General features: G+C 60.7%; 209 protein-coding genes, 1 other RNA gene and 2 pseudogenes (2 of these 212 cut by a window edge). 99 read left to right on the forward strand and 113 right to left on the reverse strand.

The genetic code is table 11. The features are described from left to right. From mpl to AACY25_RS16005, 3 genes are all read left to right on the forward strand, one after another. Positions 1-1067, forward strand: the 3' portion of a protein-coding gene (gene mpl / locus AACY25_RS15995; RefSeq protein WP_339525830.1) for a UDP-N-acetylmuramate:L-alanyl-gamma-D-glutamyl-meso-diaminopimelate ligase. 283 nt of this gene lie to the left of the window's left edge; only the last 1067 of its 1350 coding nucleotides appear in the window; the start codon falls outside the window, past its left edge; its stop codon occupies positions 1065-1067. 148 nt (positions 1068-1215) lie between these two features. Next, positions 1216-1848 carry a flavin prenyltransferase UbiX gene (gene ubiX / locus AACY25_RS16000; protein WP_339525832.1) on the forward strand — a complete coding sequence of 211 codons (633 nt, stop codon included), beginning with the start codon at positions 1216-1218 and terminating at the stop codon, positions 1846-1848. Further along, positions 1841-2140 (forward strand): YceK/YidQ family lipoprotein, encoded by a 300-nt coding sequence (locus tag AACY25_RS16005; RefSeq protein ID WP_339525835.1) that lies wholly within the window; start codon positions 1841-1843, stop codon positions 2138-2140. The genes ubiX and AACY25_RS16005 overlap by 8 nt, the downstream gene beginning before the upstream one ends. A 6-nt stretch (positions 2141-2146) precedes the next feature. On the opposite strand, the gene AACY25_RS16010 is transcribed toward AACY25_RS16005, so the two are convergent. The 6 genes from AACY25_RS16010 to AACY25_RS16035 all read right to left on the reverse strand — a co-directional run bounded on the left by AACY25_RS16010 (position 2147) and on the right by AACY25_RS16035 (position 8987). After that, positions 2147-4753 carry an EAL domain-containing protein gene (locus AACY25_RS16010; protein WP_339525837.1) on the reverse strand — a complete coding sequence of 869 codons (2607 nt, stop codon included), beginning with the start codon at positions 4751-4753 and terminating at the stop codon, positions 2147-2149. A gap of 132 nt (positions 4754-4885) precedes the next feature. Further along, positions 4886-5497 (reverse strand): class I SAM-dependent methyltransferase, encoded by a 612-nt coding sequence (locus AACY25_RS16015; RefSeq protein WP_339525839.1) that lies wholly within the window; start codon positions 5495-5497, stop codon positions 4886-4888. 19 nt (positions 5498-5516) lie between these two features. Next, complete coding sequence (locus AACY25_RS16020) at positions 5517-5864, reverse strand: DUF5629 family protein (protein ID WP_339525841.1); 348 nt, start codon at positions 5862-5864, stop codon at positions 5517-5519. Between the two features lie 28 nt (positions 5865-5892). Further along, positions 5893-6534, reverse strand: coding sequence for an oxidoreductase (locus AACY25_RS16025; RefSeq protein ID WP_339525843.1), 642 nt, complete (start codon positions 6532-6534; stop codon positions 5893-5895). A 61-nt stretch (positions 6535-6595) separates the two neighbouring features. Continuing rightward, positions 6596-8323, reverse strand: coding sequence for a C13 family peptidase (locus tag AACY25_RS16030; RefSeq protein WP_339525845.1), 1728 nt, complete (start codon positions 8321-8323; stop codon positions 6596-6598). Between the two features lie 208 nt (positions 8324-8531). Beyond that, positions 8532-8987, reverse strand: a complete 456-nt coding sequence (locus tag AACY25_RS16035; protein ID WP_339525847.1) for a MaoC family dehydratase — start codon at positions 8985-8987, stop codon at positions 8532-8534. 218 nt (positions 8988-9205) lie between these two features. Here AACY25_RS16035 and AACY25_RS16040 point away from each other — a divergent pair, with 218 nt between their 5' ends. From AACY25_RS16040 to AACY25_RS16050, 3 genes are read left to right on the forward strand one after another with little or no spacing between them, the layout of a single operon-like run. After that, positions 9206-9565 (forward strand): CidA/LrgA family protein, encoded by a 360-nt coding sequence (locus tag AACY25_RS16040; protein ID WP_339525848.1) that lies wholly within the window; start codon positions 9206-9208, stop codon positions 9563-9565. Positions 9566-9567: 2 nt separating this feature from the next. Beyond that, on the forward strand, positions 9568-10278 hold the full coding sequence (locus AACY25_RS16045; RefSeq protein WP_339526282.1) for an LrgB family protein: 711 nt from the start codon (positions 9568-9570) through the stop codon (positions 10276-10278). Positions 10279-10288: 10 nt separating this feature from the next. Further along, positions 10289-10876, forward strand: a complete 588-nt coding sequence (locus tag AACY25_RS16050; protein WP_339525850.1) for an LON peptidase substrate-binding domain-containing protein — start codon at positions 10289-10291, stop codon at positions 10874-10876. A gap of 5 nt (positions 10877-10881) precedes the next feature. Here the strand turns inward: AACY25_RS16050 and AACY25_RS16055 are convergent, their stop codons facing one another. Further along, positions 10882-12198, reverse strand: coding sequence for a bifunctional DedA family/phosphatase PAP2 family protein (locus AACY25_RS16055; protein WP_339525852.1), 1317 nt, complete (start codon positions 12196-12198; stop codon positions 10882-10884). 137 nt (positions 12199-12335) lie between these two features. Here AACY25_RS16055 and AACY25_RS16060 point away from each other — a divergent pair, with 137 nt between their 5' ends. Then, complete coding sequence (locus AACY25_RS16060) at positions 12336-13190, forward strand: class I SAM-dependent methyltransferase (RefSeq protein ID WP_339525854.1); 855 nt, start codon at positions 12336-12338, stop codon at positions 13188-13190. On the opposite strand, the gene AACY25_RS16065 is transcribed toward AACY25_RS16060, so the two are convergent. After that, on the reverse strand, positions 13187-14416 hold the full coding sequence (locus AACY25_RS16065) for an alpha/beta fold hydrolase (protein ID WP_339525855.1): 1230 nt from the start codon (positions 14414-14416) through the stop codon (positions 13187-13189). The two genes, AACY25_RS16060 and AACY25_RS16065, sit on opposite strands and share 4 nt — an antisense overlap. Positions 14417-14680: 264 nt before the next feature. On the opposite strand from AACY25_RS16065, the gene AACY25_RS16070 reads away from it, so the two are divergent. From AACY25_RS16070 to lipB, 11 genes are all read left to right on the forward strand, one after another. Next, on the forward strand, positions 14681-15946 hold the full coding sequence (locus AACY25_RS16070; RefSeq protein WP_339525856.1) for a glutamate-5-semialdehyde dehydrogenase: 1266 nt from the start codon (positions 14681-14683) through the stop codon (positions 15944-15946). Between the two features lie 13 nt (positions 15947-15959). After that, positions 15960-16634, forward strand: coding sequence for a nicotinate-nucleotide adenylyltransferase (nadD, locus tag AACY25_RS16075; RefSeq protein WP_339525857.1), 675 nt, complete (start codon positions 15960-15962; stop codon positions 16632-16634). Between the two features lie 37 nt (positions 16635-16671). Continuing rightward, positions 16672-17058, forward strand: coding sequence for a ribosome silencing factor (gene rsfS / locus AACY25_RS16080; protein WP_304868360.1), 387 nt, complete (start codon positions 16672-16674; stop codon positions 17056-17058). Between the two features lie 12 nt (positions 17059-17070). Next, positions 17071-17538, forward strand: a complete 468-nt coding sequence (gene rlmH, locus AACY25_RS16085; RefSeq protein ID WP_160089194.1) for a 23S rRNA (pseudouridine(1915)-N(3))-methyltransferase RlmH — start codon at positions 17071-17073, stop codon at positions 17536-17538. A 24-nt stretch (positions 17539-17562) separates the two neighbouring features. Then, the gene (mrdA, locus tag AACY25_RS16090; protein WP_339525859.1) at positions 17563-19452 is read left to right on the forward strand and encodes a penicillin-binding protein 2; all 1890 of its coding nucleotides are present in this window, start codon (positions 17563-17565) and stop codon (positions 19450-19452) included. Between the two features lie 38 nt (positions 19453-19490). Continuing rightward, on the forward strand, positions 19491-20588 hold the full coding sequence (gene rodA / locus AACY25_RS16095) for a rod shape-determining protein RodA (RefSeq protein WP_339526287.1): 1098 nt from the start codon (positions 19491-19493) through the stop codon (positions 20586-20588). 23 nt (positions 20589-20611) lie between these two features. Further along, positions 20612-21622 carry a lytic murein transglycosylase B gene (gene mltB / locus AACY25_RS16100; RefSeq protein WP_339526289.1) on the forward strand — a complete coding sequence of 337 codons (1011 nt, stop codon included), beginning with the start codon at positions 20612-20614 and terminating at the stop codon, positions 21620-21622. Then, positions 21622-22626: a septal ring lytic transglycosylase RlpA family protein gene (locus AACY25_RS16105; protein WP_339525860.1), complete on the forward strand. Its 1005-nt coding sequence runs from the start codon at positions 21622-21624 to the stop codon at positions 22624-22626. The genes mltB and AACY25_RS16105 overlap by 1 nt, the downstream gene beginning before the upstream one ends. Before the next feature lie 122 nt (positions 22627-22748). Further along, the gene (locus tag AACY25_RS16110; RefSeq protein WP_339525861.1) at positions 22749-23924 is read left to right on the forward strand and encodes a D-alanyl-D-alanine carboxypeptidase family protein; all 1176 of its coding nucleotides are present in this window, start codon (positions 22749-22751) and stop codon (positions 23922-23924) included. A 74-nt stretch (positions 23925-23998) separates the two neighbouring features. Continuing rightward, positions 23999-24274 (forward strand): DUF493 domain-containing protein, encoded by a 276-nt coding sequence (locus AACY25_RS16115; protein ID WP_339525863.1) that lies wholly within the window; start codon positions 23999-24001, stop codon positions 24272-24274. Next, complete coding sequence (gene lipB, locus AACY25_RS16120) at positions 24274-24927, forward strand: lipoyl(octanoyl) transferase LipB (protein ID WP_339525865.1); 654 nt, start codon at positions 24274-24276, stop codon at positions 24925-24927. The genes AACY25_RS16115 and lipB overlap by 1 nt, the downstream gene beginning before the upstream one ends. Before the next feature lie 82 nt (positions 24928-25009). Here the strand turns inward: lipB and lipA are convergent, their stop codons facing one another. The 6 genes from lipA to leuS all read right to left on the reverse strand — a co-directional run bounded on the left by lipA (position 25010) and on the right by leuS (position 32167). Next, a complete protein-coding gene (gene lipA, locus AACY25_RS16125) occupies positions 25010-26062 on the reverse strand; it encodes a lipoyl synthase (protein WP_339525867.1) in 1053 nt (350 codons plus the stop codon). A 142-nt stretch (positions 26063-26204) separates the two neighbouring features. After that, the gene (locus tag AACY25_RS16130) at positions 26205-27488 is read right to left on the reverse strand and encodes a lytic murein transglycosylase (RefSeq protein ID WP_339525868.1); all 1284 of its coding nucleotides are present in this window, start codon (positions 27486-27488) and stop codon (positions 26205-26207) included. Between the two features lie 82 nt (positions 27489-27570). Further along, the gene (gene arfA / locus AACY25_RS16135) at positions 27571-27729 is read right to left on the reverse strand and encodes an alternative ribosome rescue factor ArfA (protein ID WP_339525870.1); all 159 of its coding nucleotides are present in this window, start codon (positions 27727-27729) and stop codon (positions 27571-27573) included. Between the two features lie 81 nt (positions 27730-27810). Then, a complete protein-coding gene (gene holA, locus AACY25_RS16140) occupies positions 27811-28845 on the reverse strand; it encodes a DNA polymerase III subunit delta (protein WP_339525872.1) in 1035 nt (344 codons plus the stop codon). Positions 28846-28885: 40 nt separating this feature from the next. Beyond that, complete coding sequence (locus tag AACY25_RS16145) at positions 28886-29497, reverse strand: LPS-assembly lipoprotein LptE (RefSeq protein WP_339525873.1); 612 nt, start codon at positions 29495-29497, stop codon at positions 28886-28888. Between the two features lie 57 nt (positions 29498-29554). Continuing rightward, the gene (gene leuS / locus AACY25_RS16150; RefSeq protein WP_339525875.1) at positions 29555-32167 is read right to left on the reverse strand and encodes a leucine--tRNA ligase; all 2613 of its coding nucleotides are present in this window, start codon (positions 32165-32167) and stop codon (positions 29555-29557) included. Between the two features lie 213 nt (positions 32168-32380). Between leuS and AACY25_RS16155 the strand changes: the two genes are divergently transcribed. Beyond that, entirely contained in the window at positions 32381-32824 is a 444-nt protein-coding gene (locus tag AACY25_RS16155) for a hypothetical protein (protein WP_339525877.1), read from the forward strand. Positions 32825-32850: 26 nt separating this feature from the next. Then, on the forward strand, positions 32851-33627 hold the full coding sequence (locus AACY25_RS16160; RefSeq protein ID WP_339525878.1) for a YdcF family protein: 777 nt from the start codon (positions 32851-32853) through the stop codon (positions 33625-33627). A gap of 19 nt (positions 33628-33646) precedes the next feature. Here the strand turns inward: AACY25_RS16160 and AACY25_RS16165 are convergent, their stop codons facing one another. The 7 genes from AACY25_RS16165 to AACY25_RS16195 all read right to left on the reverse strand — a co-directional run bounded on the left by AACY25_RS16165 (position 33647) and on the right by AACY25_RS16195 (position 41872). Further along, on the reverse strand, positions 33647-34618 hold the full coding sequence (locus AACY25_RS16165) for a peptide ABC transporter ATP-binding protein (RefSeq protein WP_339525880.1): 972 nt from the start codon (positions 34616-34618) through the stop codon (positions 33647-33649). Further along, complete coding sequence (locus AACY25_RS16170) at positions 34618-35592, reverse strand: ABC transporter ATP-binding protein (RefSeq protein ID WP_339525882.1); 975 nt, start codon at positions 35590-35592, stop codon at positions 34618-34620. The genes AACY25_RS16165 and AACY25_RS16170 overlap by 1 nt, the downstream gene beginning before the upstream one ends. Positions 35593-35602: 10 nt before the next feature. Further along, positions 35603-36505 carry an ABC transporter permease subunit gene (locus tag AACY25_RS16175; protein WP_339525883.1) on the reverse strand — a complete coding sequence of 301 codons (903 nt, stop codon included), beginning with the start codon at positions 36503-36505 and terminating at the stop codon, positions 35603-35605. 10 nt (positions 36506-36515) lie between these two features. Then, positions 36516-37526, reverse strand: a complete 1011-nt coding sequence (locus AACY25_RS16180) for an ABC transporter permease subunit (RefSeq protein ID WP_339525885.1) — start codon at positions 37524-37526, stop codon at positions 36516-36518. Positions 37527-37656: 130 nt separating this feature from the next. Further along, on the reverse strand, positions 37657-39249 hold the full coding sequence (locus tag AACY25_RS16185; RefSeq protein ID WP_339525886.1) for an ABC transporter substrate-binding protein: 1593 nt from the start codon (positions 39247-39249) through the stop codon (positions 37657-37659). 219 nt (positions 39250-39468) lie between these two features. Further along, positions 39469-41040, reverse strand: a complete 1572-nt coding sequence (locus AACY25_RS16190; protein WP_339526290.1) for an ABC transporter substrate-binding protein — start codon at positions 41038-41040, stop codon at positions 39469-39471. A 268-nt stretch (positions 41041-41308) separates the two neighbouring features. Continuing rightward, positions 41309-41872, reverse strand: a complete 564-nt coding sequence (locus AACY25_RS16195; RefSeq protein ID WP_339525887.1) for a cupin domain-containing protein — start codon at positions 41870-41872, stop codon at positions 41309-41311. Between the two features lie 167 nt (positions 41873-42039). Here AACY25_RS16195 and AACY25_RS16200 point away from each other — a divergent pair, with 167 nt between their 5' ends. Further along, positions 42040-43266 (forward strand): M24 family metallopeptidase, encoded by a 1227-nt coding sequence (locus tag AACY25_RS16200; RefSeq protein WP_339525889.1) that lies wholly within the window; start codon positions 42040-42042, stop codon positions 43264-43266. 55 nt (positions 43267-43321) lie between these two features. On the opposite strand, the gene AACY25_RS16205 is transcribed toward AACY25_RS16200, so the two are convergent. Both AACY25_RS16205 and AACY25_RS16210 read right to left on the reverse strand, forming a co-directional pair. Then, positions 43322-44920, reverse strand: coding sequence for an ABC transporter substrate-binding protein (locus AACY25_RS16205; protein ID WP_339525891.1), 1599 nt, complete (start codon positions 44918-44920; stop codon positions 43322-43324). A gap of 222 nt (positions 44921-45142) precedes the next feature. After that, on the reverse strand, positions 45143-45850 hold the full coding sequence (locus tag AACY25_RS16210) for an SIMPL domain-containing protein (protein ID WP_339525892.1): 708 nt from the start codon (positions 45848-45850) through the stop codon (positions 45143-45145). Between the two features lie 203 nt (positions 45851-46053). On the opposite strand from AACY25_RS16210, the gene AACY25_RS16215 reads away from it, so the two are divergent. From AACY25_RS16215 to AACY25_RS16225, 3 genes are all read left to right on the forward strand, one after another. Next, complete coding sequence (locus tag AACY25_RS16215) at positions 46054-47307, forward strand: ATP-binding protein (RefSeq protein WP_339413287.1); 1254 nt, start codon at positions 46054-46056, stop codon at positions 47305-47307. Positions 47308-47320: 13 nt separating this feature from the next. Further along, positions 47321-47881 carry a response regulator transcription factor gene (locus AACY25_RS16220; RefSeq protein WP_339525893.1) on the forward strand — a complete coding sequence of 187 codons (561 nt, stop codon included), beginning with the start codon at positions 47321-47323 and terminating at the stop codon, positions 47879-47881. 88 nt (positions 47882-47969) lie between these two features. Then, complete coding sequence (locus tag AACY25_RS16225) at positions 47970-48911, forward strand: AEC family transporter (RefSeq protein WP_339413291.1); 942 nt, start codon at positions 47970-47972, stop codon at positions 48909-48911. A 55-nt stretch (positions 48912-48966) separates the two neighbouring features. Here AACY25_RS16225 and pcaC read toward each other — a convergent pair whose 3' ends face one another. The 6 genes from pcaC to gatC form a co-directional block, all read right to left on the reverse strand. Beyond that, on the reverse strand, positions 48967-49344 hold the full coding sequence (pcaC, locus tag AACY25_RS16230) for a 4-carboxymuconolactone decarboxylase (protein ID WP_339413292.1): 378 nt from the start codon (positions 49342-49344) through the stop codon (positions 48967-48969). 23 nt (positions 49345-49367) lie between these two features. Beyond that, entirely contained in the window at positions 49368-50459 is a 1092-nt protein-coding gene (locus AACY25_RS16235; RefSeq protein WP_339525894.1) for a calcium/sodium antiporter, read from the reverse strand. 100 nt (positions 50460-50559) lie between these two features. Continuing rightward, entirely contained in the window at positions 50560-50931 is a 372-nt protein-coding gene (locus tag AACY25_RS16240) for a septal ring lytic transglycosylase RlpA family protein (RefSeq protein WP_339413296.1), read from the reverse strand. Between the two features lie 150 nt (positions 50932-51081). After that, the gene (gene gatB / locus AACY25_RS16245) at positions 51082-52530 is read right to left on the reverse strand and encodes an Asp-tRNA(Asn)/Glu-tRNA(Gln) amidotransferase subunit GatB (RefSeq protein WP_339525896.1); all 1449 of its coding nucleotides are present in this window, start codon (positions 52528-52530) and stop codon (positions 51082-51084) included. Positions 52531-52541: 11 nt separating this feature from the next. Beyond that, positions 52542-53993, reverse strand: a complete 1452-nt coding sequence (gene gatA, locus AACY25_RS16250) for an Asp-tRNA(Asn)/Glu-tRNA(Gln) amidotransferase subunit GatA (RefSeq protein WP_339525897.1) — start codon at positions 53991-53993, stop codon at positions 52542-52544. A gap of 16 nt (positions 53994-54009) precedes the next feature. Beyond that, a complete protein-coding gene (gene gatC / locus AACY25_RS16255; RefSeq protein ID WP_339413299.1) occupies positions 54010-54297 on the reverse strand; it encodes an Asp-tRNA(Asn)/Glu-tRNA(Gln) amidotransferase subunit GatC in 288 nt (95 codons plus the stop codon). 265 nt (positions 54298-54562) lie between these two features. Between gatC and mreB the strand changes: the two genes are divergently transcribed. The 8 genes from mreB to tldD all read left to right on the forward strand — a co-directional run bounded on the left by mreB (position 54563) and on the right by tldD (position 65582). Next, positions 54563-55600 (forward strand): rod shape-determining protein MreB, encoded by a 1038-nt coding sequence (mreB, locus tag AACY25_RS16260; protein ID WP_090255536.1) that lies wholly within the window; start codon positions 54563-54565, stop codon positions 55598-55600. A 136-nt stretch (positions 55601-55736) separates the two neighbouring features. After that, positions 55737-56639 (forward strand): rod shape-determining protein MreC, encoded by a 903-nt coding sequence (gene mreC / locus AACY25_RS16265; protein WP_445261876.1) that lies wholly within the window; start codon positions 55737-55739, stop codon positions 56637-56639. Beyond that, entirely contained in the window at positions 56639-57124 is a 486-nt protein-coding gene (mreD, locus tag AACY25_RS16270; protein ID WP_160016103.1) for a rod shape-determining protein MreD, read from the forward strand. Before mreC ends, mreD begins: the two co-directional genes overlap by 1 nt. Positions 57125-57168: 44 nt before the next feature. Next, on the forward strand, positions 57169-57789 hold the full coding sequence (locus AACY25_RS16275; protein WP_339525898.1) for a Maf family protein: 621 nt from the start codon (positions 57169-57171) through the stop codon (positions 57787-57789). Positions 57790-57850: 61 nt separating this feature from the next. Further along, a complete protein-coding gene (gene rng, locus AACY25_RS16280) occupies positions 57851-59308 on the forward strand; it encodes a ribonuclease G (RefSeq protein ID WP_339413306.1) in 1458 nt (485 codons plus the stop codon). 31 nt (positions 59309-59339) lie between these two features. Next, on the forward strand, positions 59340-63173 hold the full coding sequence (locus AACY25_RS16285; protein ID WP_339525899.1) for a YhdP family protein: 3834 nt from the start codon (positions 59340-59342) through the stop codon (positions 63171-63173). Between the two features lie 85 nt (positions 63174-63258). Next, on the forward strand, positions 63259-64128 hold the full coding sequence (locus AACY25_RS16290) for a carbon-nitrogen hydrolase family protein (RefSeq protein ID WP_339525900.1): 870 nt from the start codon (positions 63259-63261) through the stop codon (positions 64126-64128). Then, on the forward strand, positions 64125-65582 hold the full coding sequence (gene tldD, locus AACY25_RS16295; RefSeq protein WP_339525901.1) for a metalloprotease TldD: 1458 nt from the start codon (positions 64125-64127) through the stop codon (positions 65580-65582). The genes AACY25_RS16290 and tldD overlap by 4 nt, the downstream gene beginning before the upstream one ends. A 50-nt stretch (positions 65583-65632) precedes the next feature. Here tldD and yjgA read toward each other — a convergent pair whose 3' ends face one another. Beyond that, entirely contained in the window at positions 65633-66151 is a 519-nt protein-coding gene (gene yjgA / locus AACY25_RS16300) for a ribosome biogenesis factor YjgA (RefSeq protein ID WP_339525902.1), read from the reverse strand. 103 nt (positions 66152-66254) lie between these two features. On the opposite strand from yjgA, the gene pmbA reads away from it, so the two are divergent. Then, on the forward strand, positions 66255-67601 hold the full coding sequence (gene pmbA, locus AACY25_RS16305) for a metalloprotease PmbA (RefSeq protein WP_339525904.1): 1347 nt from the start codon (positions 66255-66257) through the stop codon (positions 67599-67601). A 66-nt stretch (positions 67602-67667) separates the two neighbouring features. Here pmbA and AACY25_RS16310 read toward each other — a convergent pair whose 3' ends face one another. The 10 genes from AACY25_RS16310 to AACY25_RS16355 all read right to left on the reverse strand — a co-directional run bounded on the left by AACY25_RS16310 (position 67668) and on the right by AACY25_RS16355 (position 74804). Beyond that, positions 67668-67940 (reverse strand): HPr family phosphocarrier protein, encoded by a 273-nt coding sequence (locus AACY25_RS16310; protein ID WP_339525907.1) that lies wholly within the window; start codon positions 67938-67940, stop codon positions 67668-67670. Between the two features lie 12 nt (positions 67941-67952). Continuing rightward, positions 67953-68810, reverse strand: a complete 858-nt coding sequence (gene rapZ, locus AACY25_RS16315) for an RNase adapter RapZ (RefSeq protein WP_339525909.1) — start codon at positions 68808-68810, stop codon at positions 67953-67955. Between the two features lie 2 nt (positions 68811-68812). Then, positions 68813-69286 carry a PTS IIA-like nitrogen regulatory protein PtsN gene (gene ptsN, locus AACY25_RS16320; protein WP_160016093.1) on the reverse strand — a complete coding sequence of 158 codons (474 nt, stop codon included), beginning with the start codon at positions 69284-69286 and terminating at the stop codon, positions 68813-68815. A 15-nt stretch (positions 69287-69301) separates the two neighbouring features. After that, on the reverse strand, positions 69302-69610 hold the full coding sequence (gene hpf, locus AACY25_RS16325) for a ribosome hibernation-promoting factor, HPF/YfiA family (protein ID WP_296127360.1): 309 nt from the start codon (positions 69608-69610) through the stop codon (positions 69302-69304). Positions 69611-69803: 193 nt separating this feature from the next. Further along, on the reverse strand, positions 69804-71318 hold the full coding sequence (locus tag AACY25_RS16330) for an RNA polymerase factor sigma-54 (RefSeq protein ID WP_339525915.1): 1515 nt from the start codon (positions 71316-71318) through the stop codon (positions 69804-69806). 138 nt (positions 71319-71456) lie between these two features. Further along, positions 71457-72182 carry an LPS export ABC transporter ATP-binding protein gene (gene lptB / locus AACY25_RS16335; protein ID WP_136665423.1) on the reverse strand — a complete coding sequence of 242 codons (726 nt, stop codon included), beginning with the start codon at positions 72180-72182 and terminating at the stop codon, positions 71457-71459. A 2-nt stretch (positions 72183-72184) separates the two neighbouring features. Further along, positions 72185-72727, reverse strand: a complete 543-nt coding sequence (gene lptA / locus AACY25_RS16340) for a lipopolysaccharide transport periplasmic protein LptA (RefSeq protein ID WP_090255504.1) — start codon at positions 72725-72727, stop codon at positions 72185-72187. Beyond that, on the reverse strand, positions 72714-73283 hold the full coding sequence (gene lptC, locus AACY25_RS16345; RefSeq protein ID WP_339525918.1) for an LPS export ABC transporter periplasmic protein LptC: 570 nt from the start codon (positions 73281-73283) through the stop codon (positions 72714-72716). The genes lptA and lptC overlap by 14 nt, the downstream gene beginning before the upstream one ends. Positions 73284-73290: 7 nt before the next feature. After that, positions 73291-73830: a KdsC family phosphatase gene (locus tag AACY25_RS16350; protein ID WP_339525919.1), complete on the reverse strand. Its 540-nt coding sequence runs from the start codon at positions 73828-73830 to the stop codon at positions 73291-73293. Further along, complete coding sequence (locus AACY25_RS16355; RefSeq protein ID WP_339412581.1) at positions 73830-74804, reverse strand: KpsF/GutQ family sugar-phosphate isomerase; 975 nt, start codon at positions 74802-74804, stop codon at positions 73830-73832. The genes AACY25_RS16350 and AACY25_RS16355 overlap by 1 nt, the downstream gene beginning before the upstream one ends. 246 nt (positions 74805-75050) lie before the next feature. Between AACY25_RS16355 and AACY25_RS16360 the strand changes: the two genes are divergently transcribed. The 10 genes from AACY25_RS16360 (at position 75051) to hisC (ending at position 82955) form a co-directional block, all read left to right on the forward strand. Further along, on the forward strand, positions 75051-75860 hold the full coding sequence (locus tag AACY25_RS16360) for an ATP-binding cassette domain-containing protein (protein WP_339412583.1): 810 nt from the start codon (positions 75051-75053) through the stop codon (positions 75858-75860). Further along, entirely contained in the window at positions 75860-76657 is a 798-nt protein-coding gene (gene mlaE, locus AACY25_RS16365; protein ID WP_339525921.1) for a lipid asymmetry maintenance ABC transporter permease subunit MlaE, read from the forward strand. Before AACY25_RS16360 ends, mlaE begins: the two co-directional genes overlap by 1 nt. Beyond that, a complete protein-coding gene (mlaD, locus tag AACY25_RS16370) occupies positions 76657-77127 on the forward strand; it encodes an outer membrane lipid asymmetry maintenance protein MlaD (RefSeq protein WP_339525923.1) in 471 nt (156 codons plus the stop codon). The genes mlaE and mlaD overlap by 1 nt, the downstream gene beginning before the upstream one ends. A 14-nt stretch (positions 77128-77141) precedes the next feature. Beyond that, complete coding sequence (locus AACY25_RS16375; protein WP_339525925.1) at positions 77142-77774, forward strand: MlaC/ttg2D family ABC transporter substrate-binding protein; 633 nt, start codon at positions 77142-77144, stop codon at positions 77772-77774. Then, a complete protein-coding gene (locus AACY25_RS16380) occupies positions 77771-78079 on the forward strand; it encodes an STAS domain-containing protein (protein WP_339525927.1) in 309 nt (102 codons plus the stop codon). Before AACY25_RS16375 ends, AACY25_RS16380 begins: the two co-directional genes overlap by 4 nt. A gap of 121 nt (positions 78080-78200) precedes the next feature. Further along, the gene (locus tag AACY25_RS16385; RefSeq protein WP_298172332.1) at positions 78201-78440 is read left to right on the forward strand and encodes a BolA family protein; all 240 of its coding nucleotides are present in this window, start codon (positions 78201-78203) and stop codon (positions 78438-78440) included. 12 nt (positions 78441-78452) lie between these two features. Further along, entirely contained in the window at positions 78453-79718 is a 1266-nt protein-coding gene (murA, locus tag AACY25_RS16390) for a UDP-N-acetylglucosamine 1-carboxyvinyltransferase (protein ID WP_339525929.1), read from the forward strand. 4 nt (positions 79719-79722) lie between these two features. Further along, complete coding sequence (gene hisG / locus AACY25_RS16395; protein ID WP_339525930.1) at positions 79723-80358, forward strand: ATP phosphoribosyltransferase; 636 nt, start codon at positions 79723-79725, stop codon at positions 80356-80358. 121 nt (positions 80359-80479) lie between these two features. Further along, a complete protein-coding gene (gene hisD, locus AACY25_RS16400; protein ID WP_339525931.1) occupies positions 80480-81790 on the forward strand; it encodes a histidinol dehydrogenase in 1311 nt (436 codons plus the stop codon). Positions 81791-81902: 112 nt separating this feature from the next. Then, complete coding sequence (gene hisC / locus AACY25_RS16405; protein ID WP_339525933.1) at positions 81903-82955, forward strand: histidinol-phosphate transaminase; 1053 nt, start codon at positions 81903-81905, stop codon at positions 82953-82955. 66 nt (positions 82956-83021) lie between these two features. On the opposite strand, the gene AACY25_RS16410 is transcribed toward hisC, so the two are convergent. The 3 genes from AACY25_RS16410 to algW all read right to left on the reverse strand — a co-directional run bounded on the left by AACY25_RS16410 (position 83022) and on the right by algW (position 87096). Then, a complete protein-coding gene (locus AACY25_RS16410) occupies positions 83022-83750 on the reverse strand; it encodes a DUF4198 domain-containing protein (protein WP_339525935.1) in 729 nt (242 codons plus the stop codon). A gap of 22 nt (positions 83751-83772) precedes the next feature. Then, the gene (locus tag AACY25_RS16415) at positions 83773-85779 is read right to left on the reverse strand and encodes a TonB-dependent siderophore receptor (protein ID WP_445262164.1); all 2007 of its coding nucleotides are present in this window, start codon (positions 85777-85779) and stop codon (positions 83773-83775) included. A 174-nt stretch (positions 85780-85953) separates the two neighbouring features. After that, positions 85954-87096 carry a Do family serine endopeptidase AlgW gene (gene algW, locus AACY25_RS16420; protein ID WP_339525937.1) on the reverse strand — a complete coding sequence of 381 codons (1143 nt, stop codon included), beginning with the start codon at positions 87094-87096 and terminating at the stop codon, positions 85954-85956. A 110-nt stretch (positions 87097-87206) separates the two neighbouring features. On the opposite strand from algW, the gene AACY25_RS16425 reads away from it, so the two are divergent. The 3 genes from AACY25_RS16425 to cysN all read left to right on the forward strand — a co-directional run bounded on the left by AACY25_RS16425 (position 87207) and on the right by cysN (position 91062). Beyond that, positions 87207-87965, forward strand: coding sequence for a Nif3-like dinuclear metal center hexameric protein (locus tag AACY25_RS16425; protein WP_339525938.1), 759 nt, complete (start codon positions 87207-87209; stop codon positions 87963-87965). 276 nt (positions 87966-88241) lie between these two features. Next, on the forward strand, positions 88242-89159 hold the full coding sequence (gene cysD, locus AACY25_RS16430) for a sulfate adenylyltransferase subunit CysD (RefSeq protein WP_339412613.1): 918 nt from the start codon (positions 88242-88244) through the stop codon (positions 89157-89159). A 1-nt stretch (position 89160) separates the two neighbouring features. Continuing rightward, positions 89161-91062, forward strand: a complete 1902-nt coding sequence (gene cysN / locus AACY25_RS16435; RefSeq protein WP_339525940.1) for a sulfate adenylyltransferase subunit CysN — start codon at positions 89161-89163, stop codon at positions 91060-91062. A gap of 194 nt (positions 91063-91256) precedes the next feature. Here cysN and AACY25_RS16440 read toward each other — a convergent pair whose 3' ends face one another. Further along, on the reverse strand, positions 91257-91694 hold the full coding sequence (locus AACY25_RS16440) for a YhcB family protein (protein ID WP_339412617.1): 438 nt from the start codon (positions 91692-91694) through the stop codon (positions 91257-91259). A 150-nt stretch (positions 91695-91844) separates the two neighbouring features. Between AACY25_RS16440 and AACY25_RS16445 the strand changes: the two genes are divergently transcribed. From AACY25_RS16445 to AACY25_RS16460, 4 genes are all read left to right on the forward strand, one after another. Next, entirely contained in the window at positions 91845-92474 is a 630-nt protein-coding gene (locus tag AACY25_RS16445) for an alpha/beta hydrolase (RefSeq protein ID WP_339525942.1), read from the forward strand. A gap of 28 nt (positions 92475-92502) precedes the next feature. Then, positions 92503-93849, forward strand: coding sequence for a tryptophan--tRNA ligase (locus AACY25_RS16450; RefSeq protein WP_339525943.1), 1347 nt, complete (start codon positions 92503-92505; stop codon positions 93847-93849). A 197-nt stretch (positions 93850-94046) separates the two neighbouring features. Continuing rightward, entirely contained in the window at positions 94047-95141 is a 1095-nt protein-coding gene (zapE, locus tag AACY25_RS16455) for a cell division protein ZapE (protein ID WP_339525945.1), read from the forward strand. Between the two features lie 138 nt (positions 95142-95279). Next, positions 95280-96620, forward strand: coding sequence for a DEAD/DEAH box helicase (locus AACY25_RS16460; protein WP_339525947.1), 1341 nt, complete (start codon positions 95280-95282; stop codon positions 96618-96620). A gap of 140 nt (positions 96621-96760) precedes the next feature. Here the strand turns inward: AACY25_RS16460 and AACY25_RS16465 are convergent, their stop codons facing one another. From AACY25_RS16465 to AACY25_RS16490, 6 genes are all read right to left on the reverse strand, one after another. Next, a complete protein-coding gene (locus tag AACY25_RS16465) occupies positions 96761-97075 on the reverse strand; it encodes a hypothetical protein (protein WP_339525949.1) in 315 nt (104 codons plus the stop codon). An 83-nt stretch (positions 97076-97158) separates the two neighbouring features. Further along, positions 97159-97614, reverse strand: a complete 456-nt coding sequence (locus tag AACY25_RS16470; protein WP_339525951.1) for a PAS domain-containing protein — start codon at positions 97612-97614, stop codon at positions 97159-97161. An 11-nt stretch (positions 97615-97625) separates the two neighbouring features. Next, a complete protein-coding gene (locus AACY25_RS16475) occupies positions 97626-98594 on the reverse strand; it encodes a response regulator (RefSeq protein ID WP_445262158.1) in 969 nt (322 codons plus the stop codon). Between the two features lie 198 nt (positions 98595-98792). Then, positions 98793-100034 carry a TIGR03862 family flavoprotein gene (locus AACY25_RS16480; protein WP_339525955.1) on the reverse strand — a complete coding sequence of 414 codons (1242 nt, stop codon included), beginning with the start codon at positions 100032-100034 and terminating at the stop codon, positions 98793-98795. A gap of 65 nt (positions 100035-100099) precedes the next feature. Further along, positions 100100-101776, reverse strand: a complete 1677-nt coding sequence (gene phaC, locus AACY25_RS16485) for a class II poly(R)-hydroxyalkanoic acid synthase (protein ID WP_339525957.1) — start codon at positions 101774-101776, stop codon at positions 100100-100102. 122 nt (positions 101777-101898) lie between these two features. Further along, positions 101899-102804: an alpha/beta fold hydrolase gene (locus AACY25_RS16490; protein WP_339525959.1), complete on the reverse strand. Its 906-nt coding sequence runs from the start codon at positions 102802-102804 to the stop codon at positions 101899-101901. 401 nt (positions 102805-103205) lie between these two features. Here AACY25_RS16490 and AACY25_RS16495 point away from each other — a divergent pair, with 401 nt between their 5' ends. Continuing rightward, on the forward strand, positions 103206-104339 hold the full coding sequence (locus tag AACY25_RS16495) for an aminotransferase class V-fold PLP-dependent enzyme (protein WP_339525961.1): 1134 nt from the start codon (positions 103206-103208) through the stop codon (positions 104337-104339). Between the two features lie 81 nt (positions 104340-104420). Here the strand turns inward: AACY25_RS16495 and AACY25_RS16500 are convergent, their stop codons facing one another. The 4 genes from AACY25_RS16500 to AACY25_RS16515 form a co-directional block, all read right to left on the reverse strand. Further along, positions 104421-104705: a hypothetical protein gene (locus tag AACY25_RS16500; protein ID WP_339525963.1), complete on the reverse strand. Its 285-nt coding sequence runs from the start codon at positions 104703-104705 to the stop codon at positions 104421-104423. A gap of 316 nt (positions 104706-105021) precedes the next feature. After that, on the reverse strand, positions 105022-105846 hold the full coding sequence (locus tag AACY25_RS16505; RefSeq protein ID WP_339525965.1) for a class I SAM-dependent methyltransferase: 825 nt from the start codon (positions 105844-105846) through the stop codon (positions 105022-105024). A 13-nt stretch (positions 105847-105859) separates the two neighbouring features. After that, the gene (gene ampC, locus AACY25_RS16510) at positions 105860-107020 is read right to left on the reverse strand and encodes a class C beta-lactamase (RefSeq protein WP_339525967.1); all 1161 of its coding nucleotides are present in this window, start codon (positions 107018-107020) and stop codon (positions 105860-105862) included. Positions 107021-107075: 55 nt separating this feature from the next. Beyond that, positions 107076-107996 (reverse strand): histone deacetylase family protein, encoded by a 921-nt coding sequence (locus AACY25_RS16515; protein ID WP_339525969.1) that lies wholly within the window; start codon positions 107994-107996, stop codon positions 107076-107078. A gap of 184 nt (positions 107997-108180) precedes the next feature. Here AACY25_RS16515 and tesB point away from each other — a divergent pair, with 184 nt between their 5' ends. Together tesB and AACY25_RS16525 are read left to right on the forward strand one after the other, a co-directional pair. Next, positions 108181-109050, forward strand: a complete 870-nt coding sequence (gene tesB / locus AACY25_RS16520) for an acyl-CoA thioesterase II (protein WP_339412638.1) — start codon at positions 108181-108183, stop codon at positions 109048-109050. Next, positions 109047-109634: an HAD family hydrolase gene (locus tag AACY25_RS16525; protein WP_339525972.1), complete on the forward strand. Its 588-nt coding sequence runs from the start codon at positions 109047-109049 to the stop codon at positions 109632-109634. Before tesB ends, AACY25_RS16525 begins: the two co-directional genes overlap by 4 nt. Positions 109635-109790: 156 nt before the next feature. Here the strand turns inward: AACY25_RS16525 and cueR are convergent, their stop codons facing one another. Both cueR and AACY25_RS16535 read right to left on the reverse strand, forming a co-directional pair. Further along, positions 109791-110189 (reverse strand): Cu(I)-responsive transcriptional regulator, encoded by a 399-nt coding sequence (gene cueR / locus AACY25_RS16530; protein ID WP_339412642.1) that lies wholly within the window; start codon positions 110187-110189, stop codon positions 109791-109793. An 82-nt stretch (positions 110190-110271) separates the two neighbouring features. Then, positions 110272-112659, reverse strand: a complete 2388-nt coding sequence (locus AACY25_RS16535) for a heavy metal translocating P-type ATPase (RefSeq protein WP_339525974.1) — start codon at positions 112657-112659, stop codon at positions 110272-110274. A 214-nt stretch (positions 112660-112873) separates the two neighbouring features. Between AACY25_RS16535 and AACY25_RS16540 the strand changes: the two genes are divergently transcribed. Next, positions 112874-113086 carry a heavy-metal-associated domain-containing protein gene (locus AACY25_RS16540; RefSeq protein WP_339525976.1) on the forward strand — a complete coding sequence of 71 codons (213 nt, stop codon included), beginning with the start codon at positions 112874-112876 and terminating at the stop codon, positions 113084-113086. Here AACY25_RS16540 and AACY25_RS16545 read toward each other — a convergent pair. Next, the gene (locus AACY25_RS16545; protein ID WP_339525977.1) at positions 113073-113717 is read right to left on the reverse strand and encodes a TetR family transcriptional regulator; all 645 of its coding nucleotides are present in this window, start codon (positions 113715-113717) and stop codon (positions 113073-113075) included. The genes AACY25_RS16540 and AACY25_RS16545 overlap by 14 nt on opposite strands. Before the next feature lie 138 nt (positions 113718-113855). Between AACY25_RS16545 and AACY25_RS16550 the strand changes: the two genes are divergently transcribed. The 3 genes from AACY25_RS16550 (at position 113856) to AACY25_RS16560 (ending at position 119446) form a co-directional block, all read left to right on the forward strand. Next, positions 113856-114995 (forward strand): efflux RND transporter periplasmic adaptor subunit, encoded by a 1140-nt coding sequence (locus AACY25_RS16550; protein ID WP_339525979.1) that lies wholly within the window; start codon positions 113856-113858, stop codon positions 114993-114995. 12 nt (positions 114996-115007) lie between these two features. Further along, positions 115008-118136, forward strand: coding sequence for an efflux RND transporter permease subunit (locus AACY25_RS16555; RefSeq protein WP_339525980.1), 3129 nt, complete (start codon positions 115008-115010; stop codon positions 118134-118136). 125 nt (positions 118137-118261) lie between these two features. Then, positions 118262-119446: a multidrug effflux MFS transporter gene (locus tag AACY25_RS16560; RefSeq protein ID WP_339525981.1), complete on the forward strand. Its 1185-nt coding sequence runs from the start codon at positions 118262-118264 to the stop codon at positions 119444-119446. Positions 119447-119691: 245 nt separating this feature from the next. On the opposite strand, the gene AACY25_RS16565 is transcribed toward AACY25_RS16560, so the two are convergent. The 4 genes from AACY25_RS16565 to AACY25_RS16580 all read right to left on the reverse strand — a co-directional run bounded on the left by AACY25_RS16565 (position 119692) and on the right by AACY25_RS16580 (position 122804). After that, complete coding sequence (locus AACY25_RS16565; protein ID WP_339525983.1) at positions 119692-119871, reverse strand: hypothetical protein; 180 nt, start codon at positions 119869-119871, stop codon at positions 119692-119694. 94 nt (positions 119872-119965) lie between these two features. Beyond that, the gene (locus AACY25_RS16570; RefSeq protein ID WP_339525984.1) at positions 119966-121327 is read right to left on the reverse strand and encodes a PAS domain-containing protein; all 1362 of its coding nucleotides are present in this window, start codon (positions 121325-121327) and stop codon (positions 119966-119968) included. A 156-nt stretch (positions 121328-121483) separates the two neighbouring features. Further along, positions 121484-122500 carry a zinc-binding alcohol dehydrogenase family protein gene (locus AACY25_RS16575; protein WP_339525985.1) on the reverse strand — a complete coding sequence of 339 codons (1017 nt, stop codon included), beginning with the start codon at positions 122498-122500 and terminating at the stop codon, positions 121484-121486. Positions 122501-122510: 10 nt separating this feature from the next. Beyond that, on the reverse strand, positions 122511-122804 hold the full coding sequence (locus tag AACY25_RS16580) for a putative quinol monooxygenase (RefSeq protein WP_339525986.1): 294 nt from the start codon (positions 122802-122804) through the stop codon (positions 122511-122513). A gap of 105 nt (positions 122805-122909) precedes the next feature. On the opposite strand from AACY25_RS16580, the gene AACY25_RS16585 reads away from it, so the two are divergent. The 6 genes from AACY25_RS16585 to AACY25_RS16610 all read left to right on the forward strand — a co-directional run bounded on the left by AACY25_RS16585 (position 122910) and on the right by AACY25_RS16610 (position 129899). Continuing rightward, entirely contained in the window at positions 122910-123827 is a 918-nt protein-coding gene (locus tag AACY25_RS16585; protein WP_339525987.1) for a LysR family transcriptional regulator, read from the forward strand. Positions 123828-123909: 82 nt separating this feature from the next. Continuing rightward, complete coding sequence (locus tag AACY25_RS16590; RefSeq protein ID WP_339525988.1) at positions 123910-124296, forward strand: DUF2946 domain-containing protein; 387 nt, start codon at positions 123910-123912, stop codon at positions 124294-124296. Between the two features lie 123 nt (positions 124297-124419). Then, entirely contained in the window at positions 124420-126465 is a 2046-nt protein-coding gene (locus AACY25_RS16595) for a TonB-dependent receptor family protein (protein WP_339525989.1), read from the forward strand. Further along, complete coding sequence (locus tag AACY25_RS16600) at positions 126453-127898, forward strand: hypothetical protein (RefSeq protein ID WP_339525991.1); 1446 nt, start codon at positions 126453-126455, stop codon at positions 127896-127898. Before AACY25_RS16595 ends, AACY25_RS16600 begins: the two co-directional genes overlap by 13 nt. A gap of 46 nt (positions 127899-127944) precedes the next feature. Continuing rightward, complete coding sequence (locus AACY25_RS16605) at positions 127945-129327, forward strand: PepSY-associated TM helix domain-containing protein (RefSeq protein ID WP_339525993.1); 1383 nt, start codon at positions 127945-127947, stop codon at positions 129325-129327. Positions 129328-129416: 89 nt separating this feature from the next. Continuing rightward, positions 129417-129899, forward strand: a complete 483-nt coding sequence (locus tag AACY25_RS16610) for a copper chaperone PCu(A)C (protein WP_339525995.1) — start codon at positions 129417-129419, stop codon at positions 129897-129899. 260 nt (positions 129900-130159) lie between these two features. On the opposite strand, the gene AACY25_RS16615 is transcribed toward AACY25_RS16610, so the two are convergent. The 6 genes from AACY25_RS16615 to AACY25_RS16640 form a co-directional block, all read right to left on the reverse strand. Further along, positions 130160-131107, reverse strand: a complete 948-nt coding sequence (locus tag AACY25_RS16615) for an adenosine deaminase (protein ID WP_339525996.1) — start codon at positions 131105-131107, stop codon at positions 130160-130162. A 183-nt stretch (positions 131108-131290) separates the two neighbouring features. After that, positions 131291-131875, reverse strand: coding sequence for an IMPACT family protein (locus tag AACY25_RS16620; RefSeq protein WP_339525998.1), 585 nt, complete (start codon positions 131873-131875; stop codon positions 131291-131293). Beyond that, the gene (locus AACY25_RS16625) at positions 131875-132546 is read right to left on the reverse strand and encodes a TetR/AcrR family transcriptional regulator (protein ID WP_339526000.1); all 672 of its coding nucleotides are present in this window, start codon (positions 132544-132546) and stop codon (positions 131875-131877) included. Before AACY25_RS16625 ends, AACY25_RS16620 begins: the two co-directional genes overlap by 1 nt. Before the next feature lie 267 nt (positions 132547-132813). Then, entirely contained in the window at positions 132814-134124 is a 1311-nt protein-coding gene (locus AACY25_RS16630) for an NTP/NDP exchange transporter (protein ID WP_339526002.1), read from the reverse strand. 195 nt (positions 134125-134319) lie between these two features. Further along, the gene (locus AACY25_RS16635) at positions 134320-135237 is read right to left on the reverse strand and encodes an aldo/keto reductase (RefSeq protein ID WP_339526004.1); all 918 of its coding nucleotides are present in this window, start codon (positions 135235-135237) and stop codon (positions 134320-134322) included. A 130-nt stretch (positions 135238-135367) separates the two neighbouring features. Next, positions 135368-136285 (reverse strand): LysR family transcriptional regulator, encoded by a 918-nt coding sequence (locus AACY25_RS16640; protein WP_339526005.1) that lies wholly within the window; start codon positions 136283-136285, stop codon positions 135368-135370. A gap of 151 nt (positions 136286-136436) precedes the next feature. Between AACY25_RS16640 and AACY25_RS16645 the strand changes: the two genes are divergently transcribed. From AACY25_RS16645 to AACY25_RS16655, 3 genes are all read left to right on the forward strand, one after another. After that, a complete protein-coding gene (locus tag AACY25_RS16645) occupies positions 136437-137783 on the forward strand; it encodes an aspartate aminotransferase family protein (protein WP_339526006.1) in 1347 nt (448 codons plus the stop codon). Positions 137784-137942: 159 nt separating this feature from the next. After that, the gene (locus tag AACY25_RS16650; RefSeq protein WP_339526007.1) at positions 137943-139439 is read left to right on the forward strand and encodes a CoA-acylating methylmalonate-semialdehyde dehydrogenase; all 1497 of its coding nucleotides are present in this window, start codon (positions 137943-137945) and stop codon (positions 139437-139439) included. 430 nt (positions 139440-139869) lie between these two features. Then, complete coding sequence (locus tag AACY25_RS16655; protein WP_339526008.1) at positions 139870-140652, forward strand: gamma-glutamyl-gamma-aminobutyrate hydrolase family protein; 783 nt, start codon at positions 139870-139872, stop codon at positions 140650-140652. A 110-nt stretch (positions 140653-140762) separates the two neighbouring features. Here the strand turns inward: AACY25_RS16655 and AACY25_RS16660 are convergent, their stop codons facing one another. Next, positions 140763-141773, reverse strand: coding sequence for a MazG-like family protein (locus AACY25_RS16660; RefSeq protein WP_339526009.1), 1011 nt, complete (start codon positions 141771-141773; stop codon positions 140763-140765). A 152-nt stretch (positions 141774-141925) separates the two neighbouring features. After that, a complete protein-coding gene (locus AACY25_RS16665; protein ID WP_339526010.1) occupies positions 141926-142753 on the reverse strand; it encodes an NYN domain-containing protein in 828 nt (275 codons plus the stop codon). Between the two features lie 800 nt (positions 142754-143553). On the opposite strand from AACY25_RS16665, the gene AACY25_RS16670 reads away from it, so the two are divergent. The 3 genes and pseudogenes from AACY25_RS16670 to AACY25_RS21045 all read left to right on the forward strand — a co-directional run bounded on the left by AACY25_RS16670 (position 143554) and on the right by AACY25_RS21045 (position 148127). After that, positions 143554-145737 (forward strand): putative bifunctional diguanylate cyclase/phosphodiesterase, encoded by a 2184-nt coding sequence (locus AACY25_RS16670; RefSeq protein WP_339526011.1) that lies wholly within the window; start codon positions 143554-143556, stop codon positions 145735-145737. Between the two features lie 422 nt (positions 145738-146159). Then, positions 146160-147266: pseudogene (locus tag AACY25_RS21040) on the forward strand (cache domain-containing sensor histidine kinase); the annotation flags it as partial. Between the two features lie 90 nt (positions 147267-147356). Further along, positions 147357-148127 carry a methyl-accepting chemotaxis protein gene (locus AACY25_RS21045; RefSeq protein WP_445262165.1) on the forward strand — a complete coding sequence of 257 codons (771 nt, stop codon included), beginning with the start codon at positions 147357-147359 and terminating at the stop codon, positions 148125-148127. A 56-nt stretch (positions 148128-148183) separates the two neighbouring features. Here the strand turns inward: AACY25_RS21045 and AACY25_RS16680 are convergent, their stop codons facing one another. Further along, on the reverse strand, positions 148184-148546 hold the full coding sequence (locus AACY25_RS16680) for a hypothetical protein (RefSeq protein WP_339412687.1): 363 nt from the start codon (positions 148544-148546) through the stop codon (positions 148184-148186). Positions 148547-148884: 338 nt separating this feature from the next. On the opposite strand from AACY25_RS16680, the gene AACY25_RS16685 reads away from it, so the two are divergent. Continuing rightward, entirely contained in the window at positions 148885-149997 is a 1113-nt protein-coding gene (locus AACY25_RS16685; RefSeq protein WP_445262159.1) for a hypothetical protein, read from the forward strand. 29 nt (positions 149998-150026) lie between these two features. On the opposite strand, the pseudogene AACY25_RS16690 reads toward AACY25_RS16685, so the two are convergent. The 3 genes and pseudogenes from AACY25_RS16690 to AACY25_RS16700 all read right to left on the reverse strand — a co-directional run. Continuing rightward, a pseudogene (locus AACY25_RS16690) lies at positions 150027-151223 on the reverse strand (type IV pilus assembly protein FimV); the annotation flags it as partial. Between the two features lie 313 nt (positions 151224-151536). Beyond that, positions 151537-152118, reverse strand: coding sequence for a DUF1415 domain-containing protein (locus AACY25_RS16695; protein WP_339526015.1), 582 nt, complete (start codon positions 152116-152118; stop codon positions 151537-151539). Between the two features lie 72 nt (positions 152119-152190). After that, positions 152191-152916, reverse strand: a complete 726-nt coding sequence (locus AACY25_RS16700) for an endonuclease (RefSeq protein WP_339526017.1) — start codon at positions 152914-152916, stop codon at positions 152191-152193. Positions 152917-153165: 249 nt separating this feature from the next. Between AACY25_RS16700 and AACY25_RS16705 the strand changes: the two genes are divergently transcribed. Further along, positions 153166-153945: a hypothetical protein gene (locus tag AACY25_RS16705; protein WP_339526019.1), complete on the forward strand. Its 780-nt coding sequence runs from the start codon at positions 153166-153168 to the stop codon at positions 153943-153945. Between the two features lie 18 nt (positions 153946-153963). On the opposite strand, the gene AACY25_RS16710 is transcribed toward AACY25_RS16705, so the two are convergent. The 11 genes from AACY25_RS16710 to AACY25_RS16760 form a co-directional block, all read right to left on the reverse strand. Continuing rightward, entirely contained in the window at positions 153964-155007 is a 1044-nt protein-coding gene (locus AACY25_RS16710; RefSeq protein WP_339526021.1) for a DNA topoisomerase IB, read from the reverse strand. 182 nt (positions 155008-155189) lie between these two features. After that, on the reverse strand, positions 155190-155381 hold the full coding sequence (locus AACY25_RS16715; RefSeq protein ID WP_339526022.1) for a hypothetical protein: 192 nt from the start codon (positions 155379-155381) through the stop codon (positions 155190-155192). Positions 155382-155558: 177 nt separating this feature from the next. Continuing rightward, positions 155559-156281, reverse strand: coding sequence for a substrate-binding periplasmic protein (locus tag AACY25_RS16720; RefSeq protein WP_339526024.1), 723 nt, complete (start codon positions 156279-156281; stop codon positions 155559-155561). Positions 156282-156533: 252 nt separating this feature from the next. Next, positions 156534-156875 carry a zinc ribbon domain-containing protein YjdM gene (locus AACY25_RS16725; RefSeq protein WP_339526025.1) on the reverse strand — a complete coding sequence of 114 codons (342 nt, stop codon included), beginning with the start codon at positions 156873-156875 and terminating at the stop codon, positions 156534-156536. A gap of 64 nt (positions 156876-156939) precedes the next feature. After that, a complete protein-coding gene (locus AACY25_RS16730; protein ID WP_339526026.1) occupies positions 156940-157434 on the reverse strand; it encodes an LEA type 2 family protein in 495 nt (164 codons plus the stop codon). A gap of 114 nt (positions 157435-157548) precedes the next feature. Further along, entirely contained in the window at positions 157549-158496 is a 948-nt protein-coding gene (locus tag AACY25_RS16735; protein ID WP_339526027.1) for a MurR/RpiR family transcriptional regulator, read from the reverse strand. A 131-nt stretch (positions 158497-158627) separates the two neighbouring features. Further along, positions 158628-159395, reverse strand: coding sequence for an ABC transporter ATP-binding protein (locus AACY25_RS16740; RefSeq protein WP_339526028.1), 768 nt, complete (start codon positions 159393-159395; stop codon positions 158628-158630). 20 nt (positions 159396-159415) lie between these two features. Further along, entirely contained in the window at positions 159416-160528 is a 1113-nt protein-coding gene (locus AACY25_RS16745) for a succinylglutamate desuccinylase/aspartoacylase family protein (RefSeq protein WP_339526029.1), read from the reverse strand. Between the two features lie 8 nt (positions 160529-160536). Continuing rightward, complete coding sequence (locus AACY25_RS16750) at positions 160537-161232, reverse strand: ABC transporter permease (protein WP_339526030.1); 696 nt, start codon at positions 161230-161232, stop codon at positions 160537-160539. A gap of 15 nt (positions 161233-161247) precedes the next feature. Next, on the reverse strand, positions 161248-161937 hold the full coding sequence (locus AACY25_RS16755) for an ABC transporter permease (protein ID WP_167147615.1): 690 nt from the start codon (positions 161935-161937) through the stop codon (positions 161248-161250). A gap of 90 nt (positions 161938-162027) precedes the next feature. Further along, a complete protein-coding gene (locus tag AACY25_RS16760) occupies positions 162028-162804 on the reverse strand; it encodes an ABC transporter substrate-binding protein (protein WP_339526034.1) in 777 nt (258 codons plus the stop codon). A 510-nt stretch (positions 162805-163314) separates the two neighbouring features. Here AACY25_RS16760 and AACY25_RS16765 point away from each other — a divergent pair. From AACY25_RS16765 to AACY25_RS16785, 5 genes are all read left to right on the forward strand, one after another. Beyond that, positions 163315-165081, forward strand: coding sequence for a cyanophycinase (locus AACY25_RS16765; protein WP_339526036.1), 1767 nt, complete (start codon positions 163315-163317; stop codon positions 165079-165081). Between the two features lie 72 nt (positions 165082-165153). Next, positions 165154-165477 (forward strand): hypothetical protein, encoded by a 324-nt coding sequence (locus tag AACY25_RS16770; protein WP_339526038.1) that lies wholly within the window; start codon positions 165154-165156, stop codon positions 165475-165477. Positions 165478-165554: 77 nt separating this feature from the next. Next, positions 165555-166838, forward strand: coding sequence for an OprD family porin (locus AACY25_RS16775; RefSeq protein ID WP_339526040.1), 1284 nt, complete (start codon positions 165555-165557; stop codon positions 166836-166838). 168 nt (positions 166839-167006) lie between these two features. Further along, positions 167007-167771 (forward strand): transporter substrate-binding domain-containing protein, encoded by a 765-nt coding sequence (locus AACY25_RS16780; RefSeq protein WP_339526043.1) that lies wholly within the window; start codon positions 167007-167009, stop codon positions 167769-167771. Between the two features lie 108 nt (positions 167772-167879). Next, on the forward strand, positions 167880-169139 hold the full coding sequence (locus tag AACY25_RS16785; protein ID WP_339526045.1) for a cyanophycinase: 1260 nt from the start codon (positions 167880-167882) through the stop codon (positions 169137-169139). Between the two features lie 143 nt (positions 169140-169282). Here AACY25_RS16785 and AACY25_RS16790 read toward each other — a convergent pair whose 3' ends face one another. Next, positions 169283-169570, reverse strand: a complete 288-nt coding sequence (locus AACY25_RS16790) for a hypothetical protein (RefSeq protein WP_339526047.1) — start codon at positions 169568-169570, stop codon at positions 169283-169285. 548 nt (positions 169571-170118) lie between these two features. On the opposite strand from AACY25_RS16790, the gene putA reads away from it, so the two are divergent. Further along, positions 170119-174060, forward strand: coding sequence for a trifunctional transcriptional regulator/proline dehydrogenase/L-glutamate gamma-semialdehyde dehydrogenase (putA, locus tag AACY25_RS16795; RefSeq protein WP_339526048.1), 3942 nt, complete (start codon positions 170119-170121; stop codon positions 174058-174060). 343 nt (positions 174061-174403) lie between these two features. Here putA and AACY25_RS16800 read toward each other — a convergent pair whose 3' ends face one another. The 5 genes from AACY25_RS16800 to AACY25_RS16820 form a co-directional block, all read right to left on the reverse strand. After that, a complete protein-coding gene (locus tag AACY25_RS16800; protein ID WP_445262160.1) occupies positions 174404-175018 on the reverse strand; it encodes an eCIS core domain-containing protein in 615 nt (204 codons plus the stop codon). A 101-nt stretch (positions 175019-175119) separates the two neighbouring features. Further along, positions 175120-175887, reverse strand: coding sequence for a phosphonate ABC transporter, permease protein PhnE (phnE, locus tag AACY25_RS16805; RefSeq protein ID WP_339526049.1), 768 nt, complete (start codon positions 175885-175887; stop codon positions 175120-175122). Then, positions 175884-176711 (reverse strand): PhnE/PtxC family ABC transporter permease, encoded by an 828-nt coding sequence (locus AACY25_RS16810; RefSeq protein ID WP_339526051.1) that lies wholly within the window; start codon positions 176709-176711, stop codon positions 175884-175886. Before AACY25_RS16810 ends, phnE begins: the two co-directional genes overlap by 4 nt. Continuing rightward, complete coding sequence (locus AACY25_RS16815; protein ID WP_339526052.1) at positions 176705-177502, reverse strand: phosphonate ABC transporter ATP-binding protein; 798 nt, start codon at positions 177500-177502, stop codon at positions 176705-176707. The genes AACY25_RS16810 and AACY25_RS16815 overlap by 7 nt, the downstream gene beginning before the upstream one ends. Then, a complete protein-coding gene (locus AACY25_RS16820) occupies positions 177499-178350 on the reverse strand; it encodes a putative selenate ABC transporter substrate-binding protein (RefSeq protein WP_339526054.1) in 852 nt (283 codons plus the stop codon). Before AACY25_RS16820 ends, AACY25_RS16815 begins: the two co-directional genes overlap by 4 nt. A gap of 251 nt (positions 178351-178601) precedes the next feature. Here AACY25_RS16820 and selD point away from each other — a divergent pair, with 251 nt between their 5' ends. After that, positions 178602-179636, forward strand: a complete 1035-nt coding sequence (gene selD, locus AACY25_RS16825) for a selenide, water dikinase SelD (protein WP_339526055.1) — start codon at positions 178602-178604, stop codon at positions 179634-179636. Then, complete coding sequence (gene mnmH, locus AACY25_RS16830) at positions 179636-180739, forward strand: tRNA 2-selenouridine(34) synthase MnmH (protein WP_339526057.1); 1104 nt, start codon at positions 179636-179638, stop codon at positions 180737-180739. Before selD ends, mnmH begins: the two co-directional genes overlap by 1 nt. 27 nt (positions 180740-180766) lie before the next feature. Here mnmH and AACY25_RS16835 read toward each other — a convergent pair whose 3' ends face one another. After that, on the reverse strand, positions 180767-181171 hold the full coding sequence (locus AACY25_RS16835) for a RidA family protein (RefSeq protein WP_339526059.1): 405 nt from the start codon (positions 181169-181171) through the stop codon (positions 180767-180769). A gap of 143 nt (positions 181172-181314) precedes the next feature. Here AACY25_RS16835 and AACY25_RS16840 point away from each other — a divergent pair, with 143 nt between their 5' ends. Then, positions 181315-182244: a LysR family transcriptional regulator gene (locus AACY25_RS16840; protein WP_339526062.1), complete on the forward strand. Its 930-nt coding sequence runs from the start codon at positions 181315-181317 to the stop codon at positions 182242-182244. Here AACY25_RS16840 and sigJ read toward each other — a convergent pair. After that, entirely contained in the window at positions 182216-183115 is a 900-nt protein-coding gene (gene sigJ / locus AACY25_RS16845) for an RNA polymerase sigma factor SigJ (protein ID WP_339526064.1), read from the reverse strand. The two genes, AACY25_RS16840 and sigJ, sit on opposite strands and share 29 nt — an antisense overlap. A 1-nt stretch (position 183116) precedes the next feature. After that, positions 183117-183542 (reverse strand): carboxymuconolactone decarboxylase family protein, encoded by a 426-nt coding sequence (locus AACY25_RS16850; protein WP_339526294.1) that lies wholly within the window; start codon positions 183540-183542, stop codon positions 183117-183119. Between AACY25_RS16850 and AACY25_RS16855 the strand changes: the two genes are divergently transcribed. Continuing rightward, complete coding sequence (locus AACY25_RS16855) at positions 183477-183821, forward strand: hypothetical protein (RefSeq protein ID WP_339526304.1); 345 nt, start codon at positions 183477-183479, stop codon at positions 183819-183821. The two genes, AACY25_RS16850 and AACY25_RS16855, sit on opposite strands and share 66 nt — an antisense overlap. Here AACY25_RS16855 and AACY25_RS16860 read toward each other — a convergent pair. Beyond that, the gene (locus AACY25_RS16860) at positions 183818-185020 is read right to left on the reverse strand and encodes an MFS transporter (protein ID WP_339526066.1); all 1203 of its coding nucleotides are present in this window, start codon (positions 185018-185020) and stop codon (positions 183818-183820) included. The genes AACY25_RS16855 and AACY25_RS16860 overlap by 4 nt on opposite strands. Further along, positions 185020-185646, reverse strand: a complete 627-nt coding sequence (wrbA, locus tag AACY25_RS16865) for an NAD(P)H:quinone oxidoreductase (RefSeq protein ID WP_339526067.1) — start codon at positions 185644-185646, stop codon at positions 185020-185022. Before wrbA ends, AACY25_RS16860 begins: the two co-directional genes overlap by 1 nt. A 102-nt stretch (positions 185647-185748) precedes the next feature. On the opposite strand from wrbA, the gene AACY25_RS16870 reads away from it, so the two are divergent. Continuing rightward, positions 185749-186678: a LysR family transcriptional regulator gene (locus tag AACY25_RS16870; RefSeq protein WP_339526069.1), complete on the forward strand. Its 930-nt coding sequence runs from the start codon at positions 185749-185751 to the stop codon at positions 186676-186678. Between the two features lie 28 nt (positions 186679-186706). On the opposite strand, the gene cls is transcribed toward AACY25_RS16870, so the two are convergent. The 4 genes from cls to ssrA all read right to left on the reverse strand — a co-directional run bounded on the left by cls (position 186707) and on the right by ssrA (position 192797). Then, entirely contained in the window at positions 186707-188092 is a 1386-nt protein-coding gene (cls, locus tag AACY25_RS16875) for a cardiolipin synthase (RefSeq protein ID WP_339526071.1), read from the reverse strand. Positions 188093-188325: 233 nt separating this feature from the next. Further along, positions 188326-190620, reverse strand: a complete 2295-nt coding sequence (locus AACY25_RS16880) for an ATP-dependent DNA helicase (RefSeq protein ID WP_339526073.1) — start codon at positions 190618-190620, stop codon at positions 188326-188328. Then, complete coding sequence (locus AACY25_RS16885) at positions 190617-192281, reverse strand: VRR-NUC domain-containing protein (RefSeq protein ID WP_339526075.1); 1665 nt, start codon at positions 192279-192281, stop codon at positions 190617-190619. Before AACY25_RS16885 ends, AACY25_RS16880 begins: the two co-directional genes overlap by 4 nt. Before the next feature lie 124 nt (positions 192282-192405). Continuing rightward, positions 192406-192797: a transfer-messenger RNA gene (ssrA, locus tag AACY25_RS16890) on the reverse strand. A gap of 149 nt (positions 192798-192946) precedes the next feature. Here ssrA and AACY25_RS16895 point away from each other — a divergent pair. Beyond that, entirely contained in the window at positions 192947-195862 is a 2916-nt protein-coding gene (locus AACY25_RS16895; RefSeq protein ID WP_339526076.1) for an ATP-binding protein, read from the forward strand. Positions 195863-195918: 56 nt separating this feature from the next. Here the strand turns inward: AACY25_RS16895 and AACY25_RS16900 are convergent, their stop codons facing one another. The 5 genes from AACY25_RS16900 to AACY25_RS16920 all read right to left on the reverse strand — a co-directional run bounded on the left by AACY25_RS16900 (position 195919) and on the right by AACY25_RS16920 (position 202578). Then, entirely contained in the window at positions 195919-196164 is a 246-nt protein-coding gene (locus AACY25_RS16900; RefSeq protein ID WP_339526078.1) for a hypothetical protein, read from the reverse strand. A 130-nt stretch (positions 196165-196294) separates the two neighbouring features. Further along, complete coding sequence (locus tag AACY25_RS16905; RefSeq protein ID WP_339526079.1) at positions 196295-196573, reverse strand: hypothetical protein; 279 nt, start codon at positions 196571-196573, stop codon at positions 196295-196297. 221 nt (positions 196574-196794) lie between these two features. After that, entirely contained in the window at positions 196795-199611 is a 2817-nt protein-coding gene (locus AACY25_RS16910; protein WP_339526080.1) for an FAD-binding and (Fe-S)-binding domain-containing protein, read from the reverse strand. Positions 199612-199648: 37 nt separating this feature from the next. Continuing rightward, positions 199649-200803, reverse strand: coding sequence for an FMN-dependent L-lactate dehydrogenase LldD (gene lldD / locus AACY25_RS16915; protein ID WP_339526296.1), 1155 nt, complete (start codon positions 200801-200803; stop codon positions 199649-199651). Between the two features lie 80 nt (positions 200804-200883). Next, positions 200884-202578 (reverse strand): L-lactate permease, encoded by a 1695-nt coding sequence (locus AACY25_RS16920; RefSeq protein ID WP_339526082.1) that lies wholly within the window; start codon positions 202576-202578, stop codon positions 200884-200886. A gap of 322 nt (positions 202579-202900) precedes the next feature. On the opposite strand from AACY25_RS16920, the gene AACY25_RS16925 reads away from it, so the two are divergent. The 4 genes from AACY25_RS16925 (at position 202901) to AACY25_RS16940 (ending at position 205339) form a co-directional block, all read left to right on the forward strand. Next, positions 202901-203671 (forward strand): FCD domain-containing protein, encoded by a 771-nt coding sequence (locus AACY25_RS16925; RefSeq protein WP_339526084.1) that lies wholly within the window; start codon positions 202901-202903, stop codon positions 203669-203671. A 155-nt stretch (positions 203672-203826) separates the two neighbouring features. After that, entirely contained in the window at positions 203827-204246 is a 420-nt protein-coding gene (locus AACY25_RS16930; RefSeq protein ID WP_339526086.1) for a hypothetical protein, read from the forward strand. Positions 204247-204408: 162 nt separating this feature from the next. Further along, entirely contained in the window at positions 204409-204990 is a 582-nt protein-coding gene (locus AACY25_RS16935) for a DJ-1/PfpI family protein (protein ID WP_339526088.1), read from the forward strand. Between the two features lie 46 nt (positions 204991-205036). Next, the gene (locus AACY25_RS16940) at positions 205037-205339 is read left to right on the forward strand and encodes a ribbon-helix-helix domain-containing protein (protein ID WP_339526090.1); all 303 of its coding nucleotides are present in this window, start codon (positions 205037-205039) and stop codon (positions 205337-205339) included. Positions 205340-205342: 3 nt separating this feature from the next. On the opposite strand, the gene AACY25_RS16945 is transcribed toward AACY25_RS16940, so the two are convergent. Then, entirely contained in the window at positions 205343-206359 is a 1017-nt protein-coding gene (locus AACY25_RS16945; protein ID WP_339526091.1) for a DUF4917 family protein, read from the reverse strand. A 26-nt stretch (positions 206360-206385) separates the two neighbouring features. After that, entirely contained in the window at positions 206386-207291 is a 906-nt protein-coding gene (locus tag AACY25_RS16950) for a DMT family transporter (protein ID WP_339526093.1), read from the reverse strand. Between the two features lie 82 nt (positions 207292-207373). Here AACY25_RS16950 and AACY25_RS16955 point away from each other — a divergent pair, with 82 nt between their 5' ends. Beyond that, positions 207374-207886 carry a MarR family winged helix-turn-helix transcriptional regulator gene (locus tag AACY25_RS16955; protein ID WP_339526095.1) on the forward strand — a complete coding sequence of 171 codons (513 nt, stop codon included), beginning with the start codon at positions 207374-207376 and terminating at the stop codon, positions 207884-207886. 47 nt (positions 207887-207933) lie between these two features. Then, positions 207934-208275: an FKBP-type peptidyl-prolyl cis-trans isomerase gene (locus AACY25_RS16960; protein ID WP_339526096.1), complete on the forward strand. Its 342-nt coding sequence runs from the start codon at positions 207934-207936 to the stop codon at positions 208273-208275. Positions 208276-208419: 144 nt separating this feature from the next. Here the strand turns inward: AACY25_RS16960 and grxC are convergent, their stop codons facing one another. Together grxC and AACY25_RS16970 are read right to left on the reverse strand one after the other, a co-directional pair. After that, entirely contained in the window at positions 208420-208680 is a 261-nt protein-coding gene (gene grxC, locus AACY25_RS16965) for a glutaredoxin 3 (RefSeq protein WP_128708498.1), read from the reverse strand. A 13-nt stretch (positions 208681-208693) separates the two neighbouring features. Then, positions 208694-209212, reverse strand: a complete 519-nt coding sequence (locus tag AACY25_RS16970) for a carboxymuconolactone decarboxylase family protein (protein ID WP_339526102.1) — start codon at positions 209210-209212, stop codon at positions 208694-208696. Between the two features lie 128 nt (positions 209213-209340). Between AACY25_RS16970 and AACY25_RS16975 the strand changes: the two genes are divergently transcribed. Continuing rightward, entirely contained in the window at positions 209341-210165 is an 825-nt protein-coding gene (locus AACY25_RS16975; RefSeq protein ID WP_339526104.1) for an AraC family transcriptional regulator, read from the forward strand. Between the two features lie 21 nt (positions 210166-210186). On the opposite strand, the gene AACY25_RS16980 is transcribed toward AACY25_RS16975, so the two are convergent. Further along, positions 210187-211137 (reverse strand): GlxA family transcriptional regulator, encoded by a 951-nt coding sequence (locus tag AACY25_RS16980; RefSeq protein ID WP_128708501.1) that lies wholly within the window; start codon positions 211135-211137, stop codon positions 210187-210189. Positions 211138-211247: 110 nt separating this feature from the next. On the opposite strand from AACY25_RS16980, the gene AACY25_RS16985 reads away from it, so the two are divergent. The 3 genes from AACY25_RS16985 to AACY25_RS16995 are packed head-to-tail and all read left to right on the forward strand — an operon-like array spanning position 211248 to position 214087. Then, positions 211248-212048: an SDR family NAD(P)-dependent oxidoreductase gene (locus tag AACY25_RS16985; RefSeq protein WP_128708502.1), complete on the forward strand. Its 801-nt coding sequence runs from the start codon at positions 211248-211250 to the stop codon at positions 212046-212048. 25 nt (positions 212049-212073) lie between these two features. After that, positions 212074-212838, forward strand: a complete 765-nt coding sequence (locus AACY25_RS16990) for an SDR family oxidoreductase (RefSeq protein ID WP_339526108.1) — start codon at positions 212074-212076, stop codon at positions 212836-212838. 58 nt (positions 212839-212896) lie between these two features. After that, a complete protein-coding gene (locus AACY25_RS16995) occupies positions 212897-214087 on the forward strand; it encodes an MFS transporter (protein ID WP_339526109.1) in 1191 nt (396 codons plus the stop codon). Here the strand turns inward: AACY25_RS16995 and AACY25_RS17000 are convergent, their stop codons facing one another. Then, entirely contained in the window at positions 214088-214597 is a 510-nt protein-coding gene (locus tag AACY25_RS17000; protein WP_339526110.1) for a winged helix-turn-helix transcriptional regulator, read from the reverse strand. Positions 214598-214735: 138 nt separating this feature from the next. Between AACY25_RS17000 and AACY25_RS17005 the strand changes: the two genes are divergently transcribed. The 5 genes from AACY25_RS17005 (at position 214736) to AACY25_RS17025 (ending at position 222137) form a co-directional block, all read left to right on the forward strand. Further along, positions 214736-215032, forward strand: a complete 297-nt coding sequence (locus tag AACY25_RS17005; protein ID WP_339526112.1) for a hypothetical protein — start codon at positions 214736-214738, stop codon at positions 215030-215032. 16 nt (positions 215033-215048) lie between these two features. Beyond that, positions 215049-216356, forward strand: a complete 1308-nt coding sequence (locus tag AACY25_RS17010) for a DUF1329 domain-containing protein (protein WP_339526298.1) — start codon at positions 215049-215051, stop codon at positions 216354-216356. 78 nt (positions 216357-216434) lie between these two features. Then, entirely contained in the window at positions 216435-217454 is a 1020-nt protein-coding gene (locus AACY25_RS17015; protein WP_339526114.1) for an NADP-dependent oxidoreductase, read from the forward strand. 85 nt (positions 217455-217539) lie between these two features. Continuing rightward, positions 217540-218331: an SDR family NAD(P)-dependent oxidoreductase gene (locus AACY25_RS17020; RefSeq protein WP_339526115.1), complete on the forward strand. Its 792-nt coding sequence runs from the start codon at positions 217540-217542 to the stop codon at positions 218329-218331. 674 nt (positions 218332-219005) lie between these two features. Further along, a complete protein-coding gene (locus tag AACY25_RS17025; RefSeq protein ID WP_339526117.1) occupies positions 219006-222137 on the forward strand; it encodes a KAP family NTPase in 3132 nt (1043 codons plus the stop codon). A 92-nt stretch (positions 222138-222229) separates the two neighbouring features. On the opposite strand, the gene AACY25_RS17030 is transcribed toward AACY25_RS17025, so the two are convergent. The 3 genes from AACY25_RS17030 to AACY25_RS17040 form a co-directional block, all read right to left on the reverse strand. Then, positions 222230-222403 carry a hypothetical protein gene (locus AACY25_RS17030; RefSeq protein ID WP_339526119.1) on the reverse strand — a complete coding sequence of 58 codons (174 nt, stop codon included), beginning with the start codon at positions 222401-222403 and terminating at the stop codon, positions 222230-222232. Then, positions 222400-223053: a TIGR04211 family SH3 domain-containing protein gene (locus AACY25_RS17035; RefSeq protein ID WP_339526121.1), complete on the reverse strand. Its 654-nt coding sequence runs from the start codon at positions 223051-223053 to the stop codon at positions 222400-222402. The genes AACY25_RS17030 and AACY25_RS17035 overlap by 4 nt, the downstream gene beginning before the upstream one ends. A 338-nt stretch (positions 223054-223391) precedes the next feature. After that, positions 223392-224915: a fumarate hydratase gene (locus AACY25_RS17040; RefSeq protein WP_339526122.1), complete on the reverse strand. Its 1524-nt coding sequence runs from the start codon at positions 224913-224915 to the stop codon at positions 223392-223394. Between the two features lie 288 nt (positions 224916-225203). Here AACY25_RS17040 and AACY25_RS17045 point away from each other — a divergent pair, with 288 nt between their 5' ends. Further along, on the forward strand, positions 225204-225657 hold the start of the coding sequence (locus AACY25_RS17045; protein WP_339526124.1) for a GGDEF domain-containing protein. Its footprint extends 674 nt past the window's final position; the window shows 454 of its 1128 coding nt (coding positions 1-454); it begins with the start codon at positions 225204-225206; its stop codon lies beyond the right edge, outside the window.

A 225657-nucleotide genomic window follows, 5' to 3' on the forward strand; every position in this document is an offset into this window, starting at 1 on the left:
TGGCCGACCATGTATTGCAGGGGCGCTGGGTTATGGCGGTGGCCGGCACCCACGGTAAAACCAGCAGTTCGAGCATGCTGGCATGGGTGCTGGAGCATGCCGGCATGAGCCCGGGCTTTCTGATTGGCGGCGTGCCGCAGAACTTCGGTATCTCCGCGCGCTTGGGTGGCACGCCGTTCTTTGTGGTCGAGGCCGACGAGTACGACAGCGCCTTCTTCGACAAGCGCAGCAAGTTCGTTCACTACCGCCCGCGTACCGCGATCCTGAATAACCTGGAGTTCGATCACGCGGATATCTTCCCGGATCTGGCGGCTATCGAGCGGCAATTCCACCATCTGGTGCGCACCATTCCGGGCGACGGTCTGATCATTCACCCGACCACCGAACCTGCACTCAAGCGGGTAATCGAGGTGGGTTGCTGGACGCCGGTGCAAACCACCGGCGATGGCGGGCAATGGCAGGCGCGTCTGCTCAGTGCCGACGGCTCGCGCTTCGAGGTGAGTTTCGACGGCAAGGTTGCCGGCACCGTGGACTGGCAACTGACTGGCCAGCACAACGTGGCCAATGCCTTGGCGGTGCTGGCGGCGGCGCGGCATGTCGGCGTGGTGCCGGAGCTGGGCATCGCCGCGCTGTGCGGCTTTATCAACGCCAAACGGCGTATGGAGAAGGTCGCTGAAGTGAATGGCGTGACCATCTTCGACGACTTCGCCCACCACCCGACGGCGATTGCCACCACCCTGGATGGACTGCGCAAGCGCATCGGCGATGCCAAACTAATCGCCATCGTCGAGCCGCGCTCCAACTCGATGAAGCTCGGTGCGCACCGTGATGGTCTGCCGGAATCCGTGGTGCAGGCCGATTCGGTGTACTGGTACGCACCGCCGAATCTCGGTTGGGACCTGGCCGGCACCGTGGCTACGTCGACCGTGCCGACCCAGGTCTGCGATTCTCTGGAAGCGATCATTGCCGGGGTCAAAGCCGAAGCCGCGCCGGGCACCCAGATCGTGGTGATGAGCAACGGCGGCTTTGGCGGTTTGCATGGCAAGTTGGCTGCGGCCCTTTTATAGAGAGCCAAAATTCGCGCTCAAAGCGTCGCGAGCGCAGATTAGGTAAGGCGAAAGCCTGCGAGGAAGCGGAGTTTACTGCTGTAAATGAGCATTCCGAGCACGCTTTCAACGCAGCATAAGCAAGCGCAGCAGCTTTGAGAGTGAATTTATGAGCGGTCCTGAACGTATTACCTTGGCTATGACCGGCGCTTCCGGCGCTCAGTACGGCCTTCGCCTGCTCGACTGCCTGGTGCAGGAAGAGCGCGAGGTGCACTTTCTGATTTCCAAGGCCGCGCAACTGGTGATGGCCACCGAAACCGATGTCAGCCTGCCGGCCAAACCCCAGGCCATGCAGGCGTTCTTGAGCGAGTACACCGGCGCCGCGCCGGGGCAGATTCGCGTATACGGCAAAGAAGACTGGATGGCGCCGGTGGCCTCCGGCTCCGGCGCACCCTCGGCGATGGTGGTGGTCCCGTGCAGCACCGGCACGCTGTCGGCGATTGCCACCGGGGCCTGCAATAACCTGATCGAGCGCGCCGCCGATGTGGCGCTGAAGGAGCGTCGTCAGCTGATTCTGGTGCCGCGCGAGGCGCCGTTTTCCAGTATTCATCTGGAGAACATGCTCAAGCTGTCGAACCTGGGCGCGACCATCCTGCCGGCCGCGCCGGGCTTTTATCACCAGCCGCAGACCATTGATGATCTGATTGATTTTGTGGTGGCGCGCATCCTCAACTGCCTGAACATCCCCCAGGACATGCTGCCGCGCTGGGGCGAGCACCATCAGATCACTCCGGATGAATAAGCCTTTTGCTCGCGCGGCCGTTTGCCTGGTGTTGGGCCTGACACTCAGCGGCTGCGCCACCGTGCGCACCCTGGATGCCGCCAAGCCAGGCGCGCCGGTGGTGTATGCGGGTACCCGATTGAACCTGTATGCGCTGCAGGGCGGTTGCTGCGCCAATGAGCATTTCGGCGCCGAGGCACCGACTTATCCTGCCGCCGATCTGCCGGTTAGCGCGTTGTTGGATACCCTGTTGCTGCCGCTGTCTCTGGCTACTGCCATCGGCCTCAATCTAGGAATCAGCGGCGGTTTGTAGCGGCTGTCAGGCATCCGGAATGCTGGCGGCGTTGTCCTGCCATGTGGTCGCCAATGGCCAATCCTCAAGGATCTTCGCCGGTCCCGGCTTGGCGAACAGGTAGCCCTGAAAGCGCCTGCAGCCCATGCGTTGTAGGGCCTCGTACTGTTCCCAGGTTTCCACTCCTTCGGCGGTCACGGCCAGGTTGAGGTTGGCGCCCAGCGCCAGGACGGTGCGCACGATGGCGGCGTCGCTGGGGTATTCGAGCACGTCGCGGACGAACGACTGGTCGATCTTCAGTTGATCCAGCGGCAGGCGCTTGAGGTAGTTGAGCGAGGAGTAGCCGGCGCCGAAATCATCCAGCGCCAGGTGCACGCCGCGCGCTTTCAGCTGACTCATCTTGCCGATCAGCACTTCCACATCTTCCACCAGCTGGCTTTCGGTCAGTTCCAGTTCCAGGCGCTGTGGGTTGGCGCCGCTTTCCGCGAGGGCGGCGAAGACGTCTTCGATAAAATCGGGATGATGGAACTGCCTGGCGCTGACATTGACCGCCAGGGTCAGCTGCGCCAGTTGCGGGTGTGTGGCCCAGGCCACCAGTTGCTGGCAGGCGCTGTGCAAGATCAGACGGCCCAGGGGCAGAATCAGCCCGGTGCTTTCTGCCAGCGGAATAAATTCTCCCGGCGGCACCAGCCCGCGCGTGGGGTGTTGCCAGCGCACCAGCGCTTCGGCGCCGACCAGTTTCCCTTGCGCATCCACCTGGGGCTGGTAGTGCAGGATAAAGTCGCGCTGGCCGAGGCTGTGGCGCAGGTCACTTTCCAGGCTGGCGCGGGCGCTGACTTCGGCCTGCATCGCCGGGTCGAAAAAGCGCATGGCGTTGCGGCCAGCGGCCTTGGCCTGGTACATGGCCATATCGGCGCGCTTGAGCACTTCATCGACCGTACTGCGTTCGTTGGGAAATAGCGCGATGCCGATGCTGGCCGTGCTGATATGGCTGCGGCCTTGCAGAGCGTAGGGCGCGGCCAGGGCCTTGACGATCTTCTTGCCGACGCTCTCGACCTGTTGGCCTGCCTGCGCGTGGTTTAGGCTGAGGCCTTCGAGCATCAGCACAAACTCATCGCCACCGAGGCGGGCCAGGGTGTCCTGGGCGCGCACATGGCTGTTCAGGCGTTCGGCGACCTGCTGCAGCAACTGGTCGCCCATGTCGTGGCCGAGGGTGTCGTTGAGGTCCTTGAAGTTATCCAGGTCGATAAACAGCAGCGCGCCCTGTTGCAGGCCGCGCGCATGCTTTGCCAGCGCCTGTTGCAAGCGGTCGAGCAGCAGGCGGCGGTTGGGCAGGCCGGTGAGAGGGTCGTAGAACGCCAGCTGGTTGATCTTTTCCAGGTTCTTCTTGTGTTCGGTGATGTCGGTGGAGATGCCGCACAGCGCGTAGATCTTGCCGTGGCCATCGCGCAGCGGCAGCTTGACCGATAGAAAGGCGTGCTGGGTGCTGCCGTCCAGGCTGCGGTTGATTTCTTCGGTCTGCACCCGTTCGCCGAGTTTGAGCACGCGGCGGTCGTTGTCGTGCAGGTTGGTGGCGGTGTCGATATCGAAAAACTGTTCATCGGTCTTGCCGATCACCTGCTCAAGTTTCTGGCCGAACAGCTCGCAGACCTTGCGGTTGGCGTACTGGTAACGCAGTTGTGCGTCCTTGATATAGATATAGGCTTCGACGCTGTCGAGGATGGTGTTCAGGCGCTGTTCGCTGGCCAGCAGATGCTGGGTTTTCTCCCGTACCTGACGGCGCAGCAGCAGTGCGCCACCGAGGGCGGCAACCAGCAACAGGGCGAGGGTGCTCAGGCCCCACCAGATGCTGGTGGGGATCAGCAGGCGTGGCCGCTCACCGCCCCAGCGTTGCAGGCTCTGGTAGTAGATCGAGGAAGGCGAGTCCTGCCAGTTCGCCAGGTGCTGGTCGATTGCGGCTAACAGGTCGGCGTTCTGCCCTTTGCGCGTGGCGTAGAACAGGTGCGCAGGTTGGAACATGATCGAGGAGCTTTGCAGCTGATAGCTCGGCGCATGGAAGTCGCCAAAGCGCTGGTTGGCCACCACTGCGTCGGCCTGCCCTGCAGCCACCTGCTCAAAGCCCTGCGGCAGGCTGGGCACACCGATCAATTGAGCTTTCAGGCCAAAACTTGTGAGCAGCCCGCGGAGGTATTCTTCCTGCACCGAGCCCTGCAACACGGCAATGCGCAGGTCTTTGAGATCGAGTATCGACCTGAGCTGGAGGTCTTCGCTGCTGTACACCTGCGACCAACTCACCAGTGACGGCACCTTGTGGAAGTCGAGCACCTGGGCACGGCTGTCGTTGTAGGCAACGTCCGGCATAAGGTCGATTTCACCGTTTTGCGCCAACGCCAGGCACTCTTGCCATTCGCAGGGTCTGGGGCGTAGATGCCAGTCTTCCTGGCGGGCGATTTCATTCAGCAGCTCGCCGAGGATGCCGGAGAGTTTGCCGTCTTGGCCGAGGAGGATTTTTGGCTCGTTGGCATACACCCCGACGCTGACATCGCGTGACTGCGCGCTGCTTTGCCAGGCGGTCGTAAGACCTGCTGCAAATAGCAGCGCAATACTGAGGTGGCGAAATGACAGGCGCTTCATGCGTGGGCCAACTTCCATACGAGAGTGCATGGCCTAACGATAGTCAGAATATGCTGCAGGCGCTGACCGCTAATGGCAATTGGCTATTTCACGCGCGACATGGCCTACGCACAGTAGATCGTAAGCAGCTTCTTAGTGGGCCCAGCCTTGATAGATATAGGTCATGGGTTTTGGACCCTTGAGGTAGCGATTGCTCAGCTCGCCAATCTGAAAGCCGCCCGCGGTGATCAGCGCCTTGATGTCGCGGTTGAGGTGGCAGCCACCAGCCAGTGGCTTCCACAACGGCGTCAGGCGGTTCTGCCAGCGCAGCACGGGTAGCTCCGGAGCCAGGCCGTGCTCGCAGAACAGCAGGCGACCGCCGGGCTTGAGCACGCGGCGCATTTCTTTCAGCGCAGCCACGGCATCGGGGATGGTGCACAGGGTAAAGGTACAGACGATGCAATCGAAACTGGCGTCCTCGGCCTGGATCTGACCCAGTTCAAGGGCAATCATCTCTATCGGAATGCTGATAGCGGCGGCCCGTTGCCGGGCCAGTTTCTGCATATCGGCGCTGGGGTCGACGCCGATAATTGTGCTGACCTTCTCTGCATCGTAGAAGGCCAGGTTAAGGCCGCTGCCAATGCCGATCTCCAGCACCCGCCCATGGGCCTGGGGCACCAGTTGCGAGCGGGCTTTCATCACCGCGCCCATGCCGCAGGCGAAGTCGATCAGGTGCGGCAGCAAATAGCGGTCATACAGGCCCACGGTGTTGTCCCCGTTATTCTTATTCTGCGTCGTTGCTGGCTTCGTCTGGCATATCACTGTTGTCGCCGCTGACGGCGGCAAAGCATTTGATCAGGTGAGAGTCGTTAGTGCCGCTGATGCGCCAGGCATCGGCCTCACCATCAAAACGTGCGGCGATTACCTGGGCCAGGCTGAAACACCATTTGCGCAGGGCGCGGCCATCCATGCATTCGATGCTGAGCAGTGGTGCGTCGTCAGTGGGCGGGTTGCCGGCTTGGTGCTGGGCCAGTTGTTCGGCGTTGAGGCTGAACTGCCAGGCATGCAGCTCGTCGATTTCCAGCATGTCGGCGCCGCTCAGGGCGCTGATCAGGTCGTGCGGGGTGCTCATAGGTCAAAGGCTTCTGTATTGGCGATTATTAGCGACCGAGGCGGCGCAGTTGGTCTGATTCGATCACTCGGGTGCCGGCGTCTTCTTCCAGCGCCAGGCGCCACAGCGCGCGGGCCAGCACGGTGGCTTCGATGCCGCGATATTTACCCGGCAGCCAGCGCATAAAGGGCGCGGCCAGGCGCTCGCCAAGGCGGAACTCCTGACGCGGGCCGAGCAGTAGCGAAGGGCGGACGATGGTCAACTGCGGCCAGTCCTGCGCGCGCAAGGCCTGCTCCATTTCACCTTTGACCTTGTTGTAGAACACCGTGGAATTGACGTCTGCACCGAGGGCGCTGATCACTAGCAGATGACGCGCGCCGAGGGCGCGGGCGCGTTCGGCAAAGGCAATTACCAGGTCGTGATCGACCGCGCGGAAGGCCTCCTGCGAGCCGGCCTGTTTGATCGTGCTGCCTAGGCAGCAGAAGGCGGTATCGATTGTGCCGCTCAGTTGCGGCAGCAGGGGCAGCAGCTCGCCCTGCGGGTTTTCCAGATGCGGGTGCGCGGCCAGTGGACGGCGGCTGGGCGCCAGCACGCGGGTAACCGTGGGCTCGTTCAGCAAACGGTCCAGCAGATGCTCGCCAGTCAAGCCGGTGGCACCTGCAAGAAGGATGTGCTGTGGCGTCAAATACATAGTGTGATGTTCTCCGCTGATATCAATCAGCTTATCAGGCCGTTGGTGGCGCGCATGGCTGTTATGGGTTGACCGCAGATTGCGCTTCAAGTGCATTGTTTAGGGCGCGCTCGGCCTGCTGTTTGCGCAGCTTGCGCCACTGTGTGAGCACCGCTTTGGCGGGCCAGATCTGCGGTTCTGAGGGTTCGAAACCGTCGGCTTTTTCGCGTTCGGCGACGCTGGCCTGGGCCAGCTCAAAGGCGCGCTGCAGATCGTCGGTCTGCTGCAGAGCTTCGGCAAACAGGGCGCGGCCGAAGTAGGTGAAATCGTTTTCCTCCGAGCAGCCGAAAGACACCCGGTCGGCCCGTGCGGCGGTGATTATCAGGGTCTTGTCATCCTGCAACTTAGGGATAAAGCCGCCGGAGTAGCAGGCGGAGATCACCAGTACCTTGTGGCGATTTTTCAGCGGTTCGAGCAGGGCTGCCAGTTCGCTGGCGGGCAGGTCGTTGAGCTGCAGGCGCGGCTGATCGAGGTTCAGTTCATGTTGGGCCGAGCCGTGACTGGTCAGGTAGATAAAGATCAGGTCTTCCTCGCCGCTGCGTTCGGCCAGGGCCTGAATGCTGCGACCGAGGCTGGCGCTTGTGGCCAGCGGTCGGTCGGCCAGGTGGTCGCGGTGGTTGACCAGGGTGATCAGGCCGTGGGCGGCGAAGCGCTCCTGCAGCAGGTTGCCGACATAATCGGCCTCGCGCATAAACACGCTTTGTTTGCCGTCGCCGGCCAGGGTCAGGGCGTACAGCTCGAGGGCCGGGGTAGAGGCGGGCAATTTGGCGATGGCAGCATCGAGCAGGCGGCCTTGTTCCAGCAGGCCGGTGGCCAGGGCGTCAGGTATGGCCTTGCCCTGCGCGTCACGCGTCAGCCGGCCGTTCTGCCAGGTGCCGCTTTGCTGGCTGCCATCGACCAAGGTCAGGCTACCGGTGCCCTGGTATTGGCCGTAGGCAAAGTTGCCTTGATAAACACTGCCGTCGGCAAGATTCAGGCGGCCCTCGCCGTGGTAGCTCCAGTCGCTGAACTGGCCGGTGTAATGGCTGCCGTCGCTGCCTTTGAATTCGCCTTTGCCGGTTAGGCTGCCATGGGCAAAGCGGCCGCTCCAGACTTCGCCATCGGCGCTCTGGTAACGGCCCTTGCCGTGAAACTGGTTGTCGCGGAACTGGCCGCTGTAGAGATCGCCATCGGCATTTTTGAAACTGCCCTGACCATTGAGTTGGCTGTTATCGAAGGTGCCGGTGTAGGCATTGCCTTCAGCGTCGGTCAGCACGCCTTGGCCGTCGGGTTCGCCCTTCTTGAACTGGCCCTGAAAGCTGGCGCCGTTGCTCCACTGCAGTTTGCCCAGGCCGTTGTATTGGCCCTTGCTGAACTCGCCGCGGTATTCCATCTGGCTGCCTTTCAGGTGCCCTTCGCCACTGGGCATGCCGTTGGCAAAGCCGCCCTCGTAACGGCTGCCGTCGCTGTAGGTGAGGCTGCCCTGGCCATGGAAGTCGCCGCTCTGAAATTCGCCGCTATAGAGCTCGCCGTGTTTGCTGCGCCATTCCCCTACGCCGTTGAACTGGCCGTCCTTGAACAGTCCCTGATAGTAGCTGCCGTCGCTGTAATCCAGGCGACCTGGGCCTTGCAGCAGGCCGTCGACAACCTCGCCGCGGTAGCGCCCGCCATCGGGCAGTACGGCATCCGGTGGCAGCAAAGGTTCGCCATCGCCGCAGGCGACAAGCAGCAGGGCAAGGCTCAGTGGAGCCAGAAGGGAGAGAGGGCGCATGCAGAAAATCCGGGGCTGTAAGGTCGTTGCCGAGTATGCCTCAAAGCGCTCAGAGTGCCGTGATTGAGCGCACCGGCAGGCATATAAAAGTTTTCAGCGGCCGTGTTCAACATCGCGCAACGACGGTCCAAGGATCGTCGTTGCGAATCGCAAGCCATAAAAAAGGCGCACCGGCGGATGCCTATGCGCCTTTGTCCGGCGGCTGTGATCAGACGAAGCAGAGCGTCAGCGGTTCGGCGATATAGGCGGGTTTTTCCGAGCCCTCGATCTCCAGTACGACTTTGGCCTTGAGCAGCCATTGACCGGGGTTCTTCTCGTGGGCGTCGGTCAGGCTGACCACCAGGCGGACTTTCGAGTTGACCTTCACCGGCTGGATAAAACGCACGCTATCCAGGCCATAGTTGACGGCCATCTTCAGCCCTTTTGGCATGATCATGATGCCTTCCATCAGCTTGGGCACCAGTGACAGTGAGAGGAAACCGTGAGCGATGGTGGTGCCAAATGGGGTGAGCTTGGCTTTTTCCGGATCGACGTGGATGAACTGGTGGTCGCCTGTGCATTCGGCGAATTGATTGATGCGTTCCTGGTCGATGGTTAGCCATTCGGAACGGCCGAGTTCTTTACCGATATAGCTGGGCAATTCGGCGGCGGGTACTGATGTCATGGTTTCTCCTTGAAGACGCAAGTGTTGTTTTTTTTGGGGCGTTAATTCTTCTGCCCTAAGATCATCATGGCTTTGCCATTAGGGTCAAGTGCCTCGTGTACGCGGCGTAAACGTTGCGCCATTACCACGCAACCGCTGTAAACCGGCCCTTGCCGGGCACTTCTGCTTATAATGCGCGGCACTGCGTCTGGGATCATACGATTCGGAGATTACCCATCATGCTGCTACGCGGCCTTTCCTGGCTGGTGCTTTGCCAGTTGCTTGGCACTGCGCTGAATGTCCTGCTGATCCCGATTCTGCCGGGCCCGATCATCGGCATGCTGCTGTTGTTCGGCTTTTTGCTGCTGCGCGGCGAGGTGGGCGAGCCACTGCACCTAGCCTCCACCAGCCTGTTGAAATACCTGCCGCTGCTGCTGGTGCCGCCGGCGGTTGGGGTGATGGCCTATGCCACGGACATCTTTGCCGACTTCTGGGCGATTGCTGGAGCGCTGTTGCTGTCGCTACTGATCTCGATCGTCTTCGCCGGCTGGCTGATGCAGAAGCTGATCGATCGTCAGCAACGCCGGGAGGACGCATGAGTCTGGAATGGCACGCGGCCTGGCAGGCACTGATCCATCATCCGTTGTTTGGCGTAGGCATCACCCTAGGTGCTTACCAGATGGCGATCGCCGCCTATGAGAAAACCCGCTGGGTGTTCCTGCAGCCGGTGTTGCTGTCGATGCTCACGGTGATCGGTATTCTTCTGGCTTGCGGTCTGACCTTTGCCGAATACAAGGACAGCGCCGCCGCGTTGACGCTCTTTCTCGGGCCGACCACGGTCGCGTTGGCGGTGCCGCTGTTTCTTAATCTGCGGCGCATTCGCCAGCTGCTCTGGCCGACGCTGATCACCCTGCTGGTGGCCGGCGTGGTTGCCACCGTGTTGGGCATTACCCTGGCCTGGGCCTTTGGCGCCGAGCAGATCATGCTGATGAGCATGGCGCCCAAGTCGGTGACCTCGCCGATTGCCATGCTGGTGGCCAACCAGATTGGCGGGATTGCCGCCCTGGCTGCGGTGTTTGTGATGATCACCGGGATCATCGGCGCCATCGTTGGCCCGGCGCTGCTCAAGCGTTTTGGCGTGCACCATCCTGCGGCGTTGGGCATGGCCCTGGGCCTGACGGCACATGCGGTCGGCACCGCGCGGGCGCTGCAGGAAGGCGAGGAGTGCGGCGCGTTTTCCGCTCTGGCCATGAGCCTGATGGGCGTATTCACTGCCGTGTTGCTGCCGCTGGCTATTCTGTTGTGGTTATAAGGAGGCGCCTGTGACCCTACCGCTGTTTCCACTGAATACCGTGCTGTTTCCCGGCTGCATGCTCGACTTGCAGATATTCGAGGCGCGTTATCTGGACATGATCAGCCGCTGCATGAAGCAGGGCGAGGGCTTTGGCGTGGTCTGCATTATCGACGGCGCTGAAGTGGGCGAGGCGGCCGGGCAGTTCTCGGCAATAGGCTGCGAGGCGGTGATCCGCGATTTTCAGCAACTGCCCAATGGCCTGCTGGGGATTCGCGTTGAGGGTGGTCGACGTTTTCGCGTGCAGCGCGCTCAGGTGCTGCCTGATCAACTGACTCTGGCCGAAGTCGACTGGCTGGACGAGCGAGTCGAGCAGCCGCTGGAGGCTGAGCATGCCGACCTTGTAGCGTTGCTCGGTGCACTGAGTGCTCATCCGCTGGTGGAGTCGCTGGGCATGGGGCGCGAGCCTGCGGGTCAGGAGGCATTAGCCAATCAGTTGGCGTACCTGTTGCCGCTGGACGCCGAGCAGAAGCTGCAGCTGCTCGAAATACCCGAGGTGCAGCTGCGCCTGGAGCTGCTGCAACAGCTGCTGGAGTTGTTGCAGGGTGAACGTCAGTAGATTCGTCAGTAGCGGTACAGCAACTGCCCAGCGGAAAATTGCCAGGTGGCGATGCCGCCGAGCAGTGCCGTAACTGCCGGTAGCAGCAACCACCAGATCCTTGCAGACATCGCCGGCAGTGGCGTGCGCCACTGCACCAGGCCCAGGCTCAGCGCACAGAAGCAGGCGGCCAACAGGGCGCCGGCGATGATGTCGCTGGGCCAGTGCACCCCCAGGTAAATCCGCGAGCCGGCAATTGCAGCCGCCGGCAGGCTGGCCAGCAGCAGCCAGGTCAGGCGCATACGGGCCGGTTGCCCGCGACCGGCCAGCACCCCAAGCAGCAGAAAGAAGGCGAAGGCTGCCGAGCTGTGCCCGCTGGGAAAGCTGAAACTGTTCAGCGGTTCCAGCAACACATCGGGGCGGCTGCGGGCGAAAAACGCCTTGAGCGCGGTGTTGGCCAGTGCAGTGCCGAGCAGGGTGCCAATCGCCAGGCCGAGCGTGCGCCATTGTCGGGTTGCCAGCAGGATCAGGCACAGCAGCACGGCGGCCGCCAGTTGCGTGTGCATATCACCGAGGCGAGTGATCAGCACCATCAGGTTGTCTAGGGTTGAGCTGCGATGCTCCTGGGCCAGGGTTAACACGCCCTGATCGAGCTGGCTCAGGTGCGGCCAGTTAACCATCAGGCCGATCAGCAGGGCTAGGCTCGCTGCGGCAGTCAACAAGCAGGTGTGGCGTTGTCCGCGTAGGCTGCCTAGCACGCTGATGCCCACCACCAGCGCCACGCCGGCAGCAATGGCCCCAGCCTGCGGCCAGAAGCCTTCCGGTAGCGGCAAGCGCAGCGCTGCACCGGTCGCCCAGCCAGGCAGCATATAAGCGAGGGACCAGCCGAGCCCGGCCAGCAGGCTGACGATAAAAAAGCGCACGAAGGGCATGTCGAACATGCCAGCGACCATCGGCAACATGGGGCGCAGCGGGCCGATAAAGCGCCCGACCAGCAGGCTGGCGATGCCGTAGCGCACGAAGTAACCGTGAGCGCTATTCAGCCATTGCGGGTTATGGCGCAGCACTGGCAGGCGGCCGATATCCTGATGGAAATAGCGCCCCAGCGCATAGGACAGGCAGTCGCCCAGCAAACCGCCGCAAAACGCCAGCAGGAGGGTTTCACCCAGGCCCAGCGCGCCGTTGCCGGCCAATGCTGCGACGGCGAACAGCAGCACGGTGCCGGGTACGAGAAGGCCGACAATCGCCAAGCACTCGCCGCAGGCCAGCAAGAAAATTGCCAGGCCCAGCCATTGTGGGTTGGCGCTTAGCCAGAGGGTCAGGGTGTCGAACCATTGGCTCATCGGTGGTCATCCATGATGATTAATCGTTAATTGCCCATCAGGGGCGGCAAACTTAGGGTGGGTTTGGCTGACATGCGGTGTCACGCTCACTCGGCAGGGCATAGGCTGGGGCGATGATAACAATAAGAGTCTTAACCATGTCTGAACGTGCCCGCGTCAGCAGCGCTCATATCAGCCCCAGTGCCCATTACACCGGCTATATCTGGTATCGCCATCAGCTGGCGAATGCGGCCTTTGCCACGGGTTTCGGGCGTTTTGTGCATGGTTTGCTCAGCCCGATTACCTGGGGCGCGCGGGTCGGGTTCGGCCTGGATATCGAGCAGTTTCTGCTGCAACGGCATTTGCAGATTGATGCCCAACTGACTGCAGCGATTGAGCAGGGCGGCGTATGTCAGGTGGTGGAGATTGCCTGTGGCCTGTCGCCGCGTGGTCGGCGCTTTACCACGCGTTACCCGCAGTTGCGCTATATCGAGGCCGATCTGCCAGTGATGGCCGCGCGTAAACGCCTGCTGCTCAACAGCGAAGGTTGGCTGGGCAGTCAGCATCAGGTGCGCGCGGTGGATATCCTCGCCAAAGAGGGCAGCAAAAGCCTCGCGGCGCTGTTCGCCGAACTGGATCACAGCAAGCCAGTGGTGGTGATTACCGAGGGATTGGTGAATTACTTCGAGCTGGCGCTGATCGAGTCGTTCTGGACGCGGTTGGCCGAGCAACTGCGCGAGTTTCCTCAGGCTACCTACCTGACCGAGCTGTACCCCGATCTGCGCGAGCATCCACGTTACCGCCAGCTGCGCTGGGGCGTCGGCCTGATCGGCCGGCTGACCCGTGGCAGCTATCCGTTGCACTACCGTAATGATCAGGCGATTGTGCAGGGCTTTGAGAAATGTGGCTTCAGCCACGTCGCGGTGTTCGATCCGAGCCGCACGGCCCAGGCGCTTGGCCTGGCGCCATCGCGCAGTGCCGGGCTGGTGCGGGTAATTGAGGCGCGGGTTTAGGCGCAGGCCGCTGTCAGTAATGATGGTCGCTGAAACTGCATCGCCAGCGCCTGGCTGGCCTGCTGATCGCTGTGCGGAAAGACAAAGGCCAGGCCGTTTTGATCCTGACGCAGCGGTAGCACAGGCTGAGCGGGCAGGTCCTTACACAGTAACTGCCAGCCGCGCACGCCGCGCATAGCCGGCAGATCACCCCGTAACAGCCCGCCAAAGAAACCCAGTTCGCTGATCTCCACCGTCCATTCGCCGCCCTCGGCATGCTGCAGGCGCGCCTGGCGCTGGCTGGGTGGCAGGCGTGGTTCGTGGCGTTTTTCCAATTGCAGAAGTTGCGGGTTGGTCAGCAGGCTGCTGCCTGGGCTGCGGTTTGGCAGAGGTTCACCACGCAGAAAAGGGCTGTACAGGCTGGCGCAGGCGTCGCGTTGTTCGAATTGCGCCAGGTGATCGGCGTTGTGAATCAGTGCGCAGCTGGCCTGTTCGCAGGCGGCAGCAAAATGCGCGTGCTCCCAGGGTTGGGTGAAATGGTCATATTCACCGGCCAGCACCAGGGTCGGGCAGCTGGGGTGCGCGTGAAAGCCCTGAAAATCCAGCAGACGCTGGCTGTTCTGCCGGTAGCGCTCGATATCGGCGGCCGACAGGCGCTGGATCTGCCGCAACAGCGCCTTGCGAAACACCGGGGCTACGCCGGTCTGTTCCAGGCGCAAGGGGTTGAGCAGGCCGGTCAGCGCACCATGGGCAAAGGCCTCGCAGCGCCCTTCGGCCAGCAGCGCCAGGCCTTCCTGCAGCAGCAGGCGCGCACCGGGGCGGCCGAAGGCAGTAATCCCAGCCAGCAGCACACGGGCACAGCGGGTAGGGTGGCGGGCGGCGAACAGCGCTGCCAGGGCTGAACCATAGGACAGACCGATAGGCATCAATGGCGGCAGGTCGAGTTCATCGGCGAAGGCGGCGATCAGGTCGGCCAGCTGTTCCAGGCTCAGCTCGGGTGCCAGTTGCAGGTTGCCGCCCTGGCTGGGCAGGTCGAGCAGGATCACCGGGTGTTCGCCGAGCAGCTCGCTGACCTCGGCGGCAAACGAGCGAAAGCTCTGGAACGCGCCGCCCAGCAGCAGCACCGGCGGGCGCGGGTCATGGCTGCGGCAGGCGTAGGCCTGGTAGTGCAGGCGCAGGTCGCCGAGATGCAGCACCTGCGGGGCTTCGCTGAGTTGTGCGGCGCAGTAGTCGGTACGGTAATGCATGCTGATCCCACCCCGGCGGTCGGCCGCCTGTCTTGCTTTTAATGGCAAGGTAAACATTCGGACGGTTTTTGTTTACCTAACCTTCGGGCGGCTGATGGTCTGCGGTGTCACTGTTTCTCGGGATGGCCTGCTGGTCGGGGTCTAGCGGCGTTACCGGCGGTTGTGGCGAACGCCGTGTTTACCGTCCGCCGCGCAGCGCTGGGCGTGGAGCGGCGCGACCGTTATACTCAGCGACTTTTTTCAACCGCCAGACCTGCCAAGACCATGACTGAGTCCGTGCTCGACTATATGACCCGCCTGGGACAGGCCGCCCGCAGCGCTTCGCGCGTGCTGGCGCGTGCCAGTACTGCGCAGAAGAATCGTGCCCTGCAGGCCGCTGCGGCCGCGCTGGATGCGGCCCGCAGCGATTTGACTGCTGCCAACGAGCTGGACCTGGCCGCCGCGCGCGCCAGTGGTCTGGAGCCGGCCATGGTTGACCGTCTGGCGCTGACGCCGGCGGTGATCGACTCGATGATCGAAGGCCTGCGTCAGGTCGCCACGCTGCCGGATCCAATCGGCGAGATCCGCGATATGCGTTACCTGCCGTCGGGTATTCAGGTCGGCAAGATGCGCGTGCCGCTGGGCGTGATCGGCATCATCTATGAGTCGCGGCCGAACGTGACCATCGACGCTGCCAGTCTGTGCTTGAAATCCGGTAACGCGACCATCCTGCGTGGCGGCTCCGAGGCGATTCATTCCAATCAGGCGATTGCTCGTTGCATTCAGCTCGGTCTGGCCGAAGCCGGTTTGCCCGCAAGCGCCGTGCAGGTGGTGGAAACTACCGACCGCGCCGCCGTTGGTGCGTTGATCACCATGCCGGAATTTGTCGACGTGATCGTGCCGCGCGGCGGCAAGGGCCTGATCGAGCGCATCAGCCGTGACGCCAAGGTGCCGGTAATCAAACACCTGGATGGCGTCTGCCACGTCTATATCGACGTCGCTGCTGATCTCGATAAGGCGATTCGCGTTGCCGATAACGCCAAGACCCATCGCTACTCGCCGTGCAACGCCATGGAAACTCTGCTGGTGCACGCCGCGGTGGCCGACAAGGTGTTGCCGCCGCTGGCTGCGATCTACCGCGACAAAGGTGTTGAACTGCGTGGCGACGCCGCGACCCGCGCGCTGCTAGGCAGCGACGTGTTGGAAGCGAGCGAAGACGACTGGTTTGCCGAGTACAACGCGCCGATCCTGGCGATTCGCATCGTCGATTCGCTGGATGCGGCCATCGAGCACATCAATCATTACGGCTCGCAGCACACCGATGCGATCATCACCGAGAACTTCAGTGATGCGCGGCGCTTCCTCACCGAAGTGGATTCCGCTTCGGTGATGGTCAACGCTTCGACTCGCTTCGCCGATGGTTTTGAATACGGCCTGGGCGCGGAGATCGGTATTTCTACCGACAAACTGCACGCCCGGGGCCCGGTCGGCCTGGATGGGCTGACCAGCGAGAAGTACGTGGTGTTTGGCGACGGGAACATTCGTACCTGATGGGGCGTACCTGATGGCCAAGCGCCGCGGCGCCCGACGTACCGACGCCCGACGCATCGGTCTGCTTGGCGGCACCTTTAATCCGGTGCATATCGGCCATCTGCGCAGCGCCGTGGAAGTGGCCGATGCGCTGCAGTTGGATGAGTTGCGTCTGATCCCTAGCGCGCGGCCGCCACACCGCAGCGCGCCAGAGGTCAGTGCGCAGGATCGCCTGGCCATGGTTCGCCTGGCGGTGGCGGATGCCGGGGTGTTGCAGGTGGATGATCGCGAGCTGCAGCGCGACAAGCCGTCCTACAGCATCGACACCCTGGAGTCGTTGCGCAGTGAGTTGGCAGTGGACGATCAGCTGTTTCTGCTGTTGGGCTGGGATGCCTTCTGCGGTTTACCCAGTTGGCAGCGCTGGGATGAATTACTGCAGCACTGCCATATTCTGGTGTTGCAGCGGCCGGATGCCGACAGTGAAGCGCCCGAGGCGCTGCGTAATCTGTTGGCGGCACGCAGTGTGAGTGACCCTTCGGCCCTGAGTGGGCCGAGCGGGCAGATTGCTTTTATCTGGCAGACACCCCTGGCGGTGTCTGCTACCCAGGTCCGTTCGCTACTGGCGAGCGGAAAGTCGGCACGTTTTCTGGTGCCTGACGCGGTACTGGCCTATATCCATGCCCACGGACTGTACCGTGGCGCGAATTGAACACGAGGCAAATGAGTTACTTATGACTAAGGCAAAAATGCAGAGCGAAGAGTTGGTCAAATTGGCCATCGCAGCCCTGGAAGAGATCAAGGCGCAAGACATCACCACCATCGATGTGCGCGGCAAGACCAGCATCACCGATTTCATGCTGATCGCCAGCGGCACCTCCAGCCGTCACGTCAAGTCGCTGGTCGACAACGTGCTGGAGAAGGTCAAGGAGCAGGGCGTACGCCCAATCGGTACTGAAGGCATGGACACCGGCGAGTGGGCACTGCTCGACCTCGGCGACATCGTGGTTCACGTGATGCTGCCGACTGCCCGCCAGTTCTATGACCTTGAGCGTCTGTGGCAGGGTGCCGAGCAGAGCCGTGCGCAGTTCAGCGCCGAGCCGGGCGCTGAGCAATCGAGTAGCGGGCAGGAATAGGAACGCGCAGCGGTGCGGATCAAACTGATCGCCGTCGGCTCGCGCATGCCACGCTGGGTGGAAGAGGGCTGGCAGGAATACGCCAAGCGCATGCCCAGCGAGCTGTCCCTGGAGCTGGTGGAAATTCCGCTGACCACTCGCGGCAAGAATGCCGATGTAGCGCGGATGATCCGTCAGGAGGGTGAGGCCATGCTGGCCAAGGTTCAGCCTGGGGAACGCATAGTGACCCTGGAAGTCGAAGGGCGACCCTGGAGCACCGAGCAGCTGGCGGTCGAACTGGACAAGTGGCGCCTGGATGCACGCACCGTCAACTTGATGGTCGGCGGCCCGGAAGGGCTGGCACCTGAGGTGCAGGCGCGCAGTGAACAGCGCTGGTCGTTGTCGCCGCTGACCCTGCCGCACCCCTTGGTGCGGATTCTGATCGGCGAACAGATGTATCGTGCCTGGACAGTGTTGTCCGGCCACCCTTACCACAAATAATCAGCCAGTAATCAGCAGCCACCGATGCCGCAACCAATCCGCCTCAAAGACCACGAGAAAGACGGCCGCCTGATCCGCAAGCGCGCGGTGGTCGGTGCTGTGGTGGTTTTGTTGCTGACCTCGGTGCTCGTGGCGCGCATGTATTACCTGCAGGTGGTGCAGTTCGAGCACCACACCACCCTGGCGGAAAACAACCGCATCCACGTGCAGCCGATCCCGCCGAACCGTGGGCTGATCTACGACCGCAACGGGGTGATCATCGCCGATAACCGCCCCAGCTTCAGCCTCACCCTGACCCGCGAACGCGCGGGTGACTGGCCGCAGGTGCTCGACGTGATCGTCGAAGTGCTGGAACTGGGCGCGGATGAGCGCGCGCTGTTCGAGCGGCGTGTGCGTCAGGGGCGGCGACCGTTCGAGCCGGTGCCGGTGCTCTTCGAGTTGTCCGAGGAGCAGATCGCGCGTATCGCGATCAATCAGTTCCGTCTGCCAGGGGTGGAAGTCGCAGCGCAACTGGTGCGGCATTACCCGCTGGGCGAGCATTTTGCCCATTCGGTGGGCTATGTCGGGCGGATCAATGAGAAAGAGCTGAAAGAGCTCGATCCAGTGGCGTACAGCGGCACGCACCATATCGGCAAGACCGGTATCGAGCGCTTCTATGAAGACGAGCTGCACGGTGAAGTGGGTTACGAGGAAGTCGAAACCAACGCCCGTGGCCGCGTACTGCGGGTGCTCAAACGCACCGACCCGCTACCCGGTAAGGACATTGTGCTGAGCCTCGATATTCGCTTGCAGGAGGCTGCCGAAAAGGCCCTGGCTGGTCGCCGTGGCGCGATTGTGGCGATTCAGCCACAGACCGGTGAAGTGCTGGCGATGGTCAGCCAGCCAAGTTTCGACCCCAACCCCTTCGTCACCGGCATCGGCTTCAAGGCCTATGCCGACTTGCGCGACTCCATCGACCGTCCGCTGTACAACCGCGTATTGCGCGGCCTCTACCCGCCCGGCTCGACGATCAAACCGATGGTCGCGGTGGCGGGGTTGGATGCTGGCGTAGTCACGCCGCAGACCCGGGTGTTCGACCCCGGCTTCTATCAGTTGCCCGGTCACAGCCACAAATATCGCAACTGGAACCGCACGGGCGACGGCTCGGTGGATATGGATTACGCGATCATGCGTTCCAACGACACCTACTTTTACTCGCTGGCGCACAAGATGGGCATCGACCGCATGCATGACTACATGACCCGTTTCGGGCTGGGTCAGCGCGTGTCGCTGGACATGTTCGAAGAAACCGCCGGGCTGATGCCGTCGCGGGACTGGAAGCGCGCGCGTTACCGGCAGGCCTGGTACCCGGGCGAGACGCTGATTCTCGGTATCGGTCAGGGCTATATGCAGACCACGCCGCTGCAACTGGCCCAGGCCACGGCACTGATGGCCACGCGCGGCAAGTGGATTCGCCCGCACCTGGCCAAGACCATCCAGGGGCGCATCCCCACAGACCCCAACCCAGTGCCGGATATCGTGCTGCGTGATCCGACGTTCTGGGACGCCGGTGTCAAGGGCATGGTGTCGGTCATGCACGGCCCGCGTGGCACCGCGCGCAAGGTGGGTGATGCTGCGCTGTACCGGATTGCCGGCAAGAGCGGTACCGCTCAGGTGGTGGCGATCAAGCAGGGTGAGAAGTACGACCGCAGCAAAGTCGCCGAGCGCCATCGTGACCATGCGCTGTTCGTCGCTTTTGCACCCGCGGATAACCCGCAGATTGCCGTGTCGGTGATGGTCGAGAACGGCGAGTCCGGCTCCGGGGTGGCTGCGCCGGTGGTCAAGCAGGTGATCGATGCCTGGTTGCTCGATGAAAACGGTCAGTTGAAAGCCGAATATGCTCCGCCTGTGGCGGCTGAGGTCGCTGCGCCATGAACAGTAATTTCGACCGCAACCTGTCCTCCGAAGACCTCATGCGCCGGCGCGCGACGATCCTGCAGCGCCTGCATATCGACGGCATTCTGCTGTTGCTGCTGCTGGTGCTGGCCACCGGCAGCCTGTTTATTCTGTATTCGGCCAGCGGCAAGAACATCGACCTGCTGATGAAGCAGGCCACCTCCTTCGGTATTGGTCTGGTCGGCATGTTTATCATCGCCCAGTTCGAACCGCGCTTTATGGCGCGCTGGGTACCGTTGGCCTATGTCGGCGGGGTGGGCTTGCTGGTGGTGGTGGATGTGATGGGGCATAACGCCATGGGCGCCACGCGGTGGATCAATATCCCCGGAGTGATTCGCTTCCAGCCCTCGGAGTTTATGAAGATCATCATGCCGGCGACCATCGCCTGGTACCTGTCCAACCGCAGCCTGCCGCCACGGCTTAAACATATCTGTATCAGCCTGGCGATGATCATCGTGCCCTTTGTGCTGATTCTGCTGCAGCCGGACCTCGGCACCTCGCTGTTGATTATCGCCTCCGGTGGCTTCGTCTTGTTTATCGCCGGCCTGCAATGGCGCTGGGTGATTGGCGCTGTAACTGCGGTTGTACCTATTGCCATCGGCATGTGGTTCTTCGTTATGCACCAGTACCAGAAGCAGCGCGTGTTGACCTTCCTTAACCCGGAAAGCGATCCGCTGGGCAGTGGCTGGAACATCATCCAGTCCAAGGCTGCGATTGGTTCGGGTGGGGTGCTCGGCAAAGGCTGGCTGCAAGGCACCCAGTCGCACCTGGATTTTCTGCCGGAGAGCCACACCGACTTCATCATCGCGGTACTGGCCGAGGAATTTGGCCTGGTCGGCGTGTGTTTGTTACTGCTGGTGTACATGCTGTTGATCGCACGCGGCCTGGTGATTACCGTGCAAGCGCAGACGCTGTTCGGTAAGCTTCTCGCCGGCGCGCTGACCATGACCTTCTTCGTTTATGTCTTCGTCAATATCGGTATGGTCAGCGGCCTGCTGCCGGTAGTGGGTGTGCCGCTGCCATTTATCAGCTATGGCGGCACTTCGCTGATCACTCTGCTGGCGGGGTTTGGTATTTTGATGTCAATCCACACTCATCGTAAGTGGATGGCATAGGTTTGATTGGGATTATGAATTCAATGCAAAACGCGCGTGGTTGGATGGTACGTACGGCACCCTGGCTGGCTTTGGCAGGGGTGTGCGGGATGGTTCAGCCGGCGCTGGCCGGGGATTATCAGCAGTCGCCGCAGGTGGCCGAATTTGTCGGCGAAATGACCCGCGACTATGGCTTTGCCGGTGAGCAACTGGTCGAGCTGTTCGCCCAGGTCGAGCGCAAACAGGCGATCCTCGATGCCATTTCGCGTCCTGCGGAAAAGGCCAAGCCGTGGAAGGATTACCGGCCGATCTTTATCACCGACAAGCGCATCAGCAAGGGTGTCGAGTTCTGGAAGCAGCACGAGGAAACCTTGGCCCGCGCGGAGGCTGAGTACGGTGTACCGGCCCAGGTGATCGTGGCAATCATTGGCGTGGAAACCTTCTACGGCGGCAATACAGGCAGCTGGCGGGTGATGGATGCACTGTCGACCCTGGCCTTCGATTACCCGCCGCGTGCGCCATTCTTCCGCAAGGAGCTGCGCGAATTTCTGCTGCTGGCCCGTGAAGAGCAGGTCGAGCCGCTAAACATGACCGGCTCCTACGCCGGCGCCATGGGCCTGCCGCAATTTATGCCGAGTAGCTTCCGCGCCTACGCAGTGGACTTCGATGGCGACGGTCACATCAATATCTGGAACAACCCGGTCGATGCCATCGGCAGCGTGGCCAGTTACTTCAAGCGCCATCACTGGCAGCCTGGGCAGCCGGTGGTCAGCGCTGCCACCATCAAGGGTGAGCAGGCCGAGCAAGGCCTGACTGTTGGTCTGGACCCGGTGAAGAATGTCGCTGAACTGCGGGCCCTTGGCTGGACCAGCGCTGACCTGCTGGCTGACGATTTGCCGGTGACGGCCTTCCGTCTGGAAGGTGCCGACGGCGCCGAGTACTGGTTGGGCCTGCCTAACTTCTTTGTGATCACCCGCTACAATCGCAGTGTGATGTATGCCATGGCGGTCAATCAGCTGGCCGAGTTGCTGGTTGATGCACGGGGTAAGAATTGATGTCGCGTTTGCCTTTTAAATTGGCTGCCTATGGCAGCCTGGCGCTGCTGCTGGCCAGCTGCTCGTCCACCCGTGCGCCGCAACCGGTTGCGCCGGTGCAGCCAGGTGGGGCGATTTCCGGTCCGGGTGATTTCAACCGTCCGCACAAGGATGGCGCGCCCTGGTGGGATGTCGATGTGTCGCGGATTCCCGATGCAGTGCCGATGCCGCATTACGGCCGAGTCAAGGCCAGCCCCTACACCGTATTCGGCAAACAGTACTACCCGATTCCTGATGCCCGTCGTTATCAGGCGGTGGGTCCAGCGTCCTGGTATGGCACCAAGTTCCATGGTCAGGCCACCGCAAACGGTGAAACCTACGACCTGTACGGCATGACTGCAGCGCACAAGACCCTGCCGCTACCCAGCTATGTGCGGGTGACCAACCTGGAAAACGGCAAAACCGCGATTCTGCGGGTCAATGATCGTGGGCCGTTCTATTCCGACCGGATTATCGACCTGTCCTTCGCCGCAGCGAAGAAGCTCGGCTATGCCGAAAGCGGTACCGCGCGGGTCAAGGTCGAAGGCATCGACCCGCACGAGTGGTGGGCTCAGCAGGGCCGTCCGGTGCCGATGGTGTTGGCTGCGCCGCAGCAAGTGGCACAGGCTCAGCCCGTTGCGCAGCCTATCGCGCAGCCGGTTGAACAATACTCACCGCCACCGCAGCAGCATGCCGCCGCGGTGCTCCCCGTGCAGATTGACGCAAAAAAAAACGCTTCAGTCGGAGCCTCTGGCCTGTATCTCCAAGTGGCCGCCTTCGCCAATCCGGACGCTGCGGAACTCCTCAAGGCCAAGTTGAGCGAGACAGTGGCTGCGCCAGTGTTCGTCAGCTCAGTGGTGCGCAACCAGCAGATATTGCACCGCGTGCGCCTGGGGCCAGTGAGCAGCCAAAGCGAGGCTGAGCAGTTGCAGAGCAGCGTGCGCCTAGCCAATCTCGGTGAACCGACCCTGGTCAAGGCAGACTGACAGGGCACTTATGGTTCTTCTGCGGGACTAAACAAACAGCTCTGGCCAGCCAACGGTTAGCCGGGGGGATCAGCACCTTATGCCCACTGGGCCTGTTCACCATCAGCAATCTAGAGAGACGGATGAATATCACCAGCTTTACGCAACGCGTTTTCCTTTCACTTTGCCTACTCAGTGCATCGACCGCCTGGGCCGATCAGCCAGCAATTCCTTCGGCGCCGCAATTGGCTGCCAAATCTTATGTGCTGCTAGATGCCGCCAGCGGCAAGGTGCTGGTGGAAAACAATGGTGATCAGCGTCTTCCGCCGGCCAGCCTGACCAAGCTGATGACGGCCTACATCGCCACCCTGGAAATCCGCAAGGGCAAGATTGGCGAGCAGGATCTGGTGCCAGTCAGCGAGCACGCTTGGCGCACCGGTGGCGCTGCATCCGGTGGATCGACCATGTTCCTGCCGCTGAATAGCCAGGCCACTGTGGATGACCTGCTTCACGGTGTGATCATCCAGTCCGGCAACGATGCCAGCATTGCCCTGGCCGAGTACATCGCCGGTAGCGAAGATGCCTTCGCCGACATGATGAACGAGACCGCTGCGCGTCTGGGCATGAGCAATAGCCACTTTATGAATGCCACCGGTTTGCCGCATCCGGAGCATTACTCCAGTGCCCATGACATGGCCGTTCTGGCTCGCGCGATCATCAACGAAGACCAGCAGCACTATGCGATCTACGCGCAAAAGGAGTTCCTCTGGAACAACATCAAGCAGGGCAACCGCAATCTGCTGCTGTGGCGTGACAAGACTGTTGACGGTCTGAAGACCGGCCACACCGAAGAAGCGGGCTACTGCCTGGTTGCTTCCGCCGTGCGTGATGGCGCGCGGATGATTACCTCGGTATTCGGCACCGTCAGCGAGTCGGCCCGTGCTGCGGAAACCCAGAAGCTGCTCACCTATGGTTTCCGCTTCTTCGAAACCCGCACCTTCTACAAGCAAGGTCAGGAACTGGCTCAGGCCCAAGTTTGGAAAGGCGCTGTGCGCCAGGTTAAAGCCGGCCTGGCTTCTGATCTGAGCCTGACCCTGCCGAAAGGCCAGCTGGAAAAACTGCAGGCCGGCATGATCCTCAACCCGCAGCTGACGGCCCCGATTGCCCAGGGTGATGTGATTGGCAAGGTTGAAGTGAAACTGGGCGAAGAAGTGGTACACAGCGCCGATCTGATCGCTCTTGAGGCCGTTGAGGAAGGTAGTTTCTTCCGTCGCCTGTGGGATAGCATCAGCCTGTTCTTCTACGGATTGTTCAACTGATAGCGTGACCAATAACGCCCCTGCCGACCTGCAGGGGCGTTGTTGCTGCCACGGCTTACGAGGCCGTTACTGCCATGACTCAACCAGACGTCAAATCGCACAAAATCGAATTTCCCTGCGTGGACTACCCGATCAAGGTGGTGGGCGACAGTGGTGCCAACTACAAAAGTATGGTGATCGAAATCCTTAGCCAGCACGCCAAGGTCGATCTCAGTACCCTGGCCGAGCGCCAGAGCAGCAACGGCAAATACACCACTGTGCAGCTGCATATCGAAGCCACCAGCGAAGATCAGCTACGCGATATCAACAGCGCCCTGCGCGCGACCGGTATCGTGCATATGGTGCTCTGATGAGCCTACCGCTCGGCTTTCGCGAGCTGGGCCAGGTCGATTATCAGCCTACCTGGCATGCGATGCAGCGCTTTACCGACACCCGTGGCGCGGATACGCCGGACGAAATCTGGCTGCTTGAACACTCCCCCGTATTTACCCAGGGCCAGGCCGGCAAGGCCGAGCATGTGCTGTTCCCGGGCGATATTCCGGTGGTGCAGGTGGATCGCGGCGGCCAGGTGACTTATCACGGTCCGGGCCAGTTGGTGGCTTACCTGCTGCTGGATGTGCGCCGTAGCGGCATTGGTGTGCGCGAACTGGTGAGTCGTATCGAGCGCAGTCTGATCGATCTGCTTGCCAGTTATGGTGTCAGCGCCAGCGCCAAGCCGGATGCGCCAGGGGTTTATGTGGGTGGCGCGAAGATCGCCTCGCTCGGTCTGCGTATCCGCAACGGCCGTTCCTTTCATGGTCTGGCGCTGAATGTGGACATGGATCTGCAGCCGTTCCAGCGCATCAACCCCTGCGGCTATGCCGGCATGGCCATGACGCAGTTGGCCGACCTGGTGGCAGAGCCGATAAAGCTATCCGAAGTCATTGCGCGGCTACGTGAGCAACTGGTCAAGCACCTCGACTACGCGCAGCAGCAGAGCCTGGCGGGCGCAATAGACTGCTAGAGCGGGCAGGGCAGATAGGCAGAGCAGATACACAAACGCCTGACCCCAGGCAAAGCCCAAGGTCAGGCGCTGTGTGGCTCAATCAGTTTAGATTGAGGGCAGGAATCAGACTGTTGTCGAGCTGTTGACCCGGCACGGGCACCGGAGCGGCCAGGCCCAGGTTGTTCTTTTCGAACACCTTGTCGGCGCGGTAGCTGGAACGTACCAGCGGGCCGGCGGCGACTTCCATAAAACCTTTCTGCAAGCCGATTTCACGGAAACGATTGAACTCTTCTGGGCTGACCCAGCGCTGCACCTTCAGGTGGTTGCGTGTCGGTTGCAGGTACTGGCCGAGGGTGAGGATGTCGACGCTTATGGCGCGCAGGTCATCCATGGTCTGGATAATCTCTTCGTCAGTCTCGCCTAGACCGAGCATCAGGCTGGTTTTAGTCAGCACGTCCGGGCGGTGGCGCTTGGCGTGTTCCAGCGCCCGCAGGGTCTTCTCGTAGCCGGCACGCGGGTCGCGAACTTCATAAGTCAGGCGTTTGACCGTCTCAACGTTCTGCGCGAACACCTCAAGGCCGGAATCCACCACGCGTTCGATGGCTTGCAGGTCGCCGTCGAAGTCCGGGGTCAGGGCTTCTACCACCACGTGCGGGGTATTGTCCTTGATCGCCCGTACGCAGGCTGCATAGTGGCTGGCGCCGCCGTCATCCAGGTCGTCGCGATCCACCGAGGTCAGCACGATGTAGCGCAGCGCCATCAGCTCCACCGACTTGGCGGTGTTCTGCGGTTCTTCCAGGTCCAGCCAGCCGTTGGGGTTGCCGGTGTCCACCGCGCAGAAGCGGCAGGCGCGGGTACACACCGAACCCATCAACATGATGGTGGCAGTGCCGTTGGACCAGCATTCGCCCATGTTCGGGCAGTGGGATTCCTGGCACACGGTGCTCAGGCGGTGTTCGCTGACATTGCGCTTAACCGCCTCAAAGCGGCTGCCCCCAGGCGCCTTGACTCGCAGCCACTTGGGTTTGGGCTCGAACACTTGGGGCTCACTGGAGGCGCGGCGCTTTTGCCCGTCCTTGATCGCGGTGATGCCTTGGGTGGTGCGGAATTTTTCGCCGCTGGCGACGGTTTTGGGCGGGGAGATATCGGACATCGGCAATCTGGGCTCCGTGGACGAGGCGGCTTGTGGCCGCCGCGCAGTTTATCACAGGCGCTGACCGTTCAGTCCGGCGGGCGCCGTGCGGTTCTCGCGCCCACAGAGGCAGGTGCGCAGTGTTGGTGCGCAGCGCGATTACTTACCTGAGTTGTTGCAGCAACTCATGGCTGGGGTAGCCATCTGCAGGCTGCCCCTGGGATTGCTGAAAGGCACGTACGGCCTTACGCGTGTTGGCACCGATAATGCCGTCGGCCGGGCCTGGCTCGTAGCCTTTGCTGGCCAGTAGCTCTTGCAGCTCGATGCGTTCGCTGCGCCCCAGTTGACGGTCGCCACGTGGCCAGGCGGCCTGTACACCTGGGTTGCCATCAAGCGCATCGCTAAGTAGGCCGATGGCCAGGGCGTAGGCGGTGGAATTGTTGTACTTGAGGATGCTGCGGAAGTTGTTTAGCAGCAGGAACGCCGGACCGCGATGGCCGGCGGGCAGAAACAGTGTCGCCAGGCTGTGCTCATCGGCATCGACCTCTCTGACCGGGTTGATCCCGAGGATGCGCCACTGCGCTAGGCTGCGGCGCACTTCCGGGTCGGCCAAGGCGTAATCGAAACCCTGCGGCAGGTTTACTTCAAATCCCCAGGGTTGGCCGTTCTCCCAGCCCGAGGCTTGCAAGTAATGCGCGGCAGAAGCGAGGGCGTCGGGGGTTGAGGTCCACAGATCGCGGCGGCCATCGCCATCAAAATCCACGGCATGCTGATTGAAAGTGGTCGGCATAAATTGGGTCTGCCCCATCGCGCCCGCCCATGAACCGATCAGTCCCTGTGCTGGGGCATCGCCAGCTTGCAAAATTTGCAGCGCGGCCAACAGTTGGCTGCGCCAGAACACCTGGCGGCGGCCATCGTAGGCCAGGGTGGCGAGGGAGCGGATGACGTTATGGCTGCCGATATTGCTGCCGTAATTGCTTTCCATGCCCCAGATCGCGATCAGTACTTCATGGTCGACGGCGTAGGTGCTACGGATGGCTTTCAGGGTTGGTCGATGCTGCGCCTTGAGCAGGCGGCCCTGGGCAATTCGCGAAACGGAAACGGCTCCGTCGATGTAGTCCCATACCGGACGGGTGAATTCCGGCTGGCTGTTATCGGAGCTAATGACTCGAGGGTCGAGGGTGATACCGGCAAAGGTGCGATCGAACAGTGCGGCATCAATACCGGCGGCGATGGCATCGCTGCGCAGCAGAATGCGCCATTCGTCGAAACTGATTAACGGGCTTGGGTCGCTGAGCACGCTGGCGGCTGGGTTGGCGGGGGCGGTGCTGGCTGTGACAGGTGCAGCTGCAAGCGGCTGGGCCGGTGCTTCGGCGCAGGCAGTTAGAAGCAGCAGGAGGCAGGCGGTGGCGCTATGGGACAGGCCCCGAAGAAGCAGGTAAGGCATGGTGATCTCGGCACATTTTGCAGGCCGTAACCTTAGCATGATTGAGCTGATGTGCGGGCGCTGGCGGGCTGTGGCGGGCTTTTCAGGCAGCCAGAACGTATGAAGCCTCCCAGTTTTGCTGGGAGGCTTCGCGGCGGTAGCTGCCTTTGCCTTTGCTCGGCGTTTCCTGGCGTGAGCGAAACAGTGGCTGGGCTATCAGAGATTTGGCCTTGTTGCGGCCGCGCTTGGCTTTTTTCGCCATGACCTTTCCTCGGTAAATGACCTGCACATCGCAGGCGGACGAAGGATGATCCGCACGCAGCTAAAAGTCCAGAGTCTGGGGCTAGCGGGATAGGCCTAGGCGTTGGCCGCAGATGTTTAGCGTTATCAGGCTTAGGCCGCTCCAGGGATCGCCGGCCGCCTGGCCTTTGATCTGCGCATCGATCTGCTGGGCATCCTGCAGCAGCGCGGCCCAGCGGGCGGCGGACAGGCGTTGCAGGGCTTTGCTGACCAGTGGGCGGCGCTTGTCCCAGACAGGGGGGCGGGCGGAACTGAAGGCTTTTTCCAGTGGCATGCCTTGGCCGTACTGTTGGGCGATGGTGGCCAGTAGGCGGATTTCCCGGGCCAAGGCCCAGAGGATCACCGGCGGCTCCACGCCTTCGCCGCGCAGGCCTTCGAGCATGCGCAGGGCGTGGGCGGCTTCGCCATTGAGGGCGGCATCGATCAGGCCAAATACATCGAAGCGCGCACTGTCGGCGACCGAGGCGTGCACGGTGTCGACGTCGATCTGCGTGCCTTCGGCGAGCAGTTTGAGTTTTTCGATTTCCTGGGCAGCGGCGAGCAGGTTGCCTTCGACACGTACGGCAATCATGTCCACGGCTTCGGCGCTGGCACTGAGGCCCGATTGCGCCAAGCGCTGGCGAATCCATTGCGGCAGCTGGTGGGCATCGACCGGCCAGATCTGCACAAACTGCGTCTGCGCGCCTTCAACCAGCGCCTTGCCCCACTTGGTCTTCTGCGCGCTGCCGTCGAGTTTCGGCAGGCTGATCAGCAGCACGGTGTCTTCGGCGGGGCGGGCGAGGTATTCGAGCAGCGCAGCAGCGCCTTTGTCTCCGGGTTTGCCGTTGGGTAGGCGCAGCTCCAGCAGGCGCTTGTCGGCAAACAGCGACAGGCTGGCACCTGCCTGCAGCAGGTTGCCCCAGTCGAAATTGTTATCGGCGTTGAATACCTGGCGTTCGCTGAACCCCTGCTGGCGGGTGGCGGCGCGAATAGCGTCGGTGGCTTCCTGGCAGAGCAGAGGTTCATCGCCACTGACCACATACACCGGGCTCAGGTTGCCCAGCAGGTGTTTGCCGAGTTGTGCAAAGTTAAGCTTCATGGGGTCGCAGAGCGGGGCCGCTGGCGCGGCCCGGCAAAATCTACTGGGCCGGAGTCGGCAGCTGAATTGGCGACTGCTGAGGTTGCGCGGCCTGTTGCTGGCGAGCGGCTTCCAGCGCATCGGCTTCTGCCTTGGCTTTGGCTTCTGCAGCTTGCTGCAATTGGTCCAGTTGCACAGGGTCGACCTGTTGTAGGCGCTGAACCAGCTGCTGAACCAGTTCGCGGTTCATTTCCCGACGTACCTGAGCGGCTTCTTGGTCACCACCTGTCAGGTTGTTACCGTCGTGGTTGTAGACGCGCTGCATTTCAACCTTGTCGCTGATCAGCAGCAAATCTTTGCTGCCGCGGATTTCGTAGTCGAGTGTTTTAGTCATCTCGTACTCCGCAGTGCGGGCCGCGCTGGTGAAGCTTGCGGCGCGGCGTTCTTCCTTTTCCTTGCTAAGTACCAGGCGGTATGGTGCGCCTGCGTAGACCCGTACGCCGTTGTTCTCCAGCACGTCGCGTACGTCGTTGACGGTTTCGCCATAGGCGTTACGTGCGCTGACATCCAGTTCCTTGAGGGCGAATTGCACGTCACCAGTGCCGCGCAGCTGGAAGCCGCAAGCGCTAAGCAGAGTAGCCAGGCCAATTACCAACAGATTCCGTTTGATCATCTTTTATCCCCTTGGCGTGTCTTGCGGCGCGCCGCTGTGCGGGCGCGCCGAGCTTAATCAGTTGGCAACAATATTCACGAGTTTGCCTGGCACCACGATGACCTTGCGAATGCTTAGGCCTTCGGTAAAGCGCAGCACGCCCTCATTGCCACGTGCAGCTGCTTCCACCTCCTCGCGAGAGGCTGATGCCGGTACTTCAATCTGCCCACGCAGCTTACCGTTGACCTGGATTACCAGGGTCAGGCTGTCCTGTATCAGGGCAGACTCATCCACCGGCGGCCAGGATGCATCAATGATGGCTTCGTCATGCCCCAGTTCCTGCCAAAGCTGATGGCTGATATGCGGGGTAATCGGTGCCAGCAGCAGCGCCACCGCTTCCAGGCCTTCCTGCAATAGGGCGCGGTCCTGAGCCGTGGTTTGTGCGGCTTTCTCCAGCACGTTCATCAGCGTCATCACCTGGGCGATGGCGGTGTTGAATTTGTGGTGCTGGCCAATATCGAAGCTGGACTGCTTGATTGCCAGATGAATCGCGCGGCGCACGGCCTTCTGCTCGTCATTCAGACTGGCCAAGTCGAGTGCGCCAGCGATGCCCTGGTTGACGTGGTTTTGCGCCAGGCGCCAGACGCGGCGCAGAAAGCGGTTGGCGCCTTCAACGCCGGAATCGGACCATTCGCAGCTCATATCCGGCGGTGAGGCGAACATCATAAACAGACGGCAGGTGTCGGCACCGAACTGATCGATCATCGACTGTGGGTCGACGCCGTTGTTCTTCGACTTGGACATCTTTTCGGTGCCGCCGATTTCCACCGGCAGGCCGTCGCTTTTCAGTTTGGCGCTGATGACCTTGGCTTTGGCGTCACGCTCCAGCTCGACATCGGCCGGGTTGAACCAGTCTTTCCCGCCGTTTTCCAGGGTGCGGTAATAGGTCTCGGCGACCACCATGCCCTGGGTCAGCAGGTTCTTGAACGGCTCATTCGAGCTGACCAGCCCTTCGTCACGCATCAGCTTGTGGAAGAAGCGCGCATACAGCAGGTGCAGGATCGCGTGTTCGATACCGCCAATGTACTGATCCACCGGCAGCCAGTGGTTGGCCGCTTCGGGGTCGACCATGCCGCCGGTGTAATGCGGTGAGGCATAGCGTGCGTAATACCAGGACGACTCAACGAAGGTGTCCATGGTGTCGGTTTCACGCTTGGCCGGCTTGCCGCATTTTGGGCAGCTGCATTCGTAGAACTCGGGCATGCGCGCCAGCGGGCTGCCAGCGCCATCCGGCACTACGTCTTCGGGGAGCACGACGGGGAGCTGGTCTTCCGGCACGGGCACATCGCCGCAGCTGTCGCAGTGGATGATTGGGATCGGGCAGCCCCAGTAACGCTGACGGCTGATGCCCCAGTCGCGCAGGCGGAACTGGGTTTTGCGCGCGCCATGGGCGCTGGCTTCCAGGTCCGCGACGATGGCGTCGAAGGCGGCGCTGAAGTCCAGGTTGTCGTACTTGCCGGAGTTGATGCTGGTCAGGCCGGCTTTGTCGCCGTACCAGTCCAGCCATTGAGTGGCGTCGTATTCTTTGCCTTCGCCGGTGTAGACCTGCTTGATCGGCAGGTCGTACTTGTTGGCGAATTCGAAATCACGCTCGTCGTGCGCCGGCACGGCCATAACCGCGCCTTCGCCGTAGCCCCACAACACGTAGTTGGCAACGAATACCGGCAGCTTGTCGCCACTCAGCGGGTGAATTACGAATTGCCCGGTGTCAACGCCCTTCTTCTCCATGGTGGCCATGTCGGCTTCGGCCACGGAGCCGGCTTTACATTCGGCGATAAACGCTGCGATAGCCGGATTGCTCTCGGCGGCGCGTTGCGCCAGCGGATGTTCGGCTGCCACGGCGACGTAAGTGGCGCCCATCAGGGTGTCGGGACGGGTGGTGTAGACCTTGAGCTGGCCGTCGATGCCGACGCTGGCTTGGTCATAATCAAACACCACATCAGCGCCGAAGCTCTTGCCGATCCAGTTACGCTGCATGGTCTTGACCTGTTCCGGCCAGCCATCCAGTTCGTCCAGACTACTCAGCAGCTCTTCCGCGTAGGCGGTGATCTTGAAGTAGTACATAGGGATTTCGCGCTTTTCGATCAGCGCGCCGGAGCGCCAGCCGCGGCCGTCGATAACCTGCTCGTTGGCCAGTACGGTCTGGTCCACCGGGTCCCAGTTGACGCTGCCGTTCTTACGGTAGATCACGCCTTTTTCGAACAAACGGGTAAACAGCCATTGTTCCCAGCGGTAGTAATCCGGCTTGCAGGTGGTGACTTCGCGTGTCCAGTCCACGGCCAAGCCCAGCGACTTCAGCTGGGTCTTCATATATTCGATGTTTTCGTAGGTCCACTTCGCAGGCGCGACCTGGTTCTTCATCGCGGCGTTTTCCGCCGGCATGCCGAAAGCGTCCCAGCCCATCGGCTGCAGCACGTTCTTGCCGAGCATGCGCTGGTAGCGGGCGATCACGTCACCGATGGTGTAGTTGCGCACATGGCCCATGTGCAGCTTGCCGCTTGGGTAAGGAAACATCGACAGGCAGTAGAAGGTCTCCTTGCCAGGCTGTTCGCTCACTACAAAGGATTTCTGCGCGTCCCAAAGGGACTGCGCGGCGGCTTCGATTTCACGGGGCGAGTACTGTTCTTGCATGGCTACCGGCGCTGGGAATAAGGGCTTGCGGAAAACGCCGTAGCATACATGAGCCCCGCTTATTCAGGGAAACCCTGATTGCGCCGCGCTCCAGCTACGGCGGCCTGGCCACGCCCAGCGGCCCGCGCCGTTTGTCGCCAGGCACCGCTGGTTAAAGCGCGAACGCTAAGCTTGCTATATGGAGCGGCAATCTGCTCCGGGGCGAGGTGAAGGATGGCGGAGTTTCGGCGTGGTGCAGCTGGGGGCGGGCTCTATGAGCGGCTGCTGCAACGCCTTGCCATGGCCTTGGATGAGGCAGACAACCTGAGTGCGCTGTCCGCGCAACCGCCGCTGGAGCTAGAGCTGCGCGGCCTGACGGCGGCGGAAATGGAGCTGATTCGCGCCTACCTGGATCGTGACCTGAACTGGCTGCGCGGCTGGCATGCGGCGGCCCAGGAAATGGCGCAGATCGATCAGCTACCAAGTGCACGCAAGGTCGGCCGCTCCGGCCACAAAGCCACCGCCGCGTTGCCTGGTAAGGTCAAACCGCTGATAAAACGTCGTTTGCAGTTGTGCTGCGCCTTGTGCGGCACTCTGGCGGGCTGGCAGTCCGGCAATGGTGTACAGGCGTGCAAGGCCTGCGGTTCGCAGTTGTTTCGGGCGAGCAATCATCGATAGGCTGCGCGCACCCATGGAGGTGCCCAATGCCGATTCGCTACATCCTTAAACAGTTTTTCCTCCCGCCAGGTCTGTTTCTGCTTTTATTGCTGGCCGCCTGGTGGCTGCGTCGGCGATTTCCACGTTTGGCTCTGGGTTGTCTGGTCGCCGGGCTGGGCGGTATGTGGCTGTTTAGTTTGCCGCTGGTGGTCGAGCATTCGGCGCGGATACTGGAAACCGAGCCGGCATTAAATGAGCAGCAATGGGCCGCGCTGGGTCGGCAGGCGGAAGTGATTGTGGTTCTGGGCGGTGGGCGTGAACTGGCTGATCCCGGCTGGGGCGCAGATCAGCCCAGCTTGCTGGCGTTGGAGCGCGTGCGTTTCGCTGCTCGCCTGGCTAAGGCCTCAGGTTTGCCACTGCTCACCAGTGGCGGGTTGCACTTTGGCGCACCGCCCAGTGAAGCGGCCTTGATGGCCGAGGTGCTGGCGCGCGATTACGCCTTGCCGGTGCGTTGGCAGGAAGGCTTGAGCCGCACCACTTGGGAGAATGCGACCCACAGTGCTGAACTGCTTAAGCAAGCGGGGATTACCCGCGTGGTGCTGGTGACCCAGGCCTGGCATATGCCGAGGTCGCGCTGGAGCTTCGAGCAGGCAGGTTTACAGGTGGTCAGCGCACCGATGGGTTTTCTCGGCATACCCAACGGCCGGCCTGCTGGCGGCTGGTTGCCGGAAAGCAAGGCCGTCTGGCAGAACGGCCTGCTGCTTAACGAGGCTGTTGGGTTGTTGGCGTATCGGTTGTTCTACCGCGGCCCTGAGGCGCAGTAACCAGCACCGGGTTGCACTGCTAGCTATTGATCAACTCGGCATGGTGGCAAGCCACTTGCCGCGCATCGAGCAGGCGCAGCGCAGGCTGTTCAACCTGGCAGCGTTCACTGGCATGCGGGCAGCGTTGATGGAACGCGCAACCGCTGGGGGGCGACAGCGGGTTGGGCAGCTCGCCGCTGATCTTGATCTTTGGTTTGCTCGGATCAGGATGAATGGTCGGCGTCGCCGACAGCAGCGCCTGAGTGTAGGGATGTAGCGGACGGTCATAGATCCGCTCGCTGGGGCCCATTTCCACCGGGCGGCCGAGGTACATCACCAATACATCATCGGCGACATGGCGCACTACTGAGAGGTTGTGCGAGATAAACACGTAGCCGGTGTTGAATTGTTCCTGCAGGTCCATAAACAGGTTGAGCACCTGGGCCTGGATTGACACGTCCAAGGCCGAGGTCGGCTCGTCGGCCACCAGCACCTTGGGTTGCAGCATCATGGCGCGGGCCAGGGCGATGCGCTGGCGCTGCCCGCCGGAGAACATGTGCGGGTAGCGCTGGAAGTGCTCGGGACGCAGGCCGACCTGCTGCATCATTGCCTGCACCCGCTCGCGCCGTTCCACTCGCGATAACTCCGTATTGATCAGCAGTGGCTCGCCCAGCTGATCGCCGACCTTCTGCCGCGGGTTGAGCGAGGCGTAGGGGTTCTGAAAGACCATCTGCACATCACGGCGCAGCTGTTTGCGCTGCGCCTTGTTGGCGCCGGTTACTTCCTGTCCGGCGATCTGCAGCGAGCCTGAACTGGGCTCCTCGATCAGCGTCAGGGCGCGGGCCAGGGTGGATTTGCCGCAGCCGGACTCGCCGACCACCGCCAGGGTCTTGCCCGCCTGTAATTCAAAGGACACGCCATTCAGCGCCTGCACTTGGGCGTTGGGCTGAAACAGACCACGGGAGATTTCGTAGTGACGGGTGAGGTCGCGAGCAGTTAGGACGGCGCTCATCAGGCCACCTCCGCAGTCAGGTTAAGCGGATAGAAGCAGCGCGCCGCGCCACGTTCATGGGCATCCAGGCTCGGCCGTTGCTCACGGCAATGGACCTGGGCGTAGGGGCAGCGCGGCGACAGCAGGCAACCCAGCGGCCGGTCATAGCGGCCCGGAACGATGCCAGGCAGTGTGGTCAGGCGGCGCTGGCCTTGGCTGTGCTCGGGAATCGCCTTGAGCAGCGCTTCGGTGTAGGGGTGGGTGGGGGCGTTGAACAATTGCGGTACGTGGCCGATCTCCACCGCTTGCCCGGCATACATCACGCAGACCCGCTGCGCCGTTTCGGCGACCACGGCCAGGTCGTGGGTGATCAGCACCAGCCCCATGTTCTGCTCGCGCTGCAAGCCCACCAGCAGGTCCATGATCTGCGCCTGAATGGTTACATCCAGTGCTGTGGTCGGTTCGTCGGCGATCAGCAATTTCGGTTCGGCGGCAATCGCCATGGCAATCGCTACCCGTTGGCTCATACCGCCGGATAGCTGGTGCGGGTAGGCATTCAAACGGCTGGCGGCGGCAGGAATTTCCACCCGGTCGAGCAGCTGCAGTGCGCGTTGGCGGGCAGCCTGGCCCTTGAGATTAAGGTGCTGGCGCAGCACTTCTTCGATCTGGAAACCCACGGTAAAGCTGGGGTTGAGTGCGGTCATCGGGTCCTGAAAGACCATCGACAGGTCCTTGCCGACGATATGCCGCCGCTGGCGACCCTTGAGGCGCAGCATGTCGGTGCCGTCGAACTGCAGGCTGTCGGCCGTGACGATGCCGGGGGCGTCGATCAGGCCCATCAGCGCCATCATGGTCACCGATTTGCCGGAGCCGGATTCGCCGACAATCGCCAGCACTTCGCCCTTCTCCACGCACAGGTCGAGGCCGTCGACCACCGGGATGGCCGTGGCGTCGCCGAAGCGCACGCTGAGGTTTTTGATATCCAACAGGCTCATGCGGGGTTCCTCACTGCGCATTCTTGAGTTTTGGGTCGAGTGCATCGCGCAGCCCGTCGCCCATCAGATTAATTGCCAGCACGCTGAGCAGAATGGTTAGGCCTGGCAGGCTGACCACCCACCAGGCTCGCTCGATATAGTCGCGCGCCGAGGCCAGCATGGTGCCCCACTCCGGGGTCGGTGGTTGTACGCCGAGGCCGAGAAAACCCAGGGCCGCGGCATCGAGAATTGCCGAGGAAAAGCTCAGGGTGGCCTGCACGATCAGCGGTGCCATGCAGTTGGGCAGCACGGTGATAAACATCAGTCGCGGCAGGCTGGCACCGGCCAGGCGCGCGGCAGTGACGTAGTCGCGGTTCAACTCGCCCATCACCGCTGCGCGGGTCAGGCGCACATAGGACGGCAACGAGACGATGGCGATGGCGAAGATGGTGTTGATCAGGCCTGGGCCGAGGATGGCGACGATGGCCACCGCCAGCAGCAGCGAGGGCAGGGCCAGCATGATGTCCATCAGGCGCATGATCGACGGGCCGAGCAGGCGCGGAAAGAAGCCGGCAACCAGCCCGAGAAGAATGCCGGGGATCAGCGACATCAATACAGAGGCCAGACCGATCAGCAGCGACAGCCGCGCGCCATGAATCAACCGCGACAGCAGATCGCGCCCCACTTCATCGGTGCCCAGCAGAAATTGCAGCTGGCCACCCTCCAACCAGACCGGCGGGGTCAGCAGAAATTCGCGGTATTGCTCGCTGGGGTCATGCGGCGCGATCCACGGTGCAAACAGTGCGCAGATCACCAGCAGGATCATAAACGCCAGCCCGGCGACCGCGCCCTTGTTGTGGGCGAATGCCTGCCAGAATTCCTTGAGCGGCGAAGGGTAGAACAACGATGGATCGAGTGTGGCTTGCGTAGTCATTGGGCTCTCCTTAGCGCTGATGGCGAATGCGTGGGTTGGCCAGGCCGTAGAGGATGTCCACCACGAAGTTGACCAGAATCACCAGGCAGGCGATCAGCAGAATGCCGTTCTGCACCACAGGGTAGTCACGCGCGCCGATCGACTCGATCAGCCATTTGCCGATGCCCGGCCAGGAGAAGATGGTTTCGGTCAGTACGGCGCCCGCCAGCAGCGTACCGACCTGCAGGCCGAAGACCGTGAGTACTGGGATCAGCGCATTGCGCAGGCCGTGCACGAACACCACGCGGGCCGGCGACAGGCCTTTGGCGCGGGCTGTGCGCACATAGTCCTCGCGCAGCACTTCGAGCATGGCCGAGCGAGTCATCCGCGCGATAACCGCGAGTGGAATGGTGCCGAGCACGATGGCCGGCAGGATCAGATGGCGCAGGGCGTCGACGAAGGCGCCTTCCTCATCCGAAAGCAGGGTGTCGATCAGCATAAAACCGGTGACCGGCGGGATGTCGTAGAGCAGGTCGATGCGTCCGGACACGGGCGTCCAGCCCAGCCATACCGAGAAGAACATGATCAGCAGCAGGCCCCACCAGAAAATCGGCATGGAATAACCGGCCAGCGAGATGCCCATTACTCCATGGTCGAACAGCGAGCCCCGTTTCAGTGCAGCAATCACCCCGGCGATCAGCCCCAGGGTGCCGGCGAACAGCAGGGCGGCAAGTGACAATTCCAGGGTGGCGGGGAATAGCGTGGTGAACTCATCCCAGACGCTGGTACGGGTGCGCAGCGACTCACCCAGATCGCCCTGCGCCAGCTTGCCGATATAGTCGAAATACTGCGCATACAGCGGCTTGTTCAAACCCAGGCGCTCCATGGCCTGGGCGTGCATTTCCGGGTCGACGCGGCGTTCGCCCATCATCACTTCCACCGGGTCGCCGGGGATCATGCGGATCAGCGCGAAGGTCAGCAAGGTAACGCCGAAGAAGGTGGGAATCAGCAATCCCAGGCGGCGTGCAATAAAAGCAAACATGGGGTTTTGTTACTCCGCATCAGTTCATTCGCGCCAACGGCTACGTGGGCCGTTGGCATATTGTGTCGATCTGCCACTGGCGCGCGGCTGGTGCGCGCCAGTGGTCCTGTTTTGAGTGCAGCTTGCAGAATCAGTGCCGCTTTACCTTGGCGTAATTGTTCGAGCCCATGGGGCTGAGGGTAAAACCCTCGACATCCTGGCTGACCGCGCTGAATTGCTTGGGATGGGCCTGGGGAATCCACGGCGCCTGCTCATGGAAAATCGCCAGTGCCTGGCGGTAGAGCACGGCGCGCTGCTGCGGGGCGGTGGTCTCCCTGGCCTGGGTAATCAGTCTGTCGAATGCCGCATCACACCAGCCAGCCTGGTTCTCGCCGCTCTGCGCGGCGGCGCAGGACAGGTTGGGGCTGAGGAAGTTATCCGGGTCACCGTTGTCGCCGGCCCAGCCCATAAACACCAGGTCATGCTCGCCATTTTTCGCCCGCTTGATCAGCTCGCCCCACTCCATTACGCGGATGTCGGTTTTGATACCGACCGCTGCCAAGTCGGCTTGCAGCATCTGTGCGCCGAGTGACGGGTTGGGGTTGGTGGGACCGCCGCCTGGGCGGGTCCAGATCGACAGGCTGATGCCGTTTGCGTGGCCAGCCTCTGCGAGCAGCTGACGGGCGCGCTGTGGGTCGTGGGGCCAGCCTTGCAGCTGACTGTCGTAGCCGAGCAGGGTTGACGGGTAGGGCGCGATGGCGGGGCTGGCACCGTCTGCGCCGAACTGCGCGCTGAGGTAGGCCTGCTTGTCGAACGCCAGGTTGATCGCCTGGCGCACGCGTACATCGTCCAGCGGTTTATGGCGCACGTTGAGGGCTACGTAGGCGGTCAGCAGCGAGTCAAGTTCCAGCACTTTCAGATGGTCATCAGCCTTGAGCGCCGGAATATCGAAGGGGCGTGGATACAGGGCAATGTTGCAGGCTCCGGAACGCAGTTTCTGGATACGCACATTGGGATCGGTGGTGATGGCAAACAGCAGCTTTTCCGACGCCGGCTCGCCATCCCAGTAATCCGGGTGGCTGGTGTAGCGCACTTGAGCATCCTTGGCGTAGCGCTGCAGCACGAACGGCCCGGTGCCGACCGGTTGGCTGTTGAGCAGCTCCTGCTTACCGGCCTTGAGCAGCTGCTCGGCATACTCGGCGGAATAGATCGAGGTGAATCCCATGGCCATGTCGGCGAGGAAGGGCGCCTGGGGCTGGTTGAGTACGAAGCGAACACGGTGCTCGTCGAGTTTTTCGATACGGGCAATCAGCTTGCCGAACTCCATGGCTTCGAAGTACGGAAAACCGCGACCAGACTGGGCATGCCAGGGGTGTTTGGGGTCATGCTGGCGCTGGATGCTCCACAGCACATCATCGGCGTTCATCTCGCGGCTGGGGGTAAACCAGGGCGTGCTGTGGAATTTCACCCCTTTGCGCAGATAGAAGGTGTAGCTCAGCCCATCGGGGCTGGTGTCCCAGCGCTCGGCCAGGGCCGGTTCGATTTCGGTGGTGCCGGGCTTGAAGCGCACCAGGCGATCAAACAGCGCTTCAGACGTCGCATCAGCGGTTACCGCCGTGGTGTATTGCACGATATCGAAGCCTTCCGGCGCTGCCTCGGTGCACACCACTAATGGTTTTGCCTGGACGGCCGCGCAGCCGAGAGCGAGGCTCAAAACAATGCTGGCGCGAAGTGCGAAGGTCATCTGTTGGCTCCTGTAACGGCTTTTTTTATCAGGCAAGGAGTGCTTATGCGGACTACTTGTCGCCGGTGCGAAATAGCCTCGGCAACGCTCGGAAAGCACATTCTTGCTAACGTTTTGGCAGCTACGAAACACTCAGCCGGTGGTTGCCGGGGGAGGAATACAGTCGTTTTTATTAGGTGTTTGGCGGGCGTTTTTTCAGGCCCGCCGGTGATGCCGCTCTCAGCGCGTGTTGCTGACGCCGTAGAAGCTGTTGCGCCCGAAGGGGCTGATCTCGAAGCCTTTTACGCTGTTGCGCATGGGCTGGTAGACCGTTGAGTGCGCGATCGGGGAGATCGGCAGTTGTTGCTGGAAGATCTGCTGCGCCTGCTGATACAGCTCGCTGCGGGCGTCGCGATCGGTAATCGCCTTGGCCTGTTTGACGATCTTGTCGTAGCCGGCATCGCACCACTTGGAGAAGTTGTTGCCATTGACCGAGTCGCAGCCGTATAGGGTGCCCAGCCAGTTGTCCGGGTCGCCATTGTCGCCAGTCCAGCCAATCAGCATGGCGTCATGCTCGCCGGCATGGGCGCGCTTGATGTACTCGCCCCACTCGTAGCTGACGATCTCAGCCTGGATGCCCACCTTGGCCCAGTCGGCCTGGAGCATTTCGGCCATCAGTTTGGCGTTGGGGTTATACGGGCGCTGTACGGGCATGGCCCACAGGGTGATCTTGGTGCCTTCGGCAACGCCGGCCTGCTTGAGCAGGGCCTTGGCTTTCTCGATGTCTTGCGGGATGGCGTTGATGCTTTCGTCATAGGACCACTGGGTCGGCGGCATGGCGTTGACGGCCAATTGCCCGGCGCCCTGGTAGACCGCGCTGATGATCGCCGGCTTATCGATGGCCATGTCCAGCGCCTGACGCACTTCGACTTTGTCGAAGGGCGCGCGGGTCACGTTGTAGGCGATGTAACCTAGGTTGAAGCCAGGCTGGCTGGGCACCTGCAGATTGGGGTCTTTCTGCAGCGCGGCGAGATCCGCCGGGCGTGGGTTCAGGGTGACCTGGCATTCGCCAGCCTTGAGCTTTTGCGCGCGCACCGAGGCGTCGGTGTTGATGGCGAAGATCAGGTTGTCGATCTGCACATCTTCAGGCAGCCAGTAGTCCTTGTTGCCCTTGAAGCGAATTTGCGCATCTTTCTGGTAGCGGTTGAAGACGAAGGGGCCGGTGCCGATTGGCTTCTGGTTGATGTCGGCGGCTTTGCCGGTCTTGAGCAGGTGGTCTGCGTATTCGGCGGAGTGGATGGCGGCGAAGTTCATCGCCAGGTTCTGGATAAAGGCCGCGTCCACGCTATTGAGGGTGAAACGCACGGTGAGGTCATCGACCTTCTCCACCTTAGCGATGTTCTTGTCCAGGCCCATGTCGGTGAAATAAGGGAACTCGGTCGGGTAGGCCTTACGGAACGGGTGGTCTTTGTCGAGCATGCGCTGGAAGGTGAAAACCACGTCATCAGCGTTGAAGGTGCGGCTAGGGGTGAAGTACTCGGTGCTGTGGAATTTCACCCCGGGACGCAGCTTGAAGGTGTAGCTGAGGCCGTCTTCACTGGCCTGCCACTCGGTCGCCAGGGCCGGTACGGCCAGGGTGCTGCCGCGCTCGAACTGAGCGAGGCGGTTGAACAGGGTTTCCGAGGCGGCGTCGAAGTCGGTGCCGGTGGTGTACTGGCCTGGGTCGAAACCGCCGGGGCTGCCTTCGGAGCAGTAAACCAGGTTGCTGGCGGATGCGTATGTCGAGCCGAGAAACAGGCCGGCGACGAGCATGGCCTGGATGGACGTATGAGTGCGCATGAGTACCTCATTTATTCTTTTTTTGGGCGTCATTGAGGGTCAGCCTCGTGGGCTGTGATCAGCACCGCTGCGTTCCGGCTTATCGGGTGAAGAGGCCGGCCCAGAGCTGCGGTGGAGCGAAATCGCTCAGCAACCTGTCGCGCTCGAAATTAAGTCATGCTGAAATTGAGGTCAACAAAAATTAAGCGCTACTAACATTGGTTGTCGCGACAATGCTTTAGACCAGTAGCAGTGTGAGAGGTCAGGGCGTGCTGTGGTCGTCGAACAAGCTCAGGGTGGTGATGGCCAGCATTTCCGCTACGTCGTTGCCGACATTGGCCAGGCGGTGGGCTTTGCCTGCATCGAAGTGCACCGAGTCGCCGACGCTCAATGGGTATTGGCGGCCGTCGATGGTGTAGAGAATCTTGCCGGATAATACGTAGGCAAATTCGGCGCCTTCATGGGCGATCAATTCGGATTGATAGCCGACCGGCATGCTCATCTTTACCGCGTTTAGCTGATTGCCGGGAAAGCTGCTGGACAGGCGCTCGTAGCCCAGGGGCTGGCCTTCGATGGTGTAGCGCACGCGTTCGCCCTGGTGGGAGTCGGGCTCGGGTTGCGGCGGTTGGTCGAACAGCACATTGAGCGGAATATCGAGTGACTTGGCGATGCTGGCCAATGAGGAAATCGAGATGCCCGTCAGGTTGCGCTCGGCCTGGGAGAGAAAGCTGGCGGTAAGCCCCGATTCGCTCGCGACTTCATTCAGGGTCTTCTTCGCGGCCCGCCGATAGCGGCGCAAACGTTCTCCGATGCGATCTGCGGTCATAACCCTGGCTCATGCTGAAAGAGCGCCAGTATACCGTTCGGCGTCGCGCATAAAAGTGTCGGACAGTAGCCGTGCATTTAAGTCGCACTAAAATAATCGTTGCGCTCAATTTAAGTCAGACTTAAATTTCGCTCGGTCAACATACAGATCATACAAAGGAGCGCGAGATGACTCTCGGTGTCGGAGGTTGTACGCCGCAACAGGCGCTTGCCGGGCTACACAACATGATGGATGGTGCGCAGCCTATCGAACTCGCCGAGTACCAGGCACGGGTGGGTCGCGCCCAGGCGCGGATGCAGGCTGAAGGTATTGCCGCGATATTTATCAATGCCGGCAGCAATCTGCAGTATTTCACCGGCGTGCGCTGGCATCCCAGTGAGCGCATGGTGGGTGCCATTCTCCCGGCCGAGGGGCCGCTGGAATACCTGGCGCCGGCGTTCGAGGTCGGTACGATCCGCGATTTCCAAGTGCTCGCAGGCGCCATCAATACCTGGCATGAACACGAAAGCCCTTATCAACTGCTGCTCGATACCCTGCAGCGGATGGGCATCGCGGCTGATCCCGAGCGGCCAGTGAAAATTGGCCTGTGTCCTACCTTGGCGTTTTTTATGGTCGATGGCATACGTCGCCTGGCCAGAGGCTACGAGTTTGTCGATGGCGCGGTGATCAGTGCTTACTGCCGGCAGCGCAAGTCATCTGCCGAGCTGGCCCTGATGCAGCGCGCCAAGGACATGACTCTGGAAGTGCACAAGGCCGTTGCTAGTGTGCTGCACGAGGGCATCAGCACCACGGCAGCCGCTGAGTTTATTCAGCAGGCGCATCGCGCCGTTGGGGCCGCGGGCTCGACGTTCTGCATCGTGCTGTTTGGCCCGGCCAGTGCTTTCCCCCATGGCGTCAAACACGCGCAGATCCTCAAGCAGGGCGACATGGTGCTGATCGACACCGGTTGCCAAGTGCATGGCTATCTGTCCGACATCACCCGCAGCTATGTCTTCGGCGAGCCCAGCCAGCGTCAGCGCGACTTCTGGAATATCGAGAAGGCCGCGCAGTTGGCTGCATTCGAGGCCGCGCAGCTCGGCCAGCCCTGTCAGGCGGTGGATGCTGCGGCGCGGCGTACGCTGGAGGCGGCGGGACTGGGGCCGGATTACAAGTTGCCGGGCCTGCCGCACCGCACCGGCCATGGTATCGGTCTGGATATACATGAAGGCCCCTATCTGGTGCGTGGCGATCTGACGCCGCTGGCCGAGGGCATGTGTTTCAGCAATGAGCCGATGATCTGCGTGCCGGGCGAGTTCGGCGTGCGTCTGGAGGATCACTTCTACATGAGCGCTGATGGGCCGCGCTGGTTCACCGCGCCCAGTCATTCGCTGGATGATCCGTTCGGTCTCGGTTAAATGACGTAAATAGAAACGGCGGCCAATTGGCCGCCGTTTTTTATTGCCGGACGGGTTACTTAACGCCGACACCGTAGAACGAGTTCAGCGCGAACGGGCTGATGCGGAAGTCTTCGACCTTCTTGCTCATCGGCTGGTAGACCGTGGAGTGGGCGATCGGGGTGATCGGCACTTCACGCTTGAGGATTACCTGAGCCTGCTTGTACAACTCGGTGCGCTCGGCGGTGTCGGTCACGCGCTTGGCGGCTTTCACCAGCTTGTCGTACTCGGCATGGCACCACTTGGAGAAGTTGTTGCCGTCCACTGCGTCGCAGCCGTACAGGGTGCCCAGCCAGTTGTCCGGGTCACCGTTGTCGCCGCTCCAGCCGATCAACATGGCATCGTGTTCGCCGGCCTTAGCGCGCTTGAGGTATTCGCCCCATTCGTAGCTGACGATCTTGGCCTTGATGCCGACCTTGGCCCAGTCGCTTTGCAGCATCTCGGCCATTAGCTTGGCGTTGGGGTTGTAGGGGCGCTGCACGGGCATGGCCCATAGGGTGATTTCCGTACCTTCCTTGACGCCAGCCGCTTTGAGCAGCTCCTTAGCCTTTTCTGGATCGTAGGCGGGGTCCTTGATGCTGTCGTTATAGGACCATTGGGTCGGTGGCATGCCGTTGGTCGCCAGCTGGCCGGCGCTCTGGTACACCGCGTCGATGATCCCTTGTTTGTTCACCGCCATGTCCAGTGCCTGGCGCACTTCCAGTTTGTCGAACGGCGGGTGGGTGACGTTGTAGGCGATATAGCCGACGTTGAAGCCGGCCTGCTCAGGCATGTCCAGGTTAGGGTCTTTTTTCAGCGCATCCAGATCCGCCGGGCGTGGGAACAGGGTGACCTGGCATTCGCCAGCCTTGAGCTTCTGCATGCGCACCGAGGCGTCGGTGTTGATGGCGAAGATCAGGTTGTCGATTTTCACCTCATCGGGTTGCCAGTATTCCTTGTTGCCCTTGAAGCGGATCACCGCGTCCTTCTGGTAGCGGCTAAAGACGAATGGGCCGGTGCCAATGGGCTTCTGGTTGATATCAGCGGCCTTGCCGGCCTTGAGCAGGCTATCGGCATACTCGGCGGACTGGATCGAGGCAAAGCTCATCGCCAGGTTCTGGATAAAGGCGGCGTCGACTTCGTTGAGGCTGAACTTGACGGTCATGTCGTCGAGTTTTTCGATCTTGGCGATATTCGCGTCCATGCCCATGTCGGTGAAGTAGGGGAATTCCGACGGGTAGGCTTTACGGAACGGGTGATCCTTATCGAGCATGCGCTGGAAGGTGAACAGTACGTCATCGGCGTTGAAGTCGCGGCTCGGCGTGAAGTACTCGGTGGTATGGAACTTCACGTTCGGGCGCAGATGGAAGGTGTAGCTCAGACCGTCTTCACTGATATCCCACTTCTCGGCCAGGCCGGGGATCACCTTGGTGCCGCCACGTTCGAACTGGCTCAGGCGGTTGAACACGGTTTCCGCTGCAGCATCGAAGTCGGTGCCGGTGGTGTACAGGCCAGGGTCGAACCCGGCGGGGCTGCCTTCGGAGCAAAACACCAGGTTGCCAGCGGCGCTGGCAAGTGGCGAGCTGGCGATCAGCCCAGCGGCGAGTAAAGCCTGGATGACGGCGTTCTTACGCATAGTGACCTCATGGTTATTGTGGTTGTGATCCTGAGGGGCCTCTTATGGAGACCTTGGATGAAGCTATGCAGGGCGTATGCCGTAGGCAAGTGGCATGTCGCGGAGAGAACAGGAATGGCGACGCAGCTGTATGTTGGTGTCGCATTTCTATAAAAGCGCGGGTAAAACATGGCAAAGCGCCGCTATCGTCGGATAACGGCGCTGCTGCTGTTTGTAGCAGGTTTAAGGCATTTGCACTTCGATCACGCCATCGGCGTTGATATTGACCTGACTGGTGCCTGCCTCGATCTCCGGCGTCACCGCATCCATCATCGCCGCGCCTTTCATCGCTTCCATGCGCATCGGCATAGGGCGTTGGAAACCACCGCTATTGAGGTTCAGGCTGACCAGTTTGTACCCGCTGCCGCCCAACGCTTCAGTCGCAAGCTGGGCGCGGGCTTTGAAGGCGGTTACGGCGTCCTTGAGCAGCGCATCTTCGTGGGTCTTGCGGGTGTCGTCGGCAATGCTGAAGTTCATTCCGCCCATTTTCAGGGTTTGCAGCATTTCCCCGGTGAGCGTGGACAGGGCGCTGAAATCGGCGCTTTCCAGACGCAGCTCGGCGCGCTCGCGCCAGGCGGTGATTTTTTGGCCCTTGTCATCGTAAACCGGGTAGCTGTTACGGCTGCCGGAGGCGACGCTGATGCCTTTGACCTTGCGCGCCTGAGCAATGCCAGCGTTGAGGGTTTTGCTGATCTGCGCGGCGAGGGCGGCTGGGTCGCTGTCCTGGGCTTCGCTGTAGAGGGTAACGTGCATCAGGTCGTGGGCGATTTCCTGAGTGACCTCGGCGCGCAGCGCGACCTGGTTGTAACGCGCTTCTTCGGCCATAGCGGTGGCGCTCAACAGGGTGGTGCTCAGCAGCAGAGCGGTGGCGAGGCGGGACAATGGCAGCATGACGATTCCTTTATATGTTGGGCGCATGGGGATATGCGCGGCTTTCCAGAGGGTAGACGTAGCGATCAGACTGAACGGGTTAAACCCAGTTCACTTTTATCTCTGGTCATCCAGGCGGCCTGCTGCGGCGTGTTGCCGCAGTTGTGTGGCCGGGTGCTTGGTTATACTCCTGCGGCTCGTTAAATGGGCATCTTGGAGATTCTATGCTCGCACCTGTGCAGCTACTGTCGGCGAGTCGGCAAAACCTCTGGCGACTGACCCTGATCCGCATTCTGGTGCTGGCGGCGCAGGCGGGGTCCGTGGGCCTGGCCTACAAGTCTGGCGCTTTGCCGCTGCCCTGGCTGGAGCTAAGCGTCACCCTCGGTATTTCCCTGGTGCTGTGCCTGTTGACCGCATTGCGCTTGCGCGGCCCATGGCCGGTGACCGAGCAGGAGTATGCGGTGCAGCTGGGCTGTGACCTGATTATCCATAGCCTGCTGCTGTACTACTCGGGCGGCTCGACTAATCCCTTCGTGTCCTATTACCTGGTGCCGCTGACTATTGCGGCGGCCACCTTGCCTTGGCTCTACACCATCACCCTGTCCGGCCTGGCGCTGGGCGGTTACACCTTTTTGCTGGTCTGGTCGCATCCGCTGGCATTGCCGGCAGGGCCACGGGAGAGCCTGCTGATCTATGGCATGTGGCTGAGCTTTGCCCTGGCCGCCGGACTGATCACCTTCTTCGTGGCAAAGATGGCCGAAGAGCTGCGCCATCAGGAAGAGCTGCGCGCTGAGCGCCGTGAAGAAGGTTTGCGTGATCAACAATTGTTAGCCGTGGCCACCCAGGCGGCGGGGGCGGCCCATGAGCTGGGCACGCCGCTGGCGACCATGAGCGTGCTGATCAAAGAGCTGCGCCGCGAGCATCAGGAGCCGACATTACAGGAGGACCTGGCCGTGCTGCAGGAGCAGGTCAAGCTGTGCAAGGAAACCCTGCAGCATCTGGTGCGTGCAGCCGAGGCGGATCGCCGTCAGGCGGTGGTCGAGTTGTCGTCGGTGGAGTGGCTGGAGGCGGCCCTCAATCGCTGGCACCTGATGCGCCCAGAGGCCAGCTATCGCTACCAGTGCCTGGGGCGCGGTACGCCGCCTCGGCTGATGCCGCCCGCCGACCTGACCCAGGCGCTGCTCAATCTGCTGAACAATGCAGCTGATGCCTGCCCAGACAAGCTGGATGTCCGTCTGGACTGGGATCACCAATGGCTGCGCCTGAGCATTCGTGACTTCGGAGACGGTGTGCCGTTGGCGATCGCCGAGCAGCTTGGACGACCGTTTTTTACCACCAAGGGTAAGGGCTTTGGCCTTGGGCTGTTCCTCAGCCAGGCCAGCGTCACCCGTGCCGGTGGCACGGTTAAACTGTATAACCACGAAGAAGGCGGCACGCTCACCGAGCTGAAGTTGCCGCGCGCCTATGGCCGAGCTTAAGGAAGCATTTTGTATGAGCGACGAAGTTCTGTTCGAAGGTGAAGAGCAACCGCACCTGCTGCTGGTTGATGACGATCCGACCTTCACCCGCGTCATGGCGCGCGCCATGAGCCGTCGTGGCTTGCGCGTATCCACGGCAGGCTCGGCTGAAGAAGGTTTGGTCCTGGCCGAGCAGGATCTGCCGGACTACGCCGTGGTCGACCTGAAGATGGAAGGCGACTCCGGTCTGGTGCTGCTGCCCAAACTGCTGGAGCTGGACGCCGAAATGCGTGTGGTCATCCTCACCGGTTATTCGAGCATTGCCACTGCGGTGGAGGCGATCAAGCGCGGTGCTTGCAACTACCTGTGCAAGCCCGCCGATGCCGATGACGTGTTGGCCGCGCTACTGACCCAGCATGCTGATCTGGATACGCTGGTGCCGGAAAACCCGATGTCGGTTGACCGCCTGCAGTGGGAGCACATCCAGCGTGTACTCAGCGAGCACGAAGGCAATATCTCCGCCACCGCCCGCGCCTTGGGCATGCACCGGCGGACCTTGCAGCGCAAATTGCAGAAGCGCCCGGTACGCCGCTGAAAAGGGCTGCGTGCCTCTGCAGGCGACGGTAGCAAGGCAATGGTTAGCCAGCTAACATAGGTTGTCAGACAACCCCTCTGGTGCTTTCATGCTTGCCGTCGTCCAGCAAACCCTCGCCATCACTGCACCGGTATTTGCCATGCTGTTTCTCGGCGTGGTGCTCAAGCGCCTGCACTGGATCGACACGGCATTTATCAACACGGCATCGAGTCTGGTGTTTCGCGGCACCATGCCGACGTTGCTATTTCTCGGTATTGTCAAAGCCGACTTGAGTGCGGCCCTGCAGCCGGCGCTGCTGCTGTTCTTTGTGCTTGCCACCCTGGTCTGTTTTTCCCTGGCCTGGGTCTGGGCGATCTGGCGCATCCCCCGCGAGGATCGCGGCATCTACACCCAGGGCGCGTTTCGCGGTAACAACGGCATTATCGGCCTGGCGTTGGCCACCAGCCTTTACGGCGACTACGGTCTGTCCCTGGGCGCGGTGCTCGGCGGAGTGGTGATCCTTTGCTACAACGTCCTCTCGGCCATCGTCCTGGCTATTTACAGCCCTGGCGTCAAGACCGGGCCGCTGGCCATCGGTAAGAGCATTCTGGTCAATCCATTGATCATTGGTGTGCTGCTCGCGATTCCCTTCGCCTACTGGCAGATTCCTGTGCCTGTCTGGTTGATGACCTCAGCCGAGTATTTTGCGCAGATGACCCTGCCACTGGCGCTGATCTGCATTGGCGGCACTCTCAGCCTGGCTTCGCTGCGCCAGGGTAGCGGCACGGCGCTTAGCGCGAGTTTGATGAAGATGGTCTGGTTGCCGCTGCTTGCTACCTATGGCGCCTGGCTCTATGGCTTTCGTGAAGCGGACCTGGCGATTCTCTTTCTGTATTTCGCCAGTCCCACGGCGGCAGCCAGCTTCGTCATGGCCCGCGCGGTAGGTGCCAATTATGAGCTGGCGGCGGCGATTATCGTGATCACCACCCTGATAGCGGTAGTGACCACCAACGTTGGGCTATTGCTGTTGCAGTGGGGCGGTTGGATATAGCTACTCAGCGCGCATAAAAAAGCCGGGCAGTGCCCGGCTTTCTGTTTTGCGGCGCTCAGGCTTGCTGATGGTCGTCGATCACTTCCTGCGCTGCGCGAAAGGCATCGATGGCCGCTGGTACGCCGGCATACACCGCGCAGTGCAGCAGGGTTTCGCGGATTTCCTCGACTGTGCAGCCGTTGTTCAACGCGCCGCGCACGTGGCCCTTGAGCTCCTGCGGACATTTCAGCGCGGTCAGTGCCGACAGGGTGATCAGGCTGCGGGTTTTGCGATCCAGCCCGTCACGGGTCCACACGCCGCCCCAGGCGTGCTCATTGACGAAGTCCTGCAGCGGCTGGGTAAAGTCAGTGGCGTTACCCAAAGCGCGGTCGACAAAGGCGTCACCCATCACCTCACGGCGGACTTTCAGGCCTTGTTCGTGATTGTCACTCATGCAGCTTTCCTCCCGATGGGCCGTCAGGCTTTCTGCTTGTGCCAGGCGCGACCAGCAATGATCACCAGGGTCACCGCAGTCAACGGCAGCGCATAACCCAGCAGGGCATCGCCGAATACCTCGGCGAACGGGCGACCGGCCGAGGACAGCAGCAGGTAGGCGGTATACGCCAGGTAGTAGGCGACGAACAGTAGGCCTTCCCAGCGGTTGATGCGGTAACCGGAGAAGAAGATCGGTAGACAAGCCACGGCCACTGCAATCATTACCGGGAAGTCGAAGGCCAGGGCGTTGGCGGCCACCGGGATGGCGCTCGGCGATACCAGCGATGCCAGGCCCAGTACGCAAAGCAGGTTGAAGATATTACTGCCGACGATATTGCCCACAGCGATATCGCGTTCGCCCTTGAAGGCGGCAATAATCGAAGTGGCTAGCTCCGGCAGAGAGGTGCCAATGGCAATCACTGTCAGGCCGATCACCAGCTCCGACAGGCCGAGAGCCCGGGCCAGGCTGACCGCGCCCTCAACCAGAAAGTTCGACCCCGCCACCAACAGCACCAGTCCGGCGATCAGCAGGCCCAGATTGATTGCCCAAGCATAGGGCTTGCTCGGTTGATCCAGGCCGAACTCCTTGACGAACTCATCATCCTCGCTGGCGACCTTCTGGTCGCGGCGCGAGCTGATGATCAGGAAGGCGGTATAGCTGAGCACCCCGGCAAACAACAGTGCACCTTCAAGGCGGCTAAGGCTGCCGTCCCAGGCCAAGGCGTACACCACCAAGCTGGCACCAATCATAATCGGCACATCCAGGCGGATCAGCTGGCGCGAGACGATCAGCGGAGCGACCAGAGCGGTTGCCCCCAGCACCAACAGTACGTTGGCGATATTGCTGCCGATCACGTTACCAATCGCCAGGTCGCCGCTGCCGTTCAGTGCAGCTTGCACGCTGACGGCGGTTTCCGGTGCGCTGGTGCCGAAGGCCACCACGGTCAGGCCGATCACCAGTGGCGGAATACCGAATTGCGCAGCGAGTTTGGCCGCGCCGCGCACCAGCACTTCTGCGCCGGCTACCAGCAGCACCAGGCCGGCGATCAGATAAACAAAGGTCATCAGGGTCATTGCAAGGGGCTCCAGAAAAGTGGCGCTAGTTTAATCATCGGCTTGCGTTGCGCCAGAGGCTGAGCGGGGTCGTCTAGGGCTTCTTTGTAAACAGCTATGTTTACTCGGCCAGCTGCTCCACGCGCACCGGCACGACGCCGTCGCGCAGCATATCCAGCTGTTCGGCGGCCTTCTGCGACAGGTCGATAATGCGTTTCTTCGCGTAAGGGCCACGGTCGTTGATACGCACCACCACGCTTTTGCCGTTGCGTAGGTTGGTCACCTGTACCCGGCTGCCAAACGGCAGGCTGCGGTGCGCGGCGGTCAGGGCGTTCTGGTCGAAGCGTTCACCGCTGGCGGTCTTGTTGCCGTGGTGGCGCGCGCCGTAATAGGACGCCTGACCTTCGGCGTGGTAACCATGCGGATCGACCTGGCCCTGGCTGGCACAGGCGCTGAGCAGCAAGCTGGTGATGGCAATCAATAACAGGCGCATGGTAGTTCCTGGCAGTTGGCAGCGGACAAAACAACGCCGGGCTGACCCGGCGTTGATATAGCAAGCCATCCTTGGCTTATAGGGAGCTCCGACCCGACCCGGCCATGGCGGGTCGTTCGCCGGGCCAAGGCATGCGTTGGCTGCCCCGTCTTACCCTTCGAGCTTTTTCTTCAGCAGTTCGTTCACCTGGCCCGGGTTGGCCTTGCCTTTCGAGGCCTTCATGGCCTGGCCTACGAAGAAGCCGAACATCTTGCCGCGCTTGGCTTCGTCGCTGGCGCGGTACTGTTCGACCTGCTCGGCATTGGCTGCCAGCACTTCGTCGAGCATGCTTTCGATGGCGCCCGAGTCGGTGACCTGCTTAAGGCCCTTCTTCTCGATCACTTCATCGGCCGTCGCGCCTTCGCCGGCCGCCAGGGCCTCGAAGACCATCTTGGCTATCTTGCCGCTGATGGTGTTGTCCTTGATGCGCAGGATCATCCCGCCCAATTGCTCGGCGCTAACCGGCGATTGTTCGATCTCCAGGTTGTCCTTATTGAGCAGGCTGGAAAGCTCGCCCATCACCCAGTTGGCGGCCAATTTGGCGTCGCCGCACACGGCATTCACGGCTTCGAAGTAGTTGGCCAGTTCGCGGCTGGCGGCCAGTACGTCGGCGTCATAGGTGGACAGGCCGAACTCACGCTCGAAACGTGCGCGCTTCTCGACCGGCAGTTCTGGCAGGCTGGCGCGGATTTCATCGAGGAAGCTCTGCTCGATTACCACCGGCAGCAGATCCGGGCAGGGGAAGTACCGGTAGTCGTTGGCTTCTTCCTTGCTGCGCATGGAGCGTGTCTGGTCCTTGTTCGGGTCGTACAGGCGGGTTTCCTGCACCACCTTGCCGCCGTCCTCAATTAGCTCGATTTGCCGTTGCACCTCGTGGTTGATCGCTTTTTCGATAAAGCGGAACGAGTTGACGTTTTTGATCTCGGCGCGGGTGCCGAACTCGGCTTGGCCCTTGGGGCGTACTGAAACGTTGCAGTCGCAGCGCAGCGAGCCTTCGGCCATGTTGCCGTCGCAGATGCCGAGGTAGCGCACCAGGGCGTGGATCGCCTTGACGTAGGCCACGGCTTCCTTGGCCGAGCGGATGTCCGGCTCGGAAACGATCTCCAGCAGCGGCGTGCCAGCACGGTTTAGATCGATGCCGCTCATGCCGTGGAAGTCTTCGTGCAGGCTCTTGCCGGCGTCTTCTTCCAGGTGCGCGCGGGTGATGCCGATGCGCTTCTGGCTGCCGTCTTCCAGGGTGATATCGAGGAAGCCCTTGCCGACGATGGGGTCATCCATCTGGCTGGTCTGATAGCCCTTGGGCAGGTCCGGGTAGAAGTAGTTTTTACGGGCGAAGATGTTCTTGCCGGCGATTTCAGCATCGATGGCCAGGCCGAATTTGCAGGCCATGCGCACGGCTTCGGCATTCAGCACCGGCAAAGTGCCGGGCATGCCGAGGTCAACCAGGCTGGCCTGGGTGTTGGGCTCGGCGCCAAAGGCGATAGCGCTGGCGGAGAAAATCTTCGATTGGGTGCTGAGCTGGGCGTGAATCTCAAGCCCGATTACGGTTTCCCATTGCATGCGTGTCGTCCTCAGAATCCAGCCGGAGCTTGTGTGTGCCAGTCAGTAACCTGTTGGTACTGATGGGCGACGTTGAGCAGGCGGCCTTCCCGGAAGTAAGGGGCGAGCAGTTGCACACCGACCGGCAAGCCATCGACGAAGCCCGCAGGCATTGACAGGCCGGGGATGCCGGCGAGGTTGGCGGTGATGGTGTAAATGTCTTCCAGGTAGGCGGCGACCGGGTCGTTGTTCTTCTCGCCGAGCTTCCAGGCCAGGTTTGGCGTGGTTGGGCCGAGGATCACGTCGACATCGTTGAAGGCGGCGACAAAATCGTTCTTGATCAGGCGGCGGATCTTCTGCGCCTTAAGGTAGTAAGCGTCGTAGTAGCCGGCAGAGAGTGCATAAGTGCCGACCATAATGCGCCGTTTCACTTCCGCGCCGAAGCCTTCACCGCGCGAACGCTTGTACAGGTCTTCCAGATTCACTGGGTTTTCGCAGCGGTAGCCAAAGCGAACGCCGTCGAAACGCGAGAGGTTGCTGCTGGCCTCGGCCGGGGCGATCACGTAATAGGCGGGAATCGCGTGCTGCATATTTGGCAGGCTGATTTCCTTGACGCTGGCACCGAGCTTTTTCAGCTCTTCCACCACCGCCATCACCTTCTCGCCGATACGGGCATCGAGGCCAGCGCCGAAGTATTCCTTCGGCAGGCCGATGCGCAGGCCGGCGAGCGGCTGAGTCAGTGCTGCCAGGTAGTCATCAACTGGTTGATCAACGCTGGTGCTGTCCTTGGCATCGAAACCGGCCATGGCTTGCAGCATCAATGCGCAATCTTCAGCCGTGCGGGCCAGCGGGCCGCCCTGATCGAGGCTGGAGGCGTAGGCGATCATGCCCCAACGCGAGACGCGGCCGTAGGTTGGCTTGATCCCGGTAAGGTTAGTCAGCGCTGCCGGTTGGCGGATCGAGCCGCCGGTGTCGGTGCCGGTCGCTGCAGGCAGCAGGCGTGCAGCCACTGCAGCAGCGGAGCCGCCGGAAGATCCGCCGGGTACGCGGGTCAGGTCCCAGGGGTTTTTCACCGCGCCGTAGTGGCTGGATTCGTTGGCCGAGCCCATGGCGAATTCGTCCATGTTCAGCTTGCCCAGGGTCACCGTGCCGGAGCTGGCGAGTTTCTCGACAACAGTGGCGTTGTAGGGGGCCTTGAAGCCGGTAAGGATCTTCGAGCCGCAGCTGGTCAGTACGTCCTGGGTGCAGAACAGGTCCTTGTGGCCGATGGGCGCGCCGAGCAGGGCGCCACTTTCGCCGCCCGCACGACGGACGTCGGCGGCTTTAGCTTGCTCCAGCGCAAGCTCCTCGGTGACAGTAATAAAGCTATTGAGCTGCGGGTCGAGTTGCGCAATGCGCGCTAGCAGACTGCGGGTCAGTTCTTCGGCGGAAAATTGCTTGTCGGCGAGTCCGCGGGCGATCTCGGCCAGGGTCATTTGATACATGGCTAGGTGCTTTCCCTTACTCGATGACTTTCGGAACCAGATACAGGCCGTTTTCCACGGCCGGGGCGATAGCCTGGTAGGCATCGCGTTGGTTGCGTTCGGTGACCTGGTCGGCGCGCAGGCGCTGGGTCGCTTCCAGGGGGTGGGCCAGCGGCTCGATGCCGTCGGTATTGACCGCCTGCATTTGGTCAATCAGGCCGAGAATGTTATTGAGGGTCTCGGTTGTTCCCGGAATATCGGCTTCATTCAGGCCTAGTCGAGCCAGATGAGCGATTTTCTCCACGTCGGAGCGTTCAAGCGCCATTGGTTTCTCCCTATATAAAGCAGCGCATTTGCTGGCTGCCTTTGGAAATGTGAACGAGTCGCCATGCACAGGTGCGCAGGGAACAGATAGTGACAGGTGGTGGTCAAAGGCCGCGATGATGGGTCTTAAAGCCCTGAAAAACCGGCAATCTACCATATTGGTGCCTTGCTCAAAATCCCTGCCGTTGTTAGAGTTTGCCGCACTTTTTAGCAGCGCCTTTACCGCGCTTCGCCTTTACCCACGCGTTGCCTAGGGTCCCTATCCCATGTTCAAAAAACTGCGTGGCATGTTTTCCAGCGATCTGTCGATTGACCTGGGCACTGCCAATACCCTGATTTATGTTCGCGAGCGCGGCATCGTCCTGAACGAGCCGTCGGTCGTTGCTATCCGTACCCACGGTAACCAGAAGAGCGTGGTGGCGGTCGGAACCGAAGCCAAACGTATGCTCGGCCGTACCCCTGGCAACATTGCTGCTATCCGTCCGATGAAAGACGGTGTGATCGCCGACTTCAGTGTCTGCGAAAAGATGCTGCAGTACTTCATCAACAAGGTTCACGAAAACAGCTTCCTACAGCCGTCGCCGCGCGTGCTGATCTGCGTACCGTGCAAATCCACCCAGGTGGAGCGCCGCGCCATCCGTGAGTCGGCACTCGGTGCCGGTGCTCGCGAAGTATTTCTGATCGAAGAACCAATGGCGGCTGCCATCGGTGCCGGCCTGCCGGTTGAAGAAGCCCGTGGTTCGATGGTCGTCGATATCGGTGGTGGTACCACTGAAATCGCCCTGATCTCGCTGAACGGCGTCGTGTACGCCGAGTCAGTGCGCGTCGGCGGCGATCGTTTCGACGAAGCGATCATCACTTATGTGCGCCGAAATTACGGTTCGCTGATCGGTGAATCCACCGCGGAGCGGATCAAGCAGGAAATCGGCACCGCCTACGCCGGTGGCGAACTGCGTGAAGTCGACGTACGTGGCCGTAACCTGGCCGAAGGCGTACCGCGCAGCTTTACCCTGAACTCCAACGAAGTGCTCGAAGCGCTGCAGGAATCCCTGGCGACCATCGTCCAGGCGGTGAAAAGCGCGCTGGAGCAATCACCGCCAGAACTGGCTTCCGACATTGCCGAGCGTGGTCTGGTGCTCACCGGCGGTGGCGCGTTGCTGCGTGATCTGGACAAACTGCTGTCGCAGGAAACCGGCCTGCCGGTTATCGTCGCCGAAGACCCGCTGACCTGTGTTGCCCGCGGTGGTGGCAAGGCGCTGGAAATGATGGATCGCCACACCATGGACTTGCTGTCCTCGGAGTAAGGCGCCACTGTTCCACGTCCTAAGCTGCAACCGGGTTCTACTCGCTTGCAGCTTTTTGTTTGCTGCCTGACGCCGTGAGGAGCTGCCGATCAAACCGCTATTTGCCAAAGGTCCTTCGCTGGGTGTGCGCCTGTTGGTGTTCACCGTGCTGTCGGCTGCGCTGATGGTGGTCGACGCACGCTTTACCTTGCTGCAGCCGCTACGTGCACAGCTCGGATTGATTGTCGAGCCGGTTTATTGGGTGGGTCGTCTACCGGTGCGGGTGTGGGAAGGTGCCACGCAAGAACTAAGTAGCCGCAGCGAACTGACCGCCGAGAATGAAAAGCTCAAGGCCGAGCAGTTGATGATGCAGCGCCGCTTGCAAAAGCTCGCCGCGCTGACCGAGCAGAACGTGCGCTTGCGCGAGTTGCTCAACTCGGCCGCCCTGGTCGACGACGAGGTGCTGGCCACCGAGCTGATCGGTATCGACCCCAACCCCTTTACCCATCGCATCCTGATCGACAAGGGTGAGAAGGACGGTGTGGTCCTGGGGCAGCCGGTTCTAGACGCTCGCGGTCTGATGGGGCAAGTGGTCGAGGTCATGCCCTACACCTCGCGAGTTTTGCTGCTCACCGATACCACCCACAGTATTCCAGTGCAGGTCAATCGTAATGGCCTGCGCGCCATCGCCAGTGGCACCGGTAACCCGGAGCGCCTGGAGTTGCGCCATGTCGCCGATACGGCGGATATCAAGGAGGGCGATCTGCTGGTCAGCTCCGGCCTCGGTCAGCGCTTCCCAGCCGGCTATCCGGTGGCCATGGTCAGCGAAGTGATTCACGACTCCGGTCAGCCCTTTGCGATTGTGCGTGCGGTGCCCACGGCTACGCTGAACCGCAGTCGCTATATGCTGCTGGTGTTTACCGACCCGCGTACGCCAGAGCAGCGCGCCACCGAGTCGGCGCAAGCTCAGGAAGCCCTGGACCGTGAAATTCAGCAGCAGGCGCAACCTGCTGCTGACGCGCCAGCAGCGCCCGCCAATTCGCCGGAGGCAGCGCAATAATGGCCGCACGTTCAAGCAATATCTGGGTGGTCTGGCTGACATTCGCCCTGGCGCTGCTGCTTAGCGTGTCGAGCATGCCCAAGTTTATGGAGCTGGGCCGGCCGCTATGGTTGGCGCTGTTTCTGACCTATTGGGTGCTGGCTTTGCCGCATCGCGTGGGTATGACTACGGCCTGGGTCATCGGCTTGTTGGCCGATGTGCTGAACGGCAGTTTGCTGGGGCAAAATGCGCTGATCCTGACCCTGATTACCTTTCTGGTGTTGACCCTGCATCAGCGTTTGCGCATGTTCCCCATGTGGCAGCAAAGCACCGTGCTGCTGGTGGTGTTCGGTCTGGCGCAGCTGGTGCAGCTGTGGCTGAACGCCTTGACTGGCAGTCGCCCGCCAACCCTGGCGTTTGTCTTGCCGGCGCTGGTCAGCGCCTTGCTCTGGCCCTGGGTCTGTACCTTGTTGCGCGGGTTGCATCAGCGTCTGGGCGTCAATTAAGCAAGGCCGCTCGGCCTTGCGTTTACCGACAGGGAGAAGTCAGCATGGCCACCCTCTATCTCGCCTCCGGATCGCCGCGTCGGCGTGAACTGCTGACGCAAATTGCTGTGCCCTTCCTCACGCAAATCGTCCCCATCGATGAAAATGCATTGCCAGGTGAGTCGCCAATCGCCTATGTAGAGCGTCTGGCTCGCGCAAAAGCGCAGGCTGGGCTTGCTGCCCTGTCCGATACGGCGGATGCCGTGGTGCTCGGTGCTGACACCGCGGTGGTGCTCGATGGGCGGATTCTCGGCAAGCCTGTCGATCGTGACGATGCGTTGGCGACCTTGAGTGCTCTGTCTGGGCGTAGCCATCAGGTGCTCACCGCCGTGGCGCTGGTCAGCCGCGAACGGCTGGAGTCGCGGGTGGTCACAAGCCAGGTTACCTTCCGCGCGTTGCGCCAGGCCGAAATCGAGGTCTACTGGGCCAGCGGGGAACCACAGGACAAGGCCGGGTGCTACGGTATTCAGGGCCTGGCGGCAGTGTTTGTCAGCCAGTTGCAGGGCAGTTATTCGGCGGTGGTGGGTTTGCCGCTGTGTGAGACTGCTGCGTTGCTCGCAGAATTTGCTATTCCGTGCTGGCAGTTGTTGCCAGATCACAGTCAAGAGGTTGCGGGTCGCGGGTGAGTGACCGCCGTTATCGGCGCAGTCCCTGGGCTTTCAGCTTTATCTCAGAAGAGATGAGCGCATGAGTGAAGAGATCCTGATCAACATCACGCCGATGGAGTCGCGCGTGGCGGTGGTGGAAAACGGCGTACTGCAGGAAGTGCACGTCGAACGCACGCAGAAGCGTGGCATCGTCGGCAATATCTACAAAGGCAAAGTGGTGCGCGTGCTGCCGGGTATGCAGGCGGCCTTTATCGATATCGGTCTGGAGCGTGCGGCGTTTATTCATGCCGCGGAAATTTCCAGCCGCGAAGGTCCGGCCGTGGAAAGCATCAGCGCCCTGGTGCACGAAGGCCAGAGCCTGGTGGTGCAGGTCACCAAGGACCCGATCGGCAGCAAGGGTGCTCGCCTGACCACTCAGTTGTCGATCCCTTCGCGCTACCTGGTGTATATGCCGCGCACCGCCCACGTTGGAATCTCGCTGAAGATCGAAGACGAAGCCGAGCGTGAGCGTCTTAAGCAGGTAGTCGCCGACTGCGTGGCCGCCGAGGGTATCGAGGAAGCCGGCGGTTTTATCCTGCGCACCGCCGCCGATGGTGCCGGCGCTGACGAAATTCTCGCCGATATCCGTTACCTGCGCCGCCTGTGGGAACAAATCGCTACACAGATGAAGGTCGGCCCGACGCCGTTGGTGATCTATGAAGATCTCAGTCTGGCACTGCGCACCCTGCGCGATCTGGTCAACCCGAAGATCGAGAAAATCCGCGTCGACTCGCGCGAGACCTTCGGCAAGATTACCCAGTTCGTCGATGAGCTGATGCCGGAAATCGCCGACCGCCTGGAGCACTACCCGGGCGAGCGGCCGATCTTCGATCTGTATGGCGTCGAGGACGAAATCCAGAAGGCGCTGGAGCGCAAGGTGCCGCTCAAGTCTGGCGGTTACCTGATCATCGATCCGGCCGAGGCGATGAGCACCATTGATGTGAATACCGGCGCGTTCGTCGGCCACCGCACGTTGGAAGAGACCATCTTCAAGACCAATCTGGAAGCCGCTACAGCGATTGCCCGGCAGCTGCGCCTGCGCAATATCGGCGGGATCATCATCATCGACTTTATCGACATGGAAGATGAGGAGCACCAGCGCCAGGTGCTGCGCACCCTGGAGAAGCAGCTGGAGCGCGACCACGCCAAGACCAACATCATCGGCATCACCGAGCTGGGCCTGGTGCAGATGACCCGCAAACGCACCCGCGAAAGCCTCGAACAGGTGCTATGCGAGCCGTGCAGCGCCTGTCAGGGGCGCGGCAAGCTGAAAACTGCCGAAACCACCTGCTACGAGATTTTCCGCGAGATTCTGCGCGAAGCGCGCGCCTATCAGCCGGAAGGTTATCGGGTGCTGGCCAATCAGAAGGTGGTCGACCGCTTGCTCGATGAAGAGTCGGGCAATGTCGCCGATCTCGAAGCCTTTATCGGCCGCACCATAAAGTTCCAGGTCGAGACGATGTATTCCCAGGAGCAATACGATGTGGTGCTGCTCTGATATGCGCGCTTACCGCTCGGGCGTGAACTGAATGGCAGCGTTGGCGCGCTGGGTTGCTCTGCTGCTGCGCACGGCGCTGGGATTGTGCGCTTTGGCGCTGGTGTTGGCCGCGCTGTATGTCAGCCTCGGCCGCGAGCTGGTGCCGCTGGTTGCCGAATACCGCCTGGAAGCCGAAGACAAAGCCCGTGAAGCGTTGGCCATGCCGGTGCAAATCGGTGCGCTGGAAGGGCTCTGGCAAGGTTTTTCACCGGTACTGACCGCCCACGATGTGGCGGTCGGTGAGGGGGCGGGCGCCTTGCAGCTGGATCAGGTACGCGTGGTGCCGGATGTGCTGGCCAGCTTGTTGGCGCGGCAGTTGCGTATCGCCCGGCTTGAGCTGGATGGTGTGCAACTGGTGGTGCAGCAGGCTGAAGACGGTAGCTGGTCGCTCAAGGGATTGCCGCAACGCCACGATCCCGCACCACTCGATCTGACTCAGGTGTTGAACCAGTCGCAGATGCTCAAGCGCCTGTCGTTGTTCAACAGCCAGGTCACCATACAGGCCTTCGATCAGCCGGCGCGGACCCTGACCTATGTAAACCTCACCCTGCGCAACGGCAGCGCGCGTCAGCGCTTGGACGGTCGCCTGCTGTTACCTGATGGCCAGCCTCTGGCCTTGCAACTGCGCACGCGGATGCGTGCCGAGCGCTGGAAAGACGCCGAGGCCGAGCTGTACCTGAGCCTGCCACAGAGCGACTGGGCGGCTTGGGTGCCGGCGAGCCTGCTTGCACAATGGCGTCTTGAGCAGCTGCAGTTGGGTGGGGAGGTCTGGCTGAGCTGGGCCAAAGGCGGCGTGCAGCGTGCCGTCAGCCGTCTGCATGTGCCGCAGCTCAAGGCTGGCTATGCCAAGCGCGAGCCGGTGGCGCTGAATAACCTGGCGCTGAATGCTTATTTCACCCGCACCGAGCAGGGTTTCAAGCTGTTGCTGGATGACCTGGCCTTCAGCCGTGATGAGCTGCGCTGGGGTGAAGTGCGTTTGGCGCTTACTCAGCAGGCGGAAAGTACAGAGGTGCAGGAGCAGTGGTTGCTGAGTGCCGATCGTCTCGACCTGGCGCCGCTGCAACCGCTGATAGCGGGGCTTGCGCCATTGCCAGATAAAGGCCTGGCACTGCTTGAGCAGCTCAAGCCGCATGGTGCCCTGCGTAATATTCAACTCGACTACCGGCCGCTGCTGACCGACAGCAAGCGCCTGCAATTCTCGGCCAATCTGGAGCGTATTGGCTTTGCGGCATGGCACGGTTCGCCTGCTGCAGAGAATGTCAGTGGCAGTATCAGTGGCGACCTGGGCCAGGGTGAGCTGCGGGTCGATAGCGAAAACTTTTCCCTGCACCTCGATACTCTATTCCCCAAACCTTGGCACTACCAAAAGGCCAATGCCTTACTGACCTGGCAGATCGATGAGCAGGCGTTCACCCTGCGCAGTCCGTATCTGCAAGTGGTCGGTGAGGAGGGGCCGGCTGCAGGCGATTTTTTAATTCGCCTGCGTTTCGATCCGGAGCTGGAAGACTACATGGACCTGCGCGTCGGCCTGCGTAACGGCGATGCGCGCTATACCGAGAAATACCTACCGAGCCTCGCGCCGGGCATGGGTGCTGAGCTGGATGCCTGGCTGAAAAGCGCCATCCGCGGCGGCGCGGTCGATGAAGGCTATTTCCAGTACCAGGGTTCGCTGAACAAGGGCGCGGAGAATGCAGCGCGTAGCATCAGTCTGTTCTTCGCCGTGCATGATGCCGAACTGGCCTTTCAGCCTGGTTGGCCGTCGCTGCGCGAGGGGCGCGGCAAGGTGTTGATCGAAGACAGCGGCGTGCGGGTCGAACTGGCTGAAGGGCGCATCCTCGATAGCCAGGTGAGTAATGCCACGGCGTTGATCGCGACCTCATTGCCCGGCCAGCCGCCGCGTTTGTTGTTGACCAGTGAGTTGAGCAGCAACGTGGATGACGCCCTGCATATCCTGCAGCAAGCGCCGATAGGCACCGCAGAAACCTTCGCTGGCTGGACTGGCGCAGGGGCGCTGGCCGGCAAGCTCAAGCTCGACCTGCCGCTACGCAAGGGCTTGGCCCCGGCGGTGGTGGTGGATTTCGCTACTAAAGGCGCGCAGCTCAGCCTGCCCACCCCACCGTTGCAGTTCAGCCAGCTGCAGGGCGCATTTCGTTACAACACGGCCAGCGGCCTCAGCGCCCCGGATATTCGTGCTCAGGTACTTGGCCATGCGGTGCGCGGCAAGGCTCTGGCCGAGGGCGCGCGCGGCAAGGCGCGTAGCCGCATCGAGGCCAGCGGGCAGATCGCAGTCAAGGAACTGAGCACCTGGCTGGGCGTGACCCAGCCGCTGCCCGTCAGCGGCAATCTGCCTTATAGCCTCAATCTGATCCTGGACGGCGCCGACAGCCAGCTGCGCGTCAGTTCTACCCTCAAAGGCGCGACGGTGGCGCTGCCGGCACCATTTGGCAAGACCGCTGCCGAGGAGCGCGCGACGCAGTGGCGCATGACCCTGGGCAGCCGTGAGCAGCGCTACTGGCTGGATTACGCCGAGTTGCTGAGCCTGACCTTTGCCGCTAGCCCTGGCCAGTTCAACCAGGGCCGTGGCGAGATTCGCCTGGCTGACGGTGCGGCCAGCCTGCCCACCAGCCAGGGCTTGCGTGTGCGCGGCCGCGTGGAGGAACTGAATTGGTCGGACTGGCAACAGGTGGTGCAACCCTATGCCAGCGTGCCAATCGGTGATGCGCAGCGGCTGTTCAAGGATGCGCAGCTGCGCATTGGCCGCTTCACAGGGTTTGGCATCAGCCTGGATGCGCTGGAAGTAGCGGTTAAGCGCGATGCCGCAACCTGGGCGGTTAGCCTCGACAGTCCTCAGTTGAAAGGCCAGGTGGGCTTGCCGGATGCCCGAGAGTTGCCGATTGCCCTGACGCTCGACTATCTGCGCTTTCCAGCAGCAGAGAAGAGGACTGCAGAAGACACTGCGGTGGATGCACCTGACCCGCTGGCGAGCGTTGATCCGAGCAGCTTTCCGGCGCTGGACGTACATATCGCCGAGGTTTTTCAGGGCATCGAACCGCTGGGCAGCTGGTCGCTCAAGGCACGTCCAGTTGCTACAGGGGTGCATTTCAGCGAGCTGGATCTCAATCTCAAAGGCTTGAAGATTGGCGGTCGGGCCAGCTGGCTAAACACTGCAAGCGGCGTGCGCACGAGTTACAAGGGGCGTATGGGTGGTGCCGATTTGGCCGATGTACTGATTGCCTGGGGCTTTGCGCCGACCGCCAGCAGCCGCGATTTTCATATGGATGTTGATGGTAACTGGCCTGGCTCGCCAGCCTGGTTCGGCCTGAAGCGCTTCAGTGGCACCTTGGATGCTTCGTTGCGCAAAGGACAATTCTCCGAGGTGGAAGGTCCTGCGTCGGCGCTACGCGTGTTTGGGCTGCTGAACTTCAACTCGATTGGCCGACGCCTGCGTCTGGACTTCTCTGACCTGCTCGGTAAAGGCCTCAGTTATGACCGGGTCAAAGGTCTGCTAGTGGCGGATAACGGCGTATTTGTGACCCGCGAGCCGATCACCCTGACCGGGCCATCGAGCAACCTGGAGCTCAATGGCACCCTGGATATGGCCAATGATCGGATCGATGCCAAGTTATTGGTGACCTTGCCGGTGACCAATAACCTGCCTTTGGCCGCACTGATAGTCGGTGCACCGGCCATCGGCGGGGCGCTGTTTATCGCTGATAAGCTGCTGGGTGACCGCGTTGCGCGCTTTGCCAGTGTGCAGTACGACGTCAAGGGCTCCTGGCAAAATCCGGATATCAGCTTCGACAAGCCATTCGAGAAACCCCAGTAATCCCCACACGGCTGAGATGCAGCCGTGCAGTCTGCCGGTATGGCTTGTAAGCTGAAGCCATACCGGCATTGAGATAAAGGCAGTCATGACCTTCGCAGTCATCCAAATGGTCAGTCAGACCGATGTCCTGGCTAATCTGGCGCAGGCTCGGCAGTTGCTTGAAGAAGCCGCTGCGCAAGGTGCGCGACTGGCGGTGCTCCCAGAAAATTTCGCGGCCATGGGGCGGCGTGATCAGGCCGCACTGGGTCGTGCTGAAGCACTCGGTGAGGGGCCAATTTTGCCCTGGCTGCAGCAGACTGCTCGCGACCTCAGTCTGTGGATAGTCGCCGGCACCTTACCCTTACCTCCGGATGGACAGCCCGACGCCAAGGCTCATGCCTGCGCCCTGCTGATCGATAATGTCGGCCAGCGTGTGGCACGCTATGACAAGCTGCATCTGTTTGATGTGGATGTCAGCGACAGTCACGGCCGTTACCGCGAGTCTGACGATTACGCATTCGGTGGTCAGGTGGTGGTCGCCGATACCCCGGTTGGGCGGTTGGGCATGACGGTCTGTTATGACCTGCGCTTCCCCGAGCTGTACAGCGCCTTGCGCGCGGCCGGAGCGGAGTTGATCAGCGTGCCGGCGGCCTTTACTGCGGTTACCGGTGCGGCGCATTGGCAGATATTGACCCGCGCGCGGGCCATCGAAACCCAGTGCTATGTGCTGGCGGCCGGGCAGGGCGGCACCCATCCAGGTGGACGCGAGACCTTTGGCCATTCGGCGCTTGTCGATCCCTGGGGTCGCGTGCTCGCCGAACTGCCGCAGGGGCCGGGTGTACTGCTGACTGAGCGCGATGCCGCCGAGCAGGCGGCGATCCGTCAGCGCATGCCGGTGGCGCGGCATAAACGATTTTTTGCGGCAGCCGAACCACGGCTGCCAGGTGCAACAGTCATAAACGAGATTGAGCAATGAACAATATGTTGGTGTCCGTCAGTGAACATTTGCTGGGGCCGGGCGGTTTGACCATTGAGCATTTGCCGGCGGTCCTGGCTGACTTGGCCGGGCCGGGAATCGATGCGGCCGATCTGTACTTCCAGAGTCAGGTGTCGGAAACCTGGGCGCTGGAGGATGGTATTGTCAAAGAGGGCAGCTTCAACCTTGATCAAGGCGTCGGCGTGCGTGCCCAGTCCGGTGAGAAAACCGGTTTTGCCTACAGCAATGCGATCACTGCCGATGCCTTGAGTCAGGCCGCGCGCGCGGCCCGCTCGATTGCTCGCGCCGGGCAGAATGGCCTTGTACAGGCGTTCAGCAGTCCGCTGGTCAAGCCGCTATATGCGCAGGAAAATCCGCTGGATGTGCTGGGGCGGGCGGAAAAGGTCGAGCTGCTCAAGCGCATCGACGTCGCCACTCGCACGCTTGATCCACGAATCAAGCAGGTTTCCGTTAGCCTCGCAGGGGTTTGGGATCGCATTCTGGTGGCCGCCAATGACGGCAGCCTTGGCGCGGATATCCGCCCGCTGGTGCGCTTCAACGTCAGCGTGATCGTCGAGCAGAATGGTCGCCGCGAGCGCGGCAGCCATGGCGGCGGCGGACGTACCGATTACCGCTACTTCCTTGAGCAGACCAGCAATAACGAAGAGCGCGCCATGGGCTATGCCCGTGAGGCCTTGCGTCAGGCGCTGGTCAACCTCGAAGCGATTCCGGCGCCGGCTGGCACGATGCCGGTGGTGATGGGCGCGGGCTGGTCCGGCGTGCTGCTGCACGAGGCCGTCGGCCATGGCCTGGAGGGCGACTTCAACCGCAAGGGCAGCTCGGCCTACAGTGGCCGGATGGGCGAGCAGGTTGCCTCCAGCCTGTGCACCATCGTCGATGACGGCACCCTGGCTGAGCGTCGCGGCTCCCTGAGCATGGATGACGAAGGCACACAGACCCAGTGCACCACGCTGATCGAGAACGGCGTGCTCAAGGGTTATATGCAGGACAAGCTGAATGCCCGCCTGATGGGCGTGGCCTGCACCGGCAACGGTCGCCGTGAGTCCTACGCGCACCTGCCGATGCCGCGTATGACCAACACCTACATGCTGGCTGGCGAGAGCGACCCGGAAGAAATCATCCGTTCGGTGAAGAAGGGCATCTACTGCGCCAACCTTGGCGGCGGTCAGGTCGATATCACCAGCGGCAAGTTCGTGTTTTCTACCAGCGAGGCTTACCTGATCGAGGACGGCAAGATCACCGCCCCGGTCAAAGGCGCCACCCTGATAGGCAATGGCCCGGAAGCCATGAGCAAGGTGTCGATGGTCGGTAACGACCTGGCGCTGGACAGCGGTGTCGGCACCTGCGGCAAGGACGGCCAGTCGGTGCCGGTTGGCGTGGGCCAGCCGACGCTGAAGATTGATGCGATTACCGTGGGTGGAACGGGCGCTTGATATTCGTAGGATGGGTTAACCGAAGGTGTAACCCATCCCGACAGCGAGGATTAACGCAAGCCGCGCTGGGTTTCGTCCAGCTCGCGGATGTATTTAAAGATTTTGCGGGACGCGGCAGGTGCTTTGTTCTGCGCCAGTTCGTGCTGGCCCTGACGGATCAGCTGGCGCAGATGCTGGCGGTCGGCGTCGGGGTATTCGCCGACGAATTTTTCCAGAGTGTCGTCGTCGCCGTTGAGCAAGCGGTCGCGCCAGCGCTCAAGGTTATGAAAGCGTTCGTTGTACTGGCGCGTCGAGGCGTCGAGCTGATCCAGTAGCGTCAGGATGGCTTCAATATCCTGGTCGCGCATCAATCGGCCGATAAACTGCACATGGCGCTTCTTCGCGGAGTTGGCGGTGTGTTTGGGCGCTTCGGCTAGCGCGCGGCGCAGCTCGTCGGTCAGCGGCAGCTTGTTGAGCAGGTCGAGTTTCAGGGTGGTCAGGCGTTGCCCCAGATCTTGTAGCGCATGAAACTCGCGCTTGACTTGGGTTTTGCTCTTCTCGCCGGAGAAGTCGTCAAGGTATTCAGACATGGTGGCGGTCCAGTGGAAAACGCCGACATGATAGCAGCAAGTTTCCAGCTGTAAGCGTCTGGCCTGTGTGGCCGCGTTTGCCGCTTATCGTTCAGGAGTTCTTATGAGTGCAGTAGACATCGTCGGCCCCCAGGCTGTGCCGCATTTGCAGGCGCAGGTGGAGCAGATTATTGCTGAAGCGAAAAAGCAGGGCGCTAGCGCCTGTGAAGTGGCTGTTTCGGTGGAGCAGGGCTTGTCCACCACGGTGCGTCAGGGTGAAGTGGAAACGGTCGAATTCAACCGCGACCAGGGCTTTGGCATCACGCTGTATGTCGGTCAGCGCAAGGGCTCGGCTAGCACCTCGGCCAGTGGCGAAGCGGCGATTCGCGAGACCGTAGCGGCAGCGCTGGCGATTGCCAAACATGCCTCCGAAGATGAATGCGCGGGTTTGGCCGATGCTGGTTTGATGGCTCGCGAACTGCCGCAGCTGGATCTGTATCACGCCTGGTCGATCACCCCAGAGCAGGCCATCGAACAGGCCTTGAGCTGCGAGGCAGCGGCCTTTGCCGCCGATAAGCGGATCAAGAATGCCGACGGCACTACGCTGAATACCCATCAGGGTTGCCGGGTCTATGGCAACAGCCATGGCTTTATCAGCGGTTACGCCAGCACGCGGCACAGCCTGAGCTGCGTGATGATCGCCGAAGACGGCGGGTCGATGCAGCGCGACTATTGGTATGACGTCAATCGTCAGGGCGAGTTGCTGGCCGATGCCGGCAGCATTGGTCGCCGCGCCGCCGAGCGTGCGGTAAGCCGTTTGGGCGCGCGCCCGGTACCGACCTGTGAAGTGCCGGTGCTGTTTGCTGCCGAGCTGGCGACGGGACTGTTTGGCAGTTTTCTCGCGGCCATTTCCGGCGGCAACCTGTACCGTAAGTCATCCTTTCTCGAAGGCTCCCTCGGCCAGCAGCTGTTCCCCGAGTGGCTGACGATCGACGAGCGCCCGCATATTCCTCGTGCCTTGGGCAGTGCTGCCTTCGATGGTGACGGTCTGGCGACCTACGCCAAATCCTTCGTCGAGCGCGGCGAGCTTTTATCCTACGTGCTCGGCACCTATTCCGGGCGCAAACTGGGCATGCCCAGCACCGCCAACTCTGGCGGTGTGCATAACCTGTTTGTCAGCCATGGCAATGAAGACCAGAAGTCGCTGCTTAAGCGTATGGGGCGCGGGCTATTGGTCACCGAGCTGATGGGCCAGGGCCTAAATATGGTTACCGGCGACTATTCGCGTGGTGCGGGAGGTTACTGGGTGGAAAACGGCGAGATTCAGTTCCCGGTGCAGGAAGTCACCATCGCCGGCAATATGCGCGACATGTTCAAGCAGATTGTCGCGGTGGGTAATGATCTGGAGCTGCGCAGTAATATTCGCACCGGTTCAGTGTTGATCGAGCGCATGACGGTGGCCGGTAGTTGATTCCGCTTGTATGAAAAAGGGGCTGTCGCTTAAGCGTTCAGCCCCTTTTTACTGTCTCTCGATCAGCTACTCGCCTTCGTCGAAGTAGTTGTTGATCAGCTCGCTTAGGGCCTGCAGTGCCTCGCTATCCTGTTCGCCTTCGGTGTGCAGGTGCACGGCGGTGCCTTTGCCGGCAGCCAGCATCATCACCGCCATAATGCTCTTGCCGTCGACCAGGCTCTCCGGCGTACGGCCGACTTTGACCTGGCAGGGAAAACGTCCGGCGACGCCGACAAACTTGGCTGCCGCACGGGCGTGCAGGCCAAGCTTGTTGATAATGGTGATTTCGCAGGCGGGCATCGCGGCAATTCCTTAACTGAGGTCGCGGTGGCGAGTCTGAACGTTTTTCAGGATGGGTTTGAGGGTTTCTCCCAGGCGGTTGGCCAGATAGACCGAGCGGTGGTGGCCGCCGGTGCAGCCAATCGCCACCGTAACGTAGGCGCGGTTGCTGGCGGCAAAGCGCGGCAACCATTTGGTCAGGTAGGCAAGGATGTCCTGGTACATATCCTCGACATCGGCCTGGGCCGAGAGGTAATCAACTACCGGCAGGTCGAGCCCGGAAAAATCGCGCAAGTCCGGCTTCCAGTAAGGGTTGGGCAGGCAGCGCACATCGAATACCAGGTCGGCATCTACCGGCATGCCGCGCTTGAAGCCAAATGATTCGATCAGAAACGCAGTGCCAGGCTCGGGCTGATTGAGCAGGCGCAACTTGAGGCTGTCGCGCAGCTGGTACAGGTTGAGGTGGGTGGTATCGATCTTCAGGTCGGCCAGGTCGATGATCGGCCCGAGCAGCAGGCTCTCATCGGCGATGGCTTCGGCCAGAGAGCGGCTCTCGTTGGTCAGCGGATGACGTCGACGGGTTTCCGAGAAGCGCTTGAGCAGGGTCTCTTCATCGGCATCCAGGTAGATCACATCGCATTTGATATGTCGCGCGCGCACCTCATCAAGCAGTTCGGGAAAGCGCTTGAGATGGCTCGGTAGGTTGCGTGCGTCAATCGATACGGCGACCTGCGGATGCAGCAACTCGGTATGCAGCAGGGCGCGCTCGGCCAGTTCAGGCAGCAGGCCTGCGGGCAGGTTGTCAATGCAGTAGAAGCCATTGTCCTCAAGTACATCGAGGGCGGTGCTTTTCCCGGAGCCGGAGCGACCGCTGACGATGATTAGGCGCATGCTCAGGCTCGATTGAGTTGGCTTTGTACGTCCACGACCACCTGATACAGGGCTTCGCTGCTTTCGGCTTGACGCAGGCTGGCACGCACATCGCTGCGATCGAGCATGCTGGCGATCTGTCGGAGCAGTTCCAGGTGAGCGTCGGTGGCAGCTTCGGGCACCAGCAGGACAAACAGCAGGTCCACTGGCGCGCCGTCGATGGCGTCGAAGTCTACGGCAGAGTCCAGGCGCAGTAGGGCGCTGATCGGTGCGGTGCAACCCGGCAAGCGACAGTGCGGAATGGCAATGCCATTCCCGAAACCGGTCGAGCCGAGTTTTTCCCGGGCAATCAGGCTTTCGAAGATGTCTTGGCCATCCAGGTCAGGCAGCTCGCGCGCCACCAGGTTGGCAATCTGTTCGAGGACACGTTTTTTGCTGCCGCCCGGCACGTTCACCAGGGAGCGGCCGGGGGTCAGGATGGTTTCAAGTCGGATCATAGGAGATAGACGACGTCAGCGGGCCATAGCGCCCTGTTGACGTTCGAGCTGTTTTTCCTTGTGTTTGATGAGTTGTCGGTCGAGTTTATCAGTCAGTAAATCGATGGCTGCGTACATGTCTTCATGTTCGGCATTGGCGACGACTTCGCCGCCAGCAATGTGCAGGGTCGCTTCGATTTTCTGTTTGAGCTTCTCGACCTCCATGATGACTTGCACGTTGGTAATCTTGTCGAAGTGGCGCTCCAATCGTCCGAGTTTTTCGGCGATGTAGTCGCGTAGGGCGTCGGTCACATCCAGCTGGTGTCCACTGATGTTGACTTGCATACCGCTTTCTCCTTGTTGCCGTGTGTAAGAGGCAGGCGAGAGGCCTGCCGCCGGAACACTGTGGCGTGGAAGACTCTGGTAGAACGAGCCTGGCACGTTCGCTGATTGCATGCTGACAGTATGGCCGCATATGCGAAAAGGCGAGACCTGGGCAGATTCTGTACGGGTTGTCGTCTTCCTTCTTCGTGCCGCCTTAGATCAATCGTTTGCGCTCACTGGATGGCGCTATTCCGAGGGATTCACGGTACTTGGCGACCGTGCGGCGAGCGACTTGAATGCCCTGTGCTTCCAGTAAACCAGCGATCTTGCTGTCACTCAACGGCTTTTTCGCATTTTCCGCAGCGACCAGTTTTTTGATGATGGCGCGGATCGCGGTGGACGAGCACTCACCACCTTCGGACGTGCTGACGTGGCTGGAGAAGAAGTATTTCAGCTCGTAAATACCGCGCGGGGTGTGCATGAATTTCTGCGTGGTCACCCGCGAAATAGTCGATTCATGCATGCCTACAGCTTCGGCAATGTCGTGCAGCACTAGGGGTTTCATGGCCTCGTCGCCATAATCGAGGAAGCCGCGCTGATGTTCGACGATCTGCGTGGCAACCTTCATTAAGGTTTCGTTGCGGCTTTGCAGGCTCTTAATGAACCAGCGTGCTTCTTGCAGCTGGTTGCGCATAAAGGTGTTGTCGGCGCTGGAGTCGGCGCGCTTCACAAAACCGGCGTATTGCGCGTTGACGCGCAGGCGCGGCATGGCTTCCTGGTTGAGTTCCACCAGCCAGCGCTCGTTGTGCTTGCGCACGATCACGTCGGGTACCACGTATTCCGGCTCGCTGGACTCGATCTGCGAGCCAGGGCGCGGGTTGAGGCTCTGAATCAGGTCGATAACCTGGCGCAGCTCGTCTTCCTTGAGCTTCATGCGGCGCATCAGCTGGCTGTAGTCGCGGCTGCCGAGCAAGTCGAGATAGTCACTGGCCAGGCGCTGGGCTTCGCTCAACCACGGGGTTTTTGCCGGCAGCTGACGCAGTTGCAGAAGCAGGCATTCACCCAAGTTGCGCGCGGCGATACCGGTTGGCTCGAATTGCTGGATGCGGTGCAGCACGGCTTCGACTTCGTCGAGCTCGATGTCCAGTTCCGGGTCGAAGGCTTCGACCACTTCTTCCAGAGTTTCCTCCAGGTAGCCCTGCTGGTTGATGCAGTCGATCAAGGTGACTGCAATCAGGCGGTCCTTGTCCGACATCGGTGCCAGATTGAGCTGCCACAGCAGGTGGCTTTGCAGGCTCTCGCCGCTCGAGGTGCGGGTGGTGAAATCCCACTCGTCGTCATCGTTAGTGCTGCTCGGCAGGCTGCTGGCGCTGGTCTGGTAGATGTCTTCCCAGGCGGTGTCGACGGGCAGCTCGTTAGGAATACGCTCGCCCCAATCACCTTCTTCCAGGTTGTCCACAGTCTGCGTGGCTTCCTGGTAGTTGGTTTCCTGATAGGGCGCTTCGGGCTGTTCGCTGGGGCTGGCACTTTCTGCGCCATCGGCCATAGGGTCCGAATTGTCGAAATCATCGCCATCCTCCTGGCGTTCGAGCATCGGGTTGGACTCCAAGGCCTCCTGGATCTCTTGTTGCAGATCCAGGGTAGACAGTTGGAGCAGGCGGATGGCCTGTTGCAGCTGCGGTGTCATCGTCAGCTGCTGGCCCATTCTCAGGACTAGCGATGGTTTCATTGCAGACCTTATTTACCGGCGTCTGTGCGCAATCCACTACAGGGCGTTTTCAAAAAGCGCCACTAGGAAGCAAATTATATGCCTGACTTTTAGGGTTTTGCCTAGCCTTGGCTGCAGTCGGCTTGAGAAAAGCTGTAGCTACAGCCTGAATTCATGCCCCAGGTAAACTTCTTTCACTGTCTGGTTGGCCAGAATGGTCTCGGCATCACCTTCGGCGATCAATTGGCCATCGCTGACGATATAGGCGGTTTCGCAGATATCCAGGGTCTCGCGCACGTTGTGGTCGGTGATCAACACACCGATGCCCTTGGCCTTGAGGTGGTGGATGATCTGCTTGATGTCGCCCACGGAAATTGGGTCAACGCCGGCGAACGGTTCGTCTAGCAGGATGAACTTGGGGTTGGTCGCCAGGGCACGGGCAATTTCCACGCGGCGGCGCTCACCGCCTGACAGGCTCATGCCGAGGTTGTCGCGGATATGGCTGATATGGAATTCCTGCAACAGCCCCTCAAGCTCCTTGCGGCGTGCGGCGCCATCGAGGTCCTTGCGGGTTTCCAGGATGGCCATGATGTTGTCGGCCACGCTGAGCTTGCGAAAAATCGAGGCTTCCTGTGGCAGGTAGCCGATGCCAGCGCGAGCACGACCATGCATGGGCTGGTGGCTGACATCGAGGTCGTCGATCATCACGCGGCCCTGATCTGCCTGTACCAAGCCGACGATCATGTAGAAACAGGTGGTCTTGCCGGCGCCGTTGGGGCCAAGCAGGCCGACGATCTGCCCGCTATCGATGCTCAGGCTGACGTCGCGCACGACCTGGCGGCCTTTGTAGCTCTTCGCCAGGTGTTGGGCTTTCAATGTGGCCATTATTACTGCGCCTGCTGGTCGGCTGGTTTGTTCTTCGGCTGGATCACCATGTCGATGCGCGGACGTGGCGCGGTGACGTTGGTGCCTGTGGCACGGCCGGCGTTAACGATCTGGCGTTGGGTGTCATAGACGATTTTCTCGCCTTCGAAGGTGTTGCCTTCCTGAATCACCTTGGCTTGGTCGATCAGTACCACGCGCTCGTTAGCCATAAAGTACTGAATAGTCAGGCCGTAGGCCTTAACGATCTGTTTGTCGGCTGACGGCAGTTGCTCGTAGTAGGCCGGCTTGCCGACCGAGGTGAATACCTCGACATCGCCCTGGGCATTCTGGGTGATGGTCACGGTGTCGCCGGTGACCTTCATGGTGCCCTGGGTAATGACAACGTCGCCGCGATAGACGGCAACGCCTTGTTTGTCATCGAGTTCCGCGCTGTCGGCCTGGATGCGGATCGGCTGTTCGCGGTCGGATGGCAGTGCCCAGGCGCTGACACTTCCGAGTGCGGCGCTGAGGCTGAGTAGTAGGGGGAGGGTATTAACGAGCCTCATGCTGACCTCTTACGTTGGACAGCAGGAGCATCCTGCCGTCATTCATGTACGCTTTCATTCCTTTTGCCGTGGTCACCCCATTGGCCGCGTCGATTCTAACGGCTTGCTGGGTCTGCGCATATTCCTTCTCGGGGAATACGGTCAGGCGGCTGGTGGTGAGGATGGTCGGGCGACCTTTGGCGTCTGTACGTTCAACACGCACCTTGGCGATCAGTTCGACTTCAACGCCGCCTGGCGATACTTCACCGCGCTCGCTGCGAATTTTCCAGGGCAGCTCGGTGCCGCGGAACAGGTTCATGTTCGGGCTGGTCATCAAGGTGATGTCGCTGGCCTTTATATGCTCGACCTTGTCGGTCGTCAGCTCGTAGTGCAGCTTGCCGTCGGCCTGGTATTGCACGGTGTAGGTGTTGGTGGCGTAAAAGTCGATGGCGTTATCAGCTGCAGCGGTGCGCGATTGCTCGTTAAAGCCATCCGGGCTGAGGTTCCAGTAGCCGAGCGCCGCTACTAGCAGTGCGACAAAGACGAACAGGACAATGTTGAATAACTTGCGGGGCATGGTTGGCCTATAGGTATGCGGCTTGAGCGACTTCAAGGGTGCCTTGGGCGTGCATGATCAGTTCGCAGAACTCGCGTGCAGCGCCTTCGCCGCCGCGAGCACGGGTAATGCCGTGGGCATGTTGGCGGACAAAACCGTCGGCGCTGGCAACCGCCATGCCCAGGCCTACGCGGCGAATCACCGGCAGATCGGGCAGGTCATCACCGAGATATGCGACCTGTGAATAGTCTAGGCCCAGTTCGCCGAGCAGCTCATCGAGTACCACCAGCTTGTCTTCACGGCCCTGATACAGGTGTTGAATCCCCAGGTTCTGCGCGCGGCGCTCAACCACGGGGGTTTTGCGGCCGCTGATAATCGCGGTGCGCACGCCGGAATTGATCAGCATCTTGATGCCATGGCCGTCGAGGGTGTTGAAGGTCTTGAATTCGCTGCCGTCGACCAGAAAGTACAGCTTGCCGTCGGTGAGCACGCCGTCGACATCAAAAATCGCCAGCTTGATGGCCTGGGCGCGCTGCAGTAGGTCGGGGTTAGTCAGGTCAAGGCTCATCACATCACTCCGGCGCGAAGCAGGTCGTGCATGTTCAGGGCGCCTACAGGTAGGTCGTTGTCGTCGATCACCACCAGTGAGCTGATCTTGTGGTCTTCCATGATTTTCAAAGCCTCTGCCGCAAGCATTTCCGCGCGGGCGGTCTTGCCGTGGGCGGTCATTACGTCATCGATAATGGTCTGGCGCACGTCGATGTTGCGGTCCAGGGTACGGCGCAGATCGCCGTCGGTGAAGATCCCGGCCAGGCGACCATCGTCCTCGGTGACCACTGTCATGCCCAGGCCTTTTTGGGTCATTTCCAGCAGCGCGTCGCGCAGCGAGGTGCCGCGTTTTACGCGCGGCAGGCTGTCGCCAGCGTGCATAACGTTTTCCACCTTGAGCAGCAGGCGTCGGCCCAATGCACCGCCGGGGTGGGAGAATGCGAAATCTTCGGCGGTAAAGCCGCGGGCTTCCAGCAGAGCGATGGCCAGGGCGTCGCCGAGTACCAGCGATACCGTAGTGGAAGAGGTTGGTGCCAGGTTCAGTGGGCAGGCTTCCTGGGATACGCGGGCGTCCAGGTTGACTTCGGCTGCCTTGGCCAGTGGCGACTCCGGGTTGCCGGTCATGCTGATCAGGCGGATGCCAAGGCGCTTTATAAGCGGCAGAAGGGTAACGATTTCTGCGGTAGAGCCGGAGTTGGACAGGGCCAGCACCACGTCATCGCGGGTGATCATGCCCATGTCGCCATGGCTCGCTTCGGCCGGATGCACAAAAAACGCAGTGGTGCCGGTGCTGGCCAGGGTGGCGGCAATCTTGTTGCCGACGTGGCCGGATTTGCCCATGCCGACCACCACGACGCGGCCTTTGCTGGCGAGAATCAGCTCGCAGGCCCGCACAAAATCACCGTTGATACGTGCCAGCAGGTCCTGGATGGCTTCGAGCTCCAAGCGGATGGTGCGTTGCGCTGACTGGATCAGATCGGTGGACTGGCTCATGACTTCTCTGCGGCGTACGGGCTAAAAGCTGCCGATTATAACGGTAAAGGTGCGCCTGCCCAGTATTTCCAGTGTCGAGTTGTTTGTCGGAACTGTGCGGTGCTTATCTCTGGCAACACCTTCAGCCTTGGGCGGCGAATACCTCGGTGGTATAGTTCGCGGCCATTTTCGGTACGTTCGATGATCCGTAGTGCCCTTTGTTCCGGGCGATGCGTCAGTCAGGCAAGCGTTGAGCAAGGAGTCCAGATGAGCGCCGAGAACCCGTATGCAGTTGAGCTGAAGAACGTCAGCTTTAAACGCGGTGAGCGGGATATTTTCAAAAACGTCGATATCCGCATTCCCCGTGGCAAGGTCACCGGGATTATGGGGCCGTCTGGTTGTGGCAAAACCACTTTGCTGCGTCTGATTGCTGCCGAACTCAAGCCGAGCCAGGGTGAGGTCTGGGTCAATGGCCTGAATTTGCCGACGCTGTCGCGCAGCGAGCTGTTCGATATGCGCAAGCAGATGGGTGTACTGTTCCAGAGTGGTGCGCTGTTTACCGACTTGGATGTGTTCGAAAACGTCGCCTTTCCGCTACGGGTGCATACCCAGCTGCCGGAAGAGATGATTCGCGACATTGTCTTGATGAAGTTGCAAGCAGTCGGCCTGCGCGGTGCTCTGGACTTGATGCCGGATGAGTTGTCAGGCGGCATGAAGCGTCGCGTGGCGCTGGCTCGGGCGATTGCTCTGGATCCGCAGATTCTGATGTATGACGAACCTTTCGTTGGCCAGGACCCTATAGCCATGGGCGTTCTGGTGCGTCTGATTCGTCTGCTCAGTGATGCATTGGGGATTACCAGCATTGTGGTGTCTCATGATCTGGCGGAAACCGCGAGCATTGCCGACTACATCTATGTTGTCGGCGACACTCAGGTGCTGGGGCAGGGCACGCCGGCCGAGTTGATGAATTCGGATAACCCGCGCGTGCGTCAGTTTATGCAGGGCATACCGGATGGCCCGGTGCCGTTTCACTTTCCTGCGGCCAATTACCGCGACGATCTTCTGGGGGAGCGCTGATGCGCAAGACATCTGTGCTCGAGCGGGTGCGCCTGTTCGGTCGCGCCGGTATTGATGTGGTGGCTACGCTGGGGCGTTCGGGGCTGTTTCTGCTGCGGGCACTGTTTGGTCGTGGTTCGACTGGCAACAGTTTTCAGTTATTGATCAAACAACTGTATTCGGTTGGCGTGATGTCCCTGGCCATCATCGTCGTGTCCGGCATTTTTATCGGCATGGTGCTGTCGTTGCAGGGTTTCAGCATCTTGGCCAAGTACGGTTCTGAGCAGGCGGTGGGGCAGATGGTTGCCCTGACCCTGCTGCGTGAACTGGGGCCGGTGGTCACTGCGCTGCTGTTTGCCGGGCGCGCCGGCTCAGCGCTGACCGCTGAAATCGGCAATATGAAATCCACTGAGCAACTGTCGAGCCTGGCGATGATCGGCGTTGACCCGCTCAAGTACATCGTCGCCCCGCGTCTGTGGGCAGGTTTTATCTCGATGCCGTTGCTGGCGATGATCTTCAGCGTGGTCGGCATCTGGGGCGGGGCGATGGTCGCCGTCGACTGGCTGGGCGTATATGAGGGCTCGTTCTGGGCCAATATGCAAAACAGTGTTTCGTTTCGTGAAGACGTGCTCAATGGTGTGATCAAGAGCGTGGTCTTTGCGTTTGTCGTGACTTGGATCGCCGTGTTCCAGGGCTACGACTGTGAGCCGACTTCGGAAGGGATTAGTCGTGCCACCACAAAAACCGTGGTGTACGCCTCACTCGCCGTATTGGGGCTGGACTTTATTCTGACTGCTTTGATGTTTGGAGATTTCTGATGCAGAACCGCACGCTGGAAATTGGTGTCGGCTTGTTCCTGTTGGCCGGGTTGTTGGCCTTGTTGCTGCTGGCATTGCGCGTCAGCGGCCTGACCGTTGGCAGTGGCGACAACACCTATAAGGTGTACGCGCACTTTGAGAATATCGCCGGTTTGACGGTCAGGTCGAAAGTGACCATGGCTGGTGTGACGATTGGTAAGGTCACCGCCATTGATCTGGATCGCAACAGCTATATGGGGCGCGTCACCATGGTCTTGGATGATGCTGTGGATAATCTGCCGGCAGACTCTACCGCTTCGATTCTGACCGCGGGCCTGTTGGGCGAGAAATACATTGGGCTTAGCGTGGGTGGCGAAGAAGAGGTGCTGAGCGATGGTGGCACTATTCACGACACGCAGTCGTCATTGGTGTTGGAAGACCTGATTGGCAAGTTTCTGCTCAATTCAGTCAACAAAGACCAGGCTAATTAATAGAGGTAATGACTATGTTCAAGGCACTGCGTAACGGTCTTTTTATCTGCCTGGCGGCCATGTCCTTGCCGTTGTTGGCGGCCCCAGCGGCTCATGAGGTGGTGCAAGAGACCACCACCACGCTGCTGGCCGATCTCAAGGCCAACAAGGAACAGTACCGCACCGATCCAGGCGCGTTTTACAACGCGCTGAACAGCATTCTTGGCCCGGTGGTGGATGTCGACGGGATTTCCCGTGGCGTGATGACTGTGCGTTACTCGCGCCAGGCCTCGCCCGAGCAGATGCAGCGCTTTCAGGAGAATTTCAAGCGCAGCCTGATGCAGTTCTATGGCAATGCCCTGCTGGAGTACAACAATCAGGACATTCGCGTGCTGCCAGTCAGCGGTCAGCAGGATCCGCAGCGCACTTCGGTGAATATGGAGATCAAGGACGGCAAGGGTGCGGTCTACCCGCTGTCCTACACCATGGTCAGCCTCGATGGCACCTGGAAGATGCGCAACGTGGTCATCAACGGCATCAACGTCGGCAAGCTATTCCGTGACCAGTTCTCCCAGGCCATGCAGGACAATCGCAATGACCTGGACAAGGTCATCGATAACTGGACCGAAACCGTTGCCAAAGCTCGCCAAGGGGCGAATGCATCGTGAGTCAGGCCAGCATCACTGAGCGCTCGCCCGGGGTGTTCAGCCTGACCGGTGTGCTTGACTACCTGAGCGCGCCGGCGCTGCGTGAGCAAGGTGCGCGCCTGCTCAACGTCAGTCCGGCGGCGGCGTGCGTGATTGATTGCGCGGGTGTGGAGAAGTCCAGCAGCGTCGGAATATCGCTGTTGTTGGCGTTTATGCGTGACGCCAGTGCAGCCGGCAAGACCCTAGGCGTGAGCAATCTGCCCAAGGACATGCGTGAGATCGCTGGCGTTTGCGGTCTGCTGGAGGTTCTTCCGCTGCAAGCCTGAGCAAGGCTTCGGTCGGCTGGCAATAATGCGGGGTTCGCAGGCGAAGGGCTTTTTTGTATGATGCCCGACCCGCGGGCGTATGCTCGGCTGTCGTTAATCCATGCATTGATTGAGGTTGAGCATGCAGGCCTTAGAAGTAAAGAGTCTCCTTGAGGCTAAATTGCCGAATACCCAGGTGGAAGTTGAAGGCGAAGGCTGCAACTTTCAGCTGAATCTGATCAGTGACGAACTGGCCGCTCTTAGCCCAGTCAAGCGTCAGCAGCAGATCTACGCTCACCTCAATGCCTGGATCGCCGATGGCAGCATCCACGCCGTGAGTATGAAATTCTTTAGCCGTGCCGATTGGGCCGCGCGCTCCTAAACCGAGAGAATCATGGACAAACTGATTATTACCGGCGGTGTGCGCCTTGATGGCGAAATCCGCATTTCCGGGGCGAAGAACTCTGCCCTGCCGATTCTCGCCGCCACCCTGCTCGGTGACGCGCCTGTCACCATCTGCAACCTGCCGCACCTGCACGACATCACCACCATGATCGAGCTGTTCGGTCGCATGGGTATCGAGCCGATCATCGACGAGAAGCTCAGCGTGGAAGTCGATGCGCGGGCGATCAAGACCCTGATAGCGCCCTATGAACTGGTGAAAACCATGCGCGCCTCGATCCTGGTGCTCGGGCCGATGGTCGCGCGCTTCGGTTATGCCGAAGTGGCCCTGCCGGGTGGCTGTGCCATCGGTTCGCGTCCGGTTGACCTACACATCCGCGGCCTTGAAGCCATGGGCGCGATCATTGATGTCGAAGCCGGTTACATCAAGGCCAAGGCACCGGAAGGCGGTCTGCGTGGCGCGCATTTCTTCTTCGATACCGTCAGTGTGACCGGTACTGAAAACATCATGATGGCGGCGACCCTGGCCAAAGGCCGCAGCGTGCTGGAAAACGCCGCGCGTGAGCCGGAAGTGGTCGACCTGGCGAACTGTCTGATCGCCATGGGCGCGAAGATAACCGGCGCGGGTACCGACACCATCATTATTGATGGCGTGGAGCGTTTGCACGGCGCGCGTTTCAGCGTTATGCCTGACCGTATCGAAACCGGCACCTACCTGGTAGCGGCTGCCGTCACGGGCGGCCGGGTCAAGGTCAAGGACACCGATCCGACTACTTTGGAAGCAGTGCTGTCGAAACTGCAGGAAGCCGGTGCGGAAATCACCTGTGGCAACGACTGGATCGAGCTGAACATGCACGGCAAGCGGCCGAAAGCCGTCAACCTGCGTACTGCCCCGTACCCGGCGTTCCCCACCGATATGCAGGCGCAGTTTATTGCCCTCAATGCGATTGCCGAGGGCACTGGCACGGTGATCGAAACCGTATTCGAAAACCGCTTTATGCACGTGCATGAAATGATCCGCATGGGCGCGCAGATCCAGGTCGAAGGCAACACCGCCATCGTCACCGGTACTGAAAAGCTCAAGGGCGCCCCCGTCATGGCCACGGATCTGCGTGCATCGGCCAGCTTGGTGATCTCGGCACTGATTGCCGAAGGCGACACCCTGATCGACCGCATCTACCACATCGACCGTGGTTACGAGTGCATCGAGGAAAAACTGCAGTTGCTGGGGGCGAAGATTCGCCGCGTGCCGGGCTAAGACCATGCTGACTATTGCCCTTTCCAAAGGTCGGATTCTCGATGACACCCTGCCGCTGCTGGCGGCGGCGGGCATCGAGCCGACCGAGAACCCGGACAAAAGCCGCAAGCTGATCATCCCCACCACGCTGGACGATGTGCGCCTGCTGATCGTGCGTGCCACCGACGTGCCGACCTATGTCGAACACGGCGCCGCCGATCTCGGCGTAGCCGGCAAGGACGTGCTGATGGAATACGGCGGCCAGGGTTTGTATGAGCCGCTGGATCTGCGGATTGCCCAGTGCAAGCTGATGACCGCCGGTGCGGTCGGCGCGCCCGAGCCGAAAGGCCGGCTGCGCGTAGCGACCAAGTTCGTCAACGTGGCCAAGCGGTATTACGCCGAGCAGGGCCGTCAGGTCGACATCATCAAGCTGTATGGCTCCATGGAGCTGGCGCCGCTGGTGGGCTTGGCTGACAAGATCATCGACGTGGTCGATACCGGCAACACCCTGCGCGCCAATGGCCTGGAAGCCCAGGAACTGATCGCCATGATCAGCTCGCGTCTAGTCGTGAACAAGGCGTCGATGAAGATGCAGCACGCGCGCATTCAAGCGTTGATCGACACCCTGCGCGATGCGGTCGAAGCGCGACATCCACGCTGAGTCTGATGGCCGCCCAGTGCGGCCTAGCCTATCCGCGTTATAGCCAAAATTCTCAGGTGCCCGCGCGGAGTGGTTGTTACTCTACGGGCGCTTGAGCATTTGCCAATTTAAGAGGCCCGCTATGACCGCTCCTATCGCTATCCGCCGACTCAATGCCGCTGACCAGGACTTTGCCCAGCATCTGGATCATCTGCTGAGCTGGGAAAGTGTCTCGGATGATGCGGTCAACCATCGCGTGCTCGACATCATCAAGGCCGTGCGCGAGCGTGGCGATGCGGCATTGGTCGAGTTCACCAAGCAGTTCGACGGTCTGGATGTCGCTTCCATGGCGGATCTGATCCTGCCGCGCGAGCGTCTGGAACTGGCTCTGACCCGCATCACGCCGGAGCAGCGCGGCGCCCTGGAGAAAGCCGCCGAGCGCGTGCGCAGCTATCACGAGCGGCAGAAGCAGGACTCCTGGACCTACACCGAAGCCGACGGCACGGTGCTGGGCCAGAAGGTCACGCCGCTGGATCGCGCCGGCCTGTATGTGCCTGGCGGCAAGGCCTCATACCCGTCCTCGGTACTGATGAACGCCATTCCGGCCAAGGTTGCTGGCGTGCCGGAAGTGGTGATGGTGGTGCCGACCCCGCGTGGCGAAATCAATGAACTGGTACTGGCCGCCGCCTGCATCGCCGGCGTCGACCGCGTATTCACCATCGGTGGTGCCCAGGCAGTGGCTGCATTGGCTTATGGCACCGAAAGCGTGCCTCCGGTGGATAAGGTCGTTGGCCCCGGCAATATCTATGTCGCCACCGCCAAGCGTCATGTATTCGGCAAGGTCGGTATCGACATGATCGCCGGTCCTTCGGAGATTCTGGTGGTGTGTGACGGCCAGACCGATCCGGACTGGATCGCCATGGACCTGTTCTCCCAGGCCGAGCACGACGAAGACGCCCAATCGATTCTGGTCAGCCCGGATGCCGCCTTCCTCGACCGCGTCGCCGAGAGCATCGCCAAACTGCTGCCGACCTTGGAGCGCGAGACGATTGCCCGCACTTCGCTGGAAGGTCGCGGTGCGCTGATTCTGGTGGCCGATATGGCCCAGGCCATCGAAGTGGCCAACCGCATTGCCCCGGAGCATTTGGAGCTGTCGGTGGAGAACCCCGAGCAGTACCTGCCGCTGATCCGTCATGCCGGCGCGATCTTTATGGGCCGCTATACCGCCGAGGCTCTGGGCGATTACTGTGCCGGCCCCAACCACGTGCTGCCGACCTCCGGCACCGCGCGCTATTCCTCGCCGCTGGGGGTGTATGACTTCCAGAAACGCTCGTCGATCATCCATTGTTCGGCCGAGGGCGCGTCGGAGCTGGGTAAGGTTGCCAGCGTGCTGGCCCGTGGCGAGTCGCTGACCGCCCACGCCCGCAGCGCCGAGTACCGTATCAAGCCGTAATGGCTGTTTGTAGGGTGGACAACGCTTTGCTTGTCCACCGCCTTATCCGGTGGCAACCGCTTCGCGGTTTTCCACCCTACGCAAACCGAAGAATTCGAGGAGAGAAGGGCAGATGAGCAAATTCTGGAGCCCCTTCGTCAAAGACCTGGTGCCTTATGTACCGGGCGAGCAGCCGAAACTGGCCAAGCTGGTCAAGCTCAACACCAACGAGAACCCTTACGGCCCGTCGCCCAAGGCCATCGCGGCCATGCAGGCCGAGGTTAATGACAACCTGCGCCTGTACCCGGACCCCAATAGCGACCGGCTGAAGCAGGCGGTGGCTGATTATTACGGTGTGCAGACCGCCCAGGTATTTGTCGGCAACGGTTCCGACGAGGTGCTGGCGCACGCCTTCCACGGCCTGTTTCAGCACGGCCAGCCACTGCTTTTTCCCGATATCAGCTACAGCTTCTATCCGGTGTACTGCGGCCTGTATGGCATCGACTCCGTGCAGGTACCGTTGGATGAACATTTCCAGATTCGCGTGGAAGATTACGCGCGACCTAATGGCGGCATTATTTTCCCCAATCCCAACGCGCCGACCGGCAGCCCCCTAGCGCTGGACGCCATCGAGCGTCTGCTCAAGGCCAACCCGGATACCGTGGTACTGGTCGACGAAGCCTATATCGATTTCGGCGGCGAAACGGCGATCAGCCTGGTGGACAAGTACCCGAACCTGCTGGTCAGCCAGACTCTGTCCAAGTCGCGTTCGCTGGCCGGGTTGCGCGTCGGTATCGCGGTTGGCCATCCTGATCTGATCGAAGCGCTGGAGCGGATCAAGAACAGCTTCAACTCCTACCCGCTGGACCGCATGGCGATTGCCGGTGCGGCGGCGGCGTTCGAGGACAAGGCCTACTTCGAGCAGACCTGCCATCGCGTGATCGAAAGCCGCGAAGATGTTGTGGCTGGGCTGGAAAAGCTCGGCTTTGAGGTGTTGCCGTCGGCGGCGAACTTCGTTTTCGCTCGTCATCCCGATAAGGATGCGGCGACCCTGGCGGCCGGCTTGCGCGAGCAGGGTGTGATCGTGCGGCACTTTAAGCAGGCACGCATTGCCCAGTTTCTGCGCGTCACCATTGGCACGCCGGAGCAGAACCAGGCACTGCTGGATGCGCTGCAAGGTCTGTAACTGGCAGCCGTAAAAAAGCCGGAGCACTGCTCCGGCTTTTTATTGCCTGTGGCTTTTCAGTGCGAGCTATTCGTGGTGCGCCTGGCCGAGGAAGGTCAGTGAAGTGAACAGGCCACGCGTCTCGATATCCTTGTCGTCTTTGACTGGCAGGCTGATCGAGGCACTGATGATATTCAGCCCTTCGTTGCGTACCAGCACCTGGGCGCGGCCTTCGGCGTCGGTGGTGGCGCTGACCTGATGCGGCGCCCCGCGGTAGTCGCCTATCAACTCGACCCCTGCAGCCGGCTTGCCATCCACCAGCACACGCACCGCCAGCGGTTTGCCAGGACCGACCTTGAGCGGATCGACTTCGGGCAGGATGACCATTTTCAACTGATCCAGCTTCGGCAACTTGGCGCCTTCCTGATAGATCGCCAGGCTGTATTTAAAGGTGTGCAGCGACTCGGTCGAGTTGGGCACTTTACTGCGGCCCTGGTTGATCCACTGTTTGTCCGGGGTCATTGACCAGGCGCCGTTGTCCAGCGCCACGCCGAGCACCGCCGGGGTTTTCAGTGGCTGCAGGCGCGCGTGATTATCCAGACGCTGGACGGTGACCGGGATCATTGTGCCGGCGCGGTCATAGGCCCAGGCACCGCTGATTTTCTCGGCCTTGAAGGCGTTGTCTTCCGCGCCGTGGCCGTAAACGGTTTCGATATGGCCGCGGCGTTGTTCGGTCCACAGGCCGTGGGCCTGGACTTGTCCGGCGAGCAGGGCGGCGAGTAAAGCAATGAGGATGGCGGGTTTGGCAGTACGCATACTTGGGTTCCTTGGGTTGTGGTCAGAGATTGAGAGTCAGGCTGAGGTTGAGGTTGCGCGGGTCGCCGGGCATGACCCAGACGCTGTTGTAGGCGCGCTCGTAGTACTCGCGGTCGAACAGGTTGTTGAGGTTCAGGCCGATGCTAAGGTCGTCGCTGGCCTGGTAGCGCGCGAGCAGGTCGACGGTGCTGTAGGCAGGTAATTCGAAGTTGCTGCCAGCCTGGCCCGAGCGATCACCGACGTAGTTGACTGCGGCGCCGATGTCCGAGCCGCGCAGGCGGCCGTCCTGAAACTGGTAAACCGTCAGCAAGCTACCGCTGTGGCGGGCGACGCCGAGTAGTTTGCTGCCTACCGGCAGGCTGTTGTCTTCGGTCACTTCGGCATCGATATAGGCGTAGGCGCCGATGATGCGCATGGCATCGCTGAGCTGGCCGCTGAACTGCATATCCAGGCCCTGACTGCGCGCCTTGCCGGCGGCGATGCTGTCGCCGGGGTTGAGCGGGTCGGCTGTCAGCACGTTTTCCTTGTCGATATGAAACAGCGCGATGGTCGCGCCCAGGCGGCTGTCGAGCAGGTCGAGCTTGAGCCCAGTCTCATAGCCAAGACCCTTCTCTGGTTTGAATACCGTGCCCTGGCTGCTAATGCTGTTGGGCTTGAACGAGGTGGAGACGTTGGCGAACACGCCGACCTGCGGTGTCAGCTGATAGAGCAGACCCGTGCGAGCGGTGGCGACATCCTTGTTCTGCTCGTTGCTGACCCGGGTGCTGCGGTTCAGTGCGGTCTGCTCGTAGCGTTCGAAGCGCGCGCCGATCAGGCCGCTGAGGCGTTCGCTGAAGCTGATCTGGTCCTGCAGGTTGAGGGCATAGCTCTCGGTGTGTTCGAAGAAATCGTTGGGATTGACGATGGCTGGCTTGGTCTGGCCGTACTGCGGTTGGTAGATATTCTGGCCGTAACCCAGGGTGGTCGCGCTTTGTGGGTACTTCTGGCTGTTGCGGTAGTTCTCGTACTCCAGGCCGGCAAGGGTCTGGTGCTGCCAGCTGCCGAGGTTGAAGCTGCCATGCAGCTCGGCCTGGGTGATGCTGTCGTTCCATTCGAAGCTGCGCTGGCGATAGAAGCGCGTCAGGGTGTCACCGACCAGGCGTGACGGCTCGGAACTGTTGCCCTGTAGGCGACCCTGGGCGTAGTGGTTGGCCAGGCGCAGTTTCCAGCTGTCATTGAGGTAGCGCTCCAGGCTGACCTGCAGCATCTGGTTGTCGTTACGGATGGTGCCGTCGTTCGGTTCGCCCATAAAGCTGGAATCTTTCACCGCGCCCATACGGTTGTTCACCGCCGGGATGCCACGGTCAAATACCGATTCGGTGCGGGTGAATTCGCTCTCGATCAGCAGCAGGGTGTCGGGGTTCAGCTGCCAGCTCAGCGAGGGGCTGACGATCTGTCGTTCGCTGCCAACATGGTCGCGAAAGCTCTGGTTGTCCTCGACCGCCAGGTTGACCCGCGATAGCAGGGTCGCCTCCTCATTCAGTGGGGTGTTGACGTCCAGGCTGCTGCGGTAGCGATCCCAGCTGCCGGCGCTGGCCTTGAGCTGACTGAAGGCCTCGGCCTGGGGTTTCTTGCTGACGATATTGATCATGCCGCCTGGGTCGCCACGGCCATACAGACTGGCGGCCGGACCTTTGAGCACCTCGATGCGTTCGATACCGGAGGCGTCCGGCGAGCTGTAGCTGCCACGGTTGATGGCGAAGCCGTTCTTGTACAGCTCGCCGGTGGTGAAGCCGCGCACGCTGTAATTGAGGAAGGTCAGTCCGCCGAAATTGTTCTGCCTGGACACGCCGCCGGCAAAGTCCAGGGCGCGGTCGATGCGCGTGGTGCCGAGGTCATCGAGCACTTGTGCGGGCATCACGTTGATGCTCTGGGCGATCTGCTCAATCGGCGTATCGGTGCGTGTGGCGCTGGCCGAGCGGGTTGCGCGATAGCCTTTTACAGGGCCGTCCGCCTGTTCATGGCGGGCGGTTACGGTGGTGGCCGACAGCTCGACGGGGGTTTCTGCTGCTACGGCAAGGGCGCTGGGAGCCAGTAGGCTGGCAAGTAAGGCATGGGCGGCGCGCAAGGGAAGACATCCTTCAAATTATTTAATGTAATAACATAACATTAAAATTGAGAAGAGTTATCGCTTGCGCTACACGCATTGAAAAAAGAGGGTGGGTCAGTTGCCGTTGACGGGTGGCCTTACGCCAATTTCTGCAGTCAGTTGCTGCGGTTTGCCGTTGCGCAGAATGTCGATGCTGATCTTCTGGCCTGGTTTGGCGCGGGCCACCTGGTTCATCGAACTGCGACCATCGCCGGCCGCTTCGCCGTCGATGCTGAGAATAAGGTCCCCCGGTTGCAGACCGGCTTTCTGCGCCGGGCCATCGCGGTAGATACCGGCAACGACGATGCCGGGGTGCCCTTCCATGCCAAAGGACTCTGCCAGTTCTGGTGTCAAGGGTTGTACTTCAATCCCCAACCAGCCGCGAATCACCTGTCCATTCTCGATGATCGCCAGCATCACTTCCCTTGCCAGTTTCACTGGAATTGCAAAGCCGATACCTTGCGAACCGCCGGATTTGGAAAAAATCGCAGTATTAATGCCGACCAGGTTGCCGTAGGCATCCACCAGCGCACCGCCGGAATTACCAGGGTTAATCGCCGCGTCAGTTTGGATAAAGTCTTCGTAGGTGTTGAGGCCCAGCTGGTTACGTCCGGTGGCGCTGATAATGCCCATGGTCACGGTTTGACCAACGCCGAAGGGGTTGCCGATAGCAAGCGTCACGTCACCAATACGGATATTGTCGGAGCGGCCGAGGGTAATAAACGGCAGTTCCGGTAGGTCGATCTTCAGCACCGCCAAGTCGGTTTCCGGGTCACTGCCGATCAGCCTGGCCAGGGTTTCACGGCCATCTTTCAGGGCCACTACGATCTGGTCGGCGCCAGCGACAACGTGATTATTAGTCAGCAAATAGCCTTCCGGGCTCATGATCACCGCCGAGCCGAGGCTCGACTCCATGCGCCGCTGCTTGGGCAAGTTGTCACCGAAGAATTTGCGAAACTGCGGGTCCTCAAACAGCGGATGCGTGGGTTTGTTGACGAATTTGGTGCTGTACAGGTTGGCCACTGCAGGGGAGGCGGTATTCACCGCTTCGGCGTAGGACACCGGACCTTCCTGAATGCGGCTATAGAACGGCGCCTGGCGCACATTCACGTCCTGCCCCGGCAAACCGACCCATTGCGGGTAATACTGCATGATCAGCAGTGCCGACAGCACGCCGACCAGCAGGGGCCAGCCGATGAAACGCAGGGCCTTGAACATCGATCCAATCCTGAGGGTTGCCCGGGGCAGGTGCGCCCCTTAAGGTGCGCCATTATAGAGAGGTGGCTGAGAATAAAGCAGCGCCTCGCAACTGTTGATAAGGAAACTTTATGGCCATTGCCCTGGCGACCCTGGTGGAAGAAGCCGACCGCTATCTGAATGCCGCGCGCATCAGCGATTACTGCCCTAACGGCCTGCAGGTCGAAGGGCGGCCACAGGTGCGGCGTATCGTCAGTGGTGTGACCGCCAGCCAGGCGTTGGTTGACGCGGCAGTCGATGCCGAGGCCGATGTGCTGCTGGTGCACCACGGTTATTTCTGGAAGGGCGAAAACCCCTGTATCACCGGGATGAAACGTCGTCGCTTGCAAACCCTGCTGGCCAACGATATCAGCCTGCTGGCTTATCACTTGCCGCTGGATGTGCACGCAGAGGTGGGCAATAACGTGCAACTAGCTGCGCAGCTGGGTATCACCGTGGAGGGCCCGCTGGAGCCGGAAAACCCGCGTACTGTTGGCTTGATCGGCTCTCTGAATGAGGCCATGAGCCCGCGTGATTTTGCCCGCCATGTGCATCAGGTGCTCGGCCGTGAGCCACTGCTAGTTGAAGGCGAGGCGATGATTCGCCGCGTTGGCTGGTGCACCGGCGGTGGCCAGGGCTATATCGATCAGGCGATTGCCGCGGGCGTTGATCTGTACCTGACCGGCGAAGCTTCCGAGCAGACCTTCCATAGCGCCCGCGAGAATGGCATCAGCTTTATCGCTGCTGGCCACCACGCCACCGAGCGATATGGCGTACAGGCACTGGGCGATTACCTGGCGCGACGCTTTGCCATTGAACATCTGTTTATTGATTGCCCCAACCCTATCTAAGAACCTGCACACGATCTGCTGCGCGTCGGCCAGACTGCGTTAAAAATGGCCTCGGAATGCTCATTTACAGCCAGTAAACTCCGCTTCCTCGGCCATTTTTGCCTTGTCTGGCTCTAGCTCGCTATCTCGTGAGCAGGTTCTGAATGGTCTTTCCTGCAGATATAAACCTAGATCGTTTCGATCTAACTGGGCTCCTGATTAGAAGAGGGTGCTGTGCTAGAGTGCGCCCTCGTCCACGGCCCGCCGGCCCAAACACATCGCATTTCGTGAGTAGCCATGCTCGATAAACTGACCCACCTGAAACAGCTGGAGGCGGAAAGTATCCACATCATTCGTGAAGTGGCCGCCGAATTCGACAACCCGGTAATGCTCTATTCCATCGGTAAAGACTCCGCCGTGATGCTGCACCTCGCGCGCAAGGCGTTCTTTCCGGGCAAGCTGCCGTTCCCGGTGATGCACGTCGATACGCGCTGGAAGTTTCAGGAGATGTACAGCTTCCGCGAGAAGATGGTCAACGAGTACGGTCTGGACCTGATCACTCACACCAACCCCGATGGTGTGGCGCAGGACATGAATCCCTTCACCTACGGCAGTGCCAAGCACACCGACGTGATGAAGACCGAGGGCCTCAAGCAGGCGCTCGACAAGTACGGTTTCGACGCCGCCTTCGGTGGCGCGCGCCGCGATGAAGAGAAGTCCCGCGCCAAAGAGCGTGTCTACTCCTTCCGCGACAGCAAGCACCGCTGGGACCCGAAGAATCAGCGCCCAGAGCTGTGGAATGTGTACAACGGCAACGTCAAAAAGGGCGAGTCGATCCGCGTATTCCCGCTGTCCAACTGGACCGAGCTGGATATCTGGCAGTACATCTACCTGGAAAGCATCCCGATTGTGCCGCTGTATTTCGCCGAAGAGCGCGAAGTCATCGAGATGAACGGCGCGCTGATCATGATCGACGACGACCGTATCCTTGAACACCTCACGCCTGAGCAGAAAGCCAGCATCCATAAAAAGATGGTGCGCTTCCGTACCCTGGGTTGCTACCCGCTGACGGGTGCGGTGGAGTCCACGGCAACTAGCCTGCCGGAAATTATTCAGGAAATGCTGTTGGCCAAGACCTCTGAGCGCCAAGGCCGAGTCATCGACCATGACTCCTCCGGCTCGATGGAAGAGAAGAAACGTCAGGGGTACTTTTAATATGTCGCATCAATCCGAATTGATCAGCGAGGACATCCTCGCCTATCTGGGCCAGCACGAGCGTAAAGAGCTGCTGCGCTTTCTTACCTGCGGCAACGTCGATGACGGCAAAAGCACCCTGATCGGCCGCCTGCTGCATGATTCCAAGATGATCTATGAAGACCACTTGGACGCCATCACCAAAGATTCGAAGAAATCCGGTACCACCGGCGAAGAAGTCGATCTGGCGTTGCTGGTAGACGGCCTGCAGGCCGAGCGCGAGCAGGGCATCACCATTGATGTGGCCTACCGCTATTTCAGCACCACCAAGCGCAAGTTCATCATTGCCGACACCCCCGGCCATGAGCAGTACACCCGTAACATGGCCACCGGCGCATCCAACTGCGACCTGGCGATCATTCTGATCGACGCCCGTTATGGCGTGCAGACGCAGACCAAGCGCCACAGCTTTATTGCCTCGTTGCTGGGTATCAAGCACATCGTCATTGCGGTCAATAAGATGGACCTCAAAGGCTTTGATCAAGGCGTGTTCGAACAGATCAAGGCCGATTACCTGGCGTTTGCTGAGGGCATTGCTTTCAAGCCAAGTTCGATGCATTTCGTGCCGATGTCGGCGCTCAAAGGCGACAACGTAGTCAACAAGAGCGAGCAGTCGCCTTGGTACACCGGCCAGTCATTGATGGAAATCCTCGAAACCGTGGAAGTCGCAGGCGACCGCAACTTTGATGACCTGCGCTTCCCGGTGCAGTACGTCAACCGTCCTAACCTGAACTTCCGCGGTTTCGCCGGCACGTTGGCCAGCGGCATCGTGCGCAAGGGTGATGAAATCATCGCCCTGCCGTCGGGCAAGGGCAGCAAGGTCAAATCCATCGTTACCTTTGAAGGCGAGCTGGAGCAGGCCGGTCCGGGTCAAGCGATCACCATTACTTTGGAAGACGAAATCGACGTCTCCCGTGGCGACATGCTGGTGCATGCCGACAACCGTCCGCAGGTGGTCGACAGCTTCGACGCCATGCTGGTGTGGATGGCTGAAGAGCCGATGCTGCCGGGTAAGAAGTACGACATCAAACGCGCCACCAGCTATGTGCCGGGCTCGATTGCCAGCATTACTCACCGGGTGGACGTGAACACCTTGGAAGAAGGCGCGGCGAGCAGCCTGCAGCTCAACGAAATTGGCCAGGTGCGTATCGCCCTCGATGCGCCGATTGCCCTGGATGGATACGCGCACAACCGCACTACTGGTTCGTTTATCGTGATTGATCGCCTGACCAACGGCACCGTCGGCGCTGGCATGATCATCGCCGAGCCGCTTGGCGCACAGGGTTCGGGCGGCCATCACGGCGAACTGGCCCACGTGTCTACCGAGGAACGTGCTACGCGCTTCGGTCAGCAGCCGGCCACCGTACTGTTCAGCGGCTTGTCCGGCGCCGGCAAGAGCACCCTGGCCTATGCCGTGGAGCGCAAGCTGTTCGACTCCGGTCGTGCTGTCTACGTACTGGATGGCCAGAACCTGCGTCACGACTTGAACAAGGGCCTGCCACAGGATCGCGCTGGGCGTACCGAGAACTGGCGTCGTGCCGCTCACGTCGCACGTCAGTTCAACGAAGCAGGCCTGCTGACTCTAGCCGCCTTTGTTGCGCCGGATGCCGAAGGTCGCGAACAGGCCAAGGCGCTGATCGGTGCCGAACGCCTGATTACCGTGTATGTGCAGGCCTCCCCGCAGGTCTGCGCCGAGCGTGACCCGCAAGGTCTGTACGCAGCCGGTGGCGACAATATTCCGGGCGAATCCTTCCCCTATGATGTGCCGCTAAATGCCGATCTGGTGATCGATACGCAGGCGGTGTCGGTAGACGAAGGGGTCAAGCTTGTACTGGCTCTGCTGCGTGAGCGTGGTGCGATCTAAGACCACCGCTCAATAAAAAGCCCCGCCAAGTGCGGGGCTTTTTATTGGAACCAGGTTATTGCCCGTAAGAGCGGCCCATGGCTGCGATAGCGATTCACGGGCATGGCGTAGGCGTCGTCGCCGCTTCTACAAAGCCCGGCTCCAACAAAAAAGCCCCGGCTGTTTAGACCGAGGCTTTCTTAGTGGAGCAATTATTACTTGTTCTTCAAACCGTAGCTTTCATCGAGCATGCCCGGTACATCGGCGCTTTTAGGCGCGTAGTCCTTGGGCATTTCGTTGTTTTTCGGTGGCGTCAGGCGCTCGCGTTTTTCGCTGCTGTCATCGGTATGTAGGGTGGCCAGCAGGCGTTGGCGAGTCAGCTCGTCGAGTGCAAGACGATTGGCACCATCGGACAGATGCTCCTGAACGTCCTGATAGCTCTGGGTAAGCTTTTTCACCATATTGGCGGTGGTGTTGAAGTGGCTAACCACCTCACTCTGATAGGCGTCAAAGCGCTCCTGCATCTCATCCAGCTGGCGCTGGGTGCGGCTAGGTGCGGCATTGGGTGCCAGGCGGGCAATCAGGAAGCCAATGGCAATGCCGGCAACCAGGGTAATAGCCGGTAGCAACCAGGCGGTGAGCGTCTGTTCCACGAGTCCTTCCTCTCTAAACGGCTTTGCTTTACGTTAACGGCTCGAACCTGTGCTGTATACCGCAATGCAATGCCGAAACGTTTGCGGTGGTGTATGGCGCAGGCTGTCAGCTAGACGAGTCGACCCACTGCGAGGTCACGGAGTTCCCTGTTGCTCACCCGCGAAACCCCTCTGATGATTGCCGGCCCCAGTGGCCAACTCGAAGCCCTGTGGCTGGACACTCCCGAAGCCCGGGGTGTGGCGCTGATCTGCCACCCCAACCCGGTGCAGGGCGGCACCATGCTCAACAAGGTGGTCTCCACCCTGCAGCGCACCGCTCGTGACAGTGGCCGGGCCACGTTGCGCTTCAACTACCGCGGCGTTGGTGCCAGCGCCGGCAGCCACGATATGGCCAGCGGTGAGGTGGATGATGCCGAGGCGGTGGCCAACTGGCTGCGTGCGCAGCATCCCGAGTTGCCGTTGACCTTGCTGGGCTTTTCCTTTGGCGGCTTTGTTGCAGCGGCCCTTGGAGCACGATTGGAAGCCCAGGACGTGACGCTCGACAAGCTGTTTATGGTGGCCCCGGCGGTGCATCGCTTGAGCGAAGAAACGCCCCCGGCCAGTAACTGCCCGCTGATCCTGATCCAGCCTGAGGACGATGAAGTGATCGACCCACAGGTGGTTTACCAGTGGTCAGCCGCACTCGGGCGTGCCCATGAGCTGCTGAAAGTGGCAGAATGCGGCCACTTTTTTCACGGCAAGCTGACGGACTTGAAAGATCTGCTACTGCCGCGTCTCTGAACTGATTGAGCCCCAATAAGCGAACGTTATGACCACTCGTATCCTTACCGGCATCACCACCACCGGCACGCCGCACTTGGGCAACTACGCGGGCGCGATTCGCCCGGCCATCGTTGCCAGCCGCGCCGCCGATGCGGATTCGTTCTACTTCCTGGCCGACTACCATGCGCTGATCAAGTGCGATGACCCGGCACGGATTCAGCGCTCGCGCCTGGAAATCGCCGCAACCTGGTTGGCACTGGGCCTGGATTCCGATAAGGCGACCTTTTACCGTCAGTCGGATATCCCCGAGATTCCCGAGCTGTGCTGGCTGCTCACCTGTGTGGCTGGCAAGGGCCTGCTGAATCGCGCCCATGCCTACAAGGCCTCAGTGGACAAGAATGTCGAGCAGGGTGAAGACCCGGACGCTGGTATCACCATGGGCCTGTTCAGCTACCCGGTGCTGATGGCGGCGGACATCCTGATGTTCAACGCGCACAAGGTGCCAGTCGGCCGTGACCAGATCCAGCACGTGGAAATGGCCCGCGATATCGCTCAGCGTTTCAATCACCTGTTTGGCCAGGGCAAGGAGCTGTTTACCCTGCCCGAGGCGGTGATCGAAGAAGATGTAGCGACTCTGCCGGGCCTCGACGGTCGCAAGATGAGCAAGAGCTACGACAACACCATCCCGTTGTTCGGCAGCGCCAAGCAGCTCAAGGATGCCGTAGCGCGGGTCGTAACTGACTCCAAACTGCCGGGCGAGCCGAAAGATCCGGACAACTCGCACTTGTTTACCCTGTATCAGGCCTTTGCTGCGCCGACTCAGCAGGCGGACTTCCGCGCTGCACTGGAGGGCGGTATGGCCTGGGGCGAAGCCAAGCAGGCGCTGTGCAACCTGCTGGAAGCTGAGTTGGGCGAGGCGCGTGAGCGTTATCACGCGCTGATCGAAAAGCCCGCCGACCTGGAAGATATCCTGCTGGCCGGCGCCGTCAAGGCACGCAAAACCGCCACGCCGTTTCTCGGCGAGCTGCGTGAGGCCGTGGGCCTGCGCTCCTTCCGCAGCCAGGCTACCAACCAAACGGGCGAGAAGAAGAAAGCCGGCAAGAGCGCGCGCTTTGTCAGCTTCCGCGACGACGACGGCAGCTTCCGCTTCCGCCTGCTGGATGCCGCTGGTGAGCAGCTGCTGCTGTCCAAATCCTTTGCTGATGGCAAGGCTGCCGGCATGGTCAACAAGCGTCTGCAGTCCGGCGAAGCACTAGATGTGCGCGAGCAGGATGGCGGTTTCGGCGTATGGCTGGACAGCGAGTGCGTGGCACAAAGCCCGGCATTCGCCGACAGCGACGCCTGTCAGGCGGCGATTCAGCGTCTGCGTGAGGCCTTGGCACCACAGGAATAAGGCGGATGTAGGATGGGTTGAGCCAGCGATACCCATCAATCGGCAGCATGGTTATTGCTGCGCTCAACCGACGCGGCCCGACCGATCCTACGGCTGCACTAATCGGATTTCCGCCCGCCCGCGGTGCTGGCCGATTGCCAATCAACGGGGGCGTCGCTAAAGTGACGCCCCCGTTTTACTTGCCCGGCTAACGAATTATGACTCCCCTAGAACGCTACCAGGCCGACCTCAAACGCCCCGACTTCTTCCATGATGCCGCCCAGGAAACTGCGGTGCGCCATCTGCAACGCCTGTACGACGAGCTGGTGGCTGACTCCAAGAGCAAGCCGGGGCTGTTGGGCGGGCTGTTTGCCAAGAAGCGCCAGGGGCCGGTCAAGGGCCTGTACTTCTGGGGCGGCGTAGGCCGTGGCAAGACCTACCTGGTCGATACCTTCTTCGAGGCGCTGCCGTTCGAGCAGAAAGTCCGCACTCACTTCCACCGCTTTATGAAGCGCGTGCACGAGGAAATGAAAACCCTCAAGGGTGAGAAGAACCCGCTGACCATTATCGGCAAGCGTTTCGCCGATGAGGCGCGGGTGATCTGCTTCGACGAATTCTTCGTTTCCGATATCACCGACGCGATGATCCTCGCCACCCTGCTGGAGGAACTGTTCAAGAACGGCGTGACCCTGGTGGCGACCTCCAATATCGTGCCCGACGGGCTGTACAAGGATGGTCTGCAGCGCGCGCGCTTTCTGCCGGCAATTGCCCTGGTCAAGCAGCACACCGACGTGGTCAACGTTGACAGTGGTGTGGACTATCGCCTGCGTGCGCTGGAGCAGGCCGAGTTGTTCCACTGGCCGCTGGATGCAGAGGCCGAAGTCAGCCTGGAGAAGAGCTTCCGCAGCCTGCTGCCCGAGCACTGTGTGGTGGAAGAGAACAAGCCGCTGATGATCGAGAACCGCGCGATCATGGCCCGCAAGGAAGGCGATGACGTGGCCTGGTTCGACTTCCGCGAACTGTGCGACGGCCCGCGCAGCCAGAACGACTACATCGAGCTGGGCAAGATCTTCCACGCGGTGATCCTGTCCAACGTCGAGCAGATGAGTACCGCCAAGGACGATATGGCGCGGCGCTTTATCAACCTGGTGGACGAGTTCTACGACCGCAACGTCAAGCTGATCATCTCCGCCGAAGTGGAGCTCAAAGACTTGTACACCGGTGGTCGTCTGACCTTCGAATTTCAGCGCACCTTGAGTCGCCTGTTGGAAATGCAGTCCCACGAGTTCCTGTCGCGCGCGCACAAGCCGTAATCGCGCTTACCAGCGGCTGCCCCGTTCAGTGGCAGCCTGCTGGCCTCGCCGCCTGTATATCCGTCGAAGACAACCGGGCCGTCTGCGCTCTGGCAGGATAAACTGTGCGCCATTGTCTTCCTGTCTTGCGGTAACCCTATGACCTTTGCCTCCCTCGGCCTGATCGAGCCTCTGCTGCGCACCCTCGACAGCCTCGACTACAAAACCCCCACCGCTGTGCAGGCCCAGGCCATCGTGCCGGTTCTGCAAGGTCGCGATCTGATGGCCGCAGCGCAGACCGGCACTGGTAAGACCGCAGGCTTTGCCTTGCCGGTGCTGCAACGGCTGATGATGGAAGGGCCAGAGGTGGCGAGTAATTCGGTGCGCGCGCTGGTGCTGGTGCCGACCCGTGAGCTGGCCGAGCAGGTGCTGCAGAGTTTTATCACCTACGGCCAGCACCTGCCGCTGCGCAGTTATGCGGTGTATGGCGGGGTCAGTATCAATCCGCAGATGATGAAACTGCGCAAAGGCGTGGACGTGCTGGTGGCCACCCCAGGCCGCTTGCTCGACCTGTTCCGGCAGAACGCGGTGAAGTTCAACCAGGTGCAAACCCTGGTGCTGGATGAAGCCGACCGCATGCTCGACCTGGGTTTTGCCAATGAGTTGGACAGTGTGTTCCGCGCACTGCCGAAAAAGCGCCAGACTCTGCTGTTCTCTGCGACGTTTTCCGAAGCGATCCGCAGCATGGCCGGGCAGATGCTCGATGACCCGCAGAGCATCGAGGTCAGCCCGCGCAACGCCGCGGCCAAGTCGGTCAAGCAGTGGCTGATCCCGGTGGACAAGAAGCGCAAGAGCGAGCTGTTTCTGCACCTGTATCAGGCCAAGCGCTGGAGCCAGGCGCTGGTGTTTGTAAAAACTCGCAAGGGCGTCGATGAACTGGAAGCCGAGATGCAGCGCCACGGCATCAGCGCCGACTCGATCCACGGCGACAAGCCCCAGGCTACGCGCCAGCGTGCCTTACAGCGTTTCAAGGATGGCGAGGTCAAGGTACTGGTGGCCACCGACGTGGCGGCCCGCGGCCTGGATATCGACGACATGCCGCTGGTGGTCAACTTCGACCTGCCCATCGTCGCCGAAGACTATGTGCACCGCATCGGCCGCACCGGCCGTGCTGGCGCGGTTGGGCAGGCAGTGTCGCTGGTCTGCGCCGATGAGGTGCAGCTGCTCTCGGCCATCGAGACCCTGACCCAGCAAGTGCTGCAGCGCGTCGATGAACCGGACTTTATCCCCGATCACCGCGTACCGCAGACCTTACCAGGCGGCCAGGTGGTGAAAAAGCCGAAGAAGGCCAAGAAACCAAAAGTGGTCGGCGGCGGCAAGGGCGGCAGCCTGGGGCGCTGGATGGAAGCTGACGAGCCGGCCGCACCGTCGGTCAAGGCGGTGCGCAAGGTGCCGAGCTTTGGCGGGAAAGCAGGTAAGCCAGGCAAATCTGCCAAGTAACCTTAGTTGCGGCTGCCTGCGCCGCTTTCAGTTGCTTCTTGTGGGTGGCGGCAGCCGTAGGGTGGACAACGCAAAGCGTGTCCACCGCAGGGGCTAAATGTTCTGCGCAATCCGCCAGAGCACGCCGCTGGGGTCGATGATCACGAAGTCGCGCATGCCCCAGGGCTGATCCTGTGGCGGCACCAAGCGTACGCCGAAGCGCTCGCCAAGCTGCCATCCACCACCTTCTGCCACCAGGCATCGACGTCTTCCACCAGCAGGTGCATGACGAAGTTCTCCGCCTGCTCCACGACATAGAAATTCTGCAGCAAAAAGGCGCAGTGATCGCCATGGCTGAAATAGGCCAGGTCATCGCCGACCCAGCCTGGCTTGAAGCCCAGCGCCTGATAGAACGCCTGACTCAAGGCGAAATCGCGGGCCGGTACGAAGGTTTTCAGTTCAACGCTTTGCAACATCGGATGATTCCTGCACGAGTGGGGCTCGAACAGGCTATTAACGGTTGCGACGGCCCTCTGCCGGGGCCTGACGAAGGGCGAGATTAACGACTGGCTTGCGCCGCCGCCAGCTGCTTCTTGTGGGTAGCGGCGGCGGTCATGTCGTAGATCACCACACAGATATGTTCGACCTCACCAGTGGCGCCCGCCAACGGTAGCAGGGTGACGTTCTGGTACATAAAGTCTTCCTGCCCGGTGATCGGCTGGTAGTTCTTGAAGTGCATCAGGTACGGATGCTGCTCCCACAGGCTGAACGCGCGCGTGCCGAGTTGCACCACGGTGTCGACCTTACGTTTTAGCCATACCTCGTTGATCTCTGGGAACAGGTTGAACAGGGTTTTGCCGTGCACCTCATCCGGGCCCATGCCGGAGTGGTTTTCCATAAAGCTGTTCCACACTTCGACCTGATATTGACGGTCAAGCACGATGACGCCGACGTCGATGCACTGCACGATGTCGAGCAGCCAGTGCACTTCTTTGATATCAATCTGTGCGGGCATGGGCGTACCGCCTAGTTCATCAGGTAGTTGATTTTGTTGGTCAGGCGTTTGATCGAGTCTTCGGTAAACAGCAGCAACAGGTCGAAGTGGATGTTGTGCGCCTCCAGGCTATAGCTGACTTCCACCGCGAGGGTCTTCTTCCAGCGGCGCTGATTGAGGTGAATCAGTTGCTCGATGGAGGAATGTTGGCCGAGTAGTTGCGGGTGCCCCTGGGAAAACCGCACATCAATCTGTTCGGCGATCCCGGCCAGGCAGGCGCCGATCAGAATGCTGGCCAGATCCAGAAGCATTTCCGAGGTTTCCAGATCATCTTTCGGCTGCCACTTAAGCAGGCGCGCCATATCGGAAACTTCCGAGTCATGGAACAGCAGCAGCGATTCGCCGGCGATGCCATCACCGATAAAACCCTGACATACCGCGCTCATGCGTTCGCCATGCATGGCGTCGGTGAGGGTCATATGCAGCTCGCTGACCTCGAATATATTCACCTGAGGCACCGGCAACTGCACAAAAACGCCGAGAGCCTTGGCCAGTAACGCAGCGGCGCGGCCCATGGCGACGTTGGTGATTTCGCGCAGCGCATCGCGGAAATTGACCTTGAGTTCATCGAGCACCGCGGCCTGGGCGATAGCGCCAGGTGTCGCCTTGGGGTCGAACAGGCCGAGTTCGAGGAGAGTGGCGCGCAGTATCTCGGGGTCGGCGGGCTTCTTGATAAAGGCCAGGGCGCCGAGTTCCTTGACCCGGCGTAGCGCCTCCTGCTGCACATCACCGGAAACCACCACCACCTTGCAAGCCAGGCCTTCGGCGCGCAGCGCAGCAAGGGTTTCGTAGCCGTCCATCACCGGCATAGTCAGGTCCAGTAGCATTACCTGGCCCAGCCCCTGGCGCAGCGCAATCAGGGCTTCCTGGCCATTGGTAGCCTGGCTGATGGTCACCGGCCATTCGGGCGGCAGGGCGCGGATCAACTGCTTGCGCGCCATGTTCGAGTCGTCACAGACCACTAGAGGGATCACGGCTGGAGGTTACCTATGCGCGTTGAAGAACACCGCTCTGGGGCGGTTTCTCTCAAGCATAGTCGTTTGAAATTGCGCGCGGAGGCTCTTAGAGCGTGTTAGCGGTCCTGCGCGCCGGTTTATCACGCAGCTAGGGCGCGATACGCAGTTGATCGAAAACAGGTCTTACTCGGCCGGATTTTGCAGCCATTCAAGCATGCCGTGGGCGGCGATCCGTCCGCTGGCAAAGCAGGCGGTCAGCAGGTAACCGCCGGTGGGGGCCTCCCAGTCGAGCATTTCCCCTGCGCAGAAGGTGCCGGGCAGTGCCTTGAGCATCAGGTTGTCGTTCAGCTGTTCGAAGGGCACGCCGCCGGCCGTGCTGATGGCTTCATCAAGCGGCCGTGGGCGGTTCAGGGTGATGGGTAGGGTCTTGAGTGCATTGGCTAGCAGCAGCGGATCGTTGAAGGTCTCGGAGCTGGCCAGTTCGCGCAGCAGCGCGGCTTTGACCCCGTCGATCCCGGCTTGGCGATGCAGGTGTTTGGCCATCGACTGTGAACCGCGCGGTTTGCTCAGGGCTGCTTGCAGCTTGGCCAGTGGCGTTTGCGGCAGCAGGTCGAGGTGTACGGTGGCGCTGCCATGCTGGTTGATTGTTTCGCGAATCTCAGCCGACAGGGCATACACCAGGCTGCCTTCGATACCGCTGGCAGTCAGCACGAATTCGCCCAGACGCGGCGCTGCGTTGGGCAGGTTAAGGCTGACGTTTTTTAGCGGCGCTCCTGCGAACTTGTCTCGCAGAAACGGGCTCCAGGCGCTGACATCAAAGCCGCAGTTGCTCGCCTGCAAGGGCGATATCTGCACGCTGCGTGCTTGCAGCAGACTTACCCAGGCGCCGTCTGAGCCCAGCCTCGCCCAGCTGCCGCCGCCTAGCGCCAACAGGGTGGCGTCGGCGGTGACCAGCCGTTCGCCTGTGGGCGAGGCGATACGCAGTGCACCGTGGTTATCCCAGCCCAGCCAGCGATGCCGGGTATGGATCTGCACGCCGAGTTCGCGCAGGCGCTTGAGCCAGGCGCGCAGAAGCGGCGCGGCTTTCATATTGCTGGGGAATACTCGGCCTGAAGTGCCAACAAAAGTGTCGATGCCCAGGTCATGAATCCAGGCACGCAGGGCGTCGGCATCGAAATTCTGTAGCAGCTCGGCCACCTCGCTCTGGCGCTTGCCATAGCGGGCGACAAAGGCCGGTTTGGCCTCCGAGTGGGTGATATTCATCCCGCCCACGCCAGCCAGAAGAAACTTGCGTCCCACCGAGGGCATGCTGTCATACAGCGCGACCTGCACGCCGGCCTGGGCCAGCACCTCGGCCGCCATCAGCCCGGCGGGGCCACCGCCGATAATCACAACTGTTGAGAGAACGGCAGTACGGGTAGTCATGGGTGGGCATCAGGCAAGAGAGGCGGGCATTCTAACCGAGCACCCGCCACAGTAGCGCCTGGCCGTTAGCGTGTGCGCACATAGAGGCCAGGGGCGGCCTCCTGTGGCGGATACTGCGGGTTGCCCAGCGCTCGTACCCGCTCGCGCTGCTTGCCGGAGCGCTGTTGAACCCATGCCAGCCATTCGGGCCACCAGCTGCCTGCCTGCGGTTGCGCTTGTGCGTGCCAGTCGCGCGGGGTGTCGCTTAGTTGCGTAGTGTCGAAGAAGTTGGCTTTGGGGTTGCCCGGTGGGTTGAGAATGCTCTGGATATGCCCGCTGTTGGACAGGATAAAACGCTTGTTGCCGCCCAATAGCTGGGTAGAGCGATAGACCGCCTCCCATGGGGTGATGTGGTCATTGACCCCGGCCACATTAAAGCTGTCGACCTTAACTTTTTGCAGGTCGATGGGCGTTCCGCAGACTTCCAAACCGCCGGGCCGCGTCAGCGGGTTGTGCTGAAACAGCTCGATCAGCTCGTGGTGCAGCTTGGCCGGCAGGCGGGTGTTGTCATTGTTCCAGTAGAGGATGTCGAAGGCCGGCGGGCGCTTGCCGAGCAGGTAGTTATTGACCCAATAGTTCCAGACCAGGTCATTGGGGCGCATCCAGGCGAACACCTTGGCCATGTCACGCCCCTCCAACACACCCTGCTGGTCGGAGCGCCGTTTGGCGGCTTCCAGGGTTTTGTCGTCGGCAAACAGCATGGCCGGGCTGTCGATCCGGCAATCCAGCAGGCTGACCATATAGGTGGCGCTGGCCACCTTGCGCAGCTGTCGCTTGGCCTGCAGATGGCCTTGCAGGGCGGCAATGGTCAGGCCGCCGGCGCAGGCGCCGATCAGGTTGACCGAGGCGCTGGCGCTGATCGCCCGACAGACATCCAAGGCTTCGTCGAGGGCCTGTACATAGCTCGACAGGCCCCAGTCGCGATGCTGCGGCTGTGGGTTGCGCCAGCTCAGCACGAACACCTGAAGGCCATTTTTCAGGGCGTACTGGATAAAGCTCTTCTCCGGCGCGAGGTCGAAGATATAGAACTTGTTGATCTGCGGCGGCACGATCAGCAGCGGCTTGGCGTACTGCTTCTCGCTCATCGGCTGGTACTGGATCAGCTCCAGCAGCTCGTTGCGAAACACCACCGCTCCCGGAGTGATAGCCAGATTGCGGCCGACCTCGAAGGTCTGCTTGCACACCTGGCTGGGCATGCCGCCGTTGTGCAGCAAATCGTCGAGTAGGTGGCGGGTGCCCTGGATCACGTTGCGCCCACCGGTGTTGAACAACTCCTTGACCGCCAGCGGGTTGAGCGGGCTATTCGACGGTGCCAGGGCATCACTGAGCATGCCCAGCACGAAGCGCGCTCGCGCCTGATCATCGGCGGGCAGATTGCTCTCTTCGACCCAGGCGTGCAGTTGCTTCTGGCAGGCCAGATAGGACTGCAGGCTGCGTCGATAGAACGGGTTGAGGTGCCAGGAGGGGTCCTTGAAGCGCGCATCCTTGGGGCACGGCTGATGCACCGTGTCGCCCAGCAATACGCGCCGCAGCTGTCCACCCAGGGCCAGCGCATGGCGGGTGCTGTGGATCGGCTGCTTAATGCCCTGGCGGGCCAGGGTGCCCAGGGTGGATAACAGGTTGCGACCGCGCAGGCTGCTTTGTTCGCTTTGGAGCACGGCGGCGGGGATGGGCAGGGGGCCCGAGACGGGTTTCTCTCGCATTACAGATCACACTCCATTGTTATTGCGACAGGGCGGCGTGCGGCAAGAACAGACGACGCGGCACGGGTGCAGCCAGTTCCTTTGTGCACAGCCATAAGCCCTAGTCCGGCTTGGCTTGACGGTCAAGTCGCCAGACAGGTGTTGGCGCTATGACGGTATTGGTTGTCCTTTGTCTGCTGGTCATGCCGTTGGTTCAACCAACTCGAGGGGCGCAGAAAATCCAGCAATGCGTGGCGGCAGGCGTGCCAGGCCGCCTGGTGTTCCATGTCGAGGAAATGCCCGCTGTTGCTGATCATGCGGAACTGGCTCTGCGCAGCGTATTCGGCGAACAGGCGAGCGTCCGCCGCCGTGGTGTATTCATCCCGTTCGCCATTGATAAACAGCAGCGGAATGGTGATGGCCGCAGCGCAGTTGAGATAGCCCTGGGTGTTCTGGCTCAGCACTTCGTGCACGTGCCAGTGCATCTGCCGGTATTCATGCTCGTCCAGGCTGCTGATATGGCGATAGTTGAAGCGCTTGAACAGCGGTGGCAAGTGTTTGCCGATGCAGCCATTGATCAGCCGGCCGATCTGCTCGCGGTCGCACGCATGCAAGTAGTTCAGGCCGTTTTGCAGGTAGTCGCGCATTGGCGGGTTGAGCCGTGCCGAGAACGAGGCGATCACTGCCTTCTCGATGCGCGGCGGGCGCTGGGCCAAGGCTAGCAAGGTAGCCGCGCCGCCCCAGGAAAAAGACAGCACATGGTCGGCGGCAAAGTGCTCGATCAGTTGCAGCAGTATGTCGGCTTCATCTTCCTTGCGCAGCGGCTGCTTATGCCAGTTGTGCGGGCGTGACTGGCCGGCATAGGGCTGGTCGTAGAGCACCACATTGAAGTGCGGCCGCAGGTAACGCAGGGTCTGCGCGAAGGATGCGGTGGTGGCCAGCGAGCCGTTTACCAGAATGATGGTCTTCTCGGCGGTTGGGTTGCGATAGTGCTCGGTATGCACTCTGTACTGAGGGTGAATCTCGACGATGGCAGTTTCCGGTGTCATATCTCTAGCCTCCTGGCACGAGTTACGTCCGGCGCACAGCTGATTGTGCGCTGGGCGATGGAGCAGACAATGAAGCGCTGGCCCCCCCCCAGGGGTGGTCAGAGGTCTTCGCAAATAAGCGATTGGTATTGAATGACTGCACAGCTTTGTTAGTACCGCGCTTCACTGCATGGGTACTGCCCCAAAAATACGATACTGGTAAGTCTGTATGTGACTATGCGGTCAGATTTAACCAGCTGCACGCGTGAGGAAGCAAGTCGGCTGGTTGTTTATTCTGTCTATTAGCGCACGATGCTGTTTATGAGGTGCTTGTGGCGGTGGGGCTCTGGCTTGCCCTAAACCTTGTTATTTACCCCGGCTTCGGGCAGGGTCGATGGATACATTTCTGACAGGAGCGCCTTATGTCTGACCTCTACCCCAGCATCGACCCCGACGGCCTGATCGAATACTCGGTGGTCTACACCGACCGCTCACTCAACCATATGTCGCAGTCGTTTCAGGGCGTGATGAGGGACATTTCCAGCACTCTGAAACAGGTCTACAACGCCCATGCGATGGCTATCGTGCCCGGTAGCGGCACCTACGGCATGGAAGCGGTGGCGCGCCAGCTGGCCAGCGGGCAGAAGTGCCTAGTGCTGCGCAATGGCTGGTTCAGCTACCGCTGGACACAGATTTTCGAGATGGGCCAGATCCCCTCGGAATCGATTGTGCTGAAGGCGCGGCCGGTTGCCGAAGGCGGCCAAGCGCCCTTCAGTCCGCCGCCGCTGATTGACGTATTGGCGACGATCGCCGCAGAAAAACCGCAGGTGGTTTTCGCCCCGCATGTGGAAACTTCCTCGGGAATGATCCTGCCGGACGGCTATCTGCGTGCCGTGGCCGATGCTGTGCATGCCGTCGGCGGCCTATTGGTGCTCGACTGCATCGCCTCCGGCACCCTCTGGGTGGATATGCAGGCGTGCGGCATCGACGTGCTGATCAGCGCCCCGCAAAAAGGCTGGAGCGCTTCGCCGTGCTGCGCTCTGGTGATGCTCAGCGAAGCCGCCCAGACTCGCGTCGAAGCTACCCAGAGCAGCAGCTTTGCCTGCGACCTGAAAAAGTGGCTGCAGATCATGCAAGCCTACGAGCAGGGCGGCCACGCCTACCACGCCACCATGCCCAGCGACGCTCTGGCACGCTTTCGCGACGCCATGCGCGAGGCCGAAGCCATCGGTTTTGCCACCGTGCGCCAGCAACAGCAGGAACTCGGTGAGCGTGTGCGCGCCTTGCTAGCCAGTAAAGGGTTCAAGAGTGTTGCCGCCGAAGGCTTCGAAGCCCCTGGTGTGGTGGTTTGCTACACCTCTGATGGCAGCATCAAAAACGGCAGCAAATTTGCCGCCCAAGGTCTGCAGATCGCCGCCGGCGTACCGCTGCAGTGTGATGAGCCGGCGGATTTCCAGACCTTCCGCTTAGGGCTGTTCGGACTGGACAAGCTGGGCAATATCGAGCGCACCGTGACGACGTTGGAGCAGGCGCTGGATAAGGTGTTGGCGGGGTAGCGCAATAAAGAGACGAGCCCGAACTTGATGCCGGGCTAGCTCTTGTCGGTTTACGGGCGGCTTAAGGTTGTAAGCAAGCGGCTAGACAAAAGGCTGCCCGCCGAAGCCCCTGGGTAGCCGTTGTTGACCTGGTAGGTCGGTGAGCCGTTGTTGCCAGGATGCCCGCCAGTCATTGCTGGTGTGGGCGATCTTGGCTTTGCGTGCGGCTCGTCGCGCCGCGTTGCGTGCCGCTGTGCGATTTTCCTTAAACACTGCGGTGCCGCGGCAGCTGCGGCATTTCACCTGAGTCAGTTCAGTGGTGGAACTGAGGTTGCTGCCATGGTGGCCGCAGGCGAGATGGCCGTCGACTCGGTAGTGAGTAACCATAGGTGTATCTCCTTGGCAAAGTATGCGCTGCGCAGCGTAGAACCCCGAGATCGCCAAAGACGTGATCGCTTGAGCGCGCTGCCATGGCGTCAATCACGCCGCAGCCGAGGGTCTTGATGGCCTTGCGCCTGTGCAAGAAGCCAGGGGTGACCTAGCCCCTGGCTGGATCGCAACCTCGTCGCCGGTTTGAACACGCACCGGATTGCTCAGCCGCGATCCCATCACTGCTTTAGACCCCCGAGTTTGGGGCCGGTTCGTTGGCGAGGCCTCCTGCGCGTAGGATGGCTATCGCTGCGCTCAAGGCCATCCTACGGTTTCACCCGACCTTGACTGCCTGCAGGGTATAGCTCAGCGGCAGTCTTTGCGGCTGGTTGTTCAGCCGCCATTCGCCGTCTTTACCCAGAGTCATCTGGCCCGGCAGGGCTTCCCAGGGGATGCTGGTGTGTTCTTCCAGCGCGATCAGGCGCATGCCGTGGCGTAGCAGTGCCGTGATGATTTCACCCAGGCTGTGGTTCCATTCGTGGGTAGTGGTGGCAGTCAGCTTGCTGTCGCTGACGACATAGCTGTACTCGTCATTCCAGACCTGCGGCTGGCTATGTTCAAAGTAGGAGTGGATCATCTGCAGCGCATCCTGGCAGTCCTGATCGAGCGTCATCAGTACGGGGTGCATCTCGCGCAGAAACAGACGTCCGCCGGGTTTCAGCAGAGCCGCGACATTGCGCGCCCAGTCGTTAATATGCGGTAGCCAGTTCAGTGCACCAATGCCCGTATAAACCAGATCGAACGACTGCGCGCCGAGCACCTTGGCGGCGTCGTAGACCGAGGCTTCGACAAATTCGATGTGCTCACCGCAGCTGCTCGCCAGTTTGCCGGCTTGCTCCAGCGAGGCAGCGGAAAAGTCCAGGCCGCTCATCTGCGCGCCCAGGCGGGCCAGCGACAGGGTGTCGGTGCCGATATGGCATTGCAGGTGCACCGCACGCAGGCCGCGGATATCTCCGAGGCGCGGCAGATCAAAACGCACGACTTCGGATAGATGCTCGGGCGAGGCGATAAACAGCGGTATTTGGTAATCGGGCGAAGCCGCATGCAAGGCGGCGCGCTCGTTCCAATTGGCTTTGTTCAGGGCAAACGAGTCATCCATGACGGTATTCCATTCAATGTGTGGGGGAGTGCTTTCCCAGCGCGCTCAGGATGGCGTGCGCGGCCTTGATTCTGGCAGCGTTGGGGTAGTTCTTGTTGGCCAGCAATACCAGGCCGAGATCCTGACTGGGGACAAACACGGCGTAGGCGCCAAAGCCGCCGGTGGAGCCGGTTTTATTGAATAGGCTGTCGCCCGGCTCGAGCTCTGGTGGCAGCAGGCGTGTTACGGGTTGCGCTTCCAGGGCCATGGCCGGGGAGTTACCAGCTTGCAGGCGTTCCAGGCTGATCGGGTAGCGGTAGCGTTCCCAGCCGAGGCCCTGGGTCATTTCGCCGACGCGGTAATAGCCCGCATGGGTCATGGCGATGGCGCGCTGGAGGTCAGGGTTGAGGCCGGCCGGGCTGAGGTTGGCCTGGACAAAACGCAGCATATCCTTGGCGTTGGTTTTTACCCCGTAGGCTTCGGCATCGAGCATGCCCGGCGTCACCCGCAGGGGCTGGTTGTCTTTGCTATAGCCATAGGCGTAGCGCGGCATCTGCGCCGCTGGCACCTGGATATAGCTGTGCGGCATACCGAGTGCGGGGAATAGCGTGCCCTCCATCAGCGTGGGGAATGGCTGGCCCATGCTGCGCGCAGTGAGATAGCCAAGCAGGCCAATGCTGGGGTTGGAGTAGCGTCTGTGAGTACCTGCGATATGTTCGGGCTGCCACTGACGGTAATAGGCGAGCATGCTGGCCGGGTCGGTCACGTTGTCGGGGAATTGCAGCGGCAGCCCGCCGGCGGTGTAAGTGCCGAGATTGAGCAGGCTGGCGTGTTCCAGCTGGCTGCCGCGCAGCTCGGGCCAGTGCTGGCCAGCGCTGTCCATCAAGGTCAGCGTGCCGGTGGCCTGGGCCAGAGCGGCGAGGGTGGCGGTGAGCGGTTTACTCAGCGAGCCGATTTCAAACAGGGTGTCGCTGGTTACCGGCTGCTGGTCGTCCAGGCGTGCCACGCCATAGTTGAAGTAGTGCGCCTGGCCGTTGTGGCTGATCGCCACGGCCATGCCGGCGATATCGTATTCCGCCATCACCGGGCGGATGCTGGCGTCCACCAGCGACTGCAGTGTGTCGGCTGCGTGTGCGGCACTGCCGAATGCCAGTGCGGCCAGCAGGGTCGGCAGGGTGCTGAGTTTTCCGTACATGCTTTGCAGGTTCCTTAGTTGTGGTGTGCGCGATGTGACCGCGCAGGCAGCGCTTTTATCCCAGCCTGCGGGCTTGCCAGACTTTGGCGGCGCTGTGGTGCAGGATGCCGTGGCGTCGGGCTAAGGCGTGGCGGTCCTTGTCGTAGCCGCCGCCGATCAGTCCGACCACCGGGATATCGCGGCTCAGGCAGTGGTTGAGCACGGCTTCGTCACGGGCAGCGATGCCGGTGTCCGTCAGGTTGAGGTAGCCGAGGGCGTCGTGCTGGTGCACATCGACGCCGGCGTCGTAGAGCACGATGTCCGGCTGATACAGCGGTAGCAGGTAGTTGAGGGTGTCATCAACCACCTTCAGGTACTCGGCGTCACCCATGCCGTTGGGCAGGGGGATATCCCAGTCGCTGAGCGCCTTGCGTGCCGGGTAGTTCTTTTCGCAGTGCAGTGAAACGGTGATCGCCTCCGGGGTGTTTTCCAGCAGGCGCGCGGTGCCATCGCCCTGGTGCACGTCGCAGTCGAAGATCAGTACGCGTTGGGCCTTGCCGCTGGCCAGCAGGTACTGACTGATCACCGCCAGGTCGTTGAAGATGCAGAAACCGGCCGGGTGATCGTAATGCGCATGGTGGGTGCCGCCGGCCAGGTGGCAGGCCAGGCCGTGTTGCAGGGCTTGCTCGGCGGCCAGCAGCGAACCGCCCACGGCGCGAATGGTGCGCTGGGCCAGGGCGGCGCTCCAGGGCAGGCCGAGGCGGCGTTGCTCTTCATAAGCCAGTTCGCCGCTGGCGAAACGCTGGATATAGGCCGGGCAGTGGGCCAGGGCAAGTACCTCGGTTGGGCATAGTTCCGGGCGTAGCAGCTCGGCGTCGGTGCTCAGGCCGCTATCGATCAAGTGATCGCGCAGCAGGCGAAACTTCTCCATGGGGAAGCGGTGGCCAGCAGGGAAGGGCGGGCTGTAATCGTCGTGATAGACCAGCGGCAGGCGCATGGTGGCAGGCTCAGGCGGAAGTGGCCGAAGTATGGCGGCAGGTTTGTACGACACTCAAGCCCGGCTGCCGATTGGCCAGAATGCTGCCATTATTGTCCGCATCCATCTTTCAGTCGGGCCGACAAGCCTTGGCAAAGCCTTTACCATCTCGCCCCCAGTCAGGTGCGTTTACAGGAGAGCATGCATGAGTCAGGTGTTGAATGAGTTGGTCGCGCTGCTGACCCTGGAAACCATCGAAGAAAATCTATTCCGCGGTGTCAGCCAGGACCTCGGTTTTCGCCAGTTGTATGGCGGTCAGGTGCTCGGTCAGTGCGTCTCGGCGGCCAGCCAGACGGTGGATACCGCGCGGCATGTGCATTCCATGCACGGCTATTTCCTGCGCCCCGGCGATGCCACGCTACCGGTGGTGTATCAGGTTGAGCGCGTGCGTGACGGCGGCAGCTTCAGCACGCGGCGGGTAACCGCGATCCAGAAGGGCAAGCCGATCTTTACCTGCAGCGCGTCGTTTCAGTTCGATGAGGAGGGTTTTCATCACCAGAACCCGATGCCAGAGGTTCCGGGGCCTGAGGGGCTGAAATCGGAAACCGAACTGGCGCGCATGGTCGTCGATGCCTTGCCCGAGCGCATGCGTGAGCGGGCGGTGAGTGATAAGCCGATTGAGATTCGCCCGGTCACAGTGGGCAATCCCTTTGCGCCGAAACCCTGCGAACCGGTCAAACATGTATGGTTCCGCGCGGCCGGCGAGCTGCCGGATGATCCGCAGCTGCACAAATATCTGCTGGGCTACGCCAGCGACTTCAATCTGCTGACCACTTCGATGCTGCCGCATGGCGTCTCGGTGTGGCAGAAGTTTATGCAGGTCGCCAGCCTCGACCACTCGCTGTGGTTTCACGGCAATCTGCGCATGGACGACTGGCTGCTCTACAGCATGGATAGTCCCTGGGCCGGCAATGCCCGTGGCTTCTCCCGTGGCAGCATCTTCAATCGCCAGGGCCAACTGGTGGCCTCGGTCGCACAGGAGGGCCTGACCCGCGTGCGTGAGGACTGGAAGTGAGTCTGAGCGGTGCCCGTCATTGGGTGTTCGATATGGACGGCACCCTGACCCTGGCGGTGCACGACTTCGAGGCAATCAAGCGGGCGTTGGATATTCCCCTGGAAGACGACATCCTTGGCCATCTGGCCGCATTGCCTGCCGCTGTGGCTGCGGCTAAGCATGCTTGGTTGCTGGAGCATGAGCGCGAGCTGGCGCTGACCGCCGCGCCGGCTCCAGGGGCGATTGAGCTGGTGCGCGAGCTGCACCGGCGCGGCTGTCGCCTCGGCATTCTCACCCGTAATGCTCATGAACTGGCGCTTCTGACCCTGCGCGCCATCGGCCTGGATGACTGCTTTGCTGTGTCGGACGTGATCGGCCGCGATGAAGCGCCGCCCAAGCCTGATCCGGGCGGCCTGCTGCACCTGGCCCGGGCCTGGAAAGTGGCGCCAAGCGAGCTGGTGATGGTTGGCGATTACCGTTTTGACCTGGAGTGCGCCCGCGCTGCCGGGGCACGCAGTGTGCTGGTGAACCTGGCGGAAAATTCCTGGCCGCAGTTGGTCGATCATTTCGCCGTGGATTGCAGGGCCTTGCAGCAGGCGTTGTAGGGTGGCTCGGGGCGCGTCGCTAACGCTCTTTTTATCCCCCCATTCAGCTCCCAATTTTCAAGGGCTGCAGTTGTAGGGTGGATGGCGCTCTTTTCATCCACCTGGGGTGACAACTGGTGGATGGGTGAGGCGTCATCCACCTTACGGGTTGGCTGTTCAATGGCAGCAGCCGGATTCCAGATCCTTGAGGATCGGGCAGTCCGGGCGGTCGTTGCCCTGGCAGTTTTCCATCAATTCCTTGAGGGTGTCGCGCAGGCCGCTGAGTTCGCTGATCTTGCGCTCCAGTTCGGCAATATGCCCTGCGGCCAGGGCTTTGACATCGGCGCTGGCGCGTTGGCGGTCCTGCCACAGGGCCAGTAACTGGCTGACTTCGGCTAGGGAAAAGCCCAGATCGCGCGAGCGTTTGATAAACGCCAGGCGATGCAGGTCCTGCTGGCTGTACTGGCGGTAGCCGCTGTCCGTGCGGCCGGCCTCGGGTAGCAGGTCGATGCTTTCGTAGTAGCGAATCATCTTGGCGCTAAGGCCGGTTTTCTTGGCGGCTTGGCCGATATTCATCTTTCTTGCCTCCCATCTTGCGGTCAGTCCGTGAAGTCGTGATGCGGGCAGGGGACGCCCAGTCCCATGGCCGCAAATGGACTTATTCGCGGTCTTTCGGTTTCCAGGTTTTCAGCAGTAATGCATTGCTCACCACGCTGACGCTGGAAAGTGCCATGGCCGCGCCGGCCAGCATCGGGTTGAGCAGGCCGGCGGCCGCTAGCGGAATACCGATCAGGTTGTAGGCAAAGGCCCAGAACAAATTCTGGCGGATCTTGTTGTAGGTGCGTTTGCTGATATCCAGGGCGTCGGCTACCAGGCGCGGGTCGCCACGCATCAGAGTAATGCCGGCGGCGTGCATGGCCACATCGGTGCCGCTGCCCATGGCGATGCCGACATCAGCGGCGGCCAGCGCCGGCGCGTCGTTGATGCCGTCGCCAACCATGGCCACCACCGCAGTTTTCTTTAACTCCGTGATGATTGCCGCCTTGTTCGCCGGCAGCACCTCGGCATGTGCGACGGTGATACCCAGCGCTTGTGCCACGGCGTGTACGCTGCCCTTGTTGTCGCCGCTGATCAGGTGGCTGTCGATGCCTTGTACGGTCAACGCGGCAATGGCCTGCTGCGCGCCGTCCTTGAGTGTGTCGCCGAAGGCAAACAGACCGAGTACCTGCGGTTGTGGCGCTAACTCGACGAGCCAGGACAGGGTGCGGCCTTCAGCTTCCCAGGCCAGCGCTTCGGCGATCAGCGTCTGGTTCTGCAGCCAGTGCTCTTCCAGTAGGCGCTTGTTGCCTAACGCCAACTCTCGCTCGTCGATCTGGCCGGCAATGCCTCGCCCGGCCAGGGCTTTGCTATGGCTGACTTCAGCGAGTATCAGGTGGTCTACCGCACATTGATCCAGCACGGCTTTGGCCAGCGGGTGTTCGCTGCCGCGTTGCAGGGCCCCGGCCAGCTGCAGCAGTTGTGTGGTGTTACCGTTGACGGCTTGCATGTGGGCGATGCGTGGCGAGCCAGAAGTGAGCGTGCCGGTTTTGTCGAAGGCCACCAGATTGACAGCGTGGGCGACTTCCAGGGCTTCGGCGTCCTTGATCAGGATGCCGTGGCGCGCCGCCACACCCGTGCCGGCCATGATTGCCGTGGGGGTGGCCAGGCCCAGAGCGCAAGGGCAGGCAATCACCAGCACCGCTACGGCATTGAGCAGGGCGCTTTCATATCCAGCGCCGAGTACGAGCCAGGTGATCAGGGTGGCCAGGGCGATCAGCAGCACGCTGGGCACGAAGATCCGGCTGACTTTATCCACCAACTTCTGGATCGGTGCCTTGGCGGCTTGGGTGTCTTCGACCAGTCGAATAATTCGCGACAGCACGGTCTCCGCACCCAGTGCTGTGGTTTCAATCAGCAGACGACCCTCGCCATTGATCGATCCGGCCGTTATTGGGTCTCCCGGCTGCTTGGGCAGTGGCAGGCTTTCACCGCTGATCAGTGCTTCGTCAGCATGGCTTTGACCTTCCTGCACCACGCCATCGACCGGAAAGCGCTCGCCCGGCTTGACCACGATGCGGTCGCCCAGTTGCAACTCGCCCAGCGCCACCCATTGTTCGATACCGTCCTGCAGACGTAGGGCACGCTCAGGCCGCAGCGCCTGCAGGGCGCGAATGGCGCTGCTGGTCTGGCGTTTGGCGCGGCTTTCCAGGTATTTGCCGAGCAGAATCAAGGTAATGATCACTGCCGAGGCTTCGAAATACAGATGGGCCATCTCGCCAGCGGGCGTGAACGCCCACTGGTACAGGCTCAGGCCATAGGCGGCGCTGGTACCGATGGCCACCAACTGATCCATATTCCCGGCACGGGCGCGCAGAGCGCTCCAGGCCGCGCGGTAGAAGCGTGCGCCGAAGATAAATTGCACCGGCGTGGCCAGGGCGAACTGCAGCCAGGCCGGCAGCATCCAGTGCAGGCCGAAAGGTTCGACGAGCATCGGGATAACCAGCGGTACGGTCAGCACAATCGCCAACAACAGCATCCTGCGTTCGCGTTGCAAGTGCTCTTCGGCGGCTGGCTTGGCCTGCACGGAATCGTCCAGCAGGCTGGCACGGTAGCCCGCCTGGCTGACGGCCTGCAGCAAGGCGTTGTGCTCAGTACCGCGCATCACCTGCAACAGTGCGCGTTCGCTGGCCAGGTTGACACTGGCCGAGAGCACACCCGGTTGTTGTGCCAGAGCCCGCTCAATGCGTCCTGCGCAACTGGCGCAGGTCATACCTTCTAGATTCAGCTCCAGGCGTTCGCTGGGCACCGCATAGCCGGCCGCGCTGACGGCGTTAACCAGCTGTTCCAGGCTGTCGGCAGGCGCTTCGACTCGCGCCTGTTCACTGGCCAGGTTGATGCTGACACTGGCGACATCGGTCACCTTGGCCAGGGCGCGCTCGACCCGCCCGGCGCAACTGGCGCAGGTCATGCCGCTGATGGGCAGGTTGAAGGTGGTGAGGCTGGGCATGGGTGGTCCTCCATTGAATTCCCGCACAGGATCAACCTTGCCACGCTGGCAAGGTCAAGCGTTGTCTTATGGCAGCCACACTCTTCGGGCCGTCGCTGTGCAACGTTAAAAATCGCTCCCGGCGATTTCTTATCCCTTGACCTTGCCCTTATGGCAAGGCCAAGACTGCAGCTGTGCGGTTACCATGACGGCTTATTTATTCAGGAGGTTGTTTATGCAGGTTTCTCAGGTTCACGCATTCCGGGTTGATGGCATGACCTGTCAAGGTTGCGTCAAGACCATCACCGAGGCGCTATTGGCCGTTGACCCGGCGGCTGATGTGAAAGTGAAGTTTCCCGGTGGTGAGGTGCGAGTGAGCAGCAGTGTGCCGGTCGATCAACTGATGGTCGCCATCGTCGAGCAGGGTTACGGCGTCAGCCTGGCGTAAGCACGGCAGCGTCTGGCCAGTCGCGGATTAGCCCGCGGAAGCAGGCGTCAATCATCGGCGCGGCGTCGCTGAGCGGGTCGAACAGGTTGGGGTCGCGCGACCAGTCGTAGAACAGGCCGATCAGCAGCGCATGCACGGTGCGCGCAGCCAGGCGTGGCGTGAGGCCGGCATGCAGGCGCAGGCGCACTGACGGCGTGTTGAACTGCTGCTCGCAGAGCGCGATAAACAGGTTGATAAAGGCTTCTTGGCGCTCTTCGGCCTCGCGCAGCTCTTCGGTGAATTCACACCTGCGTAGCAGGATGGTGAAGATGCGCTTCTTCTGCGGCTCGCGCGCTAGGTTTTCGATGGCCTCGATACATAGCTCTCGCAGGGTCTGCAGCGGGTCGTGCTCAGGACAGCCGCGCATGCGCTCAGCCAACTGTTCCGGCGGCAAACGCACCTGATTGAGCATGGCGTTGAACAGATCGGCCTTGTTGGCAAAGTGCCAATACACCGCACCGCGTGTCACTCCGGCATGCCGGGCGATGTGTTCCAGGCTGGTATGCGCTACGCCCTTTTCCAGAAACAGCGTTTCGGCGGCCTCAAGGATGGCGCGACGGGTTTTCTCGGCTTCTTCTTTGGTTCTACGCATGGCGATAGGCGTATTTCTGGCTAGGCTCAGGACAAAGTGTAATGAACTTAAGGGTAATGTTCTATTTACAAACACTTATGTATGTATCTAGCATTGCCGGCCTCAAACGTTGCGCCCTGCGTTTATTCGGAGACATCCATGCGTTTTCCCCGTCGTCTGCCGGCCACTGCCGGTTCCTTGCTGTTGGCTTTTCTGGCCACTCCACTGTTTGCCGCCGACGCTCCGCCAGCACCCGAGGTGGTGGTGGAAACCGTCAAGGCTGAGGCTCTGCCGCTGGAGCTTGAGTACTCCGCGCGTACGGCCGGTTTCCGTGAGGTGCAGGTGCGGGCTCAGGTCAGTGGCATTCTGCAGGAGCGCACTTATCTGGAGGGGAGTCAGGTCAAGCAGGGCCAGGTGATGTTCCGCATCGACCCGCGCACCTACCAGGCCGCGCTGAGCCGCGCCAAGGGCGCGCTGGCGCAGGAGCAGGCGCGTTATCGACAGACCGAGCGCGACCTCAAGCGCATCCGCGAGCTGCAGAAAAAGGGTTTTGCCAGTGAGAGCGAGCTGGACAATGCTGTCTCCAACTTCGAGCAGAGTAAGGCCAATATTCAGGCTGCCGAGGCCGAGGTGCAGTCCAAGCAGATCGACCTCGACTACACCACGGTGAAAGCGCCCATCTCCGGCATCACCAGTAAAGAGACCGTTTCCGAAGGCAGCCTGATGGTAGCCGGTGATCCGAATGCCAGCCTGTTGAGCAACATCACCCAGCTGGACCCGATCTACGTCAACTTCGCCGCACCAGACTCCGATGTGGAAAGCGTGCGCAGCGGCTTGCAAAACGGCAGCCTGGTGCTGCCGGAAGACGGCAAGATGGGCGTGCAGATCAAGCTCGGTAACGGCAGTATCTACCCGCTGGAAGGCAAGGTGGATTTCACCGATAGCCTGATTGATCGCGGCACCGGCACCGTCAGCGCTCGCGCGGTGGTGCCTAACCCGGATCAGACGCTGTTGCCGGGCCAGTTCGTTCGTGTGCAGGTCAAGGGCTTGAGCATTCCCAACGCCATGACCCTGCCGGAACGCGCAATTGCCCAGGGCCCAAGTGGCACTTTTGTCTACGTAGTGGACGATGGCGGTGTGGCGCGTGTGCGTCAGGTCACCACCGGGCACACTGCCAACGGGCGCTGGGTGATTGTTTCCGGTATCAGTGTTGGTGATCGGGTGATCGTCGAGGGCTTGCCGAAGGTGCGTCCGGACAGCCCGGTAAAAGTTGCCGCCCCAGCTGCCAGCCAATCCTAAGGAGCGTCTCCGGTGATCTCACGCTTCTTTATCGACCGTCCGGTATTTGCCGCGGTCATCTCGATCATCATCGTGCTGGCGGGCCTGATGGCCATGCGCTCGTTGCCGATCGCCCAGTACCCGCAGATCCTCCCGCCGCAGGTTTCGGTCAGCGCCAGCTACGCAGGCGCCAGCGCCCAGGTGATTGCCGAGACGGTGGCCGCGCCGCTGGAACAGTCGATCAACGGCGTTGAAGGGATGATCTACCAGCAGTCCAACTCCGGCGGCAACGCCATGAGCCTGTCGGTGTATTTCGAGGTGGGCCGTGACCCTGATCAGGCCACCATTGACGTCAACAACCGCGTCCAGGCCGCCCTGGCCAAACTGCCGGAAGAAGTGCGCCGGCAGGGCGTCAAGGTGCAGAAAAAGTCCTCGGACATTCTGCAGGTCGTGACCCTATACTCGCCGGATGGCTCGCGCGATCCGGTGTATATCAGCAACTACGCGCTGATCAATGTGATCGACGAGCTCAAGCGCCTGCCGGGTGTGGGTGATGTCAGCCAGTTCGGCTCGAAAGACTATTCCATGCGCATCTGGCTGCGCCCGGACAAGCTGGCGCAATACAACCTGACGCCGACTGATGTGGTCAATTCGATCCGTGAGCAGAACTCGCAGTTTGCCGCCGGTAGCTTCGGTCAGCAGCCGCTCAAGCAGGAGCAGGATTTCACCTACACGGTGACCACCCAGGGCCGGTTTACCGACCCGAAGGAATTTGAAAACGTCATTCTGCGTACCGATGACACCGGCGCCAGCCTGTTGCTCAAGGATGTTGCGCGGATCGAGCTGGGCGCACAGGACTACTCGCTGATGACCTCGCTCAACGGTCAGCAGAACGCTGCCTTTGGCGTGTACCTGCAGCCTGGCGCGAATGCCCTAGATACTGCCGAAGCGGTCAGCAAAACCCTGGAGCGGCTATCAAAGAACTTCCCCAGCGGCATGACCTATAAGGTGCCGTACGACACCACCAAATTCGTTCAGGTATCGATTGAGGAGGTGATCCACACCTTCTTCGAGGCTTTGATTCTGGTAGTGCTGGTGGTGTTTATATTCCTGCAGAACTGGCGCGCCACGCTGATCCCGGTACTGGCGATTCCAGTCTCTCTGGTCGGCACGTTCGCCGGTATGTATATGCTCGGTTTCTCGATCAACCTGCTGACGCTGTTCGGCATGGTATTGGCCATCGGTATCGTGGTGGACGACGCCATTGTGGTGATCGAAAACGTCGAGCGGGTAATGGCCACCGACAAGATCGGTCCGCGTGAGGCGACCATCAAGGCCATGGAGGAAGTGACCGGGCCGATCATCGCCATCGTTCTGGTGCTGTGCGCGGTGTTCGTGCCGGTGGGCTTCCTCGGCGGTCTGGCCGGGGAAATGTATAAACAGTTCGCCATCACCATTGCCGTGTCGGTGGTGATCTCCGGCATCGTCGCCCTGACCTTGAGCCCAGCACTCTGCGCCTTGCTGCTCAAGCCCGGGCACCATGAGCCGGCAGCGCCGTTCCGTGCCTTTAACCGGGTCTTCGATAAGCTGACTAACGGTTACACCGCCGGGGTACGGTTTTTCCTCAAGCGCTCGGCGGTCGGTCTGTTGCTGTTTGGCGCGATGATTGCGGTGATGGTGCTGTTGTTCAGCCGGGTGCCGAGCTCCCTGGTGCCCAACGAAGACCAGGGCTATGTGATCAACGCCTACTTCCTGCCGCCTGCTGCCTCGCTGACCCGCACCGAGAAACTTACCGGTGACGTGACCCAGCAGTTGATGGCGCACCCTGCGGTGCAGGATGTAGTGACCTTCGCCGGCTTTGACGTGCTGACGTTTGGCACCCGCAGCAACGCCGGGGTGTCCTTCGTGCCGCTGAAAGACTGGAGCGAGCGCACCACGCCTGAACTGGACGCGCGCAACCTGACCGGTGAATTTATGGGCATGGGCGCCGCGCAGAAAGACGGCGTGGTACTCACCTTCAACCCGCCGCCGATCACCGGCATGAGCACCACCGGCGGTTTCGAAGGCTTTATTCAAGATCGCAGTGGCGGTAACACCGCGCAACTGGCCGAGAAGGTTCAGGCCTTCCTCGCTGCCGCGGCAAAACGCCCTGAACTGGCAGGGGTACAGAGCACCTTCAGCGCCAACGTGCCGCAGTATTTTATCGACCTGGACCGGACCAAGGCGCGCGCCCTGGGTGTCGCGGTGAATGATGTATTCACCGCGATGCAGGCCACGTTCGGCAGCTACTACGTCAACGATTTCAGCCTGTATGGGCGTACCTTCCAGGTCAGCTTGCAGGCCGAGGCGGAGTTCCGCAGCAAGCCGGAAGACCTGTCTCAGGTCTATGTGCGCGCGGGCAGTGGTGAGTTGGTGTCGCTGGCTAGCCTGGTCAAGGTTGAGCGGATTCTTGGCCCGGATACCTACGCACGCTTTAACGTCTATCCGGCGGCGAAGATCCTCGGCGGGCCGGCTCCAGGCTTCAGTTCCGGCCAGGCCTTGAGCGCGATTCAGGAGGTGGCGGAGGAGGTGCTCGGCAGCGATTACAGCATCGGCTGGACCGGCTCGGCCTTCCAGGAAGTGGCCTCGCAAGGTTCGGGCAGCAGTGCCTTTGTCTTCGGTCTGATCATGGTGTTCCTGATTCTCGCCGCGCAGTATGAGCGCTGGACGCTGCCGCTGGCAGTGGTCACTGCGGTGCCGTTCGCGGTGTTCGGGGCGATTCTCGCGGTGTGGTTGCGCGGCATCGAGAACGACCTGTACTTCCAGGTCGGCCTGGTCACTCTGATCGGTCTGGCGGCGAAGAACGCCATCCTCATTGTCGAGTTTGCGGTGCTCAACCGGCACCAGGGCATGGGCATTTTCGAGTCTGCGCTGGAAGCCGCGCGCCTGCGTTTCCGCCCGATCATCATGACCTCACTGGCGTTTATTCTTGGTGTTGTGCCATTGGCAATCAGCTCCGGCGCAGGTTCGGCCAGCCGTCATTCGATCGGTACCGGGGTGATCGGCGGGATGATGGCGGCGACCTTCCTGGCGATCTTCCTGATCCCGATGTTCTACCTGCTGGTGGAGTCGCTGGCAGAGAAAATCGGCAAAGGGCGGAAAAAGGCCGATACCTCGATTTGATCAGCAGTCCGCTGGTAAGGGCAAACCGTTGCCCGGATGCAATCCGGGAGTGGTTTGTCAGCCCGCTGTAGCTTGGGGTTACCGGGCTATAGCGGCTTTCTCTGTCATTACATCTCTGGACACCCATGCCGTTACGTCTTCTGCTTATTCTTGGCGCGCTTAGCGCCTTTGGCCCGTTGGCTATCGATTTTTACCTGCCGAGCTTTCCGACCCTGGCGCGTGCGTTCTCCACCGATGTTGAGCATGTGCAGCAGTCGTTGGCGGCCTATTTTGCTGGCCTCGCCATCGGCCAGTTGGTGTACGGACCGCTGGCCGACCGCTTTGGTCGGCGCAAGCCGCTGCTGGTTGGGGTCATGCTGTTCAGCCTGGCGTCGTTGGCCTGCGCCCTGGCGCCTAGCTTGGAATGGTTGATTGGCGCGCGTTTTGTGCAGGCGTTGGGCGGTTGCGCCGGCATGGTGGTGTCGCGGGCAGTGGTGCGTGATCTGTGTGACCCCATCAGCTCGGCCAAGGTGTTTTCCCAACTGATGCTGGTGATGGGCTTGGCGCCGATTCTTGCGCCTTTGGGCGGTGGGCTGTTGCTTAGCACTCTGGGTTGGCCGTCGATCTTTATCAGCCTGATGCTATTCAGCTTCATCTGCCTGTTGGCGGTGGCCCTGTGGCTGCCGGAAACCCTGGCCAAGGATGTACCCCCCGCGCCTTTGCGCGGCGCACTGGGTGAGTACAAGCGGCTGTTCGCTGATCTGCCATTTATGGGTTATGCACTGACCGGTGGCTGTGCGATTGCCGGGATGTTTGCCTATATCGCTGGTTCGCCGTTCGTGTTTATCGAGCTGTATGGCATTCCGGCAGAGCATTACGGCTGGTTGTTCGGCAGCAATGCCCTGGGCTTTATTCTGGTGGCGCAACTCAATGCCTGGCTGGTTGCGCGGCATGGGCCAGCGTATTGGTTGGGCAAGACCGTGTGGTTCTATTTGGGGTGTGGCCTGGCCCTATTACTGGTTGCTTTGGCCAAGCCGCAAGTCTTGTGGCCGCTGCTGATTCCGCTGTTTGGCTGCATTGCCAGCCTGGGCATTCTGCTGCCCAACGCTTCGGCCTGCGCCATGGCTGGGCAGGGCAGACATGCCGGCAGCGCCTCGGCGTTGCTCGGTAGCCTGCAGTTCGTTATCGCTGCCAGTGCCGCCGCCATGGTGGGTGTGCTGCATGACGGCAGCGCCTGGCCGATTGCCGTGGTGATCTTCGGTTGCGGGGTATTGGCCGTGAGCTTTTCCCTGTTTACCCGCTGGGTCGAGCGCGGCGCGATCCGCTCATAGGGTCGCAGGCCGTTGAAAAAACGTAGGCGAGGCAGGCAAGACAAGGCGCCACGCCAGTAACAGCCTCCGGCTGGTCAAAACGGCGAGGAAGCGGACTGGGCTCGCACGCGAGTTTTCGAGTTGTAAATGAGCATTACTCGTTTCACTCGCCCGCTGGGTCGCGCTGAAGCGCGTTAGCCGCAAGCGGCTTGCCGAGCCTGCTTTTAACGCCGTATTGCCAACGTAGGTAGTTTTTCAACGGGCTGTTAGCTGGCAGCGCGCTGTTGCTCGAATGGCAGCATATGCGGCGCGCTCAGGCGCGCTTGCAAGGTGCTGACAAACTGGCGCGCCTCGCTTTCATTGCGAAAGGTCACGCTTTGCGTGCCAAAGCATACCTGCCAGCCAGAACCTGTAGATGTTTTTACCGATTGGACCATGACGTTCATCGTCGAGACTCCTCTGCAAGAGAGGCCAGTCTAGTCGCTCAATGTGAACCTTCATTGACCTGCAACAAGTCCATCACGGCTAGTGCACCGTTGGTCAGCTTTGCTCACTTTGCCGATGTTGAAGCTGATGGCGCTCATTTACGTCATGCAAGCTGCCGTGGAGGCTGTGTTCAGGCAGGCTCAGGTTGAGCTGCACTTCAACGCGGCGCGTCTGGCCGCTGCTAGTGAGCAGCTGGCACTCCAGGCGCAGGCTGCTCAGTTTGCCGCTACGCAGTTCTTGCAGGCGTTGGTGCAAGGTGCCTTGGTTCAGTTCCGGCATAAAGCGCTGTAACGGGCTACCCAGGCTTTCGTGGATCGGGTAGCCGCTGATCTGCGCCCAGGCCGGGTTGAGAAAGCTCAGTTTGTCGTCGGCATCGGTGATAAAAATCGCATCGCCAAGGTGCTCAACCAGCGAGCGATAGCGGCTTTCGCTGACCTGCAGTTCGCTGTCGATTTTCTTCTGTTCGGTCAGGTCGATATCGACGCAGTACAGCTCCAGCTGATCAAAGCTATTGCGCAGCATCAGATGGCTGGAATAAACCCATACCAGGCTGCCGTCCTTGCGTTGCAACTGCACCTCGGCGGCAGGAATTGGTGGGCCGCCTAGTTGCCACAGGTTGATCGCGCTGGCCACTTTGCTGCGCGCCGCAAGCGGCACAATCAGCTCCTCCAGGCGGCGTCCCATTACCTCATGCATCGTATAGCCGTAGAGCAGGGTGCTGGCCTGGTTCCAGTAAATCACCCGGCGTTCGCGGTCGTAACCCTGCACGGCAATCCGTGGCGTTTGCTCGAATAACTGACGAAAGCGCTGTTCGCTTTCGCGCAGGGCGCTCTCGTCACGCTTCTGCGCGCTGATGTTTTGCACCGTACCGAGGATGCGGCTGTGCTCATCGACTTCGCCGCATAGCATCAGCCAGGTGGGCTGATGCGGCTGGGGCTGTAACAGGCGGGCGCTCACCATCATCGGTTCACGACCCTCCAGCAAGGCCAGCAGGGCGCGTTGCACAGCTGAGCGTTCGGCGGGGTGCAACCAGCTGAGCAGCTGCTCGGTGCTGCATTGCTGGTTGTCAGAGGCGCGGCCCAGCAAGCAGAGGGCTTCTTCGCTCCAGTGGAAACCATCACGGTATTCCCAGCTGCCGAGCCCGGCGTTGCGTTGTGTGCGTTGCAGCTGGCGGCTGTTGTGGGTGAGTTGTTCCAGTAGCCGGCGTTGCGCGCGACGATCACGCTGGCTGAGCAGGAAGATCAATCCGCTGCTGAGCAGAATAAACAGCAGGCCTTTGCCGGTTTGCAGCTCGGCCACAAGTTCGCTGTCTTTGATCAGTGCGTGCAGCAGGTAGTCGCTGCCGAAAATCCACAGGGCGCTGAACAGGATGTATACGCCAGCCAGGCGCAGTGAGCCTTGAAGATCGGGTCGCATCCCTTACCGCCAATGGCTAGCCAGGTCGAGAGAACTGAATGGGGTTGCCTGAAAAGAGGCAATGTCCTGAGTCTAGCCGGCCCATAGTCGAATGCAGGGCGCGCGATAAAAAAGCTGCCCGGCTACGCGCGACCTGAGCCGGGTGCTTTTGCGTCGTTAAAAACCTTCGAGAACGATCTTGCCCTTGGCCGTGCCGCTCTCCAGCAGCGCATGGGCGCGGCGCAGGTTGGCCGCGTTGATAGTGCCGAAGTGCTCACCGAGGGTGGTGCGCAGCGTGCCGGCCTCCACCAGCTCGGCAACCCGCTGCAGCAGGCGATGCTGTTCGATCATGTCGGCGGTCTCGAACAGTGAGCGGGTAAACATCAGCTCCCAGTGCAGCGACAGGCTTTTACGCTTGAGATGCATGATGTCCAGTGGTTGTTCCGGGTCGTCGATCAGCGCCAGGCGGCCTTGCGGGGCCAGGGCTTCGACCAGTTGCGCGAAGTGCTGATCGGTCTGGGTCAGGCTGGCGACGTGGGTGACCTGATCGATGCCGATGCTTTTCAACTCCTCGCTCAGCGGCTGGCGATGGTCGATCACGTGGTGCGCGCCCAGCTGGCGAACCCAGGCCTGGGTCTCGGGGCGGGATGCTGTGCCGATCACGGTCAGGCCGGTAAGTTGGCGGGCCAGTTGCACCAGCACCGACCCTACGCCGCCCGCAGCACCAACAATCAGCAGGCTCTGGCTCAGGTCTGCGTTGCCCTGGGTGATCTGCAGGCGTTCGAATAGCAACTCCCAAGCGGTGATCGCAGTCAGCGGCAGTGCGGCAGCTTCGGCAAACGCTAATGTCTCAGGCATCCGCCCGACGATACGCTCATCCACCACATGCAGCTCGCTGTTGGCCCCGGCGCGGTTGATCGCCCCGGCGTAATACACCCGATCGCCCGGTTGGAACAGACTGACCTCGCTGCCGACTGCTTTGACGATGCCGCTGGCATCCCAGCCGAGCACTTTGCCGGTGCCGTCGGTTGGGGCGACGTTGCGGCGGATCTTGGTGTCCACCGGATTGACCGAAATGGCCTTGACCTCGATCAGCAGATCGCGCGGGCCGGGCGTGGGCTCTGGCAGCTCGACATCCTGCAGGGCGTCAGCGTGATCGGCGGGCAGGGAGTGGTAATAGGCGACAGCTTTCATGAGGCGCTCCTTAGAGAATGCGCTGCATTAATTGATGATCGACCTGTTCCAGCAGGCTGCCGCAGGTCTGGCCAAAGTGCAGAAAATGCGCGGTTTGCTGGTGCGCGCTAAGGGCGGCTGCGTCCTGCCATTGCTCAACCATGATGAAACGGTTGGGCTGCTCCTGATGCAGGTGCAGGTTGTATTGCAGGCAGCCGGCTTCGGCCTGGCTGGGCGGCACCAGCTGGCGCAGACCGGCTTCAACCGCCTCGGCATGGCCAGGGCGGGCGGTGATGGTGGCAATTAGGGTGAGTGGGCTCGACATGGCTGGGCTCCGGTTCAAGATGTGGCCATGCTCGGTTATTTGATTGACGAGAAAAACTGCCCGCTACTAGAGTCTCTTTCAATATTTTTTTGATAATGAGCCGCCATGCTGCGTTTTGATGATCTGCAGTTGTTTGTCACCACCGCTGATCTGGGCAATCTCTCGGCGGCCGCGCGGCGTCTGGATATTTCTCCGGCGGTGGCCAGCGCCGCGCTCAAGCGTCTGGAGCAGCAACTGGAAGCGCGTCTATTCAGCCGCTCCACCCGCAGCCTGCGCCTGACGCCCGAAGGCGAGCTGTTTCTCGGCCATGCGCGCCTGGCCTTGCAGAGCCTGGATGACGGCCGGCAGCAACTGGCTGGCAGCAAGGTCGGCATCAGCGGGCCGCTGCAGCTGTCCGCGCCTTCTGACTTTGGTCGTAACACCTTGCTGCCCTGGCTGGATGAATTTCAGCAGGCGCACCCGTACGTGCAGTTGCGTCTGCTGCTTGGTGATCGGGTGGCCGATCTGTTTCGCGAGCCGGTGGATATCGCCCTGCGTTACGGCGCACCGGAGGACTCCAGCCTGGTTGCCTTGCCAGTGGCCGCGTTAAATCGCCGTGTGCTGTGCGCCGCGCCGCAATACTTGCAGGAGCATGGCGCGCCGCAGTCGGTGGAGGAATTGGCCGAGCACAACTGCTTGCTCTATATGCTCGGCGGTCGGCTGCATGACCGTTGGCGCTTCAGTGATGGCAAACGCGAGCAGGGCGTTAGCGTGAAGGGCGACCGGGTCAGTGACGATGCCGATGTGGTGCGGCGCTGGGCCGTCAGCGGTGCCGGGCTGGTCTACAAATCCTGGCTGGATGTAGCCGGCGATGTGCGTGCCGGACGGCTTCAGGTGCTGCTGCCCGAACTGCGCGGCGAGCCGACACCGCTCAACCTAATTTGCGCGCACCGTGCGCAACTGAGCAAACCGGTGTTGCTGTTGCGTGAGTTTGTGCAGACGCGCTGCACCGAGTTATTGGCGGAAGCGCCATGGGCGCACTAAGATTGCCGCCAGCGCGCTGCGGCAATCCATCGCAGTGCAGCTGTGTCACCTGCGCCCCAGAGCAATGCTAGAGTCGCGCCCCATGAAAATGACCCGCACTGACCGTCGTCTGCTGGCCTGGATGCTGTATTTCAGCGTTCTGTTCAGTGCGTTCGCCTGCAGTATTGGTCACGGGCAGATGGCCGGACTGCAGCTCAGCGGCTTGAGCAGCCAGTACTGTTCCTTTGAGGGCAACTTCGGTGCCGGTGCCGATCTGGAAGGCTCCGGTGTGGTGGCGCCCAATTCTGCCACCGGCTCCGGCTGCTCCCTGAGTTCCACCTTTAGCGCGATCATCCTGGCGGCGTTCTTCGGTCTGTTGGGTTTGCTGGCCCTGAGCCGCGCGCCCCTGCTGACGTTCTTCTTTACCCCGCGACCTGTCCGCTACCTCTGGCCTTCGGCCAACCCCCGCGCGTCCCCCTTTCTGGCTTGAGTTGCTGTTGCTGCGGCCGCATTTGCGGCCGCGCTATTACTTGAGACCAGATAAAAGCTGCGTTTGTCGGTGCCCAAAGCCTGCATTTAGGTGGCACTTGATAGGCCGAAGTTGGGGAAGTTTATGCGTCAGATATCCGTAGTCAGTCTGCTGGCCGTCAGTGTCAGCCTGGCCAGTTCGGCCTTTGCCGAACATCTCAAGCTGGAAGACAGCACTGTGATCGGTCAGCAGCATGGGGATGCTACTGCGCCGAGCATTGCCGAAAAGCGCGCCGAGTTTGCGCGGATTCCCGGCGGCGCCAGCGTGATCGATGGCGAAACCTACAAGACCGGTCGCGCCAGCTCGCCGCAGGATGCCCTGGGCCAGGCCACTGGGGTGTATATCCAATCGCGTTCGGGGGCCGAGGAATCGCGCCTGTCGATCCGTGGTTCGGGCCTGCAACGGACCTTCCATCAGCGCGGCATTCTGCTGATGCAGGACGGAGCGCCACTGAACCTGGCCGACGGCAGTGGCGACTTCCAGAGCATCGAACCGATTGCTCTGGACCATATCGAGGTCATGCGTGGCGCCAACGCCTGGCGCTATGGCGCTGCCAACCTGGGCGGTGCGATCAACTTTGTCACGCCCACCGGCAAGACCGCGCCCAAGGTGCAGCTGCGCACCGAAGCGGGCAGCTTCGATTACCAGCGCATCTTCGGTGCGGTTGCTGAAGACTTTGGGGGCTGGGATGCCTACCTGAGCTTCTCCGACTATTCCCAGGACGGTTTCCGCGATCACGCGCGCCAGGAGAACCAGCGCTATTTCGCCAATATCGGCGGGCGTATCAACGAGCGACTGTCGACCCGCTTCTATATCAGCCACGTGGAAACCGACTCGGAAATCCCCGGCAGCCTGACCAAGGCGCAGCTGCGGCGTAACCCCGAGCAGGCGGCGCTGAGCACGGTGACAGGTGACAACAAACGCGATTTCACCCTTAACCGCGTCGGCAATATCACCACCCTGCAACTGGACGGCGGGCACAGCCTGGAACTGTCGAGCTTCTACAGCGAGAAATCGCTGTGGCACCCGATCTTCCAGGTGCTGGAAGTCGACAGCGAAGATGTCGGCGTGCGCCTGACCCACAAGTGGCACAACAGCGACGGCTGGCGCTGGAACGCTGGCGTGGAGGCGCTGCAGGGCCGCAATCAGGCAGAAAACTACGTTAACGTGCGCGGTAAACGCGGCAACCTGGTGGACCGTCAGGTGCAGACGGCGCGCAGCCTGAATGCCTTTACCGAACTGGAAGTGCCGCTGGCCGAAGACTGGGCGCTGATCGGCGGCCTGACCTGGCTGCACAGCGAGCGCGATATCGACGACAAGCTGAAAAGCAGCTTTAACTTTGTCGGCATGCCGACGGGTTTCCAGGATGCTTCATTCAACCGCAGCTACAGCGCACGCATCGGCCGTATCGGCTTGCGCCACGACCTGAAAGATGGCGTGCAGCTGTTTACCAACCTCAGCCAGAGCTACGAGCCGCCGACCTTCAGCGAGCTGACCGGTGGCGCCATCGTCACCGAGAACGAGGCGCAGAAGGCCACCACCCTGGAAGCCGGTATGCGCTTCACCCAGGGCAATCTGGACGTGGATCTGGCGGTGTACCGCAGCGAGATCCGCGACGAGCTGCTGGGTTACGTCAACCCGCTCAATCCGACTCAGGTGGTCACCACCAACGCCGACCGCACCGTGCACCAAGGCATCGAGTTTGGTGCGGCCTGGCAATTGGGTGAAGTGGTGTTGCGCGGTCAATACCTGCTCAATGACTTCCGCTTCGACAGCGACCCGGCCTACGGCAACAACCGCATCGCCGGCGTGCCGAGCCAGTTCCTCAAGGGTGAGGCGCTGTGGCAGCGCAATGGCTGGTATGCCGGTCCAACCGTCGAGTGGGTGCCGGTGCACTACGCCGCCGACCACGCCGAGTCGCTGTATGCCGAGGCTTATGCGATCTGGGGGCTGAAGGGAGGTTATCGTCCGCGTGATGGCCTGGGCTTTTTTGTCGAAGGGCGCAACCTCTCGGACAAGACCTACATTGCCACCACTGGCGTTGTGGCTAACGCCAATGGCCAGGACGCGGCGCTGTTTATGCCCGGTGACGGTCGTAGCCTGTACGTCGGCCTGGAGTGGAAGCTTTGACGGCGGCCCTGCAAGCACAAGAGCTGCCACGCCTGACCTGGCGCCAGCGCCTGCTGCGGCTTATGCCGTGGCACAAGCGCCTGGCATTGCTGGCCTGCCTGGGCATCTTCAGCTGGGCAGGCAGCGGCATGCTGCACCCGCTGATGGGCTATTTGCAGCCGCGACCGCAAACCATGGCCACGCCGCAGCAGATATTGCCGCTGGACAACCTGTGCAGCCCTGCGCAAGTGCTCGGGGCTGCGGGTATTGCACAGGTGCAGGGCTTGCGCCTGCTGGTGCGGAGTGGTGAGCCGTACTACCAGGCACGTCTGGCCGGTGAGCTGCAGCCGCGTTATTGGCATGCACGCAGTGGTCAGGCGGTCGAGCTGGCCGGTGCGCATGCCGAAAGCCTGGCGCGGCATTACCTGGGCAGTGACGAGCCGCTGGCCTACGTCGGCAGCATCGAGCGGTTCACTGGCGAATACGCTTTTATCAATCGCCTGCTGCCGGTGGCGCGGGTCGACACCCAGCGTGACGACTCGTTGCGCCTGTATGTCGATCTGTTCCATGACCGCCTCGGCACCTTGGTTGATCAGCGCAAGGCCTGGTTCAGCGGGTTCTTCCAGACGATGCACAGCTTTCGCTGGCTGGATGCGGCCGGGCCGTTACGGCCGGCACTGATGCTGGTGCTGCTGGCCTCGATTGTCTCGGCGACGCTGTTCGGTATCAGCCTGTTCGTTGCCCGTCGGCGTGCCCGCACCTTCAACCGGCGGCTGCATGGCTGGTGGGGGCTGGGCCTGGCATTGGCGACGCTGAGCTTTGCCAGCAGCGGCGCTTGGCATTTGTTGCACAAGCAGGGTGCGCAGCCCTGGCCGGCACCCTTTGTACCTAGCTTTAACGTGGCCGAGCTGGACAAAGCACCGGCGGCCGACTGGCTGCTGGCCGGTGAAGAGCTGTACATGCTCAGCCTGCTCGAACTCGACGGTAAGCCGATCTGGCGCGCCGAGGGTCAGCAGTTCGCCAGCATGGCCAGCCTGCATTATCTGGATACCCAGGGCCGCGAGCTGGGCAATGACACGCCGCGCCGTTATGCGCAGCAGCGTCTCGACCATTACGCCAAGCCCCTGGGGCTGGGTGAGGCGCAGACGCTCACGCTGCAGCACAGCTTCGACCATGAATACGGCTTCGTCTTCAAACGCCTGCCGGTGTTCAAGGCCAGCTATGCCGATGCTTACAACACCGCGCTGTTTATCGACCCGCTGGACGGTGCCCTGGCCAGCCGCGTGCAGGATGCCGACCGCACGGAAGGCTGGACCTTCGCCTATCTGCACAAGTGGGAGTTTCTCGCAGGTATAGGCAATGGCTACAAACACCTGCTGCTTGGTATCGTCGCGCTGGCCCATGTGTTGTTGGCGCTGGTGGGCCTGAGCCTGCTGCGGCGAGGATCGCGATAATGAAACAGGGTCTATCCATATCCCTTGAACGTGCCTGGAGCTGAAGATGCACAAGCCGACTACGCCGAATGTCTCGTTCTACAACCTGGCCTGGCGCTGGCATTTCTATGCCGGGCTATTCGTTATCCCGTTTTTGATTCTGCTCTCGGTCACGGGGATCATCTACCTGTTCAAGCCGCAGCTGGACCAGCTGATGTATGCCGAGCTGCTGCAGGTAGCGAGCGCCGAGCAGGCACTCTCCGCCGATCAGCAATTGACGCGGGTGCGTCAAGCGTATCCAGAGGCGAGCATCAGCCAATACCTGCCGCCGGTAAACGCCGAGCGCAGTGCGCAATTTGTACTTGATGCAGGCGGGCAGACGCTGAATGTATTTGTCGACCCTTATCGCGGCACAGTGCTGGGCAGTCAGGATGCGCAGGACAACCTGCAGGCCATCGCCCGCCAGCTGCATGGCGACCTCATGGTCGGCACCCTGGGCGATCGGCTGATCGAGTTGGCCGCTGGCTGGGGCATTGTGCTGGTGGTCTCCGGTTTGTACCTGTGGTGGCCGCGCGGTCGCTCGGGTGCGGGTGTGCTGTGGCCGCGACTGACGGCACGTGGGCGTTTGCTGTGGCGTGACCTGCATGCGGTGACCGGCTTTTGGGGCTCGCTGCTGCTGTTATTTATGCTGCTCACCGGCATGACCTGGACCGGCTTCTGGGGCGCGCAGTTCGCTGGCGCCTGGAATCACTTTCCCGCAGCAATGTGGGACGACGTGCCGCAGTCCGGGCAGCTCACCGGTAGCCTGAATAACAGCAGCAAACAGACCGTCGCGTGGGCGGTGGAAACCACGCCGCTGCCGGCTTCCGATCCGCATGCCGCGCATAACGGCCACGCCGCCAGCGCTGCGCCAAGCACCGTAGCTCAGATCAGTTTGCAGCAGGTGGTCGAAACCGCTGCCGAGCGTGGCGTGCAACCGGGTTACAGCATCACCTTGCCGAAAGGTGAAACCGGCGTGTACAGCATCGCCCTGTTCGCCGATGACCCACGTAACGACGCCACCCTGCATATCGATCAGTACAGCGGCGCGGTGCTGGCCGACGTGCGCTGGAAGGATTACGGCGTGGTGGCGAAGACGGTGGAAACCGGGGTCATGCTGCATGAAGGCAAGCTGTTCGGCCTGGCCAACCAGTTGCTGATGCTCGCGGTCTGCTTGCTGGTGCTGCTCAGTGCGATCAGCGGGCTGGTCATGTGGTGGCAACGCCGTCCGACTGGAAAGCTCGGCGTACCGCCGCTACGGCATGACCTGCCACGTTGGAAAACCGCAATTGTCATCATGTGCCTGCTCGGCGCCGCCTTCCCGTTGGTGGGCGCGTCCCTGTTGTTGATCTGGGCGCTGGATTGGCTGCTGCTCTCGCGCCTGCCTGGGCAGCGCCTGGCTAACGGCTGAATGGATTTGCTGGTGCGGGCTTGGCCCGCGTCAAAGCTTCGCGCTACAACACTTGTCATGGACAGTTAGTCCACCATCGGAGGAACACCATGTTGTTGAACAAGACCCTGCTGATCGCCGCACTGCTGAGCCCAAGCCTGTTCGCCAGCGCCCATGAATACAGCGCCGGTGAGCTGCATATCGAACACCCCTGGTCGCGGGAAATGCCATCTGTAGCACCGACGGCGGCGGCCTATTTCGTGGTGCATAACAAGGGCACCGAGGCCGATCGCCTGCTCAGCGTCAGCAGCCCAGCGGCAGGCAAGGCTGAGCTGCACGAGCATATTCACGCCGATGGCCTGATGAAGATGCAGCAGGTGCAGACCGTGGCGATTCCTGCCGGTGGCGAAGTGAAGTTCGCGCCCATGGGCTACCACGTCATGCTGTTCAATCTGAAACAGCAGGCCAAGGACGGCGAGCGTTTTCCGCTGACCCTGACCTTCGAGAAGGCCGGCGCGGTCGAGGTGGAGATCGCCGTGCAGAAGGATGCGCCGGCCGATGAGAAAACCCATGGCGAAGGGCACGCACACTGATCGGCAGCTCGTCGGGTGGATAACGCTTTATCCATCCACCGATTCGCGATGGTGGATAAGAAAAGCGATAGCTACGAGCCCCGATCCGCCCTACCTGGATCTAGTAAATCCCGGATTTGCATCCGGGCTACGCGCTGATCGGTAGCTAAAGCAGCCACGATTTATGTAGGGCGGCCCATGGCCGCGATAGGTCATACAGACCAGAAACATCGCGGGCATGGGACTTGGCGCCCCCCCGCTCCTACAAGTTGTAGCCTGCGTCAGACCAGTCTTGCATCCAGGCTGTTCTGCGCCAGGCGTTGCGCCTGCTCCTGGGTCATACCCAGGCTGTCATGCAGGGCGGCGAAGTTTTCGGTGACGTAGCCACCGAAGTAGGCGGGATCGTCCGAGTTCACTGTCACCTTCACCCCACGCTCGAGCATCTGCAGGATATTGTGCTGGCGCATGTCGTCGAACACGCAGAGCTTGGTGTTCGAGAGTGGGCAGACGGTCAGCGGGATCTGCTCGTCGATGATGCGCTGCATCAGCCGCTCGTCTTCAATGGCGCGTACGCCGTGGTCGATGCGCTCAATCTTCAGCAGGTCCAGGGCTTCCCAGATGTATTCGGGAGGGCCTTCCTCGCCGGCGTGGGCCACGGTCAGATAACCCTCGCTGCGCGCTTTGTCGAACACCCGCTGGAACTTGCTCGGCGGATGGCCCATCTCCGAGCTGTCGAGACCGACGGCGATAAACGCATCGCGGAATGGCTTGGCCTGCTCAAGCGTTTTGAACGCTTCTTCTTCGGACAGATGGCGTAGAAAACTCAGGATCAAACCGTGGCTGATGCCCAGTTGTTTCTCACCATCGACCAGCGCCTGCTTGATCCCGCGCAGTACTACTTCAAAGGGAATACCGCGATCCGTGTGGGTCTGCGGGTCGAAGAACGGCTCGGTATGAATTACGTTCTGTTCTTTGCACTTGAGCAGGTAGGCCCAGGCCAGGTCATAGAAGTCCTGCTCGCTGCGCAGCACGTTGGCACCGGCATAGTAGAGGTCGAGAAATTCCTGCAGGTTGTTGAAGGCGTACGCACTGCGCAGCGCCTCGACGTCGTTCCAGGGCAGGGCAATCTTGTTGCGCTCGGCCAGGGCAAACAACAACTCGGGCTCCAATGAACCTTCCAGGTGCAAGTGCAGTTCAGCTTTGGGCAGGGCGTTGAGCCAGTCGTACATGGTCGGGTCTCGTTTTCAGGCGTGGTCGCGACAAAGTTTAACCGCAAGGACAGGATTCGCCGAATCGGTCTAGTAGGGTGGACATCGCTTTCTATGTCCACCATGCGGGCTCGGCAAGGAATCGATGAAGAAGCGTCAGCTCCGCGCTTCGGCTTCTATGAGGTGGTTTCGCTGCGGCAGGGCTTACAGCGGCCGCAGCGCACTCCGTCCACGGCTGATATCCGCCAGCAGCCGCTGTAGCTCGGCTACCTGTGGCGCGGGGATGGCCAGCTGCAGCTCGGCACCTGTGGCGTCGTAGTCTTCGTGCTCCAGCAGGCAGTCCAGTTCTGCCAGGCGCGCCTTGAGCAGCGGCAGTTCGGCGAACAGGCAGTGGCAGCGAAACTGCTCACGGGCCACCAACGCGATGCGCGGTGCGCTTTGCAGGCATTTGTTGGCGCTGCCGCCGTAGGCGCGAGCCAGGCCACCGGTGCCGAGCTGGATGCCGCCGTAGAAGCGGATTACCAGCACCGCGACCTGATCCATCTCCTGAGCTTCGATGGCCGCCAGGATCGGCCGACCTGCAGTGCCGCCGGGTTCGCCGTCGTCACTGAAACGGTATTGCTGGCCGACTTTCCAGGCCCAGCAGTTATGGCTGGCACTGGCATCGCTGTTTGCTGCGATAAACGCCTGCGCCTCCGCCGCGCTGGTAACTGGCGCGGCGAGGGCGATAAAGCGACTTTTGCGAATTTCCTCGCGGTAATCGCAAGGGCCGAGCGGGGTGAAAGGCATCAGGCGTCTTTGGTTGGCGGTATCAGGCCGCAACCCTTGAGGATGATGGCAATCAGGTTATCGCCGGCTTCATCGTAGTCCTGCTTGGTCAGCCGCGAGCGACCGGTGACGCGGCAGATCTGCGAGGCAAAGTCGGCATAGTGTTGGGTGCTGCCCCACAGCAGGAAGATCAGGTGCACCGGGTCCACCGGGTCCATCTTGCCGGCGGCGCTCCAGGCGGCGAATACCGCAGCTCGGCCACGGAACCAGGCTTGATAATCCTGATTGAGCATCTGCGTGAGGTGTTCGCCACCGCTGATCACTTCCATGGCATAGATGCGCGAGGCTTTCGGGTTGCGGCGGGAGAATTCCATCTTGGCGCGGATATAGCCGGCCAGCGCGGCGGCCGGATCGTCGGCGACGGTCAGGTTATTGAAGGTGCTGTCCCACAGTTCGAGAATGTTCGCCAACACCGCCTGATACAGGCCCAACTTGTTGCTGAAGTAGTAATGCAGGTTGGCTTTCGGCAGCCCGACGTTCTGCGCGATGGTGTTCATGCTGGTGCCTTTGAAGCCGTGCTTGGCGAACTCTTCTTCGGCGGCCTTGATGATCGCTTCTTCGTTTTTCTGCCGAATTCGGCCGGCAGGTTTGGTCGTCGTATCGGCTCGGTGCGCAAGTACTTCAACAGTCATGGGCGGTTCCGCAGTGGTCAGGTTTTCGGACGACAGCACTGATACCCCAGCGCCGCTTGGGTGACAAGCGCAAGGGGCGGAAAAACTGACCTAAGTACGCTGCAATCCGGCTTTTGCACCAGAGTTGTGCGTGTAAGTGGCGTGCTGCGAGAGGTGGGTGGAACGGGGCGCGTAGCTGACGCTTTGCCCATCCACCGCCGCGATTGGTGGATGGGTAAAGCGTTATCCACCCTGCGTTGCCGCAGATATCGCGCATGAACATAGGCTTTACGGGCCTCGATCATGCGGCTCAGGGTTCGTCTGTGCTGCGCTCTGTTCCCTACGGCCACCCAGATACCAGCCCAGCGCGCCCCAGGCGGCTGCGCACATAGCGCCCGCCACCGCGGCAATCAGTACGCCGTTGGCGAGCATATCGAGCAGGGCCTTGGCCCACGCGCTGACGGCGTCGCCGCCGCGGTAGACCACCGTGTCGATAAAGTTCTTGGCCTTGTACTTGCTCTCGGCATCCAGCGGGGCGAAGAGCATTTCCCGGCCGGGACGCACGAAAGCGTATTCGCCAACCCGGCGCACAATCATCAGCGCCGCGAGCATGGCGAACGTCGGGGCCAGGGCCAGGCCGATAAAACCCAGACAGACCAGCAACGGCACCCCGGCGAGCAAGGCGCGGATGCCGAAGCGCTGGGCGATGCGCCCGGTGATAAACAGCTGCGCGAGCAAGGACAGCGCCTGCACGCAGAAATCGATCAGGCCGAACACGCGGATCTGCTCGTTGCGCTCGGGGAAGGTCTCCGCCACCAGGCGCGCCTGCTCGAAGTAGAGAAAGGTGCTGGCGGTGGCCAGCAGGATGACGAAGGCGCTGATGCCCAGCAGATAGGGCGAGGCGAGCACGCGGGTCAGGCCGCTGAACGGGTTACCGAGCACCGGCTGGTGCGGGTTTTCGCTGGGCGGTGCGCCCGGCCGGCCAGCACCACCAATCGCGCGCCAGGCCATCAGCTGCTGCTTGGCCAGGATCGCCATGCCCAGCAGCAATGCCGCCAGCAAAATCAGCCCGCTCTGCCCGAGGCGCTCAATCAACAGTGCGCCCAGCGCCGGCCCGGCCAAGCCGCCGCAGCTGGCCCCGGCGGCGATAAAGGCGAACAGGCGCTTGGCCTGGGCGCTGTCGAACACATCGGCCATCAGGCTCCAGGCCACCGAGGCAACGAACAGGTTGTAGACCGAGATCCACACATAAAACCCCCGCGCCACCCAGAGGTCATCGGCGCTGCGCTGAAACAGTGCGGCGAAGGCCAGCAGGTTGACGATAAAAAAGCCGTACACCCAATCGATATAGCGCGCCCGCGCCACCGTCGAGTTAAGCCAGGCGAATAGCGGTACGGCGGCGAGCATCAACAGAAAGGTCGCGGTGAATAGCCATTGCAGGTTTTCCACGCCGCCGCGAATGCCCATGGCCTCGCGAATCGGCCGCAGCATGAAATAACCGCTGAACAGGCAGAAGAACAGGGCAAACCCGCACAGTGCCGCCAGTAATTCGCCAGACCGTGCGTTGATCGCCTGGGCCAAGCGCTGCGCCGGGCTCATCGCTTGGCCTCTAGCCGGCCGTTGAAAAACGTAGGCGAGGCAGGCAGCGCAAGGCGCAACGTTAGTAACAGCCTCCGGCTGGTCAGAACGGCGAAAATGCGAAGTTCACGAGTTGTAAATGAGCAATTTGAGCCTGGTTTTAACGCCGCGATGACAACGCAGGTAGTTTTTAAACAGCCTGCTAGCCCATGCATCTCAGCTGAACGCCTGGATGATCTTCTCGCGCAGCGCCGCATCCGGTAGGCGGCCGATGCCGGCCTTGAGGTTGTCGGCCATATAGCGCGGGTTGGAAGTGGCCGGGATCACCACCGTGACCGCCGGGTTGGCGAGGATAAATTTGAGCAGTAACTGCGCCCAGGTTGTGGCGTCGGTCTCTATCGCCCAGCTGGGCAGCGGCTTGCCCTTGACCCGGCTGATTAACTGACCCCGTTGGAATGGCCGGTTGATCAGCGTAGCGATGCCGTGGTCGGCGCAATAAGGCAGCAGGCGCTTCTCGGCATTGCGCTCACCCACCGAATAGTTGAATTGGACGAAATCCACCGATTCCTTGGCCAGCACTTCCAGAAGGTCGTCGTGGGCGGATTCGATGTAATGGGTGATGCCGATGTAGCGCACCTTGCCCTCGGCTTTCAGCTCGCGCAGTAAGGCCAGTTGGGTGCGGGTGTCCTGCAGGTTATGCACCTGCACCAGGTCGAGCCGGTCGGTTTGCAGTGCGCGCAGGCTGGCTTCGAACTGTGCCATGCCGCGCTCGCGGCCGGTGGCGGAAATCTTGCTGGCAAGGAAGGCCTTGTCCTGGGTGCTGGTGCGTTTGAGCAACTCACCCGTAACTGCCTCGGAAGCGCCATAGCTGGGCGCGGTGTCGATCAGCCTGGCACCGCCGTTGATAAAGGTACGCATCACCGAATCCAGCGGTTCCAGGCTGTCCTCCGTGAGGCTGACATCGAAGGTGCGCGAGGTGCCCAAGCCGATCACTGGCAGCAGTTCAGCACTGCTGGGAATGGCGCGTTTCAGCAATTGGCTGGGGTCGGCCAACACCAGGGACGGCAGCCATGGCGTGGCGGCGAGCGCGAGCAGGCTGGCGCTGCCCTGGATAAAGCGACGACGGCTAGGCATAAGCGCCTCCGTGGTGATACGGCATAAATTAGGGGATCAAAGCCGCGCCTGGCGTGGCTTGGACCGAGCATAGACTTGTGAGTCCTGACGCCGTCCAAGGTTACGTGGCCAGTTGTTACCTGGTGTGTCGCTATGCCTCGGCCAACGCTTCCAGAAAGCTTTCCAGCACCAGATGCGGTCGGCGGCCTTTACGGGTGACCGAGGCCAGGCTGATGTCATAGAAGCGGCTATCGGGCTTGAGTACGCGCAGGCGGCCCTGCTGCACCCATGCCTGGGCGTAGTGGTCGGGCAGGTAGCCGATATAGCGCCCAGTGAGAATCAGAAACGCCATGCCTTCGCGGTCCGAGGCGCTGGCCGTGCAGTTCAGAGCCTGGTAGTGGCTCTGCACCTCGGGTGGCAGGCGGAAGGTCGGGGCGATGGCTTCCTGAGCGTTCAGGCGCTGATCTTCCAGCTGCTGATCATCGACATAGAACAGCGGGTGGCCGACCGCGCAGTAGAGCAGCGAACGTTCGTCATACAGCGCCTGGTAGTCCAGCCCGGACAGCGCCGTAACCTGCGGCACCACGCCGATGTGCAGGCGGCCGTCGAGTACGCCTTGCTCGACTTCGCTGGGCGGGGTCATGCGGATATGGATATGCACGTCCGGGCCGCGTTCTTTCAAGCGCGCCAGGGCGTTGGTGATGCGCATATGCGGCACCGTTACCAGGTTGTCGGTCAGGCCGATATTCAGCTCGCCGCGCAGGTGCTGGTGCAGGCCGTTGACCTCGGTGCGAAAACTCTCCAGCGCCGCCAGCAGCTGCTGGGTGCTCTGGTAGACCTCGCGACCTTCCTCGGTCAGGGCAAAGCCGGCGCGGCCGCGTTGGCACAGGCGCAAACCCAGGCGCTGTTCGAGGTCGCTCATCTGCTGGCTGATTGCCGAGCGGCCGATGCCCAAGGCGCTTTCCGCAGCGGAAAAGCCGCCGCATTCCACCACGCTGCGAAACAGCTTGAGCAGACGAATATCAAAATCACTGACCTGGGCCAGCGGATCGGGGCGGCGGGTGCTCATTGCGTATTGCTCATTGTTTACTGCTGTTTGTTTAGTAGACGCTTAACTAAAGATAAGAAGAGTCGTGTTTTCCTGACTCTAAGCCCGTGGCACCTTTGCTGGCAACTGCTTCTCTATCTAAGAACACCGCCCTTCCTTGCGAGGCCGCACCATGAACATGCCGCAGACCGAAGTCCCGTCCCTGGCCAGCCAGCTCAAGCTGGATGCGCACTGGATGCCGTTTTCCGCCAACCGCAATTTCAAGCGCGACCCGCGCCTGATCGTGGCTGCCGACGGTAACCACTTTATCGACGACAGAGGCCGGCGCATCTTCGACAGCCTGTCCGGGCTGTGGACCTGCGGTGCAGGGCACAATCGCAAGGAAATTCAGGACGCCGTGGCCAAGCAGCTGGGCACCCTCGATTACGCGCCGGGCTTCCAGTACGGCCATCCACTGTCCTATCAGCTGGCCGAGAAAATCACCGAGCTGACCCCGGCTGGCCTCGATCACGTGTTCTACACCGACTCCGGCTCCGAGTGCGCCGACACCTCGGTGAAGATGGCCAAGGCCTACTGGCGCCTGAAAGGCCAGCCGAGCAAGACCAAATTTATCGGCCGCGCCCGTGGTTACCACGGCGTAAACATCGCCGGTACCTCGCTGGGCGGCATCGGTGGCAACCGCAAGATGTTCGGCCAGATGATGGACGCCGACCACCTGCCGCACACCCTGCAGCCGCACTTGGCCTACACCAAGGGCATGGCAGCCACCGGCGGTGTGGAGCTGGCCAACGAGCTGCTGAAACTGATCGAACTGCACGACGGCTCCAACATCGCTGCCGTTATCGTCGAGCCGATGTCCGGTTCCGCCGGCGTGATCGTGCCTCCAGTTGGCTACCTGCAGCGCCTGCGGGAAATCTGTACCCAGCACAATATCCTGCTGATCTTCGACGAAGTGATCACCGCTTACGGCCGCATGGGCAAATGGACCGGTGCCGAATTCTTCGGCGTGGTTCCGGACCTGATGAACACCGCCAAGCAGATCACCAACGGCGCGATTCCACTGGGTGCGGTGATCGCCTCCAGCGAGATCTACAACACCTTTATGAACCAGGCGATTCCCGAGCACATGGTCGAGTTTGGCCACGGCTACACCTACTCGGGCCACCCGGTCGCCTGCGCCGCTGGCCTAGCAACCCTGGAGCTGCTCAAACGCGACAACCTGATCGAGCAGTCCGCCGCCCTGGCGCCGATCTTCGAAGACAAGCTGCATGGCCTCAAAGGCAGCAAGAACGTCATCGACATCCGCAACTGCGGCCTGGCCGGCGCGATCCAGATCAGCCCGCGTGACGGTGACCCGGTGATCCGTCCCTTCGAGGCCGGCATCAAGCTGTGGAACGCCGGCTTCTACGTGCGCTTCGGCGGCGACACACTGCAGTTCGGGCCAACCTTCAACACCACGCCCGAGCAGCTGGACTCCGTGTTCAACGCCGTCGGTGATGTACTGAACGCACTCGATTGAGCCGTAGGGTGGATGACGCTGTTTTCATCCACCATTGCGGTATTGGATCAGCCCGGTGGATGAGTGAAGCGTCATCCACCCTACGGAACACACCCATTTTCCTGCAGGTGCCAGCTGTTCGGCTTCTGCAAAAACAAGATCCGTTATTAAGGAATTGCCATGACCACCGTAAACCACCTGATCCACGGCGAACTGACCGCCGGCACCGGCCGCTCGGCTTCCGTGTTCAACCCGTCCACCGGCGCGGCGACCAAGAAAGTCGCCCTGGCCGATCGCGCCACCATGCAACTGGCCATCGACTCGGCCAAGAGCGCCTTCCCGGCCTGGCGCAACACCCCGCCAGCCAAGCGCGCCCAGGTGATGTTCCGCTTCAAGCAGTTGCTGGAGCAGCACGAAGCGACCATCTCCAAGCTGATCAGCGAAGAGCACGGCAAAACCCTGGAAGACGCCGCCGGTGAACTCAAGCGCGGCATCGAGAACGTCGAATTCGCCTGCGCCGCCCCGGAAATCCTCAAGGGCGAGTACAGCCGCAACGTCGGCCCGAATATCGACGCCTGGAGCGACATGCAGCCAATCGGCGTAGTCGCCGGTATCACCCCGTTCAACTTCCCGGCCATGGTGCCGCTGTGGATGTACCCGCTGGCCATCGTCTGCGGTAACTGCTTTATCTTGAAGCCGTCCGAGCGTGACCCAAGCTCCACCCTCTACATTGCCCAATTGCTGCAAGAGGCCGGCCTGCCAAAAGGCGTGCTCAACGTGGTGCACGGCGACAAGGAAGCCGTGGATGCGCTGATCGAAGCACCGGAAGTCAAAGCCCTGAGCTTTGTAGGCTCCACGCCGATTGCCGAATACATCTACAGCGAAGGCACCAAGCGCGGTAAGCGCGTACAGGCCCTGGGCGGCGCGAAAAACCACGCCGTATTGATGCCTGATGCCGATCTGGACAACGCCGTCAGCGCACTGATGGGCGCGGCCTACGGTTCCTGCGGCGAGCGCTGCATGGCCATCTCGGTGGCCGTGTGCGTAGGCGACCAGATCGCCGATGCACTGGTCGAGAAGATCGTGCCGCAAATCAAAGCGCTGAAAATCGGTGCCGGCACCTCCTGCGGCCTGGACATGGGCCCGCTGGTTACCGGCGCGGCGCGTGACAAGGTCAAAGGCTATATCGACGCCGGTGTGGCCCAGGGCGCAAGCCTGGTGGTCGACGGTCGTAACCTGGTGGTGGCCGGCAACGAAAACGGCTTCTTCGTCGGCGGCACCCTGTTCGACAAGGTGACCCCGGAGATGACCATCTACACCGATGAAATCTTCGGCCCCGTGCTGTGCATCGTCCGTGTCGGCAGTCTGGAAGCGGCCATGCAGCTGATCAACGACCACGAATATGGCAACGGCACCTGCATCTTCACCCGTGACGGTGAGTCGGCCCGCCTGTTCTGCGACGAGATTGAAGTCGGCATGGTCGGCGTCAACGTACCGCTGCCGGTACCAGTGGCCTACCACAGCTTCGGCGGCTGGAAGCGCTCGCTGTTCGGTGACCTGCACGCCTACGGCCCGGACGGTGTGCGCTTCTACACCCGCAAGAAGGCCATCACCCAGCGCTGGCCGCAACGCGCCAGCCATGAGGCTGCGCAATTCGCCTTCCCGAGTAATGGCTAAGTAATACCCAAGGGGGCTGATCGCAGGATCAGCCCCCTTTTTGGATGTGGATGACGACCGTAGGAGCGGGCCATGCCCGCGATCAAGGCCACCACCGAATCGCGGGCATGGGACTAGGCGCCCCCCCCGTTCCTACAACAGCAACAAACCAGCCGCGCGGGCGCGGCGTTGGTGCAGTGACCGCAGGTTACGGCACCCCTTGGGTGAGCGGGTTCAGGGTTTCCTGACCCGCAAGCCCGCTCTCCCAAGGGCAGCCCACTTCAATTAACAAGGGCCAGCTTACGGGCGAGCGAGCTAGAGAAAAACCAGGCGAGAACGGCTGAGAAAGCGGAGTTTACGAGTTGTAAATGAGCATTTCGAAGCCGTTCTCAACGCAGTTTTTCCGACGCGCAGCCGGTCGTAGGCGGTCCTTAGAAGAGGACTCCTTGCAATGAATAAACCCATGATTGGCCTACCCCTGTGCCGTTGGCAGCTGACCAGCCGTGATATCGGCTGGTTTCACCTGGTCGGCGAGAAGTACATCCACGCCGTCACCGGCTACGGTGCCTTCCCGCTGATGATCCCGGCCTTCGGCGATGATCTGGACATGGACACGGTGCTGGATAGCGTCAGCGGCATCATGTTCGGCGGCTCACTTTCCAACGTGCACCCGAGCTTCTATGGCGACGACCATCCTGGTCTGGGCCTGGCCGACAAACCCCGTGATGAAACCGTGTTGCGCCTGCTGCGCGCCTGTATTGATCGCGGCATTCCCTTCCTCGGCATCTGCCGGGGCATGCAGGAAATGAACGTATTGTTCGGCGGCACCCTGCACCGTGAAGTGCATGAAGTTGCAGGCCGTCTTGATCACCGTGAGGTGAAGGACGTACCGGACGACGTGGCCTACGGCCCGATGCACAACGTGGCCCTGACTGAGGGCGGTGTGCTGCATTCGCTGTTCGGCGAGCGGCAGATCAAGGTCAACTCGTTGCACGGTCAGGGGGTTGATCGTCTCGGCGAGGGCTTGCAGGTTGAAGCCGTGGCCGAGGATGGGCAGATTGAGGCCGTCAGTGTGATTGGCGCCAAGGCGTTTGCAGTTGGCGTGCAGTGGCATCCCGAGTATCGCTATTGGGAGAAGGCGGATTACAACGCGCTGTTGGGGGCGTTTCATCAGGCGGCGAGGGAGTATCAGGGGAGGAAGTTGGAGAAGAGTAGGGCGGCTGAGGTTGCTTGATTAGCGTTGCGTTTATACGGTGAGAGAGTTTAAAGGCCCGTCGAATGACGGGCCTTTAAACTTGTACTTTGCAGTTGTGTTGGTTTGGCGCATAGCTAATGCGTGTAGTGCTAACTAAGCCACTCAAAACTGCTTGCTAGGGATGTAAGTTTCTTAGCTATAGATGATATTTTCTCACCGATACCTTCAGCTTTTCCAAGAGTAGAGTCTATCTTTTCTATTACGTCAATCCCCTGGTTGATTACTCGTTTTGCAGAAGTTGTTTCTGGTTTTTCAATTACTGTATTTATTGAATTTATGATTTGTGTTATTTCATTTGCTTTTTGCGGTGCGAGCTGTAGGAGTTCGTTGAGAGCGCGGTTGAACTCCTCAAGTTCTTCCAGTTTTACTAGTCTTTGTCCTCTGCTTGAATAGTCTTCACAGATGCAGCTTTCCAACTTGCAGACTGGGCAGCCTTCATAGTAGTAAGTTATGAGTTCGGTTGATAAGTTTTTTGATGAGAGCATAGACCAAGCAGATAACATCCATGCTAATACGTCAGCTAATTCTTCAGCGATGTTTTCTTTAGATCGGTTGCCTTTGCAGAATCCAGTGTAGGCCTCATGTATCTCACCAAGCTCCTCAAGTATCTTTGAGAAGTGGAACACTGGCCCAATAGTCACCCATATGTGTCTGTTTGCTGGATATATTTCGTTTATTTTATCAATTGTTTTATCAATTGTTGAATGTGGATTGCTGTTTATTATTGATAGATATTTATTTTGTAGAGCTTCTTGGGTCGTCCACTCTTGGGTATGTGCTGCAGGTTTTTTGCCTGTTTGAAAGCACGAGCATGGGCAAACAATGCAATAAGGACATACGCCAGGAAATTTCTTTTTAATGGCTGTGTCAATATCTATGTTTAGATTGTTGCTTATGGCGAAAAGCCATGATATTGATTTTAAGTAATATTTTGTGCTGTGGGATTCGTCGTTAGCTGATCGAGATAGATATGAGATGTTTCTAAATAAATATGAGAATAAATAGCCAATATCTCGAGTTTTGTTTTTTTCAGAGTACAAGGTGGCGAAGTATTTTTGGAAGTCAGAGATGCTGCTAGGTTTTGGCGTTGTATTCTTCATTTGAGTCCATTCCAGAGTGTTGTTTTTTTGATGTATCTATTGTGTGCTTCAGATTGTTTTCAAGTCATTCTCTCTAAAATTTAGAGTGTGACGGATAGGTTGAAAGTTAGTCATGCCGTTAGCTCCAATCTTGCTCGTACACTTAGCGCGTTTTATTTGTTCGATTTTTTGTTTCGTACCGCAAGCGCCTGGCCACCTGTAGCGGTGGAACCCTGCATTTGCAGTTCAAATCTTCCGTTCTGCGCTTTTATCAACTCACTTAGCTTTTTGAAGCCATACATGCGTGAGTCAAAGTCCGAGCGCAGTTTGCTGATATTGGAGCCGAGTACTGCGAGTAGGCACCAGCCATCCTCATCCGAAATGTCCTCAATTACCTTGGCAATAAAATCCACCGGCACCTTCTGCGGTTTGACCTTGGCCGGTGCAGGCTGCGCAGCAGGTTTGGTTTCCAGCGTGGCGGCTGGCGTTTGCGTAGTTGCTGACGCGCCATTGGCAGGGCTTTCCGGCTCTGCGGGTTCGGCGTCGTTGCGCAGCAGTTCGGTGTAGATAAATTTGTCGCAGGCGGACACGAAGGGTTTAGGTGTTTTCTGTTCGCCAAAGCCGATTACTTCCAGCCCTTCTTCACGCAGGCGTGCGGCCAGGCGGGTGAAGTCGCTGTCGCTGGAGACCAGGCAAAAACCATCAAAGCGCCGGGTATAGAGCAGGTCCATGGCGTCGATGATCAGTGAGCTGTCGGTGGCGTTTTTGCCGGTGGTGTAGGCGAACTGCTGCATGGGTTGAATCGAGTGTTCCAGCAGTACCTTTTTCCAGCCGCCCAGTTGCGGGCCGGTCCAGTCGCCGTAGATGCGTTTGACGCTGGCGACGCCGTATTTGGCGATTTCCTCGAACAGGCCTTCAACGATTGCAGCGGAGGCGTTGTCGGCATCGATCAGCACGGCTAGGTGCTTTTGTTGCCGAGCGGGGCTTGGTTTGGCGGCCATGCTTCTTCCTTGAATGAGGTTGGCTCGACCTTACTGCTAATGGGTGGCAATGCGCCATAGTTTGCGCATTGGCTTTTGGTCTTGGTGTGTGTCCGCCGCTTATGTGTAGTTGCTACTAACGGTTCCGCCCTTACGGCGGGTCACTTCTGGCAAACGCCCCAGAAGTAACCAAGAGGTCTTGCCCCTTGCATCCGGCCCGACTTCGTCGGGTTCCCTCGCTCCATCATTGTTCCAGGGACCGGCGTACAAGGGCCGTCCCTGGCCCTTTACGCCTCTCGCCGCATCCATGCGGCTCGCTCCCTTCCACAACGACTCCACTCGGCCTTCTGATGGGGCGTTTGGCGTCGTCTGTGAAATCGCTGGTTGAAAAGCAAAAAGCATGGCGGGTTTCACCCGCCCTACAGGTTACGACTACGAACTCGTAGGAGCGGCCCATGGCCGCGATGCTTTTGGTCTTTGTTCTGCTCTTGCCTTTCGTTCTGCTATCCAGAAATCGCCCAGTCAACGCGGTCCCCGAATCCCGTCAGGAGGCCGAAACGTAGCGAAGCGCAGTAACAGCCGAAGGCTGGCCCGAAGGGTGAGCGCAGCGAATCAAGTAACTCGCTGTAAGGGCGAAACCAGTAAGTAGGGCCAATCAATCAGCGGCGGGTGTACCGTAATCGCCATGCCGTAAGCCCTAATCTGCCGGCACTTGTGGCAGTGCCCGCGTGATGCCTGGGCGGCCAGCCTGAACCTGGCAATGGGCGCCACGGGGGGATTTTTACACTAGAGTGAAGGCATTCCCTGCGCAGGCCTTGAACATGAGCGATTACCCACGCCCGGTTAACGATGGCGCGCGCATACGTGCGCTGGACGCGCTTGAACTGATGGGCTCCGCGCCGGAGCGGGAGTTTGATCGCGTGGTGCAGATGGCTGCGCGGATTTTCGATGTGCCGATTGCTCTGGTGTCGCTGGTGCACCGCGACCATCAGTTCTTCAAGGCGCGAGTGGGGCTGGATGTCTGTGAGACGAGCCGGGAGTTGTCCTTCTGTACCTACGCAATCATGGGCCAGACGGCGTTTGTCGTGGCTGATGCCCATGACGATGAGCGCTTCAGTGCCAATGCGCTGGTAACGGGCGCACCGAATATTCGCTTTTATGCGGGGTTTCCGCTGTTAACGGCCGACGGTCATGCGCTGGGCAGCCTGTGTGTGATCGACCAGAAACCGCGGCATGATTTTTCCGTGCGTGACGAGCAGATCCTCAGGGACTTGGCAGCGCTGCTCAGCGAGTACATCGACCAGCGCTGTTTCGCGCGCGAGGGCGATGAGTTGCGCAGCCGCTTCCGGCATATTGCGGCCACTTCACCCGACGGCATCATATGCGCCAACAGCCGCAACCTGATCACTTCCTGGAACGAGGCGGCCGAGAAGCTGTTCGGCTACTCGGCGCAGGAGGCCATCGGCCAGACGCTGGATCTGATCATCCCTGCCCCGATGCGTGGGCACCATGCAGCCGGGGTTGCACGGGTTGCCGGCGGCGGCGCGCCGCGGCTGATTGGTTCGTCGGTCAATGTGCATGCGCTGCGGCGCGACGGTTCGCAGTTTCCCATCGAGTTATCGTTGTCGCAGTGGCAGGAGGAGGGTGAGCGCTGTTTTGGCGCGATCATCCGTGACATTACCGCACGCACCGAGCTGGAGAAGCAGCTCAAGCATGCGGCGGAACACGATTACCTGACCGGGCTGGCCAACCGTGCGCGGCTTAAACGCTGCATCCAGGAGGCGCTGGCCGCGCAACAACCGGCCACCCTGCTGCTGATCGATCTGGATGGCTTCAAGGATGTCAACGATACCCTGGGGCATAGCGCTGGTGACTTCGTGTTGCAGGTGGTGGCGGCGCGCTTGCGCGAAGCGGTGCCGCTGGAGCAGATGGTCAGCCGGCTCGGTGGCGATGAGTTTGTGGTGTTTGTGACCGGCAGTACCGATCAGGAGTCGGCGCGGGCTTTGGGCCTGGAGCTGATTGGGGTCATCGAGGAGCAGATCGAGTTTGATGATCAGCCCATTTTCATCGGGGCGAGCGTGGGCGTGGCGATCCACTGCGGCACCGGTGAAAGTGATGAGCAGTTGCTGGGCAATGCCGACCTGGCGCTCTACCAGGCCAAGTCCGATGGCCGCCATCTGGTGAACATCTTCAACCCTGAGTTGCGCCAAACGGCTTCTCGCAAGGGCGCGATCAGTTCGTCGATGCGCCAGGCCTGGGAGTGTCAGGAATTCGAGATGTATTACCAGCCGCAGGTCAACTTGGCCGACGGTTCGTTGTGTGGGGCCGAGGCGCTGATTCGCTGGAACCATCCAACTCAGGGCGTTACTGCGCCAGCGGTGTTTTTGCCGGTGCTGGAAGCTGGTCTGTTGGCCATCCCCGTGGGTGAGTGGATTCTGCGTACAGCCTGCCGGCAGGCTGCGCAGTGGCGCAGCATGGGCATTGGGCACTTTCGGATCGGTGTGAACCTGTTCGCGGCGCAGTTTCGCGCCCGCGATTTTGCGGACATGGTTGAGGCCATCCTGGCCGAATTCAATCTGCCGGCCAGCGCTCTGGAGCTGGAAATTACCGAGAACACCATTTTGCGCAACGAGCAACGCATCATGCAGCCGCTGCGCCACCTGCGCGCGCTGGGGGTGGGGATCGCCTTCGATGATTTCGGCACCGGGTTCGCCTCCCTCAGCATGCTTAAGGATTATCCCGTCAGCCGCCTGAAGATCGACCGATCCTTCGTCAGCGGAGCCGACCGCAGCCTGCGCGATGAGGCCATTGTCGAGGCGGTCAGCCGGCTGGCAGCGGGGTTTCAGCTTGAGGTGATTGCCGAGGGGATCGAGACGCATGAGCAGGCCAGGCTGATGCAGCACTATGCCTGCGGCGAAGGCCAGGGTTACCTGTATGGCCGGCCGATGACCGCCGCCGACTTCACCCGTCGTTACCTGAGTGGTCAGGCTGTCACCGGCGAGTAATCGGAGCGCTCCTGCGCTATAGGCGTGTCGGCCAGCGGTGTGTCTGGACAGGCCAAGTCGCTGCAACTCATACCTATTACAGGCCCCGCAACTGTTGGGACTTTTTGTTTACCTGCGATAGCCGCGATGTTTTTACTTTTTTGTTTTTGCCGTCCACACATCGTGTAAGCAACGCGGTTCCCGAATCCCATCAGGAGGCCTAAACGTAGCGCAGCGCATTAACAGCTGCAGGCTGGCCCGAAGGTGAGTGCCGCGAATCAAGTAACTCGACGTAAAACCGGACCATGAAGCCGTATCACCACTGCTGTGGCGGTAACCCGCGTTGGCCTGAGAGCCGTTACGCCTGGCGCGCCCACCAGCCTTAACTATTCTCTACAAGCGCCGATAGAGCGTATTACTGGTCAGCGAGAAGGCGAAGTCCCATGCGTATCAAGTCCAAACTGTTGGTGAGCTTTCTGGTTGCAACCCTGATTCCGGTGCTGGTGGTGGCGCTGCTGACGATTCGCAATGTCACGGAGCAGGCCAAAGAGAACTTCCTAGTATCCAGCAGCCTGGATATGAAACTGGTGAACAACAGCTTCGCCACCTTCTTCGATTCGGTGGGCTACACGGTTTCCGCCCTGGCGGAATATCCCGCGGTGAAGGATGCCGAGAACGGTGAGTTGACCACCTACTTTGGGGAGGCGCGCAAGCCGGGCGAGGTGGCCACTGCCAACGGTGGGCGCGAGAAGCAGATTTTCGATTACTTCTCCAGCATCGGTAAGAACAACCCCACCTTCGGTTACGTGTACATGAGCGATACCAAGGGCGGCTACGTGGAGTGGCCGGGCACCGGTGACTACGGTGACTGGGACCCGCGCACGCGCGAGTGGTACCCCATCGGTCGTGACGCCAACTTCACCTTGGGCCGCCGCGACGGTTATTACTGGGAGCCGGATGATGCGGTGTATGTCTCGGTGCTCAAGGGCTTCAAGGACAACGCTGGGCAGTTTGCCGGGGTAGTCGCGGTAGACGTGTCGCTCAAGGCGCTCACCGATATGGCGCAGAAGGTGCGCTTTGGTGAGACCGGTTTCCTGATGCTGACGGAGGGCAGCGGTACCTTGCTGGTGGATGGCCTACAGCCGGATAACAACTTCAAGAAGGTCAGCGAGCTGCCTGGCGAGCACTTCGCGGTCATCGGCAAAACCGAGAGCGGCCTGGTCGAGGTGGAGATCGACGGGGTGGCGTATATGGCCAACGTCTACACCTCGCCTGAGCTGGGCTGGAAGTTTGTCGGCTTCAAGCAGGCGGACGAGATTTACGCGAGCGCCCGTGAGCTGACCTGGATCACCCTGATTGTCTGCATCGTGCTGGTGCTGGTATTCGGCGCGGCTGGGGTGATTATCGCCAACCGGATCGTTAATCCGATCAATTTGGTGAAGGAGGGGCTGCGCACCATCGCTCAGGGTGAAGGTGATCTGACTCGGCGGCTGGACTTGCTCAGCAAGGATGAAACCGGCGAGTTGGCCAAGTGGTTCAATCAATTTATTGCCTCGATCCAGGGCATGATCAAGGTGATCAAGGAGAACGCCATCAGCATGGATGGGGTTTCCAGCGAGACCAATAAACGCACCACGGCCATGTCCGCCACGCTGCAGCGCCAATTGAGTTCGGTAGAGCAGATCGTCACGGCTGTGACCGAGATGTCGTCGGCGGCCAACGAGGTGGCCAAGACCTGCGTGCAGACCGCCGATGTGTCGGAGCAGGGGCTGGTGGCCACGCGCAACGGCAAGGAGGTGATTGGCCGTAGTACGTCCGGGGTCAACAAGCTCGGCACCAGCATCCAGAACTCCAGCAAGGTGATTCAGGAGTTGGAGAAGGAAACGGTCAATATCAATAACATTCTCTCGACCATTCAGCAGATCGCCGAACAGACCAACTTGCTGGCCTTGAACGCCGCCATCGAAGCGGCACGCGCGGGTGAACAGGGACGCGGCTTTGCGGTGGTGGCCGATGAGGTGCGCAACCTGGCCAAGCGCACCCAGGACTCCACCGAGCAGATCAATAATATCCTCAACCTGCTGGTCAACCGCATCAAGGAAGTGACGGTGAGCATGGACCAGAGCCTGGTCGAGTCGGGTAAGGCCATCGATCTGTCCGAGGAGGTTATGGCTGCCTTCGAAAGCATTGAGGGCAAGGTGCAAATGATCCGTGACATGACCATGCAGATCGCCACAGCGACTGAGGAACAGCATCTGGTGACCGAGGAAATCAACCAGAACATTGTCGCCATCAACGACGCGGTAACCCAGATATCTGTTCAGGCCTCCGAGGTGGAGAGCTATGCCCAGGAGCAAAGTGGCCTGAGCAGTGAGTTGAAACAGCTGGTGGTGCGCTTCCGTACGGAGTAGGCCGGCCGCACATTGCTGACCCCTAGAAAAAGCCCCGCAATTGCGGGGCTTTTTATTTACCTGCGGTAGCCATGACCATGTCTATGCCCGTCGTGCCTACGGTGTTTGTGGCCATGCCAGCGTTTGTGGCGCGGGCGTTCCTGAACGTAATACACCGGGGCGGGTTGGTAGTAGACCGGTTGACGTTCGTAGTACACCCGTTGTGGCGGGTAATAGGCCGGTGGCGGCGGGTAGTACTCGCGCGGCGGCGGGGCGTAGACCTGCACGGGGCGGCTTTGGCTGACGATAACGCCGCCAATCACCGCGCCCACTACGGCTCCGGCAATCGCGGCGTCACGGTTGGAGGCCTGAGCCGGGGCCTGGGCAAACAGCGCCAGACTGGCCACCAGGCCGGTGATAAGGGGAATACGCGACAGCATGATCGAAACTCCTCTGCAAACCGGTCTTTCCCGGCTTATTCGTTTCGACACTGCCTGTTGCGTGGCATTGCAGGGTGCAATGTAAAGCCTGTGTAAAACAGGGCGGCGGCCTGGTCTGGTCAATAGCAGTGCAGATAGACCGAAACTGCACCGTCTGTTGATGCCAGGCTGCAGAAGGGGTGCTAGCAAAAGTCAGCTCAGCTGTGCTGGAGAACGGGATATTTGGCAGTATCGGCAGGCTGGTGGATCAAAAAATAATTCATTCCGCCGTCTTTGCTTCTTTACTTCAGCCTTAGGCCTGAAGCCGGAGAAGGTCCCTCTCAATCAAGGAGTCACTTATGCTGAGCCGCAAAGGATTTATGCTCGCCGCAGTCGCCGGGCTGTTGGCCTGTCATGCCCAAGCCGCTGATGTCACGGTTAAGCTGGGCAGTACCGAGCGCGTCACTCGTTTGTTTGCCTATCCCAATAACTGCAATGTGATCTGCTATCGCAATTGGTCGCTGGAGCAGACTGCCGAGCACTACCTGCGCCAGAGCTTGCAACGCGATGGTTATGCCAAGGCCACGGTGACCGTGCACCGCGAGGAGCAAGAGCTCTACGCCAAATTCAGCGAAGTGCCTGACGGCTACGGTAAGCCGCTCGAACAACTGCTGAAGACTGGCGAGCTGGCCTACAGTGGTGCCAAATTGCTCAACAAAGATGGCAAGTGGCAATACAACTGGTCGTTGTTCTTGCCGCTGGGCATGGCCCTGGATAACCGCAAGAGCGTTGAATTACTGCACTTCCCGCCGGATTACTCGTTGACCCAGGCGCAGGACTATCTCGAGTCGAGCACCACCAACCGCTGGGCTGATCTGCTGACCGAGAACGGCATCAGTGGGGCGCAGACGCCGGCCTTCCAAACCATTATCGACATCGCGCCGATTGCTGCGCCTGCCAACGCCGGTAGCGCGCTTGAGGGTGTGTACAGCTATTTCAATGCCTATCAGACGCAGATGGTTATGCAGTTGACTGCAGGCGAAGGTGGGCAGGCGCTGCCCATGGTGGCCTTTGGCAGCCCCGTGCGCAGCTGGGTTAAGCAGCAGTACGGGGTTTCTCTCGATGTGCTCGGGCTTGCGCAGATCAGCCCGGCTCCTGGGCAGCAGGTGGCTGTGCTCGGTGCCAACCACCCTAGTTACATCTGGTACGCCGCTGACCCGGAAAACTATGACGGTGATCAGCAGAAAGCCGATGCGGCTGGCATTAAGGTTATGGGACAGGATCTCAGCGCCGCCTGCTGGCAGGCCAGTATGGGCGAACAGCCCAGTCAGGACGCGAGCCCGGTACTGAGCGCCTGCAGCGAGAAATGGCAGGTCACGGAAAAGCTGCAAACCTGCGAGCTTTTCTACACCTCAGTGCGCAACCTCACCCCCGAAGCTGCGCAGGCCAAGTGCACGCCGGCTAGCAGCTAACCACCTCGGACAATGATCCGTTAAGGAATGGAGGGCGCTTGATTGCCCGCTGTAGCCTCTGCTACATCAGGGGTTACAGCGGGAGCCTGGCTTTGCGCGGCCAAGTAAGCCTGTAGCTTGGCCATCTGATCGTTTTTCAATTGGACCAGACGCTGCAGTTTGTCGAGTTGGCTCTGCAAATCGGCAATACGGCTTTTCAGCTCAGCGTTTTCACGATTGGTCGAATCGAGGCTTTCCTGGGCCACCGCCAATTTATCTAGCAGGGCCTTGTTACCTGCACTGCCTTTGTCACTGCCGGCGCCGCCCTTGTCGCTGCCATCCGCAACCAGTTTCAGATTGTCACTGCGTTCAATTTTTGCCGGCGTAGCGGCTGCGTTGCTGCGCTTGCTGGCGTCCAGCTGACGGGCGCTGGCGGCAACACTGCGGCTTTCACGCCAGGCTGCGGTCTGCTCGTTGACTTGGGCAATGGCGGCGCTGTGCGTGCGACTCTGGATTTGCTGTGCATCGGGTAGGCGCAGCACCTGGCCGCTTTTCATGCGGTTGATGTTGTTGTCGATAAAGGCCTGCGGGTTCAGCTCCTGAATCGCCAGCATGGCCTGGTGCACGCTGCCGCCGGCCCGCGCGCGGTTAGCGATGTCCCAGAGATTGTCATTGGCGGTGGTTTTGTATTCATTACCTGCCAGTGATGTGGCGGCAGCAGTGCTGGTCGTTGCCGGCGGAGTTGCGCTAGCCGTTGGGCGCGCTGCGGATGGCTGTGTACGTGGCGCAGAAGCAGCGGCCGTTGCCGGCGGTTGTACTGCCACAGGGGTAACGCTGTGCGCGGTATAGAGCGGTGGGTCCAGCAGCATGGTGTATTCACGCTGCAAACGGCCATTCGGCCAGAGCACTTCCACCAGAAAATTTAGGTAAGGCTCACGCATCGGTTTGTTGGAGGTTACCCGGATAACACTCTTGCCGTTGGCTTTGAGTATTGGGGTGAACTTCAGATCAGTCAGGAAGAACTGACGATCAACGCCGGCCTTGTTGAAGGCTTCAGGGGACGCTAGGCGCGGTATCAGTTCATCGGCCGACAGGTCACCGCCCTCGACCAACTCAATCTCAGCCACTAGTGGTTGATTGAGCTGTGACTGCAGCGTTACCTCACCCAACCCTAGCGCGTGCGCCATGCCGGATGACAGCGCCGAAGCCGCTGCGATTGCCAGCACCAGTTTACGAACCCGAGCCATAGCGTTATCCCTTGTTTTGTCTGTTTCTCGACCAGCGAGAGAATCTTGAGAGTGGCTGCTGTCTCGACCGCAAGGTGTTCCCTGCTCGATCAGCAACTCAGTGGTGGCAGTTTTGCAAGGGTGGGATTTTATTGAGTCGCGCCGATTAATTGTGTTGATCAGCTTGCAAATCTCTCAAGGTTCTTGCAATGAACTGCGGCTAACGGCTGTCATTCGTCGGACGCGCTGTATTCGCCGTCTCGTTCGGATGGGTATGGGGGGATTGAGCGGGTCAGGCGCGTCAGGTTTTTCGGCCAGCTCTGCGTGTGGGGGCTTAGTTGTTTTGTGCGTCTTTGCGGCATTGCGCCTGCAGGGCTGCCCAGCCGTCTGCGCCGAGGTCTTCGAGGGTCTGGATGTTGGCTTCGAAGATTGCCTCAGGGTCAGGGAAGGCGGCTACGGCGCGGTCGATGCTGGCTTCGCGGAGGATATGCAGGGTCGGGTAGGGTGAGCGGTTGGTAGCGTTGCTGACATCGTCTACGCCGGTGTCGGCAAACTGAAACTGCGGGTGGAAGCTGGCCACTTGCAGGATGCCGGCATAGCCGAGCTCGTCGACGGCCTCATCCACCACGGCGAGAAAATCGTTGAAGTCGAGAAAGTCGGTAAGAGCTGAGGGGTGGATCAGCAGGGTGGTGTCGGTTTCGCTTGGCTCACAGTTGGCGAGGGCGTGCAGCTCGTCGATCAAGGCGCTGAGCAGTTCTTCCGGTTCAGTGCTGGCGCACACCACATAGCGCACTTGTCCTTTGACCTGCACTGCCTTGGCGAACGGGCAGAGGTTCAGGCCGATCACCGCGCGATCAACCCAGGCGCGGGTTTCGGTAATGGCGTGGGTGGCGCTCGGGGTGGCAGTGCTGGACATAGGGTGTTACTCGGGCTGACGTGGCGTGAAGTTTAGCGGCATTAACCGCGCGCAGGGTTCTCGGATCAAGGCTTAACCGCTGTTGCGTTGCGGGTTGCCGGCGCGGCGTAGCGGGCTGCATTGGCTGGTGTCGATGGCGCCGACATAGGGGTTGCCATGGCCCATCACGCAGCCGACCTGCTGGTTGCGCCAGCGTTCCCATTCGCTGACTGGGTATTGGCGACTCCAGGCTTCGTAGGTGCGGCGGTCGAGTTTCGACAGGCGCAGCTGGTAACGCTCAGCCATATATAAATAGATGCGCGCTGCGGCACCACGGGCATGGGCCGGCGGCATGGCCGTTTTCGCCTTGAAATTGACCACCATCGGGCATCTTCCGTACTGCGTGGGTGTGTCGCTGAGCATGCCGAGGGCGTAGTTGGAGCGGTCGCCATTCACTTCGCCGATGCTCGGCACCAGATTGTGCAGGTCGGCTTCGGCAGCCTTGAAACTGACGTCGGTGCGGGTGCAGTTCTTGCGGCCGCCGTTCTGCCAGCACTGGCGCTGATGACCGATCACCCAGGCCGGCACCACATGCTCCCATTCCAGGCGCTGAGCACGGCGCCGCTGTTTACGTGGGCTGTAACCGCAGCTGCCGAGGTCGACCCGGTTGCCGCTGTACGCGCATTGGCAATAGAAGGTGTTGGGGCGGTCGGCATATAGCCGCCAAGCGATTTTCTTGGCGGCGCTAAATGTTTGCGGGGCATCGGCGAGGGCGGGCAGGGTAAAGAGCAGGCACAACAGGACAAACAAACGCAGCATGAGACTCTCGGCAGCCAAAAAAGCTGCGGATCATACCGTTTAAAACGCTCTACGACGGGTCTTTTGACGATGCACTGATAAGCGGTTACCAACCTTTTACGCATGACGTGGTCTGTTGGCAGTCCACCTGAGCTTATGCGGCTAGGTGTTTGATTGTGTTCAAAGTCATGTCTTTGAGTAGGAAAACTGGCCAATCTGGATTTTGTTGCTAGCGTTACCCCATTACACCGCAGCGGACGACCTCCTCTGATGAGTACTGTGCAGCGTTTGCCATGGCTGAAAACTGGCCCCGCCTGGTCGGGCGGCAGTGCTGTGGCGATTCGCCCGCTGGTGCTGGTTGTGCTGTTGCTGGCCGTCAGCGGCTGCTCAACCCGCCAGGATCATCAGAGCATCATCAGCAACCGCAGCCCGATCAAACCCACCGAGTTCTTCCAGAGCCATGCCGATCGCATGGCCACCCTGGGCATGCGCAACAACCTCAATAGCCTCTACCGGTTGATGGACAAGCTGTACCTGCGCAACCCGCGCGAGTGGCGTAAAACCGGTCTGGCTGATGTGGAAGCCGCCAAGCGTGCAGTGCACCGCGCCATCGAGCTGGACCAGCCGCTGCCGCAACTGGGCGGGCGTACCGATGTTGCCGCTCTCGGCTATGCCTTGAGCGCCGAGTACCAGGGCGATCGCGTGGGGGCATTTATCTATTCGCTGGCCAGCATGCTGATTACCGCCCATGGCGGGCGCACTGAGTACTACCTGAGCGACACGTTGGACCCGCAATTTATCCATAACGCCGCGCGCAACTTCGAGAAGGCCAGTTGGATGCTCGCCCAACGCACGGATGCCGGGGGTAAGCCCTGGCTGCTGTCCAACGAGATTTCCGCCGAGGGACATAACCTCAGCTATGCCGTGGAGTTCGGCAAGATAGTCGCGCGCCTGGATCTGCTCACCGATGTGCTGGATGAGCGCTATCGGCGCATGGGCGTGAGCTATGCCCAGGGATTGCTGTTTATGAACTTTCTGCCGGTGCAGTAGGACGGCTTACTCCTTGTCTTACTTGGCGGTTTTCGGCACGTCTGCGGCCAGTCGCTCGAGAAACATCGCCAGCGCTACCTCTTCAGCTTTCAGGCCCTTGCGCACCCGCGGTTTAGGCAGCTTGGATAACTCGCCCAGGCTGAAGTGCTCCAGCACGGCAGGGTGGATATAGCATTTGCGGCACACCGCAGGTGTGTTGCCCAGTTGCTTGGCGACGGCCTTGACCGTCGACACCACATGCCGCTTCGCGTCCGATTCCGGTTGCCATTCCAGCTCTCGCAGCACGGCCAGCGCCATCGCGGTACCGGCCCAGGTGCGGTAATCCTTGGCGGTGAAGTCGGCTCCGGTAAGTTGGTGCAGGTAGGCATTAACGTCCGATGAGCTGATGGTGTGACGCGCGCCGTCTTCGTCCAGGTATTGGAAGAGGTTCTGTCCTGGCAATTCCATGCAGCGCCTGACCACTGTAGCCAGGCGCCGGTCCTTCACACTGACTTGATGTTCGACGCCACTCTTGCCGACAAACTGAAATTTGATATCGCTGCCCTGGATAGCAACATGACGCGTGCGCAGGGTGGTCAGGCCATAGGATTTGTTGTCTCGGGCGTATTGGCTATTGCCCACGCGAATCAGTGTGGCATCCAGCAGCATTACTACGGTAGCCAGCACCTTATCGCGGGTAAAACCTGGCTTGGCGATTTGCGCCTCCAATTGCTTGCGCAGTTTGGGCAAGGCGTTGCCGAATTCTTGCAGGCGCGCATATTTGTCGGTGTCGCGCACCTCACGCCAGCGCGGGTGATAGCGGTACTGCTTGCGCCCACGGGCGTCGCGGCCAGTGGCTTGCAGATGGCCGCGCGGGTCTGCGCAGATCCACACATCGGTATACGCGGGTGGCACCGCCAGTGAGTCGAGGCGCTTGATTTCATCGGCGTCGGTGATGCGCTCACCCTTGGTGTCGAAATAAGTGAACGTGCCGCGCACTTTCTTACGGCGGATGCCGGGTTGGCTATCGTCAACGTAATGCAGGTCGCGGGGCAGGTCTGCAGGCGACGCGGAATCGGGCATGACGCAATTTCCTTGGCAACCAGTCAGGAGGGTCTATCTGATTGACCGCAGCATGTTGCGGGCGTGCCAAAAGGTTTTTTCAACAAGGGTCAGTTCAGCGCGGCCTTTCTTGTTCGCAGCGGGTGTTGATCACTGGGCGATAGCACACCGCTGCATGCAACGCCTGCAGTTGTCTGGGAGGCTCAATAGCCTTCCTCCAAGCGTTTATGGCTTTGCGCATTGGCTGCTTCGATCTGCTGTTTCAGCTGCTCGGTCTGCTGTTGCAGTTGCGCCGCCTGCTCGGCTTGCAGGCTGGCGGTTGCCGCTGTTTCACCGAGACCGCAGGCGCTGAGAAGCAGGGTCGTTAGCAGCAATAATGGATGGGCGAGGCGCATGGTGGCTCCTTGGTAAAGGGATAAAGGCGCGGCTTAGCAGGTTGTTGAAAAGCTACCTGCGTTGCCATCGCGGCGTTAAAAACAGGCTCAAAATGCTCATTTACAATTTGTAAACTCCGCTTTATTGCCTGTTTTTGCCTCGCACTGGCTGCCTCGCCTACGCTTTTCAACGGCCTGCTACTGCCAGCGCTGGTAGATGCTGTCCAGGGTACCAGCCTGTCTTAAACGCTCCAGCGCCGCCGAGAACTGTTTGGCACGGGCGCCATCGCCCTTGGCAAAGGCTACGTAGCGCGGCATCTCCACCAGCGGTTTGGGCAGGATGCGCACACTTTGCTCGGCACGCTGCTCGCGCACGAAGTACATCAGCTGCACTCGATCGCCGACTATTACATCGATGCGCCCGGCCAGCAGCATCGACACCAGCTGCCGTGGATTCTGCGCGCTGATGTCGCGAGACAGTTCGGCTTTGTCGAAGTCCGACTGATAGGCATAACCGCGCACCTGACCAATGGTGTAGGGCGACAGATCGTCGAGTTCGGCCCAATCGCTGAGGGTGATTTTGCGTGAGGTCATAAACACCGTGGAGCCGGTGCGAATCGGCCCGACCAACGCATACTGCTGCATGCGCTCCGGGGTACCGGCAAATTGAAAGGCCATGGCCACTTCGCTGCGATCAAGCATGCGCTTGACCCGTTCCCAGGGGTACAGGCGCAGGCTGTAGGGAATGTTGGCCTCCTGCATCACCGCCTCTACCAGCTCGACATCCAGCCCACGCGGCTGGTCATCGTCGATGGTGACAAAGCTGTAAGGCGCAAACTGCTCATCACCCACCACCTTCCACGTCTCGGCTTGCACCGCCCAAGGCAGTAGCAAGATCAGGCACAGCGCAACACTACGCATACGATCCTCCAAGCGGGTGCCTCGAACGAGCAATCTGCTCTGTATTGATGCTAGCTAATTACGCCGCAGATGCTGTTGCCGGTGGGCGGTTCTAGCCAGATTTCGCGGGAGTTCTTTAACGTGAGTCTTGCCAGCTCGCGGGCGACGCCGGGACGTAGCCTTGGACTGCAAGGCAGGTAGTTTTACTGGTGGCGCGCGCCGTATAAAAAAGCCCCGGCCGATAGCCGGGGCTCTATCTTGCCGGGGCTGTGTTCAGACTTTGCGCACGAACTCGGATTTCAGCTTCATCGCGCCGATGCCGTCGATCTTGCAGTCGATGTCGTGATCACCGTCGCACAGGCGAATGCCCTTGACCTTGGTGCCGACCTTGACCACCAGGGATGAGCCTTTGACTTTCAGGTCTTTGATCACGGTGATGGTATCGCCGTCCTGCAGCACATTGCCGACCGAATCCTTGATCACCTTGGTGTCATCGGCCGCTTCACTCGTGCCACTGGCCGACCACTCGTGGGCACATTCAGGGCAGACCAGCTGGGCGCCGTCTTCGTAGGTGTATTCGGAGTTGCATTTGGGGCAGGGTGGCAACGTGCTCACGGCGGGTCCTTGGCGGGTCGATCGGGAAAGGCCGCATATTGTATAGGGTTTTGTCGCGTTGGTTTTACTGGGATGCGCCTGATGCGGATGGTTTTGGCCAGTTGAGTGTGCCGCGGTCGTTAAAACGCCAAGTGCTGAACAGGCCGTTCGCCAGTTTGCCGTTCAACTCATAGGGCAGGCCCTTGCCGTCCTGATAACCGGCCATGCCCCAGGCCTGGCGCAGCGCGTTGTAGGCGGAAAGGCTGACTGGAATACGCAGAACGCTTTCCCCATAACGCGGTACTTGCCCGCTCTGGTCACTGACGCCATTGAGCAGCGGCTGCTGATTGACCTTCAGCTCCAAGGCAACGCCATCGAAGTTGATGGGCCGGTCATTGGGGTTCTGCACCCGCAGTTTGATTGCGAAGCGCGCTTCCAGGCCTTCACCGGGCAGCGGTTCGATTCCCACCAGCTCGATGCGCAATGGATCGCGCGCGACCAGGGTGCTACAGCCAGCCAGGGTAAGCAGCAGGCTGATGAGCAGGGCATGGGCGAGTTTGCGGTAAAGGGCGTTGGGCATACTGGGCTTCCACTGCTGAGTAAACACAGAGTAGAGACCTCAAGAGCGCAACGATTACGCCGCAACAGGGCAAATTAGCCGCGAGAAGTGCCTGGAGGGCCCGCCAGGCAAAGGCTAGCTCTGCCGTGGCGTGGTGCTGGCCCGACGTTTGATCGGCTTGCGTGCAGGCTTGTCGCTTGTCGGCACGTGCAGATAGGACATCACGCTCTCGGTCAATTCTGCGGCCAGTTGTACGGCTTCCTTATTGCGTGCCATTACCCCGGCGACCAGGCCTTCGATCAACGCCAGCACCGAGGTGTTGGAGCTGATCAGCACCGGATGATCGGCTGGGGCAAACAGTGCATGTTTGGCGATGGTGGTCAGCGGCGAGGCGGGCGAGTCGGTGATCGCCAACACGGTTGCGCCGCGTTCGCTGGCAAAGCGCGACAGCTGCAGGGTATCGAGGGAATAGCGCGGCAGGGAGATCGACAGCAGCACGTCATGTTCGGTGATGGCGGCCAGGCGATACGCGGCGTTTTCGTTGCCGCCTTCCATGCTCACTGCCGTGGCATCGGCGCAGAACGGCACCAGGTTGGCGGCTGCCAGGCCGGCCATATAGGCGCTGTTGCCGAAACCGAGGATGTAGATCTTGCGCGCCTGGATCAGGCAGCTGACAAAGGCTTCGAAGGTGTCCGCGCTGTTATTGGCGCCGGCGGTGGCCAGGTTGCTGCTGGCGATCTGCACCTGTTCGTGCAGGCCGAATGTGCCGTCCGGGCGATGCGCCAGTTCATTGCGCAGCTTGTCCACTGGCGAGACCATCTGTTGCAGGGTGCTGACCAGCTCGGCTTTCAGCCCGGTATAGCCACCCAGATCGATGGCCTTGGCCAGACGGTTGACGGCAGCCGCCGAGGTGGCGGTTTCCACCGCCATTTCCTCAATGGTGAGGGTTGCGGCTTTCAACGGGTGGCGCAGGATAAAGTCGGCCACCTTGCGCAGCGAAGGCTGCAGGTGCGGGGCGATTTCCGCCAGTTTGCGCATCACCGGGGCGGCGTAGACGGTTACATTCTTGGTAGATGTCGGCATGGATGGGCTTTCAGCACGTTGAATGATTGGGCGTGCGCGCCGGGTCGGGCGGGCCTGGGTAATTGCGGCTGAAGTGTATCCGAAGCCGACCGCGGCTGTGGCACTGCGCGCGGTCGTTCTACTCGTTGGGCTTATTTCAGGCTGCCAGCGAGAAACTGCTGCAAGCGCTCAGACTTGGGCTGGGCCAGCACTTCGCGCGGACAGCCGCTTTCTTCGACGCGGCCCTGATGAAGGAACAGCAATTGGTTGGATACTTCGCGGGCAAAGCCCATTTCGTGGGTGACCACCACCATGGTGCGGCCTTCCTCGGCCAGGTCGCGCATGACCTTGAGCACTTCACCGACCAGTTCCGGGTCCAGCGCCGAGGTCGGCTCGTCGAACAGCATTACCTCAGGCTCCATCGCCAGGGCGCGGGCGATGGCTACGCGCTGCTGCTCACCGCCGCTCATATGCGCGGGGTAGGCATCCTTGCGATGGGCGACGCCGACTTTCGCCAGGTAGTGTTCGGCTTTCTCCCGGGCTTCTTTCTTGTTCATGCCCAGCACGTGCACCGGTGCTTCTATCACGTTGTCCAGGGCACTCATGTGCGACCACAGGTTGAAGTGCTGAAAGACCATGGCCAGGCGTGAGCGCATGCGTTGCAGCTGCTTGCTATCGCTGGCTTTAAGCGCTCCAGTGACGCGGTTGGGTTGCAGCTTCAGTTCTTCGTTATTGAGCAGGATGCGCCCGCTGTGCGGTTGTTCCAGCAGGTTGATGCAGCGCAGGAAGGTGCTTTTGCCCGAGCCGCTGGAACCGATGATGCTGGTGACATCGCCGGCTTTGGCGGTCAGGGACACGCCCTTGAGCACCTCATGGCTGCCATAGCGTTTGTGCAGGTTGTCGATTTGCAAGGTGTACATAACGGCGGATTCTCTTGTTATTAGTCGGTAAGCAGGCGGCCCTGGCGAATCGGCTGCGTGCCTGCAACCTTGGCCAGCCACAGACCGGGCTGGGCATAGCGCAGGCGCTCGCGGGCGTAGAGGATTCCTGAGGTTGTGGCGTGCACCACGGAGTGCTGATCGCTCAGCGGGTCGATCACCTCGAACAGTGGGTCGCCGAGCTTTACCCGCGCGCCCAGCGGTTGTAGAAAACTCACCACGCCAGGGTGCGGGGCGTAGGCATACTGCGCGCCAGCAAAGGGCGTGGCTTCACAACAGGTGAACGGCGCGGCGGGCCAGTCGCCGCTGATCAGGCCTTGGTCTGCGAGAAAGCCGAGAATGTCGTCGGCACTGTGCTGCGCCTGAGTGCGGTCGGTATCGGCCATGCCGCGCAGCTCGATGGTGGTAGCCATGCAGGCCAGTGGAATCTGCGCCTGCGGGTAACGCTCGGCCAGGCGCAGCCAGGGTACAGCGCAGGCTTCATCGAAGGAGTTGCCGCCGCTGTCTTCGGCCAGCAACACTGCTCCCGCGCGCAGGCGGGCGGCCAATGGCTGCAGGCTTGGCCAGTGCTGCGGCAAGGCGTAGAGCAGCATGATCGATTCAAAATCACAGTGCAGGTCGAGTACCACATCGGCGTCGCAGGCCTGTCGCAGCAGGAGGCGGCGCAAGCCGTCCAGCTCCGATCTGGCGGATGGCAGCGCTGCAATGGCCTCGCGCATCAGGCGTCGAATCAGCGTCACGTTGGCTTGCCCGTCGTCGCCCAGGCGGCCTTTCAGTTGCGGCGCGATCAGCTCGGCCAGGGCGGGAAAGTCGCGGTTGAAGTTCTGCCCGCTGCTCAGGTCGAAGCGGCCCTGGTGGGTGGCCTGAAACATCTGCCCCAGGCCAATCGGGTTGGCCACGGGCACCAGTTCGATCACCCCGTTAAGCCGACCCTGTTGCTCCAGTTCGAGCAGGCGGCGTTTGAGCTCCACCGCCACACGCATGCCGGGTAGCTCATCGGCATGCAGGGAGGCCTGGATATAGGCCTTGCGCGGGCCGCTGCCAAAACGAAACACCGAGAGCCGACGTTCCGTTCCCGCCGTGCTCCAGGGCAGCAGATGCTGAATATGTTCCATGGTTTTCCTTAATTCTTGCGCGGGGCCAGGTGGGCCAGCCAGCGGCCTTCGGCCAGCTTGAACAGGCGCACCAGGATAAAAGTCAGCACCAGATAGAACAGTCCGGCGGTGATAAAGGCCTCGAATGGCATGTAGTAGCGCGAGCTGACGGTGCGCGCCGCGCCGGTGATATCGATCAGGGTGACGATCGAGGCCAGCGAGGTGGTGTGCAGCATCATGATCACTTCATTGCTGTACTGCGGCAGTGCCCGGCGCAAGGCCGACGGCAGGAGGATGCGGCGGTACAGGGTGACGCGCGACATGCCCACGGCCCGCGCCGCTTCAATCTCGCCATGGGGCGTGGCCTTGAGGCTGCCGGCGAGAATTTCCGCGCTGTAGGCGCTGGTGTTGATGGCAAACGCCAGGCAGGCGCAGAAGGTCGCGCTGGAGAAATACGGCCACAGCACGCTGTCACGCACGGCCTCGAACTGCGCCAGGCCGTAATAGATAAGGAACAGCTGCACCAGCATCGGCGTGCCACGGATTACATAGGTGTAGAGCCAGGCCGGACCGTTGAGCCATGGAGCGCGCGAGACGCGCAGCAGCGCCAATGGAATGGCCAGCGTCAGACCCAGCGTGAGGGCGATAAACAGCAGTTTGAAGGTCACCAGCACGCCGCCGCCATAGAGCGGCAGGCTGTCGGCAATTACATGGAAATCAAGCACGGTAGAAAGTCTCGCTTAGAGTTCGGCCAGGCGGGCGCCCACCGAGTAGCGTTTCTCCAGCAGGCGCAGGGCCAGCAGGGACACTGTGGTGAGCAACAGGTACAGCGCGGCAACCGCGAGGAAAAAGGTGAAGGGTTCGCGGGTGGCGTCGGCGGCGTTCTTGGCCTTGAACATCATGTCCTGCAGGCCCACCACGGAAATCAGCGCCGTGGCCTTGGTCAGCACCAACCAGTTGTTGGTAAAGCCGGGGATGGCGAAGCGGATCATCTGCGGCACCAGAATCCGCCAGAACACCTGCATGCCACTCATACCGTAGGCCGCACCGGCTTCGGCCTGGCCTTTGGCAATGGCCATAAAGGCGCCACGGAAGGTTTCCGAGAGGTAGGCCCCGAAGATAAAGCCCATGGTGCAGACCCCGGCGATAAAGGGGTTGATGTCGATGTACTGATCATGGCCGAGCAGCGGAGCCACGCGGTTTACCAGGTCCTGGCCGCCGTAGAAGATCAGCAGAATCAGCACCAGATCAGGGATGCCGCGAATAACCGTGGCGTAGCCTTCGCCGAGCAGTGCCAGCCATTTCAGCGGTGACAGGCGAAACGCTGCGCCAACCAGGCCCAGGGCAATTGCCAGGGTCATGGAAGTCAGGGCCAGACTGAGGGTCAGCCAGGCGCCCTCGAGAATGGTCGAGCCGTAGCCGTGGAGCATGATGGGGTTCCTCACGCAGAGGCCGAATGGCCTGCGCTACAACGAGAAAAAGGTGCCTCGCAGTGGAGGCACCGTACGGGTTAGCGGTACTTACTTGCCGTAGATATCGAACTCGAAGTACTTGGCCTGCACGTCCTGGTACGTGCCGTTGGCGCGGATCGCGTCAATGGCGGCGCTGATGCGTGCGGCGTTTTCGCTGTCGCCTTTGCGTACCGCGATACCGGCACCGTTACCGAAGTATTTCGGGTCGTTGAAGTCCGGGCCGACCAGGGCGAAACCCTTGCCGGCTGGCGTTTTGATAAAGCCTTCATCGATGTTGATGATGTCCGCCAGGGTGGCGTCCAGGCGACCGGAAGCCAGGTCGAGGAAGGCTTCGTTCTGCGAGGCGTAGCGCACTACTTCAATGCCGGCGGCTTCGAACTGGTCGGAGGCAAAACGATCGTAGGTGGAGGCGCGCTGCACACCGACTTTCTTGCCTTTGAGGTCGACCAGTGGGTCCTTGATTTCGCTACCGGCCTTCATCGCCAGCTTGCCGGGGGTGTGGTAGTACTTTTTGCTGAAATCCACCGATTTAAGGCGGTCTTCGGTGATCGACATGGACGACAGCACGGCGTCGACCTTGCGCACTTTCAGCGACGGAATCAGCCCGTCGAATTCCTGTTCGACCCACTCACATTTCACCTTCATTTCCGCGCACAGGGCGTTGCCGATGTCGTAGTCGAAACCGCTGATCTTGCCGTCCGGGGTTTTGAAAGCGAAGGGCGGGTAGGCCGCTTCGATACCGATGCGCAGGCTGTCCTGGCTGGCGACACTGAATGTGCTGACGGCGCTGAGCGCCAGAGCGCCGAGAAGTGCGATCTTGTTCATCTTATTGACTCCTTGATGGGGCGGTTTGGGTTTGAGCTGATCGTCATGCCTGGGCCTGCGATCAGCAGGTACTGCCTGTAGCAATGGCCTCGCCAGATGGCGCGGTGTACAACCTGAAGCCTTGTGGGCTTCTGTTCGTTTCGGCCGGGCTATGTAGGCCAGGTCTGGGGTTCGAGTACGAATACTTGTGACATGTTTATTTTCATAAAGCTACTTATTAGAAATATTTGTGTCAAATGCGTTCTGTCGGATAAATGGTTCAAGCCGCTCTAGCGCGGTGGATAGCTGTTGATGAAGTTTTTTTTGGCGTCGTTGGAACAGCTAAATGCCGCCGCTAAAGGCTTGATCGGGTTTTCCTGTTGGTATATAAAATTTCACAAAGCGAGATTGTGAAAATTTAAATTCACAGCCGAAAAGCCAGGACTGGCGCGGTGTTTTACCTGCTGCAGGGAGGCGCTGACGGGACCGGAACACCGGCTCGCACGAGTTCTCATAACAAGAGCAATAACAATGAAAAAGCAGCTGAACAAGCGCGTGGCGGTGGCCGCCCTGATCCTTTCCTGTGCAAGCTCTGCAGCCCTGGCTGAAGGTCACTTACTGGCCGTCGGCGGCATGCTGCGCGCGAGCAACTCGCCGGTGTACGCCAAGTTCATCGAACTGGCCGGCGGGGAGAAAGATGCACGCATCGTGATCATGCCAACCGCCAGCGGCAGCCAGAGTTCGAGCAAGCGCTTTATGGCTGAGCTGGTGGCCCTCGGCATCCCGGCCGAGCGCATCAGCATCGTTGGCATCGACAAGAGCAACTACCAGACAACCATGAACGATGCTGCCGTGGTCAAGCCACTCGGCGAGGCGAGCGCAGTGTGGTTTGTCGGTGGCGATCAGGCGCGTATCGCCCGCGCGCTGTTCAATGCCGATGGCAGCCCGTCGCTGCTGATGCAGGAAGTGCGCAAGGTGTATGACAAGGGCGGCGTGGTCGCCGGTACCAGCGCCGGTGCCAGCATCCTCGGCGCGCAGATGCCCACCGCCTATGGCGTGGTCATGGATACCCTGGACTTCGGCGTGGCCAGTAAGGCCGACCAGCGCGGCGCGGCGGTACTGAAAGGTTCGGGTCTGTTCAGCGGCGGCATCATCGATCAGCACCTCGACCAGATCGAGGAAACCAGTACTGGCCGTGCTGCGCGTATGGCTGCCTACCTCGCCGATCAGAAGTCCACCCGCGGCTTTGGCCTGGATACCAACACCGCCATGTGGGTAAACCCCGAGGGCCAGGTGCAGGTGCTGGGCGAGGGCTACCTGACGGTGATGGACGCCAGCCAGGCCGAAAAGAAATTCGGTGTGTACGGCACCCAGTTGAGCAACGTGCGGCTGGCCATGCTCGGTAACGGCGATCGTTATGACCTGGCCAGCGGCAAGGTGCAGCCAGGCGAAGGCAAAGCCGCCATTGAAGCCGGCAACGAATACCTGGTGGGCAACCAGCTGATCACCGATCTGTCTGCCGTTTCGGCAATTGGCCGCGCGGTGCTGTATGGCCTGGCGGACAACACCGCGATGCGTCAGGTAGGCCTGATGACTCGCTACAACCCGCTCAACGGCTACCACTACGGTTACCGGTTCGAGTTCAGTAAAACCGCTGACTTCAGTGCCCACAGCCAGTTCTACGATTCGCTGACCAACTACAGCGTGGGCGGTGTGCGCCTGGATATTCGCCCGGTCAACGCCAATCTCGGCGACCCGGCGAGCAGCGCGCCTAAAGATGCCGGCACCGGCACGGCGGGTGATGCGATTCGCGCCGTCAGCTTCCGCGGCTTGATGACCTTAAACGAGCAGAATGCCTTTGAGCCGCAACGGCCGATCAGCCGTCTGGAGCTGGCCAACGCTCTGCAGATGACCCTGGCTGCCGAGCCCAAGCTGGATGCACTGCCCAAGCTCACTGACATCGGCGCCGCTGATCCGATGCGCGATCAGCTCAATGTGGTGCTTTCCAATGGCTGGATGATCAGCGCTGAGGCGTTTGCCGGCAGTCAGCCGGTCACCCGCAAGGAATGGGCGCTGGCTTGCAAGGCTCTGGTGGAACGTTATCAGGGCATCAGCCTGGCGAAATCCGCCGCGCTGACGGACCTCGCTGGCGTCGATAAAGCCTATGCCGACGCTGCCAGCCTGACGGTGGGCGAGGGCTGGTTGCAGGCCGAGAAGGGGCGCTTCAACCCGGATGCTCCGGTCAACCGTGCCGAAGTGGCGCAGACCCTGGCCAGGGTCAGTGGCTTGCTCAAGTGATGACCTAAGTCGTTCAGCGCCGCTTTGTCCGCGGCGCTGATTCCCTAATCCGAGTTCAAGCAAGAGCCCTGTATGCAAATCAGCAGGTTGGAATCGTTTGCCCTGGAAAAGCTGTTGCAGCCTCAAAGCAGCCAAGCATTAGCCGCCGCGCAGCCCACTTTGCGGGTGCTTGAGCGAGTGCAAACCGCAGCTGGCTTCTACTCGATTATCCAATTGCCGGCGAGCCTGCGGGCGCTTCAGGAAAGTACCGAGCTGGAATGGCCATTCAAGCTCAAGCGGTTGAAAGCAAAAGGTTATTTCGTTTGCTGGGTCGAGTCTGAAACGACTCTGTGCCTGGAGGCTGTGATCAGCAAGGGCGTGTGCCCGCCCGAACTGTCGCTGGAGCAGTTTGCTTAGCGCCAGTGCTGCAAGGAATGCGTCGCTACCCGCGACGGATTTTCGAGATGTTCAATAAAAAACCAATGGAGTAAGCCATGAAAGTCGTAAAACTGAGCCTGATCGCCCTGGCAGTTGCCGCGGCCAGCTCGCAGCTGGCAGTCGCTGGCGAGCAGCAAGAGTCCAAGGGCTTTATTGCCGACAGCACGCTGAACCTGCTCAATCGCAATTTCTGGATGCACCGCGATTTCCGTAACTCCACGCGCAATATTCGCGACGAGTGGGCCCACGGCATCCAGGCGCATTACGTGTCCGGCTTCACCCAGGGTACCGTCGGCTTCGGTGTCGATGCCCACGGTTACGGCGGCATCAAGCTCGACGGCGGGCGCGGCAGCGTTGGCAACGGCATCATGCCGGTGGACGGCGATGGCCGCATCGAAGACAACACCGGCGAGCTGGGCGGCGCGGTCAAGCTGCGGGTTTCCTCCACTGTGTTGAAGTTCGGTGAGCAGCGTCCTACCGCACCGGTTTTCGCCACTGGCGACTCGCGCCTGCTGCCGGAGACTGCAACGGGCTTCCAGCTGTCGAGCAGTGAGTTCGATGCGCTCTCCCTCGAGGCGGGCCATTTCACCGCGATCAATCGCCGCAATTCGAGCAACTCCGATGGCGAGCTGACCAGCGAATACGCCGAAGTGGAAGCGCGCAGCGTCGATTTCGTCGGCGGCACCTACAACTTCACCGACAACCTCAGTGTGGCGCTCTACGGCAGCGAAGCCGAAGACATCTGGCGTCAGTACTTCGCCAACGTCTACTACACCATCCCGCTGGCTGACGATCAGGCGCTGAATTTCGACCTGGTGGCCTACAAGACCGATGACCAGGGTGATGCTCTGGCCGGCGAGCTGGATACCCTGACCTACTCGCTGAAAGCCGCCTACAGCTTCGGCGCGCACAAGCTCAGCCTGGCGTACCAGAAGGTCAATGGTGATGAGTTCTTCGACTACATCGGTGGTGACTCGATCTGGCTGGCCAACTCCGTGCAGTACTCCGACTTCAACGCGCCAAACGAGCGTTCCGTACAGGTGCGTTACGACCTGAACATGGCGACTTTCGGTGTGCCGGGCCTGAGCTTTATGGCGCGCTACATCAAGGGTGATGACATCGACGGCACCAAGGCCGATCCGAATGGTTCCTTTGCCGGCTGGGCAGGCGATGACGAGAAACATTGGGAGCGCGATCTGGAAGCCAAGTACGTGGTGCAGTCCGGTGCCGCCAAGGACCTGTCCTTGCGCCTGCGTCAGGCCACACACCGCTCCACCGCGTTCGACAACGATCTGGATGAAGTACGCCTGATCGTTGAGTACCCGCTGAGCATTCTCTAAGAAGGTCGCCGGCCGCTCATGCTGGTGAAGCGGCCGGTTGGTTATTCAAGGTCAGCTCCCATTGCTCCTTTGGCCTTAAGGCGCCCTGTGCGGCGCCTCTTTTCTCGGCTTGGTGCCTGGCCTCTGGCCCCAGGCTGTTTATCGGACAGTGCTTGCAAGGGGTACCGAATGTTACGAGCAACCCTCTTTATGCTGGGCTTGATGCTGCTAGGCAGCGTTCAGGCGCAGCCTCTGCGCATCGCCATGGAAGGGCAGTTTCCGCCCTTCGAGGAAGTTGATGCGACGGGCCAATTACGCGGTTTCAATGTCGATATCGCTCAGGCGTTGTGCCAGGCCATGGCGGCGGATTGTCAGCTGGTCAGGTTTGCCTGGGACGATTTGATTCCGGCGCTCAACGAGCAGCGAGCGGACCTGATTCTGGCGTCCATGTCGATCACCGCGCAGCGCGCCGAGCGGGTCGATTTCACCGCCAAATATGCGCAAACCCCGGCGTTCTTCTTCGCCCGCAAGGGCCTGGTCAATCAGGTGATCATCACCCCAAGGCGTATTGCCGGCAAACGCTTGGGCGTGCAGCGCGACACTACCTATGACCGCTTCATCACGGACAAATACCAGCAGCACACCGAGGTGCAGCGCTTCGACTCCGCCGAAGGCATGTACCAGGCGCTGGCCGAAGGGCGCGTCAACCTGGTGCTGGATGACGCGGTATCCGGTTACTTCGGCTTTCTGGAAACGGACAAAGGCCAGGGCTTTGAGCAGGTCGGTAACAAGGTGGTGGCGCCCAAACACTTTGGCAAAGGTCAGGGCATCGCCGTGCGCAAGGGCGATCACGTTCTGCGTGAGCGGCTGGATAGAGCGCTCAGCGTGATTCTCAGCAACGGCGTCTACAAGCGCATCGAGAAGCAGTATTTCAAACAGTTCACGGTGTATTAGCCGGAGGAGCCAGCCACCCAGAAAGCGTTGCCGTTTTGTCTGCAGCAGTTCCCGTTTTACAACTCTCACAACAAGCGTGCGCCGAGCGCACATCGGAGAACTCGAACCATGATCAGATCATTTATGCGGTGCAGCGCCTTGCTGCTCGCCCTTCTACCCGTCACCGGCTACAGCGCCGGCCCGCTGATATTGATTGGCGGCGGCCTCAAGGATGACAACTCGGCGATCTATCAGCGCCTGATTCAACTTGCCGGTGGCAACGGCCAGGCGCGGATTGGGGTGATCACCGCCGCCTCGATTCCGGAAAGCGACGACCCGGATGCCGGCACGGCCGACGCGGCAAACTCCAAAGCCAATGGCGAGTTCTATGCTCAGCTACTGGAAACCTATGGCGCCGCTGATGCGCAGTGGATTCCCATCGACCTGGATCAGATCAGCAATAACAGCAACCCGCAGGTGGTCGCGCAGATCAACAGCATGACCGGTTTCTTTTTCGGCGGTGGTGACCAGTCGCGTCTGACCCAGACGCTGCAAACCGCGACCCGCGCGGACAGCCCGGCACTGGCCGCGATTCGCGCGCGGCACAACGCCGGCGCGGTATTGGCGGGTACCAGTGCCGGCACCGCGATCATGGTGCAAGGGCCGATGGTCACGGGCGGTGAAAGCTATGACGCGCTGCGTTATGGCGTGTACACCTCGCCGGGTGGCGATGACCTGTCCTATGACATGCAGGGTGGGTTTGGCTTCTTTAATTATGGCCTGCTCGATACCCACTTTAGCGAGCGCGGCCGTCAGGGGCGGATCGTGCGCTTGGCGGATCACACTCAGGTGCCGTTTGCCTTTGGTGTCGATGAAAACACCGCGTTGCTGGTGCAGAACAACCCAACCCTGGGCCAGGTGGAAATGGAAGTGATCGGCGCTGCTGGGGTATTTATCTTCGACCTACGCAACAAGGAACGCGGCACCGGCAGCAGCTATGCCCTGTATGACGTGCTGGGCAGCTACCTGACGGCGGGTGATCGCTATCGCCCGGCAACCGGCCAGTTTGTGATTGGCAGCGGCAAAACCAGCCTGCGTGGCCGCGAGGCCTACAGCAGTGCAATGACCGTCACCGGCGACATCTTTAGCAGCCCGAACAACAGTGGTGCTAATGGCCGGCGCAAGCCGCGCGAGTTTGTCAAAGTCAGTACCGATCTATTCAACAGCCGCGTGACCAGCACCCTGGGGCGTACGTATGAAAGCAATCCGCGCTTTCGTGTCGACCTGATCAAAAGCAGCCAATTCGACAGTCACGGCTACCAGGGCACCGTTGGCGGCAAGAACATGTTGTCTTACCTGCGTCTGCTGATGGATTTCCGTCCTAACTGAGTGTGCTGTTAGCGGAAAAGTGAGTGATGCCGCTTCTTTCAGGCTGCGGCATCGCTCTGTCTGGATGGCGGGCTGATGGCGCCTTATACACGAGTTGCCAGCGGTGTAATCGGCTGCTGGGCTGGTTGCTCAGCGCGCGTGAATCAATGCTCGTCGTCGCTTGTTTCCAGGCTCTGTAGCACCACCTGTTCCAGCGCATTGCTGGGTTCTGGTTGGGTGCCAGCCAGCTGGCCTAGCAGTTGCCACTGTTGATCCAGCTCGCTATTGATCGCCAGCATGCGCTTGATCATCTTGTGTGCGCTGGCATTTACCGCGCTGTCCTGGCTGGTGAGCAGTTCAAACGACATCGCGGTGATGGCTGCGCTCAGGTGGGTGAGGGTGCGCGTGGACAGGCTGAGCAACTCGGTCAATTGCGCTTCCTTGGCAGTCATGGTCATCTCCTGGTAAACCTGCCCCGAGCTTAACGCGACATTGTGCTGCCCGGCTATCTGCTCCATCGTCTGAACTATACCGCCGAGCTTGTAACTCCCCTCTACTTATCGAGCGACGGCCGGTTGTGCTGATGGCATGCGCACTCCGTCGGCCACCGCGCGAATGTGGGCCTGCTGTGCTTTGCTCAGTAAGGCATGCATAAAAGTCTGTAGTGCAACCTTTTCGGTGTTTTGGGTTGTACCTGTCGTCGGAACTATTCGTTTTTTTAAAACGGGCGTTTATCACGCACATCACGTGATTTTTACCCGAGCCTCGGCAGTACTGGCGTTTGCGCCATTAAAAGGGAAATTCCAGGCGGCTGAGCGGCGCGGACAACCGGGATTTTGTTTGGTTGCACCTAGTTGCACCTTGCGCCTTGTGAGGTTTAATCTCTCGCCAGATTTTTTGCGCCTCGCCTTCTATGGCAGCCACCCTGGTTGGTTGCGGAGGTAGCGCAAATTGCTTTCGGCGATTTTTTGCCGTGCTTCAGCTCATACAGGACAAACCAATGGCCACCACCACCCTTGGCGTAAAGCTCGATGATGCAACCCGTGATCGCCTCAAGCAGGCCGCGCAGTCAATTGACCGCACGCCGCATTGGCTGATCAAGCAGGCGATCTTCAATTATCTCGAGCAGATTGAGGGTGGGCTGACCCCGGCCGAGCACTCCGGCCTGGCCGCTGTGGCGGGTGAAGAGGTAGTGGAAAACCTGACCGAGCAAGGCCTGCAGGTGTTCCTCGATTTCGCTGAAAGCATCCTCCCGCAATCGGTGCTGCGTGCGGCGATTACCGGCGCTTATCGCCGTCCGGAAACCGAAGCGGTACCCATGCTGTTGGAGCAGGCGCGCCTGCCAAAGGACATGGCCGAGGCGAGCAACACGCTAGCCATGAAGATTGCCGAGAAGCTGCGCAACCAGAAGAACGCCGGCGGCCGTCAGGGCCTGGTGCAGGGTTTGCTGCAGGAGTTCTCGCTGTCGTCGCAAGAAGGTGTAGCGCTGATGTGCCTGGCCGAAGCGCTGCTGCGTATTCCGGACAAGGCCACCCGTGACGCGCTGATCCGCGACAAGATCAGCAACGGCAACTGGAGCCAGCACCTGGGTAACAGCCCGTCGATGTTCGTCAACGCTGCCAGCTGGGGCCTGTTGATCACCGGCAAACTGGTGGCCACGCACAATGAAGCCGGTCTGGTGACCTCGCTCAACCGCATTATCGGCAAGGGCGGCGAGCCGCTGATCCGCAAGGGCGTGGACATGTCCATGCGTCTGATGGGCGAGCAGTTCGTTACCGGTGAAACCATCGCCGAAGCCCTGGCCAACGCCACCACTATGGAAAGCAAAGGCTTCCGTTATTCCTACGACATGCTCGGCGAAGCCGCGCTGACTGATGAAGACGCCAAGCGCTACCTGGCGTCCTACGAGCAGGCCATCCATGCCATCGGCAAGGCCTCCCACGGCCGTGGCATCTACGAAGGCCCGGGCATCTCGATCAAACTCTCGGCGCTGCATCCACGTTACAGCCGCGCGCAGTACGAGCGGGTGATGGATGAGCTGTATCCGATCCTGCTGAGCCTGACCAAGCTGGCCAAGCACTACGACATCGGCCTGAACATCGACGCCGAAGAAGCCGACCGCCTGGAAATCTCCCTCGATCTGCTGGAGCGCCTGTGCTTCGACCCGGCCCTGACCGGTTGGAACGGCATCGGCTTTGTGATTCAGGCCTACCAGAAGCGCTGCCCGTATGTGATCGACTATGTGATCGACCTGGCCAAGCGCAGCCGTCACCGCCTGATGATCCGCCTGGTAAAAGGCGCGTACTGGGACAGCGAGATCAAGCGCGCCCAAGTCGAAGGCCTGGAAGGCTACCCGGTCTTCACCCGCAAGCCGTACACCGATATTTCCTACATCGCCTGCGCACGCAAGCTGCTGGCCGTGCCGGAAGCGATCTACCCGCAATTCGCCACCCACAACGCCCACTCGTTGTCGGCCATTTACCAGCTCGCCGGGCAGAACTACTACCCCGGTCAGTACGAGTTCCAGTGCCTGCACGGCATGGGCGAGCCACTGTACGAGCAGGTGGTGGGCAAGGTTGCCGATGGCAAGCTGAACCGTCCGTGCCGCATCTACGCTCCGGTGGGCAGTCATGAAACCCTGCTGGCTTACCTGGTGCGTCGCCTGCTGGAAAACGGCGCGAACACCTCGTTCGTCAACCGCATCGCCGACCACAGCATTTCGATCAAGGAACTGGTACTCGACCCCGTGCAGCAGATCGAGCAGATGGCCACGCAGGAAGGCGGCCTCGGTCTGCCGCACCCGCGCATTGCTCTGCCGCGTGCACTGTATGGCGACGCTCGCTTGAACTCCGAAGGTATCGACCTGGCTAACGAACACCGTTTGGGTTCGCTGTCCTCGGCGCTGCTGAGCAGCACCAACAACGCCTATAAGGCCATGCCGCTACTCGGTTGCGAAACGCCTGAGCTGAGCGAAGCGCAGCCGGTCCGCAACCCGGCCGATCACCGCGACATCGTTGGCCATGTGTACGAGGCCAGCGAGCAGGATGTGCGTAACGCCGTGCTCTGCGCTGTGTCCAGCGGGCAGATCTGGCAGTCGACCCTGCCGGCCGAGCGCGCTGCGGTGCTGGATCGCGCCGCCGACCAGATGGAAGCGGAAATGCAGCAGCTGATGGGCCTGCTGGTGCGTGAGTCCGGCAAGACCTTCGCTAACGCCATCGCCGAAGTGCGCGAGGCGGTGGACTTCCTGCGCTACTACGCGGCGCAGGCACGCAATCACTTCAGCAACGACAGCCACCGTCCACTGGGCCCGGTCGTGTGCATCAGCCCGTGGAACTTCCCATTGGCGATCTTCAGCGGTCAGGTGGCCGCGGCTCTGGCTGCCGGTAACACCGTGCTGGCCAAGCCGGCCGAGCAAACTCCGCTGATCGCCGCGCAAGCCGTGCGCATTCTGCTTGATGCCGGTGTACCGAGCGGCGCCGTGCAATTACTGCCGGGTCGTGGTGAAACCGTCGGTGCCGGTCTGATCGGCAACGAGCGGGTGCGCGGCGTGATGTTTACCGGTTCCACCGAAGTGGCCGGGATCATCCAGCGCAACCTCGCCGGTCGCCTGGATGCCCAGGGCCGCACCATTCCGCTGATCGCCGAAACCGGTGGGCTGAACAGCATGATTGTCGACTCCTCGGCATTGACCGAGCAGGTGGTGGTCGATGTCGTTGCCTCGGCCTTCGACAGCGCCGGCCAGCGCTGCTCGGCACTGCGCGTGCTGTGTGTGCAGGAAGATGTGGCGGATCGAGTGATCAATATGCTCAAGGGCGCTATGGCCGAATACAGCCTGGGCAACCCGGAACGCCTGAGCACCGATATCGGCCCGGTGATCGACGCTGAAGCCAAGGACAATATCGACCAGCACATCGAGACGATGCGCGAGAAGGGCCGTAAGGTATTCCAGGCCGCCCGTGCCCAAGGCGATGACGTCAAGCGCGGCACCTTCGTCCTGCCGACGCTGATCGAGCTGGACAGCTTCGATGAGATGACGCGTGAAATCTTCGGCCCCGTGCTGCATGTGGTGCGTTATCAGCGCGCTGGTTTGGGCAAGTTGTTGCAGCAGATCAACGACAGCGGCTACGGCCTGACCCTGGGTGTGCATACGCGCATCGATGAAACCATCGCCCAGGTGGTGGGCAGCGCTAAAGTCGGCAACCTGTATGTGAACCGCAATATGGTCGGCGCCGTAGTCGGCGTGCAGCCGTTCGGCGGCGAAGGCTTGTCCGGCACCGGCCCGAAAGCCGGTGGCCCGCTGTATATGTATCGCCTGCTGGCAACCCGTCCGCAGGACGCGGTGGCCAAGCAGCTGCAACAGGAAAGTGGCGAAATCCAGCGTCCGGCGGAGCAGGCCAAAGTGATCCAGGCCCTGCAAGACTGGGCGGCCAAGCATGAGCCGAGCCTGAGCGCACTAAGCGCGCAGTATGTCGAGCTGGCGCAGAGCGGCACCGTGCAGATGCTCAACGGCCCAACCGGTGAGCGCAACAGCTACAGCCTGTTGCCACGCGAACACGTGCTGTGCCTGGCGGATGAGCGCAGTGACCTGCTGGTGCAGTTGGCAGCGGCTTTGGCTGTGGGTTGCCAGGTGCTGTGGCAGGAAAGCGAGCTGACCCGCGAGCTGTTTGCCGCATTGCCCAAGGCTGTGCAGCAACGCATCACAGTGCTTAGCCAGTGGAGCGAGTGCGAAACGGTGTTCGACGCCATCATCCATCACGGTGACTCCGATCAGCTGCGCGAAGTCTGCCAACTGGCGGCTCAGCGCCCTGGCGCGATCATCGGTGTGCATGGTCTGCACAAAGGCGAGACGGATATCCCGCTGGAGCGTCTGCTGATTGAGCACGCGTTGAGCATCAACACCGCAGCAGCGGGCGGCAACGCCAGTTTGATGACCATCGGCTAAACGGTTCTACGAGCATCCCACCCTGACCGGTTCGCCGGCCGGGGTGGTCGGCAACACCGGCTTACCGCCACCTCCAGGCACCTTGCCCAGGTGTCTGATGCTGCACGGCAGCGCCCGTCGTACATCCGGCAACGGAGGGCTACCCGCCCAGTACGATGCGTTTCTTCCCTTCTGGCATTTCGATGCATTGCGCGCGCCTACCCGGCGGGCGCCGCAACGGCGCTACCCGCTCCGTTGCGCATCGCCCGCCTGGCGACTGTTCAGAGTTAATCCCGCGTTGTTATGTGCCCCTGCATTCGCTCGACTGTGCTTAGCCGCAAGGCGCTCAAGCGTATCGATAGCGCTATTTGGTTTTGCCTGCCAGCTGATCGCGCAGTGCGCGCTCGACCGCAATCTGCAGCGTGTATGCAGGTGCTTCAATGGCGTCGTGGTCGCGGGTGTAGCGGCGGGTAAATTCGCGTACGCCCCATTGCTGGTATTGCTGCACGTGCAGCAGTTCATGCGCCCACAGCGCGACATTTTGCTGGGCGTCTTCAGCGCTGCGAAACACTATGATGTCGATCAGCGTTACCGCCTGCACGTCTGGGTTTTGCAGCAGGGCATTGCTGGCGTTGAGTGCCGCGCCGTCGTCGACCCTAAAGCGCGCAGAGTCGAGCACCGCTATATCGAAATAGGCTTCCAGTTGGGCGCGGATATGCAGAGGCACAGGTTCGGTTCCGTCGGCTGCCGCCCGCTGACGGGCCTGTAACAGCCCTTGCTCAAGGCCTGAGGCGGCAATCTGGCTGACGTCTTCATACAGCACGTCGATGTCAGCCTGGCTGATCGGCGCACAGAAGCACACCCCGGCACAGACTTGCTGCTGCCCGCTGGGGCAGGCGAGAACTGAGGCGGCGAGGCCGAGCCCGCCAACCAGTAGGGCGACCCAGCGCAGCGGGTGACGCAAGAACACGGCAGGCAAGGACGCTTCCCTCAAATAACAACGGCCGACGCAGTATGCGCCAGTGTCGCAAGGCAGTCGGACAGTGGCCGTTGCGTTTGGTTGCAGCGGTGCGCTGGAGGCTACACCCGCACCCAGCGCTGCCGAGTCCAGCTGCTTAGCGCATCGACGCCGAACACCAGCAGCAGCATGGTGATGATCACCGTACTGGCCTGGGCTTCCTGAAACAGGCTGAGGCTGACATAGAGCATCTGTCCCAGGCCGCCGGCGCCGACGAAACCCAGCACGCTGGCCATACGGATATTGTTTTCCCAGCGGTACAGGCAGTAGGCCAACAGCTGTGGCCAGAGGTTGGGCAGGGTGCCGTAGCAGAACGCCGCGATCTGGCTGCCGCCCTGCAGGCGAATCGCCTCGGCCGGTGCGGTCGGGGTGTTCTCCAACGCCTCGGCAAACAGCCGGCCGAGCACGCCAGTGGTGTGCAGGGCCAGCGCCAGGGTGCCGGCATTCGGGCCAAGGCCTGCGGCAAATACCATCAGCGCGGCCCAGACCAGTTCGGGTATCGCGCGCAGGGCATTCAGCAGCAAACGCGCGGCGCTCTGCAGCGGCCAGCCAAAGCGCCCGGCGGCGGGCAAGGCCAGCAACAGGCCGAACACCGCGGCGAGCAAGGTGCCGAGAGCCGACATGGCCAGGGTTTCCAAGGCCCCTCGGCTGATGGCCGACAGGTGCTCGGCGCTCAGGTCTGGGCTGAGAAAACGCTGCACATAGCCGGCCATCTGTCCCAGGCTGTCGCCGCTGCTCAGCGTGAGCATGTCGATGCCCAGATAGACGAAAGAGGCGATTACCGCCGCGCCGATGCCAAACAGCAGCAACAGGTTGATCAACCGGTTCATGCCAGCCTCCCGCGCAGCACGCGGCTTAGCTGGTCGGCCAATAGCACCAGGAGGAGGAAGGTCAGCAGCATGCTGGCCACTTCACCGCCGGCGAACATGCGCATCGACAGGTCGATCTGCTGGCCTAGGCCGCCGGCGCCGACGAAGCCCATCACCACCGAGGCGCGGATCGCGCATTCCCAGCGGTACACCGTGTAGGAGGTCAGCTCCGCTGCGGCGTTCGGCAGGATGCCGTAGACAAAGGCCGCCAGCCGGCCGCTGCCCGCTTGTAGTAAGGCGTGAGCCGGGCGCTGGTCGACCGACTCGAAGATTTCCGCATAGACCTTGCCGAGCATGCCGCTGTAGGTAATGGCGATGGCCAGCACCCCGGCGGTGGGGCCGAGGCCGACGGCGCGGACGAACAGCAGCGCCCAGACGATCTCCGGCACGCTGCGCAGGAAGATCAGCAGGCCGCGCACCGGCCAGCGCAGCAACTGCGCCAGCGGCTTCGGCCGACCACCACGGGAAGCGGCGGACAGCGATAGCGCGCGGCTCGCCAGCAGACTGGCTGGAATCGCCAATAGCAGCGCCAAGGCCATACCAGCGGTGGCGATGGCCAGGGTCTGCAGGGTGGCGTCGAGCAGTAACTGCAGAAAGTCCGTGTCATGCGCCGGCGGCCAGAAGGCGGCGACGAAGCGTCCCATCTCGCTCTGGCTGTCAGCTTGCAGCAACACGCCCAGGTCCAGCTCGCTGAGCTGGATGCCCGGCCACAACAGGGCCACCGCCAGCAGGGTGAGCAGCAGACGGGGCAGGGCGGCCGGATCGCGGGTGTCGCGGTTTAGCATCGCGGAATCTGCAGGCTCAGCGTCACGCTAGGCGCGGGAGGCGAGAGCAGTTGCTCATTGGCATACAGCGCGTCTAGCTGCGCCTGGTCGACTTCGCCGGCCTGGCGATCGAAGAGGATCTGCCCGTCACGCAGGCCGATAATCCGCGGGAAGTGCGCCAGGGCCAGTTCCACTGCATGCAGGCTGGCGACCAGGGTGACGCCATGCTGCTCGGCATGCCGACACAGCACATTCAGCGTGTGCTCGGCCAGCACCGGGTCCATGGCTGATACCGGCTCATCGGCCAGCAGCAGTTCCGGCGCTTGGTACAGCACGCGGGCGATGCCGACGCGCTGCAGCTGACCACCGGAGAGTTGCTGGCACTGGGCGAAGAGCTTGTCGGCCAGGTCCAGCTTGGCCAGCTCATGGCGTGCGCCAGGGATATCCAGCGGATGCAGCAGATTCAGCAGGCTTTTGCCCAGCCCCCACTGGCCAAGCTTGCCGGCCAGCACGGCGGTAACCACCCGTTGCCGTGCTGGCAGGGGCGGCGCCTGATGCACCAGGCCGATGCGTGCACGCAGGCGCTGACGCTGGCGGCTGGAGAGTTGCCAGGGCTGCTCACCGAGCACCTGAATCACGCCGCTGCTCGGTTGCAGTGCAGTGGCGAGCAGGTTGAGCAGGCTCGACTTGCCCGCCCCGGACGGGCCGATGATGGCGACGCGCTCACCGGCGGCGATATGCAAGTCCACGCCGCGCAGGGCGTGGACTCCGTTGCCGTGACTGAGGCTGGCGCCGGAGAGGCGCAGGGTCATTTCAGCAGGTCAGCGGCGCGCGCAGCGTCCTCGATGCCCTTGTAGTTCTCAGGCGAGGTTTCGATAAAGCGGCTGGCGGCCTGCAGGTCGAGGATCGCCTTGTGCGCAGGAACGGCCGGGTCGAGGGCGAGGAAGGCGGCCTTGATCTTCTCGACCAGCGCCGGGTCGAGGGTGCCACGTACGGTCCAGTTGTAGTCGAAGTAAGTCGGGGTGGTGGCGAACACCTTGACCTTGTTGCTATCGACCTTGCCGCTGGCAACCAGCTTGTCCCACACGCTGGCGTTGAGCACGCCGCCGTCGACCTTGCCGGCCTGCACCCAGGCGGCGGTGGCGTCATGCGCACCGGAATAGCCAATGCGGCTGAAGTGGCTTTCCGGCTTGATGCCGTCCTGCAGCATGAAGTAACGCGGCATCAGGCTGCCGGAGGTGGACGATACCGAGCCGAAGGCAAAGGTCTTGCCCTTGAGGTCGGCCAGGGAGGTCACGTCCGGGTTGGCGGTGATGAACTTGCTGGTGAACTGCGCATCCTGCTCGCGCTGTACCAGCGGAATGGCGTTGCCGGTCTTCAGGCGCACTTGAACGAAGGTGAAACCGCCAAGCCAGGCCAGATCCAGGCGGTCGGTGGCCAGGGCCTCGACTACGGCTGGGTAGTCGGCAACCGGGGTGAACTCGACCTTCATGCCCAGTTGCTGTTCCAGGTAGGCGCCCAGCGGTTTGAATTTGCGCAGCAGTTCGGTCGGCGCTTCGTCCGGAATGGCGCTGACGCGGAGCACTTCGGCGGCTTGGGTCAGGCTGGTAGACAAGGACAGGGCAAAGCCGGCGGCAAGCGCCAGGGTACGTTTGAGCATGAAGATTCTCCGGTTCAATAGCGGAAAAGGTTCGAAATGGCAGACCAGCAGGTATGCGGACTGCGCGTAGTCAGGGTAGTCGACGTGGCGCGATTATAGGGGCCACTGCGTTAAAGGCCAGCTTTGCCGGCCGCAGGACAATAAGGCCAGGTCAGCAGCGCCGGTTACTGGCCTAGGGGCTTGTCTTGCCTGGATTTTTCAACTGCCTGTTAGAATCGGCGCCTGTTTCCGATTTGCCGAGAGCCTGACCGATGAGCGAGCCGATCCGTTTGACCCAGTACAGCCACGGGGCCGGCTGCGGCTGCAAGATTTCGCCGAAGGTGCTGGAGGTGATCCTCGCCGGCAGCGGCGCGCAGAACCTCGACCCCAAACTGTGGGTCGGCAATGCCTCGCGTGACGATGCGGCGGTGTATGCCCTGGACGACGAGCGCGGGGTGGTGTCGACCACCGACTTCTTTATGCCGATTGTCGATGACCCCTACGACTTCGGCCGCATCGCTGCCACCAATGCGATCAGCGACATCTACGCCATGGGCGGCGACCCGTTGATGGCGATTGCCATCCTCGGTTGGCCGGTCAACCTGCTGCCACCGGAGGTGGCCCGCGAAGTGATTCGTGGTGGCCGCGCGGTATGTGATGAAGCAGGCATTCCGCTGGCCGGTGGCCACTCGATCGACGCGCCGGAGCCGATCTTCGGCCTGGCCGTGACCGGCGTGGTGCTCAAGCGCCATATGAAACGCAACGACACCGCCACAGCCGGCTGCCAGCTGTACCTCTCCAAGCCACTGGGCATCGGCATCCTGACTACCGCCGAGAAGAAGGCCAAGCTGCGCGCCGAGGATGTCGGCCTGGCGCGCGACTGGATGTGCACCCTGAACAAGCCCGGCTCGCGCTTCGGCAAGCTGGCCGGGGTTACTGCGATGACCGACGTTACTGGCTTCGGCCTACTTGGTCATTTGGTGGAGATGGCTGACGGTGCCAATCTCACCGCCCAGCTCGACTACGCCGCCGTGCCGCGCCTGCCGGGGGTCGACTACTACCTGGCCGAGGGCTGCGTGCCGGGCGGCACCCTGCGCAATTTCGACAGTTATGGCGAGAAGATCGCGCCTATTACCGATGAGCAGCGCGACCTGCTGTGCGACCCGCAGACCAGCGGCGGTCTGCTGATCGCCGTAACGCCAGACGGCGAAGCGGAGTTTCTTGCCGTGGCCGCCGAGTTGGGCCTGAACCTTTCGCCCATCGGCCGTTTGACTGAGCGACAGAGCTACGCGGTAGAGGTGCTGTGATGCGCGATAACACCGCCGACTACCGCGACATCTTCCTCAATGATCTGCCGATGATGGACGCTCGTGCCCCGGTCGAGTTCAGCAAGGGTGCCTTCCCCGGCGTGCTCAACCTGCCGCTGATGGATGACAGCGAGCGCCAGCGGGTCGGCACCTGCTACAAGCAGCATGGTCAGGACGCCGCCATCGCGCTCGGCCACCAACTGGTCAGCGGCCAGGTCAAAGCCGAACGGGTCGCGGCCTGGGCGGCGTTCGCCAAGGCCAATCCGCACGGCTATCTGTACTGCTTTCGTGGCGGTCTGCGCTCGCAGATTACCCAGCAATGGCTGGCCGAAGCCGGTATCGACTACCCACGGGTGATTGGCGGCTACAAGGCGATGCGTACCTTTCTGCTGGAAACCACCCAGCAGGCCGTGGCCGAGTGCGATTTCGTCATCCTCGGCGGCCTGACCGGCACCGGTAAAACCGACGTGCTGGTGCAACTGAATAACAGCCTGGACCTGGAAGGCCACGCCAATCACCGTGGTTCCAGCTTCGGCAAACGCGCCAGCGGCCAGCCGGCGCAGATTGACTTCGAAAACCGCCTGGCCATTGATCTGCTCAAGCAGCGCGCCCGTGGCACCGAGCAGTTTGTGCTGGAAGACGAAGGGCGCATGGTCGGCAGTTGCACCGTGCCGCTGGAGCTGTACCAGGGCATGCAGCAGTACCCGCTGGTGTGGCTGGAGGATGCCTTCGAGGATCGCGTCGAGCGCATCCTGCGCGATTATGTGGTCAACCTGTGCGCCGAATTTACCGCCCTGCACGGTGAGGAAGAGGGCTTTCGGCTGTACGCCGAGCGCCTGCTGCAAAGCCTGAGCAATATCCAGAAGCGTCTGGGCGGCGAACGCTACCAACGCTTGCTGACCATCATGCAGACGGCGCTGGATGAACAGCGTAATGGGGCGGTTGCGCTGCACCGCGACTGGATTGCCGGGCTGCTGCGCGAATACTACGACCCGATGTACGCCTACCAGCGCGAGAGCAAGGCGGCGCGTATCGAGTTTGCCGGCGACCAGGCGGCGGTCATCGCCTACCTGACTGAGCGCAAGGCCAATCGCCAAGGCTGAGTGTCATCACCCAGCCCTGCGCTGCAATCATCCGTTGCTGGCTTCTGGCAGTTTGGCGATCACCTTGATCTCGAACTGAAAGCCATACAACCAGGTCACGCCGACGGCAGTTATGGTCGGGTACGGCGCGTTACCCCAGAACTCCGGGACAACCTTCCAGATCCTTTCGAACGTCGCTTGCGGGTCGACCATAAACACGGTCACGTCGACCACATCGTCAAAGCTGCCGCCGGCAGCATGCAGAATCGCATTCAGGTTGGTGAATGCGGTGCGCACCTGCTCCTCCAGCTCGGGCTCGGGCGAGCCGTCTTCACGACTACCGACTTGCCCCGAGACAAACAAGAAGCCATTGCTGCGGACCGCCGGGGAATAGCGATTGCGCTCATACAACGCATGGCGGCCGGGTGGGAATACAACGTCACGCTGGTTCATAAGTACCTCCATCTTGGGCCGGTATCGCCCCGATTTATTAACGATGAAGTGACTGTAGGGCGTTGCGTTAGGCCGATAAACCAGCAACTCTGATCATCACTGTTTGAGTATTCCAAACAATCAGGCCGATATTGGGGTGAGAAATGGACCGTTTTGCTGCGATGCAGGCATTTGCTCGGGTGGTGGAGGCGGGCAGCTTTACCAAGGCGGCCGAAACCCTGCATATGAGTAAAACCAGCGTGACCCAGCTGGTGCAGCAACTGGAGGCGCGCTTGCGGGTCAAGCTGCTCAACCGCACCACGCGCAAGGTCAACCTCACGGCCGACGGCGCGCTCTACTACGAGCGTGTGTTAAGGCTGCTGGATGATTTGGCCGATGCCGAGACCAGCCTGTCCGGCGCCTCGGCGGTGCCTCGCGGCCGCCTGCGCGTGGATGTGCCGAGCCCGCTGGCCAGAATGATCCTGATGCCTGCATTGCCGGCGTTTCACGCGCGCTACCCGGAGATCCAGATCGATATGGGCGTCAGCGACCGCATCGTCGATCTGATTGGCGAGAAGGTCGATTGCGTTGTGCGCGGCGGCGAGTTGACCGATCAATCGCTGATGGCGCGGCGGGTCGGCGATCTGCAGCTGGGCGTTTATGCCGCGCCCAGCTACCTGCAACGTCTCGGCACGCCTGTGCACCCGCGCGAGCTGGAAGACTCGCAGCACCGTATCGTCGGCTTCCTCTGGGCGCGCACCGGCAAAGCCCTGCCGTATGCCATGCATCGCGCCGGGGAGAGTGTGCATATCCAGGGTCGTTACGTGCTGGCGGTCGACGACGGCAACGCCTACCTGGCGGCAGGGCTGGCCGGCATGGGGGTGCTATGGTTGCCGGACTATATGTCCGCGCCGCATGTGGCACAGGGCGAGTTGCTGCCGCTGTTCAGCGACTGGCGCCTCGAACCGATGCCGCTGTACGTGGCCTTTCCGCCGAACCGGCATATCAGCATCAAGCTGCGTGTGTTTATCGAGTGGGTCGCCGAGCTGATGGCGCAGCATGCGCCTATTGCAGGAAAATCTCCGGCTCGCTGAGGCGGGCAAGCTTGTCGGGGTTACGCATGATAAAAATGCCGGAAAGATCGCCGTGCGCATCAAAGCCGAAGCTGAGCGCAGCGCTAATGCGGCCACCGTCGAGCAGTAGGGCGCCGCGTGAACCGTTGATGTCCGCTGAGCGCCATTCATAGGTTTTCCAGAAACCACTGAGTTTGCCGGCGATAAATTCGAGCACGCGGGCTTTGCCATAAAGCGGGTCGAGCAGGGTGGCTGCTTTACCACCGCCGTCGGCTTTCAGTTGAATGTCTTGCGCCATCAGCGCGGCAAGGTTTCCGGTCGCACCGGTGGCGATGGCCGATTGAAACGCGGCGAGTAATGTCTCCTGCCGCTGCGCGGTCACGACGTTGCGAGCATCGGTGCGGCCGACATTGATCCGTGCCCGAGAAACCAGTTTGCGGCAGGCGGTTTCTTGCATACCCAGGACGGCGGCAACCTGCGCGTAAGGCTGCTCGAAAATCTCGTGCAGCAGATAAGCCGCCCGTTCTTTGGGGGCGAGTCGCTCAAGCAGGAGCAAGAACGCCATGGAGAGCGACGATGACAGGTCCAGTGCGCGTTCTGGCGTGTTTTCGGTCACGCACTGTATGGGCTCCGGCAGCCACGTGCCAATGTAGTCGACCCGGACTTGCCGGGCCGCGCGTAGCAGGTCGATGCAGCGGCGCGTGCATGCAGAGGTTAACCAGGCCGCCGGGTTATTGATCGCGCGCCGGTCGGCCTGGCTCCATTTGACAAAGGTATCCTGCACCGCGTCCTCGGCTTCGGCTAACGAACCGAGAATGCGGTAGGCGAGGCCAGTGAGAAGCGCCCGCTTGCTCTCAAACAGGCTTAGGTGATCGTGATGTTCTTCGCTCATATCAGTGCGCTGAGATTTGTATACGGTTCCATAGATTGATCATCGCAACTGTCGCCGTCAGAGCGCTGATTTGCGTCTCAGTGAACTGCTCGCGTAGAGCCGCGCGCAACGGCCGATAGTCGACGCTGTGATCGAGTAGGGTCAGGGCTTCAGTCCAGGCCAGCGCCGCGCGCTCGCGCGCAGAAAAGTCGCTGCTTTGCTTCCAGACCACCAAGCGGTCTAGGCGTTCGTCGCTTTCGCCATCCGCGCGCGCCTCCTTGCTGTGCATTCTGACGCAATAGGCGCAGGCGTTGATTTGCGATGCGCGCAACTGCACAAGATGGTGCAGTTTCCGCTCCAGGCCATGGCTGTCGATTGCCACATGGGCGTTTTCAAGTGCGGTAAAAACATCGGGAATGTTGGTGTAGTGGTTGAAGGTCGTACTCATCTCTCGGGCTTCCTCGGGGGTGTTTATCAATATGACGATCAGGCTGCCCGCGATGTGACCTGTGCTGTGGAGCAACGGCTGGCACGCCTGGCAAACGCCCAGCCGTCAGCACTTGCCGAGCAGCGCGGCGCAGCTCAGTTGATTCCCGTGCACGATGTTGAGCAGATCGTATGTATGGCCTTGAGTCTGTTTGCTGTCTGCTTCGCCAAGGAACGCACCTTGGCGGCAATCCTCGATGAGTGTTTTGAACCTGAATTTTCGCCGGCTTATCGCCGCTAGGGCCTTGCAGGCTGTGAGTTACGGCCGATCGTGAGTGCGACAGCCACAGCAACCAGTGACGCAGCGGCAACCAGAACGGCGGCCGAACTCCAGCCGAACGCTTGGATTGCACTGCCTACCGCGATGGGGCCGATGATCTGCCCCAGGTTGTTGCCTTGGATAATCAGCCCCAGGACCACTGGCACCAGACCAGCCGTCGGCGCAACAAGTGGAGCGGCAGACAGCAGCGCGGCGGGAATCAGCCCACCTACCGCGGAAAACACCACGCAGAGCATAAAGGTGCCTGTATCCGGCAGCAGCGACAGAAAGATGCCGAGGCTGGTGAGGCCCATGGTCAGGCTGGCACCGACGAGCAGACTGGCTCGCGTTATGCCGCGCGACAGCAGCACGCCGGCGGCAAGATTGCCGAGGATATTCGCGGCTGTCGCCAGCGCACTCAGCAAGCCGGCGCTCCTGTGGCTAACCTCCATGCGCTCCATCAGCAGTACCGGCAAAAAGCTGAACAGCGCAAAGAACATCAGGCCATAGAGGGCGAACATCACCGCGAGCACGACGGGTGCCCTGGCGCTAAGGACGGTGATGGAGTTCGCCTTCAGGCTGCGCCATGACCAGGCCTGTCGTTCACCACTGTTCGGGATGATCAGCCACACCAGCAGATAAACCAGCAAGGCCAGACCGCCGCTTGCCCACCATAGCACGCGCCAACTCTCGAACAGCGGGCCCGCGAGCATGGCCAGTGCGATGCCTGCCGGCATAAAGCAGCTCCACAGGGCGAAGGCGAAATCGCGATCCGCGCGCTCGGTTACCTGAGCCAGGAGCGACGGCGCCGCGACGGTAATCATCAGAAAGCCTGCGCCTTCGATGATTCGCGACAGCAAAAGTGCCGGCAAGCCCGTGGCCACGGCGCCGCAGGCCGCCCCCAGGATGGTCGTCAGCAGGCCGATGAGCAGAATGCGCCGGCTGCCAAAACTGGCCGCCAACGCGCCGGTCGGAATGCCGCCAATCAGCCCCAGCAGTGCAAAAATCCCTGTCAGCCAACCAATGTCCGCGAGGCTGATGCCCAGGTCTGCCTGCAGCACAGGCGCGGCGATTACCGCTTTGCCCACCTGCACGGCTGCCACAGTGCCGGCACTGACGAGCAGCAGTACGCTGCTCCAGCGGGTCGAGGTGAGCGGTGAGGCGTATGCGGTGCTTTCCATCATGCCGCCTCGTGATTGCGCCCGGCGGCCAGCGCGAGGGCTATTTCGGCGACGTGGCGGCCTTGAAAACGCGCACCATCCAGTTCATTTGCACTCGGTTGGCGATCACCACCGTTGCCGTCATCGGCTAGGGTCGAGGCGCCATAGGGCGTGCCGCCGGTAATTTCATCCATGCGCAGCTGCCCTTTAAAGCTGTAAGGCAGGCCGACCACGAGCATGCCCAGATGAAACAGCACGGTGTGGGTGGATTGGAGGGTGGTTTCCTGGCCGCCGTGCTGGCTGCCGGTCGAGGTGAACACGCTGCCCACTTTGCCGACGAGCTTGTCTTCGGCCCACAGCTTGCCCGTCTGATCGAGAAAGTTCTTCATCTGCGAGGCCATGTTGCCATAGCGAGTCGGTGTGCCGAGGATGATCGCATCATAGTCGGCAAGCTCGGCAATGGTGGCAACCGGTGCCTGTTGTTCCACCTTGTAGCCCGAGTTTCTTGCGGCCGTTTCTGGCACGAGTTCAGGAACACGCTTGAGCGTTACAGATGCGCCGGTTTGCCGCGCCCCTTCGGCAACCGCTGCCGCCATGGTTTCAATGTGGCCATAGGATGAGTAATAGAGCACCAATACCTTGGTCATGCGGGTTACCTCATGTGGGTGTGATGGTGAGCTAAGGGTGCCCCGTTTGATGGGTCGATATAAGTGATGTAATTTTTATCAACTCGATCGATTGAAGTGATCATGTTAGACGCGCTGACCCTCGACCAACTGCGTACCTTTGTGACCATCGCCGACAGCGGCAGTTTTCGCGCGGCCGCCAGCAAGCTGTACCGCGTGCAGTCTGGCGTTAGTGTTGCCATCGGCAATCTAGAGGCGCAGCTTGGCGTATTGCTGTTTGATCGCTCGGGGCATCGCCCGGTACTGACGGCGGAAGGCAAGCTGTTGCTCAGCAATGCGCGGGACATTCTGCTGCGCGTCGATGCATTACGGGCCAAGGCGCGCGGGCTTGGCGATGGCGTAGAACTCGAACTGCCGATTGCCGTCGACACACTCTTCCCTATCCACCTGGTGGGCATGGCCATCGTCCAGATGCGCACCATCTACCCGTCGGTCACGGTGCGGATTGTCGTTGAACCCCTCGGCGGGCCGCTGCTGGCGCTCAAAGAAAAGCGCTGCGCACTCTCGATCATGGTGGGCGAAGATTTCCGCGACCCACGTATCACCTTCGAGGCCTTGTCGGCGGTGGCGCAGGTCGCGGTGGTCGCCGCCCACCACCCGCTGGCCAATCAGGATGTCAGCCACGCCATTGGCGTTCTGCAGCTTGCCGATCATTTGCAGATTGTCCTGGCTGACCCGACGCGCGTATCCGAAGGCCGAGATTTTGGCGTGATCTCGCCGCAAACCTGCCGCGTGAATACCCAGGACGCCAAGCATGCGCTGATCCTGGCGGGTGTTGGCTGGGGGCGGCTGCCGCATTGGTTGGTGAGCCGCGACTTAGCTGAGGGCCGGCTCGTGCGGCTCAGGACGAACTCGCTGGGGCGCGAGGGGGAAGTTGTGTCGGAGGCCTATCTGGCCCATCGACTCGACGAGCCGATGGGGCCCGCCGCCCGCAAGTTTGCCGAAGCTTTAGTGCAACTCAACGCCAGCAGCGCTCCTGCGCCCTCGGTATAAATAACCTGGCTGCGTAGGCCCCACGCTGTCATAGCCAGTACACCCAGAGCCGGCCGAACAGCTCCTTGGCCCGCACATTGAGTGGCCGCTCCTGCCAGTCAGGCAGGGTAATTTCGCGGGACTTCTCCAGATCGGCACGAAACGCCGCGCGCATCTTGTCGCCGAAGTCGTTGCCGAGCACCACGGCGTTGACCTCCTGGTTGTGCAGAAAACTGCGCCAATCGAGGTTGGTCGAACCGACTGTCGACCACACACCATCAATCACCGCCGTTTTCGCATGCAGTAATGCTTCGTGGCGCTCATAAAGGCGCACGCCGGCCTGCAACAATTCGTCGTAGTAGGCGCGGCCGGCATGAAACACCAGCCAGGAGTCGGTGCTGCTGGGTAGGATCAGCCGCACATCGACGCCGCGCGCCACAGCATCCTTCAGGGTGGACAGCAATTGTGGGTCGGGTACGAAATAGGCATTGGTCAACCAGATCTCGTCTTGTGCGCTGCGCAAGGCGGAAATCAGGGTGACGTAAATCAGGCTGTAGGGGTCGTCTGGCGAGCTGCCGATGGCGCGCACCACCTCACTGCCGCGCGCCTCGGCCGCGGGGACGTACTGGTCGATGGGCAGTGGCGGGCCTTTTTGCTTGGCCCAGGTGTCGATAAACAATTTTTGCAACTCGCCCACCACCGGCCCTTCCAAGCGCAGATGCGTATCGCGCCAGGGCAAGTCAGAGGCGGGATCATCCTGGCTACCCAGGCGCAGCGAACTGCCTGAATACACACTGCTGATATTGATCCCGCCGAGAAAGGCGATGCGTCCATCGACAATCAGTAACTTGCGGTGATCACGCTGGTTCACTGTCCAGCCGGCCTTGGCGGTGAGCGGGTTGATCGGGTTGAACTCGACGACTTGCACGCCGGCCTCGCTCAGCCGGGTGAAAAAGCTCGTCGCGGTGCCTAGGGTGCCAACGCTATCGTGGATCAGATTGACCTGCACGCCGGCCTGCTGTTTGGCGATCAGTGCGTCTGCAAAGTGCTGGCCGACTTCATCGTCATCGAAAATGTAGCTTTCCATGTTGATATGTTCGCGTGCGTCGGCAATCGCCTCCAGCATTGACGTGTAGGTGCGCGGCCCATCTTGCAGCAGCTCGACCCGATTACCGGTGGTCAATGGGCTGCCGACAATCGATTCCTCAATGGCCAGGTGCAGGTCGAAGAACGTGCTTGAAGCGCCGCGGGCCTGCAACCGTTCGATGATCGCCTGGCTGCGTGCAATCGACAGCGGCCCATTTGCGTCATCCAGTGCTACCGGTGCACGGTGGCGCGCCATATCCGGCACGAGAGTGGGAAGCGCCGCACAGCCAGAAGTGAGTGCCAGGCACACAGCTAATGCCACCAACAGCAACCAACGCCTGCATGACATGCAAAACCTCCAGGCAGTAACGGGGCCATGCAATACCTGTCGTCAGGCTAGCAGGATGCGGCGTATGCCAGCGGTCTTCACCGGCGCTGCTAATGCTCTTCCTGAGCAAGCTTGCCAGCGGGATTTACTAGCGCCGCGAAATTGCAGGGCTCGAGTAGCGGACAATGGCAGCCGAGCGAGCGGCTGTCGGTGCGCTACAGCGCATAAGAAGCAGCGCAAGATCTGTCGCCCGTTTAGCTGACAGTGTCCTGATTCAGCGGCAAACGGCAGCGCTCCACCTTCCACCAGGTGGGCAACAGTTTGCGGATCGCCGGCTGGTTGAAGCGGTCATCGATCAGGTAGACCACGCCCTGGTCCTGCACGGTGCGAATTACCCGCCCTGCGGCCTGCACCACCTTCTGCAAGCCGGGGTAGAGGTAGGTGTAGCCATAGCCGTTGTTGCTGCCAAACATCAACTCCATGCGCTGTTTGATCTCTTCATTGACCGGGTTGATCTGCGGCAGGCCGAGGGTGGCGATAAACGCACCGATCAGGCGGTCGCCGGGCAGGTCGATGCCCTCGCCAAAGGCTCCGCCCAACACGGCAAAACCCACGCCACGGCCATTGCTGGAGAATCGATCGAGAAAGGCCTGACGCTCGTTTTCATCCATCTGGCGTGACTGCTGCCAGGTCGGGATTTGCGGGTGCGCCATCTGCAGTTCCTGCAGCACCGCCTGCAGGTAGGTGTAGCTGCTGAAGAAGGCCAGGTAGTTACCGGGCTTTTCCGCGTATTGGCGGGCAATCAGGTCGGCGATTGGGGCCAGCGAGAAGTCGCGATGGGCGTAGCGGGTGGACAGATTGCTGACGGCCTGGACGTGTAGTTGCTCGGCACTGAAGGGCGACTCCACATCGATCCAGGGTGTTTCTTCCGGCAGGCCGAGCAGGTCGGCGTAATAGTTGGCTGGGCTCAGGGTGGCGGAAAACAGCGTGCAGCTGTGCGCCTCGTCGAAGCGCGGCGCAAGAAACGGCGCGGGCACGATATTGCGGATGCACAGGGTCGACACGGCCTGGCCGTTGCTCTCGTCACGGCTGATATCGAACAGCGAATGCGCGCCAAAGGCCTCGGCCAGGCGGCAGAACAGCATGGCGTCGAGGTAGAAGTGCAGCAGCTCGCCGGCATTGCCAGCGGGTTGTTCACTGAGGTGATCGGTGAGCGTGCTGACCGCCTTTTGCAGGGCCATAACGAACAGGTCCGGCGCAGCTGGGTACACCTGATACGCCACTTCCTGATCGCGTTCCAGCTGGCGCCAGTGTCGGCTGATGCGCTCCAGCGGGCCCTTCATCACGCCAGGCGCGATACGACGTAGCGCTTCAAAACGCTGCTGATTGAGCTCGGCGGTGTACATGCCGCGCGCCCGCTCAATCAGGTTGTGGGCTTCGTCCACCAGCAGGGTGATGCGCCATTCATTGAGCAGGGTGAGGCCATACAGCAGGCCGCCCATGTCGAAGTAGTAGTTGTAATCGCAGACCACCACATCGGCCCAGCGGCACAGTTCCTGGCTCAGGTAGTAAGGACAGATCTGATGGGCCAGGGCGGTTGCGCGTACGCTCTCGTGGCTTAGCCACTGGCCTTCGAGTGCGGCCTGGCGGGCGGCCGGCAAGCGGTCGTAAAAGCCTTTGGCCAGCGGGCAGGAATCGCCATGGCAGGCTTTGTCCGGGTGTTCGCAGGCCTTGTCTCGCGCCACATGCTCCAGCACCCGCAGCGGCATGGCTTCTTCCTGGCTGCGCAGGGTGGCCAGGGCATCCAGCGCCAGGCGCCGGCCAGGCGTTTTTGCGGTAAGAAAAAACAACCGATCCAGCTGCTGCTCGGGAAAGGCCTTGAGCTGCGGGAACAGGGTGCCGAGGGTTTTGCCAATGCCCGTGGTGGCCTGGGCCATCAGGCAGTGGCCGTCACGCGCGGCGCGGTAAACCTGATTGGCCAGCTGGCGTTGCCCGCTGCGAAATTCGGCATGCGGAAAGCGCAGGCGCCCCAGGGCCTCATCGCGCTGGCGACGATGCTCGCGTTCGTACTCGGCCCAGCGGATATAGCGGCTGCATTGCAGCTCAAAAAACGCCCGCAATTCATCCGCGCTGACGGTCAGGTGAAAGGCGGTTTCATGCTGGGTGATAACGTTGAAATAGACCACTGCCAGGTTGATCTCTGGCATATCGCGCTCTTGGCAGAGCAGCCAGCCGTAAACCTTGGCTTGCGCCCAGTGCAGCAGGCGATGGTTTTCCGGGATGCGGCTGATATCGCCCCTATGCGTCTTGATCTCCTCCAGCAGGTTTTCATCCGGGTTGTAACCGTCCGCCCGGCCGCGCACCTGCAAGCCTTGATAGGCACCGCTCAAAGGCAACTCTGCGTAATAAGTCGGGCCACGCCGGGCCACCACGATGGCATGGCCGGTCATGCCTTCCTGGGCGGTGGGCGAGGGGGTAAAACGCAAATCGAGATCGCCGACCTTGGCGGTGAACTCGCACAGCGCGCGCACCGCAACCTGATAGTTCACACGTCGGCCCACTGCACGTAGCAGACATCCACCGGCATGCCGTGCTCGGCGCAGAAGGCCAGCCAGCGCCGCTGGTTGTCCTGCAGGCGGTCGCCGGGGCCCTTCACTTCAATCATCCGGTAGCGCTGCTCGGACGGCCAGAACTGGATCAGGTCGGGCATGCCGGCGCGGTTGGCTTTGATATCCAGCAGCAGGCGCTTGAACCAGGCGCGCAGATGCGCGGCGGGCAGGCAGTCGAGCGCCTGCTCCAGCAAGGTTTCGTCCAGCGCTGCCCAGAATACAAACGGCGACTGGATGCCGAACTTAGCCGCGTAGTTTTCGCGGATCACCTGCTTGTAGGTATCCGAATCGAGATGCGCGAAACAGGTGGAAAACAACTCTTCGCGCTGGGGATGGAAATCGGCACTGAACAGATCCACCGGCGCGGTGTGGAATGGATGGAAGAATGCCCCCGGAACCGGCGCGAAGATGGCCGGCCAGCAGAGCAGACCGAACAGGCTGCAGATCAGGCTGTTCTCGACGTAATGCACCGGCGCGTCGGGTTCATGCAGATGGGCTTTGACGGCGAACTCGACACTCTGCGCGTCAGGCCTAGGCAGGCTCAGATCAATCCGTGCCGGCGGTACTGGTTTGGTTTTGCCCGGTTGCGGTTGCCCGAGCTGACGGGCCAGCCGGGTTAAGGCACGCTCCACCGCCTGGGCTTCGGCATCATTTTCCGGGGCCTGGATGGCTTGCAGCGTCAGTTCATAAGCCTGCTCGGGACGGCCCAGACGCTCTAATACGCGGATCTGCCGCAGGCGCGCACCGACATACTGGCAGTCGCTGTAAAACGCCAGCGCGCCTTCCAGGTCAGTCTCACGCTCCAGTTGCTGGCCCATGCGGAACAACAGCTTGTTGCGTCGCGCGGCCAGGAAGGGCGTATCGCAGACCACGGCGTTGATCTGCTGCAGCACGTCGGCAAGCGGCTCACCGGCCTCGAACTGTTCACGGCTGCGCTGTAGGTGCAGGTAGCAGTCGACATCCGCGCGGTGGCGAAAGGCCCGTGAATCGGGCGTCAGCTCTACCCGCTCATAGCGAAAGATGCCGAGCTCGGCGAGGACGAACTCGGACCAGTCCTGGCGCAGATTGCCGAAGAACATCAGGCGCAGACGCTCGCACAGCGCATCGATGGTCAGGGAAACAATCTGCTCCTCACTGCCCGGACACCAGGCCGCAAAGGCGCGCGGCTCTGTGTGGGCCTCGGCCAGCTGGGCCAGCAGCTCTGATTTATTCTGCGATTTTCTGCTTGTGGGGCTGGCCAGGTGCTGCAGCACTTCATCCTTGCGCAGCAGCTTGAACAGTTCCTCCAAGGACAGCTCGGCGTCATGCCGTACCCAACCGGCGTCGAGCAGCGGCGCTGCCGCTTGGCGCGCACAACCGATCTCCGCATAGCTCAGCTTGCTCAGGCGAAAGTGGCTGCCCTTGCGCATGATCATCCGTACCAGTAGGGCCTGGGCAGGCGTGTGCATGGCGAAGAACTGCCGCACAAACTCGTGCTCGGCCTCGCTCAACAGATCGGCATAGCGTTCCTGCAGCCAGGTGAGGGCCTGACGGAAATTCGCCAGGTAGTAGAAGTGCGGATCGAGTTGCGACTGCATGGGTGGGCCGGTTGCGGTTGACATACAGCTACCTGTTTCTAACTACGTGCAATGAACAACAAGCTCGAAGGTATGGCACTGAAAGCCACGAACTTACAGAATTTCAGGCACAAAAAAGGACGTCCACGGACGTCCTTTTTTGTGTATTTGGTGGAGCCGGGGGGATTTGAACCCCCGTCCGCCAGTTCTCCACTTTCGGTACTACATGCTTAGCCGTGTCTATTGAGTTAATCCGCAGCCGCCCGACGGGCAGGGTGCTTTGGACGAGTTGTGTAAGTTTTAGCCGCTTCGTCCACAACGTACTACGCGGCGATCCTGTTCTGCATGACAATCACTTCAGGTTTACAGGCATCCCCTAGTGATCGCTGGAGCCGAAGCTACCAGAAGGACTAGTCGCGCCGCTTACGCAGCGAGAGCGTAGCCCTCGTAGTTTTCGTCATTGGCAACTATAGAAAGTTGCAACAGTGGATTTACGACTTCTGTTACCAAGTCGGCATGCACCTAGAGCTTCGCTACCGGCGTCGAATCCTAATCGGCCCCGAAACTTGTGTTGCTGGTACTGGGACGCGAGTTTACGCCAAAGGTTCCACAGCGTCGACCCGGCAATTGCTTGGCCGGCGCGTTCAAGGGGCTTGCCGACTATGATTGCATCCTGCACATTCGCACTGTCTTCTGGATGAGACCCTCGTATGCCGCGCGCGTCACGTTACCCTTTGCGTCAGTGGATCTGGCGCGCTTTTGTGCAGAGTGCCCTGATTCCGCTGATTCTGGTTGAGTCGGTGTTGATCACGGTATACCTGCTGAGCAATGCGGCGATTCGCGATGCGCAGATTGAGCATTTGCAGCAGAGCGCGTTGGATGATTTGTCTGCGGCGGTGGCGCGTGAAGGTCAGATAATTGATGGCCGGCTGCGTTCTGTGGAGGCGCAGGTACAGATCTTCCGTGATGCGGCGCTCAGTGCCTTAAATAACCGAGCGTTTCAGCCCGATGAGCTGGAGCGCCAGCGTCATACCTTGACTGAGAACGGTGTGTTTTATAGCCGTAGCGATGATGGTCGGGCGGCGTCCTTCTACGCCAACAGTACGCCAGTTGCGCAGCAGGACCATGCCAAGGCATTGCGTCTGTCACAGATCGATCCTTTGATGCGTTCGATTCGAGCCGCTAACCCACTGGTGGCGGCGGCTTATTTCAATACCTGGGACAGTTACAACCGTATCTATCCCTTCTTTATGACGCCCGAGCAGTATCCCCATGACATGGTGATACCTGATTACAACTTCTACTACTTGGCAGACGCCAAGCATAACCCTGAGCGCAAGGTCGCCTGGACCGATGTCTACCTCGACCCGGCGGGCATGGGTTGGATGATGTCGGCGGTCGCGCCGGTGTATCGCGATGACTTCCTTGAAGGCGTGGTGGGGTTGGATATTACGGTCGGGCAGATGCTTGGCGAGATTGGCGAGTTGGATGTGCCCTGGCAGGGGTATGCCATGTTGGTCAGTCGTGACCACAACATCATGGCCTTGCCGACTGCTGGCGAAGAAGACTTCGGCCTCCGTGAGCTGACCGAGTATTCCTATGCTGAGGCGGTGCGCCGTGAGGTGCTCAAACCAGAGGACTTCAACTTAGCCAAACGCGCCGAGATGCGGCCGCTGTTACAGGCTATGGCGACTGGGCAAAGCAAAGTGCAGGAGGTTGAACTCGGCGGGCGCAAGCAGCTGATCGCCTGGAGCGAGATTCCGCAGACGGGTTGGCAATTGCTGCTGGTAGTCGATGAGGCACATATCTTCAGCGAGACCAATCGCCTAGCCGAGCGCTACTTGCACATTGGCTATCTGCTGATCGTTGGCCTGGCGCTGTTTTACCTGTTGTTTTTTGCCTTGATGTGGCTGCGGTCTCGACACTTGAGCGAGCAGCTGGTGCAGCCGATTGACGGGATCGTCGGCATGATGCGCGAGTTGGGTCAGGGTAATTATCAGCCCACCGCACCGAGTAGCCAGATCAATGAGTTGGTGAGTATGGCGGCGGCGGTGCAGCACACTGGCGAACAATTGCAGGCCAGTGAAATGCAGCGGGTCGAGGCGCAGAGGATTCTCCAGTTGGTGCTGGAAAGCACCACGGAAAGTCTCTGGGAGGTCGAGGCAGAGACCATGAGCATCACCCTCAGCGAGCGCTTTCTCAGGCGCTTCGGGCTGACCCACGCGAAGATGAGTTTCAGTGAGTTTAACCAGCGCGTGCACCCCAATGATCTCGAGCGCATTCGCCACCTGCGCCAGTTGTTTGCCAGCAGTGGCGAGGACCGTTTCGAGGCCGAGTACCGTTACGCCGATACATTGGGCGATTACGTTTGGCTGCTCAGCCGCGGCAAGGTTTTGGAGCGTGACAGCGAAGGTCGCGCCCTGCGCGTGGCCGGCACCCATGTGGACATCACTCGGCTCAAGCAGGTGCAGGAAGACCTGCGCCGTGCCAGCCTGGACGCCCAGGCCGCGAGCCAAGCCAAAAGTCGCTTTCTGTCGAGTATGAGCCACGAGCTGCGCACGCCGCTCAATGCGATTTATGGCTTTGGTCAGTTGATCGAGATGGAGGCGCAGGATAAGCCTGAGGCCAAGTTAGAAGCCGATTACGCCCGTGAGATCGTCAATGCAAGCCGTCATCTGACCTCGCTGGTGGACGATATCCTCGATCTGTCGAGTATCGAGAGCCGCCGCCAGCAGCTCAAATTGCAGCCCGTGGAAGTCGGCGCACTGCTGCATGGTTGCGCCGAGCTGGTGCAGCCGGAAGTGCAGCAACGCCAGTTGCAGCTGCAGGTGCTGGCTGAGGCCGACGCCGGCCTGTATGTGCAAGCGGATATGCGTCGGGTGCGTCAGGTGGTGCTTAACCTATTGTCCAACGCGATCAAGTACAACAGCCCGCAGGGCCTAATCCGCATGGGTTATGAGGTGCGCTCGAACTGCGTGCGGCTGTGGGTCGAAGATAACGGCGCGGGGCTGACGACCGAGCAACAGGCCAATCTGTTTCAGCCGTTTCAACGTTTGGGGCGTGAAAATTCGACTATCCCTGGCACCGGCATCGGCTTGGTGCTGTGCCGTGAGCTAGCCACCTTGATGGCCGGGGAAATGGGTTTTAGCAGCAGTGCTGGCGCGGGCAGCCGCTTTTGGATCGACCTGCCAGGTGCTGCGGCACCGGTGGCGCAGGATCCAGCAGGTGACGCACCGGAGTCGACGCAGCCCAAGCAATTGGCTGAAGTACTGTGTGTTGAGGATCACCCAGCTTGTCTGAAGGTGGTTCAGGAAGCGTTGCGTGAATTTGCTGCTGTGCGCGGCGCGGGTTCGATCCAGCGGGCCCTGGCCGAACTGGAACAATGCACGCCGACGCTGCTGCTGCTCGATCTGGACTTACCCGATGGCGATGGTATGCAAGTACTTGATGCGATGCGCCGAGACCCGCGCTTGCAGGCCGTGCCAGTGTTAGTGATCAGTGCAGCTGCGGATGAGGCCGTGTTTGCCGAGGCGCGTCAGCGCGGCGCGCAGGCCTGTATGGCCAAACCAATTGATCTGGCGCAGGTGCGCCGCGTGGCGCTTAGTTTGCTGGGGCAGGCGCTTTGATCAGTACGTTCAAACGGCGAGTTGCGTTCAGCCCGCAGGTTTGCCATTTAGTAAGGTTACTCGCTGGCCTCAAGCAGTTGCAGGGCCTCGCCTAACACCTTGACCGACTGACTGTGGTCGCCAGCCTTATGCAGGGTTTCGCCCTCTGCGCGCAGCTCTTTTACCTGCGCGAGCACGCTTGGGTCGCTGGGTGGGTCGCTCTGTAACAAGGTGTCTATCTTCGCCATATCTGCTGGGCAGTGCATGGCCAGCAAAGGGGTGCTGAGCAGAGCCGCAGCCAGGAAAGCAGTTAAACGAAACATGGCTATCTCCTTCTAGGGTTGAGTGTTAACTCTAGAAGGTATGGCGCCAATGCGCAGAAAAGCGATAAGTGGCGGCGGTAGCCTGTACGTTTGGCAAACGACTCTGTCAGCTTCTTTTAACGGGCCCGATTCACTCTGTGCCGGCCTCGCCATCCTTGTCGGATTTTCGCAGCAGCAGCAACGCTTTTTGTGCGTGGGATTGGCAGGCTTCTTCATCACCCACGCGCTGCGCATCCTCGGCGGCTTTTTTGTGCTCTTCGAATTGTTCCTTGGCGGGAGAGGCCAATGTCACAAGAGCGGATGGGTCCGCGGAGAGTTTCTGCATGTTGGTGGTGCAGAGATCTTCGGCGAAGGCCGGGGAGGCCAGTACAGCGATGGCAACAACACTAGGCAGGGTAATTCCTTTCATTGGAGTGTCCTCCGGTTATGAATTAGTTTTCGGAACTTGCTCATCGCGAGTACAAGCGGAGTGCCGAGAAGCTAGCGAGCCAATTACTGGGCTCACAGTAAATGACCCTGGTGGTCAGCCTGAGTTCAGGTTTTTGGCCTTACCCTTGCTCTGCCAGCGCTGGCGACAGCAAAGGGGGGGTAGAAGCCGACAGGCAACACGTTGAGCCAAGGCTGTCGGCACTAACTTCGCGAGCCCCCGGCTTGGCTCACCCTGTCCAGTAGATAAACCACCCCGTGATAGTCGATGCCGCCATGCTGGCTCAGGCCGATTTCGCAGGTGCGACTGGTACTGATGCCTTCCTCGCAGTACTGCACGGCGGACTTTAGGCTGCGCAGGGCGTGGCCGTTCAGCTCGGGGGTGGTAAAGCCTTTGTCGCCGGCAAAGCCGCAACAGTGGATGCCTTCGGGGATGACTACTTCTGATGTGCAGCGGCGGACGATATCGATCAGCCCTTGCGCCTCGCCCAGATGCTGGGTGCTGCAGGTCACATGCACCGCCACTGGTTTGTCTTGCGGAGTGATGTGCAGGCGGTCGAGCAACTGCTCGCGGATAAACTTCACCGGGTCATGCAGTTTCAAACGTGCGTCCAGGCCATCCTGCATCAGGCGCAGGGTGCAGGGGCTGGTGTCGCAGTAGATCGGATCGAGGCCGCCGCGGCTGGCCTTGAGCAGGGCGTCGATCAGCTCCTGCTTCTTGCGTTCGGCCTGTTCGCTGTAGCCCTTGGAGGCGAACGGTTGGCCGCAGCAGAGGTTATCCAGATCGGCCGGGAACACCACCTGAAAACCACCTTTCTCCAGCAGTGCGCGGGTCTTGTCGAGCAGTGGCATCTGCTCGCTATCGCTGGCCGCCGGGCCCATGGCGCGGGATACGCAGGCGGCCAGGTAGACCACTCGTGGCCGCGCATCGTCATTCGTTTTGGGCAGTTGCAGTCGCTGCAGCGGTTGCGGCATGGCCGGGGTCCACTGCGGTACGCGACCCTGGCTGGCTTTGCTGAGCGCCGCCGAGGTGCGACTAAGCAGGGGCGCGCCCATCAGCAGGCGCGCGCCATTGGCCACATGCAGCATCACCCGCGCACCCTGCATGGCGCGGCGGAAGTTATTCGCCAGCCAGTCGGCGCTGCGCTGGCTGTTGGCGTCGCGGGCGCGTAGCTGGCGCACCAGATCGCCGGTATTGATGCCCACCGGGCAGCGCTGGGCGCACAGACCGGTGGCGGCGCAGGTGTCGATGCCCTGGTACTGATAGGCCACTTCCAACTCGCGGGTGTCGATGCCAGCGCGTTTTTTTGCCTGAATATCACGCCAGATCACGATGCGCTGACGCGGGCTCAGGGTCAGCCCGTTGGACGGGCACACGGGTTCGCAGAATCCGCATTCGATGCACTTGTCGACGATCTCGTCGGCGGCCGGCAGCGGTTTGAGGTTTTTCAGGTGGATATCGCGGTCTTCGGAGAGGATCACATCCGGATTGAGAATGCTCTGGGGGTCGAGCAGGCGCTTGATTTGCCACATAAGCTGATAGGCATCGTTGCCCCATTCCAACTCGACGAAGGGGGCCATATTGCGCCCGGTGCCGTGTTCGGCTTTAAGCGAGCCGCCAAACTCCACGGCCACCAGCTGCGCCACATCGTCCATAAAAGCTGAGTAGCGGGCGATCTGCTCAGGTGTTTCGAAGGCCTGGGTAAATACGAAGTGCAGATTGCCTTCCAGGGCATGGCCGAAAATGATCGCTTCGTCATAACTGTGTTTATCGAACAGCTCAAGCAGGCGATTGACGCCTTCGGCGAGCTGTTCGACGGGGAAGGTCACGTCTTCGATAATCACCGTGGTGCCGGTCTGGCGCACTGCGCCGACGGCAGGGAAGGTGTCCTTGCGGATCTTCCACAGCAGGTTGTAGACGGTTGGGTCCTCGCTGAAATCCACCTGTTTTTCCAAGGGGAAATCAGCGATGGACGCCATGATCAATTGCAACTGTTCGTGCAACAGGCTTTGGCTGGCGGCGCGGGATTCGATCAGCAGGGCGCAGGCGCTGTCGGACAAGCCCTTGACCCACTCCGGCATGCCTGGCTTTTCCTGCACCGAGCGCATGCTGCGGCGGTCGAGCAGTTCCACGGCGGACACCGGCTGCTGCTTGAGCAGAGTGACGGCGCGGCAGCAGCTTTCCACATCGGGGAACACCAGCAGGGCGCTGGCCTTGTGCGGGTGATCGGGCACGGTGTTGTAAGTCACCGCGCTGATAAAGCCCAAGGTGCCCTCGGAGCCGACCAGCAGGTGGCTGAGGATATCCAGCGGCTGGTCGAAATCCACCAAGGCGTTGAGCGAGAGGCCGGTGGTGTTTTTCAGGCGGTATTTATGGCGAATCTTTGCGGCCAGCTCAGTGTTGGCGCGGGTGCTGCGGCCCAGCTCGTTCAGTTGGGTCAGCAGGTCGGCGTGGGTGGCGAAAAAACGCGTCACGCTGATCGGGTCTTCAGTGTCCAGCACCGTGCCGTCGGCCAGCACCAGGCGCATACCGGCCAGGGTGTAGTAGCTGTTCTGCGCCGTGCCGCAGCACATGCCGCTGGAGTTGTTGGCGACGATGCCGCCGATCTTGCAAGCGTTGATTGAGGCCGGGTCGGGGCCGATTTTGCGCTGAAACGGCGCTAGCGCGGCATTCGCCTGTGCGCCGATCACTCCAGGTTGCAGGCGGATCTGGCTACCCTGGCCACGGATTTCCCGGCCGTTCCAGTTATCACCGAGCACGATCAGCACCGAATCGCTGATGGCTTGGCCGGACAGGCTGGTGCCGGCAGCGCGGAAGGTCACCGGCACCTGATGCGCGCTGGCCAACTTGAGCAGGTCAACCACCTCTAGTTCCGCTTCAACGCGCACCACCAGCTTGGGGATCAGTCGGTAGAAGCTGGCATCGGTGCCGAAGGCCAGGGTCGACAGCGGGTCGTCGAAGCGCCGCTCGGCAGGGATCAGGCGCTCGACGGCTGTGAGAAAAGCGGCAGGCAGGCTCATGCAGGCTCCATAGTCCGGTACGGCGTCAGGTGCAGCGTCAGGACGCGGCGTGGTGCAGTTCGCGCACCAGCGAATCAGCAGTGATCTCGCTGATCGATTTGGCCCCGGTCAGCACCATGGCCACGCGCATTTCCTTCTCGATCAAATCCAGCAGGTTGCTCACGCCAGCCTCGCCGTCAGCGGCCAGGGCGTATATAAACGCGCGGCCGAGCATCACCGTGTCGGCGCCTAGGGCAATCATGCGCACTACATCCAGGCCGGTGCGAATGCCCGAGTCGGCAAGAATCGCCAAATCGCCTTTGACCGCATCGGCAATCGCCGGCAGGGCGCGGGCGCTGGACATAACGCCATCGAGCTGACGGCCGCCGTGGTTGGACACGACGATGCCGTCGGCACCGAAGCTCACGGCGTCCTTGGCATCCTGTGGGTCGAGGATGCCCTTGATCACCATCGGGCCGTCCCAGAATTCACGAATCCATTCCAGGTCCTTCCAGCAGATCGACGGGTCGAAATTGTTGCCCAGCCAGCCGATATAGTCGGCCAGGCCCGTGGGGTTGCCCCGGTAGGCGGAGATATTGCCCAGGTCGTGGGGTTTGCCGAGCAGGCCGACATCCCAGGCCCAGCGTGGGTGGGTCATGGCTTGCAGCATGCGGCGCAGCGGCGCGTTCGGCCCGCTCATGCCGGAGTGGGCATCGCGGTAGCGCGCGCCCGGCACCGGCATATCCACGGTAAATACCAGGGTGGTGACGCCAGCGGCCTTGGCGCGCTCCAGGGCGTTTTTCATAAAGCCGCGGTCTTTCAGCACATACAGCTGAAACCACATCGGTCGGTCGATGACCGGCGCGACTTCTTCAATCGGGCACACCGAAACGGTGGACAGGGTAAAGGGGATGCCCTTGGCGGCGGCGGCCTTGGCGGCCTGCACTTCACCACGGCGGGCGTACATGCCGGTCAGGCCGACCGGGGCCAGAGCCACCGGCATGCTCAGGGTTTCGTTGAACAGGCGGGTTTCCAGGCTCAGTTCCGACATATTGCGCAGCACGCGCTGGCGCAGGGCGATATCCGCCAGATCGGCGACGTTGCGCTTGAGCGTGTGCTCGGCATAGGCGCCGCCGTCGATGTAGTGAAACAGAAACGGCGGCAGCCGGCGTTGGGCGGCGGCGCGGTAGTCGGTGGAGGCAGAAATGATCATGGATTCACCCAGGTGGAGAAAAAGGGTTTGCAGCGAAACGCCAATGCGCGCCGTTTTATCGGCGCGCATTGTGGCGCTTATCAGCCTGCCATCAGCGGGTCGCTGACGCCCAGCACATGCACGGCAAACAGTGCGATCAGGCCGGTAAACAGCACGTAGTACAGGGTAGGCCAGATGGTTTTGCGCAGGATGCTGCCTTCGCGACCGAGCAGGCCAACCGTAGCCGAGGCCGCGACGACGTTGTGGATCGCCACCATATTGCCGGCAGCGGCGCCGATCGCCTGCACCGCGACAATCAGCGCGCTGGAAATGCCCAGGCTGCTGGCCATGCCGAACTGGAACTGGCTAAACATCATGTTGCTGACGGTGTTGGAACCGGCGATAAACGCGCCCAGTGCACCTACGCTCGGTGCCAGCAGCGGGTAGATACCGCCCACGCTGTCAGCCGCCCAGCGCGCCATCAGGATCGGCATGCTCGACAGCTCGGCGGCGTTAACCCCGGAGTTGATCAGGATGCGCACCATCGGCACGGTAAACAGCAGCACAAAGCCGGCGCTCAGCAGCACGCCCGACGATTCCTTCACGGCGCTGCCCAATTCGCGCAGCTTCATGCCGTGGAAGAAGAAGGTGGCAAGCACTACGGTGACCAAAATCCCACCCGGCAGGTACAGCGGCTGGAAGTTGGCACTGACACCGGTTTCACCGAGCAGGTCGGGGAAGTTGAGCATCACTGCCTTCAGCGCGGCACTTACCTCGGGGAATACCCGGCTGATCACCAGCAGCACGCCGACCAGTACATAGGGCAGCCAGGCGCGCAGGGCGCTCATTGGCTTGGCGGTGAGTTGGTCGAGCTTCATTTCTACGGTGCCCAGCCACTCGGCTGGCCATTTGTCCGCCGGGGCGAAATCCCAGGTGGTTTTTGGCAGCAGAAATCCCATGCGCGCGGCGCTGGTGACAATTGCCAGGCCAATCAGCCCGCCGCCCAGCGACGGAAACTCAGGGCCGAGGAATACCCCGGTCAACGCGTAAGGGATGGTGAACGCCAGGCCGGCGAAGATGGCGAACGGCAGCACTGCAAAACCGGCTTTCCAGCTTTTTTCGGTGCCGAAGAAACGCGTCAGCATCAGCACCATGACCAGCGGCATTACGGTACCGACAATGGCGTGGATGATTGCCACTTCGCTGGTGATCAACTGCAGAAACTGCGCCCAGGACGAACCCTGTTCAACCAGTTGCGCGCCGATGGTGGCGCTATCCAATCCGGTGTTGATGCCGACGATGATCGGCGTACCCACCGCGCCGAAGGACACCGGCGTGCTCTGCACCAGCATGCCGAGCATCACTGCGGCCATGGCCGGGAAGCCGATGGCCACCAGCAGCGGCGCGGCGATGGCAGCGGGCGTGCCGAAGCCGGAAGCGCCCTCGATAAAGCAGCCGAACAGCCAGGCGATGATGATCGCTTGAATGCGCCGATCCGGGCTGATGGTGGCAAAGCCGGCGCGAATCGCGGTGATGCCGCCGGAGTGCTTGAGGGTGTTGAGCAGCAGAATCGCGCCGAAGATGATCCACAGCAAACCGAGGGTGATCAGCAAGCCTTGCACGGTGGAGGCGAGTACGCGGTTAAAACTCATATCCCAGGCAAACAGTGCAACGCCAGCGGTGAGCAGATACACCAGCGGCATGGCGTGTTTGGCCGGCCAGCGCAGGCCGATCAGCAGGACGGCGGCCAGCAGGATCGGGGAAAAGGCCAGTAGAGCAAGAAGACCAGTCGACATGGGTCTCTCCTTAACGCTGCGCAATGCGCATGGGTGAATGCGGGGGCGCATCGGCATGCAGCGCTGCGGCGGGGGTAAGCAATAGAGCCGGCATAGGGAGACCTCATGGATTCTTGGAATTGTTTTTGTTTGGTTAATTGGTAATACCAATTAACAAGACTGCGCGGTCAGGGTAAAAGTGTGGGCTCCAGCCTGTCAATTAGCTGCCTTACGACTTTGGTCGTAAAGCTGCGTCTTGCTAGGCAGCTGAGGCGGCGATAGGCTTGCCGGCAGCGGGCCGCAAAGGCCCATGGCAGGTGGTCAAACCAGTGGAGTGCGGGCTATGGAAGTGGGATCGGTGCGTCAGCGCCGTTTGTCGGACGATATCGTCAGCCAACTGGAAACCATGATCCTCGAAGGCACGCTCAAGGCCGGCGAACGCTTGCCGGCGGAGCGCGTATTGTCCGAGCAGTTCGGCGTTTCCCGGCCCTCACTGCGTGAAGCGATCCAGAAGCTGGCGGCCAAGGGCTTGTTGGTCAGCCGTCATGGCGGTGGCAACTATGTGGCGGAAACCCTCGGCTCGACTTTCAGTGACCCGCTGCTGCACCTGCTGGAAAGCAACCCCGAAGCGCAGCGCGACCTGTTGGAATTTCGCCATACCCTGGAAGGCTCCTGCGCATTCTACGCCGCGCAGCGTGCCACCGAGCTGGACCGCCAGCGCCTCGGTGATGCCTTTGCCACGCTGCAGGATTGCTACAGCCGCAGCGGCAAGGTGACCCGCGCTGAAGAGGGCGCCGCCGATGCCAACTTCCACCTGGCGATTGCCGAAGCCAGCCACAACGCCGTGCTGCTGCACACCATTCGCGGGCTGTTCGACCTGCTTAAGCGCAACGTGGTGACCAACATTGGTGGCATGTATGCGCAGCGTGATGAAACCCGCGACATGCTGATCGAACAGCACCGCACGCTGTACCAGGCGATTATCGAAGGCCGCGCTGAGGACGCCCGCGCACTGTCCAATCGGCATATCGACTATGTGCAGGAAGTGCTCGCCGAAGTGCAGCAACAGGCGCGCCGCGAAGAGCGCGCCCTGCGCCGGGGCAGTACGCGCTAGCGGGCTGGGTAAACGCTGGCTATGTCCGGTGTGGTGACAAATGGTTTGCGCAGCAGGTTTTTACTCGCTAAGGGTGAACAAACCCGGCAAGCTCAGGCTCTGTTGTAGCAAGCTTTCTGTCAGACACTTATAACGCCAAACGCTCGGAGATAGTTATGCCCCCTATGGATACTGAGCAACAACTGGCGGCCCGTCTGGCCATCCTGGAAAACCCTGAGGCGCAGGACTGCACGGTTTATCGCGCCGATGAAAAGGATCAGGACCCGGATGCTGAGGAAGTGGACCTGGGTGATGCCAAGGTGCTGTTCTGCGGCCCGTTCGAGGCTCCTGCCGACTGGGATGCGGCAGAGCGTGAAGATTATTTCGGCGATAGCGCGCCTGAGCTGTTCGTCAATGCGCGTATCGAGTGTGAAGCCAAGCCTGGTTCGAAGAGCCATTTCACCGTGGATATCGGCGACTATGTCGCGGCTCAGCCGAGCTTGGGTGAGGTGGTGATGTATTACGTGCACGACTATCTGGATGACGACACGGGCTGCACCTATGTGCTGCACCGTGATGAAGAAGTGCTCGAGTAACGCCGCTGTTACGCCGGGCTTTATGCTGAAGCCCGGCTCGCTCCTTGCTGGTTTGCTGTGCGCCGTTTATCCGCGATTAACCCTGTAGTACCGGGTTATTACCCATGGCGGGCGAATCGGCATAACACTCTGTGCTTCTCAACTCACAAAGGGAGCACGCAAATGGCCGCTAAAAAGATTCTCATGCTGGTCGGCGACTACGTCGAAGACTACGAAGTTATGGTGCCGTTTCAGGCGCTGCTGATGGTCGGTCATCAGGTGTACGCAGTGTGTCCGGACAAGACTGCCGGGCAGAGCGTACGCACTGCGATCCACGATTTTGAAGGTGAGCAAACTTACAGCGAAAAGCCGGGGCATAACTTCGCCCTCAACTTCGATTTCGCTCAGGTCAAAGCCGAAGACTACGATGCCCTCGTGGTTCCCGGCGGCCGTTCGCCTGAATACCTGCGCTTGAACCCTCAGGTTGTGGCGTTGGTGCAGGCCTTTGATAAGGCCGGGAAGCCAATTGCAGCGGTTTGCCACGGCGCTCAGTTACTGGCAGCGGCTGGTATTTTGAAAGGGCGCGAATGCAGCGCTTATCCAGCCTGTGGCCCGGACGTGACAATGGCCGGTGGGCAATATATCGACATCGCTGTCGATCAGGCTCATGTGCAGGGCAATCTAGTCACCGCGCCAGCTTGGCCGGCGCATCCGAACTGGCTGGCGGCGTTTTTGAAGGTACTGGGTACCCAAATAACGCTATAAATTCCTGGGGCCAATGCGGCCCCACTATTCAGGGAGGTGAGCCGCCGTGTGCGAGCTGTATGTCAAAGCCGATCCGATTCTCTACGAATCCCGTGCCCGCTCGCTGCGTATCCGTGGCGTGGTCACCACCCTGCGCCTGGAAAACCAGTTCTGGGACATCCTGCGCGAAATTGCCGAAGTGGATGGCATGACCACCAATCAGCTGATCACCAAGCTGTATGACGAAGTCATGGACTACCGCGGCGAGGTGGTGAATTTCGCCTCGTTTCTGCGCGTCAGTTGTACCCGTTACCTCAGCCAGCGTCGTGCGCCGACTGAGCTGAGTGTGGTGCGGGCTATCAGCCAGTAACCGTTACTGTGCCGGCGCTGCTGTAACGCGTAACGCGGGATCGCCCAGCGGGTGGCTTAGCGCATCGAAGAAGCGCAGCTCCACATTCTGTTCGGCGAACAGGCTGGCGTAGTGCTGCTTCTGCTGCGTGATAAATAGCGGGTTGTGCGGGTAGATCGAGATGGCCAGGGTCTTCAGATCGGTTTGCTGCAAGGCCTGGATCAGATGCTGATCCTGCGCCGCCAGGCTGTGGCCGAAGATGCACAGCTTGTCCTTAGGCTGCGCCAGCTGGCTGTAGCAGAAAGACAGATAGTCGCTGCTGCGAATGGCCTTGAGCTTGTCCGCGCTGCTGCCTTCGTTGACGAATAGCGGAATATCGCCCAGCTGGTTGATGGCGAAGCTGGCCAGCAGGGTGCTTTCCGATGAATTGAGAATGCGCGTGCTGCCGTCGATGTTCTTCACCAGGTGCATGCCGCCATGCAGATAGAGCATGCGCGTGGCATTGCCCTGGCGCTGGCAGTCGCCGGGGTCGAAGGTCGAATCCGCGCCCCTGAACATATCTTCAAACGCCTGCGGGGCTTGCATCACGGCCCAGTAGTTGAGCAGGTCGTAATTGCCCGAATACACCGTCTGGTACTGGCTAAGCGCGTTGTTGATCCGTGTCAGGCTGTCAGCCTGCATCTGGCTCCAGGGAATATGCACCGAGCGCACGGCGTGGATCAGCGCTTCCTTGATGGCGAAGTAGCGATGGCGCGGCGAGGAGGAGTTGATGGTCAGCGCGGCATTCACCCGGATGCTGTTCTTCAGCGCGCTGAGCACCTGTTCGAAGTTGCTGGTATCCAGGGCGCGAAACACGCTGAGCTCGGTTGCGCTAAGCGGGCGATTGCGCGTGGTCTGCGCTTCGTCGAACAACGAGAAGTAGGCGAACTTACGCCATACGGCCAGGCTTGCGCCATTGCCGATTAGCAGCTCAGGGAAGCCGATGCTGCTGTTAAGGGTGTTCCAGTCTTCCAGTTCGCCAGTAAATTCCGGGGTTTGCATAGTCGCTCGTTGTCGCCTTGGCCGTGTCAGGGCGCGACTTTAACATGGGGCGCGGCGACTACCGGCGTAGCCGCTGCGGCCCATTGCACCGCCAGGATGCTGCCCAGCACCGCGATCAACCCCAGCAGCGCCACGCCGGTGATGCTCTGCCCCAATAATGCCCAGCCCAGCAGCACCGCCACCAGCGGGCTAAGCAGCCCCAATGACGACACCGCCACCGGCGCCAGCCGAGCGATGCCGCGAAACCACAGCACATAGGCCAACAGCGCGCCGAACAGCGACAGGTAGGTATAACCCAGCCACTGCAACAGGCTGAGGTGCGGCAGCGGCGGGTCGATCAACCAGGCCACCGGCAGCAGGAACAGGCCGCCAATCAGCAACTGCCAGCCAGTAAACGCCAGCAGCGGCACAGTCGGCCGCCAGCGCCGCGTCAGGTAAGTACCGCTGGCCATGCAGGCGGTGCCGATAAAGGCGGCGGCAATCCCGATTGGGTCCCAGCTCGCTTCGGGCGCGAGCAACAGGGCAGCCATTCCTGCGATACCGACCACACTGGCGGCGACCGCCACAGATGCCGGCCGCTGCTGATCCATCGACCACACCAGACCCATCACCAGCAGCGGTTGAATCGCCCCGACCACTGCCGCCAAGCCGCCCGGCAAACGGTACGCAGCGACAAACAGCAGCGCCTGGAAGAAGCCGATATTCAGCGCCGCCAACACCAGCAAGCGCGGCCATTCGCGGCGGCGGGGCAGGTAGCGGCTGTACAGCACCAATAGCAAACCGGCGGGTAGGGCGCGCAGCAGCGCGGCGGTAAAGGGCCGATCCGGCGGCAGGATCTCGGTGGTGACGATATAGGTCGAGCCCCAGATGGCCGGTGCCAGGGCGGTGATCAACACATCCAGCCAGGTGCTACGCGAAGGTGAGCTGCCCATGCATTTGTCTCGCATTCAAGATAAAATGCGAGGCTAATAGCAACTTGTCTTGAGTTCAAGATAAATTTCCAGAGGTAAACCAATGGCAGTCCAGCGACAGATGGATGCAGTCGATGCAATTCTTCAGCAGTGGCACCGCGAGCGGCCGGACCTGGATGTCAGCCCGATGGGCGTTATCGGCCGGCTTGGCCGCTGCGCGGCGCTGCTGCGGCGTGAGCTGGACAAGCTGTTTAGCAGCTTTGGCCTGACCTCCTGGGAGTTCGATGTGCTGGCCACCCTGCGCCGCTCCGGCGAGCCTTACCGCCTGGCTCCGACGACGCTGTTCTCGACCCTGATGGTCACCTCCGGCACCATGACCCGGCAGTTGCAGCAACTTGAAGCCTCTGGGCTGGTCAGTCGTATAGCCAACCCCAGCGATGCGCGCAGCATGCTGGTGCAACTGACCCCCGCCGGGCTGGAACTGATCGACCGCGCGGTAACCGCGCATGTGGCCAATGAAGCGCGGCTGCTGGCGCCGATTGCCGCCGCCGAGCTGGCGCAACTGGAAGCGCGGCTATCCGAGCTGCTAGCAGTGCTGGAACCGACTGGCGAGTGATTTTCTGCAAACCCGGCCGTGAGCAGGCCTGTTAGACGAGGTGAGTGATGAGCAACGAATTAGTGATCGAAGATATTCAGCTGGGTGACGGTAAAGAAGTGGTCAAAGGGGCGCTGATCACCACCCAGTACAACGGATTTCTCGAAGATGGCAGCAAGTTCGACTCCTCCTATGATCGCGGCAAAGCCTTCCAATGCGTCATCGGCACTGGCCGGGTGATCAAGGGCTGGGACCAGGGCCTGATGGGTATGAAGGTCGGCGGCAAGCGCAAAATCTTTGTTCCGTCGCACTTGGGTTATGGCGAGCGCCAGTTCGGCGCGCATATTAAGCCGCATTCCAATTTGATCTTTGAGATCGAGCTGCTGGAAGTGCTGACGCGGGATGATTAGGTCGGAGGGCTGCTATCGGCCAAAAGCAGCCCATCAGAACTGTCTGTAAAACAAGGTTAGATTCAGAAACTGACGAAGCTCTAGTCCGAAGCCATAAGACTGAAAACGCTCCGGATAGCAGGACTATCCGGAGTAAGGGAGTGCTCAGCATGAGAGTTGCAGCAACACATCCAATTCGCCCCTGCGCTCAAGGCCCGCTAGGTCGTCAAATCCGCCGATATGCACCTCACCAATGAAAATCTGCGGGACGCTTCTGCGTTGCGATCGCTGCATCATCTCGGCTAAACGTTGTGGTGACGCTTCAACGTCAATTTCGACGGCTGTAATTCCCTTGTGTGCCAGCAGTTTCTTGGCACTCACGCAGTAAGGGCAATGCTGAGTGGTATAGACAGTAACTGGGTTCATGGTGGTTAACCTTCTATTGAGCAGACGGCGGGAAATCGATGTCTGGGGCGGCAATGTTGTTGAGGTAATTGGTCAGGGTTAACAACGTGACCTGCGCCACCACCTCGACAATCTTGCTGTCAGTTAGGCCCGCTTGATGTGCCGCGGCTATCTGTGCATCACTCAACTGGCCACGGCTCTCGGTTATCTGCCGCGCCAGCGTGGCAAGAGCACTCAGCGACCCCGAGCGTGCCTGATGGATCTCTTCAGCACTCAGGCCCGCCTTGGTTGCGAAGAACGAATGAGCTGCGGTGCAGTAGTCGCAGCCGTTGACTTCCGAGGTTGCCAGTGCCGCAACCTCGCGCTCGGTGACACTCAGCGAGCTTTTACCCAGCGCCTGTGCCAGGGCCAAATAGCCGTTCAACGCGGCCGGGGCGTGGGCCAGTGTTTTAAACGCGTTAGGAATGAATCCGAGACCTTTCTGCAAGCCTTCAAGGGCAGTACGTGAACCGGTGGGAGCTTGTTCCAAGGTGAGAGCGGCGATACGAGTCATGGGTATTCTCCAGTAAGTTGAACTACGAGCTTGTCGATCAAGCCTGGAGCCAATACTAGAAATCGTTACTTCACTTTCGGATTCAGATCGTCGATGTTATGCAACAGATCGTCTAAATCGAGCGTGCCATGGATCGCCTGTCCATTCTGCTTAAACACTTCAATCCACACGCCACTACATTCCATCAGGGGGCTTTCTGTGGCGTCACCGATATCTACGGTCAGGGCGGTTTTGGCCATGCTCACCTGTTGCGCACAGGACGGCTGAGTTTTCGGGATAAGCACAATCAGGTCATCGAGCTTGCTGAGCCGAGTCTGATACTTGTGGTTCGGCCGCAGCAGCATCAGCTTGTCGCCACTGAGGTCGATGCAGCCGAGTTGGTCTGCGCCACCTTGCACTTCGATGGCGGTGCCAGTAATCCGCTGACCCTGGCGCTGCCGGATTACATTGTCCAGCCGCTCAGCGAGTTGCCGGGGCTCAGTGGCAGTCTCGACTGGTTGTTTGCAGAAGCCTTCGGCGAGGAGTGTGGTCGTGATGTTGTACTCAATCGTCTGTTTGAGTTGATGCTGATTCAGTTGCTACGCCATCTTATTGCCACTCGCAGCATCACTTCGGGAATGATGGCGGGCTTAGCCAACCCGCGCCTGGCCCGTTCGCTCACCTCCATGCACAGTGAACCGCAGCGCAACTGGTCGGTAGCTGATCTGGCAACTCTGGCGAGTATGTCGCGCGCAAGTTTCGCTGCGCATTTTCGTAAGGTGGTAGGTGTTACACCTGCTGATTACTTGACCAACTGGCGAATAAGCCTGGCGCAGAAACGCTTGCGTGAAGGTCGGCCTATTGCCCTAGTTGCAGCCGAGGTTGGCTACGAGAGCCCCTCTGCATTAGCGCGTACATTCCGCCGCAAGGTAGGACGCAGCCCAAGTGAGTGGGTGCAGCAAGAAGAAGCATGAAGTCTGGCCTAAGGTGACAGATCAAATGTTCACTTCACGAACATCTCTTCGTATCGCCTGAGGAGGAACTCCAAAGCCGCGAATGAACACTTCGCGCATATGGCGTCGATCACGAAAGCCGGTTTCCTTGGCGATCACGTCCATTGAATGGCGGCTCTGTTCGATCATCACTCGTGCGGCCTCCAGGCGCAGGCGCTCGATGGCCTTGGCCGGAGATTGCCCGGTTTCCGCCGTGAATACGCGGGTGAACTGGCGCGGGCTGAGGTGCACGGCCTCGGCGAGTTCCTCGACGCTGAGCTGCTTGTGCAGGTTCTGCCGGGCGTAGTTCAGGGCGTTCTGGATACGGTCGGATTTCGGCGCGAGGGTGAGCATCTCCGAGTGCTGCGATTGTCCGCCCGAACGACGCTGATGCATCACCAGTTTGTGCGCCACCGACCGCGCCACTTCCGGGCCCAGATCCTTCTCCACCATGCCGAGGGCCAGATCCAGGCCGGCGGTCATGCCGGCGGACGTCCAAACGTTGCCATCAATTATGAAGATCCGGTCATCTTCGACGCTGACCTGTGGATACAGACGACGCAGGGCGTCGCCATAAGCCCAGTGGGTAGTGGCGCGACGCCCGTCTAGCAGGCCAGCCTGGGCCAGCACGAAGCCTCCAGTGCAGATGCCGGCGACTCGGCGCGACTGTTGCCCAGCCTGGCGCACGAACGTCAGGGCTGCCTCGCTCGGCGGCGTTTCTAGAGGCTTGTTGACCCCGGCGATCATCCAGGTGTCCGCCAGGCCGGGATTGTTCAGGGCGCGGGTTTCAATGCCCAGACCCAAGGACGAGCGCACTATACCGCCGGCAATGGAGAAGAACTCGATGGAATAGAAAGGCGCTTCGGCCACGATGTTGGCGTACTCGAAGACAGTCTGGGTTGCCAGCGACAGTACCTGGAAGTCGTCGGAGAGCAGGTAGCCGATTCTGTGCATGGTTGAGCCTCGCGTCATGCGCGTCCTAAAACATGACTGTATACGTCATTTAGGTCTTTTCCAATTCTCGCCATGATGTGTCTCAAGCCCACCCCACTTGGAGACACAACATGAGCAACGCATCGAAAGGCACCGCACTGGTCACTGGTGCATCGTCGGGTATCGGCGCCCTCTACGCCGAACGCCTGGCCCGCCGTGGCTACGACCTTATCTTGGTTGCCCGCAACCGCGATCGCCTGAACGACTTGGCTCGCCGTATAACCGACGACACCCAGCGTGTGGTCGAGGTGTTGCAAGCTGACCTAGGCGATGCCCAGAGCCTGGCCACTGTCGAGGCCAAACTCAAGGAAGACGCGAGTATTACCCTGTTGGTCAATAACGCAGGCATCGGCACCCACACGCCTCTGCTCGATAGCGACGTCGGCCTGATGACGCGGATGATTGATCTCAACGTAACTGCGCTGATGCGTTTGAGCTACGCCGCAATCCCCGGATTTGTCGAGCGTGGCAACGGCGCCATCATCAACATTTCCTCCATCGTCAGCATCGCCCCTGAATTGCTCAACGGCGTATACGGTGGCAGCAAGGCTTTCGTCACCGCCTTCAGCCAATCACTGCATCACGAGCTGGCCGCCAGGGGCGTGCGCATCCAGGCCGTGTTGCCAGGGGCGACCGCCACCGAGTTCTGGGACAACGGCGGCTTGCCACTGGAGCACCTCGACCCCGCAATTGTGATGCCGGCAAGTGCCCTGGTCGACGCCGCGCTGATCGATTTCGATCACGGCGAACTGATCTCCATCCCCTCGCTACATGACGCCAGCCAGTGGCACGCCTACGAGTCGGCGCGCAAGGCCATGTCCAATCAGCTTTCCAGCAACCAACCCGCGCCGCGCTACAGCGCCCAGCGTTAATCGATCTCTCATCAGGAGAAACAGCATGAAACTCAGCGGCAATACCATCTTCATCACTGGCGGTACCTCGGGCATTGGTCGCGGTTTGGCCGAGGCTTTCCATCAACGCGGCAACAAGGTGATCATCGCCGGCCGCCGTCAGGCGCTGCTGGACGAAATCGCCCGCGCCAACCCCGGCATAGACACCGTGGTGCTGGACATCAACGATGCGCAGCAGATCAAGCAGGTGGCGCAGCAGGTGATTGAGCGTCACCCCAACCTCAACGTGGTGATCAACAACGCCGGCATCATGCCATTCGACAACGCCGCGTCGGGTGATCTCGACGACGAGCAGGCAGTCGACCTGCTGGCCACCAACCTGCTCGGCCCGGTACGCGTCAGCGCGGCTTTCGTCGAGCACCTCAAGCGCCAGCCGGACGCCACCATCATCAACAACAGCTCGGTGCTGGCGTTCATCCCGATTGCGGTGACCGCGCTGTACTCAGCGACCAAGGCAGCCATCCACTCCTACAGCCTGTCGCAGCGCTTCATGCTGCGTGACACCAGCGTCAAGGTGCTGGAAATCGCGCCGCCATGGGTCGATACCGACCTGATCCACAAGAGTGGCGACCCGCGCGCCATGCCGCTGGATGCCTTCATCGCCGAGACCCTAGCCAAACTGGAGACGGCGACCACCGAGGTGATTGTCGATGGCATCGCCGCGCTGCGTGCCAATGTCGGGCCGAATGAGCACGTGCTGGTAAACCAGTTCAACCAGTCGATCATCGACAACCCCATCCCTGTCGCATAAGCCTTGCGCCCGACCTCAATACGAGGTCGGGCGTTTTCGTACATCTCTGGAGAGCGCCATGCACAGCACCATCTCCACGCCTAACCGTCTCGCTCTTCGCCTGCTCAGCCTGGCCTATTTCGTCCAGGCGGTAGGCGCGCTCTCGGTTGTTGGCAGTTTGGAGGCTATTTCCGTCGCCTGGGCCTTGAGTAACGCGCAGAGCGCGCTATTAATCACCGTCTTCGGCGTTACCTTCGCAGTCGCCGCACCCATACTACAGATGACCTTGGGCCATTTACGCCGCCGTTCGCAGGTATTGATTGGGTTGTCGATCTTCAGCGTGGCGGCACTGTTGTTCTCTGCTTCGTCGAGTTACGAAACGTTGGTGTTTTCTCGCGTGCTGATGGGCCTGGGTGCGGGCTTCGTCGGGCCTGTGCTCGGTGCGCTAGGATCGAACCTGGTGGCGCGCGAGCAACAGGGCAGCGCTATCGCCATTGTGCTGCTCGGGCTGAGCGTCGCGGGCCTTGCCGGTATGCCAATCAGCGCATGGATCGCTCATGAATTCGGCGCGCGCAGCCTGTTTTTGGGCATCGGCGCCAGTGGTCTGCTCACCGCGGCGATGATCCTGCTGTGGGTGCCGGATCGTGTGGCTGGCCAACGCGTCGCGCCGAGCGATGTGCTCGTGTTGCTGACGCGCTTCACGTCGCTGAGCGCTTTTCTGGTGGTGTTCTTCATCACCTCAGGGGTATTTACCACCTATGCGTTCCTTGCCCCGATCATCGGCAATGATTTCCACGGTAGCGCCAGTGACATCACCCTGGCGCTCACTGTGCTGGGCGTGGCGGGAGTGTTGGGCAACCTGCTGGTTACACGGCTGGCATTGCGGGTGAGTGCCGAGCGTCTACTGCGGGTCGGCATCGCGCTGCTGGCGCTGGTTCTGCTGGGCCTGGCGGTGATGCCGAGACATCTCGGCGGCCTGTTGCTGGCCCTGGTGGTTTGGGCGCTGGCCACCGATATCGTATGGCCGTCGCAACAACGGCGCATCGTCGAGCTACTGCCTGAGCAACGCGGGATTGCCCTGGCGCTGACCGCATCGTTCATGTTCTGCGGAATTGGCGTTGGCTCGGCCATAGCCGGATGGCTCTATACAGCTTTTGGCTACATAGGCTTGCTGCTGGCCTCGCTGATGTTTCTCCTGCTTGCCTTTGTCAGCCTGCGTTTCTCCGAGCAGTGCGCCCGCGTGCACTTATCCGCGCCCGAGCTGAACTGATCAGCGGCCTGCCAAGGCCTTCTGCTGAGCGGCCTGTCGCCGCCGATCCAATCGCTCGTACGTCGATTCATCCGCCCCTGGGCCCGGGAGCAGGCCGAGGTCTTCCTGTGCGATCAGATTGCCGTTGATATCGCTCAGTTGGACTGGGGCAAGCGTTGCCCCCGTCTTGCGATTGATTGGAAGAAGCGGGGCACCTTGCGCCAGTGGGTTCCACCTATCCCCCCACTGCAGCATCGCGATGATGATCACGTGCAAGGCCCGGCCTTTCTCGGTCAGGGTGTAATCAGTACCCCCGCCGACGACATTCTTCACGACGATGCCGCAGTCCTGAAGCAGCCTCAGGCGCTTGGAAAGGATGCTCTTGGAAATCTCCAGGTTGCGCTGAAATTCATCGAACTTTGTCGTGCCCCATAGCAGTTCGCGGACGATTAGCAGGTTCCACCAGTCGCCCAGCACATCCACTGAGCGGGCTACCGAACAATTGCGATCTTCGAAGGTAACTCGTTCCACATGTAGATCTCCGAATGGAAGGGCGGCCTGCGACCGCCGACAAGAAAGTTGTTGACAGGTTTCATAATAGCACCTAATTTCCTGTCGCATGGTTCTATTATAGAACCTGACAACAAGCATCCCACCGAGGTCTATCTCATGATCAAGCAGCTTCTGACTGCGACGTTTTTTTTCGTCGCCGCCACTGCGCAGGCCGAACCCCACGGCAACTGCGTCACCAATGAACTGGAAGACCGCCTGATAACGGCGGATCTCGCGGTCGCCGTCGGCAATTGCCACCTGGCTCGTGCCAGTGATGCAAGCCAGGCGATATCAGCGTTTGAGTACGCCCACAGCTGGTTCCTCCAGGCGCAAGCACTTGGTTCTAGCCAGGCACGCCGGGGGCTTGATCTGGTCGAAAAGAAACTTGCGCAGGCAGGGAAGAATCATGACTAAGATCATCACGATGTCGATGTTGTTGGTCGCCATGGCTGTCAGTGCCAAGCTCGCAGCAGCGGAGCAATTTACACCGCTGGGCGCTGAGGCGGCCGGTAATGCCGACGGTTCAATTCCGGCCTGGACGGGTGGCTTCAGCCGTGGGGTGACGTGGAACGACATCAGCAAGCAGTTCGTCGATCCCTTCGCCGACGACACGGTGAAGTTCTCCATCGATGCCAGCAACCTTGAGACCTACCGGGACAACCTTACCCCCGGACAGATCGAACAACTGCGCCGCAACCCGGACGGCTATCGCCTGAATGTCTACGAGACGAGGCGTACCGCCAAATATCCCGAGTACGTTTATGCAGCTGCGCGCAAGAACGTGGAAACGGCCAAGTTGGTGCCGGGCGGAAATGGCGTGCTCGATTATCAGGGCTACTACCCCTTCCCCCATCCCAAGAGCGGGGTTGAGGTGCTGTGGAACCACTTCATGCGCTATCGCGGCGGCAGCCTGCTGCGCAGTCATACTCAGGTAATCACCCAGCCGAACGGCTCCTTCAGTGAAGTTCAGCTCGAAGACCGCGCGGCCTGGCCGGAGAACCTCACCGGCTTCGACCCGGTCAACGATGCCAACATCATGATCTTTTCGACGCAGAAGGTGACCGCACCTGCTCGCCTTGCAGGCAACATCCTGCTGGTGCAGGAAACCATCAATCAGGTCAAGGAACCGCGCTTGGCCTGGCTCTACAACGCCGGGCAGCGTCGTGTGCGGCGTGCTCCGCAGGTCGCCTATGACGGCCCCGGCACCGCTGCCGATGGCCTGCGCACTTCCGACAACTACGACATGTATACCGGTTCGCCGGATCGTTATGACTGGAAGCTGGAAGGTAAGCAGGAAATCTATATCCCCTATAACAACTACCGTCTGACCAGCCATGAGCTGACCTCGGACAAGTTGATCGAGAAGGGACACTTGAACCCGAACTACCTGCGCTATGAGAAGCATCGCGTGTGGAAGGTGGTTGGCACCCTCAAGCCGGGCATGCGCCACATCTACGCCAAGCGCGTGTTCTATGTCGATGAAGACACCTGGCAAATTGCCCTGGCCGAGCACTACGACAGCCGTGGCGTGCTGTGGCGGCTCTCTGAAGGTTTCCATGTGCAGTACGACTACGCCGATACGCCCTGGTACTCGGGGGAGGCGATCTACGATTTCACCAACGGTCGTTACCTAGTGTTTGGCCTGACCTACAACAGCGGGCAGCCCATCACCTTCGGTTTCAAGGCGAGCAAGGCGGAGTTCGGGCCGGCCGCGCTCAGGGCTCAGGGGATTCGCTGACCGAGGTCTCAGAATCGTCCAATCATTCGGTGGCGCCATCCCGCGCCACCGCTCATGTAATGAACCCAGGTGATTTCAATGAAAGCCTTCGTTATCGAGCGTTATGGAAAGCAGGAACCCCTGCGACTGGCCGACGTACCGGAGCCGATGCTTGGCGAGCAGGACGTACTGGTGCAGGTTCACGCAGCCAGCATCAACCCGCTGGATCTGAAAATTCGTAGCGGCGCGCTTAAGCGGATCTTGCCGATGCGCCTGCCGCTGGTGCTGGGCAACGACCTGGCCGGAGTGGTGATGCGTGTCGGCACCAAGGTTCAACGCTTCAAACCGGGCGATGAGGTCTATGCCCGTACCGATACCCATCGCATCGGCGCATTCGCCGAATTCATTGCGTTGGCCGAATCCAACCTTGCCCTGAAACCGACCAGCCTGACTATGGAGCAAGCTGCCTCGATCCCCTTGGTCGGGCTGACCGCGTGGCAGGCCCTGGTAGAGAAGGGCAATCTGCGCAAGGGGCAGAAAATCTTCATTCATGCCGGCTCTGGTGGCGTCGGCACCCTAGCGATTCAGCTGGCTAAGCACCTCGGTGCGAGCGTTGCGACCACTACCAGCAGCGCCAACGTTGCGCTGGTGAAAAGTCTTGGCGCAGATATCGTCATCGACTACAAAAAGGACGATTTCGCTAAGACACTGCGTGACTACGACCTAGTGCTGCACAGCCTGGGCGCCGAAGAGCTGGAGAAATCCCTGGTTGTACTTAAGCCAGGTGGTCAGCTCATCACGCTTTCCGGCCCACCCGACCCTGAGTTCGCCAGAAACGCCGGCATGCCCAAGCTGCTGCAACTGATCGTCGGGTTGCTGAGTCGCAAAATCCGCAAGAAGGCTGGGCAACACCAGGTTGGCTACTCCTTCCTGTTCATGCGCGGCAGTGGCGAGCAGCTGTCAACGTTAGGTGAGCTGATCGATAGCGGCGTCATCCAGCCGGTTATCGACAAAGTCTTTCCATTCGAGGAGACAGAGAATGCTCTGGCGTATGTCGAAGCAGGACGTGCTAGGGGCAAAGTCGTAGTGCAGGTTGTTGCTCCCGACAATCGGGTCTGAAGCAGTCAAGTCACAAGCACTGAGCGGTAGACGAATTTCTAGATCACAAATTTTGGCTGATCCGCACAAACCAAGGAGAAAACCAATGACCAACCGTCCCTCTGTTCTCATCACAGGTGCATCTTCCGGGATAGGGGCAACCTATGCAGAGCGGTTTGCTGCTCGCGGCCATGACCTTGTCCTGGTTGCGCGCGACAAGCCTCGGCTTGAAGCCCTGGCCGCTCGTCTGCGTGACGCAAACAGCGTTCGTGTGGATGTGCTGCAAGCTGATCTAACAGATGCCACCGACCTTGCCGCTGTTGAGGCGCGACTCAGCGATGATGCCAGGATTGGTATTCTCATCAACAACGCTGGCATGGGCCAGTCCGGTCGTTTCATCGACCAGACGGCTGGAACGATTGATCGCTTGATCACACTCAACATTCTTGCGCTGACTCGGCTGGCGAGTGCCATAGCCCCCCGTCTTGTGCAGGCTGGCGAAGGCGCAATTGTTAATATCGGTTCTGTAGTAGGCCTGGCACCTGAGTTTGCTATGACGATATATGGGGCGACCAAGGCTTTCGTGTTGTTTCTCTCCCAAGGACTACATCTGGAGCTCTCGCCTAAGGGGGTATACGTGCAAGCGGTGCTCCCCGCAGCCACTCGTACAGAGATATGGGAGCGTTCGGGCACCGACCTCAATTTGTTGCCACCGATGATGGAGGTGGACGAACTGGTCGATGCAGCGCTGATTGGCTTTGATCGTCGTGAGCAGGTGACCATTCCACCTCTACAGGCCGCAGAGCGGTGGGACGCTTATGACTCTATGCGCAAGGGTCTGCTTGCTGAGATCAAACAGGATCGAGCTGCAGAGCGTTATCGCACTGTGGAAGGTTAGGTACCTGCGAGCGAAGCGTTAGCGACTCTCGGGGATCGCCTTTGCTGGCCAGAGAGCCGATTCTGCAAGAATCAGCGTAAGCACATAAAAGCCGCCATCATGGCGGTTTTTATGTGCACGCTTGCATGTATTGGGACTGCAAGAAGATCGCGAAGCTAGTTGCCAGTGTCTGCTTTTGGCCGGGAGTCGCCAGTAGCAACGGGCTGGAGTCGGCCAGAAGCGGACATAGCCACCAGGCGGGGGCGCCGGTATCTCTTATGGCCGATGACCAGCCCCCAACTGTCATCCGGGAAATTATTCCAAGCCAATAATTATTGGCCTGGAATAATTCTAAATAAAGTCCCGACAGACTCAAGCTGATATCGCGTATCACCAAGGATGCGGTGGAGTTCGTATTGATAACTAGCCGCCGCTTACGAGCGGCTGCAATCGGCCAAAACCAAAAGCAGCCCGTATTTAAACCAGATTTAAAAGCGCTCGTGGTTGACACTGTGTGTGCAGTGTCATTTGTTCTGCTGCTTGCTCGAACAGGAGCAATACTTGAATGCCTACCTACAATGTCGCTCGTCGAACGGTAGATTAGGTTGATTATCACGTGTGTTTTGATAACAGGAAGACGAACGGAGCGGCTCTATCATCGAGGCTGATGGCTTATCTCCAGTGCAGCAAAAAGGGTGGTCTTCATCGTCACGACGTTCGTTCATAATGGTGCCATTTTTAGCGCCGCTATCTGGCGTTTCGCCTTTGCTGAAACGCTATTTGCTAGGCTGGTTCTCTGGCCTGCAGCAAGGGAAAATGTACTTCATGGAGGAGCGTTGATGGCCACCGCCAATCCCGCAATGAAAATGCCTGAGCTCTTGGTATTTGCCAGGTTGTTTGCCATTGGTTTTTTTGGTGCTGAGGTCTGGCGAATAGCGTTCATCCTTGGATCGAATTTCGCTCCGATGATTTCTGATTTGGCGCTATGCGCAAAAATCAGCGGAGGGGTCTTCGGTGTTCTGCTGTGCCTAATTTACGCAGAAGAAAGAGGGGCTTTTGTCACCGCGAAAAAGCTCGGAAGTAGCTTTCGACTTGATCTGCTGGTGGCACTCGGCATCGGCATCTGGGCAAATGAGCTAATTTCACCCTCGTTGAGCAAGCCTCACGCGGCAATAAAAGATGCTGATGCTCTGTGGGCGCCGGCGATTTTTGTTCTGCTGTGCGCAGTACTGCTATCGCCCATCCTTCAAAAATATTGGCCTCGACGTAAGCCAGTAGCTCCGCAGCTGTACTTCATAACCGACGATGAAATTGAAGACGAAAACCAAGATGTGTTTGCGAGTAAAGACCAGGCCAGGCTGTTTGCCGATACGGTACTCGCGAGCGGTGCACACCCTGGTCTCGTTATCGGTGTCGACGGGCCCTGGGGGGTAGGTAAGACCAGCTTCATGAACCTGGCACAGCGTCGCTGGGAACAAGCGAACGACAAGGTCATAGTTTGTCGCTTTGAACCCCTACGATATGCTTCAGAGCCTGATCTGGCAGATCGCTTGATCCGTGATCTTTCTGCCACGATTCAGGAAAAGGTTTACGCCCCAGAATTTCGTCCTGCGGTGTCCAGATACTCACGCCTCATCAAAGGCAAAGCCGACGTCTCGTTCCTCGGCTTTAAGCTATCGCTCGACCCCTCCCAAGAAACGGTCGACGAGCTGCTTGATGACATTGACGAGGTTTTAAAGCGCATCAATCGCCGTGTCATCATCGTGATTGACGATCTTGACCGCCTTGACGCCAAAACCACGAACAACGTGCTATTCGCTACGCGAAGAACCTTTCGGCTCTCTCAGGCCACTTACGTGCTTTGTTACGACACAGAAGTGCTGGCCGAGAGCAAGGACGAAGGTCCAAGGGCTCGGGAGTTTCTGGAGAAGTTCGTAACCGTAAAACTGAGCCTATTTGTCGACAGCTCGAGCATCCGGGATTTTTTACTCAGGGACTGGCAACGTGCTGAGAAACACCTCGTTTCCGTACCCGCTGAGATGATGTTTAAGCTTCGGGCGTTGTTGAGTGAGCTTGCAGGCATCCTTGACAGCCCCAAAGCGCCGAGCTATCTCCCGCTAGTAGGCGACCTTCGAAAGGTAAAGCGTTTTATCAACGCCATGCTGCTGATGCAGCTCGAAAAAAGCGACTTGGGGCGTACGGACTTCAATCATCGAGATCTAATCAATCTCATGCTATTGCACCTCAATTATCCAGGGCTGTTCAGGCAGATTTACGCCGAAGAGACTGAAGGTCGTAGCGGCTCGTTCTCCATACGGCGCGGGACCGGAAAGCAGAAATTTCAAAATTCTGAACAGTTTGCTGACATCGTGAAGGCGCAACCGGTGTCTGCTGCATTTTTGTTGGAGCAGCTGTTTTCCATCACAGAATTGAATTTTGGCGAAAATTTCAGAGTCACAGATTCCATCCAAGCGTCTCGAGCATGTTTTAACCAGGGCCAGTTCAGGAACTTGGAAAACTATCTAAAGCTCATCGTCCGATTTGCGACACCTATGCCCGAAAAGACATACGTTTTTTATCAAAATGCTATTGATCAGGTAAAAGCAGAAGAGCCCGTAACATCCATCCTGACGTCACCTAGTTTCCAATTGGAGAAAGGTGATCGCACACATAGCGAATTCTGGCAGTTCATCACCAACCAGATTTACGACCTGCCGAGGAATGCGGTTGATGACCTAATCGATACTCTTGTTGAGCATCTTCCTCAGTACACCATGTTGGGTTATGGAGATCGGGGGCTTCGAAAAAGCTCAATTTTCACGCTGTTATGGATCTTGAATCATGCTGGCTGGGGCGCTACACCTGCTCAGAGGCGATCGAACACGGCTGAAAATATCAGAGAAATTGCATGGCGAATCTTTGGTGAGCACCAGTACGCGGATCGTGGCCTCATCTATCGCTTGGCACACCCCGATCGCGGCATTCTCGGATGGAATGATCTAATGATCTTTCGTCTTCAAAGCTGCATGGATCGACAAGGACAGCTCTTTAATCTCAACTCAGCCTTGATCCTAGATCAGGACGCAAATGCTTCGACGACCGGTGCAGTTTTCGGCCTTACAACGCTATCAATGCGAAGGATGTCCCAAGAGATTTTTGCGCTGTTTAAGCGGACCTACATCGACACAGCCCGGAATTTCCACTCGGAGATCGATAACGTTCCTGAGAGTGATTTTTTGGGTAGGGCACCGTTACAAACTCAGTCACAAAAAGAAGAAGGGATTATCCCGGAGCAAGATCCTGAGCTGATTAGCCAGTTCGTCGCCGCTGAACGTTCAGGCATTAAGTCGTTTATCACCTATCAGCTCACCAATGCCCTGCCGCCTACCGGGTCAGGCATCGGGTGCGGCTTTTATGACGAAACAGGTGACGGTGAAAATCATTGCATCGCTGAGCTCATGAACGACTACATGTTTGATATTTGCTTCAACCCAACGATTTGCGAAAAAAATGCGCTGCATTTCCTCAATCACTGCCTGTCACATTTGAGCCATCCGTTCTTCTCAAACGCTGACAATCCGACCTACTACGCGACCAAATCAGAGCTCCCCAGTGGCCTTAATCCAACCCGACTGGGACTCTTCTGGGCGGAGCATGGCGAGCTAATTCGCGGCCTAGATTTACATCTATCGGACCGTCGTATCACCACAGTTGGTTATTCCTTCTCGTACAGAGAAAAACTACTCGAAGTGTTCACAGTGCTGGATGAGTTAGCCCGCGACGCTGCAGCTTTGGATGCACCGCAAGCAGATAGCCTTCCCGAATAGAGGAAAGCTCTGTTGCAGGGGGAAAGCTTCGGCTCTGTGTGGTAGCGCACTGCGGACTGAATAGGCCCTACTTCTCTAGAGACCTTCAAGACTCAAAGACGGTCTTCTATGCCAATACGGAACAGTCCGCTTTTGGCCGATTTCTGCCGTTTGCCAATGGTGAAGGAGGCGAAATCAAGCTGATTTACCGCAATTTCTAAGCACAACAAACCCGACTCCAGGCCGGTTTTGTTGTGCTGCAATATGTTGGCTTGGTCAGCGCTCAAACCCACTGATCATTCCGCTTGCGCCTTACCCGCAGCATGGTCGGCAGAATCAGCCCGGCGAGCAGTCCGCCACCGGCGATGCCGCCGCCGTAGGCCATATAGCGCATCAGCACTTGCTGATTTTCCTCGCCCAGCTGCGCTTGTAGTTCGCGCAGCTCGGAGTTGGCCCGGCTTAACTCGATGTCCAGTGTCGAGCGTGCGGTTTGCAGCTCGTCGATCAGAGTTTTGCGCGAATCCAGGGTTTCCTGCATGCCTTGCACGCGGGTCTTCCAGGTGTCGTTGATGCCTTCCAGTTCGGCGCTCAGTTCGGTCACTTTCTGTTCCAGCTGCGGCAGGCGCTCGGCTTGGCCGGGTACGTCCTGCAGGTCGCGGTTGGCAATCCATACCGCGCTGCCATTATCACCACGCACCTGGCTGTAATCGCCGGAGGTTTGCAGCAGGGTGACCTTTTGCCCGGAGACAAGGGTGCCGACGATGCGGTAGCCGTCGGTTGGGCCGCTGCGTACATAGGTATTCAGGCTGTCGCTGACCCAGCGGTTGTTATTGGTGTTTTCTTCGGCTTGGGCGCTTGCGCTTGCCAGCAGGCAGGCTGCGAAGGCTAAGTTATGCAGTGGGGCAAAGGTGGCGGGGCGGTAGCGGAATAGGGACATGGGGCAATCTTCACATGGCGATTAAACGAAACCCTAAGGCGGGTGCGATACAGGCCGGCCAGGCGCATTGCCGTGAGCAGTAAGGCGGTCGGGATGATGCGGCGCTATGCAGAGCTGCGCGCTGGGCAAATGGCCATGCAATCCACCCGGCGGGCCGACAGCAGACAGACACTGGCCGAGCGCGGGGAGTTCACTCGGCGGCGGGTTGCGGGATGGATGGTCGGTAATTTTGCTCAGGGCGTTTCGGCATGACGGCTGCTTAGCTTGGCGTTGGGTTGGCTAGCGCTAGAAACAACAAACCCGGCACGTGGCCGGGTTTGTTGGGGTTGCCGTAAGGCTTACTTGATCTCAACCGCCAGGCTGTCAGCAATCTTCTTGTTCCAGATTGCTGGGCCGGTGATATGCACCGACTCACCCTTGGTGTCGACCGCAACGGTGACGGGCATGTCTTTTACGTCGAACTCATAGATGGCTTCCATGCCCAGCTCGGCGAAGGCCACCACGCGCGATTTCTTGATCGCCTGGGCGACCAGATAAGCAGCGCCGCCAACGGCCATCAGGTACACGGCCTTGTTGTCCTTGATCGCTTCGATGGCAATCGGGCCGCGCTCGGACTTGCCGATCATGCCCAGCAGGCCGGTGCTTTCGAGGATCTGCCGGGTGAACTTGTCCATCCGCGTGGCAGTGGTCGGGCCGGCTGGGCCAACCACTTCTTCACGCACCGGATCGACCGGGCCGACGTAATAGATAAAGCGGCCTTTGAGATCGACTGGCAGCTCTTCCCCCTTGTTCAGCATATCGACCATGCGCTTGTGCGCAGCATCGCGGCCGGTGAGCATTTTGCCGTTGAGCAACACGGTTTCGCCCGGTTTCCAGCTCTGTACGTCTTCCGGGGTCAGGGTGTCGAGGTCGACGCGGCGCGCGCTCGGGCCGGCTTCCCAGACGATTTCCGGGTAGGCGGACAGATCCGGCGCTTCCAGTTCGGCCGGGCCACTGCCGTCGAGTACGAAGTGGGCGTGACGGGTGGCGGCGCAGTTGGGGATCATGCACACCGGCAAGCTGGCGGCGTGGGTCGGGTAATCCATGATCTTCACGTCGAGCACGGTGGTCAGGCCGCCCAGGCCTTGGGCACCGATGCCCAGCTGGTTGACCTTGTCGAACAGCTCCAGACGCATCTCTTCGATCTTGTTCTGCGGGCCGCGGGCTTTCAGCTCATGGATGTCGATGTGCTCCATCAGCACTTCCTTGGCCATTACTGCGGCTTTCTCGGCGGTGCCGCCGATACCGATGCCGAGCATGCCCGGTGGGCACCAGCCAGCGCCCATGGTTGGTACGGTCTTGAGTACCCAGTCGACGATCGAGTCGGACGGGTTGAGCATGGCCATCTTCGACTTGTTCTCGGAGCCGCCGCCCTTGGCCGCGACGTCCACTTCCACCTTGTCGCCAGGGACGATGCTGTAGTGGATCACGGCCGGGGTGTTGTCCTTGGTGTTCTTCCGCGCGCCGGCTGGGTCGGCGAGGATCGAGGCGCGCAGGACGTTTTCCGGCAGGTTGTAAGCGCGGCGTACGCCTTCGTTGATCATGTCGTCGACGCTCATGGTCGCGCCGGTCCAGCGCACATCCATGCCGACGCGGATAAATACGGTGACGATGCCGGTGTCCTGGCAAATCGGCCGATGACCGGTGGCGCACATGCGCGAGTTGATCAGGATCTGCGCCATGGAGTCGCGCGCGGCGGGGGACTCTTCGCGCAGGTAGGCCTCATGCATGGCCTGGATAAAATCCACGGGGTGGTAATAGGAGATGAACTGCAGGGCGTCGGCGACGCTCTGGATCAGGTCGTCTTGCTTGATCACGGTCATGCTTGGCGCTCCTTTTTGTAAAGGTAGGAGTAGGGCAGGAACTTCGAACAGCGCTGGGTCACGGCCCGGCGCAGGGCTATCAAGGTCAAAGGACAAGGCCAAAGCACAAGATAAAAAGGCGCGGCAGTATACCGTGCGCACCGTCAGGCGGACACCTGTACGGCCCCAGACCATGGTCGCTGGTCGGCCGTTTGAGCCGACTAATGACGCGGCAGTGGCCTAGGCATTATCAGAGCACAGGGGTACAGTGGCGGCTAGATGCCAGCATGGGACGGAGCCCATAAACCCATGAGCCTAAGTAGCCAGCGGGTAACCCAGCGATCTCTGCAAAGCCTGCTGCTGAAGCGTTTCGGCATGGCAGTGGCAACCTATGCGCTGACCGGGCTGTTGTGCTGGATCAGCGTGTTTGCCGGGTTATTTCATGCCTCGCCCCTAGCTGCGCTGACCATTACCGCCCTGGCCGCCCTGAGCCAGCTGGGGTTCCTCGGGTTGTTTCTGTCCCGCCTCAATCTGCGTTTAGCCGACCCCAGCCTGACCGAACCTCAGGTGTTGGTAGCGTTGGCCTGGCTGACTGTGCTGCTGGCGCTGTTCAGCGAAGGCCGCGGCAGCATGCTGGTGATCTACCTGCTGATTCTGTTATTCGGCGTGTTTCAGCTGCCGCCGCGGGTCTTCGCCCGTTGCGCGTTGTTTGCCTTCTTCGGCTTTGCCGGCCTGAACTTGTATGAAGCCTATACTCTGCAGT

The organism is Pseudomonas sp. EA_35y_Pfl2_R111 (assembly GCF_963970955.1).
Lineage (GTDB): Bacteria > Pseudomonadota > Gammaproteobacteria > Pseudomonadales > Pseudomonadaceae > Aquipseudomonas.

What these genes read in the sequence shown, in the direction of transcription:
- ubiX (WP_339525832.1), top strand. Translation starts at nt 1,216, where the DNA reads ATGAGCGGTCCTGAACGTATTACCTTGGCTATGACCGGCGCTTCCGGC.
- AACY25_RS16005 (WP_339525835.1), top strand. Translation starts at nt 1,841, where the DNA reads ATGAATAAGCCTTTTGCTCGCGCGGCCGTTTGCCTGGTGTTGGGCCTG.
- AACY25_RS16010 (WP_339525837.1), bottom strand. Translation starts at nt 4,753, where the DNA reads ATGAAGCGCCTGTCATTTCGCCACCTCAGTATTGCGCTGCTATTTGCA.
- AACY25_RS16020 (WP_339525841.1), bottom strand. Translation starts at nt 5,864, where the DNA reads ATGAGCACCCCGCACGACCTGATCAGCGCCCTGAGCGGCGCCGACATG.
- AACY25_RS16025 (WP_339525843.1), bottom strand. Translation starts at nt 6,534, where the DNA reads ATGTATTTGACGCCACAGCACATCCTTCTTGCAGGTGCCACCGGCTTG.
- AACY25_RS16030 (WP_339525845.1), bottom strand. Translation starts at nt 8,323, where the DNA reads ATGCGCCCTCTCTCCCTTCTGGCTCCACTGAGCCTTGCCCTGCTGCTT.
- AACY25_RS16035 (WP_339525847.1), bottom strand. Translation starts at nt 8,987, where the DNA reads ATGACATCAGTACCCGCCGCCGAATTGCCCAGCTATATCGGTAAAGAA.
- AACY25_RS16040 (WP_339525848.1), top strand. Translation starts at nt 9,206, where the DNA reads ATGCTGCTACGCGGCCTTTCCTGGCTGGTGCTTTGCCAGTTGCTTGGC.
- AACY25_RS16055 (WP_339525852.1), bottom strand. Translation starts at nt 12,198, where the DNA reads ATGAGCCAATGGTTCGACACCCTGACCCTCTGGCTAAGCGCCAACCCA.
- AACY25_RS16060 (WP_339525854.1), top strand. Translation starts at nt 12,336, where the DNA reads ATGTCTGAACGTGCCCGCGTCAGCAGCGCTCATATCAGCCCCAGTGCC.
- AACY25_RS16065 (WP_339525855.1), bottom strand. Translation starts at nt 14,416, where the DNA reads ATGCATTACCGTACCGACTACTGCGCCGCACAACTCAGCGAAGCCCCG.
- AACY25_RS16070 (WP_339525856.1), top strand. Translation starts at nt 14,681, where the DNA reads ATGACTGAGTCCGTGCTCGACTATATGACCCGCCTGGGACAGGCCGCC.
- nadD (WP_339525857.1), top strand. Translation starts at nt 15,960, where the DNA reads ATGGCCAAGCGCCGCGGCGCCCGACGTACCGACGCCCGACGCATCGGT.
- rsfS (WP_304868360.1), top strand. Translation starts at nt 16,672, where the DNA reads ATGCAGAGCGAAGAGTTGGTCAAATTGGCCATCGCAGCCCTGGAAGAG.
- mrdA (WP_339525859.1), top strand. Translation starts at nt 17,563, where the DNA reads ATGCCGCAACCAATCCGCCTCAAAGACCACGAGAAAGACGGCCGCCTG.
- rodA (WP_339526287.1), top strand. Translation starts at nt 19,491, where the DNA reads ATGCGCCGGCGCGCGACGATCCTGCAGCGCCTGCATATCGACGGCATT.
- mltB (WP_339526289.1), top strand. Translation starts at nt 20,612, where the DNA reads ATGCAAAACGCGCGTGGTTGGATGGTACGTACGGCACCCTGGCTGGCT.
- AACY25_RS16105 (WP_339525860.1), top strand. Translation starts at nt 21,622, where the DNA reads ATGTCGCGTTTGCCTTTTAAATTGGCTGCCTATGGCAGCCTGGCGCTG.
- AACY25_RS16110 (WP_339525861.1), top strand. Translation starts at nt 22,749, where the DNA reads ATGAATATCACCAGCTTTACGCAACGCGTTTTCCTTTCACTTTGCCTA.
- AACY25_RS16115 (WP_339525863.1), top strand. Translation starts at nt 23,999, where the DNA reads ATGACTCAACCAGACGTCAAATCGCACAAAATCGAATTTCCCTGCGTG.
- lipB (WP_339525865.1), top strand. Translation starts at nt 24,274, where the DNA reads ATGAGCCTACCGCTCGGCTTTCGCGAGCTGGGCCAGGTCGATTATCAG.
- lipA (WP_339525867.1), bottom strand. Translation starts at nt 26,062, where the DNA reads ATGTCCGATATCTCCCCGCCCAAAACCGTCGCCAGCGGCGAAAAATTC.
- AACY25_RS16130 (WP_339525868.1), bottom strand. Translation starts at nt 27,488, where the DNA reads ATGCCTTACCTGCTTCTTCGGGGCCTGTCCCATAGCGCCACCGCCTGC.
- arfA (WP_339525870.1), bottom strand. Translation starts at nt 27,729, where the DNA reads ATGGCGAAAAAAGCCAAGCGCGGCCGCAACAAGGCCAAATCTCTGATA.
- holA (WP_339525872.1), bottom strand. Translation starts at nt 28,845, where the DNA reads ATGAAGCTTAACTTTGCACAACTCGGCAAACACCTGCTGGGCAACCTG.
- AACY25_RS16145 (WP_339525873.1), bottom strand. Translation starts at nt 29,497, where the DNA reads ATGATCAAACGGAATCTGTTGGTAATTGGCCTGGCTACTCTGCTTAGC.
- leuS (WP_339525875.1), bottom strand. Translation starts at nt 32,167, where the DNA reads ATGCAAGAACAGTACTCGCCCCGTGAAATCGAAGCCGCCGCGCAGTCC.
- AACY25_RS16155 (WP_339525877.1), top strand. Translation starts at nt 32,381, where the DNA reads ATGGCGGAGTTTCGGCGTGGTGCAGCTGGGGGCGGGCTCTATGAGCGG.
- AACY25_RS16160 (WP_339525878.1), top strand. Translation starts at nt 32,851, where the DNA reads ATGCCGATTCGCTACATCCTTAAACAGTTTTTCCTCCCGCCAGGTCTG.
- AACY25_RS16165 (WP_339525880.1), bottom strand. Translation starts at nt 34,618, where the DNA reads ATGAGCGCCGTCCTAACTGCTCGCGACCTCACCCGTCACTACGAAATC.
- AACY25_RS16170 (WP_339525882.1), bottom strand. Translation starts at nt 35,592, where the DNA reads ATGAGCCTGTTGGATATCAAAAACCTCAGCGTGCGCTTCGGCGACGCC.
- AACY25_RS16175 (WP_339525883.1), bottom strand. Translation starts at nt 36,505, where the DNA reads ATGACTACGCAAGCCACACTCGATCCATCGTTGTTCTACCCTTCGCCG.
- AACY25_RS16180 (WP_339525885.1), bottom strand. Translation starts at nt 37,526, where the DNA reads ATGTTTGCTTTTATTGCACGCCGCCTGGGATTGCTGATTCCCACCTTC.
- AACY25_RS16185 (WP_339525886.1), bottom strand. Translation starts at nt 39,249, where the DNA reads ATGACCTTCGCACTTCGCGCCAGCATTGTTTTGAGCCTCGCTCTCGGC.
- AACY25_RS16190 (WP_339526290.1), bottom strand. Translation starts at nt 41,040, where the DNA reads ATGCTCGTCGCCGGCCTGTTTCTCGGCTCGACATACGCATCCGCCAGC.
- AACY25_RS16195 (WP_339525887.1), bottom strand. Translation starts at nt 41,872, where the DNA reads ATGACCGCAGATCGCATCGGAGAACGTTTGCGCCGCTATCGGCGGGCC.
- AACY25_RS16200 (WP_339525889.1), top strand. Translation starts at nt 42,040, where the DNA reads ATGACTCTCGGTGTCGGAGGTTGTACGCCGCAACAGGCGCTTGCCGGG.
- AACY25_RS16205 (WP_339525891.1), bottom strand. Translation starts at nt 44,920, where the DNA reads ATGCGTAAGAACGCCGTCATCCAGGCTTTACTCGCCGCTGGGCTGATC.
- AACY25_RS16210 (WP_339525892.1), bottom strand. Translation starts at nt 45,850, where the DNA reads ATGCTGCCATTGTCCCGCCTCGCCACCGCTCTGCTGCTGAGCACCACC.
- AACY25_RS16215 (WP_339413287.1), top strand. Translation starts at nt 46,054, where the DNA reads ATGCTCGCACCTGTGCAGCTACTGTCGGCGAGTCGGCAAAACCTCTGG.
- AACY25_RS16220 (WP_339525893.1), top strand. Translation starts at nt 47,321, where the DNA reads ATGAGCGACGAAGTTCTGTTCGAAGGTGAAGAGCAACCGCACCTGCTG.
- AACY25_RS16225 (WP_339413291.1), top strand. Translation starts at nt 47,970, where the DNA reads ATGCTTGCCGTCGTCCAGCAAACCCTCGCCATCACTGCACCGGTATTT.
- pcaC (WP_339413292.1), bottom strand. Translation starts at nt 49,344, where the DNA reads ATGAGTGACAATCACGAACAAGGCCTGAAAGTCCGCCGTGAGGTGATG.
- AACY25_RS16235 (WP_339525894.1), bottom strand. Translation starts at nt 50,459, where the DNA reads ATGACCCTGATGACCTTTGTTTATCTGATCGCCGGCCTGGTGCTGCTG.
- AACY25_RS16240 (WP_339413296.1), bottom strand. Translation starts at nt 50,931, where the DNA reads ATGCGCCTGTTATTGATTGCCATCACCAGCTTGCTGCTCAGCGCCTGT.
- gatB (WP_339525896.1), bottom strand. Translation starts at nt 52,530, where the DNA reads ATGCAATGGGAAACCGTAATCGGGCTTGAGATTCACGCCCAGCTCAGC.
- gatA (WP_339525897.1), bottom strand. Translation starts at nt 53,993, where the DNA reads ATGTATCAAATGACCCTGGCCGAGATCGCCCGCGGACTCGCCGACAAG.
- gatC (WP_339413299.1), bottom strand. Translation starts at nt 54,297, where the DNA reads ATGGCGCTTGAACGCTCCGACGTGGAGAAAATCGCTCATCTGGCTCGA.
- mreB (WP_090255536.1), top strand. Translation starts at nt 54,563, where the DNA reads ATGTTCAAAAAACTGCGTGGCATGTTTTCCAGCGATCTGTCGATTGAC.
- mreD (WP_160016103.1), top strand. Translation starts at nt 56,639, where the DNA reads ATGGCCGCACGTTCAAGCAATATCTGGGTGGTCTGGCTGACATTCGCC.
- AACY25_RS16275 (WP_339525898.1), top strand. Translation starts at nt 57,169, where the DNA reads ATGGCCACCCTCTATCTCGCCTCCGGATCGCCGCGTCGGCGTGAACTG.
- rng (WP_339413306.1), top strand. Translation starts at nt 57,851, where the DNA reads ATGAGTGAAGAGATCCTGATCAACATCACGCCGATGGAGTCGCGCGTG.
- AACY25_RS16285 (WP_339525899.1), top strand. Translation starts at nt 59,340, where the DNA reads ATGGCAGCGTTGGCGCGCTGGGTTGCTCTGCTGCTGCGCACGGCGCTG.
- AACY25_RS16290 (WP_339525900.1), top strand. Translation starts at nt 63,259, where the DNA reads ATGACCTTCGCAGTCATCCAAATGGTCAGTCAGACCGATGTCCTGGCT.
- tldD (WP_339525901.1), top strand. Translation starts at nt 64,125, where the DNA reads ATGAACAATATGTTGGTGTCCGTCAGTGAACATTTGCTGGGGCCGGGC.
- yjgA (WP_339525902.1), bottom strand. Translation starts at nt 66,151, where the DNA reads ATGTCTGAATACCTTGACGACTTCTCCGGCGAGAAGAGCAAAACCCAA.
- pmbA (WP_339525904.1), top strand. Translation starts at nt 66,255, where the DNA reads ATGAGTGCAGTAGACATCGTCGGCCCCCAGGCTGTGCCGCATTTGCAG.
- AACY25_RS16310 (WP_339525907.1), bottom strand. Translation starts at nt 67,940, where the DNA reads ATGCCCGCCTGCGAAATCACCATTATCAACAAGCTTGGCCTGCACGCC.
- rapZ (WP_339525909.1), bottom strand. Translation starts at nt 68,810, where the DNA reads ATGCGCCTAATCATCGTCAGCGGTCGCTCCGGCTCCGGGAAAAGCACC.
- ptsN (WP_160016093.1), bottom strand. Translation starts at nt 69,286, where the DNA reads ATGATCCGACTTGAAACCATCCTGACCCCCGGCCGCTCCCTGGTGAAC.
- hpf (WP_296127360.1), bottom strand. Translation starts at nt 69,610, where the DNA reads ATGCAAGTCAACATCAGTGGACACCAGCTGGATGTGACCGACGCCCTA.
- AACY25_RS16330 (WP_339525915.1), bottom strand. Translation starts at nt 71,318, where the DNA reads ATGAAACCATCGCTAGTCCTGAGAATGGGCCAGCAGCTGACGATGACA.
- lptB (WP_136665423.1), bottom strand. Translation starts at nt 72,182, where the DNA reads ATGGCCACATTGAAAGCCCAACACCTGGCGAAGAGCTACAAAGGCCGC.
- lptA (WP_090255504.1), bottom strand. Translation starts at nt 72,727, where the DNA reads ATGAGGCTCGTTAATACCCTCCCCCTACTACTCAGCCTCAGCGCCGCA.
- lptC (WP_339525918.1), bottom strand. Translation starts at nt 73,283, where the DNA reads ATGCCCCGCAAGTTATTCAACATTGTCCTGTTCGTCTTTGTCGCACTG.
- AACY25_RS16350 (WP_339525919.1), bottom strand. Translation starts at nt 73,830, where the DNA reads ATGAGCCTTGACCTGACTAACCCCGACCTACTGCAGCGCGCCCAGGCC.
- AACY25_RS16355 (WP_339412581.1), bottom strand. Translation starts at nt 74,804, where the DNA reads ATGAGCCAGTCCACCGATCTGATCCAGTCAGCGCAACGCACCATCCGC.
- AACY25_RS16360 (WP_339412583.1), top strand. Translation starts at nt 75,051, where the DNA reads ATGAGCGCCGAGAACCCGTATGCAGTTGAGCTGAAGAACGTCAGCTTT.
- mlaE (WP_339525921.1), top strand. Translation starts at nt 75,860, where the DNA reads ATGCGCAAGACATCTGTGCTCGAGCGGGTGCGCCTGTTCGGTCGCGCC.
- mlaD (WP_339525923.1), top strand. Translation starts at nt 76,657, where the DNA reads ATGCAGAACCGCACGCTGGAAATTGGTGTCGGCTTGTTCCTGTTGGCC.
- AACY25_RS16375 (WP_339525925.1), top strand. Translation starts at nt 77,142, where the DNA reads ATGTTCAAGGCACTGCGTAACGGTCTTTTTATCTGCCTGGCGGCCATG.
- AACY25_RS16385 (WP_298172332.1), top strand. Translation starts at nt 78,201, where the DNA reads ATGCAGGCCTTAGAAGTAAAGAGTCTCCTTGAGGCTAAATTGCCGAAT.
- murA (WP_339525929.1), top strand. Translation starts at nt 78,453, where the DNA reads ATGGACAAACTGATTATTACCGGCGGTGTGCGCCTTGATGGCGAAATC.
- hisG (WP_339525930.1), top strand. Translation starts at nt 79,723, where the DNA reads ATGCTGACTATTGCCCTTTCCAAAGGTCGGATTCTCGATGACACCCTG.
- hisD (WP_339525931.1), top strand. Translation starts at nt 80,480, where the DNA reads ATGACCGCTCCTATCGCTATCCGCCGACTCAATGCCGCTGACCAGGAC.
- hisC (WP_339525933.1), top strand. Translation starts at nt 81,903, where the DNA reads ATGAGCAAATTCTGGAGCCCCTTCGTCAAAGACCTGGTGCCTTATGTA.
- AACY25_RS16410 (WP_339525935.1), bottom strand. Translation starts at nt 83,750, where the DNA reads ATGCGTACTGCCAAACCCGCCATCCTCATTGCTTTACTCGCCGCCCTG.
- algW (WP_339525937.1), bottom strand. Translation starts at nt 87,096, where the DNA reads ATGTTCAAGGCCCTGCGTTTCATCGGCTGGCCCCTGCTGGTCGGCGTG.
- AACY25_RS16425 (WP_339525938.1), top strand. Translation starts at nt 87,207, where the DNA reads ATGGCCATTGCCCTGGCGACCCTGGTGGAAGAAGCCGACCGCTATCTG.
- cysD (WP_339412613.1), top strand. Translation starts at nt 88,242, where the DNA reads ATGCTCGATAAACTGACCCACCTGAAACAGCTGGAGGCGGAAAGTATC.
- cysN (WP_339525940.1), top strand. Translation starts at nt 89,161, where the DNA reads ATGTCGCATCAATCCGAATTGATCAGCGAGGACATCCTCGCCTATCTG.
- AACY25_RS16450 (WP_339525943.1), top strand. Translation starts at nt 92,503, where the DNA reads ATGACCACTCGTATCCTTACCGGCATCACCACCACCGGCACGCCGCAC.
- zapE (WP_339525945.1), top strand. Translation starts at nt 94,047, where the DNA reads ATGACTCCCCTAGAACGCTACCAGGCCGACCTCAAACGCCCCGACTTC.
- AACY25_RS16460 (WP_339525947.1), top strand. Translation starts at nt 95,280, where the DNA reads ATGACCTTTGCCTCCCTCGGCCTGATCGAGCCTCTGCTGCGCACCCTC.
- AACY25_RS16465 (WP_339525949.1), bottom strand. Translation starts at nt 97,075, where the DNA reads ATGTTGCAAAGCGTTGAACTGAAAACCTTCGTACCGGCCCGCGATTTC.
- AACY25_RS16470 (WP_339525951.1), bottom strand. Translation starts at nt 97,614, where the DNA reads ATGCCCGCACAGATTGATATCAAAGAAGTGCACTGGCTGCTCGACATC.
- AACY25_RS16475 (WP_445262158.1), bottom strand. Translation starts at nt 98,594, where the DNA reads ATGGCGCGCAAGCAGTTGATCCGCGCCCTGCCGCCCGAATGGCCGGTG.
- AACY25_RS16480 (WP_339525955.1), bottom strand. Translation starts at nt 100,034, where the DNA reads ATGACTACCCGTACTGCCGTTCTCTCAACAGTTGTGATTATCGGCGGT.
- phaC (WP_339525957.1), bottom strand. Translation starts at nt 101,776, where the DNA reads ATGCGAGAGAAACCCGTCTCGGGCCCCCTGCCCATCCCCGCCGCCGTG.
- AACY25_RS16490 (WP_339525959.1), bottom strand. Translation starts at nt 102,804, where the DNA reads ATGACACCGGAAACTGCCATCGTCGAGATTCACCCTCAGTACAGAGTG.
- AACY25_RS16495 (WP_339525961.1), top strand. Translation starts at nt 103,206, where the DNA reads ATGTCTGACCTCTACCCCAGCATCGACCCCGACGGCCTGATCGAATAC.
- AACY25_RS16500 (WP_339525963.1), bottom strand. Translation starts at nt 104,705, where the DNA reads ATGGTTACTCACTACCGAGTCGACGGCCATCTCGCCTGCGGCCACCAT.
- AACY25_RS16505 (WP_339525965.1), bottom strand. Translation starts at nt 105,846, where the DNA reads ATGGATGACTCGTTTGCCCTGAACAAAGCCAATTGGAACGAGCGCGCC.
- ampC (WP_339525967.1), bottom strand. Translation starts at nt 107,020, where the DNA reads ATGTACGGAAAACTCAGCACCCTGCCGACCCTGCTGGCCGCACTGGCA.
- AACY25_RS16515 (WP_339525969.1), bottom strand. Translation starts at nt 107,996, where the DNA reads ATGCGCCTGCCGCTGGTCTATCACGACGATTACAGCCCGCCCTTCCCT.
- tesB (WP_339412638.1), top strand. Translation starts at nt 108,181, where the DNA reads ATGAGTCAGGTGTTGAATGAGTTGGTCGCGCTGCTGACCCTGGAAACC.
- cueR (WP_339412642.1), bottom strand. Translation starts at nt 110,189, where the DNA reads ATGAATATCGGCCAAGCCGCCAAGAAAACCGGCCTTAGCGCCAAGATG.
- AACY25_RS16535 (WP_339525974.1), bottom strand. Translation starts at nt 112,659, where the DNA reads ATGCCCAGCCTCACCACCTTCAACCTGCCCATCAGCGGCATGACCTGC.
- AACY25_RS16540 (WP_339525976.1), top strand. Translation starts at nt 112,874, where the DNA reads ATGCAGGTTTCTCAGGTTCACGCATTCCGGGTTGATGGCATGACCTGT.
- AACY25_RS16545 (WP_339525977.1), bottom strand. Translation starts at nt 113,717, where the DNA reads ATGCGTAGAACCAAAGAAGAAGCCGAGAAAACCCGTCGCGCCATCCTT.
- AACY25_RS16550 (WP_339525979.1), top strand. Translation starts at nt 113,856, where the DNA reads ATGCGTTTTCCCCGTCGTCTGCCGGCCACTGCCGGTTCCTTGCTGTTG.
- AACY25_RS16560 (WP_339525981.1), top strand. Translation starts at nt 118,262, where the DNA reads ATGCCGTTACGTCTTCTGCTTATTCTTGGCGCGCTTAGCGCCTTTGGC.
- AACY25_RS16565 (WP_339525983.1), bottom strand. Translation starts at nt 119,871, where the DNA reads ATGAACGTCATGGTCCAATCGGTAAAAACATCTACAGGTTCTGGCTGG.
- AACY25_RS16570 (WP_339525984.1), bottom strand. Translation starts at nt 121,327, where the DNA reads ATGCGACCCGATCTTCAAGGCTCACTGCGCCTGGCTGGCGTATACATC.
- AACY25_RS16575 (WP_339525985.1), bottom strand. Translation starts at nt 122,500, where the DNA reads ATGAAAGCTGTCGCCTATTACCACTCCCTGCCCGCCGATCACGCTGAC.
- AACY25_RS16580 (WP_339525986.1), bottom strand. Translation starts at nt 122,804, where the DNA reads ATGTCGAGCCCACTCACCCTAATTGCCACCATCACCGCCCGCCCTGGC.
- AACY25_RS16585 (WP_339525987.1), top strand. Translation starts at nt 122,910, where the DNA reads ATGCTGCGTTTTGATGATCTGCAGTTGTTTGTCACCACCGCTGATCTG.
- AACY25_RS16590 (WP_339525988.1), top strand. Translation starts at nt 123,910, where the DNA reads ATGAAAATGACCCGCACTGACCGTCGTCTGCTGGCCTGGATGCTGTAT.
- AACY25_RS16595 (WP_339525989.1), top strand. Translation starts at nt 124,420, where the DNA reads ATGCGTCAGATATCCGTAGTCAGTCTGCTGGCCGTCAGTGTCAGCCTG.
- AACY25_RS16605 (WP_339525993.1), top strand. Translation starts at nt 127,945, where the DNA reads ATGCACAAGCCGACTACGCCGAATGTCTCGTTCTACAACCTGGCCTGG.
- AACY25_RS16610 (WP_339525995.1), top strand. Translation starts at nt 129,417, where the DNA reads ATGTTGTTGAACAAGACCCTGCTGATCGCCGCACTGCTGAGCCCAAGC.
- AACY25_RS16615 (WP_339525996.1), bottom strand. Translation starts at nt 131,107, where the DNA reads ATGTACGACTGGCTCAACGCCCTGCCCAAAGCTGAACTGCACTTGCAC.
- AACY25_RS16620 (WP_339525998.1), bottom strand. Translation starts at nt 131,875, where the DNA reads ATGCCTTTCACCCCGCTCGGCCCTTGCGATTACCGCGAGGAAATTCGC.
- AACY25_RS16625 (WP_339526000.1), bottom strand. Translation starts at nt 132,546, where the DNA reads ATGACTGTTGAAGTACTTGCGCACCGAGCCGATACGACGACCAAACCT.
- AACY25_RS16630 (WP_339526002.1), bottom strand. Translation starts at nt 134,124, where the DNA reads ATGAGCCCGGCGCAGCGCTTGGCCCAGGCGATCAACGCACGGTCTGGC.
- AACY25_RS16635 (WP_339526004.1), bottom strand. Translation starts at nt 135,237, where the DNA reads ATGCCTAGCCGTCGTCGCTTTATCCAGGGCAGCGCCAGCCTGCTCGCG.
- AACY25_RS16640 (WP_339526005.1), bottom strand. Translation starts at nt 136,285, where the DNA reads ATGAGCACCCGCCGCCCCGATCCGCTGGCCCAGGTCAGTGATTTTGAT.
- AACY25_RS16645 (WP_339526006.1), top strand. Translation starts at nt 136,437, where the DNA reads ATGAACATGCCGCAGACCGAAGTCCCGTCCCTGGCCAGCCAGCTCAAG.
- AACY25_RS16650 (WP_339526007.1), top strand. Translation starts at nt 137,943, where the DNA reads ATGACCACCGTAAACCACCTGATCCACGGCGAACTGACCGCCGGCACC.
- AACY25_RS16655 (WP_339526008.1), top strand. Translation starts at nt 139,870, where the DNA reads ATGAATAAACCCATGATTGGCCTACCCCTGTGCCGTTGGCAGCTGACC.
- AACY25_RS16660 (WP_339526009.1), bottom strand. Translation starts at nt 141,773, where the DNA reads ATGAAGAATACAACGCCAAAACCTAGCAGCATCTCTGACTTCCAAAAA.
- AACY25_RS16665 (WP_339526010.1), bottom strand. Translation starts at nt 142,753, where the DNA reads ATGGCCGCCAAACCAAGCCCCGCTCGGCAACAAAAGCACCTAGCCGTG.
- AACY25_RS16670 (WP_339526011.1), top strand. Translation starts at nt 143,554, where the DNA reads ATGAGCGATTACCCACGCCCGGTTAACGATGGCGCGCGCATACGTGCG.
- AACY25_RS21045 (WP_445262165.1), top strand. Translation starts at nt 147,357, where the DNA reads ATGTCCGCCACGCTGCAGCGCCAATTGAGTTCGGTAGAGCAGATCGTC.
- AACY25_RS16680 (WP_339412687.1), bottom strand. Translation starts at nt 148,546, where the DNA reads ATGCTGTCGCGTATTCCCCTTATCACCGGCCTGGTGGCCAGTCTGGCG.
- AACY25_RS16685 (WP_445262159.1), top strand. Translation starts at nt 148,885, where the DNA reads ATGCTGAGCCGCAAAGGATTTATGCTCGCCGCAGTCGCCGGGCTGTTG.
- AACY25_RS16695 (WP_339526015.1), bottom strand. Translation starts at nt 152,118, where the DNA reads ATGTCCAGCACTGCCACCCCGAGCGCCACCCACGCCATTACCGAAACC.
- AACY25_RS16700 (WP_339526017.1), bottom strand. Translation starts at nt 152,916, where the DNA reads ATGCTGCGTTTGTTTGTCCTGTTGTGCCTGCTCTTTACCCTGCCCGCC.
- AACY25_RS16705 (WP_339526019.1), top strand. Translation starts at nt 153,166, where the DNA reads ATGAGTACTGTGCAGCGTTTGCCATGGCTGAAAACTGGCCCCGCCTGG.
- AACY25_RS16710 (WP_339526021.1), bottom strand. Translation starts at nt 155,007, where the DNA reads ATGCCCGATTCCGCGTCGCCTGCAGACCTGCCCCGCGACCTGCATTAC.
- AACY25_RS16715 (WP_339526022.1), bottom strand. Translation starts at nt 155,381, where the DNA reads ATGCGCCTCGCCCATCCATTATTGCTGCTAACGACCCTGCTTCTCAGC.
- AACY25_RS16720 (WP_339526024.1), bottom strand. Translation starts at nt 156,281, where the DNA reads ATGCGTAGTGTTGCGCTGTGCCTGATCTTGCTACTGCCTTGGGCGGTG.
- AACY25_RS16730 (WP_339526026.1), bottom strand. Translation starts at nt 157,434, where the DNA reads ATGCCCAACGCCCTTTACCGCAAACTCGCCCATGCCCTGCTCATCAGC.
- AACY25_RS16735 (WP_339526027.1), bottom strand. Translation starts at nt 158,496, where the DNA reads ATGCCGACATCTACCAAGAATGTAACCGTCTACGCCGCCCCGGTGATG.
- AACY25_RS16740 (WP_339526028.1), bottom strand. Translation starts at nt 159,395, where the DNA reads ATGTACACCTTGCAAATCGACAACCTGCACAAACGCTATGGCAGCCAT.
- AACY25_RS16745 (WP_339526029.1), bottom strand. Translation starts at nt 160,528, where the DNA reads ATGGAACATATTCAGCATCTGCTGCCCTGGAGCACGGCGGGAACGGAA.
- AACY25_RS16755 (WP_167147615.1), bottom strand. Translation starts at nt 161,937, where the DNA reads ATGCTCCACGGCTACGGCTCGACCATTCTCGAGGGCGCCTGGCTGACC.
- AACY25_RS16760 (WP_339526034.1), bottom strand. Translation starts at nt 162,804, where the DNA reads ATGAACAAGATCGCACTTCTCGGCGCTCTGGCGCTCAGCGCCGTCAGC.
- AACY25_RS16765 (WP_339526036.1), top strand. Translation starts at nt 163,315, where the DNA reads ATGAAAAAGCAGCTGAACAAGCGCGTGGCGGTGGCCGCCCTGATCCTT.
- AACY25_RS16770 (WP_339526038.1), top strand. Translation starts at nt 165,154, where the DNA reads ATGCAAATCAGCAGGTTGGAATCGTTTGCCCTGGAAAAGCTGTTGCAG.
- AACY25_RS16775 (WP_339526040.1), top strand. Translation starts at nt 165,555, where the DNA reads ATGAAAGTCGTAAAACTGAGCCTGATCGCCCTGGCAGTTGCCGCGGCC.
- AACY25_RS16780 (WP_339526043.1), top strand. Translation starts at nt 167,007, where the DNA reads ATGTTACGAGCAACCCTCTTTATGCTGGGCTTGATGCTGCTAGGCAGC.
- AACY25_RS16785 (WP_339526045.1), top strand. Translation starts at nt 167,880, where the DNA reads ATGATCAGATCATTTATGCGGTGCAGCGCCTTGCTGCTCGCCCTTCTA.
- AACY25_RS16790 (WP_339526047.1), bottom strand. Translation starts at nt 169,570, where the DNA reads ATGACTGCCAAGGAAGCGCAATTGACCGAGTTGCTCAGCCTGTCCACG.
- putA (WP_339526048.1), top strand. Translation starts at nt 170,119, where the DNA reads ATGGCCACCACCACCCTTGGCGTAAAGCTCGATGATGCAACCCGTGAT.
- phnE (WP_339526049.1), bottom strand. Translation starts at nt 175,887, where the DNA reads ATGAACCGGTTGATCAACCTGTTGCTGCTGTTTGGCATCGGCGCGGCG.
- AACY25_RS16810 (WP_339526051.1), bottom strand. Translation starts at nt 176,711, where the DNA reads ATGCTAAACCGCGACACCCGCGATCCGGCCGCCCTGCCCCGTCTGCTG.
- AACY25_RS16815 (WP_339526052.1), bottom strand. Translation starts at nt 177,502, where the DNA reads ATGACCCTGCGCCTCTCCGGCGCCAGCCTCAGTCACGGCAACGGAGTC.
- AACY25_RS16820 (WP_339526054.1), bottom strand. Translation starts at nt 178,350, where the DNA reads ATGCTCAAACGTACCCTGGCGCTTGCCGCCGGCTTTGCCCTGTCCTTG.
- selD (WP_339526055.1), top strand. Translation starts at nt 178,602, where the DNA reads ATGAGCGAGCCGATCCGTTTGACCCAGTACAGCCACGGGGCCGGCTGC.
- mnmH (WP_339526057.1), top strand. Translation starts at nt 179,636, where the DNA reads ATGCGCGATAACACCGCCGACTACCGCGACATCTTCCTCAATGATCTG.
- AACY25_RS16835 (WP_339526059.1), bottom strand. Translation starts at nt 181,171, where the DNA reads ATGAACCAGCGTGACGTTGTATTCCCACCCGGCCGCCATGCGTTGTAT.
- AACY25_RS16840 (WP_339526062.1), top strand. Translation starts at nt 181,315, where the DNA reads ATGGACCGTTTTGCTGCGATGCAGGCATTTGCTCGGGTGGTGGAGGCG.
- sigJ (WP_339526064.1), bottom strand. Translation starts at nt 183,115, where the DNA reads ATGAGCGAAGAACATCACGATCACCTAAGCCTGTTTGAGAGCAAGCGG.
- AACY25_RS16855 (WP_339526304.1), top strand. Translation starts at nt 183,477, where the DNA reads ATGGGCGTTTTCAAGTGCGGTAAAAACATCGGGAATGTTGGTGTAGTG.
- AACY25_RS16850 (WP_339526294.1), bottom strand. Translation starts at nt 183,542, where the DNA reads ATGAGTACGACCTTCAACCACTACACCAACATTCCCGATGTTTTTACC.
- AACY25_RS16860 (WP_339526066.1), bottom strand. Translation starts at nt 185,020, where the DNA reads ATGGAAAGCACCGCATACGCCTCACCGCTCACCTCGACCCGCTGGAGC.
- wrbA (WP_339526067.1), bottom strand. Translation starts at nt 185,646, where the DNA reads ATGACCAAGGTATTGGTGCTCTATTACTCATCCTATGGCCACATTGAA.
- AACY25_RS16870 (WP_339526069.1), top strand. Translation starts at nt 185,749, where the DNA reads ATGTTAGACGCGCTGACCCTCGACCAACTGCGTACCTTTGTGACCATC.
- cls (WP_339526071.1), bottom strand. Translation starts at nt 188,092, where the DNA reads ATGTCATGCAGGCGTTGGTTGCTGTTGGTGGCATTAGCTGTGTGCCTG.
- AACY25_RS16885 (WP_339526075.1), bottom strand. Translation starts at nt 192,281, where the DNA reads ATGTCAACCGCAACCGGCCCACCCATGCAGTCGCAACTCGATCCGCAC.
- AACY25_RS16895 (WP_339526076.1), top strand. Translation starts at nt 192,947, where the DNA reads ATGCCGCGCGCGTCACGTTACCCTTTGCGTCAGTGGATCTGGCGCGCT.
- AACY25_RS16900 (WP_339526078.1), bottom strand. Translation starts at nt 196,164, where the DNA reads ATGTTTCGTTTAACTGCTTTCCTGGCTGCGGCTCTGCTCAGCACCCCT.
- AACY25_RS16905 (WP_339526079.1), bottom strand. Translation starts at nt 196,573, where the DNA reads ATGAAAGGAATTACCCTGCCTAGTGTTGTTGCCATCGCTGTACTGGCC.
- AACY25_RS16910 (WP_339526080.1), bottom strand. Translation starts at nt 199,611, where the DNA reads ATGAGCCTGCCTGCCGCTTTTCTCACAGCCGTCGAGCGCCTGATCCCT.
- lldD (WP_339526296.1), bottom strand. Translation starts at nt 200,803, where the DNA reads ATGATCATTTCTGCCTCCACCGACTACCGCGCCGCCGCCCAACGCCGG.
- AACY25_RS16920 (WP_339526082.1), bottom strand. Translation starts at nt 202,578, where the DNA reads ATGTCGACTGGTCTTCTTGCTCTACTGGCCTTTTCCCCGATCCTGCTG.
- AACY25_RS16925 (WP_339526084.1), top strand. Translation starts at nt 202,901, where the DNA reads ATGGAAGTGGGATCGGTGCGTCAGCGCCGTTTGTCGGACGATATCGTC.
- AACY25_RS16930 (WP_339526086.1), top strand. Translation starts at nt 203,827, where the DNA reads ATGCCCCCTATGGATACTGAGCAACAACTGGCGGCCCGTCTGGCCATC.
- AACY25_RS16935 (WP_339526088.1), top strand. Translation starts at nt 204,409, where the DNA reads ATGGCCGCTAAAAAGATTCTCATGCTGGTCGGCGACTACGTCGAAGAC.
- AACY25_RS16945 (WP_339526091.1), bottom strand. Translation starts at nt 206,359, where the DNA reads ATGCAAACCCCGGAATTTACTGGCGAACTGGAAGACTGGAACACCCTT.
- AACY25_RS16950 (WP_339526093.1), bottom strand. Translation starts at nt 207,291, where the DNA reads ATGGGCAGCTCACCTTCGCGTAGCACCTGGCTGGATGTGTTGATCACC.
- AACY25_RS16955 (WP_339526095.1), top strand. Translation starts at nt 207,374, where the DNA reads ATGGCAGTCCAGCGACAGATGGATGCAGTCGATGCAATTCTTCAGCAG.
- AACY25_RS16960 (WP_339526096.1), top strand. Translation starts at nt 207,934, where the DNA reads ATGAGCAACGAATTAGTGATCGAAGATATTCAGCTGGGTGACGGTAAA.
- grxC (WP_128708498.1), bottom strand. Translation starts at nt 208,680, where the DNA reads ATGAACCCAGTTACTGTCTATACCACTCAGCATTGCCCTTACTGCGTG.
- AACY25_RS16970 (WP_339526102.1), bottom strand. Translation starts at nt 209,212, where the DNA reads ATGACTCGTATCGCCGCTCTCACCTTGGAACAAGCTCCCACCGGTTCA.
- AACY25_RS16975 (WP_339526104.1), top strand. Translation starts at nt 209,341, where the DNA reads ATGGATCGCCTGTCCATTCTGCTTAAACACTTCAATCCACACGCCACT.
- AACY25_RS16980 (WP_128708501.1), bottom strand. Translation starts at nt 211,137, where the DNA reads ATGCACAGAATCGGCTACCTGCTCTCCGACGACTTCCAGGTACTGTCG.
- AACY25_RS16985 (WP_128708502.1), top strand. Translation starts at nt 211,248, where the DNA reads ATGAGCAACGCATCGAAAGGCACCGCACTGGTCACTGGTGCATCGTCG.
- AACY25_RS16990 (WP_339526108.1), top strand. Translation starts at nt 212,074, where the DNA reads ATGAAACTCAGCGGCAATACCATCTTCATCACTGGCGGTACCTCGGGC.
- AACY25_RS16995 (WP_339526109.1), top strand. Translation starts at nt 212,897, where the DNA reads ATGCACAGCACCATCTCCACGCCTAACCGTCTCGCTCTTCGCCTGCTC.
- AACY25_RS17005 (WP_339526112.1), top strand. Translation starts at nt 214,736, where the DNA reads ATGATCAAGCAGCTTCTGACTGCGACGTTTTTTTTCGTCGCCGCCACT.
- AACY25_RS17010 (WP_339526298.1), top strand. Translation starts at nt 215,049, where the DNA reads ATGTTGTTGGTCGCCATGGCTGTCAGTGCCAAGCTCGCAGCAGCGGAG.
- AACY25_RS17015 (WP_339526114.1), top strand. Translation starts at nt 216,435, where the DNA reads ATGAAAGCCTTCGTTATCGAGCGTTATGGAAAGCAGGAACCCCTGCGA.
- AACY25_RS17020 (WP_339526115.1), top strand. Translation starts at nt 217,540, where the DNA reads ATGACCAACCGTCCCTCTGTTCTCATCACAGGTGCATCTTCCGGGATA.
- AACY25_RS17035 (WP_339526121.1), bottom strand. Translation starts at nt 223,053, where the DNA reads ATGTCCCTATTCCGCTACCGCCCCGCCACCTTTGCCCCACTGCATAAC.
- AACY25_RS17040 (WP_339526122.1), bottom strand. Translation starts at nt 224,915, where the DNA reads ATGACCGTGATCAAGCAAGACGACCTGATCCAGAGCGTCGCCGACGCC.